We start from the raw sequence: 230,686 nt of genomic DNA, 5'->3' as shown, positions 1-230,686 counted from the left end.
TCGGTGAGCGCCGACTCGGCGCAGATCCCACGGCCCTGGGGGACGGTCACCAGCTCCGGCGGCGCCGCGGGCAGCCCGGCCGCGGCGGGCGTGGGCCGGGCTGCGGCGGTGTGGGCGGCGAGGTCGGCCGGGCTGAGGCGGGCCGGGGTGACGGCCGCGCCCCCGTAGGCGCCGCTCTGGGTGCGCAGGTCGTTGCGGAGCAGTTCGAAGGCCATCGTGCCGAGCGGGGTGAGCCCGGCCGGGGTCAGCAGGTACGGGTCGCCCCCGGGGCCGGTGAAGAGCTGGCCGAACCGGGTGGGGCCGGCGGTGAGCTGCGGGCCGGCGGCGCCGCGGGACTCCACCTCGGGTGCGGCCAGGTCCGGCCCGGCGGTCAGGGAGTCGAGGAAGGCGGCGGTCACCGGGTAGGCGGTGACCGCGGCCTGGCCGAGGGCCTGGCGGGCACCGTTGCGGGTGTCGACGCGAAGCCGGCGGCCGTGCCAGAGCAGGTACTCGGTGCCGTCGGGCGCCGCCACCAGGGCGCCCTGGCCCTCGGTGAGGCCGGTGCCCCGGCCGCCGGGGCCGACCGCGAGGGCCAGTTCGGGGCGGCGGCCACCGGACGGGGCCGGCCGGCTGACGGCGCAGGCGAGCCAGGGCGCGGCGGCGAGCCGGCCGGGGGCGGGCAGGCCGTCCGGGGCCCCGAGGATGCCGACCGCGGCGCCGCGCGGGGTGCCGGCCAGCGAGTTCACGCTGACCTGGTCGACCACCAGCTGGTCGCCGGCCAGCAGCCGGGCGCTGGCCTCGTTCAGCACCGGGCGCAGGCTGCCGTCCAGGTAGAGGTAGCGGGCGCCGCTCTCCTTGACCACCACCAGGGTGCCGGGCTTGCGCCAGCCCGTGGCGCCGCCGGGTACCAGCGCCCCGTACACGGCGACGCCCAGGCACACCAGGACGGCGACGACCAGCCCGGTCACGGTGCCCCGCGAGGTGCGCCCGGACGGGGTGTCGGGGGCGTCGGGCTCGCCGCGCAGCATGCCGGTGGCCAGCCTGCCCATCACGAACAGGTGGGCCTGCACCTGGTCGCGCTTCGACTGCATCTCGTGGTTCTCCTAGGAAGGTCGGTGGGTGGCGGACCGTCAGGGTGGCCGGGGCCCGGCCGGCGGATCTTGGCGGGCGGGCCCGAGGGCCTGCCCTAGCCCGCGACGGCCCGCAGCGCGTGGTAGACCCCAGCGACGGCCAGCGCCAGAGGCAGCACCGCCATCGCCGCGAGCGAGTGCAGCAGGTCGGCGGCCCGGCCCCAGTACGGCAGGAGCCGGCGGCCGGGGACCGTCCAGGCGGTTATCGCCAGCGCGGCGGCCACGCCGAGCAGTCCGGCGAGCAGCAGCAGGCGGCCGCCGGTCCGCTGGTCGAGGGCCACGCCGCCGAGCAGCAGCGCCAGGCCGTAGACGCCGGGGAGCAGGACCGCCAGCCGCTGCGGGATGCTGCCGACGGCCCGGCCGTGCAGCAGCAGGAGGATGGACAGGGCGGCCGTCAGGGCCGCCGCGGCCCAGCCGTCGACGCCGGCCAGCACGGTGGTGCAGAGCGTGAGGACCAGTCCGAGCGCCAGGTGGAAGGAGGTCAGGTAGTCGTCGGCGATGTCGCTGCGGCTCAGCACGGTGCCGCTGGGGAAGGGCGCGATCCCCTCCTGCAGCTCCTCGGCGTTGCGGGGCAGCGCGGGCAGGCGCAGTCCGGACAGCCTGAAGCAGATCCCGGGGACGAAGGCGCCGACGACGACGGCCAGGACGGCGATCACCGCCGCCGCCTCGGACGTGCCGAGGCCGTTCAGCAGGAGCGCGCCGGCCAGCACGGCGTGCAGGGCCACCAGGGCGGTGCCGAGGAAGAGCGGCGCCGAGCAGCCGACGGCGGCCACCGCGAGGACCGCCGCGCCGGCCGCGGCCGAGCCGCCGGCCAGCAGGCGGGCGCCGGCCGCGCCGTCTCCGCCGCCGGTGGGCAGCAGGGCCCCGGCCAGGGCCAGGTAGGGCACCGCCGCCGCGCCCAGCGCCGTCCCGGCACCCGCGTCGCCCACCGCCCGGGAGCCGCTCGCGGCACCGAGCAGCAGCAGCACCCCCGTGAGGGCGGCGGCCAGGTCGCGGCTCCCCCTCGTCCCGGGGAGCAGCAGCAGCGCCAGCCCGCCCACCAGGACGGACAGTGCCAGGCCCAGCGCCAGGTGGTGGGTCAGTGCGGGCCGCCAGGTGTCCGGGCGGGCCCGCATGGCCGTGGCGACGCCGTCCGCCATGTCGTCGAAGTGCACCTCGGGCAGCGGGTCGCGGCGCGGGCGCAGGTGGAGCTCGTCGCCGTCGTGCAGTCCCAGCGCGTCCGCGCCGAGCTCCTCGTCCAGCGGCGCACCGCCGAGGCGCTGGAGGATCCAGCCGTCGTGGTCGACGCCCAGTTCGTCCAGGCCCGGCCCGGCGAAGCCGAGGACGGCCGGCAGCAGGTCGGCCAGCGGCACGTCGGCGGGCACCGCGAGGTCGAACACCGCGTCGGGTGTCCGGAACCTCAGTCGGCACAGTCCAGCAACGGTGGTCCCGTTCAAGGCTCTCCAATCTCCAACGACCCGGCGGGGGCGGGCGGCGCGGTGCCCCGGCGGGATGTCCTGACGGGGTGGGCGCCCCGGCCGCCGCCCGGGGGGCGAGCGGGCCGGGGCGCCGCCCGCACCAGAGACACGTGGCACGGAGCCCCTGGGGTTCACCACCGGTCAGGGCCCGGTCGGCCGGCCGGTGAACCTCCGCAGGGCCGCCGTCCGTGCTCCTGGGCGGACGACACGCGTCCCGGGCCGCGGATCACCGGTCGGCCGTCCCCCATCGCGAGGAGCCCTTCGTTGAGCGTGGTGCTGGTCAACCGTCCGCCCAGGCGCCCCGGCCCGGAGATGCCCGACGGCGAGATCCAGTTGCAGGAGCCGCCCGCCCTCCCCGAGGCGCAGAGCGGCATGGCGAGCGTGATCAGCATGGCGCCGATGGCACTGAGCTCGCTCTCGATGGTGTTCATCTTCCTGCGCCCGGGTGAGGGCGGCGGCATCCTGATGTACGTGGCGATGGGCATGATGGGGCTCTCCGCCGTGGGCATGCTGGTGACCCAGCTCATCCGCGGCTCCAGCGACCGGAAGCGGGAGCTGCGCGCCGAGCGCCGGGACTACCTGCGCTACCTGTCCCAGATCCGCCGCCAGGTGCGCGCCCACGTCGTGCGCCAGCAGGAGGCGCTCGGCTGGCGCCACCCCGCGCCGTCCGTGCTGGCCGCGCTGGCCCGCACCTCCCGGCTGTGGGAGCGCCGCAGTACGCACCCCGACTTCGGGGACGTCCGGATCGGGACGGGCCCGCAGCGCCTCGCCGTGCGGCTGGCCCCGCTGTCCACCAAGCCGGTGGAGGACCTGGAGCCGCTCTGCGCCCACGCGCTGCGCCGCTTCATCAACGCCTACGGCACCGTGGCCGACCAGCCGGTCGCGGTCTACCTGCGGGGCTACGCGCAGATCCTGCTGCGCGCCGACGACCGCGCCGACGCCCGCGCGCTGGCCAGGGCGATGCTGGCGCAGCTGACCGTCTTCCACGCGCCCGACGAGCTGCGGATCGCGGTGGTCACCGACGCCGAGCACCGCGCCGAGTGGGAGTGGACGAAGTGGCTGCCGCACGCCCTGCACCCGGTGGACACCGACGGGGTGGGGCCGGTGCGCCTGGTGGCGGGCTCGATCGCGGAGATCGAGCAGCTGCTCGGCGGCGAGTTCGGGGCCCGTCCGCCGTACGAGCCGGACGCCCAGCCCGGGCGGGACGAGCCCTACACGGTGATCGTGCTGGACGGTCCGCAGGTCGGCCCGGCGACCAGGGCGGCGCTCGCCGGCTACCGCAACGCCACGCTGCTCGACCTCGGCGACACCCTGGAGTGGAAGCCCCTGCGGTTCCGCCTGCGGCTGCGGATCGAGGGCGGCGCCCTGGCGATGGTCGGCGCGGACCGCAACCACCGGGACGACGTCACCCCCCTCGGCCGCCCCGACGCCCTCTCGGCGGCCGCCGCCCGCCGGCTGGCGCTGGGGCTGGCACCCTTCCGGATCGGCGACAGCACGGAGGCCGGCGAGCCGCTGGAGACCGATTTCGACCTCGCGATGCTGCTCGGGATCCGCGACCTGCACCGGCACGACGTGGTGGAGACCTGGTCCCGGCGCGGGATCGCGGACCGGTTGCGGGTCCCGCTCGGCATCGCCGCCGACGGCTCGCCCGTCGAACTGGACATCAAGGAGTCGGCGCAGGGCGGCATGGGCCCGCACGGCATGCTGATCGGCGCCACCGGCTCCGGCAAGTCCGAGCTGCTGCGGACCCTGGTACTGGCGCTGGCCGTCACGCACTCCTCCGAGGTGCTGAACTTCGTCCTGGTCGACTTCAAGGGCGGCGCCACCTTCCTCGGCCTCGACCGGCTGCCGCACACCTCCGCGGTGATCACCAACCTGGCCGACGAGGCCTCCCTGGTGGACCGGATGCGGGACGCACTGCACGGTGAACTGGTGCGGCGCCAGGAGCTGCTCCGGGCCGCCGGCAACTACAGCTCGCTGCTCGACTACGAGACGGCCCGCGCCGCCGGGGCGGCCCTGGAGCCGCTGCCCACGCTGTTCGTGGTGGTCGACGAGTTCAGCGAACTGCTGGCCGCACACCGTGACTTCATGGACCTCTTCATCATGATCGGCCGGCTGGGCCGCTCGCTCGGCGTGCACCTGCTGCTCGCCTCGCAACGGCTGGACGAGGGCCGGATGCACGCGCTGGAGTCCCACCTGTCCTACCGGATCGGGCTGCGGACCTTCTCCGCCATGGAGAGCCGGGGCGTCCTCGGCGTTCCCGACGCCTACCAGCTGCCCTCCCAGCCCGGCAACGGGTTCCTGCGCAGCGACATCGCCACCCTGACCAGGTTCAAGGCCGCGTACGTCTCCGGGCCGTACCGGGCCAGGCGCCGGGCGGCCCGTCAGGAGGTGGTGGCCGGTCAGGTGGCCGCGTACGGCACCGAGTACGTGGCACCGCGCCGGACGCTCGCCCTCCCCGCGGAGGCCGAGCCGCCGTCGTCGCCGGAGCCGCCCGAGCAGAGCGGTACCCTGCTGGACCTCGCGGTGGCGCGGCTCACCGACGCGGGGCCGCCCGCGTACCAGGTGTGGCTGCCCCCGCTGGACGTCCCGCCCACCCTGGACGAGCTGCTGCCGCCGCTGGCGCCGCACCCCGAGTACGGCCTGACCACCGAGGGCGAGGCCGCCAGGGGAACCCTGACGGTGCCGGTGGGCGTCGTCGACCGGCCCTTCCAGCAGGCACGCGACCTGCTCACCGCCGACCTCTCCGGCGCCGGGGGCCACGTGGGTGTCGCGGGCGGCCCGCAGAGCGGCAAGAGCACCCTGATCCGCACCCTGCTGTGCGGGCTCGCACTCACCCACACCCCGCTCGAAGTGCAGTTCTACTGCCTGGACTTCGGCGGTGGCACGCTCTCCGCGCTGCGCGGGCTGCCGCACGTCGGAGGGGTCACCGGCCGGCACGACCCCGAGCGGGTGGTGCGTACCGTCGCCGAGGTGAACGGCATCCTGGTCCGGCGCGAGCAGCGCTTCGCCGAGCTGGGCATCGACTCCGTCTCGGCCTTCCGCCGGCGCCGGGCCGCCGGCGAGCTGCCCGAGGAGCGGCACGGCGACGTCTTCCTCGTGATCGACGGCTGGAACACCGTCCGCCAGGAGTTCCCCGACCTCGCCCCCGCCCTGACCCTGATCGCCCAGCGCGGCCTGAACTACGGCATCCACCTGGTCGTCGGGACGACCCGCTGGGGCGAGGTCACCGGCGCGCTGCGCGACCTGCTGGGCACCCGGTTCGAACTCCGGCTCGGCGACGCGGTGGACTCCGCCATCAACATGCGGGCGGCCGGCAAGGTGCCGAAGATCCCCGGACGGGGCCTGACCGGCGACGAGATGCACTTCCTCGCCGCCCTGCCCCGGCTGGACGGCGGCAGCGGCACGGACGACCTCGGGGCGGGCGTCGCCGACCTGGTCGACGTGCTCGCCGACCACTGGACCGGCCCGCGCGCCCCCGAGGTGCGGATGCTCCCGCTGTCCCTGGACGCGGCCGCGCTGCCCGGGCCCGAGGGCCGGCTCCGCATCCCGATCGGCCTCCAGGACACCACGATCGCGCCGCTGTGGCACAACTTCGAGGAGTCCCCGCACCTGCTGGTGGTCGGCGACAGCGAGGCGGGCAAGACCAACCTGCTCAAGCTGGTCACCGCGGCCGTCACCACCGCCTACACCCCCGCCGAGGCGCGGATCATGCTGGTCGACTACCGGCGCGAGCTGCACGAGGCCGTCCCCGACGACTACCGGCTGGGTCACGCGGTCGCCGTCGACGTCCTGCGGCAGATCGTCGACGGCGCGGCCCGGGCCATGGCCAACCGCCTGCCCGGCGCCGATCTCACGCCGGCCCGGCTCAAGTTGCGGGACTGGTGGGAAGGGCCCGAACTCTTCATCGTGGTCGACGACTACGAGCTGGTGTCGGGCTCCCCCGGCGGCATGTCCGCCCACCCGTTCGCGGCCCTGTTCGACTACCTCGCCCAGGGCGCCGAGCTGGGCCTGCACCTGATCGTCGCGCGGGGCGCCAACGGCATCGGCCGCGCCTCGTCCGACCCGCTGCTGCGCAAACTGGAGGAGGTCAACACCCCCGTGCTGCTGCTGTCCTGCCCGCCGAGCGAGGGGTACCTCTTCGGCAACGTCAAGCCCCGCGACTTCCCGCCCGGCCGCGGCCTCTACATCACCCGGCGCCGCACCGTCCAGGTGCAGACCGCGATCACGGCCGGTGCCGGGGACGGGACGGGGACCGGTGAGGGGGCCGGCAGAGGGGAATCGTCGTAGACGGGCGGGCCCGGGACGCCCTCGGCGAGCGCGGGGGCACGGGCGGGCGCGGGGACGGCGCGGGGACGGCGCGGGGACGGCCGGGCGCGGGGACGGCGCGGGGACGGCGCGGGGACGGCCGGGCGGGCGGGGTGAACCTCCGGCGGTGCCGGGCCCGTAGAGCCGGTTGGTGCCCCGCCAAGACGCGACCGGGCAGGGAGAGGGCAGAGCGATGAGCACACCAGCGCCGGCGGCCGGAGCCGACCCCGGTACGGACCCCGGGCCGGGGTCCGTACCGGGGTCCCTGAGCGGGCCGCGGTCCGGGGCAGGGCCCGGGCGGAGGGTCGAGCCGGCCGTCGGGGACGGGTCGCGGGACGGCGGCGGTGTGGCGGGCGGCGGTGCGCCGGTGTGGCGCCGCCTGACCCGACGCATCGGTGGTGCCGAGACCGGCGCGGCGGGCCCGCCGCCCGAGCCGACGGCCGGCGCCGGGCCGTCGGGCCTGCATCGCGTCGGTGAGCACTTCGTCATCGCCCCGGGCGCGGGCGTGGGGACGGCTCCCGCCGGGACGGCACCGAACGGCCTGCCGACCGGGCTGACGACGGCGCTGGCCCGGCTTCGGCCCTCCCCGAACTCCCTGGTGCTGCTGGCGGCCGCCCCCGACGCGGCGACCGTGCTGCTCGGCCGGCTGGCGGAGCTGACCCGGGCGGCCGCCGAACGGGGTGCCACCACCCTGGTCCTGGCCGCCTCCGGACTCGCGGCCCCGCCGGAGTCCGGACGGCGCCCGGCCGAACAGCTCGCGGAGCTGGCCGGGCTGTCGGTGGTGGCCCCGGACGGAATGGTCACGCTCCGCCCCGACGGCACCCTGCTGACCACCGGTACCGCGGAGGGCGCTGCCGCCTCCTGGTGGATCTGCCCGCCCGCCGGGGCGGTCCAGGGACTCGGCCCGGTCTGGCCGCCGGCCGAGCCGGCGGGCCCGGCCGCCGCCGCCACGGTCACCGCTGCCGCCGTTTCCCCTGCCGAGGTGCCCGCAGCGTCGGAACCGGTGCTCGCCGCACCGGTGACCCTCGCAGCCCCCGCGCCGTCCGCCACCGTTGCAGCCACCGGTCCTACCGGTCCCACCGTTACCGCCGCGGGCAACAGCTCCGCACCGATTCCGGAGGCCCCCGTGCGGGAGGCACCGGACGCCACCGGGCAACCCGATCCCGACGGCCTGCTCGCCACCGCGCTGCCCCGCGGGTTCTGGATCAGGAGCGGATCATCCGCCGAACTCGCCGGGCCCGCCCCGCTGCATAGGGCCACCACGACCGACAACACCGTGGTCCTGGTGGTCGGCCGCCCCGGCGGGCCGCTGCCGACCGCCCGGCAACTGGCCGCGGTCGTCCGCCGGCTGCTCCCGTCCACCCCCGGGGAGCTGCTGCTCAGCGCGCCCTGGTCGGCCGTCGTCGCACTGGTCGGGCTCGCCGCCGAGCTTGCCGCCGAGCTGGAGCGTGACGTACGGGCGGCCGTCGGCCTGCCGATGCGCACCGCCGGCGGCCTCTCGTCCCGGCTGCTGGACGCCGAGGGCCGGGCGACCTGGGAGCCCTGGCTGACCGAGCTGACCGCCTGCGCCGGGACCCGCCGCGTGGTCGCCTCCGCCTGGCGCAGCGCGCCGGCCGGCCTTGCACCCTGCGGTCCGGCGGTCTTCGGGACCGCCCTGCCGGGTTGGCGGCTGGAGGCCGTGCCCGCCGGCCTCTGGTTGCGCCCGGCCGACCCCGGGCCGCACCGGGAGCCCCGACTGCTGGATCCGGACCCGGCGCGCCCGCTCCTGCTGGTCGGTGCGGGAGGTCAGCCGGTTCCTCCGGAGATCCTGGCGGACGTGGGCAGCCTGCTGGCCGCGCTGGCGGGGCCGGGGGCAGCCGAGCCCGCCGTGGTGGTCGACGGCGTGCCGGTCCACCCTGAGGTGAGCTTCGGCCGGCCCGGCGGCCCGGCGGTCGTGGCCGCCGAGCAGGCTTCGGACCCGGTGACGGCCGGGCCGACGGGCGAGCACCCGGACACGGCCGAGCCGACCCGCGGGCAGCCGGACGAGCGACGCATCGCAACCTCCGCGCAGCCCCGTCCCCTGGTCTCCGAGACGGCCACCGCCCCCGACCGAACCGCCCCCGACCGGACGGCCCTCGCGGCCGAACGCACCGCCTTCAAGGCCCTGCTGGGAAGCCACTTCCAGCGCTGCGCGAGTCACGCCGATCAGGTGGCGACGCGGCTCCCGGCCCTGCGCTCCGTCGCGCGGGAGGATCTGAAGTGCGACTTGGCGGCGGTCTACCTGCACCACTGGGACTCCGGCGTCCCGGTCACCCGCGCGGAGCTGATCGAGACAGCCCGCCGATCCGATCCGGGGGCGCTCGCCCCCTACCTGGCCTGCCTGGGATCGGGGCTGCGCAGGCTGCCGAGCCACCACGGCGCCGTCCTGCTGGGCGCCCACGCGGGTGCGCCGGAGCTACGGCACTACGTTCCGGGGACGCTGCTGACCGAGCCCGCTCCGGTCGTCGGGGTCCCCTCCCACGACGTCGAGTTGGGGACGCCGGTCGAGTTCGCCCTGTGGTCCGTGACCGGCCGCAGGACGTCGGTTTTCGCCGAGGACGGCGAGCCCGAGGTGGTCTTCCCGCCCGGCTCGCGGTTCTCCGTCCTGGAGGTGATACCCGCCCAGGAGGATGTGCCGACCAGGGTCCTGCTCCGTGAGGACGGCCTGCCCGGGACCCAGCCGCGGGCCGGGAGCGGCCTTCCGGACCGCCGCGACGAACACGCCCGAATGCGGCTGCTCGCCTGGCTTGCCCGCCGGGACGTCCTCACCCCGCAGGAACGCCGCTCCCCGGACCGTCCCGACCGCCTCCGGCTGACCCCGGGCGTCGCACCGCACTGAACACCGTCCCCACCGGGCCGGGCGGCGGGCAGGGCCGGCGACCGCGGCCGCCCGGAATGCAATCCAGGACCGTCCGCCGGGGAACGGAACCGGACGCCCGCGTGGAATTCGGGTGAATGCACGCACGCCACACCTGGGACAGGAGGGCCGCTCCCCGGTCAGGAGTCCTGGGGAATTCCTCCGAGGGCGACACTCTGCCCGCGGAATTCCGCCACGACCTTCCCGGCGGAGTGCCGGACGGTCACGTCGTAGACGCCGTTGCGCCCGGAGCGCGCCCGCTCCACGGCCTCGGCGACCAGTTCGTCACCGACCGCGGCCGGGGCCAGGAAGGTGACCTGCGCGGCCTGCGCCACGGTGACCTGGCCGTAGCTGTTGCAGGCGTAGGAGAAAGCCGCGTCGGCCAGCAGGAACAGATAGCCGCCGTGCGCCATCCCGTAACCGTTGACCATCTCCTCGGTCACCCGCATCCGCATCAGGGCGCGCCCCGCGGACACCTCGTCCAGCGCGATTCCGAGCGTCTGGCAGGTCCGGTCGCGCTCGTACAGCGAGGCGATCCTGGAATGCCCGGCAAGGGCCGGTCCGATATTCGCGCCCATGAATTCCCGCTTTCCCCCGGGAGCAACCGGAAACGGTCGGTGCTCCGTGCAGCAGAATTACATCGAGCCGGGCCACCGGCTGTCAATGGCCGTGGTATTCCGCACAGGTGCGGCTCCGGCGGCCGCTCCGGCGGTGACTCCCCTGCGGGGCCGCGGGCATGACGGTGCGCCCGCCGGAGGCGGACGGCGACCAGCGACCAGCGACCAGCGAGCCGGGCAGCGACCAGCCGGCAGCGGGGCCGAGACGTCTGCGGCGGACATCCCGTCGACCCAATCTGCCTCTGTGGCAGACGAATTGAAAGATCATCACTATATGATCTGGCGCAGGCCGCGCACCGCCGTGGGCGCCCGGCCATCCGACGCGAAGGATCCCCACATGACCACATTCGCCGAGCGTCCCGCGGCCGTCGTGGATGTCGCCAACATCGCGCGGATCTACGACTACTACCTGGGCGGTCTCTACAACTTCGCGGTCGACCGGGAGAAGGCCGAGCGGATCAGGACCATGCTGCCCAGCGTCGACCTGCTGGCCCGGGCCAACCGGGACTGGCTGCGCCGCTCGGTACGGTTCCTGATCGCCCAGGGCGTGGACCAGTTCATCGATCTGGCCTCCGGGCTGCCCACCATGAACAACACCCACGAGGTGGCGCACGCCCGTAACCCGCAGGCCCGGGTGGTCTACGTCGACTGCGAGCCGTCGGCCGTCCGGCACGGCGAGGAGATCCTGGCCGGCGAACCGCTCGTCGCCATGATCGAGGCCGACGGCCGCGACCCGGAGCAGGTGTGGTCGCACCCCAGCACCCGCGAACTGATCGACCTCAGCCGGCCGGTCGGCATCCTGATGGGCGGCCTGCTGGTCTTCGTCGACGACGCGCAGGACCCGGCCGCCCTGGTCACCTCCTACCGGGAGGCGTGCGCCCCCGGGAGCTACCTGTCGATCTCGCACCTTTCGGACGACCTCGCCGACGAGGCCACCCGCGTCCAGGTGGGGCGGATGACCGACGCCTACCTGGCCGGGGTGGGCCAGCAGTTGTACGTCCGCGACCGCAAGGTGATCGCCTCGTGGTTCGAGGGCATGGAGCTGGTCGAGCCCGGCCTGACCCTGATGGCGGACTGGCGCCCGGACCCGGGTCTGGACGTCGACGCGCAGACCGCCTCCCGGGTCCTGGGGTACGGCGCGACCGCCCGGGTCCTCTGACCCGGCCCCGGCGAGCCGGGTCCGTCCGCTCCGGGAGGCGCTTCACCCGCGCCCCCGGACCGGACGGGCCGCACGGGCCCGGCCGCCGTCGCGGCTGCCGTCCGCCGCGAGGGCGCAACTCCACCCGCTCCAGGCCCGGTTGCCCGGCTGTCCCCCGCCCGGGGCGGGCTTCTCCCCCAGGGCGGGCGTCACTCCCGCGCCGCGCCGGCCCCGCGCAGCCAGCGGTCGAGCGCGGCGAAGTCGGCCTCGGTGAGCCCGGTACGAGGGTCCACCCGGTGCAGCAGGGCCGGGCCCGCGTGGTGCGCGGCCACCCAGGCCCGGTCGGCGGCGGTGATCTCGTCGTCGACCCAGGCGAACGGCCTGGCGCCGGCCAGGCCGACCAGGGCCCGGGTCTTCCAGTGCAGTCCGCGGCGCTCGTCCGCCCGCTGCTGCTCCTCGGACAGCTCCGGCGGGTCCAGCACCGGGAGGTCCGGCAGGCCGATCGCGGGCGCCACGTCGGTGTTGGCGTCGGCCATCCACGTGGTGGCCCAGACCAACTCGCACGGAAGCGCGAGGAGTCGTGGCCCGAGCGCCGGATCGAGCCGGGCCAGCAGCGGATTGGCGGCCGCCCCGGCCGCGGGCGTCGCGCGGTGCCCGTGCGCGGTGCTCGCGGGGTGTTCACGAGGTGTCCCGCCGAACGGGAGGAGAGGTCCGTCGACGTCGAGGAAGAGCAGTGGGAGCGGTGATCGGCCGGTCATGGCCGCATGCTACTGCGACGTCGGGCGACGTCCGTCTGCTCGTTCCGCCCGTCCGCTGCTGCCCTGCCCGGCGCCTACACGCTCACACCTTCGCCGCCCGTGCCGTCCATCCGGCGCCAGGAGGGGAAGGCCGGCGGGCAGAGCGTGATCAGCAGGTACGCCCCGCCGACAAGTGCGAGTGCCGTGGTCAGCCCGGCCCGGTCGACCAGGAAGCCGCAGGCGAGGCCGCCGAGCGGCGTCGCCAGCAGCACTCCCGCCGCCAGGACGCCCGTCACCCGGCTGCGCAGTGCGGGGGGCACGAGCTCGTACAGCACGGTCGAGACGATCGGGTTGAGGATTCCGGCGGCCACACCGGCGACGGCCAGCGTGACGGCCAGGGGCAGCAGACCGGGCGCGAACGCCGCGACCAGCATGCGCGGGCCTCCACTCACCAGGAGGCAGCAGGCGTACAGCGTGCGGCGGGGAAGCCGGGCGCCCAGCACCGCGTGCAGCAGCGACCCGCCGAGCGCGCCGGCCGCGAAGAGGCCGGCGAGCAGGCCGAGGTCGATCGATCCGCCCAGGTCGCGCTCGGCGTGCACGGGCAGCAGTACGGCACTCCATGCCTGGTCCAGGCCGTTGGTGACCATGAGCACCAAGGTGATGGCGAGCAGCAGGCGCTGACGGAGCAGGAAGACCAGGCCCTCGCGCAGTTCCTCGCGGTACGTACGCAGGTTGACCGGGGGCGCGTTCCGTTGCGGGGCGGCGGCGGGAACGCGCCGGACACCGAGGGCGACCAGCAGCGCCGAGACGCCGAAGGTCGCCGTGTCGAGGAGCAGGACCGGACCGGCCCCGACGAGCGTGATCAGTACGCCGGCCCCCGCGGCGCCCAGCAGCCGTGCCCCTCTGGACGCACTCGTGTACAGGCTCATGGCCCGGGTGAGCGGGATGCCGGCGTGGTCGGCGAGATCGGGGGCGAGCACCTGGCGCGCGGTCTCTCCCGGGGCCTGGAACAGGCCGTTGACCGCCATGAGGACGCACAGCTGCCAGAACCGCAGGAGGGCGGCCCACTGGAGGACCGGGATCAGCCCGACGGCCGTCCCGCACACCAGGTCCGACAGCACCGATGCACGCAGGCGGCCGATCCGGTCGATCACCGGTCCGGCCGTGAGCGCCGACACCGCCAGCGGCAGCATCCCGCAGAAGGCCACCAGGCCTGCCCGGGAGGCGCTTCCGGTGGTCTGCAGGACGAACCAGGGCACTCCGATGCCCGCGAGGGCGTTGCCGGTGATCGAGACGAGATTGGCGGCCAGCAGGGCGCCGAGCGGCCGCCGGTCCGGGGCGGCCCGGGCCTCGTCGGCGCGGTCGGTGGCGGCGACGGTCATGGGGATGTCTCCGTGCGGTCGTCGGGTCGTCAGCTCTTCGGGAGGGGAAAGGCGTGCAGGTGGATGCGGACGGGGACGGCCCGGGCCTCGTCGGCAGCGGCCCGGTCGCGGAAGCTCTGTACGAGTTCGTGCGTCCGGCCGACGAGTTCCCGTGCGAGTTCGGGCGTCAGGCGCAGGTTGAAGTCGCTCATGTCCCAGCTGCGACGCCACTCCTCGGGCCGGTCGCCGGTGCCCGCGAGCCAGTCGGCCAGCTCCCGGGCGTGGACCGCGGCCACCTCGTTGAGGAACACGCCCATGGCGCCGCGCACTTCGGGATCGGGATGCTCCAGGAAGTCCTCAAGGCTGTCGAACCGGTGGCCGCGGTGCTCGGCCCGCCACCAGCGTTCACGGGTGGTGCCCCGGTCCGTCTCCTCCGCGATGAAGCCGTGCGCGCCGAGCTGCCGCAGGTGGTAGCTGACCGAGGCGGACGACTCGCCGAGCCTGGTGGCGAGCTTCGTGGCCGTGGCCGGGCCGTTCTCCCGCAGCGCGGCGAGCAGGCGCATCCGCAGCGGGTGCGCGAGGCCGCGCAGGGAGCGGGCGTCGAGGCTGCGTACGGCGGGCTGAGGTTCCGTCATGGCCGGCAGACTAGCGATCGCCACCATTCCTTTGCAACGAAGTCTTTGCATGAAGCGGGATCGCCGTGAGGGCCGCCGCACGGGCCCGTCCGCGGGCCCCCTCGGCCACCGTGGGCGAATCGGCACCTGACGTGCCGACAGGTGGTCACCGCCGGCTCGGAGGCCGTTCCCGGCGGACGCCTCCGGGGCTGGACGCTCTCGCGTATGGGCGTGAGCCTCTGGACGATGGCCCGGCGGGCGCGGCGGACGTTGACCGGAGCCATGACCGAGAACAGCAAGAACTCCGACCACACCCAGGACACCCGGGACCGCAGCACATCGGACGCGCAGCGGGCGACCGCCGGGACGGCGGCCGCACCCGTCACGCTGGTGATCGGCGGCACCGGCAAGACCGGCCGCCGGGTCGCGGCGCGGCTCACCGCCCGGGGGCTGCCGGTGCGGATCGGCTCGCGCGGAGCCCGGCCGCGGTTCGACCGGGGGGACCCGTCCGGCCGGGAGGCGGTGCTGGAGGGGGTCGGCGCCGTCTACCTGACCTACTACCCCGATCTGGCCTTCCCGGGGGCCGCCGAGGCGGTCGAGGCCTTCCCGGCGGGCTGCCGCCGGAGTTCGCGGACCTCTTCGACCTGATCACGGACGGGCGCAACGCCCACCTGGCCTCCGGGGTCCAGGAGGCCCTGGGCCGGGCGCCCCGCGACTTCGCGGAGTACGCCCGGAGGACCGCCGCCGCGGGCGCCTGGGACCTCTGAGCCCGCCCCCCTCCTGCTGTCGTCAACCACTGGTTGACGACAGCAGGGCGTCAACCTATGGTTGACGCATGACGAATCCGACCCGCATCACGTCCCCCGTCCGGCTCGACGACCTGATCGACGCCATCAGGAAGGTGCACCCCGACGCGCTCGACCAGCTCTCCGGCGCGGTCATCGCCGCCGACCACCTCGGCGAGCTGGCCGACCACCTGATCGGCCACTTCGTGGACCAGGCGCGACGCTCCGGCGCCTCCTGGACGGAGATCGGCCGGAGCATGGGCGTCTCCAAGCAGGCCGCCCAGAAGCGGTTCGTCCCCAAATCCTCCGGTGCGCAGCCGGACCTCGACCCCAGCCAGGGCTTCGGGCGCTACACCGACGACGCCCGCAGCGTCGTGATGGCCTCGCAGAACGAAGCCTACGCGGCGGGCAACAGCGAGATCCGCCCCGAGCACCTGGTGCTGGGGCTGCTCGGCCGGCCGGAGGCGCTGGGCATGGAGGCGATCACCGCCCAGGGCGTCACCGGCGACGCCGTCCGGGAGGCGGCCGTCGCGGCGCTGCCGCCGGCCGTCGCGGAGGTGCCCGAGCTGGTCCCGTTCGACGCGCGGGCCAAGAAAGCGCTGGAGCTCACCTTCCGGGAGGCGCTGCGACTGGGCCACAACTACGTCGGCACCGAGCACATCCTGCTCGCCCTGCTGGAACTCGAGGACGGCGACGGCGTGCTGACCGGTCTCGGCGTCGACAAGGCCGCCGCCGAGGCCCATATCGCGGCCGCGGTGGCCGCCGAGCAGGCCGCGCACGAGGGTGAGGAGCAGCAGGCCTGACGGTGCGGCGGCGGCCGCGGGCCCACCGCGACGGCACGGCCGACCGCCCGGCGGCGCGGGAACGTACAGGGCCGGACCGGTCCGCCGGGCCGATCCGCCGGCACCGGGCGGATCGGCCCGGCGGACCGGAGGAGCGGTTCAACCCAGCGGTTCAACCCAGCGGGTCAGCCAGCGGTTCAACCCAGCGGGTCAGCCAGCGGCACGCCTTCGGCGAGCAGCGCGTCGACGGCCGCCAGCGCCCGCTCCAGCCGCTCCACCCGGTCACCCCGAAGCTCCAGCCAGGGGGTGCGGCCGGCCGCGAGCACCTCGCGGAAGCGGCCGGTCATCCAGGGGCGCAGATGCTCGCCGTCTCGCAGCCCGTCGTCCTCGAACGGGACGCCCTGGTCGGAGGTCAGCAGGTAGAGGGCGCGCGGTGACAGTCCGGCGGCCAGCTCCCGGACGGGCCCGGTGACCGCGCCCCGGTGGCGCTCCTGCCAGACGGTGGTGGCGAGGGCGTCGGTGTCGCAGACCAGGACGGGGCCGCCGGCCCGGGCGGCCCCGTCCTCGGCGGCGCTCTGCCGGCGGCAGACCAGTTCGAAGTCCTGGTCGTCCCACTCCAGGTCGAAGACGGTCGGCGGCGGGCCGGCCGGGTCCGCGACGGCCCGGGCGACGGCCAGCTTGGCGGCCGTCAGCTCCCTGCCGTACTCGGGCACCCAGCCGGTCAGGGCGTGCGGGCCGCCCCTGGCGCGGAGCGCTGCGGCGAGGTCCCGGGAGAGCGTCGTGGTGCCGGTGGACTCGGCGCCGAGCACGACCACCCGGCGGGCCAGCCAGGCCCGGACGGGAGGTTCGAGGTCGCTCCAGTACCCGGCCGGGTCGGCGCGGACCTTCGTCCCCGACACCGGGAAGGTGTCGCGGCCCTGGTCCAGCAGCACGGCGGCGGCGCCGAAGCGGCGAGCCAGTTCGGTGCCGTAGGGCTCGGAGCTGAACACCGCGTCCACCACGGGGCTGCGGCCGTCGGCGGCCGCCGCCAGGGCGACTCCGTCCCGCATCAGGGCGACGTGCCCGTCCCAGGCCGTCTCGCTGTCGTAGTCGACCGTCAGGTTGTCGACCACGCCGGCAACCCGGACGTGCGGCTCGCCCGCCCAGGCCTCGGTGACCCAGGCGACCCGGGCGGCCAGCGGTATGGACTCGACGTCGGCGGCCATCACCACGACGGTGACGAGGTCGCAGGCGTCGGCGGCGCTGCGGATCAGGAAGTGGTGGCCGGCGTGCGGCGGGTAGAACTTGCCGATCACCAGGCCGTGCCGGAACCGCGCGCTCATGCCGGCACCGCCGCCGGCTCCGGGGTCGAGGCGGCGGCCAGGTCGCGGTGCCAGGCCCGCAGGCCGAGCCCGCAGAGACCGAGGAACAGCAGGTAGACGAGGGCGGTGAGGTCCAGCGACCTGCTCAGGTAGAGCGGGATGTAGACCAGGTCGGCGGCGATCCAGAAGTACCAGGTCTCGATCCGCCTGGTGTTGAGCAGCCATTGGGCGGCCAGCGACAGGGCGGTGGTGAGGGCGTCCCAGAACGGGGCGCTGTCCCCGGCCCGGGCGAGCAGGACGGTGAGCCCCCAGGTCACCGGGACGAGCAGGGACGCGGTGGCGGCCAGCAGGCGCGGCCCGGCGGGGCGGACGCTGACGCCGGTGCGGTCGGCACCGCCGCGCAGCCACTGCCACCAGCCGTGCGCGCCGAGGGCGAGGAAGACCACCTGCAGCGCGGCGTCCGCGTAGAGCCGGGCTCCGGCGAAGAGCACCAGGAAGAAGATGTTGTTAGCGATGCCGACGGGGAAGTTCCAGGCCTTGCCCTTGACGGTCAGCCAGACGCAGGCCGCGCCGGTGGCGAAGCCGAGCAGTTCGGCCCAGGTCACCTCGTCGCCGCCGACATGACCGAGCACGGTGGTGAGCGGCGCGGTGAGGTCACTCAGGAAATCGGTGATGGGCACGGCCCCTCCTGCACATTATGGTCAGGGTGACGATAATGATCCGGGAGGGGCCGCGCAACCCTTCCACCTGGCGGAACCGCAACGGACCGGCCGGCCACGGGGTCGGGCCCGTCCGCCACGGGCCGCTCACCCCGGTGCGCAGCCCGCCCAGGGTCTCGGTGCCCCCGCCCCTTGGTCACCCCGGCCCGGCAGCCACCCCGACCAGGAAGTCACCCCGGCCCGGCAGTCACCCCGGCCCGGCGGCCGCCCGTTCCGGCTCCGCCAGGAAGTACGCCAGCCCGACTCCCAGCAGCGGCACCGCGCACAAGGCCGTCAGCACCCCGCGCGGGCCGTGGCTCTCGGCGATCAGCCCGAGCACCGGCGCGATCAGGCCGCCGACGCTCACCGCCAGCCCCAGGGTGACCCCGGCGGCCGTGCCCGGCCGGGTGGGGAGGTAGTCCTGACCGAGCTTGACCAGTACCGCGAAGGGCAGGTTGAGGGCGGCGCCCGCCAGCACCGCGAACAGCAGCGGCGGGTACTGTCCCGGCATCAGCCGCAGCCCGAGCAGGGCGGGCACGGTGAGCGCCGTGCCCAGCCGGACGGTCCGCACCAGCCCGATCCGGTCGGCGATCCGCCCGCCGCCGAGCGTGCCCGCCACCCCGCCGCCCAGGAAGCAGGCCAGGGCCACCCCGCCGAGCGCCCGGGAGGCGTACAGATCGCGCAGCCAGTACAGCGTGACGAAGGTGCTCACCCCGAAGAAGACCACCGAGCGGACCACCTCGACGGCGGTCAGCAGCAGGAAGGGCCCCCAGCGGTCGGTACCGGCCGGCGCCCCGGCGCGGGCCGCGGCCAGCGCGCGCTGCCGGTGCCGGTCCCGGAACAGCACGTACGCCATCAGCAGAGCCGGCGGCACGAACAGCACCGTGGAACCCACGCCCCAGGCCACCAGTGCGGGCGTGGCGAGAACCGGCGCCAGGAAGAACCCGACGCTGCCGCCGGCCGCGAAGACGCCCATCGCCGCCGTGCTCTCCCCCGCCGCCTCACGCGCGGCCTTGCCGGCGGCCGGGTGGAACATCGCCACCCCGAGGCCGGACAGCAGCACCAGCAGCCACACCGCCGGGTAGGACGGGACCAGTCCCGACAGGCCGAGCCCGAGGCCCGCCAGCGCCACCCCCGCGGCGGCCGGCCAGCCGAGCCGCATCCGGTCGACGGCCACGCCGATGAACGGCTGCGGAACCGAACTGCCCAGCGTCGCGGCGAGGGTGAGTCCGCCGGCCGCCACGTAGCCGTAGCCGCGCTCCAGCACGAAGTAGGGAACCACGGCCGGCACCAGGCCCTGGTACAGATCGTCCACCGCGTGCGCGACGCCCCACATCCGCATCCGGCGCCAGACGCCGGGCTCCGCGGGTGGTGCCGTGACCGGTGCCGCCTTGAGCACTCCGGCCGGGGCCGCCTTGAGCACTCCGGGCGGCGCGGCGGGCGCGACCGGCTCCGGCGGGTCGGCGCGCCGCACACCGTCGTGCTGCCTGCTGTCCTGCGTACGGCTGTTCATGCCGTGGATCGACCTCCCGGATCGGCCCGTCGTGGGTACGGGCACCAGCCTGCCGGGGGCACCGGGTGGTCGGCTTCCGTTACTCTGACAACAAATGTCGAAATTCCGCCAGCACCCGCACGAGCCGACCCGCCGGCCGCTCGCGCACGGCGAGCGCGTCGAGTGGCACTTCCACACCGCGAACCAGCTGATCTGCCCGGGCCGGGGCGTCCTCCAGGTGTCCACGCCGGACGGCCGCTGGGTCGTCCCGCCGCACCGCGCGGTCTGGCTCCCGGCCGGCGTCCCGCACTCCCACCAGGCGTACGGGCCTGCCGAGTTGCGCTGCCTGGCCTTCCCCGCCGAGGTGAACCCCCTACGACTGGAGCGGCCGGCGGTGCTCGCCGTGACCCCGCTGCTGCGCGAGGTCATCGCCCTCCTCAGCGGGCCCGACTCGCCGGCCGGGGAGCCGCTCCGCACCCTGGAGCAGGTCGCCCTGGACCAGCTGCGGCAGGCCCCGCCACTGGCCATGCTGCTGCCCGCGGCCACCGACCCGCGGCTGCGCGACGTCACCGACCTGCTCGCCGCCGACCCCGCCGACCAGCGCTCGCTGGCCCGGCTCGGCGCGGCGGTCGGCGCCTCCGAGCGGACCCTCAGCCGGCTGTTCCGCCGCGACACCGGCATGAGCTTCCCGCAGTGGCGGACCCAGCTGCGCCTGCAGCACGCCCTCACCCTGCTGGCCGCCGGCCACTCGGTCACCGCCGTCGCGGCCGCGACCGGCTACTCGTCCCCGAGCGCCTTCGTGGAGGCCTTCCGGCTCGCCTTCGGCACCACCCCGGGCCGGCACCGGCGCGAGGGCGGGCACTGAGCCGGGCGGCCCATCCGGAGTTCACCCGGCCCCCTGGTCGGAGGCGGCCCCCGGACCTGGGAGACTGGATCATGACCCTCAACCGCCGCCCGCTCGGGCAGCCCTTCTCCGAACCCGCCTCGGACGACTCCGCACCCGTCGTCCGCACCGGGCCGCTGCCCGTCGCGACGGTTCCGGAGTTCCGCCGGCCGCCCGGTACGGACGAGCCCGCCCCGGCCGCCACCTGGCGCCCGCTCGGCGCCCGCGACCTGCTGCCGTTCTCAGACACCGGCCGCCCGGCCGGGGCCTGACCGCAGGCTCCCCCGTACCGGACGGTCGCGCCGTCCGGTACGGGAAGCCGATCAACGGCCCGGGACGGGCCCGGACGGGATCAGCAGTCCGGGATCACCGTGCCGTTGTTGTCCTTGGCCACGTCGTTGCCCCAGCGGGACAGGTAGTAGGCCGACACCCACTGCCCGCCCGGGCCGACGTCCGGATCCGTCTTCAGCCACCAGTGGTTGAAGCTGCTCCCACCTGAGACTTCACGCCCCCAGGCCTTGCAGAACACATAGTTGGTGCCCTGGTACAGCGTCCCCGTACTGCTGGTGCTCGTGGGCGACGCGAACACCGGGGCGTTGGCGAAGGTGTCCACCCAGTACTTGGAGGCGGTCGGCGGCGGCGGTGTGGTCGAGCCGCCCGGACAGTCCGGGATCACGGTGCCGTTGTTGTCCTTGGCCACGTCGTTGCCCCAGCGGGACAGGTAGTAGGCCGACACCCACTGCCCGCCCGGGCCGACGTCCGGATCCGTCTTCAGCCACCAGTGGTTGAAGCTGCTCCCACCGGAGACTTCACGCCCCCAGGCCTTGCAGAACACATAGTTGGTGCCCTGGTACAGCGTCCCCGTACTGCTGGTGCTCGTGGGCGACGCGAACACCGGGGCGTTGGCGAAGGTGTCCACCCAGTACTGGCCGCCGCCGGGCGGCGGGGTGGGGCTGCCGCCGCCCGGGCCGTAGAGGCGGATCGCGCCGTAGTAGTCACCGTGCGAGGAGAGCGCCGCCACCTGGACGTGGCCGCCGGAGTACGGAGCCTCCGCGATCCAGCCCTGGCCCAGGTACATCGCCACATGATGGATGGTGGAGGCGGTGTTGCCGAAGAACACCAGGTCTCCCGGGAGCAACGGCCCTGTGCCGTCGGCGCGGTAGAACCGGGCGACCGCCCGGGAGGACGGCCACTGGGTGGTGGTCACCCCGTTGATCACGTCGGTGCCGACCGCCAGGTAGTAGGCGTAGCGCACCATGCCGGAGCAGTCGAGGCCCCGGACGTGGCAGTCGTTCGGGGCGCCGTTGGAGGCGTCGCAGATCCCGTACGACAGCCCGGGTTGCGCGCCGTGGCCGCCGCCCCAGGAGTACGGGGTGCCGATGAGCCCGCAGGCGGAGTTCACCGCGGCGGCGGCCTGCGGCGCGGCGCCGGAGGCGAGCACCCCGCAGGCAGGGGCGGCCTGGGCGGGCTGCGCCCCGGCGAAGAAGACCAGCAGGGAGGCGAACACGGCCAGCAGGGCCGCGTGCCGCAGCACCAGGAGTGCTCGGCGCGGTAACGGGTCGACGCGCGTAGTCATCAGGGAGTCCAGAGGGTCGACTGCCGGAAGTGGCAGGAGGGGGGCGGGAGTTGATGGCGGCCATTGAAGCAGCGGGAAACGCCCCCCGATAGGCCCTGGGCGGAAAATCGCGCCACCGACACGACTGCTTCACAGGCCTGTGGCGGTGGCCACCACAGGCCCGGCCCGGATGCCTTGCCGTCCACCACCGGCGGCGCCGCCCGGCTCGACGACACCTTGGGCGCCGCTCCCTGAGGACCGCAGGACGCGACGGCGGGCGGGCGTCCCGGCGGACACCGTCCCCGTGCTACCCCCGGGCGGCCGGGCGCGCCCGCGGCCCGGGCACGCGGACCCAGGCCATCCCCGCCGCCTGCGCGGCCCGGACCCCGTTGTCGGCGTCTTCGAAGACCAGGCAGCGCTCGGGGTCGACGCCCAACTGCCGGGCGGCCAGCAGGAACGGGTCCGGGGCGGGCTTGGGCCGCGGGTAGTCGCCGTCGCAGACCATCACCTCGAACCGGTCGAGCAGCCCCAGCGTGGTCAGCGAGGCCGTCACCGACGCACGGCCGCTGCCGGACACGATCGCGAACGGGATCCGCCCGTGGGCCTCCTCGATGTGCTCCAGCACGCCGGGCACCGCGGCCAGCTCCGGCAACATCTCCTGGTAGAGCTCCAGGTGGCGGTCGGCGACGACCGCCACCGGCATGGCCAGTCCGCGGTCGGCGTTGAGATCGGTGATGATGTCGGGCACCGTCCGGCCGCCCCAGGCGTAGAACAGCTCCTCGGACAACTCGCAGCCCCACTCGCCCAGGGCCTGCCGCCAGGCGAGGAAGTGCAGCGGCATGGAGTCGGCGACGGTCCCGTCGCAGTCGAAGAGGTAGGCGTCGAACTCACCGGGGGGCAGACTCAGCATCACGGCACCACCGTACGGCGTCGCCGCGCCCCGGTCCGCCCCGGGTGCGGGCCCGCACGCCGGCCTGCGGGCCCGTCGCCCTCAGGAGCTGGACCAGCCACGGGACGACAGCACCAGCAGGTAGCCGTCCGGGTCCTGGACCGTGACTCCCCATTCGTCCCAGTACGGATTGTGCGCGGGCACCCGGGTGCCGCCGTGCCGCACCAGGCGTTCGACCAGCTCGGCGGGGACGGGCTCGTCCAGGTAGACCACGAAGAGGTCCTCCGGGCCGGGCGGCGACGCGGCCGCGATCCCGGAGTCCCCGACGAGCTCCAGGTGCCAGGCTGCCGCGGGCCAGCCGACCATCAGCAGCGAGTGGTCGCCCGTGGCGCCCGTCCCCTCGTGCCGGTACAGCACGTCGAGCCCGAGTCCGCCGGCCCAGAAGCGCTCGGCCGCGGCCAGGTCCCGGGACGGGCGGGCGATTCGGACATGGGACTTGGCGTCGGCCGGCACGGGCGGTCCTCTCCTAGAAGAGCCCCAGCCTAGCGGGCGCCGGGCGGAACCCACCCGCTGCTCACCGCCTCGCGTCCCAGGCGCGCAGCGCCAGCGCCGCGGCCTCCCGTGCCTGGGCGGTGGCCCCGTCGGCCGGGAGCAGGTAGTCGGCGACCGGGGTGAGCAGCAACTCGCCGTGCTCGAAGGGGACGCAGCGCGAGCCGTCCCAGTCGTCACGGGTGACGGTGCGGCGCAGCAGCACGCCGTGCCGAGCCCGGCCGGAGCGGGCGGCCGGGACGCTCTCCCGGCGGCGCAGTTCGGCGGCCGACCCGGGCTCCAGGGCCGCACGGACCCCGGCCAGCGAACCGAGCGGGACGTGCGCGGCGGCGAGGTCGAGCAGCGCGGCGGCCTCCGGGGCGAGCCGGTAGGCGGCGACCAGGGCGGCCGTCTCCACCGGGTCGAAGGGCAGTTGGGCCAGCATCAGGACGTCCACCACGTCCCGCACCTGGAAGGCCCGCCGCAGGCCCTCCTCGGCCAGGGCGATCAGGCACTCGACGTGGTCCTCGGCCACCAGCACCGGGCGGACGGGGACGGCCGCCAGGTCACCGGCGAGGGCGGCGGTGCAGAGGCCGACCCGGTACCAGGGGTCGACCAGCGGGTCGGCGGCCGGCCAGTGCAGGGTGACGGCGGTGTGCCGGGGCCGGCCGCCGAAGACCGTCACGCCGATCTCCTCCACCGGGTGGTCGGCGACCAGCCGCACCACCGCCTGCCAGAGCGCGGCCTCGCCGGGGGCGACGAGCTCCAGGTCCCCCTGCGGGCGGAGCAGCCCGGGCGGGTAGTAGCCGGCCAGCCGCAGACCCCTGATCGGCCTGACCCCGGTCGACTGCTCCAGCCCGCGGGCGAGTTCGGCGTAGTGCTCGGTCCTGACCCGGGCCCGGCGCAGCTCCGCGCGGGCCGGTTCGCCCATCCTGACCTCCTCGTGGGCGAGCAAGGACAGGACGAGATAAGGCAGTTGATGGACGGCGCGGGAGGTCCTGAGCAACTCGGCCGGGCCGGCCTGGCGGTCCACCTCGAGCAGGTCGTACAACAGGTCGGTGTGCATGGCGTCCGCCTCCAGACAGCGTGGTCGATGACCCGTCCGGGTCGCGGCGACCGGGCCGGCGGCCCGGCTCCGGCGGCCGGTCCGAGGTGCCCGGCGCGAGGGCGGGCGGCGTCGCCGCGTCCCGGCCGGGGCGGTGCCGTTGGCGGCGGGCGGGCCCCGGTCGGCTCCACCGACGGTAGTGAGGATGCGTCAACGGTCGATCACAATCTGTTCAACGCCATCTCGACATGTGGCTGTTCGCCCGTGTTTAGTGTGGAGCGCACGGGCGGGGCAGCCGCGTGGGGTGCAGTGGGGTGGGGCAGGGATGGACGACTTCCGGTTTTCGTTACTCGGTCTGATGCGGGCCTATCGCGGCGAGGTCCCGTTGCGCACGGGCAGCCCGCAGCAGCAGGCGATGCTCGCGGTGCTGCTGCTGCGCCCGGGCCGGGCGGCACGCGCCGACGACCTGATCGACGCCCTCTGGGGGGAGGAGCCGCCGGGCGCCGCGATGACCACCGTCCGGACGTACGCCTGGCGCTGGCGCAAGATCCTGGAGGACGACCGGGCCGCGCCGCACGTGCTGGTCTCGGTCGGCGACGGCTACCGGCTGGTGCTGCCCAAGGACGCGGTGGACACCGCCAGGGCAGAGGAGTTGGCGGCCCGCGCCGAGCGGACGGCGAACGCCGGGCAGCCGGAGCAGGCCCGGGACCTGCTCAACCAGGCGCTGGACCTCTGGCAGGGCGAACCGCTCGCCGGCATCCCCGGCCCGTTCGCCGAACGGCAGCGCAAGCGGCTGGACGAGCTGCGGCTGGCGCTGCTGGAGGAGCGGATCTCGCTGGACCTCACGCTGGGCCGCTTCGCGCGCTGCATACCGGAGTTGACGGCGCTCACCGCCGAGTACCCGCTGCACGAGAAGTCCTACGGCCTGCTGATGCAGGCGCTGTACCAGGCGGGCCGGCAGGCCGACGCGCTGGCGGTGTTCCGCGGGGCGCGCCAGCTGTTCCTGGAGGAGCTCGGAGTACCCCCGGGCCTGGAGCTGGAGACGCTGCACCGCCGGATCCTGGAGGGCGACCCCGCGCTCGCGCCCGCCGCCGGCCCGGTCGGGCTCGCCCAGCCGCACGGCGGGCCCGCGGCCGCCGGGCCGCCGGGCCCGCCGGCGGGCAGACCACCGGGCGCAGGCCCCCACGACTCCTTGCCCGCCTCGGAGCGCGCGGCGCATCGGCACCCGGACGAAGGCGCCGCCGACGCCGCCCCCACCGGCCCGGACTCCGGCGGCCGGGCCGACCAGGCGCAGCCCCCGCAGCGCCTGCGGCAGCCGGCCGGCTCGGCCCCCCGGCCCGCGCAACTCCCGCCGGACGCGTCCGACTTCACCGGACGCTCGGCACTGGTCGAGACCCTCTGCGACACACTCGCCACGCCGGCCCCGCAGGCCCTGGTGATCGCCACCGTGGTCGGCATGGGCGGCGTCGGCAAGACCGCCCTCTCGCTGCACGTCGCCCACCGGATCCGCGAGGCCTTCCCGGACGGCCAGCTCTACGCCGACCTGCGGGGCAGCGACGCGGCGCCGGCCGAGCCGGAGGCGGTGCTGGCCGGCTTCCTGGTCGCGCTGGGGTCGCCGGCCGAGTCCCTCCCGGAGGGCGTCGAGGCGAGGTCCGCGCTGTTCCGGTCGATGGTGGACGGCCGGCGGCTGCTGCTCGTCCTCGACAACGCGAAGGACACCGCGCAGGTCAGGCCGCTGCTCCCCGGAGCGGTCGGCTGCGCCGTGCTGACCACCAGCCGCACCCGGCTGGGCGGCCTGCCCGCCACCGTCCAGGAACACCTCGGTGTCTTCCGGCCGGAGGAGGCGCTGGAACTGCTCGCCCGGACGATCGGCCCGCAGCGACTGGCCGAGGAACGGGAAGCCGCCCTGGACCTGGTGGTGGCCTGCGGCTACCTGCCGCTGGCGGTCCGGATCGTGGCGGCCCGGCTGGCCGCGCGGCCGTCCTGGACGGTGCAGACCCTGAGCAAGCGCCTGGCGGTCGAGCGGCGCCGGATCGACGAGCTGCGGATCGGCGACCTCGCCGTGGAGGCGGCCTTCGAACTGAGCTACCGCCAGCTGACCGCCGACCAGGCCCGGGCCTTCCGGCTGGCCGCCAGCGTCGACGGGCCCGACATCGGGCTCGCGGCGGCCGCCGCCCTGCTCGACCTGGACGAGTACGACGCCGAGGACCTGCTGGAGTCCCTGGTGGACGTCGCCATGGTGGACTCGCCGTTCCCCGGCCGGTACCGCTACCACGACCTGCTGCGCGCCTTCGCCCGCCGCCGCCCGGAGCGGGAGCTGACCGCTGGCGGCCGGTCCACCGCGACGGCCGGGCCGGCCGGCACCGGCGGTGAGTACGTGGCGGCCAGGGACCGGCTGCTGGACCACCAGCTCGCCACCGCCTGCACGGCGTTCCAGCACGTGGTGCCCGGTGATCCGGCGGCCGGCGCGCTGGGCCCGGCCCGCTCCCCCGGGCTCGGCCTGGACAGCCGGGACGACGCCAAGGCCTGGGCCGCGGCGGAGACCCCGGGCGCGGTCGCGCTCGCCGCCCAGGTGGCCGAATGGGCGAAGGCCGTCCCGGCGGTGGACGGGGGCGGCACCGGATCGGCGTCCGGCGAGGGATCCGACGGGGCCGGGCCGGGCGGTGAGGCGACGCTGCCCGTCCGGCTGCCGCTGCGACGCGCCATCGACCTGTTGATCGCGCTGACGCCGTTCGGTCTGACCCCGCTGAGCAGGCAGTTCGGCTCCGCCGCCGAAGCCCTGGTGGAGGCCGCCGTCCGGCACGGCGACCGGCGGGCCGAGGGCCGGGCCCGCTTCCTGCGGGGCAACATCGCGCTGTCCGCCACCCTGCTCGACCGGGCCGAGGCCGAGGCCCGGCTGGCGGCCGAGGCCTGCCGCGAGACCAGCGACACGGTGATCCTCCGCCAGGCGCTCAACGACCTGGGCCTGATCTGCCAGTACCTGAGCCGCCATGACGAGGCCGTCGGGCACTACGACGAGGCACTGTCGCTCGCCCGGGCTCTGGGCCACCGGTCCGGCGCGGTGGTGACGACGGTCAACTCGGCGCTGGCGCGGGTCCGCAGCGGGCGGGCGGCCGAGGCGGTCACCATCTGCCACGCCGTCCTGGCGGAGCTGCGGACCAGGCAGGACGACCCGGGCCGGGCCTACACCCTGTACGTGCTCGGGCTCGCGCTGCACTTCCTGGGGCGGCACGAGGAGGCGGTGACCTGGTTCGGCGAGTGCCTGACGGTGTCGACCGCCGCCGGTCTCCGGGAGCGGGCCGCGCACGCGCGCTACCGGCTGGCCGACAGCCTGCGCACCCTCGGCCGGACGGCGGAGGCGCTGGACCATGCCGAACGGGCGCTGCTGCTCTGCGAGGAGGTCGGCACCGAACGGGACCAGGCGCAGGCCCTGGTGGTGCTGGGCCGGGCCCTGGCCGATCTCGGCCGGGGCCCCGAGGCCCGGGCCCGCCTGGAACTGGCCCTGGCCCTGTTCACCCGCCTCGGCCTGCCCGACGCGGACGAGGTGGCCGGGTTGCTGCGCGAGCCCTCGCTGGTGCCGGCCGTCCCCTGACCGCGGGTCGCCTCCCGGCTCGGCCGGCAGGCCCCGGGGCCCACCGGGACCGCCCGAGACGCCCCGTGCCGTGCGAGCGCCGGCCGGTCCACGCCACACCCCCGGTAGCGGGTGCTGGTGGGCCGGCCGGCGTTCGCACGGCACGGGCCGGGGGTGTCCCGCCCTCCCGGGCGGCGTCGCCCTCGCGGGGGCGGCCGCCGGGCTCAGGACCCGGTGCTGTTCCAGTCCTCCAGGCCCGCCTCGGGAGCCGCGACGACCACCCGGTGGTGCGTCCCGCCGAAAGCCCCCGCCGTGCCGGCCGCGCTGCCGATCGCCATCGCGATGCCGAGGCCCGCCGCGACCAACCGGAGCTTGCTGAATCGGGTCTTCATGACTGGATACCCCCTGGGAGTGATTCTCCGGCGAGTGTGTTCTCCGCCTCTTCGGTGACTCCACTCTGACAAGAGCCGGTCAACGCCGGATCTACGCTTGAGCACCACGGCCGGGCCGCCGCGTCGATCGATCGGCGAGTCGGCCGTCGATCCCGTTGATCGGGCCCTGACCTGCACCGATCACCGTCGATCGGCGCGTTGACCGGGGCGTCGACGACGCGTCCACCGGTAGGTCGACCGCGGCGACGGCCGGCGTCACCCATCGCCCCGCTCCCCCGTCGACCGGCGGGCGGGCCGGGGCCCGCCCGCGCCGCCCCTCAGGCGCCCGACCGGATCTCCAGGGTGCAGCACTTCACGCTGCCACCGCCCTTGAGCAGCTCGGTGAGGTCCATCCCGATCGGCCGGAACCCCCGGGCGCGCAGCTGCGCGGACAGTCCGGTGGCGGCCTCGGGGAGCACCACGTTCAGTCCGTCGCTCACCGCGTTGAGCCCGAACACCTCCGCGTCGGCCTCGGCCACCAGCAGCGCGTCGGGGAACAGCCGCCGCAGCACCTCCCGGCTGCCGGGCGAGAAGGCGGCCGGGTGGTACATCACCTCGTCGCCGTCCAGCACGCTCAGCGCGGTGTCCAGGTGGTAGTAGCGCGGGTCGACGAGGTCCAGCCCGACCACCGGGCGGCCGAAGAACTCCTGGGCCTCGCGGTGCCCGGCCGGGGTGCTGCGGAACCCGCGGCCGGCCAGCACGCAGGTGTCGGTGACCAGGAAGTCGCCCTCGCCCTCGTTCACGTGGACGGGGTCCAGGGTGTCCCGGTAGCCGCGGGCGCGGAACCACGCCAGGTAGGCGGGCCCCTCCGCGGACCGCTCCGCGTTGCGGAACCGGGCACCCAGTACCCGGCCGTCCACCACCGTGGCCCCGTTCGCCGCGTACACCATGTCGGGCAGCCCGGGCAGCGGCGTGATCTCCTCCACGGTGTGGCCCAACTCGGTGTAGAGGTCGCGCAGTCGCTCCCACTGGGTGACCGCGAGCGGACCGTCCACCGGCTTCGCCGGGTCCATCCACGGGTTGATCGAGTAGGTCACCTCGAAGTAGCTCGGGCGGCACATCAGGTAGTGCCGGGGGCGGGCGGTCCGGAGGTGCTGCGGGCTGGTCATGACTCTCCCAGGATCGAGGTGGCGAAGGCGGGTTCGAGCTGGACGCCGTCGTCCCAGGGCGCCAGCCTCTGCAGGTAGATCTCGTCCTGCCAGCGGCCCCCGACGTGCAGGTGACCGCGCGAGATGCCCACCGTCCGGAAGCCGTTCTTCTCCAGCACCCGCAGTGACCGGGCGTTGTCCAGGCGGGCGAAGGCGTCCACCCGGTGCAGGCTCAGGTCGTGGAAGGCGATGTCCAGCGCGCTCTCCACCGCGAAGCTCGCGTACCCCCGGCCGCCGTACCGCTGGGCCACCCAGTAGCCGATCGAGCAGCTCCGCAGCGGGCCCATGGCCAGGTTGTTGAGGTTGACCCGCCCGACGATCTCGCCGCCGGCCACGATCACCCAGGCCAGCATCCGGCCGCTCGCGCACTCGCGCAGCGTCGACTCCACCGCCTCGCGCTGGCCGGGGCCGGTGAAGAACTCGTCCGCCTCCTCGGGCTCCCACATCCGCAGGAAGTGGCGGTCGTGCAGGTAGAGGTCGGCGATGGCGGTGCTGTCGGCCGCCCGCAGTGCTCTGATGTCGAGGCTGGTGACAACGGTGTCGGTCATGAGTGCTCCGGGAAGTTCCGCAGGGATCGGATCGGACTGGCCAGCAGGATCAGGCCGGCGGAGAGCAGGACGGCGGACATGATCCAGATCGTGGTCCTGCTGTCCAGGACCCCGCCGAGGTAGCCGCCCAGCAGGGCGCCCACCGGGATCGCGCTGTAGTTGACGGTGGAGGCGCTCGCCCGGATCCGGCCGATCATCTCCGGCGGGCAGTAGGTCTGGTAGAAGCTGCCGGCGATGACGTTGCCCGCCACCACCCCGCAGACCGCGACCGACCAGGCGAGCACGCTCACCGGGAGCGGCACCCCCCGGCCGGCGGTCGGCAGCAGCAGGATGAACGGCGCCACCACCAGTTCGCAGACGAGCAGGCCGCGGGCGGTGCCGAAGCGGCGGGCGATCCGGCCGGCCGTCGAGGCACCGACCAGCCCGCCCACGCTCACCACGGCGAACACCAGGCCGACCCCGCCCTGGTCCAGGCCCACACCACGGACCAGGAAGACCGTCTGGACGGCCTGGATCCCGTTCAGGGCCAGGTTGCCGACCGCGCCGAAGCAGGCCAGCGTGCGCAGGTACGGATCGCGGACCAGGAACCGCACCCCTTCGCCGATCTCCCGCACGATGCTCTGCCGGGCGGCCCGCGCCGGCGGCTTCTCCCTGGTCTCGATCGCCCCCAGGAACAGCGCGGAGACCAGGTAGGTCACGGCGTCCAGCAGCATCCCGGTCGCCGCCCCGAACAGCTGCGAGACGACGCCCGCGACGCCCGGCCCGGCGATCTCCACCGCCGACTCGCCGGCCCGCAGCTTGACGTTGGCCTCCAGCAGGTCGGGCCTGGCCACCAGCGAGGGCACCACCGCCCCGTACGCGGTGCTGAAGAAGACCTTCACCGCGCCGGTCAGCAGGGCCACCACCACCAGCTGGCCGATGGTCAGCACCCCGAGCCAGCCCGCCACCGGGACGCTGGCGAACAGCACCAGCAGCGCCAGGTCGCAGACCAGCATCACCGTCCGGCGCGGCCAACGGTCCACCCAGGCACCGGCGGTGAGCCCGAGGAAGAGCCACGGAAGCCAGGCCGAGGCGGTCAGCAGCCCGACCATGAACGGGCTCGCCCCCAGCGTCACCACCGCCACCAGGGCCAGCGCGACGTTGCCGACGGCCGTACCCAGGCCGCTGGTCGTCTCCCCGATCCACAGCCGGCGGAAGTCGGGTTCCGCCAGCAGCCCCCACCGCCCGCGGGGCGGCCGTTCCTCGACCTTCGGTTCCACATCGACACGGCTCATCGCTCTACTCCCCAAACTTCTCGGCCAGCACGGAACCGATCCGTGCGATCGGACCCGGCTGCGTCATCGCGCCGTGTTCACAGGCAAGTCGGTACGCTTCGATCCGGCCGCCCACGTAGGGGCGCCAGGCCTCCTCGTACGGCCAGTCGGCGGGCTTGTCGAGGGTGGCGCCGAAGAACACCGCGTCCCCCTCGAAGCGCCCGGGGACGTGCTCGCGCATCATCTTCTCGTTGCCGGCGAAGACGTCGGGCAGGACGCGGGCGGCCTCGCCGAGCATCGCCTCCAGGTCGCCGAGGCCGCGCGGGTCGGCCGGGTCGTACCCGAGCGAGACCAGCAGCTCGGCCAGGGTGTCGGCCGGCTCCCCGACCGGGCCCGCGGCGGGTTCCTCGGGCCGGCCCGGTGCCCCGTCCAGCAGGGCCAGCAGGGCCACCCGTTCGCCCTCCTCCTGCAGCCGGACCGCCACCGCGTGCGCCACCACGGCCCCGAAGGACCAGCCCAACAGGTGGTAGGGGCCCTCGGGTCGGACGGACCGGAGCCGGCCGAGGTAGTCCTCCGCGATCTCCGCCACGCTCGCCGGCGCGGCCCCGCGCAGGCCACGGGCCTGCAGCCCGTAGACCGGGTGGGCGGCGTCCAGGTGACGGAGCAGACCCGAGTACACCCAGCTGATCCCCGCCGCCGGATGGACGCAGAACAGCGGCGGCCGGTCGCCCCCGGAGCGCAGCGGCAGCAGCACGTCGAGCGCGTCCGGGGCCTCCCCGGTGGTCAGCCGGGCGGCCAGCCCGGCCACCGTCGGGGCCTCGAACACCGCCCGCATCCCGAGGTCGGCGCCGAGCGCCGTCCGGACCCGGCTGAGCAGCTTGGTCGCCAGCAGCGAATGCCCGCCGAGCTCGAAGAAGTTGTCGTCGATCCCGACCGGTCGCGCCCCCGCCGCGGACTCGTCGAGGCCGAGCACCTCCGTGAAGAGGTCGCGCAGGATGCGCTCCTGCGGGGTGCGCGGGCCGCGCCCCGGCCTCGGCGCCGCCAACTCCGGTGCCGGCAGAACCCGGTGGTCGACCTTGCCGTTGGCGTTCAGCGGCAGCGCGTCGAGCAGCAGGACGGCCGAGGGCACCATGTACCCGGGCAGCCGGCGCGCCGCCCAGCGGGTCAGCTCCTCCTCCAGCGGGCCGGCCTGCGCCGCGGCCGTGCAGTAGGCGACGAGTCGCCGGTCGCCGGGCCGGTCCTCCCGGGCGACGACCAGCGCCTGCCGGACGTCCGGGTGCCGGGCCAGCACCGCCTCGATCTCGCCGAGTTCGATCCGGAAGCCGCGGATCTTGACCTGGTCGTCGGCCCGGCCCAGGTAGTCCAGCACCCCGCCGGAGCGCCACCTGACCAGGTCGCCCGTCCGGTACATCCGCTCGCCCGGGGCGAACGGGCAGGCCACGAACCGCTCGGCGGTCAGTGCCGGCCGGTTCCAGTAGCCGCGGGCCAGGCCGGCGCCGGCGATGTAGAGCTCCCCCGGGACCCCGGGCGGCACCGGCTGCAGGTGCTCGTCCAGGACGTGCACCCGGGTGTTGTCCAGCGGGGTGCCGATCGGCACCGGGCCGCCGGCCGACGTGCTGCCGAGCAGGGTGTGGCAGGTGGCGGCGGTGGTGATCTCGGTGGGCCCGTAGAGGTTCAGCAGGGTGACGCCGGGCGCGGCGTCGGCGATCCGCCGCACCATCGCCGCCGAGGCGGTGTCCCCGCCGGTGCCCACCGTCCGCAGTCCGGCGAGCGCCGCCGGGTCCTCCTCGGCCACGACGTCGAAGAGTCCCTTGGTCAGGAACAGCGTGGTGACGGAGTGCCGTGCGAGCACCTCCCGCAGGACGGACGGTGAGAGGTCTCCCGGCGGGGCGACGACCACGGTGCCGCCGGCGAGCAGGGGCACCCACAACTCGTAGGTGGCCGCGTCGAAGGCGTGCGGCGAGTGCAGCAGCATCCGGTCCGGTGGCCCGGCGTGCCGGAAGCGGCGGTCGGCGGCCAGATCGACCACGTCGCGGTGCCGGACGGCCACGCCCTTGGGGACCCCGGTCGAGCCCGAGGTGAACATCACGTACGCCAGCTGGTCCGGGTGCACCGCCACCGACGGATCGGTGTCGTCGTCGGGCAGTTCGTCCCCGGGCCGGACCACCATCGCGTCGTGCTCGAAGCCCAGCTCGGCACGGTCGGTCAGCAGCACCCCGGCACCCGTGTCCGCCAGCACCCCCGCCATCCGCTCCGGCGGGAGACTCGCGTGCATCGGCACATAGAAACCGCCCGCCTTCACGATGGCCAGCGTGGCGACCACCACCTCGGCGGACCGCTCCAGCACCATCGCCACCGGCGACTCCGCGGTGATCCCCAGATCGATCAGACGATGCGCCAACCGGTTCGCCCGGACGTTCAACTCCCGGTACGACAGCTCAACCCCGTCCGCCACCAGCGCCACCGCATCCGGCTCCCGCGCGACACAGGCCTCGAACAACCCCGGCAACGAACCCACCACCACCGGCGCCGCCGTGTCGTTCCACCCCTCCAGCACCAACTCCCGCTCCCGCGAGCCCAACAACTCGACCCGACCCACCGGCACCGAAGGATCAGCAGCCACCGCCGCCAACAACCGCCCCAACCGCTCCGCGACCGAAGCCACCGTCGACCGGTCGAACAGATCCACCGCGTACTCGACGGCGCACTCCAGACCCGCCGGGTTCCCGTCCTGGTCGAAGGACTCCGTCATGCCGAAGTTCAGGTCGAACTTGGCCGCGCTCGCCCCGACCGGCTCGGCCGAGACCCGCAGGCCGGCCAGGTCGAACGGGGTGTCCCCGGCGCCCTCCAGCACCAGCATCACCTGGAAGAGCGGGTGCCGGGTCAGCGAGCGGACGGGGTTCAGCTCCTCCACCAGCCGCTCGAACGGCACGTCCTGGTGCGCGTAGGCCGCCAGGTCCACCTCCCGGACGCGGGCCAGCAGTTCGGCGAAGCTCGGGTCGCCGGAGGTGTCCGTCCGCAGCACCAGCGTGTTGACGAAGAACCCCACCAGCTCGTCCAGCGCCTCGTCGGAACGACCCGCCACCACCGACCCGATCGGGACATCCGTCCCCGCGCCGAGCCGCGACAGCAGAGCCGCGACCCCAGCCTGCAGCACCATGAAGAGCGTCACCCGGTGCGCCCGCGCCACCTCCAGCAGCTCCCGGTGCAGCTCCGCCCCCAGCGGCAGCACCACCCGGTCGCCCCCATGCTCGGTGGCGGCCGGCCGGGGCCGGTCCGTGGGGAGCGCCAGCTCCGCCGGGAGATCGGCCAGTGACTCCCGCCAGTGGGCCAGTTGACGCGAGAGGATGCTCGCGGGGTCGTCCTCGGTGCCCAGCAGCTCGCGCTGCCAGAGCGCGTAGTCCGCGTACTGCACCGGCAACGGCTGCCAGTCAGGGCGGTCCCCGGCCGTCCGCGCCGTGTACGCCTCGGCCAGGTCCCGCATCAACGGGCCCATCGACCAGCCGTCACTGGCGATGTGGTGCAGCACCAGCACCAGCAGGTGCTCCTGCGCGCCGATCCGCAGCGCCGCCGCACGGACCGGCAGATCACCGGCCAGGTCGAAGGGCCGGTCGGCGAACTCCTCCGCCGCGGCACCGGCCCCGGACGCGCGGCAGTCCACGACGTCCAGGACCGGCCTGGCCGCCTCGGCCGGCAGCACCAGCTGGCACGGCTCGCCGTCCGCCTCCACCACCACCGTCCGCAGGCTCTCGTGCCGCTCCACCACGTCGGCCAGCGCCGCCTCCAAGGCCGCCAGGTCCACATCGCCGTGCAGCCGCAGCGCCACCGGCACGTTGTACAGCGGCCCGGGGCCCTCCATCCGGTCGATCAGCCACAGGCGCTGCTGCGCGAAGGAGAGCGGCACCACCTCGGGCCGGGGCCGGGCGGCGGGCGCGGTACGCGTCCCCTCGGCCGACTCCAGCTGCCGGGAGAGGCCGGCCACCGTCGGGTGCTCGAACACCGCCCGGATGCCCAACTCGGCGCCCAGCACCGACCGCACCCGGCTGAGCAGCTTCGTCGCCAGCAGGGAGTGACCACCCAGGTCGAAGAACCCGTCGTCGATCCCCACCGACTCCAGCCCCAGCACCTCCGCGAACAGCCCGCAGAGGATCTCCTCCCGCGGCGTCCGCGCCGCCCGCCCGGTGGAGAAGACCGTGTAGTCCGGCTCCGGCAGGGCCCGGTGGTCCACCTTGCCGCTGGCGTTCAGCGGCAGCGCGTCCAGCGCCACCACCGCCGAGGGCACCATGTACGCGGGCAGCGCATCGGCCGCGAAGCGGCGCAACTCCGTTGCCAGGGAGGGGCCTGCGGCCGTCACCGCGCAGTACGCGACCAGCCGGCGGTCCCCGGCCCGGTCCTCCCTGGCGGTCACCGTGACCTGCCGGACCTCGGGGTGCCGGGCGAGCACCGCTTCGACCTCGCCGAGTTCGATCCGGAAGCCGCGGATCTTCACCTGGTCGTCGGTACGGCCCAGGTACTCCACCTGGCCGTCCGTACGCCACCGGGCCAGGTCACCCGTCCGGTACATCCGCTCACCCGGCGCGAACGGGCAGGCCACGAACCGCTCCGCCGTCAACGCCGTCCGGTTCAGGTAGCCCCGGCCCAGGCCGGCACCCGCCAGGTACAGCTCCCCCGCCACACCCGGCGGTACGGGGCTGAGCCGCTCGTCCAGCACGTACGCCCGGGAGTTCGCCACCGGGGAGCCGATCACCGGCCGCTCACCGTCCGCCAGCCGGGCGAACAGCGCGTCCACCGTGCACTCGGTGGGCCCGTACAGGTTGTGCCCGGCCGTGGCCTGCGCCGCCCGGAGCTCGCTCCAGAGGGAGGGCCGGACGGCCTCGCCGCCCAGCGCCAGCACGGCCGGCGGCCGGTCTGCCAGCAGACCCTCCTCGATCAGCTGCTCGGCATAGGTCGGGGTGACCTCCAAGGCGTCGACCCGGGCGTCGCGGACGTACCGGACCAGCGCCGACGCGTCACGGCGGACCTCGTCGTCGATCAGATGGAGTTCGTGGCCGGCCACCATCCAGAGCAGCCCGTCCCAGGAGGCGTCGAAGCAGAGCGAGGCGGTCAGCGCGGCCCGGAACCTGCCCGCCGGGTGGGCCAGTTCGGCGGCCCCGATGGTTTCCGTACGGTGGAAGGCGAGCAGATTCGCGATGCTCCGGTGGTCGACGACCACGCCCTTGGGCCGGCCGGTGGAGCCGGAGGTGTAGATCACGTACGCGGCGTTCCCCGCCCCCGCCCGCGGGCCCAGGTTCTCCCCCGTATGCCGCTGCCAGGCCGAATCGTCGATCAGCACGGCCCGCACACCCGCCAGGTCCGAGGACCAGGCCCGGTGCGTCAGCGCCAGCGCCGGCCTGGCGTCACCGAGCATGTGGGCGATCCGCTCCGCCGGGTACTCCGCGTCCAGCGGCAGGTACGCCGCCCCCGCCTTCAGCACCCCGAGCAGTCCGGTCACCGCGTCGGCGGAACGCGTCAGCGCCAGCGCCACCACGTCCTCCGGGCCGACGCCGGCCGCCACCAGCCCCCGCGCCACCCGGTTCGCCCGGGCGTTCAACTCCGCATAGGTCAAACGGTCTTCGCCGCAGACGAGCGCCACCTCGTCCGGAGTCCGGGCCGCCTGCGCCTCGAACACCTCCGACACCAGGGCAGGGGGGACGGCGCGTGAGGTGGCGTTCCACTCACCGAGGATCCGGCCGCGCTCCTCCTCGCCCAGCAGCTCGATCCGACCGACACGGATCTGCGGGTCGGCGGCGACGGCCGCCAGCAGCCGGCCCAGTCGCCCGGCGACGGACTCGACCGTCCCCCGGTCGAACAGGTCGACCGCGTAGTCGATCGCGCAGTCCAGCCCGGCCGGCCGGCCGTCGGGGGTGAACGACTCCTCCAGGATCACGTTCAGGTCGAACTTGGCGGCCCGCATCCCGATCGGCTCGGCCGCCACCTCCAGGGCGCCCAGGCCCAGCTCCGAGGATTCGTTGTTCTGCAGGATCAGCATCACCTGGAAGAGCGGGTGCCGGGCCAGCGAGCGGACGGGGTTCAGCTCCTCCACCAGCCGCTCGAACGGCACGTCCTGGTGCGCGTACGCCGCCAGGTCCACCTCCCGGACGCGGGCCAGCAGTTCGGCGAAGCTCGGGTCGCCGGAGGTGTCCGTCCGCAGCACCAGCGTGTTGACGAAGAACCCCACCAACTCGTCCAGCGCCTCGTCGGAACGACCCGCCACCACCGAACCGATCGGCACGTCCGTCCCCGCGCCGAGCCGCGACAACAGGGCGGCCAGGCCGGCCTGCAACACCATGAAGAGCGTCACCCGGTGCGCCCGCGCCACCTCCAGCAGCTCCCGGTGCAGCTCCGCCCCCAGCGGCAGCACCACCCGGTCGCCCAGGTGATCCGTCACCGCCTGCCGGGGACGGTCCGTCGGCAGCTCCAGCTCCTCCGGCAGCCCGGTGAGGGACTCGCGCCAGAACGCGATCTGCCGCTCCAGCAAGGTGGTGCCGGCCGCGTCCTCGGTGCCCAGCAGCTCGCGCTGCCAGAGCGCGTAGTCCGCGTACTGCACCGGCAACGGCTGCCAGTCAGGGCGGTCCCCGGCCGTCCGCGCCGTGTACGCCTCGGCCAGGTCCCGCATCAACGGGCCCATCGACCAGCCGTCACTGGCGATGTGGTGCAGCACCAGCACCAGCAGGTGCTCCTGCGCGCCGATCCGCAGCGCCGCCGCACGGACCGGCAGATCACCGGCCAGATCGAACGGACGCCACGCGAACTCGGCCAGCGCTTCGACCGGGTCACCCGTACGGCAGTCCACGACCTCCAGGACCGGCCTGGCCGCCTCGGCCGGCAGCACCAGCTGGCACGGCTCGCCGTCCGCCTCCACCACCACCGTCCGCAGGCTCTCGTGCCGCTCCACCACGTCCGCCAGCGCCGCCTCCAAGGCCGCCAGGTCCACATCGCCGTGCAGCCGCAGCGCCACCGGCACGTTGTACAGCGGCCCGGGCCCCTCCATCCGGTCGATCAGCCACAGGCGCTGCTGCGCGAAGGACAGCGGCACCACCTCGGGCCGGGCCGCCGGCACCAGACCCGGCCGGGCGCTCCCGCCGCTGTCCAGCTGCCGGGACAGGCCGGCCACCGTCGGGTGCTCGAACACCGCCCGGATGCCCAGCTCCACCCCCAGCACCGAACGCACCCGGCTGAGCAGCTTCGTCGCCAGCAGGGAGTGACCACCCAGGTCGAAGAACCCGTCGTCGATCCCCACCGACTCCAGCCCCAAGACCTCCGCGAACAGCCCGCAGAGGATCTCCTCCCGCGGCGTCCGCGCCGCCCGCCCCGCGGCGACAGCCAGGTACTCCGGCTCCGGCAGGGCGGTCCGGTCGAGCTTCCCGTTGACGGTGAGCGGCAGCGCGTCCAGCAGCACCACCGCCGCGGGCACCATGTACGCGGGCAGCGAGGCACCGGCGAAGGCCCGCAGCTCGGCCGCCTCCAGTCCGGGCTCGGCGACCACGTAGGCCACCAGCCGGCTCCCGCCCGGGGCGTCCGTCCGGGCGACGGCGGCGGCCTGCAGCACCCGCGGGTGCGCACCGAGGGCGGCTTCGACCTCGCCGAGTTCGATCCGGAAGCCGCGGATCTTCACCTGCTGGTCGGTACGGCCCAGGTACTCCACCTGACCGTCCGTACGCCACCGGGCCAGGTCACCCGTCCGGTACATCCGCTCGCCCGGGGCGAACGGGCAGGCCACGAACCGCTCGGCGGTCAGTGCCGTCCGGTTCAGGTAGCCCCGGCCCAGGCCGGCGCCCGCGAGGTACAGCTCCCCCGCCACGCCCGGCGGTACGGGGCTGAGCCGCTCGTCCAGCACGTGGACCGTGGTGTTCGCCACCGGGGCGCCGATCACCGGCCGCTCACCGTCCGCCAGCCGGGCGAACAGCGCGTCCACAGTGCACTCGGTGGGCCCGTAGATGTTGTAGGAGAGGGTGCCCTCCGTGGCGCGCAGGGTGTTCCACAGGGCCTGCCCCGCGGCCTCCCCGCCGAGCATCAGCAGCGCCGGCCGCCGGCCTGCCAGCAGGCCCTCCTCGATCAGCTGCTCGGCGTAGGTGGGGGTGAGGTCCAGGACGTCGATCTCCGCCTCGGCGACGTAGCGCGACACCGCCGTGGCGTCCCGCCGGACGTCCTCGCCGAGCAGGTGCAGCTCATGGCCGGAGGCCAGCCAGAGGAACCCCTCCAGCGAGGTGTCGAAGGAGAGCGAGGCGGTCAGCGCCACCCGGAACCGCTCGCCCTGGTGGGCGCGTTCGGTGGCCGCGACGGTCTCGGCGCGGTGGAAGGCGAGCAGGTTGGCCAGGTTGCCGTGGTCGACGACCACGCCCTTGGGCCGGCCGGTGGAGCCGGAGGTGTAGATCACGTACGCGGCGTTCCCCGCCCCCGCCCGCGGGCCCAGGTTCTCCCCCGCATGCCGCTGCCAGGCCGAATCGTCGATCAGCACGGCCCGCACACCCGCCAGGTCCGAGGACCAGGCCCGGTGCGTCAGCGCCAGCGCCGGCCTGGCGTCACCGAGCATGTGGGCGATCCGCTCCTCCGGGTACTCCGCGTCCAGCGGCAGGTACGCCGCCCCCGCCTTCAGCACCCCGAGCAGTCCGGTCACCGCGTCGGCGGAACGCGTCAGCGCCAGCGCCACCACGTCCTCCGGGCCGACGCCGGCCGCCACCAGCCCCCGCGCCACCCGGTTCGCCCGGGCGTTCAACTCCGCATAGGTCAAACGGTCTTCGCCGCAGACCAGCGCCACCTCGTCCGGAGTCCGGGCCACCTGCGCCTCGAACACCTCGGTGTACAGCGCGGGCGCCGGGGCTGCGGCGGTCGCGTTCCAGCCCGCCAGGGCGAGCCGGTCACGGGCCGAGAGGACGTCGATCGCCCCGACCGGTGCCGCCGGGGCGTCGGCCACCTGCTCCAGCAGCCGGACCAGCCCGGCCGCCAACCGCTCCGCGGTCTCCCGGTCGAACAGGTCGGTGGCGTACTCGAAGGCGCCGCCGAGCCCGGCCGGCGTCCCGTCCGCACCCCGGCGCTCGACCAGGTTGAGGGTCAGGTCGAAGGTGGCGCTGCCCGCGCCGACGGGCTCGAACTCGGCCTTGACGCCGGGGAACTCCAGGTTCGCCTCGGCCGTGTTGTTGAAGGCCAGCATCACCTGGAAGAGCGGGTGCCGGGCCAGCGAGCGGACGGGGTTCAGCTCCTCCACCAGCCGCTCGAACGGCACGTCCTGGTGCGCGTACGCCGCCAGGTTGGTGGCCCGGACCCGGTGCAGCACCTCCTCGAAGCTCGGACGGCCGGCGAGGTCCACCCGCAGGACCAGGGTGTTGGCGAAGAACCCGACCAGCTCGTCCAGGGCCTCGTCCATCCGGCCGGCCACCGGCGCCCCGATCGGGATGTCCTCCCCGGCGCCGAACCGGTGCAGCAGGGTGGCCAGTGCGCCCTGGAGCAGCATGAACACGGTGACGCCGTTGGCGGCCGCCAGCTCCACCAGCCGCCGGTGCAGGCCGGGTTCCAGCTCGACCGGCACCACGTCGCCGCGGTGGCCGGCGACCGGCGGACGCGGTCGGTCCAGCGGCAGGGCCAGCTCCTCCGGCAGTCCGGCCAGGGCGTCCTTCCAGAAGGCCAGTTGGCCGGCCAGCAGGCTGCCGCCGTCCTGCTCGGAGCCGAGCAGCTCCTGCTGCCACAGCGTGTAGTCGGCGTACTGGACGGCAAGCGGCCGCCAGCCGGGGGCGGCGCCGTCGCAGCGGGCCCGGTAGGCGCGGGCCAGGTCCTGGAACAGCGGGCCCATCGACCAGCCGTCGCTGGCGATGTGGTGCATGACCAGCAGCAGCACGTGCTCGTCCGGGCCTTCCGGCCGCAGGTACGCGTGCATCGGCAGGTCGGTGGCCAGGTCGAAGGTGTGGCCGGCCAGCTCGTCGAGGGGGGCGCCGGTGACGGTGAGCAGGGGGCCGGCCGGGCCGGGGAGGATCTCCTGCCCGGGCACGCCGTCGCTCGCGCGGAAGACCGTGCGCAGGGACTCGTGGCGGTCCACCACGTCCGCGAGCGCCGCGGCCAGCGCCGACCGGTCGAGCGGGCCGCGCAGCCGCAGGGCGAGCGTGACGTTGTAGGTGGGGCTGGGGCCCTCGACCTGTCCGATGAACCAGAGGCGTTGCTGCGCGTAGGACGGCGGCAGGTGGGCCGGCCGGGGCCGGGGGCGCAGGGCGGGCCGGGTCGCGCCGCCGGAGAGCCGCTCGCCCAGGCCGGCCACGGTCGGGGCCTGGAACAGGTCGGCGATGCCCAGCTCCACCCCGAGGGCGGTGCGTGCCCGGCTGACCAGGCGGGTGGCCAGCAGGGAGTGGCCGCCGAGGTCGAAGAAGTCCTCGTCGATGGTCACCTCGTCGAGGCCGAGCACCTCGGCGAACAGGCCGCAGAGGATCTCCTCACGGGGGTCGCGCGGCGCCCGGCCGGCGGCAGGCCGGCCCTGCTCGGGAACGGGCAGCGCCCGGCGGTCGACCTTGCCGTTGGCGTTCAGCGGCAGGGCGTCCAGCACCACGACGGCGGCGGGGACCATGTAGGCGGGCAGCGCGTCGGCCGCGCGCCCCCGCAACTCGGCCGCCAGAGCTCCGGGTTCGCCGCCGGCTGCGCAGTAGGCGACCAGCCTGGTGTCACCGGGCCGGTCCTCGCGGGCGATCACGATCACCTGGCGGACGTCCTCGTGGCGGCTGAGCACCGCCTCGATCTCGGTCAGTTCGATCCGGAAGCCCCGCAGCTTGACCTGGGCGTCCGCCCGGCCCTGGAACTCCAGGGCGCCACCGTCCCGTTGGCGGACCAGGTCGCCCGTCCGGTACATGCGCTCGCCCGGGACGAACGGGCAGGCCACGAACCGCTCGGCGGTCAGCGCCGGCCGGTTCCAGTAGCCGCGGGCCAGGCCGGCGCCGGCGATGTACAGCTCCCCCGCGACCCCGGGCGGCACCGGCCGCAGCCGCTCGTCCAGGACATAGCTGCGCATGTTGTCCAGCGGGGTGCCGATCGGCACCCGGACGGCGGCGAGTTCGGTCGCGGACAGGGCCTGGTGGGTGGCGAAGGTGGTCGCCTCGGTCGGGCCGTAGACGTGGGCGAGCAGCAGGTCCGGGCAGGCGTCGAGGACCCGGCGCATCAGGACGCCGGAGGCGGCCTCGCCGCCGGTGGAGACCGTCCGCAGGCCGGCGAAGGCCGCCGGGTCCTCCTCGGCCACCAGGTCGAACAGGGCCTTGGTGATGAACAGGGCGGTCACCCCGTGGCGGGCGACGACCGTCCGCAGCGCCGGCGCGTCCAGGCCGCCGGGCGGGGCGACGACCACGGTGCCGCCGGCGAGCAGGGGCACCCACAACTCGTAGGTGGCCGCGTCGAAGGCGTGCGGCGAGTGCAGCAGGATGCGGTGGTGCGCACCGTCCTGCCAGCGGCGGTCGGCGGCCAGGTCGACCACGTCGCGGTGCCGGACGGCCACGCCCTTGGGGACCCCGGTCGAGCCCGAGGTGAACATCACGTACGCCAGCTGGTCGGGATCGATTGCCACCGCCGGATCCGTCTCGACGTCCGGCAGTTCCTCACCCGGCAGTTCCTCACCCGGGCGGAGCACCGTCGCACCGTGCTCGAAACCCAGCTCGGCACGGTCGGTCAACAGCACCCGGGCACCCGTGTCCGCCAGCACCCCCGCCATCCGCTCCGCCGGCAGACTCGCGTGCATCGGCACGTAGAAACCACCCGCCTTCAACACCGCCAGCGTCGCGACCACCACCTCCGCCGACCGCTCCAACAACATCGCCACCGGCGACTCCGCCCCCACCCCCAGCGCGATCAGCCGATGCGCCAGGCGGTTCGCCCGCGCATTCAACTCCCCGTACGACAACTCCAGCCCGTCCGCCACCAACGCCACCGCATCCGGCTCCCGCGCGACACAGGCCTCGAACAACCCCGGCAACGAACCCACCACCACCGGCGCCGCCGTGTCGTTCCACCCCTCCAGCACCAACTCCCGCTCCCGCGAGCCCAACAACTCGACCCGACCCACCGGCACCGAAGGATCAGCAGCCACCGCCGCCAACAACCGCCCCAACCGCTCCGCGACCGAAGCCACCGTCGACCGGTCGAACAGATCCACCGCGTACTCGATCGAGCCGGTGATGCCGGCGGGGGCGCCGTCCGGGCCGAAGGTCTCCTCCATGCCGATGTTCAGGTCGAACTTCGCGACCCGCATGCCGATCGGTTCGGGGGTGGCCTCCAGGCCGGGCAGGCCGAGCCGGGCCGGTTCGTTGTTCTGGAGGACCAGCAGCACCTGGAAGAGCGGGTGCCGGGCCAGTGATCGGACGGGGTTCAGCTCCTCCACCAGGCGCTCGAACGGCACGTCCTGGTGGGCGTGCGCGTCCAGCTGGGTCTCCCGTACGCGGGCCAGCAGTTCGGTGAAATCCGGGTCACCGGAGGTGTCCGTGCGCAGCACCAGCGTGTTGACGAAGAACCCCACCAGGTCGTCCAGCGCCTCGTCCGGACGGCCGGCGACGCCGGAGCCGATCGGCACGTCGGTGCCGGCGCCGAGCCGGGACAGCAGGGCGGCCAAGCCGGCCTGCAGCACCATGAAGAGGGTCGCGCGGTGGGCCCGGGCCAGGTCCAGCAGGGCGGCGTGCAGGCCGGCGTCGAGCCGGAACTCCAGTCCGTCGGCGGCGCCGCTGGGGGTGGCCGGCCGCGGCCGGTCGGCGGGCAGGTCGAGCTCCTCCGGCAGCCCGGCCAGAGCGTCGCGCCAGTGCGCCAGTTGGCGGGCGAGCAGGCTTTCCGGATCCCCCTCCTCGCCGAGCAGCTCGCGCTGCCAGAGCGCGTAGTCCGCGTACTGCACCGGCAGCGGCTCCCAGCCGGGCCCGCCGCCCGCGTGCCGCGCCGTGTAGGCGGTGGCGAGGTCGCGCAGGAAGGGGCCGAGCGACCAGCCGTCCCCGGCGATGTGGTGCAGCACCACCAGCAGCACGTGCTCCCCCGGGGCGAGGGTGAACACCGTTACCCGGATGGGTAGTTCGGTCGACAGGTCGAAGGTGGTGGCCGCTGCCGCGTCCCGCCGCGCGGGGTAGTCGGCCGGGCCGCAGTCGACCAGCTCGAAGCCGAACTCCGCCTCGGCGACGGGCAGAACCTGCTGCACCGGGACGTCGCCGACGACCGGGAACACCGTCCGCAGCGTCTCGTGCCGTTCCACGACGTCGGCCACCGCCGCCCGGAGCGCGGGGACGTCCAGTTCGCCGCGCAGCCGTACGGCGAACGGCAGGTTGTACAGCGGGCTCCGGCCCTCGATCTGGTCGATCAGCCACAGCCGCTGCTGCGCAAACGAAACCGGTATCACGGATCTTCCTTCGTCTCAGATCGCGTCTGGGGGCATGGCGGCGCACGCCGATCCAGGTCGGTAGGCGGTGCGGGCCGATGAGGGGGCCGGGCGTTCAGGCGGCCAGGAGGGGGCCGACGGCGGAGGTCGGCGGCGGCCGGCCCCAGCCCGCCCGCGCGCACGCCCGGGGTGCGGGCGCGCCGCGCGGGCGGGCTTGTGGGGCGGGCAGGCACGGCGGGGGCCGGGCGGAGGGGCCCGCACCGGACGGGAAAAGCGGACCGGGCATCGGGCCCGCCGGGTCCGGGGGCCCCGGCCGCACACGGACGCCCGCATCAAGCCCGGTCGACAGCAGGCGACTACGGGCGGCTGCCGGGTCGTGGACCCGACGCGACCCGGAGGGTCGGGCTCAGGCTCCGGCGGCCGGCGGCACGCTCGGGCGGCAGTCCAGGACGTCGAGCGGCTCGCCCATCGCGACCGCGATCTTGCGGTCCCCGCGGAACGGGTCGCGGCCGTGCGCGGCCAGCACGTTGTCCACCAGCATCACGTCCCCGCGCTGCCAGGTCTCCCGGACGGTCGCGGCCGCGTAGGCCGCGTTCAGCGCGGCCGCGTCCTCCGCGGTGACCGGCTCGCCGTCGCCGAAGCCGGTGTTGAACGGCAGGCCGTCGGAGCCGAACTCCTCAGTCAGCGCCTCCCGGACGTCCTCGTCCAGCGACCACTCGTTCCAGAAGGCGAGGTGGTTGAACCAGACCTCGTCACCGGTCTCCGGGTGGCTGATGGTGCCGGACCGGAGCTGGCGGGTGCGGAGGTTGCCGTCCGGCAGCCACTCCCAGGAGATCAGGTTCTCCCGGCAGTAGGCCTCGACCTCCTCCCGGTCCTCCGTGCCGAAGGCCGTCCGCCAGCCCAGCGAGACGTAGTCGGAGTAGTTGCGGGTGAGCGTCCAGCCGGAGGACTTCATCCGGTCGACCAGGTGCGACGGCAGCTCCTTGAGCACCTGCCGGCAGTCGGCGACCGGGGTGGCGCCGCCCTCGGCGGGGGCGATCAGGCAGGCGAACAGCAGCAGCCCGGGGAAGGTGAGGGTGTAGCTGTTCTCGTTGTGCATCCGGATGGACTGCGCGGGGGGCAGGTCGGTGGAGGAGAAGACGCCGTCCCCGAAGTCGCTGCGCGGGGTGGCCTTCTCGCGGTAGGGGGTGCGGTTCGGCAGCAGGATGTCGCGGACGGTCGCGATGTCGGTGGTCTCGGCGACCGGCAGACCGCGCAGGAACACCACACCGTGCTCGTGCAGGGCGCTCCGCAGCTCGGGGGCGGCGGCGCGCAGCCACTCGGCCGCCTCGGCCATGCCCGCGAGGGCGGGTGCCCGGGTCAGGGCCGGCCGGCCGGGGTTGATCTCCCAGGTGAGCATGGCGTGATCACTTCCCGCCGAGGGAGGCGACCAGGCTGGCCGGGCGGATGTCGGTCCAGTTGGCCTCGATGTAGGCGAGGGCGCCCTGGCGGGTGTCCTCCTCGTGCACGACGGTCCAGCCGGCCGGTACGTCGATCCAGACCGGCCAGAGCGAGTGCTGGTTCTCGTCGTTGGCCAGGACCAGGTAGGTGGCGCTGTCGTCCTCGAACGGGTTCGTCATGGTGGTGACCTCCTTGTTGGTGTTGCGAACCTATCGACGGCCGGGCGGCCCGAGCGGCAGTAGGCCAGGCAGGAGAGCGGCAGTTCAACAGCCGCCCCCGAGAGGGTTGTTCGGATCGGGCCTGTTCAGCGGGCGATCAACCGGGCGGGGAAGTGGTCCAGTCCGAAGTTGATCAGGGACCGGTTGTACTGCGGCGGCCCGATCGGCTCGATCACCGCGACGCGCTCCAGCGCGGCCGAGAACAGCGCGCCGAGTTCGGCCTTGGCCAGCGGGGCTCCGATGCAGTAGTGGGCGCCGAGGCCGAGCGCCAGGTGCCGGTTGGGCTTGCGGTCGAGCAGGATCTCGTGCGGCCGCTCGAAGGCCGCCGGGTCGTGGTTGGCCGCCCAGGTCCAGACGACCACCCGGTCGCCCCGGCGGACCAGGTGTCCGCCGAGCTCGATGTCCCGGGTGGCGGTGCGCAGTGTGTGCAGACCGACCGAGGTCCAGCGCAGCAGTTCGTCGATGGCGAGGTCCATGGTCGCCTCACCGCTCTGCAACTGCCGCCACAGCTCCGGGTGCTGGGCGAGGGTGAGCAACCCGATCGCGGCCGTGTGGCGGACGGTCTGGACCCCGCCGACCACGATGTTGTCCAGGTTGAGCACCACGTCCTCGACCGGCATCAGCCGGCCGCCTGGCTTGTAGGTCGCCATGGTGCTGATCAGGTCGTCGCCGGGGTCGGCCCGGCGCCGCAAGACCTGGTGCAGCAGGTACGGGATGAGCTGCTGGTGGCCGGCCCGGCGCTCGTCGGCGGTGCGGCCGAGGAAGGCCGCGTCGCAGACCCGCACCACCATGTCACGGTCGCCCGCGGGCACGTCGAGCAGGTCGCACATCACGGCCAGCGGGAGCGCCGACACGGCGTCCACCAGGTCGGTCTCACCCTGGGCGACGGCCTTGTCCATGATCTCGCCGGCCAGTTCGGTGATGCTCCGGGCTGCGTTGCGGACCCCGCCGGGCGTGAAGAACGGGTTGGCGGGGGCGCGGAGTTGCCGGTGGCGGGGCGGGTCGGCCAGGGCCATCATCCGGCCGGCGCCGGCGGGCGTGCGGCCCTCGCCGGTGCCGAGCAGCGAGCCGCCCTCGGAGCTGTAGGCGCCGGCGTTCCTCAGCACCTCGGCCGCCAGGTCGTAGGAGAGCACGGACCAGACCGGGCCGTCCTCGGCGGTCTCGGTGCGCTGGACGGGGGCGGCGGCGCGCAGTTCGTCGATGACGGCGGGCAGTTCCGGGCGGGCCCAGAGTCCGGGGTCACTCAGATCGAGCGTGGTGCTGACCATTGCTGCTCCTTCTGGCGCCGGAGATCCGGCTGGTCGAGGTGGTCCTGCTGGTCGAGTCGGTCCGTACGGTCCAGGTCGTACAGGTGGTCCAGGTCGATCGGGCCGGCGGGCCCGCGCGGGTCCACCGGCTCCGGCCGGCGGGCCGGCCCGCGGGTGATCAGGGAGGTGAGCAGTTCGGCCGGCCCGCGCTGTTCGACGGTGGCCAGCAGGTGCCCGCCGGGCACCACCGTCAGGCCGAAGGTCCCGCTGGTGTGCCGGGCCCAGTCGTCCAGCAGGCCGGCGCCGAGCATCGGGTCGGCGTCGCCGACCACGGCGTGCAGATCGGACTCGATCGGTGGCCCCGGCCGGTACCGGTAGGTGTGCCTGACGTCCAGGTCGGTCTGGATGGCGTGCAGCGCGATCTCCCGCAACTCCGGCTCGGACGAGACGAGTTCACCCATTCCGGCGAGCCGGAGCAGGTCCTCGGCGTCGCGGTGCTGCGGGCGCCCGCCGATCCAGGCGCTGGGCGGCTGGGCCGAGGCGGTGACCAGGAGCCGTGGCCGGCGGCCGGGCGGCAGGGCGCGGGCCGTCTCGAAGGCGAGCAGCGCGCCGAGGCTCTGCCCGTAGAAGCCGAACGGGCCGTCCAGGTGGGGGCCGAGCTCCGCCGCCACCGTCCGGACCAGCTGGTCGAAGGTGGCGGGCATCGGGTGCCGCCCGCGGCCGCCCCGGGCGGGCATCCGCAACGCCCAGACCTCGGCGAGCGGGGCCAGCGCGTGCGCCAGCGGGATGTAGGCGGTGGCGTCGCCGCCGGCGTGCGGGAAGCAGAACAGCCGGAACGGGCGGTGCTGCTGGGGGGCGGGGACGAGCAGCCAGTCGCCCTCGACCCGGGGGCGGCCGGCGGTCATCGGGTGCCGTCGCGGCGGGCGACCAGGGCCGGGCGGGGCGCCGCCCCGGCGAGGGTGGCGCGGCGGACGGCCTCGGTGAAGGCGGCCAGGTCCTCGGCGTCCAGCAGGTGGCGCAGCTGCAGTTCGACGCCGAGCTTGCGGCGCAGCATGTGGACCACCCGCAGCGCGGCGAGCGAGTGGCCGCCGAGGTCGAGGAAGCTGTCCTCGGGGCGGACGCCGTCCAGGCCGAGGACGGTGCGCCAGACTCCGGCGACCTGCTCGCCGAGGCCGTCGGTGCCGGTGGACCCGTCGGTGCCGGTGCTGCTCCCGGTACCGGCGAGGGGCTCGGCGGGCGCGGCCGGTACCGGGAGAGCCGCGTGGTCCGTCTTGCCGTTGGGGGTGAGCGGGAAGGCCGGCAGCACGGTCACGGTGGCGGGGACGAGGTGCGCCGGCAGCTGCCCGCGCAGGTGCTCCAGCAGCTCGGCGGGGGCGACCAGGGACGCCGCGGTGACGTAGCCGGCCAGGCGCTGGTCGCCGGGGGCGGCCTCGTACACCTTGACGGCGGACTCGGCGACGGCCGGGTGGCGGGCCAGCGCGTGCTCGATCTCGCCGAGTTCGATCCGGTAGCCGCGCAGCTTGACCTGCCGGTCGACCCGTCCGGCGTACTCCAGCAGGCCACCGGGGCCCCGACGGGCCTGGTCGCCGGTGCGGTACATCCGCTCCCCGGGGGTGAAGGGGCTGGCGACGAAGCGTCCGGCGGTCAGGCCGGGGCGGCGGACGTAGCCGTGGGCGACGCCCGGACCGGTGAGGTAGAGCTCGCCGGTGGCGCCGGGGGCGACCGGCCGCAGCCGCTCGTCCAGCAGGTGGGCCCCGACGCCGGGCAGCGGGGAGCCGATGTGCGGTCCGGGGCCGCTGACGGGTGCGGTGGTGGCGTCGACCGTGCACTCGGTGGGGCCGTACAGGTTGAGGGCGTCCAGGCCGGCCGCGTCGATCTCCTTCCAGGTCCGCTCGGGCACCGGCTCGCCGCCCATGAACAGGCGGGGGGTGCGGGTGCCGGCCAACGGCTCGCGGAGCAGCTCCCAGTGCGAGGGGGTGAGGTCCAGGTCGGTGACGCCGTGCCGGGCGATGACGGCCGCGAGGCGCTCGGGGTCCAGGCGTTCGGCGTCGTCCAGGACGACCAGGGTGTCGCCGCGGCAGACCCGGGCCCACTGCTGGACGGAGGCGTCGAAGGAGACGCTGGCGTTCCAGCCGACCACGGCCGGCTCCGCGCGGTAGGCGCCGCTCTGCTCCAGGCCGGCCAGCAGGGCGGCGACGTTGCCGCGGCCGACCTCGACGCCCTTGGGGGTGCCGGTGGAGCCGGAGGTGTAGATCACGTACGCCGGGTCGAGCGGGGTGCCGTCTTCGGTCGGGTCGGCGGGCGCCCCGGCGGTGTCCGGGCGGATGGTGCGCACGCCGGGCGGCAGGGCGAGGGCGGCGGCGTCCGTGCTGATCAGCAGGGCGAGGCCGGCGTCCTCGGCCATCAGGGCGAGCCGCGGGGCCGGGTAGGCGGGGTCGAGCGGGACGTACGCGGCGCCGGCCCGCCAGACGGCGAGCAGGGCCACCACCAGATCGGCCGTCCGGGGCAGGTGGACGCCGACCCGGTCGCCGCGGCCGATGCCGTGGGCGCGCAGGGCGCCGGCCAGCACGGCGGTGCGGTGGTCGAGTTCGGCGAAGCTGAGGCTGGTGCCGGCGGCCCGCACGGCGGTGCGGGCGGGGGTGGTGGCTGCTGCCCGGAGGAAGCGGGCCACCGGGTCCCGCGGCGGGTCGAGCGGCTGCCGGTGGGTGGCGGCCGGAGTGGTGTCCAGGATGTCGGTCATGCCGGGTGCTCCTCGTCTGGGGTGGGGTGCGGCCGGGTGCGGCCGGCCGGGCGCCGCGCCCCGGGTGGGCGCGGCACCGGTGCGGTCCGGGTGCGTGCGGTGCCGGGCTCTCAGGCCCGGTCGGGCCCGCCGGCCACGGCGGCGGCCAGCTCGGCCAGGGCCGCCGTGTAGGCGTCGACGAACTCGGTGGCCGTCCGGTCGGGCACCACCGACCGCTGGTGGTCGACGGCCAGCAGGACGCGGTCGGACACCGGGTCCTGGATGAGCGAGGCGCCGAAGGCGAAGCTGTTGGGTTCGTGCCGCATGGTCGGCTCGCAGCCGATCCGGGCGTCCACGATCCGGGCGGAGCTGAGCGTGCCCAGGGCGTGGAAGCGCAGGTAGCCGAACTGGCTGTCGAGCCGGGTGTCGGCCATCAGCCGGGCCAGCCGGGCGAACGGCACCCGCCGGTGCGGCATCATCTCCAGCTCCTCCCGGTGCACGGCGCGCACCAGGGCCAGCGGGTCGTCGTCGACCGGCTCGCCGACCAGCGGCACGGTGTTGAGGAAGAGCCCCAGCACCTCGGTGCCGCCGCGCCGCTCCAGCCGTCCGTTCATCGCCAGGCCGGTGGTGACGCGGTCCCGCCCGGTGATCGCCCGGAGCGCCCGCAGATGGGCGGCGAGCGCGACCGACTTGACCGGGACGCCGGCCGCGTCGGCGACCAGCCGCAGCTGGCCGGGCGCCGCCGGGAGCACCCGCTCCAGGGTCCGGGGCACCTCGTGCACCTCGCTGCTGCCGGGCCACAGTTCACCGCTGACACCGGCCAGCTTGGCGCGCCAGTAGGCGAGCGAGTCGGCGTCGGCGGCGGCCTCCCGTTCGACCGTGACGAAGTCGCGGAAGGCGGAGCGGGGGGCGGGTGCGGGCGGACTCGCCGGGTCGGCGGCCAGTTCGGCGTGCCGCTCCAGGAGTTCGGTGAGCAGCGAGGTGAAGCTCCAGCCGTCCAGGATGGCGTGGTGCTCGGACAGGGTGAGCTGGAAGACCTGGTCGGCCAGGCGCTGCACGGTGATCCGCAGCAGCGGCGGTTCCATCAGGTCGAAGGGGGTGGAGCGGTGGTGCTCGAAGACGGCGCGGACGGCCTCGTCCTGGGTGTCGGTGCCGCGCAGGTCGGCGAACTCGACGGGTGCGGGCAGTTCGCCGTGCACCAGCTGGAGCGGCTCGCGGTAGCCGGACAGGTCGAGGCCCGTGCGCAACACCGGGTGCCGGTCCAGGACTTCGGCCACCGCCCGGCGGAAGGCGGTCTCGTCCAGGGCGGCCGAGATCCGGTAGCTGTTGACGTTGTGGTAGCTGTCGGTGCCGCCGGCGATCTCCATGTGGAAGACCATGCTGAGCTGCATGGAGACCATCGGGTAGGCGTCGGAGAGGCCCGGCGGGAGGGCGGCGCGGTCCTCGGGGTCGAGCAGGGCGAAGGGCTGGTCGGCCGCGGCCGCGGCGGTCACCGGCCGGGCCAGGGGCAGCAGTTCGGAGACGGTGGGGGCGCCGAAGACGTCCCGCAGGGAGACCGTCCAGCCCGCCTCGTGCAGGTGGCCGGCCAGTTGGACGGCGCGGATGGAGTCGCCGCCGAGGTGGAAGAAGTCGTCGTGGACTCCGACCTCGTCGATGCCGAGGACACGTGACCAGGCGTCGGCGAAGGCCCGCTCGGCGGCGGTGCGTGGCGGTACGTGGCGCCCACCGGCCGCCGCGGGGGCGCCGGGGGCCGGCAGGGCGGCCCGGTCGACCTTGCCGTTGACGGTCAGCGGCAGGGCGTCCAGGACGGTGACGCTCGCCGGGATCATGTAGTCCGGCAGGGTGCGGGCCAGGAACTCGCGGACCCGTTCGGGCGCCCGGCCGGTCAGGTAGGCGGCGAGGCGCTGGTCGTGGACGGTGACCACGCAGGCGTCGACGTCCGGGTGGGCGCTCAACGCGTTTTCGATCTCGCCGAGTTCGATCCGGAAGCCGCGCAGTTTCACCTGAAAGTCGGCACGGCCGACGTACTCCAGGCCGCCGCCCGGCAGCCGCTTGGCGACGTCCCCGGTGCGGTACATCCGGGCGCCGGGGACGCCGGCGTAGGGGTCGGCGACGAACCGGGCGGCGCTGAGGCCGGGGCGCTGCCAGTAGCCGTGGGCGAGGCTGCCGCCGCCGATGTACAGCTCGCCGGGGACGCCCTCGGGGCAGGGCCGCAGCCAGTCGTCGAGCACCAGCGCGTCGAGGTGCGGCATCGCCTCGCCGATCAGGCTGCGCTCGAACCCGCCGGTGGCGCCGGGCCCGGCGATGTCGAAAGTGGTGACGTGGACGGTGGTCTCGGTGATCCCGTAGAGGTTGCAGATCCGGGCCGGCGGCAGCGGATCGAGGTCGAGCCAGCGCTGGACGACGGCGGGGTCGAGGGCCTCGCCGCCCAGCATGATCTGCTTCAGCGCGGGCAGCGGCCTCGGGCGCCGGCGCAGGGCCGGTTCCAGCTGGCGCAGCGCGGACGGGGTGAGGCAGAGGTGGGACACGCCCTCCTCGTCCAGCAGTTGGGCGAACTCCTCGGGCGAGCGGCTGGTCAGGTAGGGCACCACGACCAGCCGGGCGCCGTGGTGCAGGGCGCCCCAGATCTCCCAGACCGTCCAGTCGAAGGCGTAGCTGTGGAAGAGCGTCCAGGCGTCCTGCGGGCCGAAGCCGAAGTGTTCGGCGCCGGCCGCCATCAGGCGGCTGACGTGCTCGTGGGCGATCGCGACGCCCTTGGGACGGCCGGTGGAGCCGGAGGTGAAGATCACGTAGGCGGTGTCGCCGGGGCGGGCGCCGGCCCGCGGGCGGGTGGCGGGCATCGTGGCGGTCTCCGCGGCCCGGGCGGCGAGGTCGTGGCGCAGCCAGGGGCCTTCCGGCACCCGGTCGGGCAGGTCGGTGAGGACGAGGGTGACGCCGGTGTCGCCGAACACGGTGGCCGCGCGGCCGGCCGGTGCGGCCGGGTCGACGGGGACGTAGGCGGCGCCGGCCTTGAGGACGGCGAGGACGCTCACCACGATGTCGGCGGTCCGGTCGAGCAGCAGGCCGACCCGGTCGCCGCGGCGGACGCCGGCGGCGGTCAGCGCGTGGGCGAGGCGGTTGGCGCGCTCGTCCAGATCGGTGTAGGTGAGCGCGCGGGCCCCGTCGGTGAGGGCGGTCCGCTCGCCGTGGCGGTCGGCTGCGTCCTCGAAGAGCTGGTGCAGGCAGCGGCCCTGCGGGATCCGGGCGGGCCGGCCGGCGCTCGCGGGGGTGCCGAGCTCGCGCAGCGGGCGGTCCAGGTGGTCGAGGGCGGCGGTCAGCAAGGTCTGCCAGTCGGCGGCCATCCGGCGGACCGTCGCCGGGTCGAACAGGTCGGTGCGGTACTCGGCCTCGCCGCGCAGCTCGCCGCTGTCGAAGACGGACCAGGTCAGGTCGAACTTGCTGGTGCCGTTGGAGCGGACGGCCCGCTCGGCGAGGGCCTCGCCGAAGCGCAGCGCGGCGGCGTCCTCGGCGTGCGCGCCGAACACCACCTGGACCAGCGGGGCGTGCTGGGCCGAGCGGTCCGGTGCCAGCCGGTCGACCAGCTGGTCGAAGGGGACGTCCAGGTAGGCGTAGCCCTCGAAGGCGACCTCCTGGACGTGCTCCAGCAGCTCGCGGAAGGTCATCGTCCGGGCGAGCCGGACCCGCAGCGGCAGCAGGTTGACGAAGTAGCCGACCAGGTTCTCCAGTTCGGGGCGGTTGCGGGTGGTGACGGGGGTGCCGATCACCATGTCCTCGGCGCCGGTCCAGCGGTGCAGCAGCAGCGCGAAGGCGGCCAGCATGACCATGAACGGGGTGACGCCCTCCTCCTCCGCCAGGTGCTTGACCCGGGCGGCGGTGCCCGGCTCCAGGGCGAACGGCTCGGTGGCGCCGTGGTGGCTCCGGTGGGCGGGGCGCGGGCGGTCGCCGGGGATCTCCAGCAGGCCCGGTGCCCCGTCGAGCTGGAGCTTCCAGTGGGCCAGGTGCTCCTCGAAGGACTGCGCCTGCTCCTCGGCCGCGTAGTCGGCGTACTGGGTGGTGAGCACCGGGAGTTCGGCCGCGCGGCCGGCCACGGCGGCACTGTAGAGCTCGGCCAGCTCTCGCTCGAAGACGTCGGCCGACCAGCCGTCCCAGACGATGTGGTGGACGACCACGGCCATGGTGGCCCGCTGCTCCCCGGTGCGGAGCACCGACGCCCGCAGCAGGGGGCCCTGTTCGAGGTCGAAGGGTGCGGCCGCCTCGGCGGCGATCAGCTCCTCGGCGCGCCGGGCGCTCTCCCGCTCGTCGAGGGCCCGCAGGTCGGTCACCGTGAAGGGGACGGCCGGGCTGTGCCGGACGTGCTGGCGCGGGCCGTCCTCGTGCAGGGCGAAGATGGTGCGCAGGGCTTCGTGCCGGGCCACCAGGGCGCCCAGGGCGCTCTCCAGTCGCACCAGGTCGAGGGCGCCGGTGAACTCGAACACCCAGGGGATGTTGTAGGTGGCCGCTCCGGGGTTCCAGCGGTCGAGGAACCACAGGCCCCTCTGCAGCCCCGACACGGGGGCGACCCGGGCCGGCTCTTCGGTGGAGGTCACTGTCCTGTTTCCTTCCTTGGGCGGACCCGGCGGACCCGGCGGGGGCGCGGGCGGGTGGTAGGGCTGGGGCCGGATCCGGGTCGCGCACCGAGGTGGCGGCCGCCGGCGGAGCGGGGGCGGGCGGTCACCGGGCCGTGAGCCGTTCGGCGATCGCGCCGACGGTCTTCGCCCGGAACACCACGTGCGGCGCCACCTTGGTACCGGTCTCCCGGGAGAGCCGCATCGCGACCCGGACGGCGGCCAGCGAGTTGCCCCCGATCCGGAAGAAGTTGTCGTCCCGGCCGACCTGCGGCAGGTCAAGGACGGCTCGGACGGCGTCGGCCACCAGCAGTTCCATCCCGTCCAGCGCGGCGGCCGCCGGGCCCGGTGCCGGCCGGGGCGCCGGGGCGGGCAGCGCCCGGCGGTCGGTCTTGCCGTTGGGGTTGAGCGGCAGGGCGTCGAGGATGTCGACGGTGGCGGGGATCATGTACTCGGGGAGCCGGCCGCCCAGTTCGGCGAGCAGGGCGTCGATGTCGGGCGGGGTGGGTCCGGCGGTGATGTAGGCGGCCAGCCGCTTGTCCCCGGGGGCCGGTTCGTGGACGGTGACGGCGGCCTCCCGGACCAGCGGGTGGCTGGTCAGGGCGTCCTCGATCTCACCCGGTTCGACCCGGAACCCGCGGATCTTGATCTGGTCGTCGATCCGTCCGGTGATCTCCAGCGTGCCGTCCTCGGTGCGGTGCCCGAGGTCCCCGGTGCGGTAGAGCCGCTCCCCCGGCCGGCCGTACGGGTGGGCGACGAAGCGGCCCGCGGTGAGGGCCGGCCGGCCCAGGTAGCCGTACGCCAACCCGCCCCCGGCGGCATAGAGTTCGCCGCTCTCACCGGGGCCGACCGGGCGCAGTGCGGCGTCCAGGACGTGGATCTCCTTGCCGTTCAGCGGGTGGCCGATGGGGATCGAGGTACCGCCGAGGTCCTGCGGGCCGACCTGGTGGCAGGTGGTCAGGCCGAGGCTCTCCACCGGCCCGTAGCCGTTCGCGACCACCAGCCGCGGGTGGTTCTCCAGGGCCTTGGCGACATGGGTCACCGAGGCCCGCTCGCCGGCGGTGAAGGCCACCTTGAGGTGGTCGAAGGTCTGCGGGAACTCCTCCAGCAGGAAGTTGAACAGGCTGGCGGAGAGCTGGAGCTGGGTGACCCGGTGGCGCCGGGTGAGGGTGGCGATGGTCTCCGGGTCGGGCCGCCGGCCGGGCTGCAGCACGCAGGTGCCGCCGAACAGCAGGGCGCCGTACAGTTCCAGCGCGAAGGCGTCCCAGGAGACCGGCGAGCACTGCAACCAGACCTCCTCGGGGCCGAAGCGGGCGTAGTCCTGGCCGAGGTAGGTGGTGGTGAGCGCCCGGTGCGGGGCCGCGACGCCCTTGGGGCGGCCGGTGGAGCCGGAGGTGAACATCACGCAGGCCAGGTCGTCGCCGGTGACCGGGAGCGCGAGGTCCTGCCCCGGGCAGCGGGCCACCTCCCCGGCCACCTCGTCGAGGTCGAGGTGGGCGGTGCCCTCGAACGGCGCGGGGGCGTGGCGGTGGGTGAGGACCAGCGCGGCGCCGCTGTCCGCGACGGCACCGGCCAGCCGCTCGGCGGGGAAGTCCGGGTCGAGCAGGGTGTAGCCGGCGCCGGTCTTCAGCACCGCGAGCAGCGCCACCACCAGATCGTGGCCGCGTTCGGTCAGGATCGCGACGACGTCACCCCGGCCGACCCCGCGGCCGGCCAGGAAGTGCCCGAGCCGGTTGGCCCGGGTGTTCAGCTCCCCGTAGGTCAGCGCCAGCCCGGTGTCGCCCTCGACCACGGCGGTGGCCTGCGGGGCGAGTTCGGCCCGGGCCTCGAAGAGGGTGTGCGCGGCGGGGTCGACGGCGGCGGCCAGGGTGTTTGCCCAGCTGTCGCAGAGGCCGGCGACGGTCTCGGGGTCGAACAGGTCGCTGTCGTACTCGAAGCGCCCGGTGAAGCCGGTACCGAGGTCGTCGACGGAGATCGACAGGTCGAACCGGGACACCTCGTTGGAGTGCAGGGCACGGGTGACCTCGCTCTCCCCGACGGTGAGCGGCCGGGTGTCCAGCGGGTGCAGTTCGAGCAGCACCTGGCAGAGCGGGTTGCGGTCCTCCGGCCGGTCGTCCAGGACGAGTGCGGTGATCTCGTCGAAGGGGGTGTCCTGGTGCCGGTAGGCACCGATCGCCACCTCGCGGACGTGCTGGACGAGTTCACGGAAGTCCGCGTCCTCGGCGAGCCGCAGGCGCAGCGGCAGCAGGTTGATGAAGTAGCCGATCAGGCCGTTCAGTTCGGTGCGTCCGCGCAGGCTCACCGGGGTGCCGAGGACCATGTCCCGCTGGCCGGAGCGGCGGTGCAGGGTCAGCGCCAGGCCGGCCAGCAGCACCATGAACGGGGTGGCGTCCTCGCTGCGGGCGAACTCGCGCACCGCGCGGGCGACCGGGGTCGGCAGCGCGAAGCGGTGGAAGGCGCCGCGGAAGGCCTGGATCTCGGGGCGGGGGTGGTCGGTGGGCAGCACCGGGGTCTGCGGGGCGTCGGCGAGCGCGGTGCGCCAGTGGGCGAGCCGCTCCTCGGCGTTCTCGTCCTCGTACTGCCAGGCGCTGTAGTCGGTGTACTGGACGGGGAGTTCGGGCAGGACGTGGTCGCGTCCCTCGCGCAGCGCCGCGTACAGCTCCTGGAGTTCCTGCTCCAGGACGGGCAGCGAGCCCTCGTCCCAGACGATGTGGTGGAACATCAGCAGCAGGGTGGTCGCGCCGTCGGGGGTGCGGACGGCGTGGGCGCGCACCAGCGGCCCGTGCTCCAGGTCGAAGGGTTCCCGGGCCAGTTCGGCGACCAGCGCGTCGGGCTGCTCCGCCGGGCTGTCCAGGACGGTGAAGGGCAACTCGATCCGCTCATGGACGAGTTGCTCGGGGCCGTCCTCGCCGAGGACGAAGGTGGTCCGCAGGCTCTGGTGCCGGGCGACCACCGTCTCCAGGGCGGCGCGCAGCAGTTCGGTCTCGACCGGGCCGTGGAAGCGGAAAACCCAGGGCACGTTGTAGGTGGCCGCGCCGGGGTTCCACTGCTCCAGGAACCAGAGCCCGCGCTGGTACTTGGACAGCGGTGCCCGGGTGAGGCCGCGGGCGGTCAGCGGCGGCTGCTCGGGGCCGGCGGAGGCGGTGACGGCGGCGGCGAACTCGGCGAGGGTCGGCGCGTCGAAGATGGTGTACGGCGACACCATGCCGAACACCTCGTAGACCCGGCCGACCACCCGGACGGCGGTCAGCGAGTCCCCGCCGAGGTGGAAGAAGTTGTCGTCGGCGCCGACCTCGGCGACGCCGAGCACGTCGGACCAGACGGCGGCGATCAGCTGCTCGGCCGCGGTGCGCGGCGGGCGGTGGCCGGGGCGGCGGGACTCGGCGGCCTCCGGCGCCGGCAGCGCGGCGCGGTCGACCTTGCCGCCGGCCGTCAGCGGGAACCCGGCCAGCACGGTGAGCGTCGCGGGGATCATGTGCTCGGGCAGCCGGCCGGCCAGGAAGGCCCGGGCCCGGGCGTAGTCGGGGACGGGCGCGGTGTCCGAGGCGGTGACGTAGGCGGCGAGCCGGCCCTCGTGGGCGGCCACGGCGCAGCCGGCGACGCCCGGGCAGCCGGCCAGGGCGACCTCGATCTCGCCGGGCTCGACCCGGAAGCCGCGGATCTTCACCTGCTGGTCGGCCCGGCCCAGGTACTCGGGCGGAGCTCCCTCGTGCGGCCGCCGGACGAGGTCCCCGGTGCGGTACATCCGGGCGCCGGGGGCGGCGGACCAGGGGTCGGCGACGAAGCGTTCGGCGCTCGGCCCGGGCCGGCCGCAGTAGCCCCAGGCGAGCAGCGGGCCGCCGATGTACAGCTCGCCGGCGGTGCCGGGCGGGCAGGGGCGCAGCCGTTCGTCGAGGATGTGCAGGGTGCGCCCGCCGAGGGCCTCGCCGATCGGCACGACGGCGGCGGTGTTGTCGCCGGCGGCGGTGTGGACGGTCGCGGTGTGGACGGTCGCGGTGATCACCGTCTCGGTGGGACCGTAGGCGTTCAGCAGGGGTACCCCGGTGAGCCGGTGCCAGCCGGCCGCGGTGGCCGGGTGCAGCCGGTCGCTGCCGGAGATCATCAGCCGCAGGGTGCCCGGCGCGGCGCGCCCGGGCAGTGCGGCGACCAGCTCCTGGAAGTAGCCGGCGGACAGGTTGGCGACGGTCACGCCTTCGGCGTCCAGCAGGTCGAGCAGCTCGGCCGGGGTGAGCAGTTGGCGCTCCGGCAGGACCAGGCAGGCCCCGGCCGCCAGTGCGCCGAGGATCTGTTCGATCGCCACGTCCACGGTGGGCCGGGCGAACTGCAGCACCACGTCGTCCTCGGTCAGCCCGAACCGGGCCACGATGGCGTGGAGGTGCCCGGTCAGGGCGTCCAGCGAAACGAGGACGCCCTTGGGGGTGCCGGTGGTGCCGGAGGTGTGGATCACGTACCCGGCCGGGCCGGCGGTGCCGGCCGCGGCGCCCGGGCGGACGGTGAGCCGGCCGCCCGTCAGGACGGCGGCCGCGCCGGCCCCGTCCAGGATCGCCCGGTTCCGCTCCTCGGGTGCCTGCGGGTCGAGCGGGAGGTGGACCCGGCCGGCCCGGAGCACGGCCAGCATCCCGACCAGGTGGTCGAACCGGTCGTCGGCGGTGACGGCGACGACCTGGCCCGGGGCGGTCTCCCGGGCGATCTCCCCGGCGAGCGCGCCGCTCAGCTCGTCCAGCTCGCGGTAGGTGACCGTTCGGCCGGCCCGGCGGACCGCCGGACGGGACGGGTGGCGGCGGGCCGCCGGGAGGAACGGGAATTCGCTGGAGGACATCATTCAACCCCGATGCTTGGTGACGGCGATGCCGGGCCGCCGTGGGCCGGGCGCGACTGTCCGCCGGACCGGCGGGACAGGAGAAGGGATCACGGCAGGACTCGGCGCTGCCGCTGCGGGACTTTCAGGTACCGCTCGCAGGTGCTCCGGGTACCGCGTTGCGGGTGTTCGGGTACCGCCTCGCAGGTGCTCCGGGTACCGCGTTGCGGGCGTTCGGGTCCCGCCTCGCAGGTGCTCCGGGTACCGCGTTGCGGGTGTTCGGGTACCGCGTTCCGTCGGTGCCTTGTAGCGCGCTCCGGTGCGGGAGTCAGTTCTCCTCGGCGGGGGACCACACGTCCTCCGGCCCGAGCGTGCCCGGCGCGTACTTGCCGAGCGAGCTGATCAGCAGCCGCATCTCGGTGCCGAGGCATTCCACCAGGCGGACCAGGCCGTCCTGCGGGTCCTCGGCGACCGCGAGCAGGGCCGCGCGGCCGAGGCCGACCGCCGTGGCGCCCAGCGCCAGGCTCTTCACCGCCCGGCTGCCCTCCCACATCCGGCCCGAGACCAGCAGCCGGCCGGGCGGCGGGCCGGACGGGAGGGCGCCGAGCCGGCGCAGGCACTCGGCGAGCGGCAGCCCGACGTGCCGGGGGAAGGCCGCGGGCGCCCAGCCGGTGCCGCCCTCGGCGCCGTCCACGGTCACCGCGTCCGCGCCGGCCTCGACGGCCGTCCGCACGGCCGCCGCGACGTCCCGGCCCGGATGGAGCTTCACCCAGATCCGCACCCGGGGGAAGTTGTTGCGCATCAGCCGGACCTGCTGGCGCAGGATCTCCTCGGTGAACGTGCCGGGGCTGCTGGAGCGCAGCACCCGCTGCCCCTCGAAGAGCGGGTCCAGACCGTAGCGGTCCGCCACCCGGGCGGCCGCGGCCGCGTCCAGCACGGTCATCCCGCCGAGGCCTGGCTTCGCGCCCTGGCCGACCTTCAGCTCGAAGGCGAGGCGGCCGGAGTCGAGCAGCGGCCGGGCGGCCGGGTCGCTGTGCACGAGGTTCCAGACCTCGGCGTCGGCGTCCTCGGTGCTCTGCTGCACCGCGACCCCGCCGACGCCGTCGGCGAGTCGCTCGGTGTAGGCGGTGAGGCGGCCGAGCAGCGAGCGCCCCGCCGCCTCGCCGAGGCGGCCGTAGCCGTTCACCGGGACGACGTTCTCCCCGATCACCATCGGGATGCCGAGCGCCCCGGCCTGCCGGCTGAGCGCCAGCCCGAGGTCACCGCCGGCGGCGCGGGTCGAGCCGAGCGCCGAGACGTAGACCGGCGCGGTGGAGCGCAGGCCGCCGATCGTGGTCGACAGGTCGACGTCCTGGTAGGTGGGTTCGCGGCCGAGGTCGATGAGCTTGGCCAGCCGCTGCTCCATGAACACCGGCGGGGTCAGGCGCAGTGCGTCCAGCCGGTCGGGCGGGCCGCCGAGGCCGTCCGGCCCGTCCGGCCCGGCGCCGAACAGCACCTGCCCGTAGTCCCCGGCGGGCGGGAAGGCGGCGGCGGCGCCGGTCCTGGCCCGCAGGCGGACGGCCTCCTCGGGGAACCCGGGTGCGGCGAGGTCGCTCACGGCGAGACCACCCCGGCGAGCTTGGGGTAGGCGCTGGCCTGCCAGACGGCGTCCAGGCCGGCGACGTACCGGGTCAGGCGCTCCACGCCGATGCCGAAGCCGGCGCTGGCGGGGATGCCCTCGCGGACCAGGTCGAGGTACCAGCGGTACTTCTGCGGGTTCTCGCCGGTCTCCCGCATCCGGGTGATGATGTCGGCGTACTCGTTGGTCCGTTCGCTGCCGCTGCACAGTTCGCCGTAGCCCTCGGGCGCGATGAGGTCGAAGTTCCGCAGCAGGCCGGGCTCGCCGGGGCACTCACGGTCGTAGAAGCCGCGCGAGCCCTTGGGGTAGTCGGTGACGAAGAACGGGCGGCCGGCCTTGGCGGAGAGCAGCGCCTCGCCCTCCCAGTCGAGTTCGGCGTCGGGGTTCTGGTCGTGCCCGGCCGCCCGGAGGTCGAGCACGGCGTCGCTGTGCCGGACCCGCTCGAAGGCGCCCTGGAGCAGGCCGTGGAAGGCGTCGGTGTCCCGGCCGAGCTCCTCGAACTCGGCGGGCAGCGCGGCGACGGTGCTGCGCACCATGTGCACGACCAACTGCTCGACCAGTGCGGTGATCTGCTCCCGGGAGGCGCCGGCGACCTCGACGTCCAGCTGGTGGAACTCGACCAGGTGGCGGTTGGTGCCGGCCGTCTCCAGGGGTTCCAGCCGGACGTTCGGGGCCACGCAGAAGATCTTGTCGAAGGCCAGCAGGGAGGCCTGCTTGTAGAGGATGGCGCTGGTCATCAGCTTGTAGCGGTGGCCGTAGAAGTCGATGTCCACCTGCTTGGAGCCCCGGGCGCCCGGGTCGGTGACCGGCCCGATGACCGGCGGCAGCAGTTCGGTGAAGCCCTCCCCGCGCAGGAACTCCCGCGCGGCGCCGAGCAGGTGGTGCTGGATGCGCAGCGCGCTGCGCGTGGTCGGGGACGCCAGGTGCCTGCCGGGGTCGGCCGGCGGCGTGGGCCCTTGCGCGGTCTGCACGGTCATGGTGCCGTTCCCATCCTTGTCGTGGCGCGGTGCCGGTGGATCGCACGAAGAGGTGCGCGAAGAAGTGCGCGAAGGCGTGCACGGGTGGAATGCGCGGGTGCAGCGCGGTGGAACGCTCCGGAGGAGCGCGGTGGAGTACCCGGGAAAGCGCGGCGGGCGACCGGCGGGCTCAGCGGGCGACGTGGATCCCGCCCGCGACCGGGGTACGGAACGCCCGCCGGTCGTAGGTGCGTTGTACGTACGACAGCGCACCGAGCAGTTCGGTGGAGCTGAGCGCGGGGGCGGAACGGGCGCGGCCGGCCCGGCCGATCGGCATCGACCCGGGGTCCGACCAGTGCAGCCGACCGTCGGGGTCGAGCCTGCTGCGGGCGCGGCCGGCGTTGTCGGGATGCAGGCAGTACGGGACGTCCAGGTAGCCCTTGGCGAAGGCCAGCACCAGCGCGCGGCCGATGTCCGGGTGCAGGTCGAGGACGGCGTCGATCAGGTGCCGGGCCTCGGCGCGGATCCCGGTGTCGGGGGCTGCACCCGGCGGGCTGCGCCGCTCACCCGCGGCGACGGCGGCCGCGCTCTCCAGCGCCCGGACGTTCTCCCCGACGGTGGGGATGCGGTACGCCTCGGCGGTGGTCTTCACGATCAGCCGGGCCGCGCCGGTCCGGACGGCGAGCCGGGCCGCCTCGTCCAGCAGCAGCTGCGCGCCGCCCGGCGACAGCGGGTAGACGCCCATGTACGTGTAGATCACCACGTGCCGGTCCACGTCCGGGAGCAGCTCGGCGGCGATCGCCTGCAGGGCCGTCACCGCCTCCTCGTCCTGGCGGGTGCTGGCCTGCTGGGCGTAGCTGAGCGAGATGCTGCGCAGCCCGTGCTGCCGGAAGAAGAGGCCCTCCAGCACGCTGAGCGCGATCAGCAGGCCGGGCGGGCAGAGCTGGCCCATCATGCAGCCGCCGAAGGTCTCCAGGTGCGGTTCGGCGCCGGCCGTCCGGGAGGCGGCCAGCAGCTCGCAGCAGCGTCTCCAGCTGTCGACGGCCTCGGGCAGCGGGGTGCGGCTGTACGGCAGGCAGTACGAGACGGGGCCGCCCTCGGTGGCGTGCAGGCCGGCGGCGAGCAGCGCCGCGAAGATCTTCTCGGGGCGGGCCGAGCCGTGCCGGACCTGGACCGGGAAGCTGTCGTCGGCGACGCCGTGCAGCACGGACCGGGTGACCCCGGGCGGGTAGCTGGTGATCGGGTAGCCGTTGAGCGGGACGCCCTCGGCGACGGCCCGGCGGGCCGCGGCCAGCTCGCCGGTGCGGGTGTAGCTGTCCAGGGTGACGGTGCCGACGGTGGTGGCGGCCGCGTTCCTGGTGGCGAGCAGGCCGGCCCGCATCCGGTCGGGCTCGCTCATCCCCATCCGTGGTTGCACCACCAGCGCGCCCGCCGCCCGGGCGCCGGCCACGAACGGCCCGAACGCCGTCACAACAGCACTCCGGCCGGCAGCGAGCGGACGTAGGAGCGGAAGGCGTCCACCGAGGCGGCCTCCTCGAAGACCGCGTCGAAGCCGGCCGCGAGCAGGGTCCGGGCGCGGGCGCCGTCCTCCGCCCCCGCGATGCCCAGCTTCCCGCCGATGACGATCGGCGTGCCGCGCAGCTCCGGGCAGGCGCGCAGCCCGGCGATGACCCGCAGGCCGTCGTTGTATCCGTGCCCGTTGACGCTGCTGAGGACGACCAGGTCGGGTCGGCGCCGCCGGCATTCGGCGGTGATGACGTCGTCCGGGACGCACGGGCCCAGATTCGTCACCCGGTGGCCGAGTTCTTCCAGCAGCAGCTGGAGAAACACCAGATTCCAGGTGTGCGAATCGGAGACCATGGTGGTCACCACGACATTCAGTCCGGCTTTTCCGGCCTTTCCACGCTCCACGGACTGCCCCTCGTCACATAGTGGGCCAACGTCGACCGACGATCCGCGTCGATTCCCGGGCGAATTCCTCCGCCTGCCCTGACGAAAAGCTTATTGACCGTGTTCCGTGCCGACCGGCAGATCACCCGGCAGCACATCGGCAGATCACCTGGGGAGGGGCCGGGCGGCCGGCGGGGCCGCGGTCGGGGGCCGCCGGCGCGCGGCGTCCGCCCGCGCCCCCGCTCCCCGTCCCCGCGGCCACCGTCGCCGGCGCCGGCCCGGCCTCACCCGGCGAGGGCCTCCAGCAGGGGGTACGGCCCCGAACGCTCCTCGCTGCGGGCGGCCGCCGCCGACAGCCAGTTCTCCCGCTCCTCCCGGCACAGCACCCGGAAGAGGTTCAGCACCGCGAACCGGACCCCGCCCTGGCCGCCGCCCACCGTCCGTACCAGCCCGCGGGAGAGCAGCTCGTGCACCACGGCCAGGCATTCCTGGACGGGCCGGCCGCTCAGCGCCACCGCCTCCTCCACCGTCCACCCCTGCTCACCGTCGGCCAGCAGGCCCAGCAGGGCGCGCTGACGGGGGCTCAGCAGGTGCAGGGCGCCGGTGAGCGCGTCGCGGACGTCCTCCCGCTCGTGGCAGAGCGGGGACGGCGAGCTGAGGGTGAAGGGGTTGCCGCACAACCGGGCCATCAGCTGGCCGGGCGACTGGACCAGGGTCCAGCCGGCCGCGAGTTCCAGGGCGCCGGGCAGGCCGTCCAGGTAGCGGCAGAGCGCGCCGACCGCCGCGCCCTCCTCCCGGCCGAGCCGGAACCCGGGCCGCACCCGGCGCACGTGCGACAGCAGCAGGCGCACCGCCCCGACCTCGGCCAGCCGCTGCGGGTCGTCGTCCAGTTCGGGGGCCGGGGTCTCCAGCGGCGCGAGCGGGATCACCTGCTCGCCGTCAAGTCCCTGGGGCACCCGGGAGGTGATCAGCACCCGCAGTCCGGCGCAGCGGTGGAAGAGGTCGTCGAGGGTGGGGGCGTTGACGCCGCCGTCGGCGCCGTCGAGCACCAGCAGGGTGGGCCGGTCGCCGATCTGCTCGGCGAGCCCCTCGGCCCGGCCGGGCCGGCCCACCAGGTCGGCGAAGGCCGCGCCCGGGCCGCCGGGCTCCCGCTCGCCGCAGGCCACCCAGCGCACCGCCCAGCGCACCGACTCGTGCAGCCGCCGGGCCACCTCCAGGGCCAGCCGGGTCTTGCCCACTCCGCCCAGACCGACCACCGACACCAGCCGGTCGCCGTGCACGGTGAGGACGTCGGCCAGCACCTCGGCCTCGGTGCTCCGGCCGACGATCGCGTTGCGGGCGGCCGGCGGTGCGACGGGTTCCTCCACCGGCGCCTGCTGCCGGGCGGCCGCCTCGAAGGCGGCCCTGCTCCGCCCCTCCAGCCGCAGCGCGTCGGCGAGCAGCCGGACGGTCTCGTGCCGGGGACGGTGGACGCGTCCCGTCTCCATGTCGCGGATCGCCCGCACGCTCAGCGTCGCGTGGTCCGCCAGACCCTGCTGGGTCAGCCCGACACGCTCCCGCCGTACCTTGAGCAACTCGCCAAAACTCGACACCGGCTGACCGCCGTCCATGCCAGCCCCCCTTTCCTCGCGTTCGGACAACACTCTCGGAAGCTCCGGTTCGGCCCGAGACTGACGACCTCAGTCCTGCGCCCAGGGCGCCGGGGACTGGGCCCGCCTCGGTTCGGCCGGCCCGGATCCCGGTTTCGGCTGTAGCCACTGGACCGGTTCCCCTTACGACCGCGATGCTCCACGCCCGGGTTCTACGCGGGATCAACGGCCGATCACCGTGCCCGGCGCCCGCCGTCCCGCACGCGCCCGGCCGGGCCGTCCGCCTCCGGGAACGACCGCGGTGCGGCGCCCCGGGACGCTCGGTCCGGGGCGCCGCACCGCGGCGGTTCGCTTCGCTGCCGGGCACCTGATGCCCGGCCGGGAGGCGCGGTCGGTCAGAACGGCAGGACCCTCACCGCCTTGCACCCGAAGAAGCGGTAGGTCTGCGCGGCGGCCCGGTCCGTGCAGGCAGCTCGGCCGTGGTCGGGTAGTCGTCGGACTCCACGTTGATGCCCGCGTCGGCGGAGTCGCCGACTGGCGGAAGGGCAACGACACCGTCGTCCAGTCGTCCGAAGGCGGTGGGGTCGTACACGCCCCCGGTGTCGACGTGCAGGGTGATGCGCTCCCAGCCGTCGAGCAGGCCGTCGCCGTCCGCGTCGCCGCTGGTGGAGAGCGGGCTGACCTCCCAGCACACCTTCACCCGGGGCTCGTCCTCGTCGCTGCCGGTGTCGCCGTCACCGGTGGAGCAGGACTGCGGCCAGTTCACGTTGTCGGTGGGGTTGGTGGCGGTGTCCCGCCACTTGCCGTCCTGGTAGTGGACGGTGAAGTGCAGGGCCGGCGGCGTGCGCCATCGCCGGCGCGAGCGCCGGCGTGAGCAGGACGACCGTCAAGGCCGCCAGGCTCCGCAGCCGCTTCGCGGTTCGGTGCACAGGAGTCCCTCTCGTCGCGGATCGCGCCCAGGGATTGTCGGAGGCGGCGATCCGCAGGGTCGTTCGAGAGCGAACAGACGCTTGAGGGGAATCCGCCGAAGGCTGCCCCGCACAGTGTGCCCACCGTTTTTCCACCGGCACGGGCGCACCGCTCGGACGTTCACCACAATTGCGTACGGCGACTTCTCCGCCTTGCCTTTTCCGAGAATCTCGTGTTCGTGGCGGAATGTCGGACGACATGGGCGATGCCACGGTGGCGAAGGATGCGGCGGCGGAGGATGCAGTGGCGGAGGATGCGGCGGCACCTGTCCGTGCGCAGTCTGATCCGGCCGTCCTCGACACCTCACCGCCGGGACGAACGCCGAAACCGCCGACCGCGCTCCCCGGCCCCCGCTCCGGTCACGTCGGCAGATCGGCGGACAGGAAGGGAGCAAGGAGCGTGAACAACGCGTCGGGGCGGTCGAGGGGGATGATGTGGCCGCAGTCCTGGAGATGATGTCCGACCAGGTCGTCGGCGATGGGCCGGAGTTGGCGTTCCAGCCCGGTGCCGACGGGGTGGGAGCCGACGGCCATGGTGGGCATGGTCAGCCGGGCCGTCGCGACGGCGTCCTGGATCTGCTGCGCGCTGGTGGGCAGGGCCCGGTAGTAGGAGAACGCGCAGCGCAGGGCCTCGCTCCCGGTGTAGGCGTGAACGAAGGCCGCCCGGATGTCGTCGGGCACTCCTCGCCCGAGCGTCCCCGAGTCGAGGAACCAGTCGATGTACCGGGCCTCGTTGCCCACCAGGACGGTCTCAGCGAGGCCGGGGACGGCGTGGAAACCGAACCACCACGGGGCGTCGCCCGCGACGACGGGTTCGACTCCGGGCAGGCGGCCGAGCAGTGCCTCCATCACGACCAGGCGCCGGACGAGGTCGGGCCGGCGCAGCGCGAGCAGGACGGCGGGGGCGGTGCCCGCGTCGATGCCGACCACCGCCGCCGAGGGCTCGCCGAGTGCGTCGAGCAGCCCTTCGGCATCGGCTGCCAGGGTACCTGCGTCATAACCCTCGACGGCGCGTGCACTGGCACCGAGGCCTCGCAGGTCCGGGGCGATGACCCGGTACCGTCCGGCCAGTCGGCCCATGATGCCGCTCCAGAGTCGCCAGGTGTGCGGGAAGCCGTGCAGCAGCAGAACCGCGGGCCCGTCCCCGGCGACGGCGACGTTGAGATGTATGCCGTTCGTCGCGATGCGGCGCAGTTGGTGTGCGGTGGTGACGGGCATGACGGCTCCTGTGAGTGGTTACCATTGGTTACCACGAAACGATAGGTAACTGTCCGGCTGCTTCCTAGACGGCACTTTCAGGGAAGGTGGTGAGCCACAGGTGACCACCCGAGGAGCACGGGCCGCCGGACGTGCGGTACGCGGCGATCTGTTCGATCCCCAGTGCCCGACGCGGCAGTTGCTGGACCGCATCGGCACGAAGTGGACGTCCATGGTGGTCAAGACGCTCGCCGATGCCGCACCGGACGAGGTGCGCTTCGCGGAGCTGGGACGTCGGATGCCCGGCGTCTCGCAGAAGATGCTGTCCGTGACGCTGCGAAGCCTGGCCCGCGACGGGCTGGTGTCGCGTCGGGTCGAACCGACCGTGCCGCCGCGGGTCTTCTACCGACTCACCGGACTCGGGCTGTCCCTGGAGGCCGCCCTTGCAGGGCTGCGGACCTGGGCCGAGGAGCACATGGCCGAGATCGACCGCGCCAACGATGCCGTCGACCAGGAGGTCGATGAGGGATAGGCAGGCCGGTTCCGCGCTCCGTACCGGTCGACTTCGGTACTCGACGGACCCGGCGGCGCCGCCCTGCCACCACGCAGGCGGTGGAGGGGAGGTCGTCGGCGCGTCGGCTGGTCCGGGAGGAGCTGGTGCCGGAGGAGCTGGTGAACGAGGAGCTGGTGAAGGACGACGGGGAGATGGCGTTCGAGGACGGCATCCGACGGCATCTCCCGGCCTGCTTCACCGTCCGCCCGCCCCCATGACGTCCCGCCGCCGGTCCCCGCCGGCCGGGGCCTGGGCCTGGGCCTGGGCCGGAGCGGCCGATTCGGCCGCGCCCCGGTAGGCGAAGCGGGGCAGCAGCAGTTGGGCGACCGGGCCGACCGCGAGGGCGTACAGCACGGTGCCGACGCCGACATGGCCGCCGAGCAGCCAGCCCGCGGCGAGGACGGTCAGTTCGATCACGGTCCGGACGAAGCGCAGGGAGCGCCCGGTGACCGCGGCGGCACCGGTCATCAGCCCGTCGCGCGGGCCTGGGCCGAGACGTGCCCCGACGTAGACGGCGATGGCGAGGGCGTTGACGGCGATGCCGGCCGCCAGCAGGGCACCTCGGGCGGCGAAGCCCTGGCAGGGCGGGACGAGCAGCAGCCCCAGGTCGGAGGAGAGGGCCAGGACCGCGATGTTGGCGAAGGTGCCGAAGGTCGGCCGCTGCCGGAGCGGGATCCAGCCCAGCAGGGCGAGGACCCCGACCAGGGCGCTCACGGTGCCGAAGCTGAGCGGGGTGTGCCGGGTCAGCCCGTCGTACAGGACGCTCCACGGGTTGACGCCCAGCGCGGCGCGGACCAGCAGCGCGAGACTGAAACCGTAGAGCGCGAGGCCGAGCAGGAGTTGCGGCAGGCGGCGGAGCGGGTGCTCGCCGATCGGGAGGTAGCCGAGTGGGGGCAGGGTGGTGCGGGGACTGGCCAACGGATTCTCCGGAGCGGGTGCGGGTGCAGGGCGGGTACAGGGCGGGTGCAGGTGCGGACTGCGGCTGCGGGTGCGGGCCGGCACGGTGACGGCCCGGTACGGCTCGAACCTAGGGCGGCGCACCGCACCGCGTCCTGGTCCACCTGGGGCAAACTGGACCAGTGCGCATCGGAGTGGAGCAACTGGTCAGGGCGCTCGGCGAGTGGCAGGCCACCGCCGTCCCATTGGTGGACGCGCTGGACGGCGCCCTTCGGGAGGCGGTGCTGGACGGGCGGCTGGCGGTCGGCAGCGCGCTGCCGGCCGAGCGCCGGCTGGCCGAGGGCCTCGGGGTCAGCCGCGGCACGGTGGTGGCCGTGCTGACCCGGCTGCGGGACGGCGGCTGGGTGCGGACCAGGCACGGCAGTGCCAGTACCGTGCAGCTGCCGCCCAGCTCGGCCGAGCGGTTCGCGCCACCGTCGGCGGACGGCAGTGCCGGCACGATCGACCTGCGCAGGGCCGTCCCGGCCGCGCCGCGCGCCGAGTACCTGGCCGCCACCGCGCGCGCCGCCCGGCGGGCCGGTCCCGCACTGGCGCAGGGTGGCCGGTCCGGCGCCGGGCTGCCCGAACTCCGGGAGGCGATCGCCGGGCGCTACACCCGCGAGGGCCTCCCCACCCGGGCCGAGCAGATCCTGGTGACCTCCGGCGCCCGCGCCGCACTCGCCCTGCTCGCCGCTCGGCTGCGCCCCCGGGTGGTCGCCGTCGAGAACCCGACCTACCCCCGCGCGGCCGCCGTCCTGCGCGGGGCCGGGGCCCGCCTGTCCGGTCTGCGGGTGACCACCGAGGGCTGGGACGAGGACCGGATGCGGGCCGCGTTCGCCGCCGCTCGGGGCGGACTGGCCTACCTGGTACCGGACTTCCAGAACCCGACGGGCGCGCTGATGGACGCCCCCACCCGGCAGGCGGTCGCCGCGGCGGCGGCCGAACACCGGGTGACGGTGGTCGCCGACGAGACCCTGCGCGACCTGCACCTGTCCGGGCCGGCGCCGCTGCCCGCACGGATCCCGCGGGCCGTCCTGGTCGGCTCGGCCAGCAAGGCCGTCTGGGCCGGTGTGCGGGTGGGCTGGATCCGGGCACCCGGCACGGACCTGATCGGCGAGTTGCTGCGTCACCCGCTCTGCGAACCGCTCTCGGCGCCGCCGATGGAACAGCTCGTCGCCGTCGAACTGCTCGACGTGCTCGAACCGCTGCTGGAACGGCGACGCGCCGAACTGCGCTCCCAGCGCGACCACCTGGCCGGACGGCTGGCGGCCGACGCCCGCTGGACGTTCACGGTGCCGCAGGGCGGCCTGGTGCTGTGGCTGCGGCTGAACGGCCTGCGCGCCGACACCGTGACCACCCGGGCGGCCGCCGCGGGGCTGCATCTCGCGCCCGGCAGCAGCTTCGCCGTGGACGGAACGCTCGCCCGCTACCTGCGGGTGCCCTGGACGCCGCCGGCGGCGACCCTGGACCGGATCGCGGACATCCTCGACGAGGCCTGCGCTCCGCCGCCCTCCCGCTGACGACCCGTGTGCCGACGACCCGAACGGTGACGGCCCGTGCACTGACGGCCCGTACGGTGTCGGCCCGGCACCGGGATGACCGGTACCGGGCCGTACGGGGAGTTCGCGCCGGCCGGGCCGGGCCGGCCGGGCTCAGCAGATCCTGGGCAGCTGCTCCCCGATCGGCAGGTCCACCACCCGGGTGCCGCCGAGCCCGGTCCGCGCGACCACCATCCCGGGGTGGTCGGCGACACACTCCCCGATCACGGCCGCCCGGGCGCCGAGCGGGTGGGCCCGCATCGCCGCCAGGACGGCCTCGGCGTGTTCACGCGGGACGAAGGCCACCAGCTTGCCCTCGTTGGCGACGTACATCGGGTCCAGGCCGAGGACGGCGCAGGCGTTGGCCACCTCGTCCGGCACCGGGACGGCGCGCTCCTGGACCAGCACGCCGACGCCGGCCGCGACGGCGATCTCGTTGAGCGCCGCGCCGAGCCCGCCCCGGGTCGGGTCGCGCAGCACGTGCAGGTCGGGGGTGACCGCGAGCATCGCCTCCACCAGCCCGCCCAGGGCCGCGCAGTCGCTCTCGATCCGGACGCCGAACTCCAGCCCCTCGCGCACGCTCATCACCGCGACGCCGTGCACGCCGATGTCGCCGCTGACGATCACCACGTCGCCCGGCGCGGCCCGCTGCGCGCGGATGTCCACGCCGGCGGGGATCAGCCCGATCCCGGCGGTGTTGAGGTAGATCCCGTCCCCGTGGCCGGCCTCGACCACCTTGGTGTCGCCGGTCACCACCTCGACGCCGGCCCGCCGGGCGGCCTCGCCGAGCGCCTGGGCGACCCGGGCGACCAACGACATCTCCACGCCCTCCTCCAGGATGAAGGCGCAGGACAGGTAGGCCGGCCGGGCTCCGCTCATGGCCAGGTCGTTGACAGTGCCGTTGACCGCGAGGTCGCCGATGCTGCCGCCGGGGAAGAACAGCGGCCGGACGACGAACGAGTCGGTCGAGAAAGCCAGTCGGGCGCCGCCGAGGGTGAGCGCCGCCGAGTCGCCGAGCGAGGCCAGCAGCGGTCCGCCGAAGGCGGGGGCGAAGACGTGCTCGACGAGTTCGGCGGACATCGCCCCGCCGCCGCCGTGGCCCATCACCACCCGCGGGTGGTCCCGCAGCGGCAGCGGACAGCTCCAGTTGGCGAAGTCGGGCGCCGCCGGGGCGGGAACGGTGGTCGTGGTGTCAGGCAACGGGGCTCGCCTCCAGCGGGACGACCGGCAGCGACCTGGCCGGCGGGGGTGCGGCCGGCAGGCCGAGCCGCCGGTAGAGGTAGTAGGCCGCGCAGGCGCCCTCGCTGGAGACCATGGTGGCGCCGAGCGGGTTGCGCGGGGTGCAGGTGGTGCCGAATGCCTCGCACTGGTTCGGCTTCAGCAGGCCTTGGAGGACTTCGCCGCTGCGGCACTCGGCCGGCTCGACGGTGGTGATGCCGGAGACCTGGAAGCGGTGCTCGGCGTCCTGGTCGCGGTAGCGCGGCGACAGCCGCCACCCGCTCTGCGGGATGACCCCGATGCCGCGCCAGGCACGGTCGGTGACCTCGAAGACGTCCGCCAGCATGGCCTTGGCGGCGGGGTTGCCCTCGGGCCGCACCGCCCGCTGGTAGGCGTTCTCGACGGTGTGCTCGCCGCGCTCCAACTGCCTTACGGTGCGGCGGATCCCCTCCAGGATGTCGAGCGGTTCGAAGCCGGTCACCACGATCGGCACCCGGTGCCGCTCGGCCAGTTCCGGGTACTCGTCCACGCCCATCACGCTGCAGACGTGGCCGGCCGCCAGGAAGCCCTGGACCCGGCAGTCCGGCGAGGTCATGATGGCCTCGATGGCGGGTGGCACCCGTACGTGCGAGACCAGCAGGCTGAAGTTGCGGATCCCCAGCTTGCGCGCCTGGTACACGGTCATCGCGTTGGGCGGCGCGGTGGTCTCGAAGCCGATGCCGAAGAAGACCACCTCGCGGTCCGGGTTCTGCTGGGCGATCCGCAGCGCGTCCAGCGGCGAGTACACCACCCGGACGTCCCCGCCCTCGCCGCGCACCCGGAAGAGGTCGCGGTCGGTGCCGGGCACCCGCAGCATGTCGCCGAAGGAGCAGAAGATCACGCCGGGCCGGGAGGCGATCTCCAGCGCCTTGTCGATCACCTCCAGCGGCGTCACGCACACCGGGCAGCCCGGTCCGTGGATCAACTCGACGCCTTCCGGCAGGAGTTGGTCGATTCCGTGCCGGATGATGGTGTGCGTCTGCCCGCCGCAGACCTCCATCAGCGCCCACGGCCTGGTCACCGTGGCGCGGATGTCGTCCAGCAGCCGGCGGGCCAGCTCCGGATCCCGGAACTCCTCCAGGTACTTCACTGCTGCACCTCCTTCGCGGCGGCACCCGCGCCCGCGGCCGCCTCCCACGGGTCACCGAACTCCTCCTGCAGCAGGCCGAGTTCGTTGAACAGCTCCAGCGTCTTGCGGGCCGATTCCTCGTCCAGCCGCTGCAGGGCGAAACCGACGTGGACGATGGCGTACTCACCCACCGCCAGGTCCGGCAGGTACTCCAGGCACACGTCCTTGACCACGCCGCCGAAGTCGACGACGGCCATCCGGGTACCGTCCCGCTCCTCGATCTCCACAACCCTTCCGGGTACTGCCAGGCACATCCGGCTCTCCTTCACTTGCTCCGCGGCCGGTCGAACTGCTCACCCGCCGTTCAGGACTGGACCTGCTCCGCCTCCCCCGCCGCCAGGCGCGCGGCGACCATCAGCTGTCCGAGCGCCAGCCCCCCGTCGTTCGGCGGGACCAGCCGGTGACGCAGCACGGTGAAGCCGTCCTCCCGCAACTCCCGGGCGCAGACCGTGGAGAGCAGCAGATTGGCGAACACGCCGCCGGTCAGCGCCACCGTCTCCAGCCCGTGCTGCTCGCGCGCCTGCGCGCAGACCCGGCGGACCAGGGCGGCCACCGCCCGGTGGAAGCGCGCCGCGAGCAGGCCGGGGGCCGCGCCCGCGCGCAGGTCGGCGGCCATCGCGGCGAGCACGGGCCCGGGGTCCGCGACCAGCCGCAGGTCGTCCGGGCCGGTCACTCCCCCGGCCGGGCCCAGGGCGAACGCGTAGTCCGGCCCGTCGTCCTCCTGGTGGGCGACGGCCGCCGCCTCCAGTTCGATCGCGGCCTGCGCCTCGTAGCCGGCCAGCTGGCAGACACCGGCCAGGGCGGCCGCCGCGTCGAAGAGACGGCCCATGCTGGAGGTCGGCACGCAGTTCAGGTTCCGCTCCAACTGGCGTGCCAGCACCCGGCGTTCCTCCGGCGGGCAGGCCGCCACGCAGGGCAGGTCCGGTGTCCAGGGGATCCCGGCGGCGTACAGCTGGGCGAGCGCCATCCGGTACGGGCGGGCCACCGTGGCGTCACCGCCGGGCAGCGGGGCGTACCGCAGGTGCGCGAACCGCCGGAACCCGTCGTAGTCGGCGAGCAGGATCTCGCCGCCCCAGACGGCCCCGTCGTCGCCGTAGCCGGTGCCGTCGAAGGCCACCCCGATCACCGGCCGGGTGCCGTCGAGCCCGTGCTCGGCCATCGCGGCCGCGATGTGCGCGTGGTGGTGCTGCACCTGGACGAGCGGACGGCCGGCGGCGTTGCGGCGCGCCCACCCGGCCGAGCGGTAGCCGGGGTGCCGGTCGGCGGCGAGGAGGCCGGGCGTGACCCCGGTGATGCCGCCCAACTGGTCGACCGCACGGCCGAAGGCTTGCTGGGTGGCGAGATCGTCCATGTCGCCGACGTGCGCGGAGAGCCAGGCCCGGCGGCCCTCGCCCAGGCAGAAGGTGTTCTTCAGGTCGCCGCCGACGGCGAGCGCGGCACGGACCGGCAGCGGGAGGGTGACCGGCAGCGGAGCGTACCCGCGCGAGCGGCGGACCGGGAGCTGCTCGCCGTCGCAGATCCGCACCACCGAGTCGTCGCACGGGACGTGGATCGGGCGGTCGTGGGCCAGCCAGGCGTCGGCGAGCGGGGCGAGCCGGACCAGCGCCTCGGCGTCGTCGGTGACGATCGGCTCGCCCGCGAGGTTGCCGCTGGTCAGCACCAGCAGCCCGGGGCCGGGCGGGTCGCCGGGCAGGCCGAGCAGCAGGTGGTGCAGCGGTGTGTAGGGCAGCATCACGCCCAGGTCCGGGCTGCCCGGGGCGATCTCCTCGGCGAGCCTCGGCCCGCCCGGACGGCGGCGCAGCAGGACGATCGGGCGGGCCGTCCCGGTGAGCAGGTCCCGCTCCGCCGGGCCGAGCCGGACGTACGGTTCGATCTCGGCGAGCGCGCGGGCCATCAGCGCGAACGGCTTGTCGCCCCTGGCCTTGCGCCGGCGCAGCAGGGCGACGGCCCGCGGGTCGCCGGCGTCGCAGGCGAGGTGGTAGCCGCCGATCCCCTTGACGGCCAGGATCGCTCCGGCGGCGAGCAGCCGGCGGGCGCGGGCGATCACGTCCGCCCCGGTCGCCCGGGGCTCGCCGGGGACGGTGAGGGTGAGGACGGGCCCGCAGGCGTGGCAGGCGACGGGCTGCGCGTGGAAGCGGCGGTCGGCCGGGTCGCCGTACTCGCGGGCGCACTCGGGGCACATCGGGAAGCCGGCCATGGTGGTGTTGGCCCGGTCGTAGGGCAACGCGGTGACGATGGTGAAGCGCGGGCCGCAGTTGGTGCAGGTGATGAAGGGGTGGCGGTACCGGCGGTCGGCCGGGTCGGCGAGTTCGGCGAGGCAGTCCGCGCAGGTCGCGACGTCCGGCGGGATCAGGGTCCGGCGCGGTCCGCCGGGGCCGGACGCGAGGATGCTGAAGCCGCGGTCGCCGGTGACGGGCAGCTCCTGGTGGCTGACGGACTCCACCGCGGCCAGGACGGGCGCGTCGCTGGCCAGCCGGCGGCAGAAGTCGGCGACGAGGTCGGGGCGGCCCTCGACCTCGGCCGTGACGCCTTCGCCGGTGTTGGTCACCTGGCCGTGCAGCCCCAGCTCGGTGGCGAGCTTGTGGACGAAGGGCCGGAAGCCCACGCCCTGGACCACCCCGCGGACGGCGACCCGGCGCCGCTCAGGGGCGGCCAGGCCCTGGTCGAGGGTCAAGACCGCTCTCCGGCGGGCAGGTGCGCGTGGCTGTGCCCGCGGCTGTGCCCGTGCGGGTGGTCGTGCGGGTGGTCGTGCCCGAGCTCATGCCCGTGCGAGTGGTCGTGCCCGTGCGCGTGGCCGTCACCGGTCCCGTGGGTGTGCCCGGCGGTCGCCGCCTGACGGGCCATCACCGGAAGGTGCACCGGCCCGCCCGCGCGGACGGCCAGCGCCCGGTCGAGCAGCTCGCCCCGGCCGGCGCCGGTGCGGGCCGAGGTGAGGAGGATCTCCACTCCCGGATTGACCCGCTGGACGTTGGCCCGGAAGGCCGCCTCGTCGAACTCCACCGCGGCGGCGATGTCGGTCTTCGTCACCACGACCAGGTTCGCCAGCCCGAAGGCGGTCGGGTACTTGAGCGGCTTGTCCTCGCCCTCGGTGACGGCGGCCAGTGCGACCCGGAGCGACTCCCCGAGGTCGTAGGAGGCCGGGCAGACCAGGTTGCCGACGTTCTCGACGAAGAGCAGCGCGGTGGCCTCCGGCAGCCAGCCGGCCAGCTGCCGGCCGAGCATCGACGCCTCCAGGTGGCACAGCCCGTCGGTGAGCACCTGCTTGACCGGCACCCCTGAACGGGCGAGCCGGGTGGCGTCGTTCTCGGTCGCGAGGTCGGCGGTGAGCGCCGCCACCGGGACGCCGCGCTCACGCGCGATCGTGAGTTCGCTCTCCAGCAGGGCGGTCTTCCCGCTCCCCGGACTGGACAGCAGGTTGACCGCGATCGCCCCGCGCGCCGCGAGTTCGGCCCGGAGGTCCTGCGCGCTGCGGTCGTTCTTGGCGAGCACGGCCTGCTGCAGATCGACGACTCGGCACATGGCTTCAGCCTTCCTGGTGGGCCGGGGCGTAGGCCGGGCCGTCGGCCCGGCGCACGGCGGTGATCCGGAGTTCGCGCCCGGCCAGCAGTTCCGCCCGGGCCCCGCCGCACTGCGGGCAGAGCAGGTCCGGCGGCATGCCCACCGCCCACTCGGCGGAGCACGGCCCGCAGCGGGCCCGGCCGGGCACCGTCTCGGTGACCAGCTCGGCGCCCTCCAGGACCGTTCCGGCGCAGACGAGTTCGAAGCAGAAGGCGAGGGCCTCCGGAACGACCCCGGCCAGTTCGCCGACCTCCAGGTGGACCGCCTCGACGGCGCCGGCCCCGGCCTGGCCGACGGCCTCCTCGACCTGTTCCACCACGGCCATCGCGATCGACATCTCGTGCATCGGCCTTCTTCCCGCGCGTGGTCGCCGCAGTGGGCGCCTGCCGTGGGGCCGGCGCCTTCGTCCGGGCCCATTACAAGGCGTGGTGACCGCGCGACCCAGCAGCCGCGCCGTCACCACGCCGTCGCCTACGCCATTCGCCGCAGCCCGCCGAAGGGGCCGACAGCAAAGGCCGCGGCTCACATGCAACGGATCCGCAGATAGCGCTTGATGTCGGGCAGGCTCACCACGACGAGCAGGGTGACGGCCCCGGCGAGGCCAGCGAGGCCGGCGATCAGGATTTTCCGCATGCTGGTGTCCTTCTCTCTTCTCGGTCCCCCGCCAGCACGGCCGCCGCTCGGTCCGCGGCGGCCGGGTCGTCGTTCCGGGTCCCCTCCCCGGCCGCGAGGCCCTGGGCCTCGTCCCTCAGCACCTGGAGCACCACCTCGACCGCCTGGTCGACCGCGGCGGACACCGGCCCGCTGAGCCCGATGCCCTCCTCCAGCGACTGCGGCTCGCAGCCGACCACCAGGACGCGCCGGGGAGGGGCGCCGCCCGTGCCCGCGCTGAGCGTGTCCAGCAGCGCGAGGACGGCGTCGGGGCCCATCCGGTGCCCGTCGAGCACCGGGGACTCCGGCTCCACCGAGCCGGGGGTGGCCGCCTCGATGAGGTAGACCGTGCCGGGCTCGCCGCCCCGCGCGGTGGCGTCCACCAGGACAAGCGTCCGGTATCCGTCCAGGAGTTGATAGGCCAGGTGGACGCCGCGGACGCCGAAGTCGACGGCCTCCACGTGCTCGGGCAGCGGCCGGGAGGCCAGCCGTCGGACGGTCTCCACACCGAACCCGTCGTCGCCGAGGAAGATGTTGCCGACCCCGGCGACCAGCACCCGGCCCGCGGCGCCCGCCCCGGCAGGCGGCGCGTTCACGCCTCCTCCAGCGGGACGACCTCGTCCGGCTGGAAGTACAGGAACCGGCCCTGCTCGCGCCAGAGGTCCGCGCCCGGGTCGCCCTCGACCGTCACGGCCAGGTGCACCGCGCCGTCGACGTCGTGCAGCACGGCCTCGACCAGGGCGGCGCGGCCGTCCAGGAAGAGGTCCTGCGCGTCGGTGCGCCGCAGCCCGGGCTTGAGCAGCACCCGGCTGCCGGCCCCGACCGAGCTGTCGCCGATGAGCACCCGGTCGCGGGTCGGGTCGACGCTGCGGTCGCCCGCCGGGTCCCACCAGGGGGTGTCCGGCCGCGTCGCGGTGAACGGGTCGTCCGGTCCGGTCACCCCGGCGGGCGGCCGCGGGTCGACGGGCTCGGTGATCTCGCGCAGCGCGCGGACGGCTCCGTGCAGCCGCTCCCACACCTCCGGCGGCAGCGAGTCGGCGAGGTCGATCACCTCGCCCGCCCGGATGTCGGTGCCCCGGGCCTCGCGCTTCTCCCGGTCGGTGAGCGCGGTGGTGCGCAGGGCCAGGATCTCGTCGATCTCGGTGGCGTCGTAGAGGGTGCCGGCGCTCTCGGGAGCGACCATCGGGTGGTCCTCCAGGATGATCGGCGAGGAGAGCAGCACGTCCGCGCGGCCCTGCTGGCCGGCGAGCACGGGCCAGGTGTGCTCGTTGCGGCAGTCCGCGACGGCGCCCTTGGCCCACTCCGGCGGGTCCGTCATCGAGACGAAGGACCCGTCGTCGAGGCCGAGCAGCAGGTGGGCGGAGATCAGCGAGTGCGGCAGCGCGGCGTCGCGGGCGTCGCCCTCCTGGGGGGCCCAGCCGCCGGCGTTCTCCAGCTCGGCGGTGAGCTTCAACGCCGCGTACGGGCCGGGGACTTCTGTGGTGCGCAGGCGCAGCAGGCCGTCGACCTGCTCGCGGCGGCGGAGCAGCCGCCCGGTCACCTGGCCCTCCTCGGTGTGGACCAGCTCGCTCTCCTCGCCGGCCGGCCGGCTGAACGGGACGCTGACCCCACTGCCGGTCAACTCGTCCACGGGGATGGAGAGTTCGATCCGCTCCTCGACGCCCTCGTCCCAGGGGACGAGGATCCGGTCGGGCAGCTCCAGCGCGTCGGTGACCTCGAACGCCCAGCCCGGCAAGGCCCGTTCGACGGTACGGCGCTGGGCCCGCAGGAAGCGCACCTCGATCGTCAGGGTGGCGCCCCGGCGTGGTTCCATCAGGCATTCGGTGCGCTGCGCGCAGTGCTCGGCGCTGTCCGTGGCCCAGGCGGGCGGGACCAGGACGCCGAACTGCCAGCGCAGCCGGTTCTTGGCGGCCGACGCCCGGTACGGGTAGAGCACGTAGCCCTCGAAGAGCACGGCGTCGGCGATCTGACGGGCGGCGGAGAAGCGGGACTCCACCTCGGGCACGGACGCGCTGGTGGTCACCGGACGGTCCCTTCGGTCGAGAGGTGTGCTGGTGCCGCGCCCGCTCCGAGCAGCCGGGCGGGTCGCGGCGCGGACGGGCCGCCGCCGGAGGCGGCCAGCAGAGCGCCGACGGTCGCCTCCCAGGACGGCAGGGCGTGCCGGGAGCGGTACCCGAGCAGGGCGTCCATGGTCTCGTGCGGCAGCCGGATCCAGCCGCAGCCGGGGAAGTGCTGCTCGATCATCTCGTGCCAGACGGCGACCGGCATGGCGCAGCGCGCCTCGCGGTCCCATGGCACCGGCTCGACCTGGAACCCGCCGGCGCCGGTGAAGGCGGTACCGGAGAAGAGCAGCAGCAGCGGGGCCTCGCCTTCGCCGAGGGCGCCGAGGTAGCGGGAGGCCGCGATGTCCATGTCGTAGGTGCAGGGCACCACCAGGTCGGCCTCGGTCTCCCCGGTGAAGCCGGGCACGGTGAGCGAGACCTGGGCGAACTGCACCGGGTTCAGCGTGCTGCCCCAGCGGGAGCGTTCGCCGAACAGGTCGGTCAGCCGTTCGCCCTCCTCGGTGTCGTAGCCGCGCCGGGCGGGCTCCAGGCGCAGCTGGCAGCGCAGCGCGAGGGCGTGCACCCGGGCCTGGTCGCCGGCGGTGATCCGGAGTCGGAAGACCAGGGTGGGGCCGGCCGCGTACGGGTCGGCCCGAACCCCGGTGCAGGTGAAGCTGAGTGGGGTCACGGGAGTTCGCCCTTCGGTAGGGTGCGGGCCCGGGCCCGGACGCGTTCGAAGAAGGCGGCGAGGTCGGCCCTGGCCTCGGCGCCGCCGTCGAAGCCCTGCCAGTGCAGGCGCATCCGGCCGACCAGCTCGTAGCAGATGTCGATCGGCACCAGGTAGCACTCGGTGCGGCCGGGTGCGCGGTGCAGCAGCAGGGCCTCGACGTCGTCCGACAGGTGCGCGGACAGGTCGCTGCGGCCTAGCACCGACTCCCAGGTCTGCGGGTCGAGTTCGCTCTCGGTGGCGCCGGCCGGGCTGGGGTACAGCGCGACCAGCCGCTCCAGGGCCGCGTTGCGGAAGAAGAACGCGGTGCTGACCGGGATCTGCAACTGCTCCCAGGCGCTGTCGTCCAGCCGGTGGTCCGGGTCGACGAACCAGCGGTCGGGCACCGCGCGGTAGCGGCCTCCGCCGGCGCCGGCCTGGGCGAAGAGCATCGTGCAGGCCTGGCAGGCGCAGGCGAGCGCGCGCAGTTCGGTCTCCACCAGGTGGCGGTGGTCCGCCGGCAGCGCCTGCCCGCAGAGTTCGCAGCGTTCCGGTTGCGGGGGCGCGGGCTCCCGCAACCGGCGGAGCAGGGCGGTGCCCGGGCCGCCCGGGGCGGTCGGCGGCGCGTTCACCGGGCGCCCGCCGGCCGGGCGCCGATCTGCAGCAGGACCGGTTCGGGTGCGCGCGGCTCGGGGGTCTCCAGCTCGACCGCGGTCACCTCCGGCGCGAGGCAGGCGAGTGCGCCCTCGATGCTCTGCTGCGGGCTCTGCGCGGTGCTCGCGCACCCGCAGCCGCCACCGCCGCTCGCGGTGAGCCGCAGCCGCAGGGTCCCCGTGTCGGGGTCGAAGCCGAGCACCTCGGCGGGGTGGTCGGGCACGGCGGCCAGGGCCTGCCGGATCCGGGTGGAGACGTCGTACGGGTGCAGGTCGTGCAGCACCAGCAGGCCGGCCACCAGTTCGTCGTCCAGCAGGCGGGCCAGCGCGGGCGAGGGTGCGCCTGCGCCGGGGTCGCCACCGGGGCCGTCGCCGAGCAGGGCGACGGCGCGGGCCAGCCCGGCGCCGTAGAAGTCCATCAGCGCCCGGACCAGTTCCTCGGCGGCGGCGCCGGCCGCCCGGTCGCCGCTGGCGGCCAGGCGGTCGAGGACCTCCTCGACCCGTCGGCCGGTCTGCTCGGCGCTCGGGGCGCCGCCCTGGGTCACGGTGTTCATCCGCCCATCCCGCTGAGCCCGGTGGGGACGTGCATCTTCTGCACGGTGCGCCCGTCGCCGACGTACATGTGGACGCCGCAGGGCAGGCAGGGGTCGAAGCTGCGGACTGCCCGCATGATGTCGATGCCCTTGAAGTTCTCCGGGGAGTTCTCCTCGAAGATCGGGGTGTTCTGCACCGCGTCCTCGTAGGGGCCTGGCGTGCCGTAGGTGTCGCGGACGCTGGCGTTCCACGGGGTGGGCGGGTACGGGTGGTAGTTGGCGATCTTGCCGTCGCGGATCACCATGTGGTGCGACAGCACGCCGCGCACCGCCTCGGTGAAGCCGCAGCCGAGGCCCTCGTCGGGGACTTCGAACTTCTCCCAGGTCTGGGTGCGGCCGGCGCGCACCTCGGCGAGCGCCTTCTCCGCGAAGTGCAGGGCGGCGCCGGCCGCGTAGGCCTGGAAGTACGTCCGGGCGCGGTTGCGCTCGATGGCGTTGCTCCACTGCGGGATCTTCCACTCGAAGCTGGTCTCCGGCTTCGTCATGGTGCGCGGCAGGTTGATCTGCACGCTGTGGCCGGTGGCCTTGACGTACCCGAAGTCCACCAGGCCGGACAGCGCGGTGGACCAGAGCCGGGCGAGCGGTCCGCCGCCGGTGTCCAGCGCCAGGTAGTCCTTGCCGTCGAACCAGCGCGGGGACATCACCCAGCTGTACTTGTCCTCGAAGTTGCGCTTCTGCGGGGCCGGGATGGTGTGCTGGTTCCACGGGTGGCGCGGGTCGACCGGGTTGCCGAGCGGGTCGTGGGTGACGAACTGCTCCTGGCCCTCCCAGTCCTGGTAGTAGGAGCTGCCGAGCAGGATCCGGATGCCGAGGTTGATCTCGGTGAGGTCGTTGGTGACCAGCTTGCCGTCGACCACGATGCCCGGGGTGACGAACATCCGCCGGCCCCAGTCCGTCATGTTCCGGTAGGTGAAGTCGCAGTGGTCCGGGTCGTTGAGGCTGCCCCAGCAGCCCAGCATGATGCGGCGCCGGCCGACCTCCTCGTACCCGGGCAGCGCCTGGTAGAAGAAGTCGAACAGGTCGTCGTGCAGCGGCACGACGCGCTTCATGAACTCGACGTAGCGCATCAGCCGGCTGAGGTAGTCGGTGAAGAGCTGGACGGTCGCGACCGTGCCGACGCCGCCGGGGTAGAGCGTGGAGGGGTGCACGTGGCGCCCCTCCATCAGGCAGAACATCTCCCGGGTGTAGCGGCTGACCTGGAGCGCCTCGCGGTAGAACTCGCCCTCGATCGGGTTGAGCGAGCGCATGATGTCGGCGATGGTCTTGTAGCCGTGGTCACCCGCGTGCGGCGCCTCGGTGCGCTCCGCCAGGTCCAGCACCCCGGGGTTGGTCTCGCGGACCATCTTCTCGCAGTAGTCCACCCCGACCAGGTTCTCCTGGAAGATGTTGTGGTCGAACATGTACTCGGCGGCCTCGCCGAGGTTGATGATCCATTCGGCCAGGTGCGGCGGCTTCACGCCGTACGCCATGTTCTGCGCGTACACCGAACAGGTCGCGTGGTTGTCGCCGCAGATGCCGCAGATCCGGCTGGTGATGAAGTGCGCGTCGCGGGGGTCCTTGCCGCGCATGAAGACGCTGTAGCCGCGGAAGACCGAGGAGGTGCTGTAGCACTCCGCGACCTTCTTCTGCTTGAAGTCGATCTTCGTGTGGATGCCGAGGCTGCCCACGATCCGGGTGATCGGATCCCAGGACATCTCGGTCAGGCCGCTGCCGTCGCCGGCCGCCTTCGTCGTCGGTGCCATCGTCTCTCTCGTGCCTTTCCTGGTCGGGGTGGTCACCGGGCGGAGAAGCCGGCCGGCTGGTTCGGCGTCAGGGAATCACCAGGGCGGCCGGTAGCCGGTCGCCAGCTTCTTCCCGGTGCGGCGCCACTTGGGTTCCTTGTCCACGGTGTCGGCGGTGATCGACCGCAGCTTGCGGATCACCAGGCCGTACGCGGTGCTGGCGGTGCTGGACACCTTGCCGCCGGGCGGCTCGTCCATGAACGGCATGAACTTGTCGGGGAAGCCCGGCATGGTGCAGGCGATGCAGATGCCGCCCACGTTCGGACAGCCGCCGACGCCGTTGATCCAGCCCCGCTTGGGGACGTTGCACTTCACCACCGGCCCCCAGCAGCCCAGCTTCACCAGGCACTGCGGCGAGCCGTACTCGGTGGCGAACTGCCCCTGCTCGTAGTAGCCGCCGCGGTCGCAGCCCTCGTGCACGGTCGCGCCGAACAGCCAGGTCGGGCGCAGCTTGTCGTCCAGCGGGATCATCGGCGCCGAGCCGGCCAGCTGGTAGAGCAGGTACAGCAGGGTCTCGGAGAAGTTGTCCGGCTGGATCGGGCAGCCGGGGACGCAGACGATCGGCAGGCCGGCCTTGGACTTCCAGTCCCACCCGAGGTAGTCGGGCACGCCCATCGCGCCGGTGGGGTTGCCGGCCATCGCGTGGATGCCGCCGTAGGTGGCGCAGGTGCCGATCGCGACGACCGCGGTGGCCTTGGGCGCCAGCCGGTCGAGCCACTCGCTGGTGGTGATGGGCTGGCCGGTGGCGGGGTCGTCGCCGAACCCGCACCAGTAGCCCTCCTCCTTGATCTTTTCGTTGGGGATGGAACCCTCGACCACGAGGACGAAGGGCTCCAGCTCGCCGCGCGCCGCCTTGAAGAACCACTCGACGAAGTTGTCGGCGCCCTGGACGGGCCCGCACTCGAAGTCGATCAGCGGCCAGTGGACGGCGATCGGGGGGATGCCGGGCAGCGCACCGGTGACGATCTCCTCGATGCTGGGCTGCATCGCGGCGGTCAGTGACACGGAGTCACCGTCGCAGCTCAGGCCGGCGTTGATCCAGAGGATGTGCACCAGCGGCAGTTCCTGGCCGCCCTGCGGGGCGGATCCTTCTACGGTGGTGGTTTCTGTCGCACCCATGAGGATGCCTCCTCGAACACTGGGACGAGTCCGACAAAACGGACTCGATTCTTCATAGCAGCGCCAACCGCGCAAGGCCCAGATGAAGGGAGCCGAAGCGGTGGCGGCGAAGATCGCAAGCCGGGCCGGCCGGGCCGGTCAGACCTGCGGGGACGGGCCGGGCGGAGCCTGCGGGCCGGGCTCCGCCCGGTCCGTCCACGCCCGGTCCCTCCCCGGCGGATCCGTCCGCGCCAGGTCCGTCCCCGCCAGGTCCGTAGGCGGCAGGTCCGGCGCGCGCGGGTCCAGCAGCCCCGGGTCCAGGTGGGCGGGCGTACCCGGCCGGGGGCGCTTGCGCACGAAGGCGGACCTCAGCGCGTGGTACGGCTCCGCCGGCGCGAAGAAGTTCCGGTGCATCAGGGCCAGCTCCCGTTCCCGGTACCCGGCCAGCGGACGGCGCGCCTCGTCCCGCTCGCGGGCCGCCTTCTTGGCGGCGATCAGGCCGTCCACCGCCGGACCGGCCGCGAGCAGGCCGGCCAGCCGGGCCGCCGCCCCGCCGAACTCCCCGGGCGGGGCCTCGATCACCCGGTCCACCAGGCCCAGCCGCTGCGCGCCGGCCGCGGTCAGCGGCAGGGCCGACCGGGTGAGCCGCTCGGCGGTGGTCGCACCCACCCGCCGGGGCAGCGTGTACGTCCAGTACTCCGAGCCGTACAGGCCCATCAGCCGGTAGTGCGGGTTGAGCACCACGCCGTCCCGGCACCACACCTGGTCGGCCGCCAGGGCCAGCGCCACCCCGCCGGCCGAGGCGTTGCCGCCCAGCGCCGCCAGCACCAGCCGGTCGGTGGTGGTGAGCACCGCCTCGACCAGGTCGTCCATCGCGTTGATGTTCGCCCAGGACTCCTCCGCCGGGTCCGCCGCGGCCTCGATGACGTTCAGGTGGATGCCGTTGGAGAAGAAGTCCCGGCCGCCGCCCAGCACCAGCACCGAGGTCGGGCGGGAGCAGGCGAAGCGGTACGCCGTGAGCAGCCGGCGGCACTGACCGGTGCTCATCGCGCCGCCGGGGAAGGAGAACCGGAGCAGGCCGACCGGGCCCTGCTCGCGGTAGCCGATCTCCGCCCAGGTGCGGCGGTGCTCGGGCAGCTCCAGCGGCGCGGGCAGCTCCGGCAGCTCGGGCAGCCGGGCGCCCAGCGCCAGGACGGCCGGCAGCTTGAAGGTCTCCGGGCCGCCCGGTCGCCGGCGCGGGCGCAGCTCCGGGATCCACACCGCGCCGTCCGCCGTCGCCCGGCAGACCGCGCCGGTCCGGGTGGCCAGCAGCTCGCCCGGGCGTCCGCGCAGCTCGTCCTCGAGGTGGCCGCCGTGCAGGTACCACTCGGCGCCGAGGAGTTCGTCGAGGACGCCGGGCTGCGAGTCGGCCGCCCGCAGCTTGCGCAGCACCAGCTCGGTCGGGTCGGCCGCCCAGTCGATCGCGCGCAGCCCCTGGTCGAAGTAGGGGCGGACGTGCTCGGGGGCGTCCCACTCCGGCCCGTGCTGCGGGCGGGGGCGGTACGTCCCGGAGGCGAACCGCCGGACGGCCAGCAGCACGGCCCGGACGGCGGCGTCGGAGGCCTCGTTGCGGTAGAGGTCGCTCTTGCCCACCGGCGGCACCGGGAATTCGGCGGTGGCCCAGACGTCGCCACCGTCCATCCGGCCGTCCGCCTGCAGCACCGTCACGCCCCAGCGCCCGGCGCCCTCGTGGATCGCCCAGTCCAGCGAGGACGGGCCGCGGTCGCCGGGCGGCCCGGGGTGGACCACCAGGCAGGGGTACCGGCTCCAGACGTCCGGCGGGATCACCGCCTTCAGCATCGGGGCGAGCACCAGGTCGGGCTCGTCCCGCCGGAGGGCCTCGCGCAGCAGCTCGTCGCCGCAGGCCAGGTGCACCGTCAGGCGGTGCCCGTGGTCGCGCAGTTCGGCGAAGACGCGCTGGGTCAGGCTGTTGAACGCGCTCGCCAGGAGCAGGACCCGCATCAAGACCTCCGGAGCCGTCCGGGCCGGGGCCCGAGCAGCCGGCCCCGCCGGCAGCGATCGTCCCTCCGGCGTGGTGCGCCGGCCGGCCGACGCGGCGCACGGGGGTCCGCGAGGTCACCCGGTCGGTCCCAGGGCCGGGCCCCGGTCTTCGGGCGGGGCGTCAGATCCTGGTGAAGCGGGCGATGTCCTCCTCGAACTCGGTGATCGCCTGCTCGGTGAGGGTGGGCCTGGTGTCGGTGATCGCGGCCAGGAAGTCCTCGGTGCCGGCCGGGCGGCCCTGCCGGTGCCGGACCTCCCGCTCGAAGGCGGCCTGGGCACCCTTGCGGGCGGCGAACTCGATGTCGGCGGGGGTGAACATCCCGCTGGCCGCCACCAGCCGGTCCACGTCCACGCCGTCGGCGGCGCCTCCCAGGTAGCGGGACCAGATCGCCGCCCTGGCCACCGGGTCGGGCGGCCCGATCGGGATGACGTGGTCGAAGCGGCCGGGGCGCAGGAACGCCGGGTCCAGCGAGCGGACCGAGTTGGTGGCGCAGACCAGCAGCCGGTCGTCGTGCTCGCGGAAGCGGGGGATCAGCTTCAGCAGTTCGTTGGTCACCCCGTGCCCGGGGTCGACCGCGAGGCCCGAGCGGATCCCGGCGATCTCCTCCACCTCGTCGATGAAGAGCACGACGTTCGCCAGCTCCGCCAGGTCGGCGAAGACGTCCCGCAGCGAGGCGGCCAGGCCGGTCTCCGCGTCCGCGGCCAGCCGGGACGGGAAGAGCTCCACGAAGGGCCAGCCGAGCCGGGAGGCCACCGCCTTGGCGAAGCTGGTCTTGCCGGTGCCCGGCGGGCCGAACAGGATGACCGCCTTGGGCGGCTCCACGCCGAAGCGGTCGGCCAGCTCCCGCTCGGCCAGCGGCAGCACGATCCGCCGCTCCACCACCTGCTTCTCCCGCTCCATCCCGGCCAGCGCCTCCCAGAGGCCCGCCGGCAGCCGGCGGCCGCCCAGTTCGGCGAGCAGGCCGGCCTCGGCCGCGCCGGCGTGCGAGAACTTCTCGAAGTACACCAGGCCGGCGCGGCCCTGGAACCCGCTGTTGCGCAGCGCCTCGGTGCCGGTGCCGCCCTCCGGGAGCAGGGCGCAGATCCGCCGCACGCCACGCTCACGCAGCCTGCGCTCCAGCTCGGCCAGCAGGGCGCTGCCGATCCCGCGCCGGCGCCACCGCGCGGAGAGCGCCATCAGCAGCAGCCAGGCCCGCTCGCCGTGGGCCTGCGCCACGGCCATCCCCACCAGCTCCTCCCCCACCACGGCAACCACCGCGGGCTGCCCGGAGTGGGCCGCGGCCATCACCTCCGAGACGGGGAACACCGGGAGCTGCTCGTCGGCCGGGCGGCTCCGGTCCCAGACCAGGACGGCCTGGTCCAGATCGTCCTCGTGGAAGTCACGCAGTCGCCAGGCCGGCACCGCCACCACCTCGCTCTCGGCCGGGCGTCCGGCCGCGGCGGCCGCCGCCGCGCACCCGCCCTTCGGTTCCACGGTAGGCCGAGCGGTCCGGGGCGTCCCGGCGGGGCGAGGGGCCGCACGTGCGGGCGGGGACGCCCGGGGCGGGCGGGCCGATCGTCCACGGATCGCTGGGCCGGGCAGGCGATCCGCTCTGCGAGGCGGGGCCGGGCAGGCCGGGTCCGCGCCTAGCGTGGGCCGGGGGCGTCTTCCCGGCCGCCCCGATCCGACCGATGTGGAGCCTGCCGTGACCGAGATCCCGCCCGCCGAGCTGACCGGGACCTACACCATCGACCCGGTGCACACCGAGATCGGTTTCGTCGCACGCCACGCGATGGTGACCAAGGTCCGGGGCGCGTTCAAGGAGTTCGAGGGCACCGCCTACCTCGACGGGGAGGACCCGACGAAGTCGACCGCCACCGTCACGATCAAGACCGCGAGCATCGACACCCGCAACGAGCAGCGCGACGGGCACCTGCGCACCAACGACTTCCTGGACGCCCCGACCTTCCCCGAGATCACCTTCGTCTCGACCCGGGTCGAGACGCTGGACGCCACCCACTTCCGGCTCGCCGGTGACCTGACCATCAAGGAGACCACCCGCGCGATCGGCATCGAGTTCGCGTACCAGGGCAGCGCGCGCGACCCGTACGGGAACCTCCGGGTGGGCTTCGAGGGCTCGGTGCCGATCAGCCGCAAGGACTACGGGGTCAACTGGAACGCCGCGCTGGAGGGCGGGGGCGTGCTGGTCGGGGACAAGGTGCTGCTGGAGTTCGAGATCTCGGCGATCAAGCAGGACTGACCGGACGACGGGCCGCGCGCCCGGGATCACGACGCGGGCCGCCGCCCTGGGGTTCACCCCGGGACGGCGGCCCGCTCGGCGCTCAGTGCAGCAGGTTGTCCAGCGCGGCGACGTCCGCACGCAGCGCGGGCAGCGCGGCGTACATGGTGGCGCCGGGGCAGTCGGTGGCCAGCCAGTCACGGTGGCCGCTGATCATGTCGACCGGCTTGGTCACGCCGTTGACCGGGTTGACGAAGGTGACGTGCGCCTCCGGGTCCAGGCCGTGCCAGAGGGTCAGCCCGGCGAGCAGGGCGGTCAGCGAGGCGCGGGCCGCGTCGGTGGGCTGCTGGTCGACCAGGGTGCCGAGCAGGGCGATGCCCAGGTTGCCGGAGTTGAAGCCGGCGGTGTGGAAGGCGGTCACCACCTTGCCGTTGCTGTCGTGGGCCGGGATGCCGTCGGTGCCCGAGTAGCGGCCCTCGTAGATCCGGCCGGCCTCGTCGATCAGGAAGTGGTAGCCGATGTCGCCCCAGTCCAGGGTGATCGCGTGGTACTCGTAGATCGCCCGGACGGTGGCCGCCGGGTCGGGGTCGGCGTTCACCCCGTCGGTGTGGTGCACGGTCAGCGTCTGCAGCGGGTAGTACGCGGTGGGCGTGTTCTCCACGCCGTTCTTGAACCGCTTGGTCTCGTCGGCCCCCCACGCGGCACGCGACAGGTACTCGATCCGGCCGAACATCATCGGGGTGGTGGCGGGGAGCGTCACCTGGCGGCTCGGGCCGCCGACGGTGTCGATCGCGGCCGAGCGCACGTCGGTGGCGCCGTCGGGCAGGCGCAGGTCGAAGCCGAGCGCGCCGCCGGCCGCGATCAGCGCCGTGGCGGCGGTGGCCGGGTCGGCCTCGTGCCCGTCCGGGCCGCCCGCGCAGCCGGCGGCCAGCGGTTGCCAGTCGGCCGGCGCCGCGCCCTCGGGCCGGTGGAGCCGGATCGAGGCACCGCGCTTGGGCCCGGTCCAGCTGACGCCGACGTACTCGATCGGGAAGCCGGTGCGGACCGCCGTGGCCGCCTCACCGGCCGCGGAGCTGGCGCGGGTCCGGGGGATGTCGGCGACCCGCTGACCGGCCGACGGGCGGCCGCTCTGCGACGCCTGGCCCGCGGGGGCCTCGGCCGCGGCGGCGCTCAGCGGGGCCACGGCGACGGCCGCGGTCGCCGCGCCGATGGTGCCGATCACGGCGCGGCGGCTGACGGCAGGAGTGTGGTGCGGCATCGAGATCCCATCTCAACGTGGAACGCGTACAGGGGAGCGCCGGTCGGCTCCCGGCCGGAGCTGCACGGACAGTCGTCGGCGCGACGGCGGCCGCCGGTACGCGCGGGCGGCCGCCCGGACCGACGGCGGCCGTCCTCCGCGCGCGAACCAGCCCGGGCGAAGCGGTGTCCAACGGCAGTGATCATGCCGAAGGCCGCCAACGCTGCACCAACGAACGGCCAACGGAGCGGCCCCGGTCACCGGAACGGCTCCACGGTCGACCGGCAGGGGCGGGCGGCGGCACGGCGGACCCTCCGTGTCGTATACGACCGTCGGGCGAAATCCTGGGCGAAACCGGTGCGCCGGGCCGGCGTCGGCCCGCCCGTCAGGCGCTTTCGCCCGCCGGCCCGGGTGCCCGCCGCCGGTAGGAGCTCCGAGCGGCGGCGATGTGCCGGGCCACCACCTCGCGGGCGGCCTCCGGGTCACCCCGCTCGACCGCCGCCACGATCTCCTCGTGCTCGCGCCAGGAGTCCTCGGCCCGGCGGGGCAGGTCGACCGAGTACACCCAGGCGATCTTCCGGCTCAGCTGGGTGACCAGCCGGCTCAGCGTACGACTGCCCGAGGCGGCGGCGATCGTCTCGTGGAAGCGGCTGTTCAGCCTCGCCACCTCGTCCGCCCGCCCGTCCTCGATCGCCGCCCGGCCCAGCGAGAGCAGCTCCTTCAGCCGTCCCAGCTGCTCGGGCGTGCGGCGCAGGGCGGCCCGGCCGGCGCCGAGCGGCTCCAGCAGCGCCCGGACCTCCAGCAGGTCCTCGGCCTCGGCCTCGTCCAGCTCGACCACGACGATCCCGGCGTACGGGCGGGACCGGACGAAGCCCTCGGCCTCCAGGGTGCGCAGCGCCTCCCGGACCGGCACCCGCGAGACTCCGTAGCGGGCCGCCATCGCCTCCTCGGTCAGCCGCGATCCCGGGCGGTGGACGCCCTGGATCACGTCCTCGCGGATCGCCCGGCACAGCGCCCGGAGCGAGAGCCTGCCCCGCGGGCCGGCCTGCTCGGCACCCGCCTGTTCCATCGCCCACCTCGATTGAATACAATCGTCGTCAGGACGACGAAGAGACCGACGCCGCGAAGGTACTACAGGCGCCCCGACGGGGGCCCGCACCCCTCCACGGCGGCGCCGGCGAGAACGGACGGAAAGGGCGGCGCCGGGTGAAGAGCCTCTCCGCACCCCTGAGCAGGGCAGCCGCCCGGTTCGGGGTCGACCCGTACATCCTGGCCCTGCTGGCCACCGTCGGAGTGGCCCTGCTGCTGCCCGCCCGCGGTGCGGTGGCCGGCGGCCTCGGGCACGTGATGACGGCCGCCATCGCCGTCCTCTTCTTCCTCTACGGCGCCCGGCTCTCGACCCGCGCGGCCCTGGACGGCGCCCGGCACTGGCGGCTGCACCTGACCATCCTGCTGGCCACCTTCGCGGTGTTCCCGCTGCTCGGCCTGGCCGCGGAGGCGCTGGCCGGCCCCGTACTCTCCCCCGAACTGGCCAGGGGACTGCTGTTCCTCTGCCTGCTGCCCTCCACCGTGCAGTCCTCGATCGCCTTCACCTCGATCGCGGGCGGCAGCGTGGCGGGCGCCGTGTGCGCCGCCTCCTTCTCCAGCCTGTTCGGCATCCTGCTGACCCCGCTGCTCGCCTCGCTGCTGCTCGGGGGCGGTGCCGTCCGGGTCGACGCCGGATCGGTACTCACCCTCGTCCTGCAACTGCTGGTGCCGTTCCTGCTCGGCCAGTTCTCCCGGCGCTGGACGGCCGGCTGGATCGCCGCCCACAAGCCCGTCCTGACCCTGGTCGACCGCGGATCGATCCTGCTGGTCGTCTACACCGCCTTCGGCGAGGGCGTGGTCGCGGGCGTCTGGCACACGGTCTCCGCCCGCCAGCTGCTGATCCTGGCCGGGTTCTGCGTCCTGATCCTGGCGGCGGCCCTGGCCTTCACCGACCAGGCCGGGCGGCGGTTGGGGTTCGTCCGCGCGGACCGGGTCGCCATCGTCTTCTGCGGCTCCAAGAAGAGCCTGGCGGCCGGCCTGCCGATGGCGGCGGTGCTGTTCGCCGCGAAGGACGTGGCCCTGATGGTGCTGCCGCTGATGCTCTTCCACCAGATCCAGCTGATGACCTGCACCGTCCTGGCCCGCCGCTGGGCCGCCGCGGCGGCGCCGGCCGCCCCGCCCGGTCGGGCCGCCGCACCGGCGCCCTCGACCGGGCGGCTGCCGCACCGGGTCGGGTAGCGGCGGCGGCCGCCGGAGGCATCGGGGGCCACGCCCCGGACGGAACGCCCGCCTGAGAGCACGGTCGAGGCCGGAGGGCCGGGCTCAGAGGACCAGCCGGATCGCCGCCAGGACGTGCGGCCAGGCCGAGGAGGCCGGGTCGATCAGCTCGAAGTGGCCGGCGTCCGGCAGTTCGACCAGCTTCGCGCCGAAGTCGTCCCGGTAGCGGCGCGCCATCCGCACGGGCACACGCTGGTCCTGCTCGCCGTGGACCAGCACGGTGGGCACCGGCAGGGCGCCGAGGCGGCTCGGGTCGGCGGCGGCGTAGCGGTCCGGCAGCTCGTCCGGTCCGCCTTCGAGGAACTCTGCCACCGCCCCCTCGCCGTTGCCCTGCTCCCAGGCCTCGGCCAGGTCGGTGACGGCGCCCAGGCCGACCACGCCGGCCACCCGGGGAGTCGCGTCGGTGCGGCCGGGGGCGGCCTCGGGCAGGCGGGTCCGGGCGGCCGCCCAGAGCACGAGATGACCGCCCGCCGAGTGCCCGCAGTGGACGACCCGGTCGTGGTCGACCCGGCCGGGGTAGGCCGCTTCGATCAGGCCCGGCAGGGTGTCGGCGGCCAGTGCCACATCGGTGAAGGTGGCCGGCCAGCCGCCGCCCGCCCCGACCCGCCGGTACTCGACGTTGGCCACCAGGTACCCCTGGCCGGCGAGCGCCTCGGCCAGGGCCCCCGCGTGCAGCCGGTCGTGCCGGGCCCGCCAGAACCCGCCGTGCAGGAAGAGCACCAGCGGAACCGGGCCGGCCACCGGTCCGAGCGGCAGGGTGATGTCGGCGACCTGGTCCGGGTGCTCGTGCCCGTACGCCAGCGTGGCGTCGGGGCCCGCCGAGGAATCCGATCCACTGTTGTTCCCGGACATCGTCCGCCTCCGCTCGCCCGTCCCTGGTCCCTGGTTCTGGTCCCAGGAGCCTGCGAGGACTCTATGCGAGGGCCGGCCGTTGCCGCGGGCGGGCGGCCCGTCCCCGGCGACCGGCGCCGGGCCCGCCTCAGCGAGCGGGGCCCCCGGCCCGGGCGGCCAGTGCGGCGGTGAGGCGGCGCTTGGAGTCCGGCCACTCGGCGGCGGTGATGCTGAAGAGCACCGAGTCCCGGACCCAGCCGTCCCGCATCACCATGTGGCTGCGCAGCACGCCCTCCTGGGTCGCGCCGAGCCGCGCGATGGCGGCCCGCGACGCGCTGTTGCGGAAGTCGGTGAGGAACTCGACGCGGTTCAGGCCGAGTTCCTCGAAGGCGTGGGTCAGCATCAGCAGCTTGGCCTCGGTGTTCACCGCCGTCCGCTGCCAGGACCTGCCGAGGAAGGTGAAGCCGATCTCCAGCCGCCGGAAGGGCAGGTTGACGGCCATCAGGCGGGTCGAGCCGGCGACCTTCCCCGTCGCGGAGTCGATGGTGGCGAAGGCCAGTTGGTCGCCGGCACGGTGCGCGGCGAGCGCCTGGTCGATGAACGCGCCGACGTCGTCCGGGTGCGGGACCAGGGTGACCTGGAGGTTCCACAGGTCGCCGTCGCGGACGGCCTCGCACAGGCCGTCGTGGTGCCCGTGACCGAGCGGTTCGAGTCGCACGTGCCGGCCGGTGAGGACGACCGGGCGCAGCCTGCCCTCGGGATCGACCGCCGGACAGCCGGCGGTCGGGCCGGCCGTGGTGGTGGCCGGGGCAGCGGTGGTCGGGGCGTCTGCGGTCGGGGACTCCCCGTCGATGGTGACCATGAGGATCACCCTAGTGACGGTGCCAAGCAGTTTTCCGCGCCGCGGGGTTCGGTGTGCCGGAGCCTCTGCCGCCCGCGGCCGGACGCCGCGGGTCGGATGCCGCGGGCCGGACGCTGCGGCCGGACGTCGCGGGACGGGCGCGGGACGGTGTCAGCGGTCGGCCGGGCGCTGCCGGCCCAGGGCCGTCCGCGCGCGCCGGACCGGACCGATCTGCTCGACCCGGCGGGCGTGCCTGCCCCCGTACTCCCAGCGGCGCGCGTCCGCGATGAGCGCCGCCAGCGCCTCGGCGTCCTCGGTCTCTCGGGGCTTGCGGCCGAACATGGGTAACCGTCCGTCTCTGGGCGCAGCTCTTCGCCCGGTCGTGCGAGTGGACTTATGAGTGTTCCCCCGTCACGCCGCTCCGCCACGTCCCACGGGCGCGTGTCATGTCACGAGGAGGTAACGGTACGCATGCGGTGAGTTGGCGGCCGGGCGGGGACCGGCCGCCGGGCCGTCGGGCCCCCGCTCAGCCGACGGGGACGCCCGGGTTCACCAGGCCGTCGCCACCCGTGACGGTGTTGTCCGCGGCGACCGTCACCGGGCAGCCGGCCGGGTCGTAGTTGGTGATGCCGAAGGCGTACCGCCCGGCGGTGCCGTTGGCGGGGCCCAGGTCGGAGGTGTTGTGCCGGAAGACGGTCCCACAGCCCCAGCCGGGCTGCTGGGTGTGCGTCTGGTAGCCGTCCTTCAGCGTGCCGACACCCTTGTTGTTCTCGATGACGTAGTTGTTGCCCTTCACGTCCACCCAGGAGTCGTCGAAGTTCTTGTCGGTGAGGCCGTCGCCGTAGAAGGTGTTGCCCGAGACCAGCCCGCCGGTGGTCCCCTCCTTCAGGTCGATGTTCTCGCCGCCGACCCGCGGGCCGATGACGTTGCCCAGGATCTGCACGTAGTCGCTGCGGTCGGCCAGGGTGTTCGCGGTACCGACGTAGACGCCCTCGCCCTTGCCGTCCCCGAGCGTGCCGGTGTCGCGGACGGTGGAGTTCTTCAGCACGCCGTAGCGGCTGGAGTTGCGGAAGTGCACGCCCTCCATGGTCAGGTTGCGCACCGTGACCGAGTCGATCACCACATGGTCGGCGGCGTCGACCACGATGCCCTTCTGGGCCCCCGTCACCGTGATGCCCCGGACGGTCCAGTACCCGGCGCCGTCCAGGTGCAGTCCGTAGCCGCCGCCGGTCGTGGTGGTGAGCACGGCGTTCGCGGAGCCGGTCAGGGTGATGCGCTGATCGGCCGTACCGGGCCGGGTGGTCGAGAAATTGCCGAGGTAGGTGCCGTCGGCCAGCTCGATGGTCTGGCCGGGCACGGCGGCGGCCAGGGCCGCCTTCAGCTCCTTGGCCGTGGTCACCCGCACAACTCCGGCGCCTGAGGTCGGGGTTGCCGACGCGGTCGGCGTGGCGGTGGCCGTCGGCGTTGCCGTGACCGTGGGTGTGGCGGTGGGGGTGGCGCTCGGCGTGACCGTGGGTGTGGCGGTGGGGGTGGTCGAGGGGGACGCGCTGGGGGTGGCCGAGGGCGTGCCCGCGCCCCCGGTGAGGGAGATGTCGTCCACCGTGATCGCGCCGGCGCCGTACCAGCCGCTCACCGAGACCGTGACCTGCGTGGTCTGCGGGCCCGCCGTGAACGTGGTGCCGAGCGGCGTCCACGTGGTTCCGGCCGTCCAGTTGGAGGCACTCACCCCGGTGCCGGTGACGGCCAGCTGGACGTAGGCGCCCTTCACCCAGGCGCCGAGCAGGTAGCCGGCGCCCGGCTGGACGGCGACGGTCTGGGTGCAGGGCGCGAGGTCCTGGGCGCCCGGCGTGGAGGCCAGCGCGTAGCCGCCCGAGTGCGGGGTGGTGCTCGTCGGCTGCGAATTCCCCGCGCAGGTCCAGCCGTTGAGGCTTCCCGATTCGAAGCCGCCGTTGACGAGCAGCTCCGGCGAGGCCGCGCCGGCGAAGGTGGCGGGCAGGGCGAACGCGGCACCCGCGAGACCGAGCGCGGTGGCGGCAGCAGCGGCGGCGGTGCGGCGCCGGCCGGCGTGCATCGGGGCGTGCGTCATGGCGGGACTCCACAGGTGGACGTGTTCGCGACGGGACGCGGAACGGATGACCACACAATGTGGACTAGACCAACTCTGGCGTCAAGAGGCCCGAGCCGCAGCGGGGTTCGCCCGAGGAGCCGCCCGGAGCGCCACGACCGCGGACCGGCGGGCGGGCCGGTCCGGGGTCGGAGCCGCCGCGCGGTCAGCGCTCGACGGTCAGCGAGTGGCACACCCAGGAGAGTCTGGTCCCCGCGGGGCCGGACGGGCGCGGGTGGTAAGTGCCGTCACTCACCGACATGTTGACGATGAGGTAGGCATGCCACCCGACCCCCACCCCGCGCCCGTCGGCGTACACCCGCCGCCCGTTGACGTACCAGTCCACGGACCGGGCGCCCAGGGTGACCCGGAGGTCGATCGTCCCGCCGGGGGCGACCGCGCCGGACTGGTCGCGCCAGTACAGATAGCTGCCGCTGCTCATGTGGTTGGAGAGCTCCAGCAGGTTGGGATTGTCCGGGTGGTACTCGAAGACGTCGACCTCGTTGCGACCGTCCCGCCAGGTCCAGATCGCCGGCCAGGCCCCGGCACCGGTGGGCAGGGTCACCCGGGCCCGCAGGACGTCCCCGGCCCGGACCTGGAAGCCGTCCGGGCTGCCCTCGGTGGTGAGCAGGTTGCAGTTCCACAGCCCGTCGCCGGCCCGGGCCACCGCGGAGAACACCCCGCCCGGGCAGTACTGGCGGACGAGGTAGTCGAGCTTGTGGTCACCCCGGTTGGTCGGCCCCATGTTCGGATAGGCGCTGCTGCGCCCGGCGACCCACTGCCGGGCCGAGGAGAAGTCGGCGGTGAACACCGTCCCGGTGACGGCCGCCAAGGGGGCCGCGCCGGCGGCTCCGGCCTCCGGCTGCCCGGGCTGCGGGGGCGTGGCCTGCGGGGGCGTGACCTGCGGGGGCATCGCGGGCGGTTGCGCCGGAGCCGGCGCGGTCTGCGGGGACGGCCCGGTCTGCGCGGCCTGCGCCGGGGCGCCGGCCGCCGTGGAACCGTCGCCCCACCCGAACCACGAACGGATGTCGGACCATATTCCCATGTCCGCTCCTTCCGAGAGCAGTTGTGCATGTGCTGTGGCGCGTGAACCGGCCCGTCCGGACCGACGTTCGGGAAGCCCTGCCTGATCCGGTGCGTGCGAGGCCGAGCCGGACCGGGAGGGGAGTGGTTTGCGGACGACGCCGTCCGCAAGAGGCGGCCGGGGGATCCCGAGGGTTCCGGCCCGGCACCGGAACGCGTCACTCCGGACTAGTTGCCCATCGTGTTCGTCCACAACCGAACGTGCCCCTGACAGCCGATAACAGGCCGGGGGGCGCACACCAGCGCACACGCCGGAGCCGCCGGGGGCGACCGTCCGCCCCGCGCCACCCGGACGTCGGGCCCGTAGCCTCCGGCACCGGTCCACGGAAGGGGCACCCACCTGCGGAGACTCCCGCTCGGCGCAAACGCTGCGGAATCGTTGCGACTTGGCCCCCTGTGCGGCCGGGGGCAGGCTGGAACTCCGGTCGGGAGCCGGCGGCCGGCGACTCCGGGAGACAGCGCCCCGGAGCCGTCGGCCCAAGCCCGGGACCGCACATGTCCGCACGCCGGACCGGCGGCCCCGACGGCCGGTCGGACATCACCGGAGCAAGCGCTCCCCAGAACAGACCGCCCCAGCGACGGGAAGGACGATGAGTCCGGCATGAACGAGACGGAGGGCCTGCGAGGCGCGCAGCCGGCGGAGCCGGCGCGAGCCCCGGTGCCCTGGGACTGGCGGATCCTGGTGGTCGGGGCGACCGGGGTGATCGGTGGCGCCGTGGCCACCGCGGTACGGGCCGCCGGGGCCGAGGTGGCGGTCGCCGGGCGCGACCCGGCACGTCTGGCGGCGGTCTCCGCCCGGCTCGACGGCTGCCCGGCCTTCGCCTTCGACGCCTACGACCTGACGGCCTGCGGCCTGCTCGGTTCCCGGGCCGCGACGGCCCTCGGCGGGCTCGACGCGGTGGTCACGGCCTTCGGGGCGGTGGCCTTCGGCCGGGCCGAGGAGTCCTCGGACGCCCTGGACGAACACCTCTTCACGGTGAACGCCCTGGCCCCGATCGCGGTGCTGCGCGGAGCTCTGGGTCAGATCGGCCCCGGGGGCGCGCTCGCGGCGGTGACGGGTGCGGTCGCATCGCGGCCCGCGGCCGGCATGGCCGCCTACAGCGCCTCCAAGGCGGCCCTCGGCGCCTGGCTGGACGCCGTCCGCCTTGAGCAGCGCAGAAACCGGGTCACCGTCCTCGATGCCCGGTTTCCCCATCTCGACACCGGCTTCGCCGACCGGGCGGTGGCCGGGCGGCCGCCGCGGCTGCCGCCCGGCGGGGACTTGGAGGCCTGCGTCGCGGCCCTGGTGGAGGGCCTGGTGGGGGCCGCCGCGCGACGGGACCGCGGCCCGGCGATCGGACTGCCCCGGCAGCCCTGAGGACGGCCCGCCGGCCGACGGCCGACATCCGGGCCGCTCCCCGGCCGGACAGCGCGCCGACCGGCTCCGCCGCGATGGTCGCACGGGCGGCGGGGCCGGTCGGCGCGCGGGTGCTCAGGAGGCGAGCAGCCGGTCCAGCAGGGTGCGGTACTCCCGCATCGCGAGCCGGAGCTCCTCGGTCGGGATGCCGCTGTCCTCGGTCCGGCCGCCTGCGTCGCGCAGCCTGCGGCGGTTCTCCCCCACCGATTCGGCGAGCAGGTCGGCGGCCTTGCCCACCAGGTCGTCCGCCTGCTCCACCGCCGCCCTGGGGTCGTCGACGAACCCTGTCTGGACGGCCCGCCACTGCGCCGAGAGCCGCTGGACCTGCTCCGTCTCCAGCCAGAGGCCGGGTGCCCGGGGTCCGTCCGGGCCCACCGGACCCGCTGCGGCCCCGGCGGCCACCACGGCGGTGTTCCCGGGCCTGCTGTCGAGGGCGTCGGATCCCGTCGGCTGCCGTGGGATCACCGGATCGGCGGCCGGCTTGCCCAGCGCGGAGGCAACCCCGGCGCCGGGTCGGTCGTCGCTCCGCTTCCCGTCGCCCCGGTGCTCGTCCCCACCCGGCCGGTCCGTACGACGCTCCTCTGCACGGCGCTCGTCCGTACGGCGCTCGTCGGTGTGCTGCTCGTCCGTGTGCTGCTCCGGCCCCCGGGGGTCGTGGGCCGGGCGCTCCGGTGCCCTGCGCTCCTCGGCGCCGCGAGCCTGCGGCGCCCGGACCTCCGAGCCGCGCGCGACCGTGCCACGCTCCTCCGAGCGGGTGTCCTCGGCGTCGGGCCGGATGGCCCTGACGCCCGGGTCGTCGTCGAAACGTGCGCTGTTCTTCTCCGGCATGATGCTCTCCTCCTCGGGTCTGGTCGTCAGGTCAGCCGGCGGACGGCGTCGGCCCGGCCGGGGCGGCGGTGATCCTCCCGGCCCGCACGGGCCGGCTGCGGCCCACCGGGTGCTCGGCGCGCAGCACGTCCAGGGTGAGGTCGCGGAGGGCGATCAGGGCCGTCCGGAGTTCCTCCGTCCCGACCTGGGCCGCCTGGGCGCGCTCCAGCGTGGACCGTGCGGCGCGGTACTCGGGGAGCAGCTCCCCGTGGTGGACGGAGACGGCGCCCAGGCGGCCCTTCTCGGGGTAGCCGACCTTGTCCAGCACCGCGGTCAGCAACCGGTCCGCGTCGGCCGCGGCGGTGCCGGGGTCGTCGACGAAGAGCTCCTGGATCCGGGCGAGTTCCCGCTCGGTCCGCTCCCGCTCGGCGGCGTCCAGCGGCTTGAGCTCCAGCCCGCGCAACAGCTTGAGCCGGTCGGCGAGTTCCCGTTCGGCCGCGTGGACGTCGCCGCCGTGGCCGAGCACCGTGCGGCTGTACTCAGGTCCGAAGCGCTCACGCAGCCGCCGGGTCTTCAGCCGTGGCGCGGCGAGGGCGCCGGCCGCCACCACCGCGAGCAGACAGACAATGAGGATGACCAGCACGCTCATCCCAGCTCCTCTCCCGATCCCACCGGAGTCGGCTCCGGCTGGGGAGCGCATAACCCCGCAGCAACGTCCCAAACACGGCCCGTGCCCGGACTGTCGGGGCGGCGTCCGCGCCTGGCCGCCGGACGCCGGGCGTCGCCCCGCCCGGCGAGGGAAAGGTCTGCGGACGGACGGTTCCCCCGTCCGCAGGCTCCGTCGGCCGTCCGGTGGAACGGACGTGTGTCCCCCGGCGGGCCGGGTAGGCGGTGCACCGACACGTTGGCGACGGTATGCGATCCAAGAGGTGGTTCCCATGGGTATAGGCGGCTGTGTCCTCATCTTCGCGGCGGGCGCGATCCTGACCTTCGGCGTGGACTGGCACCTGTCCGGGGTGAACCTGAACGTGGTCGGGCTGGTGCTGATGGCGGCGGGCCTGCTGGGCCTGTGCTGCTACGTGAGCGTCCTGCGCCGCCGGCGCTTCTCGGGCGGGCACGCCACGACCGTGATCGAGGACGGTCAGCGCTACGACGCGCCGTGACGTGCGCCGCGCCCACGACCGCTCCCGGCCCGCGGCGGCCGGTGACCGGTCGGGAGTTCCGTCCGGACCGGTCCGGCGGGGCGGCGGCGACGAATACCGGACGGAGGCTGCCATGAACGCACTCGTCGTCCCCGATCGCCGTCCCTGTCGGGCGGAGTCCGAACTGTGGCGGCTGCCCCCGGACGGCACGGCGGCGCGGCTGCTGCGCTCCCGGGTGTCCGGCCAGCTGTGCGACTGGTGCCTGTCGGAGCTGGGCCCGGACCTGGCGCTGATCGCCAGCGAACTGGCCGGCAACGCCGTCCGGTACGGGCACCCGCCGTACTGGGCGAATCTGCACATGCTGACCGATCCGGGCCGGCCGGAGTCCGTCCGGCTGATCGTCGCGGACGTCGGCCCGGGTTTCGACGTCGCGGACGTGGTCGACTCCTGGCGGCTGTCCGGGACCATGGACAGGGGACGCGGCCGCGGGCTGCTGCTGGTCGACGCGCTGGCCGACAGCTGGGGCACCGCGGCGCGGGCGCCGTTCTGCCTCACCTGGGCCGATCTGGCCACCCCCCGCTGACCTTCCCAAGCGCGGGACGGGCCGGTCGTACACTCCCGAGCCGGTGGCAAAAACCTTTTGCCACCGGCTAGTTGATGGAACGCCGAATCGGGGGCAGAAGGTCGTCGAGGGGACGGCGCATCCGGCTCCGTCCTCGGCCCACGGAGGACAACGCGATGGCACTCCCCCGCAACAGACGCCCGCTCCGCGGAGCCCAGGACGAGCCTGGCCCCTCGACGGCCGGCGAGCCCGAGGCAGCCGCGGACGGAGCCCGGCGGAGCCCGGAGACAGCCGGCGACCGGGCCGCGAAGGGCGGTTCCGTGCGCGTCCAGGAGCGCGAACCCGCCCCGGCGCCGGCCCGGTCCCGGCGCGGGCTGCCCTGGTACCTCAGCATCCCGATCACCCTGGCGGCCATCCTGGCGGTCTTCCTCGCCGCGGCCCGCTTCGACCTGCTGCCCGGCCTGCCCAACCCCTTCGCGGAGCGCCAGGTCGACCGCAGCCAGCCGGTCCTGCTCAAGTCCATCCAGGACATGAGTCGTTACACCGGTGCCACCGGCAACTTCCAGGTGATCATCGACCTGGACAACGACGCCAAGTTCCTGCCCTCGCAACTGCTCGGCAACCGGACGCTCTACGTGGCCGCCGGAACCGTCGGCGCCTACACCGACCTCGGCAAACTGGGCGCCGACGCGGTGACCGTTTCGGCGGACCGCACCTCGGTCCAGCTCCGGCTGCCGCACGCCCAACTGGCCGAGACCGCACTGGATGTGAAGCGCTCGTACGTCTACTCGCAGCAGCGCGGCCTGTTCGACCGGATCGGCGACTTCTTCTCCGGCAACCCCGGCAACCTCCAGCAGCTGGAGGTCCTGGCGACCGAGAAGATCCAGACCGCGGCCAAGGACACCGTGCTGACGTCGACGGCCGAGACCAACACCCGGACGATGTTCGTCGGCCTGCTGCGCTCGCTCGGCTTCACCACGGTGGACGTCACCGTCGTCTGAGCGATCCACCCGGGGGCCGGCGGTGCCGGTCGCAGCCGTCGGCCCCGGCTGCGACCGGCACCTCCGGCCCAGGCCCGAGCACCCGCGGCTCCGTACCCCGTTCGGCGCTCAGTCCTCGGCCAGCACCGCCCGGATCACGTGCCGGGCGTTCGCCGCCATGGCCGGGTTGGTCCGCCGGTGGTAGGGCAGCGCGATCAGCGCCTGGGAGAGCGTGCGCCCCCGGCCGCGGACCCAGGTGGCGTCGTCCACGCCGAGCGCCTCACGGAAGACCCCCCTGGCCGGCGCGGGCAGCAGGTTCCACGCCGGGAACAGGTCGCAGGCGGGATCGCCCTCCCCCGTGCAGCCGAAGTCGATCACCGCGCTGAGCCGGCCCTCGCGCACCAGCAGGTTGCCCGGCATCAGGTCGGCGTGCAGCCACACCGGCGGCCCGGTCCAGCCGGGGGCCCGCAGCGTCCGCGCCCAGACGGCGGCCGCGGCGTCGCAGTCGACGCCCTCCTCCGGGATCCCGCGCAGTGCCTCGATCGCCGCGCGGGTCCCCGCGTCGAGGGTGGCCACCGGGCCGCCCCGGTAGGCCCGCGGCGCCCCGGGCAGGCCGAGCCCCCGCATCGCGGTCACGAACCCGGCCAGGTCCTCGGCCAGCCGGACGGGGTCGCTCAGCGCCCCCGCCTCGGGGTTCTCCCCCGGCAACCACCGGTACACCGACCACGGCCAGGGATACCCCTCGCCGGGCTCCCCGGCCGCCAGCACCTCGGGGACGGCCGTGGGCAGCGCGGCCGCGAGCCGGGGCAGCCACTCCTGCTCCGTCGTCACATCGCCGACCCCGCCGGCCACCAGCGGCAGCCGGACCGCCATCGCGTCACCCAGCCGGAACATCGCGTTGACCGTGCCACCGGACGGGAACCGCTCGACGGGCAGCCCGGCCCACTGCGGGAACTGCCCGGCGATCAGCCGGCGCACCTGCTCGTCCGTGACGGGTGGCGGACCAGGGTCCCTCTGCCGAATGCTCATGGGGATCATCCGACCGCCTGGCCCGGCGGGGCGTCAATCGCATGTGGGCGCGGCCGCGCGTAACGCCGCCGGTGCCGCCGGTGCGGAGGGGGCACCGGCCGGGCCACCCGACCACGGCCGTTCAGTGCCGCCCGACCGCCCTCGCGAGGCCCGCTTCCTGCGCGTCGATCAGCTCGTCCCAGTGCTCGCGCGTCCAGGCGCAGGCCGTGTCGAGCGGGCCGAGCAGCCCCCGGCCGAGCGTGGTCAGCGCGTAGTCGACCCGCCGCACCGCCCCCTCGTGCTCCGTCCGGACGACGAATCCGTCCCGCTCCAGCGCGCGCAGCGAGTGGGTCAGAGATTTGGCCGTCACCCCGCGCAGCGGCACCTTCAGTTCGGAGAACCGGCGCGGGCCGTCCTGCAGGCAGCGCAGGATCAGGGTGGCCCACTTGTCGCCCAGCCGGAACGGCACCAGCGCGGACGGGCAGACGGGGTCGAACATCCCGGGATCCAGCGGAGCCGGCCCGACCGACGGATTCGTCATGCCCTACACCGTAGGTCGGTACCCGATCGGAAACCAGCCCCCGGCCTACGCTCCCGGCCATGGAAACCAGGCAGCAGCACATCATCGTGTTCGGGTCGAGCGGCAGGGTCGGCCGGGCGGCCGTGGCGGAGGCACGGCGCAGGGGTCACCGGGTGACGGCGGTACGCCGGGCGGACGGCGAGGTGACGGACCGGGCGGCCGTGGCGCGGCTCGCGGCGGGCCACGACGCGGCGGTGGTCGCCGTGTACGACCCCGCGGCGGGCCCCGCCGAGTTCTTCCCGGCCGTCGCCCGGGCGCTGGCCGAGGGGCTCCCGGCGGCCGGGGTCCGGCGGCTGGTGTCGGTCGGGCTGGCGTCCGTCCTGCCGACCGCGTCCGGCGGCCTGCTGATGGACACGGCCGGCTACCCGCAGGAGTGGCGGGAGTTCTACGGCGCCCACGGCGCCGGCACCGACGCCCTGCGCGCGGCCGCGCCCGAGGCGCTGGACTGGGTGGTGCTGAGCCCGGCCGGGGACTTCGACCGCGAGGGCTCCCCCACGGGTGGGTACGTGGTCGCGCCGGCCGACGCGGACAGCCGGATCACCCCGGCTGACTTCGCCCGCGCGCTGCTGGACGAGATCGAGCGGCCCACGCTGCACCGGACGCACACCGGGGTCGCGGCGGCCTGACCGGCCCGGCGGGCCGGCCGGGCACCGGAGGCCGCCGCCGGTGCCCGCACCCTCCCGGCCCCGGGTCACCACCCGGGGCGGGCGATCAGAGGGAGACGGTCGCTGCCGGTGGCGGGCAGCGCGGTGGCCGGCAGCGACCGCCGGCCACCGCACAGAACCTGGTCGACCCGGGCCAGCGGACGGGCCGCCGGCCAGGTGAAGCCGAATTCGGTACGCGCCGCGGTGAGCCGCGAGGTCACCGGGCGCAGTCGGGTGCTGTTGAGGTCGCCCAGCGCGATCACCCGCCGGAGGGGTTCGGCGTCGAGCCCGCCGCCGAGGCGGCGGGCGCTGTCGTCCCTGCGGTCCGCGCTCAGCCTCGGACACCGAATCGGATCGAGGGCAGGTGCGCCACGGTCGCACGCGGTGAGCGTCCGGCCGGGGCGCAGAGCAGCAGCACCGGCACGGCCGTCCCCCGCCACGGAAGGAAGGTCTCCACCAGGTTGCCGAGGTGCCCGACCCGATCCGGCACGGTCTCCGGTTCCACGAGGTCCACCGGGGAACCTACGCCGACAGGCGCCCCGCGGCGAACTCCAGCCAGACCGACTTCCCGCCCTGAACGGGCGTCACGCCCCAGCGGTCGGCGAGCTTCTGGACGATGTGCAGCCCGTGGCCGCCCGGGCGGCCGGGCTCGTAGGGCGAGCGCAGGACCGGCACGGTGGAGTCCCCGTCCAGCACCTCGACGCGCAGTCCGTCCGCGGAGGCGGTCAGGACGAGTTCGTGCGGGCCGCCGGCGTGCAGGCAGGCGTTGGCCAGCAGTTCGGAGACCACCAGCAGGACGTCGTCCGCGGTGCTCTGGCCGTGCGGGTCCTGGCCGGCCGGCCAGTTCCAGTCGGCGAGGGCCTGGCGGGTGAAGTCCCGGCCACGGGCGACCTGGCCCTTCAGTCCGGACAGCGCGAGGCGCCGGCGCTGCCCGGTGAGGGGCAGGCCGGGGCGCGCCGGCCCCGTGTCCCCGGGAGTCTGGAAACTCATCTGGTTCACCCCGCCATGATGCTCTGCACTGGTCGACTTCGGCTCGTCCCGGGCCGTTTCCCCGTCCCGGTCCGGTCCCTGTGGTGTGTCGTCTGCCCTGCTCCTGGCGGACGACACACCGCCGGGGGCCCGCTCGGCCGGGACGGCCGGCCTGGGGCGTCAGCCTGACGCGACGGCCTCGCCCACCGAGTCGTGGATCGAGAACACGGTGCCCGCCCCGGTGATCTCGAACACCCGGGCGACCTGCGGCGCGAGGGCCACCAGGCGCATCGGGAGCGCCGCGGACTCGGCGGCGAGCCGGGTCTGCAGCAGCAGGTTGAGCCCTGAGGAGTCGCAGAACTGCAGGTCGGCCAGGTCGACGACCAGCATCGGCGGGCCGGCGGCCGTGGCCGCCTCCAGCGCCTCGCGGGCCGGGCCGAGACTGTCGAGGTCGAGTTCGCCCGCGAGCGAGCAGACCACGGCGCCGGCGACCTGCCGGGTGTCCACCGTCAAGCGGCCGGCCGCGGCCGCCGGCCACGTCGAGCCCGTACCGGCCTCACCGATTCCCATCGTCCCGCACCTTCCACGGCAGTCTTCCGTACCCACGTGGGGCATCATGCTCCGTCACGGCCCCGGAGTGCCGGAGCCCCACCCGCGTGGCGTGTGCCGCCCGCGGACCGGTCCGCCCGCGCCCCGTCGACGGGTGCGGGCCGGTCGGGCGTGCGTACGCCGCGGCCGTCCGGAACCCTACCCCGACCGCCGCCCCCGGGCCCAGCCCGGCCGGCGGTCCGCGGGGCGCTGCGGGTTTGTCAGTCCTCTTCCGCCAGCAGACCGCTGCGCAGCGTGGCCAGGGTGCGCGAGAGCAGCCTGGAGACGTGCATCTGGGAGACGCCGAGCCGGCTGCCGATCTCGGACTGGGTGAGTTCCTCGACGAACCGCATCGACAGGATGCTGCGCTCGCGCTCGGGCAGCGCGGCGATCAGCGGCTTGACCGCGTGGAGGTTCTCCAGCCGTTCGAACCCCGGGTCCTCGAAGCCGAGGCGGGCGTTGAGGGCGTTCTCGGCCTCGTCGTCGGTGCCCGCGTCGAGGGAGCCGGCGGTGTGGCTGTTGCTGGCGACCATCCCCTCGACGACCTCCTCCTCGGTCAGTCCGAGGTGGGCGGCGAGTTCGGCGACGGTGGGGGCCCGGTCGAGCCCCTGCTCCAGTTCGTCGCCGGCCTTGGCGATGGTCAGCCGCAGCTCCTGGAGCCGGCGGGGGACGTGCACCGACCAGGTGGTGTCCCGGAAGAAGCGCTTGATCTCGCCGATGATGGTGGGCAGCGCGAAGGTGGTGAACTCCAGCCCGCGCTCGGGTTCGAACCTGTCGATGGCCTTGATCAGGCCGACGGTCCCGACCTGCAGGATGTCGTCCATCGGCTCCCGGCTGTTGCGGAACCGGCCGGCCGCGTAGCGGACCAGCGACTGGTTGAGCTCGATCAGGGTGGCTCGGGTGTAGGAGTACTCGCGGGTGCCCTCCTCCAGCGCGGCGAGGCGGACGAAGAGGGCCTTCGACAGCTGCCTGGCGTCGGCGGGGGCCACCTCGCGGGGGTTCTCGATCATCAGGACGCCCGGGTCCTCGTCCGCCGGGGCGGTCGCGTCGACGGCGGTCGCCCCGTACTCGGGGGCGGGGTGTGTGCGCTCCGTGCCAGGGTCAGCGGTCAGTGCAGCCTTCAGCGACGTCGTCATGGCAGTCCTTCCACCGGTTGGCCTCGTGTCCCACCCGGGTACCCGGGTTCCTCCGGAGCACGCCGGCCGACGACCGACGTTCACGACTTCCACACGGTACCGCCACAGAGTGCCGGGAATGTCACGGAATGCCAGGGCCCATTCCGACGTGCAGGCGCAGCGTGAGGCCGGCACCGGTGGCGCGGGTCTCGACCAGGTCGCAGAGCTGGTGGATCATCCAGAGCCCGCGGCCGCCGTCCGCCCCGGCCGGGCCGGGCCGGCTCCGGCCGGCGAGCGGGTCGGCCAGCCGGCCGCCGTCGGTGATCTCCGCCACGGCGTGCCCGTCGGCCGTCCACAACCTCAGCCGGCCGAGGCCCCCGCCGTGGGCGATCGAATTGGCGGTGGCCTCGCCGACCGCCAGCACCAGGTCGGCCGTCCGGGCCAGGCCGAGGCCGGCGGCCGCCGCCCAGCCGTGCACCTGCTCGCGGACCTGCGCCAGCCGGCCCGGCCCGTACGCCAGCTCCCGGGCCCCGGCGGGCTCGGGCAGCGGGGTGTCGCAGGCGGCGACCACCAGCGCCGGATCGGTGTAGGCCCGGCTGGGCCGGCTCGTCCCGCCGCGGACCAGCGTCGGGTGGGTGCGCCGGGCGTCGGTGAGCACCGCCGGCGACAGGCCGGCGGTGTCGTAGGGGCACAGGACGGTCCCGGTGGTCCCCCGGAAGGCCAGGTTGATCAGTGCCTCGTGGCGGGTCGCCTCGGTGATCTCGGCCGCGGAGCGGCCCGGCCAGATCGGCTCCCCGACGATCCGCACGGCCCGGCCGCGGTGTCCGGCCGCGAACTCCCGCAGCCTTGCGAGGATCCGCCCGGGGTTGCGGCCGAGCGCGGTCATGTCGGCGCTCTCCAGCTCGCCGCAGGCCGGCCCGAGCGCGTCCCGGAGCAGCTCCAGCCGCTCGCCGGGCACCGCCACCAGGACGGGTAAGGAGGCCGCCAGAGCCTCCCGGACGAAGCCGCCGACGGCCGCCGCGTACTCGGTGCGGCCGCGGTAGAACAGCGCCGGATGCGCGAACGGCCCGGCGGTTCGCTCCCCGGGGGTCACTTCGAGGGTCATGGCCGCACACACCTCCTGACGTCCGTGGCGTGCCCGCCGCGCACCGGGCCCGCACGGTCCGGTTGAAGCCGCGTCTACCCGCCGACCCTCCCGTCACACTTCCGGCACCGCTCCTCCGGCGGCACGCCCGGCGCCGGCCGGCCTCGGCCACGGCCCGCGCGCCGGGCGCAGCCGCGCCCCGCGTCCGTCCGCCGCCGCGCCCCGGACGACCCCTGACGTGGGCTCGCAGCGCAGTACCCCGGCTCTCCCCTGGGGTAACCTCCAAGCGGCTCGACCGGACGGTCCTCCGGCCCCCGACGAGCCTCCTGAGGTCCAGGATCGGCAGCCGAGCGCGTGGCGCGCAGACGCTCCGGGCGATGTCCGCGGCCCTTACGGCGGACGAGGGGAAGTGCGGGACGGCATGTCTGACACCAGCGCCGGCAAGGCGACGGCCGCAACGAAGGGCCGTGGCCCGGCCGACCCGGGCACCCCGGGACCGAAGACGGCGCCGGAGGCCTCCCGGGCCGGCGCGGCCGTCCCCCGGCCGCCGGCCACGCCGGCCGCGTCGGGGCCCGCGGGTGTCGGCGAGCCCGAACTGCGCCAGCTGCTGGCCGGGCTGACCGCCGTCCGCGACGGCGACTTCGGGACTCGGCTGCCGGACGACGAGGGCCTGATCGGCGAGATCGCCACGGTCTTCAACGGCATGGTCGACCAGCTGTCGCTGTTCACCTCCGAGGTGACCCGGGTGGCGCGCGAGGTCGGCACCGAGGGCCGGCTCGGCGGCCAGGCCGAGGTCCCCGGGGTCTCCGGCACCTGGGAGGACCTGACCGACTCGGTCAACGCGATGGCCGGCAACCTCACCACCCAGGTGCGGGACATCGCCCAGGTGGCCACCGCGGTCGCCAAGGGCGACCTGACGCAGAAGATCACCGTGGACGCCCGCGGCGAGATCCTCGAACTCAAGAACACCGTCAACACCATGGTCGACCAGTTGTCCTCGTTCGCCGGGGAGGTGACCCGCGTTGCCCGCGAGGTCGGCACCGAGGGCCGGCTGGGCGGGCAGGCCAACGTCCAGGACGTCTCCGGCACCTGGCGCGACCTCACCGACTCGGTGAACTCGATGGCCGGCAACCTCACCGCGCAGGTCCGCTCGATCGCCCAGGTGGCGACGGCGGTGGCGGGCGGCGACCTCTCGCAGAAGATCCGGGTGGACGCCCGCGGCGAGATCCTCGAACTCAAGGAGACCATCAACACGATGGTCGACCAGCTCTCCGCCTTCGCCGGTGAGGTGACCCGGGTCGCCCGCGAGGTCGGCACCGAGGGCCGGCTCGGCGGGCAGGCCAACGTCCAGGACGTGTCGGGTACCTGGCGCGACCTCACCGAGTCGGTGAACGTGATGGCGGACAACCTGACCGCGCAGGTCCGCTCGATCGCCCAGGTCACCACGGCGGTGGCCCGCGGCGACCTCTCGCAGAAGATCCGGGTGGACGCCCGCGGCGAGATCCTCGAACTCAAGGAGACCATCAACACGATGGTCGACCAGCTCTCCGCCTTCGCCGACGAGGTCACCCGGGTCGCCCGCGAGGTCGGCACCGAGGGCAACCTCGGCGGCCAGGCCACCGTCCGGGGCGTCTCCGGCACCTGGAAGGACCTCACCGACAACGTCAACGTGATGGCCTCCAACCTGACCGGTCAGGTCCGCTCGATCGCCCAGGTGGCGACGGCGGTGGCCCGCGGCGACCTCTCGCAGAAGATCACCGTGGAGGCCAAGGGCGAGGTGGCGGCACTGGCCGGGGTGATCAACACCATGGTCGACACCCTGTCGGCGTTCGCCGACGAGGTGACCCGGGTGGCCCGCGAGGTCGGCACCGAGGGAACGCTCGGCGGCCAGGCCCGGGTGCCGAACGTGGCCGGCACCTGGAAGGACCTCACCGACAACGTCAACTCGATGGCCAACAACCTCACCGGCCAGGTCCGCAACATCGCCCAGGTCACCACGGCGGTGGCCCGCGGCGACCTGACCCGCAAGATCGACGTCGACGCGCGCGGCGAGATCCTCGAACTCAAGACCACCATCAACACCATGGTCGACCAGCTCTCCTCGTTCGCCGCGGAGGTGACCCGGGTGGCCCGCGAGGTCGGCAGCGAGGGCCGGCTCGGCGGCCAGGCCGAGGTGGAAGGCGTCTCCGGCACCTGGAAGCGGCTGACCGAGAACGTCAACGAGCTGGCCGGCAACCTGACCCGCCAGGTCCGCGCCATCGCCGAGGTGACCAGCGCGGTCGCCGAGGGCGACCTGACCCGATCCATCACCGTCGAGGCCCCGGGCGAGGTCGGCGACCTCAAGGACAACATCAACTTCATGGTGGAGTCCCTGCGCGAGACCATCCGCGCCAACCAGGACCAGGACTGGCTGAAGTCCAACCTGGCCCGGATCTCCGCCCTGATGCAGGGCCGCCGCGACCTCTCGGTGGTCGCCGACCTGGTGATGGACGAACTCACCCCGCTGGTCGGCGCCCAGTACGGGGCCTTCTACCTGGCCGACGAGACGGCCGACGGCCCCGAACTGCGGCTGATCAGCTCGTACGGCATGCGCGACCTGCCCGGCAGCCCGGGGCGGCCGCTCTCCTTCCGGTTCGGCCAGTCGCTGGTCGGGCAGGCGGCCCGCAGCCGGCGCACCATCTCGATGGACGAGGTGCCGGCCGGCTACGTCACCATCGCCTCCGGCCTCGGCGCCACCGCCCCCAACTCCCTGATCCTGCTGCCGATCGTGGTCGAGGGGCAGGTCCTCGGGGTGATCGAGCTGGCCTCCGTGCACCGGTTCACCCAGACCCACCGCGACTTCCTCGACCAGCTGATGGAGACCGTCGGCGTCAACGTCAACACCATCGTGGCCAACGCCCGGACGGACGAGCTGCTCGGCGAGTCCCAGCGGCTCACCGCCGAGTTGCAGGTCCGCTCCCGGGAACTCCAGTCCCGTCAGGAGGACCTGCAGTCCTCCAACGCCGAACTGGAGGAGAAGGCCGCACTGCTGGCCGCGCAGAACCGCGACATCGAGACCAAGAACCTGGAGATCGAGCAGGCCCGCCAGGAGCTGGAGGACCGCGCCCACCAGCTGACCCTCGCCTCCACCTACAAGTCCGAGTTCCTGGCCAACATGAGCCACGAGCTGCGCACCCCGCTGAACAGCCTGCTCATCCTGGCCCAGCTGCTGGCCCAGAACCCGACCCGCAACCTGACCGCCAAGCAGGTCGAGTACGCCGGCATCATCCACTCGGCCGGCTCCGACCTGCTCCAGCTGATCAACGACATCCTCGACCTCTCCAAGGTCGAGGCGGGCAAGATGGACATCAACCCCGAGCGGGTGCCGCTGCGCCAGCTGCTCGACTACGTCGAGGCGACCTTCCAGCCGCTGATCACCCAGAAGAGCCTGAGCTTCCGGATCACCACCGCCCCCGGGGTGCCGACCGACATCCTCACCGACGACTACCGGCTCCGGCAGATCCTGCGCAACCTGCTGTCCAACGCGGTGAAGTTCACCGAGACCGGCAGCGTGCGGCTCAGCATCGAGAACGCGGACCTCGCCGAGATCCCCGACCTGGCCCGGCACAACGGCCCGGTGCTGGCCTTCCGGGTCGTCGACACCGGGATCGGGATCGCCGAGGAGCACCTGCAGAGCGTCTTCGGCGCCTTCCAGCAGGCCGACGGCACCACCAGCCGCAAGTACGGCGGCACCGGCCTCGGGCTCTCCATCAGCCGGGAGATCGCCTACCTGCTCGGCGGCGCCATCACCGCCGAGAGCGCGGTCGGCCAGGGCAGCACCTTCACCCTCTACCTGCCCGCCGCCCGCACCGACCTGGCCGGCCCGCAGCCCCGCGGCAGCGCCCTCGCCCGGCCGGCCGCCCCGCCGGCCGTGGCCGCGCCGCTGCCCCGGCAGCGCCGCCGGCTGCTGGTGGTGGAGGCCCGCGCGGGCGGACTGCTCTCGCTGGTGGCGGAGAGCGCCGTCGCGGACCTCGGCGACGCCGGGGACCTCGGCAGCTCCGCCCGCTCGGTGGAGCTCGTCACCGCCCTCGGGGTGCGCGAGGCCGCGGCCGCGCTGGCCACCGAGGCCTGCCACTGCGCGGTGCTCGACCTCGACCTGCCGGACGGCGCCGCGCTGCGGTTCCTGGAGGAGGTCAACAACGACCCGGCGCTGCGGGGCGTGCCGATCCTGGCGCACAACAACCGCCGGATGCGGGCCGACCAGGAGCTCACCCTCCAGTCGCGCAGCACCAGCCAGCCGCTCGAACTGCTCTCGAGCCTGGACGAGCTGCGCGAGCGGATCACCCTGCACCTGAGCGCGGACCAGCCGGGCGACGTGCTTCCACTGGTCCGCCCGGAGGAGTCGGCGAAGCCCGCCGCGCGCGAGATCGGCGACACCCTGGCCGGCCACACCGTGCTGGTGGTCGACGACGACGCCCGCAACCTGTACGCCATCACCGGCATCCTGGAACTCCACGGCATGCGGGTGCTGCACGCCGAGAACGGCCGGGCCGGCATCGAGGCCCTGGTCGCCAACCCGGCCGTGTCGGTGGTCCTGATGGACGTGATGATGCCGGAGATGGACGGCTACACGGCGACGGCGGCGATCCGCGCGATGCCCGAGCACGCCTCGCTGCCGATCATCGCGGTCACCGCCAAGGCGATGCCCGGCGACCGGGAGAAGAGCCTGGCCTCCGGGGCCAGCGACTACGTCACCAAGCCGGTCGACGCGGCGGACCTGGTCGCCTGCATCCAGCACTGGCTGGGCCGTTAGGCCGGGCCGGTCCGGACCGGCCCCCGGCCCGGACCGGCGCGGCACCCCCGCCCCGGCCACCGCCCGGCCCCGGCGGACCCGACCGAAGGAGCAGCCCGTGCAGGTCCCCCCGCAAACCGAACCGGTGCAGCTGCTCCACCCGCCGCCGGCCCGGCGCCCCGCCGGCCCGGATCGGGACGCGTCGTCACCGCCGGCGGACGCCCCGACGGGCCCGGCGGAGGCCGCGGAGGTGACCGTCGGACGGCTGGCGTCCACCGTGGAACGGCTGCACCGGCAGGTCCAGGAGGCCCAGGCCACCGCGGACGGACGGGCGCTGGTCGAGCTCGCCAAGGGCATCCTGGTCGAGCGGCTGGGCTGCGGCCCCTCGCAGGCCGCCCGGCAGCTCACCGAGCTGGCCGGGCAGGCCGGCCGGTCGCCGCTGGAACTGGCCGCGGAGATCGTCAACCAGGCGGCCCGCGACCACCTCACCGACACCACCCGGGACCTGCTCGCCCCGCCCGGGGCCGACGCCGCCGGCACACCCGTCGCCGTGCGGCTGCGCAGCGCCGAGAGCGGGGCGCTGGCCGCCGGCGACACCCAGGCGGTCGCCGAGTCGCTGCTGGAGCACGCCCTCGCCCCGCTGGGCGCCACCGCCGTCGCCATCTGGAGCGCCCACCCGGACGGCTCGCTCGCGCTCGCGGGGCACGCCGGGTTCCCGGCCCAGGAGGCCGGCCGCTGGCACTACGTCCCCCCGGGCGTGGCCACCCCGGCCCGGCAGGCGCTGACCCGACGCGCCGCGGTCTGGATCGAGTCGCTCGGCCGCTCGGGCCTGCCCTCGATCGGCCATCACCGCAATGCCGGCGGGCGCGCCGCCGTGCCGGCCGGGCTCGGCGGGCGGATCACCGGCGTGCTGGAGATCTGCTGGCCGGACGCGTCGGCCCCGCCGTCGCCGCAGATCCGGCGGCAGGCGGAGGCGCTGGCCGAGCTGTGCGCCCACACCCTTGAGCACCAGTCCGGTGCCTTCCCCGGCCGGGCGGGCGCGCCCGGCGCGGAGCCCTCGCAGCGGCTGGGCGAGCTGGTCGACCTCGCGGACGGCCTGCACGACCCGGCGCTGGTGCTGGTGCCGCACGTCGAGAACGGCCAGGTCACCGACTTCCGGGTGCACCACGCGGGCGCGCGGTTCGTGGACTTCGCCGGGCGCCCGCGCAGCGAGGTCGCGGGTTCGCTGCTGCTCGAGGCGTACCCGCTGGCGGCCGGGCCGGGCGGCCTGTTCGAGCAGGTGGCGTACGTGCACGCCGGCGGGGAGCCGTTCCGGGCCGAGCGGATGACGCTGACCGCGGTGGTCGGGCAGGTGCCGCTGAACGCGGTCGCCGACCTGAGCCTCACCCGGCACGGCGGGGCCGTCCTGCTGGTCTGGCGGATCGAGGACGAGGCGGCCAGGGTGGCCGAGCTGCTCCAGCACGCCCAGCGGCTGGGCCGGATCGGCGGCTTCGAGGAGAACACCGTCACCGGCGGGATCACCTGGAACAGCCCGCTGTTCGACCTGTACGGCCTCAACCCCTCGGCGGCGCCGATCCCGATCGACCAGTTGCGGGCGCACGCCCACCCGGACGACGCCGAGGCCATCGGACGCTTCCTGCGGACCCTGCTGCACCACCTGCTGCCCGCCTCCACCGCCTTCCGGCTGCGGCGGCCGGACGGCATCGCCCGGCACATCCGGGTGGTCGCCGAGCCGGTGCTGGACCTGGAGGGCCGGCTGACCGCCGTCCGCGGCGCCTACCAGGACATCTCAGCCCAGCACTGGACCGAGGTGGCGCTGGCCGCCACCCGCGACCAGCTGGCCCAGAGCGAGCAGCAGGCCGCCGAGCGCAACCGGCTGGCCCGCCAGCTCCAGCACGCGATCATGCCGCCCACCCGCGGGCCGATGGACACCTCGGGTCTGCGGATCGGGGTGCGCTACCGGCCGGCCGAGAAGGACCACCTGGTCGGCGGCGACTGGTACGACGCGGTGGTGCTGCCCTCGAAGCAGATCCTGCTCTGCGTGGGCGACGTCGCCGGCCACGGCATCGAGGCGGCCACCGGCATGGTCGCGCTGCGCAACGCGCTGCGCGGGCTGGCCGCCACCGGCGCCGGCCCGGGCCAGCTGCTGGCCTGGCTGAACGTGGTGGCGCACCATCTGACCGAGAACGTCACCGCCACGGCCGTCTGCGGCCTCTTCGACCCGGAAACCCGGACGCTGCGCTGGGCCCGGGCCGGGCACCTGCCGCCGGTGCTGCTGCGCGACGGCCGGGCGAGCACCCTGCCACTGGTCGGCGGGCTGCTGCTGGGCGCGGTCGCGGAGACCGAGTACGAGGAGTCGGAGCTCCAACTCCAGTCCGACGACACCCTGTTGATGTACACGGACGGCTTGATCGAACGCAAGGACCGGTCGGTGCAGGACTCACTGGACCGGCTGCTCACGCTCGCCCACGGGACGGCCGGGGCGGGCACCGGGCCGACCCTGGAGAAGCAGCTCGACCACCTGCTGACCCACAGCAACGCCGACACGGACGACGACACCTGCCTGATCGGGGTCCAGCTGATCTGACCGGACGGTGCCGTGGCCGGACCGCGCGGGGGCCCGACGGTGCCCGGGCCGGACCGTGCCCGGGGCCGGCACGGCGGCGGGGGCGCGCCGGCCACCGCCGGCGCGCCCCCGCCTGGTCCGCCCTGGTCCCGCCGCGGCTACGGCATCGTCCGGCCGTAGTAGTACTCGCCGAGGTGCATCCGGTAGTCCGAGTCCCCGTCGTGCCGCTCGCGCAGGAACTCGGGGGCGTCCTTGACGTCCTGCTTCGTCCGGTTGAGGTACACCGTCCCGGTGTCGGGGTCGACGCTGGAGATGCAGCCGGCGGGCAGCAGGACCTCCTTGCCGAAGATCCAGACACCGGTGTCGACCACGACGCCCGCCTCGCCGGCGTCCGCGGTGTGCTTGTCCACCTTGCCGATGTGGCCGTCGATCGCCTCGACCCGGTACCCGGCCAGGTCCGTCCCGGTGAGGTAGCCGGTCTCCGGACGGTGCTCCCAAAGGTTCTCGCTCACAACGCAGTTCCTCTCCAACGGGGTGCCCCCGCCGGCGCCCGGCAGGTCCGTACGGAGCCGTCCGGGCGACGGGGATCCGCCCTGCGGCTGCCCCGCTTCCGGCCGTCCATGCCGACCGGTTCCCGGCGCCGCGACGGCGCCGGACGTGCCGGTTCACGAACACGCCGGAAAATCCCGCAGCCCGCCAATCGCCCGCGGCGGCGCCGATGCTGCTACAGTCGAATCAGTTGCAGTTTTGGTTCCCATGAAATTTTGTGTGCGCCTGCTGGTTCCAACAGACAGGCGCATTTTTATTTCCTCGGGTTTCCCGGGCTCGGCGTCAGCTCTGCGACGCGAAGTTCGCAAGTGGCGGGCTTCGTACAGTTCTGAAGGAGATTTTTATATGGCTACTGGCACCGTGAAGTGGTTCAACGCGGAAAAGGGCTTTGGCTTCATCGAGCAGGACGGTGGCGGCGCTGACGTGTTCGCCCACTACTCGAACATCAACGCCCAGGGCTTCCGTGAGCTGCTCGAGGGCCAGAAGGTCGAGTTCGACGTCACGCAGGGCCAGAAGGGCCCGCAGGCGGAGAACATTCGCCCCCTCTGACTTCCACTGCACCGGCATCTGCCATCGCAGCAGAGGCCCGTACCGTGTGCAAGCACGGTACGGGCCTCTGGCCGTTTTTCACCGGGCCCGGCCGCGCCGAACACGGCCCGGCACTCCCTCCGGTGACACTCCGTACGCCAACTTCGGGCCAGCCGTACACGCCTCGTTCCGACCGTGTGCATACCCCGGACATGCCGCGTACACGTTCCCCGGTGTTTCGCACCCGCTTTTCCGCGTTCTCGCTCCGGCTACGCGTTTTCGCCCCGGTTCCGCCACTCGCCCAGGTCCCGCCTGCGGCCCGGTGAACCACGCGGACGGGACGCGCGTCCCGGTCCCGTCCGGCGCGGACCGCTGCTCCCCGCCCGGACCCCCGCCCCGCCGCCCCGTACCGAGCCGCTCGCTCCCGTTCGGGGTGACGCCGCCGGGGCCGCCGGCCGGCGACCCCGGGTGATGTGCGGCACGGTTCCACCGCCTACGCCAGGCTCCACAGCTCAGGCCCGTTCCTTGCGACCTCCCCGTGGCCCCGTGCCGGGAGTCCTCCTCGCGACGTGCCTCCCGAGGAAGGATCTCTCCCCATGACCGGTTCCACCCGCTCCTCGTACTCCCCCTCGGCCGCCCGCTCCGGCGGCCGTTCCGCGTCCGCCGCCGGCCGCTCCGGCGGGCGCCCGTCCGCCGGCGGCCGTCGCGGCGGCGGTGCCCCGGCCAACCGCCGGCACGGCTCCGGGCAGGGCGAGTTCGCGCTCCCGGTGGGCTCCCCCGCACTGCCGGCGGTCGAGACCTTCGAGGAGTTGGAGATGCCCTCCCAGCTCCTCTCCACCCTGCTCGGCCAGGGCGTCACCGCGCCGTTCCCGATCCAGGCCGCGACCCTGCCGAACTCGCTGGCCGGCCGGGACGTCCTCGGCCGGGGCCGCACCGGCTCCGGCAAGACGATCGCCTTCGGCCTCGCCCTGCTGGCCCGCACCGCCGGCCGCCGGGCGCAGCCCGGCCGGCCGCTCGCCCTGGTGCTGGTGCCGACCCGTGAACTGGCCCAGCAGGTGACCGAGGCGCTCACGCCCTACGCGCACGCCGTACGCCTGCGCATGGCGACCGTGGTCGGCGGCATGCCGATCCGTCGCCAGGCCCACCTGCTGCACCGCGGCGCGGAGATCGTCGTGGCCACCCCCGGCCGGCTGAAGGACCTGGTCGAGCGCGGCGACTGCCGGCTGGACGAGGTGTCGGTGACCGTGCTGGACGAGGCCGACCAGATGGCCGACATGGGCTTCCTGCCGCAGGTCACCGAGCTGCTGGAGCAGGTCGAGCAGGACGGGCAGACGATGCTCTTCTCGGCCACCCTGGACCGCAACGTGGACCGGCTGGTGCGCCGCTTCCTCAAGGACCCGGTGACCCACTCGGTGGACCCGTCCACCGCCACCGTCAGCACCATGGAGCACCACCTGCTGCACGTGCAGAACCACGACAAGGACACCGCGATCGCGCACATCGCCTCCCGCGAGGGCGGCGTGATCATGTTCACCGACACCAAGGACTCCGCCGACCGGCTGGTGGAGTCCCTGCTGGCCAACGGCGTCCTGGCCGCCGCCCTGCACGGCGGCAAGTCCCAGCCGCAGCGCACCCGGACCCTGGAGCAGTTCCGGGCCGGCGAGGTCACCGCGCTGATCGCCACCAACGTCGCGGCCCGGGGCATCCACATCGACGGCCTCGACCTGGTGGTCAACATCGACCCGCCGACCGACCACAAGGACTACCTGCACCGGGGCGGCCGCACCGCCCGCGCGGGCGAGTCCGGCACCGTGGTCACCCTCGTACTGCCCAGGCAGCGCCGGGGCACCGCCCGGATGATGGCCTCCGCCGGGATCACCCCCAACTCGGTGGCGGTGCGCTCCGGCGACGCCGAACTCACCCGGATCACCGGTGCCTGCGTGCCCACCGGTGTGCCGGTCGCCGCGCCCGAGCCGGTGGTGGAGCGCCCCCGCCGCCGCCCGTACGGCACCTCCGGCGCGCGCGGCCACGCCGGGTACCCGGCCCGTGGCACCCGCTCCGCCCAGCCCGCGGGCCGCTCCGGGCGGCCGGCCCGGGCGGCGGCGCCGAGGCGCGGCGGCCCCGCCGCGTAACCGCACCGCCCCTGGGGCGGCCCGCCGGACGTCACTGAAGGCGGCGGGTGCGCACCGCACCCGCCGCCTTCACGTGCCCCCGCCGCCCCGGGACCGTTCACCCCGGGTGGCCCGGGGCAGTCGGTGCGAAGATGGCAGGGCGGGTATTCGACCTCCGGGCGGTTTCCTGGCCATGCAGACGGACGGGCACAACGCGGCTGCGGGCGCCCGCCGGGACACACCCGGCGGGCGGCCCGCTCAGGACGGCCTCCTGTCGGTCCCGATCGCCACGGCGCTGATCGAGGACGACGGGCGGATCCTGCACTGGAGCGCCGACGCCGAGGCGCTGCTCGGCTACTCCGCCGAGGAGGCGGTCGGCACGATGGCCGCGAAGATCCTGGTCACCGACGAGCAGCGGCCCGGCGTGATGAGCCTGTTCGAAGGCATCCTGCACGGCCGCGGCTGGTCGGGCGTCTTCCCGGTGCGCCACCGCGACGGCCACCACGTGAACCTGGAGTTCCGCACCCACCCGATCTCCGGCCCCGGCGGGCGTCCGCTCGTCCTGGCGGTGGCCTCGGACGTCACGGCGCTGCGCCGGGTGGAGGCCGATCTGGCGGTGCTCGACGGCTTCTTCACCCAGTCCCCGATCGGTATGGCGGTGTACGACACCGAGCTGCGCTACGTCCGGCTGAACGCGGCCCTGGCGCGCTCCAACGGCCTGCTCGTGCCGGACCACCTGGGCCGCCGGGTCACCGAGGTGCTGCCGGGGATCAACGGCGCGGAGATCGAGTCGGTGATGCGGCAGGTGCTGGAGACCGGGGAACCGGTGATCGACACCCGCTCGCACGGCCGCACCCCGGGGGACCCGGAGCGCGAGCACGCCTGGTCGGCCTCGTACTTTCGGCTGGAGGAGCCGGGCGGCAAGATCCTCGGGGTGAGTTCCACCATCGTCGACGTCACCGAGCACTACCGGGCCGAGTCGCTGGCGGCCACCGCCCAGGAGCGGCTGACCCTGCTGGTGGACGCCGCCGCGTCGGTCGGCACCACGCTGGACCTGCGGCAGACCGCGAAGGAACTGGCCGACGCGATCGTGCCGAGGATCGCCGACTCCTGCGGGGTGTTCGCGTTGGAGAACATGATGGCCGAGGCCGGCGCGGGGCGGCCGCCCGCACCACCCGGCACCGAGCGACTGCGGGTCCGCCGGCTGGCGTTGGCCGCCTCCGAGGCGGACTACCCGTTGCAGGACCTGCCGGTCGACACCGTGCACGACATCCCGCCGGATTCGGCGTACGCCAAGGCCCTGGCCGGCGGCCGGCCGGTGGTGGCGCCGTCCTGGGAGCTGCCGCTGCTGGCGGCGGGGATGCCGGCCGAACGGCTGCGGGCCTACCGGGGGCGCCGCTCGCGCGCGGTGCGGATCGCGCCGCTGGTGGCCCGGGGCACGGTGCTCGGCATGGTGGTCTACTCCCGGCGGGGCGACCGGGCCGCGTTCGCCAAGGCGGACTTCACCCTCGGTGACGAACTGGCCCTGCGGGCCGCGGTCTCGATCGACAACGCCCTGCTGTACCTGCGCCGCGAGCAGGTCCTGAAGGCACGGGCGCAGGCCCTGCGGGACGCCAAGGCGGCCCAGGAGCGCCTCGCCGTGGTCAACTCGGCCACCACCCGGATCGGCACCACGCTGGACCTCGGGCAGACCGCCCGGGAGCTGGCCGAGGTCGCCACGCCGCGGCTGGCCGACGCGGTGGCCGTCGAGGTGCTGGACTCGCTGCTGCGCGGGGAGCGCGAGGTGCTCGGCCCGGCGGACCGCTCGGCGCAGCTGCGCCGGCTGGCCTTCAACGCCGTCGAGGGCTCGGGCGTGGTGCCGGTCCAGCCGGTCGGCGCGGTGATGCGCTTCCACCCGAGCACGCCGCGCTCCTGGAGCCTGACCCACCGGCGGGCGGTGCTGGTGCCGCGGATGGACGACGAGGGCATCGCCTGGCTCGCCGACGACCCGGTGCGGGCCGAGGCCGCCCGGGACCAGGGGGTGCACACCTTCATGGTGGTACCGCTGATCGCCCGCGGCACGGCGGTCGGCATCGCGGCCTTCTACCGGACGGTCACCGCCCGCCCCTACGACGAGGACGACCTCGCGCTGGCCCGGGAGCTGGCCTCCAGGGCGGCCGTGGCGATCGACAACGCCCTGCTGTACACCCGCGAGCGGGACGCCGCGCGGGACCGCCAGCTGGCCCTGGAGGAGGGCGACGCGGCCCGCCAGCGCCTGGCCCTGCTGAACGAGGCGAGCACCCGGATCGGCACCACGCTGGACGTCCACCGCACCGCCCAGGAGCTGGTCGAGGTGGTGATCCCCCGGTTCGCCGACTTCGTCACGGTCGACCTGCTGGACAACGTCCTGGACGGCGACGACCTCACGCCCCCGCTGGCGCACGACGGCTCGGTGCGGCTGCGCGCGGTCGCGGTCGGCGAGGTGGGCCGTTCGATGGCCGGCGCCGCCGACCCCGTCGGCCAGTCCTCCAACTCCGCCGAGGTCTACGCGGAGAGCCTGCGCACCGGCCGCTCGATCCTCGTCCCCGAGGTGGACGAGGCCGCCCTGCGCCGGATCGTGGCCGCCCCGGACCGCGTGCAGCCCAGCCTGGACGCGGGCGTGCACTCGTACCTGATGGTGCCGCTGCTGGCACGTGGTGTGGTGCTGGGCGGCGCCGAGTTCATCCGGACCGGCAACCCCGACCCGTTCTCCGCGGCGGACGTGTCGCTGGCGGAGGAGCTGGCGGCGCGCGCGGCGGTCTGCATCGACAACGCCCGGCTGTACCGGCGGGAGCGGGACACCGCGCTGACCCTGCAGCGCAGCCTGCTGCCGCAGGAGGTGCACCGCACGGTGGGGCTGGAGATCGCGTACCGCTACCTGCCGAGCAGCGTCAGCAGCGAGGTGGGCGGCGACTGGTTCGACGTGGTGCCGCTCTCCTGCGGGCGGGTCGCGCTGGTGGTCGGCGACGTGATGGGCCACGGTATCCGGGCCGCCGCCACGATGGGCCAACTGCGTACGGTGGCGAGGACGCTGATCACGCTGGACATGGATCCGGCCCGGGTGCTGCGCCGGCTGGACGACGCGACGGCGGCGATCGGCGAGGGCCAGTTCGCCACCGGGGTCTGCCTGGTCTACGACCCGCTGGAGCGCTCCTGCACGGCCGCCAGCGCCGGGCACCTGCCGCCGGTGGTGGCCGCCCCCGACGGGTCGGCCCGGCTGGTGTCGCTGCCGCCCGGCGCGCCGCTGGGGGTGGGCGGGGTGCCGTTCGAGACGGTCGAGTTCACCCTGCCGGAGGATGCCATCCTGGCGCTCTACACCGACGGCCTGGTCGAGCGGCGGGGCCACGACATCGACGAGGGCCTGGAGCTGCTGCGCCGGACGATGGCCGAGCGGAAGTTCTCGCTGGAGCGCACCTGCGACGCGGTGCTGACCGCCCTGGACGCGCCGGCCAGCGAGGACGACATCGCGGTCATCATGGCGCGCTGCCGGCCGGTCGGCGCGGACCGGATCGCCACCCTCCCGCTCGGCGGGGACCACGCGATGGTCCGGCACGCCCGCCGGTTCACCCGGCGCACCCTGGCCGGCTGGGACCTCGCGCCGATCGGCGACCTGACCGAGCTGCTGACCAGCGAACTGATCACCAACGCCATGCTGCACGCCGGCGCGCCCACCCAGCTGCGGATCTTCCGCAACCGCTACCTGACGGTCGAGGTCGCCGACCAGGACACCCGTGCGCCCCGCCCGCGCCGGGCGGCCGAGGGTGACGAGGGCGGCCGCGGGATGCACCTGGTGGAAGAGCTGGCCCATCGCTGGGGCAGCCGCAGCACCGGCCACGGCAAGGTGGTCTGGTTCGAGGTGGAACTCCCCGGCGCCGCGGGCCTCCAGGACTGACCGGGCCCCGCCCGTGCCGCCGCCGGGGCCCGCCGGCGTCGGCCGCAGACCGCCGTCGGCCGCCCGCCCCACCAGCCCCACCCGCCCCAGCCGCCGCCCGGCCGGTGCGGCATAGTGGCGGCGGGGCACGACCGGACGACCTACCACGACGAGCGGGAACGATGGAGACAGACGTGGCGATGGTGGAGAGTCCGAAGCGCCCGGCCGATGCGGCCGGTGCGGACCCGAACGGGAAGGGCACCGACTTCGAGGAGTTCGAACGCGCCGGCTGGGCACGGCGCAGCGGTACGTACGACGCGGGCTTCGGCCGGATGACGGCGGGCGTGCACGAGCGGTTGCTGGACTCGGCGGGCGTGCGGCCGGGCACCCGGTTGCTGGAGGTGGGCTGCGGCACCGGCCGGCTGGCGCTGGCCGCGCTCGGCCGGGGGGCCGCGGTGGTGGCCACGGACGCGGTGGAGCAGATGGTGGCGCAGGCCGCCGCCGCGCTCCCGCAGGCCCGGGTGCTGCACGGCGCCCTGCCCCGGCTGCCGTTCGCCGACGGGGAGTTCGACGCGGTGGCCGGCGCCTTCGTGATCAACCATGTCCCCGAACCGGTCCCGGCGGTGGCCGAGTTGGCCCGGGTGACGGCTCCCGGCGGCCGGGTGGCCCTGTCCTGGTGGGACGCGCCCGACCGGAATCCGGCGCAGGGCCTGGTCGCCGCCGCGGTGGCCGAGGCGGGCGCGACCCCGGTCGGCGACCTGCCCACCCACTCCCCGTTCGCGCCGTACGCCTCGCCGGAGGCCTTCGCGGGCCTGCTGGCCGGTGCCGGACTGGCGGCGATCCGGGTGGAGCCCGTCCGCTGGACGCACCAGGTGGACCCGGACCGCTGGTGGCGGGACATCCTGACCGGGACGGTGCTGACCTCCTCGCTGATCGAGGGTCAGGACGCCCGGACGGTGGCACGGATCCGCGCCGCGTACGACCGGCTGGTAGCGCCGTTCGCGCAGCCCGACGGCTCGGTGCGGCTGCCGGTGGCGGCGCTGGTCGCGGTCGGGACCCGGCGGGGCTAGGGCCGGTCCGGCGCAGGTCGCGCGAGCGCTGCGAGGTGGTGCGCGCAGCGCGGGGAAAGGGGACGGCCGCCGGACCTGGCCAGGTTTCCGGCGGCCGTGGCCCCGTCCGTCAGGGGGCGGGGCATTTGTCAGACTATGGACACGGGCCGTCACCCGCCAGACGAGTGGGCCATCCGGCTGACGGTCCGTGCGAGGCCAGCCGGGCACCGGCGGTCCCGGCCTCGGTGCGACGCTCCCCCGTACGACGGACGGAGGCGTCTTTTCGGGTACGAAGCGCGGCGGCCAGGGCTCGCGCGGCCGGGCGGACGGGTAGCGATCGAGCGCCGGGGTCCACCGGCCACGGCCGTCTGGGGACTTGATGATCGCACTGCTCGTCGCACGGACCGGCCTCGCCGCCGCCCTCGCCGTCACGGGTGCCACCACCGTCCACCGGGACGGAGCCGGCCCGGCCCCGGGCCGGGCCCCGGACCTCTTCCGGGCCGCCGCGCCCGCCACCCCCGGCGACCCGGTCTTCCCGGGTCTCGGCAACGCGGGGTACGACGCGCTCGCCTACCACCTCGCCTTCGACTACCGGGAGGACAGCCGGACCGTCGACGCCGTCGCGGAGATGACCGCGCGCAGCACCGCGGACCTGCCGTGGTTCGAACTCGACGCGCTGGGCCTGTCGGTGCACGGGGTGCGGGTCGACGGGCGGCCCGCGGCCTTCGCCCTGCACGACGAGAAGCTGCGGGTCACCCCGGCGGCCACCGTCCGGCGCGGGTCGGGCCTGACGGTCAGCGTCGCGTACTCCGCCGACCCGCGGGCGCCGCTCCCGCACAGCGGCTGGGTCCCGACCACCGACGGGTTCGCCCTGGCGGGGCAGCCGAACAGCGCGCACACGGTCTTCCCGTGCAACGACCACCCGAGCGACAAGGCCGCGTACACCGTCCGGGTGACGGCGCCGAGCCGCCTGCTGGGGGTGGCCGGCGGCACCCTCACCGACACCGAGGAGCACGGCGGCCGCACCACCCGCAGCTACGTGATGCGCGACCCGACCGCCGCCGAGCTGGTCCAGGTCGCGGTCGGCGACTACCTGGTGCGGGAGCGCCCGCTGCCCGGCGGCCCGCGGCTGCGCGACGTCGTGCCGGTGGGCCGGGCGGCCGCGCTCGGGCCCGCGCTGGACCTCACGGCGGCTCAGCTGGCCTGGGCCGAACGGCACCTCGGGGCGTATCCCTTCGAGGCCTACGGGCTGCTGCCGGTGGACACCGACGACCCGGCGGCGTTCGGGTTCACCGGTCTGGAGACCCAGACCCTGACGCTCTACAAGCCCGGATTCCTGACCCACCCGGAGCCCCGGATCGGGGCGCACATGATGCACGAGCTGGTGCACTCCTGGTTCGGCGACAGCGTCTCGCCCCGGACCTGGGCCGACCTCTGGCTGAACGAGGGTCACGCCGACTACTACGGCATGCTGTACCGCTACGAGCGGGGCTGGCCGGACGGCCTCGGCCTCACCTCGCTGGAGGCCGCCCTGCGCCAGGTCTACGCGCAGGGCGACCAGTGGCGGCTCGACTCCGGACCGGTCGCGGCCCCCACCCGGACCGGCCTCTTCGACAGCCAGCGCTACGCCGGCGGGGTGCTGGTCCTGTTCGCCCTGCGGGAGAAGGTCGGTGCGGCGGTCTTCGACCGGATCGAGCGGACGTTCCTGGCCCGGTACCGGCACGGGGTAGCCTCCACCGGCGACTTCGTCGCGACCGCCGGCGAGGTGGCCGGCCAGGACCTGAGCGGGTTCCTGACGGAATGGCTCTACGGCACCCGCACCCCGCCGATGCCGGGCCACCCGGACTGGACGGTTGCGGCGCCCGTCCCCGGCGGCCTCGCGTCCCGCAGCAGGCCGCAGGGCTCCGCGACGCTCTGACCCCTGCACCGTCCCGGCCGGCCGGCCGGCCGGGGGTGCGGTACGGGGGGTGCGGCATCGGGGTGCGGTCGGGGCCGGCCAGGGGGTGCAGTCGTACGCCCGCGCGTACGCCCGGTCCGTGCTGCGCCGCGCCGCCCGCGCGCCGCTGCCCGCGCCGGTGGCCGCGGGCCACCGTAGTGCCCACGGCCCGCCCGTCGACCGGCTCTGCTCCGGACGGCGGGCGGGACGTCCAGCCGCCGGGGTCAGGCCTTCCGGCCGACCCGCAGGGCCCACCAGACCAGCGGGATCTGCAGCGGCACCCGGGCCCAGGCCCCCTGCCGGTACGGGGTGGGGCGGCGGCGCCAGTCGACCGCCATCTTCACGTTGCCGGGCAGGACGGCCACGAAGAGACCGGCCGCGGCGAGCCCGCCGATCCTCCGGGTGCGCGGCACGGCGACGGCCGTCCCGATCGCCAGCTCCGCGACGCCGCTCGCGTAGGTCCAGGCCCGGGGCCCGCCGGGCAGCGAGCGGGGGACGAGGGCGTCGAAGGTCTTCGGCCGGGCGAAGTGGGCCGCACCGGCCAGCAGGAGCAGCGCTGCCAGCGGGCGCGCGGCCCGGCCGGCGGACGAACGGGGCGATGACACGGGGTACCTCCGGGGGCCGTTCCGAAGCGGAAGGCGCCAGGTTACCGGAGAGTAGCAAGGTCGTGCCGAGTCCTCCCGTACACATCCGGTGAAGATCGTCGGGCCGGTAGGTCCGCCCGGCACCCCGTGCGGGCCGCACGGGCGCCCGCCACGGCCGCCCGTACGCCTGGGCAGCACGGTGCACCACCAGGGCGGGCGGTTTTCGCCGCCTCCGTCCCCGTCCGTGACGACACGTCGGCCGCCCGGCACGCCGGAGCGGCGCACCCGCCGGCGGGGCACGAGCCCCGCTCCGCGGCCGCGCCGCTCGCGCGCGGTGGCTCAGTAGCGCAGGACGGCCGCGATCCGGCCCTGACCGGCCAGCTCCCCGGTGGGCACGAACTCCACCTGGGCGCCGGTGTCCAGGGCCCGCTCGACGATCTCGTCGACCATGTCGTCGCGCACGTCCGGCTCGCCCGCGGGCGCCGGGACGAGGTGGTTGTCGGTGACCCGCACCGGCTCCCAGTAGTCCTCCTCCAGCACCACCAGCGCGGCCCGGCCCTCGGCCACGCTCTGCCACACCTCGTCGATGCCCGCCGCCAGCGCCTTGACGCCCAGCGCCTGGTCGAGCCGCTCCTTGGCCTGGACGACCGCGCGGGCCGCCTGGTCCTTGATCGCCCCGGCCACCGCCTCGCGCACCGCCGCCACCGAGGCCCGGCCGAGCCCGCCTCTGGGCACCTGGGCCACGGCGGTCTTGGCCGCCGTCCCGATCTCCTCCAGCACGGCGAGGGCGGCCGCCTCGCCCAGCACGTAGAGCGGGCGCGGGTCGGCCTCCAGAACGGCCGCGAGCGTGGTGTCCGCCTCGCGCAGGTAGTGCCGGGTCTGCTCGTCCCGGAAGGTGCTCGGCACGTCGCCGATCCGCTCCTTGCGCTCGACGTCCGGCAGGTCCGGCTGCAGCTCCACCGGGAATCCGCGGTCGACGGCCTCGGCCAGCCGCGGGCCGGCGCCGCCGAACAGCGCCGCGCGCTCGGCGGAGACGGTGAGCACCCAGAAGGGCGCGGCGGCGGCCTGGGCGGCGACCAGGTTGCGGGTCAGGAAGGTCTCGGAGAACACCACCCGCTCGGGCACCGCCCGCGGGAGCGACCAGACCTGGTGCTCGCCGGGAGCGGCGAAGATCAGCAGGCCGTCCTCGGCGTGCACCAGGTCGACCTCGGCGACCGCCTGGTCGAGCTGCTGGACCAGGTCCAGCCGGTCGGCCCGGGAGACCGCCTCGTCGGCCTGCAGACGGCTCTTCGCCTCCGCGACCAGGTTGCGCAGGCGCACCGGGTCCTGGGCGTTGTCGGGCTCGCTGCGGTGCGTGGGCATGACCACCGAGACCGCCGGGTAGCGGCGCGGCCGGCGGAGCTCGGCGAGGACGGACGGCGTGAGCTCGGCAGAGTGCATGAGGCGCCCTTCGTGTCAGGAATGTCCTTGGCACTCCTCCCCTGAACCGGCTGTCGCTATTCGGGTAAAACGGAAAAACCCGGAAACTGCCGAAAACTACGGGAAATGAGTACATCTCCTGCCAGGGGTCACCACCACCCGGACGGCCGAGACGACCGCGCGGCGCCCCGCGATCGGTTGCAGCCTGGGGCGAGCGGGGGCGAGCAGTCGGCCCGCCGCGATCGACCCGACGCGACTCAGGAGCGCCCACGTGACGAACACCGGCGGCCGCACGACCCTCCGAACCCACCGGCTGCACCCGCTGCGGATCGCCGCGGCGACGGCCCTGCTGGCGGTCACCGCCACCACCGTGGCGGCCTGCGGCAGCAGCTCCGACGGCACCACCGCGAGCAGCTCGCCGGGCCGCCCCACCGTGCAGGGCACACCGCCGTCCTCGTTGCTGCCCTCGGCGCTGCTCTCCTCGGCCTCCGCGCTCGCCTCGGCGGCCTCCGTCCAGGCCTCCGCCTTCCAGTCCTCGGTCTCCGCCGAGGTCTCCCGCGCCAACGCCTCCGCCTCGGCCGCGCTGGCCGGCGTGACCGGCACCGGGAACGCGGTGTCCGACGTCACCCTGACGGGCGTTCCGGTCGCCCAGTCCGGCGGCCACCGCGCCGCCGTGGTGACGATCACCAACAGCACCTCCTCGGCGGCCTCGTACGCCGTCCAGGTCGACTTCGTGGACGCCTCCGGGACCGTCGTCGACACCACCGTGGTCGGCGCGACGGACCTCCAGCCCGGGGCCAAGGCCTCACCGGTGGCCTTCGGCGGCAGCGACAGCGGGACGGCCACCACCCCCCGGGTCGCCAAGGCCCAGCGCTACTGAGCCGCCCCGGCGCGCGCGGGATCCGGGGCGCCCCCGGCGGGCCGTGACCTCCGCCGGTGCCCGTCGTTGGACACGGCATGAAGAAGCGCAGCATGCTCGCCGTCGCGTCCCTGGCCGCCGGAGTCCTCGGCTCCCTCCTCGCCCCCAGCGCGCACGCCGGGACGCCCGAGCAGGGCGTCGGCACCGGCACGCAGCCCGCCACCAGCGTCCTGGACACCGTCACCGAGGACACCCGGGCCGTCGTCGCCGACGGCAGCACGGTCGCCGGCCAGGGCACCCTCCAGGGCTGACCCGGCGCCGGGCCGGCCGGGGTTCCTCCAGGGCCCGCACCGGCCGCCCCGGCGCGTTCGCCGGGCCGGAGCCCCCGCGGCGGGGCCATGCTGGACGGAGATCTCCGCCCGGACCGAGGAGCCCGCATGCTGCTCCGGCATCTCGCCCGCACCTCGCGGGACATGGCCGCCGAGCCGGCCCGTACCGCCAAGATCACCCTGCTGGCCGAGTGCCTGCGCGCGCTGGCGCCCGAGGAGGTGCCGGCCGCCGTCGCGCTGCTCTCCGGCGAGTCGCAGCGGATGCGGATCGGGGTCGGCCCGGCGGCGCTGCGCGAACTCCCGGCCGCCGCGGCCGAGGCCACCCTCGGCGTCCTGGAGACCGAACGGACACTGCTCCGGCTGGCCGCCGTGCAGGGGCCGGGTTCCCGGGCCGAACGCCGCCGGCTGCTGGACGAATTGTTCGGCCGCGCCACCGAGGAGGAGCAGGACTTCCTGCGGGCGGTGCTGGCGGGTGAGCTGCGGCAGGGCGCCCTGGACGCGGTGATGGCGGACGCCGTCGCCCGGGCCGCCGGCGTACCCGGCGCGGCCGTCCGGCGGGCGCTGATGTTCCGCGGTTCCGCCCGCGCCGTCGCGGAGGCCGCGCTGAGCGGCGGGGTCCCCGCGCTGGCGGCCTTCCGGCTCGAAGTGGGCCGCCCGGTCCGGCCGATGCTGGCCGCCTCCGCCCCCGACGTCGCCGCCGCGCTGGAGCGGACCGGCCCGGCCGGGCTGGAGTGGAAGCTCGACGGCATCCGGATCCAGGTGCACCGGGACGGCGACGAGGTCGCGGTGTTCACCCGGGGGCTCGACGAGATCACCGGCCGACTCCCCGAGGTGGTCGAGGCGGCCAGGTCGCTACCGGTGCGCAGCGCCGTCCTGGACGGCGAGGCGATCGCGCTGGCGCCCGACGGGCGGCCGCGCCCCTTCCAGGTGACCGCCGCCCGGACGGCCTCCCGGCAGGATCCGACGCGGCTGCGGGCCGAGGTGCCGCTGCACGCCTTCTTCTTCGATCTGCTGCACCTGGACGGCGAGGACCTGGTCGACCGGCCGGCCCACCAGCGCTGGTCGGCGCTGGCCGGCGCCGTCCCGGAGGCGCTGCGGGTGCCGGCCGTCGAGACGGACGACCCGGCGACGGCCGGGGCGTTCTTCCGCCGGGTGCTGGCGCGGGGTCATGAGGGCGTCCTGGTCAAGGACCGGGAGGCGCCGTACGCGGCCGGCCGGCGCGGGGCCGGGTGGATCAAGGTCAAACCGCACCACACCCTGGACCTGGTGGTCCTGGCGGCGGAGTGGGGCAGCGGACGCCGCCGGGGCTTCCTCAGCAATCTGCACCTGGGCGCCCGGGCCGGCGACGGGCCCGGGCCCGGGCCGTGGGTGATGCTCGGCAAGACCTTCAAGGGCCTCACGGACGAGTTGCTGGCCTGGCAGACCGCCCAACTGCTGGCGCGGGAGGTCGAGCGGGACTCCTACACCGTCCGGGTGCGCCCCGAGCTGGTGGTGGAGATCGCCTTCGACGGGCTGCAGCGCAGCTCCCGCTACCCCGCCGGGCTGGCCCTGCGCTTCGCCCGGGTGGTGCGCTACCGCGAGGACAAGCCGGCCGCCGAGGCGGACACCGTCGCCACCGTCCGGGCCATCGCCGAGGCCGGCGGCCTGGGCGGCTGATCCCGCGGCCGGCCCACCGGTCCGCACCGGCGCGGTCCGTGGGCCGGCGGGCGTGGGCACGGTGGGCCGGCCCGGGGCCCGTGACGCCCGATCCCGGGCCGCGGTGCCCGGCCGGCGTGGGGCGGCCGGCGTGTGCGCCGAGGCCGCCCGGAGTGGCTCCGGGCGGCCTCGGCTTGCGCTCCCCGGCCGTTGCCGGCCCGGGTGTCAGCTGGTGGTGATGGAGGTGTCGTCGATCACGAAGCTCGTCTGCAGCGAGGAGTCCTCGGTGCCGTTGAACTTCAGGGTGACGCTCTGGCCGGCGTAGGCCGAGAGGTCGAAGGTGCGCAGCTGGTAGCCGGCCGCGGCGTTGGCGTTGGAGTAGGTGGTGAGGGCCGTGCCGTTGACGGTCACCGCGAGCTTGTCGTAGGCGGTGCTGCCGGTCTCGGCGGTGTCGATGTGCAGGTAGAAGCTCAGGGTCGCCTTGCAGCCGGCCGGGATGGTGACGGTCTGCGCGGCGCTGTCGGTGTGGGTGGAGCCGTAGCCGTTCAGCCACGCCTTCCAGCTGCCGCCGTGGGCGGCCTGGCCGGAGCTGTTGTCGACGACGCCGCTGGTGGTGGTCCAGGGGGCGGCGGTGCCGGTCTCGAAGCCGGCGTTGCCGAGCAGCTGGGCCGGGGTGCAGCTGCCGCCGCCCGTGCTCACCGTCCAGGTGAAGGAGGTCGAACCGGTCTTGTTGGCCGCGTCCTTGGCGGTCACCGTGACGTTGTAGGTGCCGGCCGTGGTGGCGGTACCGGTGATCTTGCCGGTGGAGCTGATCGACAGCCCGGTCGGCAGCCCGGTCGCGGTGAAGGTCAGCGGCGCGGTGCCGCCGGAGGCCGCGATCTGCAGGTTGGCGGTGCCGTTCACCGCGGTGCTCTGGTTGCCCGGGTTGGTCACCGAGACCGCGGCGCCGGCCGGCTTGGTGAGCAGGCAGCCGCTGACGTTGAGGTCGATGACGCGGCCCGCCCCGAGGCAGGTGGTGAACCAGTAGACCTCCTGGCCGTAGCTCTGGCCCTTGGTCACCGTGGTGGTGCCGTCGGCGGCCACCTCGCACGGGTTGTTCAGCGTGCACATGGCGCCGTCGTCGTTGCCGGTGTTGTTGATGCCGACGACCCGCTTGCTGGTGGCGTCGACGATCGGCGAACCGGAGGTGCCGTGGGTGGTGTTGCACCCGGTGCTGTAGCGGATCGAGTCGTGCCAGGTCCACTCGTCCTCGCGCAGCGTGCCGACGAACCCGTTGACGGAGCAGTTCCAGGTCTGCTTCCAGTAGGACGACGGTATGAACATCGAGGAGCCGTCGACCGGGTGGGTGTCACTGATCGTCAGCGCCGTGGTGGCGTACTTGGTGGTGATCGACCCGTAGGTGTCGGTCAGTTGGTACAGGGCGACGTCGGTGCCCGTCATGGTCGCGTAGAGGACCTTGTCCGCCTGGACGGTGCCGAGCGAGGCGCCGGAGGGGCTGAGCAGCGTGCCGCTGCGGCTGGCGCTGGTGTTCTGGATGACCTGGCCGGCGGAGGGCATCGTCGGCAGGCAGTGCCCGTTGGTGAGCATCAGCGCCCGGTCGGTGTCCACCGATGCGGGGTAACGCACCAGCGAGGCCGAGCAGTTGCTCAGCGCGATGGTGGACGTCAGGTCGCCTGCCTGGGCCGCCGCCTGCGCCGGGGTGGCGGCAGAGGTCAGGATGCCCGCGACGATCGCCGCCGCGCCGAATGCGGCGGCAAGTCTCTTGAACATGGCTCTCCTTGTGGGGGATGACGGGGCGTCCGACCGGTTGCGCACGCCCACGCCCGCATGAAACTGCCATGACCACTTCAAAGAGGTCAACCATGCGGACCGAACTCGCGGCCGAATTCCCCTGCCCCCGGGCTTCGGAGAGCACCGGGAGCCCCTGGCATCGCCCCTCACCACACCCGTGCGCCCACCGGCCCGGCCTCGGGTCCGGGCCGCCGCCCGGGCCGGCTTTTTGACGGGAAAGGGACTCCCCCGGACGAAAGCCCGCGCCCGGGCCGGGGCCGCCGATCGCCGCCGGTTCCCCCGTACGGCCGTCCCCGGTGCTCGCTCCCGGTGCTCGCTCCCGCCCCCCGGCCGGGCGCCCCCGCAGGAGCGGCCGGTCACCGCGGACGACCGCCGGACGGGTGCCCGACGGCCGGGCGCGGCCCCGTCGCCCGGCCGGCCGCGAACCCTGTTCGCCGCCTCCGGCGCCGGGCGGGACGAGTCTCCGCGAGCGCCCGCCCGGACCGACCGGCCTAACCTTGAACGTGGGCGCCGTGGCGCCCGCCCCGCACGGTGCGGCGGACATCCCGGTGACCACCGGGCCCGCGACCGCGGGGGACGGGACCCGGCGGTCGGTCCACCCCGATCCGGCACGCGGGAGCGCACAGGGGGTTTCGCACGAAGGGACGCACGCCATGGCAGCGACGGACAGCGCGAGGGGCGACGACGTCTACCAGCCCGACGGCGGCGAGATCGTCGACGACAGCGGCATCCTGGACGCCCAGGACACGCTCACCGGGCGGGAGGCCGACCCGTACGACGAGGGCTGGTCGCCACCGGAACGCGCGCTCGCGGTCGACCGCGTCGGTACGACGGCGGAGGAGCAACGGGCCGGGGAGAGCCTGGCCCAGCGCCTGTCCGAGGAGCTCCCGGACCCGGCCCTGGACCTTACGGCCGACGTCGGGGACGGGATCGGCGACGTCTCCGACACCGACGGGGAACCGCGGGACGGCGAGGTCGGAGCCACCCGCTCGGGCCGGCTGACCGCCCCCTCGGGGCGCAATCCCACCACCTTCGCCGAGGATGTGGGCATCGACGGCGCGGCCGCCTCCGCGGAGGAGGCCGCCGTCCACATCATCCCGGCCGACGGCGAATTCCTCTGACCCCGGTGCCTCGCCCCCGCTCCGACGCCGGCCGTCGCGGGTCTCCCCCGCTCCGGCGTCATGGATCCCCGGGACCGGGGAACACGCGTACGGCGACACGCACGCGCCCGGGCCGCCGGGGACGGGCGGAGGATGGACGATGGAGAGGATCCCGCGCGGCGGAGCCGGAGGAACTCCGCCCGATCACCGCGAGGACCGGTACGAGAGCCGCCGTCCGGCGCGGGCGGACCGGTACCCACGAGGAGCAGCACCGGCGTCCAGGACCGGCAGCCCGGGCCTGCGCCGACCCGCAGAAGCACCAAGGAGGCAGTATGAACACTCAGTCCGACCCGAACCGGCCGTCCGAGGGCATCACGCCCGACGCACTGCTCCACGTGGGTACCGAGGGCCCGGTCACGGCCGAGGACATCGTCCTGGCGTCCGGCCGCGACCTCAACCCGAAGAACCTCGCCTGGGCCGAGCAGAAGCTCGCCACGGAGGGCAAGGCGGCCCTCGACAGGCTGCTCCCCTGACCTCGGGCCCTTCGACCCACCAGGCCCCCGCCCCGCAGGGCCGCGCCCCACGGCCCGGGCGGCGGTGAGCCCCCGCCCTGCGCCTTTCCCGGACGCCGGTGCGGACGCCCGGCCCCGGTCCCGGCCGGGGGGGCGTCCGTACCGGCGTCCGGACGTGGCCGGCGGGGCGTCCGACACCGCCCCGCCGGTCCGAAGTACCCCGGACGGGCGTACCCGGCCCTCCCGCGCCCGGCGGGGCCCTGTCGCCCGGGTCAGCGCACCAGGGGGAGGAAGACCGTGTCGACGATCTCCTCGAGGACGTGGTCGGGAACGGGGGCGAAGGTCGTCAGGATCTCGTGGCGCAGCAGGTCGAACGGCAGGGACTTGACGCGTTCGGCGAGCGGTTCCGGTGCGATCTCGCCGCGCTCGACGGCGCGGTCGAAGAGCACGTCGAGGGCCTTCGCCCGCCCGGTGACGAACGGGTCCCGAAGGTCGGCGGGGCTGGTTCCGGTCTCCTGGTAGTAGCCGGCCAGGTGCGCGCCCATGACGGTGATGAACCGGACCCGGGTGGCGTTGATCTCCCGCATCAGGGCGAGGACGTCCCCGCGCAGGCTCCCGGTGTCGGGGGTGTCGAGGCGGTACTCCTCGAGGACGTGGACGGTGGCCGCCCGGACCAGGTCGTCGCGGTCGGACCAGCGGCGGTAGAGGACGGACGGGCTGGTGCCCGCGCGCTGGGCGACGGCGTCCATGGTGAACCGGGCGTAGCCGTTCTCCGCCAGTTCCTCCCAGGCCGCGTCCAGGAGTGCTTTCTCCAGTGCCGCTCCGCGGCGCCGCTCGGGCATCCGTGCCTCCTCCATAAGATAGGTTTGCGTATCTTATTCTAGCGCCCTACTCTGACAGCCGTAAGATACGAATCCATATCTTAGGTGGCTGTTCATGAGCACTCCCCCCGGGATCGCCCCCGCACCCGCGGCGGCCGGCCCCGCACCCGCCCCCGCCCCGCCCCGCACCCTCCGCGCGGCCTGGCCGGCCCTCGCCGGACTGTCGGCGGTGTTCCTGTTCGAAATGCTGGACAACTCGATCCTGAACGTCGCCCTGCCCACGATCGGACGCGAGCTGCACGCCTCGACGGTCGCGCTGCAGTGGGTGACCAACGCGTACGCCGTGACCTACGGCGGGCTGATGCTCCTCCTCGGCGCGACGGCCGACCGGTTCGGCCGGCGACGGATCATGCTCGTCGGCCTGGTGCTGCTCGGCACGGCGAGCCTGGCGACCGCGTTCGTCACCACCGCCGAGCAACTGATCGCCGTCCGCGCGCTGACCGGCGTGGCGGCGGCGATGACCACACCGGGCTCGATGGCGCTGGCCTTCCGGCTGTTCGAGGAGGACGGCCTGCGGGTCCGGGCGGCGACCCTGATCTCGACCGTCGGCCTGGTCGGCCTCGCGATCGGCCCGACGGTCGGCGGCTTCGTGCTGGCGGTCGCCCCCTGGCAGGTCCTGCTGCTGGTCAACGTGCCGATCGCGGCGCTGGCGGTCGTCGGCGTCCGGGCCGGCATCGCCGCCGACGAGGCGGCCGACCTGCACCGCGGCCCGTTGGACGTCCTCGGTGCGGCGCTGGGCACGGCGGCGATCGTGCTCGCACTCGTCGCGCCCACCCTGTTCGTGACCGAGGGCGCCGGATCCTGGCGGCCCTGGACGGCCGCCGCCGCGGCCGCCACGGGGGCCGTACTCTTCCTGCTGCGCCAGCGCTCGGCGCGCCACCCGCTGCTCGACCTGGAGCTCGTCGCCCGCCCCCTGGTTTCGAGCGGCCTGGCCCACAAGGCCGCGGCCGGGCTCGCGACCGCCGGCCTCGGCTACCTGGTGACGCTGCAACTGCAGCTCGACTGGGGGTGGACCCCCGCCGCGGCCGCCCTCGGCATGCTGCCGCAGGTCGTCGTGCTGGTCGCCGGCGGTGCCTTCGTCGATCCCTTCGTGCAACGGGTCGGCCTCGACCGGGCCGCCCGGCTCAGTGCCACGGCGGTCGTGTCCGGGCTCGCCCTCTACAGCCTGCTGGGCCGATTCGGGTACCCCTGGGTGGCGGCCGCCCTGGTGCTGGTGGCGGCCGGGATGCGGGTGGTAGGAGTCGTCGCCGGGGTCAACGTGCTCCGCGGCCTGCCGAAGAACCGGACCACGATCGGCGCGGCGCTCACGGACACCGCCGCCGAGGTCACCTCCGGCGTCGGCATCGCCGTCTGCGGCACCGTCCTCGCGGCGCTGTTCACCGGCGGCATCGCCGCGTCCGGCTGGAGCCCACGGCAGACCGCGCAGTTCCAGGAGGCGGTCACGGTCGCCGGCCTGCTGCTCACCGTCGCGGCCGCCGCACTGGTCGGCTGGGCGGCCCTGCGCACCCGGCACGCCGCGGACGGCCGGGCGGACGAGCCCGGCGGCGCCACGACCGGCGCGTGACCCGCGTCCGCGGACCGGCCTCGCCGAGCGGATCGCCGAACGGGGCTCCCGAACCCTGATCCGCCCCGCGACCGCACCCGGCGGATCAGGGTTCGGGAGCCCCGTTCGGGACAGACCCTCCCCATGGCATCCCCGTCCAGACCCGAGCACCCCGCCGGCGCCCCGCAGGCCGCCGTCGGCGCCGGCCCCTCGCCGCTGGTGCGGCGCAAGGCCCCGGCCACCCCCTACGAGCTGTCCGCCCGGTCCTGGCGGAGCGTCCTGCTGCGCACGGGCCGCGAGTGCCTGGCGGACGAGCTGCCGGACCGGGCCGCCGCCCTCACCTACTACGGCGTGCTGGCGATCTTCCCCGCACTGCTGGTGCTGGTCTCGCTGCTGGGGGCGATCGGCCGGTCGGCGACCGAGCGGATCCTCGACAGCCTCCAGGACCTCGCACCGGGCCCGGCCCGGGAGATCCTGCGCGAGGCCGTCGACCAGCCCCAGAACGCCGGCGCCCCCGGTTCGGTCGTGGCACTGCTGGGGCTGGCGACCGCCGTCTGGGCCGCCTCCGGCTACGTGGGAGCCTTCATCCGCTCCGCCAACGCCGTCTACGACATCGCCGAGGGACGTCCGGTCTGGAAGCTCACCCCGCTGCGGCTCGGGCTGACCGTGCTGCTGATGGTGCTGCTCGCCGCGAGCGCCGTGATCGTCGTCTTCACCGGACCGCTGGCGGACCGCGTAGGCCGGGCCCTGGGCATCGGGGCCACCGCACTGACCGTGTGGACCGTCGCCAAGTGGCCCGTCCTGGTGCTGCTCGTCGTGCTGATGATCGCGCTGCTGTACTGGGCCGCGCCCAACGTGCGCGGGCGGGGCTTCCGCTGGGTCACCCCCGGCAGCGTGCTCTCCGTGCTGCTCTGGCTGGCCGCGTCCGCCGGGTTCGGCCTCTACGTGGCCACCTTCGGCTCCTACAACCGCACGTACGGGACGCTCGCCGGCGTCGTGGTCTTCCTGGTCTGGCTCTGGCTCTCCAACTTCGCGATCCTGCTCGGGCTCCAGTTCGACGCCGAACTCTCCCGCGCCCGCGCGATCGCCGGCGGCCTCCCCGAGGATGAGGAGCCGTACGTGGCTCCGCGCGACACCAGCACCTGGCCGCCCGGGCCGAAGGGCTGAGCCGCCGCCGGCCTCGGCCCCGCGCGGCGAAGGCCCGCCCCCCGGGAGTGCGGTTCCCGGGGGGCGGGCCGTGGCCGGCGGCGCGGGGCCGCCCCGCCGGGGTCAGCCCTTGCGGCCGGCCGTCTCGGCGGTGAGCTGCGGGAGGACGGTGAAGAGGTCACCGACCACGCCGTAGTCGACCAGCTCGAAGATCGGGGCCTCCGGGTCCTTGTTCACCGCGACGATGGTCTTCGAGGTCTGCATGCCCGCCCGGTGCTGGATCGCACCCGAGATGCCCGCCGCCACGTACAACTGCGGGGACACCTGCTTGCCGGTCTGACCGACCTGGTTGGTGTGCGGGTACCAGCCCGCGTCCACCGCCGCCCGCGAGGCACCCACGGCCGCGCCCAGCGCGTCCGCCAGCTCCTCCACCACACCGAAGCCCTCCGCCGCACCCACACCGCGACCGCCCGACACCACGATCGCGGCCTCGGTCAGCTCCGGACGACCCGAGGACACCCGCGGCGTACGCGAGGTCACCGTCGCCGCGTTACCGGTGAACGCCACCACCACGCTCTCCACCGCACCCGCCGCGGCGGCGGCCTCCGGCGACGTCGAGTTCGGCTTCACCGTGATCACCGGCGTACCGTGCGACACCCGCGACCTCACCTGGAACGACGCCGCGAACACCGACTGCGTCGCCACCGGACCACCCTCACCGGCCTCCAGGTCCACCGCGTCCGTGATGATCCCCGAACCCAGGCGCAGCGCCACCCGGGCGGCGACCTCCTTGCCCTCGCCGGAGGAGGTGACCAGCACGGCGGCGGCGTCGGCGGCCCCGGCGATCTGGGCCAGCGCGTCGACCTTGGGGACGACCAGCTGGTCGGTGAACTCCGGGCCGTCGGCGACGTACACCTTGGCGGCACCGAACTCGGCGGCCTTCGCGGCGATCGCGCCGGCGCCGTCACCGGCGCCCAGCACCACCGCCGACGGCTCGCCGATCCGGCGGGCCAGGGTCAGCAGTTCGAGGGCCGGCTTGCGGACCACACCGTCGGCGTGGTCGACGAGGACGAGAATCTCACCCATGGTTCGTCTACTCCTGAAAAGTCGTGAATGCGCGGGACCGCGGGTCAGATGAACTTCTGCTCGGCGAGGTAGGCGGCGAGCGCCTTGCCGCCCTCGCCCTCGTCCTTGACGACGGTGCCGGCGGTGCGCGCGGGGCGGGCCGTGACGGCCTCCACCGCGGTCCAGGCGCCGGCCAGGCCGACCTCCTCGGCATCGATGCCCAGGTCGTCCAGGTCGAAGGACTGCACCGGCTTCTTCTTCGCGGCCATGATGCCCTTGAAGGAGGGGTAGCGGGCCTCGCCGGACTGGTCGGTCACCGAGACGACGGCGGGCAGCTGCGCCTCGACCTGCTCGGTGGCGGCGTCCCCGTCGCGCCGGCCCCTGACCGTGGTGCCCTCGACGGCGACCTCGGACAGCAGGGTCAGCTGCGGCACGCCCAGGCGCTCGGCGAGCAGCGCGGGCAGCACGCCCATGGTGCCGTCGGTGGAGGCCATGCCGCCGACCACCAGGTCGAAACCGGTCTGCTCCAGCGCCTTCGCGATGATCGCCGAGGTGCCGATCACGTCGGTGCCGTGGATGTCGTCGTCGTTCACGTGGACGGCCTTGTCGGCGCCCATCGACAGGGCCTTGCGCAGCGCGTCCTTCGCGTCGTCCGGGCCCACCGTCAGCACCGTCACCTCGGCGTCGCCGTGCGCCTCCGCGATCCGCAGCGCCTGCTCCACGCCGTACTCGTCCAACTCCGACAGGAGGCCGTCGACGCCCTCCCGGTCGGTGGTGCGGTCGTCCGCGAAGCGCCGGTCACCGGTCGCGTCGGGCACGTACTTCACACAGACAACGATCCTCAAGCTCACGGCCTGTCTCCTGTGGCAGATGTCGGTCGGACTGTTCGATCCCGCGGAGCGCGGGCCGCGACGGGCGGCGGCCCGGCCTGACGGCCCAGGACCAGGTGTCCCGGCGCCGCGTGGCCCGGCGGACGAACGCACCCCCGCAGAATATGGCACTCAGTACCCTCTGTAAAGGCACTGAGTGCCATCGACTGGCGGATTTGTCGCCCACTCGGAGCCCCGTACGGCACTGAGTACCCGCCGATCGAGGTACTCGGATTCAACCGTACGGACGCCGCCCGAATGGCGTCCGAGTGCCTTCCGGACACCGGCCGGGCCCGCCGACGGCTCAGGGCAGATTCTGCTCGGCCCAGATGATCTTCCCTGTATCGGTGTAGCGGGTGCCCCAGCGCCGGCAGAGCTGGGCCACCAGGAAGAGGCCCCGGCCCCCCTCGTCGGTGGTCCTGGCGTGGCGCAGCCGGGGCGAGGTGCTGGTCCCGTCCGAGACCTCGCAGATCAGCACCGACTCGTTGATCAGGCGCAGGGTGACGGGCGCCGAGCCGTAGCGGATGGCGTTGGTGACCAGCTCGCTGACGACCAGCTCGGTGGTGAAGACCAGGTCGTCCAGCCCCCAGGCGGCGAGCGCGCCGGCGGCCAGCAGCCGGGCCTCGGCCACCACCACCGGGTCGCTCGGCAGCTCCCAGGTGACGATCCGGTCCTCGGTCAGCCGGTGGGTCCGGGCCAGCAGCAGGACGGCGTCGTCGTCCGGCCCGTCCGGCAGCATGGTCGCGAGGATGTCCTCGCAGGCGTGCTCCAGGCCCGGGCGCGCGCTCTCCAGCACCCCGCGCAGCCGCTCGCCCGCCGCCGCGGGGCCGAGGCCCGCCCCGGACACCAGGCCGTCGGTGAACAGCGCCAGGACGGTGCCCTCGGGCAGGTCGAACTCAGCCGACTCGAAGGGCAGGGTGCCCACCCCGAGCGGCGGTCCGGGCGGCAGTTCGGCGAAGGTGACCCGGCCGTCCGGGGTGAGGATCGCGGGCGCAGGGTGGCCGGCCCGGGCCATCGTGCAGTGCCCGGTCGCCGGGTCGTGCACGATGTACAGGCAGGTGGCGCCCTGCGCGGTGGCGGAGGTCTCCGCCCCCGCGGGCTGTTCGGAGCGCTCGTCCACCAGGCGCAGCACCAGGTCGTCGAGGTGGGCGAGCAGTTCGTCGGGCGGCAGGTCCATGTCGGCGAGGGTGTGCACGGCGGTGCGCAGCCGGCCCATCGCGGCGGCCGCGTTGATGCCGTGCCCGACCATGTCGCCGACCACCAGGGCCACCCGGGCGCCGGAGATCGGCAGCACGTCGAACCAGTCGCCGCCGGCGCTGCCGTCCGCCGCCGCGGGGAGGTAGCGGTAGGCGGCCTCGATGGCGGGCAGCACCGGGATGGACTGCGGCAGCAGGCTGCGCTGCAGGGTGAGGGCGGTGCGGTGCTCCCGGGTGTAGCGCCGGGCGTTGTCCAGGCAGACGGCGGCGCGCGAGACCAGCTCCTCGGCGAGCGCGAGATCCTCGGCCTCGAAGGGGTCGGAGCCGCCCGAGCGGATGAACACCGCCACGCCCAGCACCGTCCCCCGGGCCCGGACCGGGACGGCCATCAGGGAGTGCAGGTCCCAGGCGTGGCGGCTGGCACCGCGGGCGTGGTCCTCCGCCGTCCACGGCTGGCCCTGGAGCGAGGGCTGCAGCACGGCCCCTTCCTCGGCCAGGCAGCGGATCATCGGGGAGGAGGCCGGGTAGTCCGGGTCCTCGCCGATGCCGACGACCGCCTCGGGGGTCCCGGTCCGCACCGACAGGTGGGCCATCCGGCGCAGCGGCGGCGGGGCGGTCCTGTCCGGCGGGCCCGGTTCGTCGCCCTGGAGCACCGGGTCCAGCAGGTCCACCAGCGCGAGGTCGGCGAGGCCGGGCACGGCGACCTCGGTCAGCTCCCGGGCGGTCGCCTCAAGGTCGAGCGTGGTCCCGATCCGGGTGCCCGATTCGGTGAGCAGCGTCAGCCGCTCCCTGGTGCGCCAGCGGTCGGTGATGTCGACGCTGATGTAGCAGACGCCCAGCACCCGGCCGTCGTCGTCGTCCAGGCGCAGGATCGAGGTCGAGAAGGCGTGCTCCCGCCCGGGGTCGATCGGGACGTAACCGCGGTACTCGAAGTTGAGCACCGGCCGGCCGGTGTCCAGGACGGACCGGAGCTGGCGCTCCACCTGGAAGGGCGAGAGCTTCGGCAGCACGTCGCGCATCCGCCGGCCGAGCCGCTGTTCCAGGCTGACGCCGGCCATCCGCTCCAGGGTGCCGTTGATCCAGACGTAGCGCAGCTGGGTGTCGAGGACGGCGATGCCGTAGGGCGAGCGGGTGAGGAAGCGTTCCAGGACCGAGTGGCTGGCCCGCCACCAGGGGGCCCGGCCGAGGTCGATGGCGCTCAGGTGCCAGCGCCGGCCGCCCGAGATGTCGGTCAGCGCGGTGGCCTGCACGCCGAGGGTGAGCACCCGCCCGTCCCGGTGGACGACCCGGATCACCGCGCCGCTGCTGAGGCCGGCCGCGGTGCGCTCGGCGCCGCCGCGCGGGGGCAGGACGTCCGCCTGCTCGGGTGCGAGAAGTGCGCTGACGGGCCGGCCGAGCACCTGCTCCGGTCCCACGCCCAGCAGGCGGGTCGCCTCGTCGGACCATCCCACCAACGCCCCCTGCTCGTCCACGACGGCGGTGGCGGTCGGCATCAGGTCGAACGGAACGGCTCGGCCGGTGCCGGCACGGCTGTCCGAGACGGGCATGTGCGGGACCCTCCTGCAGGGGTACGCGCTCCATACTCCTCCGCACCCCTGGGGCCTGCCACCGCTTGTCCGTCGCGCCGCGGCACGGCGGACAAGCCGTGGGCAATCGGCGTGCCGCGGGTCGGTCGCCCGGCCGGCCGGGCGGGCGGGCGAGCCGCAGGGGGATCAGCCGGAAGGGGCGCAACCACAGCCGCGGGCCCTCGCTCCCCCGGATCGGGGGGATGGCCCGGCCGGGCTCCTCCAGGACGACGAAGCGGTGGTCGCAGGCCCCGGCGGTGGCCGGCTCCCAGCCGGAGTCGGCGCGGGTGCGCCGGTACCGGTGCCCGAACCGGGTCGCCGAGGCGTACCGGTTGGTGTGCGCGTCCAGCGGGAAGGCCGCCTTGGGGAACGTCTCCTACCGGCCGGCCTCGCTGTCGAGGTCCACCCGTTCGGCCCCGGCCGTCGGGGTGAGGGCACGGGCGACCGCGGGGGACCCGAAGGAGCGGTGCCTGCGAACGGCGTCGACCTGTGGGGAGTCGGCCGCGATCGGTTCGGGCTGCGGTCGGTACCGAACCGATCCGCCCCGGGCCCCCCGCACGCCCGTACGCCCGTGCCCCCCTACGCCCGCCCGCACCCCCGTACGCCGAGAGGACCACGCCCGTGCCGGTCAGCATCACCGACGTCGTCAGCACCGACCTGTTCGTCGGAACCGAGGAGGCGCCGCGCCAGGTGCTCCGGGTCACGGTGGCGGGCCCGCCCGCCCGGGTCGCCGTCACCGGCCCGGGTGTCCACGGCGAGGCCGTGGGCACGGGCGTCGTCGAGGTGCCGCTCGCCGTCACCGGGGCGGCGCCGGGCCGCGAGCTGCCGGTGGTGGTCACGGCGGGCGGGGCCCGGCGGGAGGCGAGCATCACCGTCGCCGAGCCCGGCTGGACCATGTACCTCGTCTCGCACTTCCACTACGACCCGGTCTGGTGGAACACCCAGGCCGCCTACACCTCGCCCTGGGAGCTGCTGGCGGGCGACGCCACCACCCGGCCGCTCTGGGAGCGCAACGGCTTCGCGCTGGTCGAGGCGCACCTGGACCTCGCCCTGCGCGACCCGGTCTACCGCTTCGTGCTGGCCGAGATCGACTACCTGAAGCCGTTCTTCGACCAGCACCCGGAGCGGCGGGCCGATCTGCGCCGTCTGCTGGACAGCGGCCAGCTGGAACTGGTCGGCGGCACCTACAACGAGCCCAACACCAACCTGACGGGCGCCGAGACCACCATCCGCAACATCGTCCACGGCGTCGCCCACCAGCGCGACATCCTCGGCGGCGACCCGCGGACCGCCTGGCAGCTCGACGTCTTCGGCCACGACCCGCAGTTCCCCGGCTACCTGGCGGCCGCCGGGCTGACCGGCAGTGCCTGGGCCCGCGGGCCGTTCCACCAGTGGGGACCGATCCAGAAGAACTTCGGCGCGGCCAAGGACGACGCCCGGGTGATGCAGTTCCCGAGCGAGTTCGAGTGGATCTCGCCGTCCGGCCTCGGGGTGCTCACCCACTACATGCCGCACCACTACTCGGCCGGCTGGTGGATGGACTCCGCGCCCGACCTGGCCGCCGCCGAGCAGGCCGTGTACGAGCTGTACCGCAAGCTGAAGCCGGTGAGCGCCGGCCGGAACCTGCTGCTCCCGGTCGGCACCGACTACACTCCGCCGAACAAGTGGGTCACCGAGGTCCACCGCTCCTGGGCCGCCAAGTACCGCTGGCCGAGGTTCGTCTGCGGCACCCCGCGGGACTTCCTGACCGCCGTCCGCGCCGAGTTGGCCGCCACCGGGCGGCGGCCGAGCCCGCAGACCCGGGACATGAACCCGGTCTACACCGGCAAGGACGTCTCGTACATCGACACCAAGCAGGCGCAGCGGGCCGGCGAGGTCGCGGCGGTCGACGCCGAGAAGCTCGCCACCCTCGCGGTGCTGGAGGGGCTCGGCGGCTACCCCGACGCGGCGCTGGACAAGGTCTGGCGCCAACTCGCCTACGGCGCCCACCACGACGCGATCACCGGGTCGGAGTCCGACCAGGTGTACATCGATCTGCTGGCCGGCTGGCGCGAGGCGCACGACCTGGCCGCCGGCGTCCGGGACACCGCGCTCGACGCGCTGCTGTCCCGGGTCGACAGCACCGGCGAGGGCACGGCCGTGGTGGTCGCCAACACGCTGTCCTTCGACCGGTCCGGGCCGGTGGCGCTACGGCTGCCGGCCGGCTTCGACGGCGGCCGGGTGCTGGACGACACCGGCACCGAGCTGCCCTGCGCGGTGGAGCTGGGCACCCTGCGCTTCCTGGCCTCGGACGTGCCCGCGCTGGGCTGGCGCAGCTGGCGGTTGCTGCCGGGCCGGCCGGGGGCCGCCGCACCCCTCTGGAGCGCCCGGCCGGGCCTCGTCGTCGAGAACGAGCACTACCGGGTGACCGCCGACCCGGCCCGGGGCGGCGGCCTGGTCAGCATCCTGGAGAGGGCGCACGGGCGGGAGTTGCTGCGCGCGGGCGCGGTCGGCAACGAGCTGCGGGTGTACGAGGAGTACCCGTCCCATCCGGACTTCGGCGAAGGCCCCTGGCACCTGCTCCCGCGGGGCCCGGTGGTGGGTGCCTCGCGGGCGCCGGCCACCGTGCGGGCCCAGTCCGGGCCGCTCGGCGAGCGGCTGGTCGTGACCGGCGACGTGGACGGCATCCGGTACGAGCAGACCGTCACCCTGTGGCGCGGCGTGCCACGGCTGGACTGCCGGACCCGGGTGGTCGACCAGCGCGGCGCGGACCGGCTGCTCAGGCTGCGGTTCCCGCTGGACCTGCCCGGCGCGCTGCCGGTCAGCGAGGTGGCCGGGGCCGTGGTCGGCCGCGGCTTCGCCCTGCCGGACGTCGACGCGGCCGAGGCACCGTGGACCTTGGACAACCCCGCCAACACCTGGTTCGGGCTGGGCTCGACCGCCCGGGTCTCGCTCACCGACGCCACCGGCGCACCGGTCGGCGAGCGCGCGCTGGGCGTGGCCGAGGTCGTGGTCCGCGACCTCGACGCCGCCGCCGGGGCCCGCGAGCTGGTGGTGGCCCTGGCCCGGGTGGGGGTCACGGCGACCACCGCGGCGGCCGACTGGGCCCGCTACGGCTGGCTGGACGTCGACTCCAACCTGCCGGACTTCCGGATCGTCCTGGGCGGCCCGGAACAGAACGCCGTGACACGGGAGTTGCTGGAGCGTGCCGGCGCCGGCCACGCCGCCGAACTCGCCCTGCGCGGACGGGTCTGGGTGCCCGCCGAGAAGCCGCTCGCCGAGGTCTGGCGGCCCAACGCGGATCTGCGCGACCTCCGGGCGCTCCCGGCGCTGATCGTCCTGGACGGTGAACTCGAAGCGCTGGTGGCGGACTTCGCGGATGCCCGGGTCTCGGCCGGCTGCCCGGGCCCGGTCCAGGCCGGCGAGCTGCTCACCGACCGGACGGCGGCCCTGCTCACCTACGGCCTGCCCGGCTTCGCGGTGGACCCGTCCGGGGCGCTGCACCTGTCCCTGCTGCGCTCGTGCACCGGCTGGCCCTCGGGCATCTGGATCGATCCGCCGCGGCGCACCGCCCCGGACGGCTCCTCCTTCCAACTCCAGCACTGGACGCACGACTTCCACTACGCCCTGGTGTCCGGCGAGGGCGACTGGCGCGAGCTCCGGCTGCCCTCGCAGGGCCAGGAGTTCAACCACCCGCTGTATGCCCGGCTCCTCGACCCGCACCCGGGCCCGCTCCCGGCGACCCGGTCCTACCTGCGGGTCCACCCGGCCCGCGAGGTGCTGCTCGGCGCGCTGAAGCCGGCCGGCAACCCCGTCGCGCACGGCAGCGCCGACCACCCGGACCCGGCGGCCGGCGTCACCGTCCGCCTGCTGGAGTCGACCGGCCTCGGCCGGACCGCGCGGCTCGACGGCGCCCTGCGGCTGCGCCGGCTGCACCCCGCCGACCTGCTGGAACGCCCGACCGGCGGGCCGATGGAGGAGGCCGCCGCAGCCCGGGGCGTACCGCTGGCCGGCTCCGCGGTGGCGACCCTGGTGGGTGTGCCTGTTCCCGCCGGCCCGTCCGGCACGCGCGAGGCCGGCGGGCCGTCGGGTCGCGCCCCGCTCGGCCCCTCGGCCGAGGTGGCGCAGCCGGTGCACGCCCGGTACTGGCTGCACAACCGCGGTCCGGCCCCGATGGGCTACCTGCCCGTGTCGGTCGGTGTCTCACCGGGCCTGCTGCGGACGGACGGTGAGCCGGTCGAGATCTCGGTGGTGCTCGCCTCGCAGCTGCGGGACACGGAGACCGAGGGGACGGCGACCGTACTGGCCCCGGAGGGCTGGCGGGTGAGCACCGGACGGCGCCCGTACCGGCTCGTGCCCGGTGGGCACCTTCGCTTCCCGGTGACGCTCACACCGCCGGCCGGGGTCGAGCCCGGACTGTACTTCGCAGCCGCCCGGATCGAGTACGGGGGACAGAGCGTCGAGGACGTCGCCACCCTCGCCGTGGGCGACCAACCGGCCCTGCGCCGGCAGCCTGACGAGGGCTTCTGGCAGCGGGACGTCACCCATGGCACGACGGCGACCGGCGGGCGGGACACCGGCCTCGCGGTGAAGTCCCTGACGACCGCCGTCCGGGTCGCCGCCGGCGGCCGTGCCGAGCTGGGCGTCGTGCTCACCAACCGCACCCGGGGCGAGATCCGCGGCGAGCTGCAGGTGGTGTCGCCCTGGGGCACCTGGGACGCGATCCACGCACCGGTCCGGGGCTTCGCCCTGCCCCCGGGCGCCACTCGGACGATCCGCTTCGAAGTCGCCCCGCCGCCCGACGCGGATCCCGCCCGGGCCTGGGCGCTCACCAAGGTGATGTGGTTCGGGCGCTGCCAGTACGCGCCCACCGTGGAACTGGTGGTGACCTGATGACGCATCGCCACGGCAAGCCCGATCCCGCGGTGCTGGGATTTCTGGACGGCCGCCCCCTGCCCCGGGCGGAACTCGACCGCAGGCTCGCCGGGATGCGCGCCGGCCCGCGGTCCTCCGCCCTGCCGCTCGCCGGCTCCGCCGAGGACCGGCAGCTGACCCGGTGGGTCGCCCAGGTCCTGCTCACCGAGCGGCTCTGCGAGGCCGAGGCCGCCGAACGCGGGCTGGCCCCGTCGGCCGACCCGCCCGTCCGGCTCGACCAGCGTGCCGCCGTCGAACTCGGCTCCATCACCGCGGCCGCCTTCGAGGGCAGCGCGGCCGTCCGCGCGGTGTACCGGGCGGTGACCGCCGGGGTGACGGCCGCCCCCGAGGCGGTCGCCGCGTACGCGGCGCACCGGGCGGCCGGACCGGACGCGCCGGACGGGCCCGACGCGGCCGCGCCCGACGCGCCGGCCGCCCCGGCCGCTCCGCCCTGGCGGCTCAGCACGCCGGACGGCGACTTCGACGCCCATCCCGACAGCCTGCCACGGGACTTGGCGGCGGCCCTGCGGGCGGCTCCCCCGGGCCGGCAGGTCACCGTCCGCGGGTGGACGGCGAGGCTCGTCGCGGCGGCCGCCCCGGAGCCGGCCGCCGACCCCGAGCCGGCCGCCGACCCGGCCATCGAGCGGCGGGCCGATGCGGCTCGGCGGGCCGTCTTCGTCCGCTGGCTGGACGCGGCCCGGGCCCGGCGGCTGGGGCTCGTCCCCGGCCTGGAGCACCCCGGCGACCCGGCCCAGCCGGACAACCACCACCGGCACTGAGGCCGGGCCTGCCGGCCGCCTCCCGGCCACCACCGCCCGGCAGTGGCCAATCTCACGCACCGCGACCGGGCACCTACGGTGGCGTAGGTTACTTGAGACAGTGAAGTATCTCCTTCCATGGCCGACCACCAGGAGATTCTTGACCTTCGTTCGTACGCCGCCCTCGGCGACAGCTTCACCGAGGGCCTGGACGACCCGGGACCGGACGGCGTCTTCGCCGGCTGGGCCGACCGGCTCGCCGGGCTGCTCGCGGAGCGCCGCCCGGACGGCGACTTCCGCTACGCCAACCTCGCCGTCCGCGGCAGACTGCTCGACCAGATCGTCACCGAACAGGTGCCCCAGGTCCGGCGGATCGCGCCCGACCTGGTCACCTTCTGCGCCGGCGGCAACGACATCCTGCGGCCCGGCAGCGATCCGGACGAGGTGGCCGAGCGCTTCGAGGCCGCCGTCCTCGAACTGCGCGAGGCGGCGGGCACGGTGCTGATCTGCACCGGGTTCGACACCCGCGGGGTGCCGGTCCTCAAGCACCTGCGCGGGCGGATCGCCACCTACAACGGCCACCTGCGGGCGATCGCCGACCGCAACGGCTGCGCGGTGGCCGACCTCTGGTCGCTGCGGGCCGTGCACGACCGCCGGGCCTGGAGCGAGGACCGGCTGCACCTGTCCCCCGAGGGGCACCAGCGGGTCGCCCTGCTCGCCGCCCGTGCCCTCGGCATCCCGGTCGCACAGGACCCGGACGCGCCCTGGCCCGCCCGCCACGTCCCCTCACCGGCGGAGCTGCGCCGGGAGAACATCCAGTGGGCCCGCAGCTACCTGCTGCCCTGGGTCGGCCGCCGGCTGCGCGGGGAGTCCTCCGGCGACCACGTCGAGGCCAAGCGCCCGGAGCTGCTTCCGCTCTGAGCCGGTCGGGCCGGCGTGGGCCGCCGGGCGCCCCTCACCCGGGAGGCGTGCGGCGGCCCGGCGAGGGCCCTGGCGGGGATCGTGAGCCCCGGCCGGTGGAGCCTCCCGTCCGGTGCGCGGACCGGCCCGTGACGGACCGTCGGTAGACGGGACGACCCGTGACGGACTGTCGGTGGGTGGTCGTAGGGTCGTGCCGACCGACCCACCCGAAGGCCCGCACCAGAAGGACGCCCGGACCGATGACCTCGCCCAGCACCGCCGACCACGGCGTCGCACTGACCGAACGCGCCATCAGCTCCGTCGAGGCCGACCCGCTCCGGCCCGTCCTCGACCACAACCGGTTCGCCGGCCCCTGGCTCACGCAGGGGCGGGCGCAGCCCGTCCCTGCCGCGGCGCTGGCCGCGCTCACCCTCCCCGGCGGGCGGGCCCTCTCGCCGAGCCTGCTCCGCTGGCTGGCGTTCGACAGCGGATTCCTGCGCCGTTCCGGCTGGTTCGGCCCGGCGGACGGCGCCGACGGCGGCCTGACGCTCACCCCGCGCCCCCTCAACGAGATCGCCCGCGCCGAGTTCGGCGACGGCTGGGGCCGGACCTTCGACCCGCTGTCGGAGCGCTTCGCGGAGTGCTTCCTGCTGCCCGGCGGCTCCGACTCCCGGCGCGTGCTGGCCGTCGGGGAGCCGGACGAGTACGGCGAGCACCCCGTCCTCGCCCTGGACATCGACGACCTGCCGTGCGTCGAGCTGATGTACCCCGGCCTGGACGTCTACCTCGCGGACACCGCCGGGGTGATCACCGTGACGGGCCAGGGCTACTCCGCGGCCGCGAGGGACGCGCGCTACGCCGCGCGGATGCGCACCCATGCCCGCAACCACCTCGCCGGGGAGCTGTCCGAGGACTTCACCCGGTGGTAGCCGGCTCCGGCGCGGTCCCGCGGCCGGGACCCGGGGCCTCCCCCGGGCCGGCCCCGGGTGGGCGAGAATGTGGCTCGCCCGTACGCACACGGACGGGCGGCGGCGCGCCGACCGGGCGCGGAACGGGGGGAGTACCGATGAGGCGTCCAGGATTCGTGGCGACGGCCGGGGTGGCCGCGGGGGCGGCCGTCCTGCTGCTGGCGGGGTGCGGCCAGCGGAGCGCGAGCGACACGGGCTCCGGGCCGGCGACCGCCGCCGGGGCGAAGGCTCCGACCGCGGCCACCGCACCGCCCGGCATCGCCGAGCTGCAGGCGCAGCAGGACGCGCTGTTCCCGGAGGTCGCGGCCCGCTGCGCGGGCGTCAGCACGGCCTCGGCGCCGTCCCCGTCGGCCTCCGCCGACGTCGCGGGCGGGGAGCCGGACGACCCGTGGGCGCGGAAGTACGCCGAGAACCACGCCTACCGGCAGACCGTGGACCTGAGCCCGCAGTCCCGGTGCCGGGGCGACGCCCACGCGGCGCGGATCACGACGGCGCTCAGGGCCACCGGCCGGGCCGCCGTCCTCGGCGAGGCCGAGCTGCGGGCGGAGCTGGACCGGCTGGGCTATCCGACGCGGGGCGGCGAGGTGCACAGTTCGGGCGGCACGGTCGGCTTCTCGCTGTGGATCCCGGGGTCGGGCCCCTGCCTGACCGGGACGCTGGGGGCCATCCCGCGGGTCCAGGCGCACGGTTCTTACCTGGAGGGTGGCTGCAACGAACCCCAGGGCGGCCACTGAAGGCCTACGGGCCACCGGGGGCGCGGTGACCGGCCGACGAGTCCGAGCGCCGGGGCGACGCGCCGCCCTCTCCGGCGCAGCACACGCACCCGGCCCGGGTCAACACGCCCCGTCGCCGTTTTGGATCTCACCGGATTCCGGCGCATCGTGGAGGGGACGTCGCATCGATCCCGCAGCGGTCCGGGCCGCACGGGGGCCGGGAGCGGCCGGACGGTGCCCGAGCGGCCCTGGAGGTCCGGATGGCGAGGCGGTTGTCCCAGCACGGCGGGGCGGGCGCGCCCGCGCGGCCGTCCCCCGCGCCATCCGCAGGCCCGGCAGGCCCGGACGCCGCTGTCCAGGACGACATGGTGGCCGCCGAGGGGGCGGGGATCAGCACGGGCGCGCTGGCCCGTCGGCTGGGCGTCTCGCCGACGACCATCCGCAGCTGGGAGCGCCGCTACGGGATCGGCCCCGAGCGGCACAGTCCGGGCCACCACCGGCGGTACCTCCCGCCGGACGTCGAGCGGCTCGAACTCATGTGCCACCTGACCGCCCAGGGACTGCCGCCGGCCGAGGCCGCCCGGGTCTGCAAGCGCCCACCCGGCGCCGCCCCGGCAGCGGCCGAGGACCAGCCGGCCCAGCGGACCGGCGGCGGCCACACCCTGCCCGTCGGCCCGGCCGGCGCGCTCTGCCGGGGGCTGGCCCGGGCCGCCGTCCGGCTCGACGACCCCGCGATGCACGAACTCCTGGCGACCGGTCTCGCCACGCACGGCGTGGTGGCCACCTGGGAGGAGCTCGCCGCCCCCGTGCTCCGCGCCGTCGGCGCCAAGTGGGCGGTCTCCGGCGGGCGGTACGTGGAGGTGGAGCACCTGCTGTCCTGCGCCATCGGCCGCGCCCTGCAACGGGTCGGCCCGGACACCCCGCCGGAAGACCCGGGCCGGCGGGCCGTCCTGCTGGCCGCCGCGCCCGAGGAGATGCACGTGCTGCCGCTGCAGGCGCTGGCCGCGGCCCTGACCGAACGCGGCATCCCGGTACGCCTGTTCGGAGCGGGCGTCCCGACGGTGGGGCTGACCGCGGCGGTCGTGCGCACCGGCCCCGCCGCGGTCGTGCTGTGGAGCCAGAGCCGGACGAGCGCCGACCCCCGCGGCCTGGCCGCGCTGAGCACCGCCGAATGGGGCCAGCCCGGCGCCCGCCAGCGGGCCGCCCTGTACGCCGCCGGGCCGGGCTGGAGCGGCCGTGACCTGCCGCCCGGGGTCACCCGGCTGCACTCGCTCAGCCAGGCCGTCGGCGAACTGGAGCGGCCCGGCCCGGCGCGCTGATCCCGGCCCGGCGGCCGGTCAGGATCTAGGGTCGGTGCCGGATCCCTGACAGCAGGTCACCCGAGAGGCGGCGCGAGATGCCGGCAGAGCCCACCCGAGAACACGACGTCCTGGTGGTCGGCGCGGGGGTGTCCGGCCTCGCCTGCGCCCTCGACCTGCGCGCGGCCGGCCTGGACGTGCTGCTGGTGGAGCAGGCCGAGGCGGTCGGGGGCCGGGTGCGCACCGACCGGCGCGGCGGCTTCCTGCTGGACCGCGGCTTCCAGGTGTTCAACACCTCGTACCCGCAGGTGAAGCGGCGGCTCCGGCTGGCCGAGCTGCGCCTGCGCCCGTTCACCCCGGGTGTGCTGGTGCAGACCCCGCGCGGCCGGCTGCGGTTCACCGATCCCACCCGGCGCCCCCGGGCCGCCGCGGACCTGCTGCCCGGGCGGCTCGGGTCCGGCCGGGACATCGCCGCGCTCGGCCTGCTCGGCGCCCGGGACGGGCTGCTGCCGCCGGCCCTGCTGCGCCGGGGCCGGGACACCTCCACCCGGTCGGCCCTCGCCGCGGCGGGGATCTCGCCCGCCTTGGTGGAGGACTTCCTCCGGCCGTTCCTGTCCGGCGTCTTCCTGGAGGACGAGCTGGAGACCTCCGCGCGCTACTTCCACCTGGTCTGGCGCAGCATGCTGCGCGGCACCCTCTGCCTGCCGGACGCCGGCATCGGCGCGGTGCCCGCCCAGCTCGCGGCGGGCCTGCCGGCCGGGGTGCTGCGGCTCGGCACGCCGGTGCGGGAGCTGACGGCGGCCGGGGCGGCGCTCGCCGACGGGACCGAACTCCCGGCCCGGGCCGTGGTGGTGGCCACCGGTCCGGGCGCGGCCGCGGCGCTGCTGCCGGGGCTGGCGGTGCCGGCCACCCGTACGGTGACCACGCTGTACCACGCGGCGCCGGTGCCCCCGCTGGCCGAACCGACCCTGCTGGTGGACTCCGCGCGACGGGTGCTGAACACGGTGGTGCTCAGCGAGGTCGCGCCGGGGTACGCGACGGACGGCCGCGCGCTGGTGTCCACCTCGGTGCTGGGGGCCGCCGCGGACGGCCGGGAGGCCGAGGTGCGGTCCACGCTGGCCGGGCTGTACGGGACGGACACCTCCGGCTGGGAGCACCTCGCCTCGTACACCGTGCGGGAGGCGCTGCCGGCGATGCCGGCGCCGTGGCCGCTGATCCGCTCCAGCCGGTTCGGCGCCGGGCGCTACGTCTGCGGGGACCACCGGGCGACCGGCTCGCTGCAGGGGGCGATGGCCTCCGGGACGAGGGCGGCGCGTGAGGTCCTCCAGGACCTGGGCCGCTGAGCCCGCCGACCCGTGAGGAGCGGTGCGGGCCCGCCGGACGGCCGGGCGGCCCGGCCCGCAGCGGTCCGGCGCGGTCAGCCGGCGGCGTCCGGGCCGGCCTCGGGAGCGGTCCTCCGCTCCTGGCGCAGGGCGGCGAGTTCCTCGGTCATCCGGCCCAGGAACCGTGCCACCACCTGCAGTTCCGCGGGCGTGAAGTCCGCCCGGACGATGTCGGTCCGCTCGGCCACCGGCGTGAACCAGGCGGTGGCGATCCGGCTGGCGCCCGGGTTGTAGTGCACCCGGACCTGCCTGCGGTCGGCGCTGTCGCGGCTGCGGTGCACGTGGCCGGCCCGCTCCAGGCGGTCCAGGACGGCCGTCACCGCGCCGGAGGTGATCCCCAGCTCCTCGCGGAGCAGCCCCGGCGTCACGGCCGCGGCCTCCGCGGGCGGCCCGGTGCCGATCCGGGCGGCCGGCTCGGTGCCCGCGGTCCCGGTCCCGGCCCCGCCGGGGCCGGCGCCGCGCATCACGGCCAGCAGCGCCTGGACGTCGGTGGCGTGCAGGCCCTGCGAGGCGGCGAAGTCGTGTCCGAGCAGGTTCATCTCGGAGGCCAGCCCCTGGAGCAGCCGGCCGAGCTCCCGGCGTTCGATCTGCCGGTCGGCCTTGGCCTCGCCCGTGGTCTCGGGCCCGGGTACCGGCGCGTGCTGCTGGGGCAAGGTCACCTTCCGTCCGTACGGTCGCAGGAGCCGGACGCGCCCGCCGTGGGCCCCAGCCTAGACCGCCCGGGGAGCGGGCCCGTGGCGTCGTACCGGCCGACGCCGGTCGGTCACGGACACCGAGCGCGACCGGGCCCGGGCGGGGCGGGGGCGGGGGCAGAAAGAAGTTCAACGATTAAGTCTCTCAATCATTGAGATACTATTCCCGCGTCGGGCCCGCCGCCGGCTGCACGCCGGACACGCACGAAGGACTTCCGCCATGACGAGATCAACCCGCCGTACCCGCTTCCTGATCCCCTTGCTCCTGCTGGTCGCCTGGCTGGGCCTCGGCGGCGCCTTCGGCTCCTACGCCGGCAAGCTGGGCGAGGTCTCCACCAACGACAGCGCGGCCTTCCTGCCGCAGAGCGCGGAGTCCACCGAGGTGGTCCGGCTGCGCAAGGCCTTCGAACGGGACGCCACGCTCCCGGTCGTGGTGGTCTGGCAGGCCGACGGCGACGGCCGGGTCACCGCCGAACAGCGGACCGCCGCAGACTCGGCGCTGCGCGCCGCCGCCCGGGTCCCCGGCGCGACCGGCACCGTCTCGCCCGCCCTGCCCTCCGAGGACGGACGGGCGCTGTCCGGTGTGGTCGCGCTCCGCGCCGACCTCGGCCGGACGGTCGGTGACAGCGTGTCGGCCGTCCGCGCGCAGGTCGAGGGGGTGCCGGGCACCACCGTCGGGCTGGCCGGGCCGGCCGCCCTGCAGAGCGACCTGGGCAGCGCCTTCGCCGGGATCGACGGGATCCTGCTCGGGGTGGCCCTCGGCGTCGTCCTGGTGATCCTGCTCGCGGTGTACCGCAGCGTGGTGCTGCCGCTGCTGGTGATCATCGGCGCGGTGTTCGCGCTCGGGGTCTCCTGCGCCGTCGTCTACGTACTGGCCAAGCACGGGATCGTCCGGGTGGACGGCCAGATCCAGGGCCTGCTGTCGATCCTGGTGATCGGCGCCGCCACCGACTACGCCCTGCTGCTGTCGGCCCGGTTCCGCGAGGAGCTGCAACTGCGCCAGGACCGCTGGACGGCGATGCGGATCGCCTGGCGCCAGTCCGTGGAGCCGATCGCCGCCTCCGGGCTGACGGTGGCGCTCGGCCTGCTGGTGCTGCTGCTCTCCGACCTCACCAACAACCGCTCCCTGGGCCCGGTCGGAGCGATCGGGATCGGCTGCGCCGTGCTCTCCGCGCTGACCTTCCTGCCCGCCGCGCTGGTGCTGCTGGGCCGGGCCGCCTACTGGCCGGCCAGGCCGCCGGCCGACGGCCGCGTCCCGGTGCACGGCATCTGGACCCGGGTCGCCGCCCTGGTCGGACGCCGGCCGCGGGCCACCTGGGTGGCCGCGCTCGCGGTGCTGGCCGCCTGCGCCGCGTTCGCCCCCACGCTCAACGCGCAGGGCGTGCCGCAGAGCGAACTCTTCATCAAGAAGCAGCCTTCGGTGACCGCCCAGCAGCTGCTCTCGGCGCACTTCCCCGGCGGGTCCGGCAACCCGGCCGTGGTGATCGCCGAGGTCGGTGCGGCGGAGCGGACCACCGCCGCCGCGGCGGCCGTGCCGGGGGTGAGCGCGGTCCGGCCCTACACCGGCGGCGCGCCGGACGGGCCGGCCCGGGTGGCCGACGGGCGGATCAGACTGGACGTCACCCTGGCCGACGCCGCCGACAGCGACGAGGCGATGGCCACCGTCCAGCGCCTGCGGGCGGCCGTGCACTCGGTGCCGGGGGCGGACGCCAAGGTCGGGGGGTACACCGCCCAGCAGTTCGACACCCGGACGACCGCCCGGCACGACCGTACGAAGATCATCCCGGTGGTGCTGCTCTGCATCCTGGCGGTCCTGGTCCTGCTGCTGCGCTCGCTGGTCGCCCCGCTGCTGCTGGCGGCCACCGTCGCGCTCTCCTACCTGGCCACGCTCGGCGTCTGCGCGATCGTCTTCCCGCACGTGTTCGGCTTCTCCGGCACGGACCCCTCGGTACCGCTCTACGGGTACGTGTTCCTGGTGGCCCTCGGCGTGGACTACAACATCTTCCTGATGACCCGGGTCCGCGAGGAGTCGCAGCGGCACGGCACCCGGGAGGGCGTGCTGCGCGGGCTGACCGCCACCGGCGGGGTGATCACCTCGGCCGGGGTGGTGCTGGCGGCGACCTTCGCGGCGCTGGGCGTGATCCCGCTGGCCTTCCTCGCCCAGATCGCCTTCATCGTCGCCTTCGGCGTCCTGCTCGACACCCTCCTGGTGCGCTCGCTGCTGGTGCCGGCGCTGGTGTACGACCTCGGCCGGCGCACCTGGTGGCCGGCCCGGCTCGCCGCCGACGGCCCCGCCGGACGCCCCCGCGACGGCGGGCCCGCCGACCGGGCCGGCGCGGCACCGCTGGCCGACGGCGTCGGCGGCTGACGTCCGGAAGGAATCGGCGCAGGCGGCGGGGCCCGTCGGGGGCCGGCCCCTTCACCAGGATCCGAAGCCGGTCAGGGTCCGAAGCCGGTCAGGGTCCGGAGCCTGTCAGGGTCCGGAGCCTGTCAGGGTCCGGAGCCTGTCAGGGTCCGCCGGTCGCACCCAGCGGCCGTCGGACCCCACCCGCGAGCCTCCGCACCGCCGAGTGCGCCGACCAGGCGAACGAGGCTCCCACCAGGTACCAGAACAGGTCGGGCGGGTTGAAGGTGGAGCCGAGCACCAGCCGCGCGAGGGTACTGCGCCCCGACAGCTCGGCCGGCACACCGGTGAGTTGGGCGAACTCCACCGCCCAACTGGCCGCCAGCGCGAGCGCGGCGGCGGCGCCCGGGCGGATCCGCGGCGCGAGCAGCACCACGAGCGCGTGGAGGAGCACGGTGTAGAGCGCGTCACCGGCGTACTTGGCCGGCTCCGCGCCCGCCACCGCCCGCACTCCCAGCCCTGCCGCCACCGTCAGCAGGGCCGCCAGGCCCGCGCCCACCCGGACCGTGACGAGGCCGGTGTCCCCCCGGAGATCGCTCATGGCCGCCACCCTACGACGACCCGGCGGGGCGGCCGCCGCCGCTACCCCGGACTCCGGCTGTCGGCGGCCCACCGCAGGTGGGTAGCCTTCATCGCGACAGGGGCGGCCCGCCGTGGGCGGCGGCGCGTGGATCGGACGGGGCGGTAGCGGTGGGGCTGACGGAAACGACGTATGTGGCGGACGCCGACGGGGCGGCGGGCGCGCCGACGCCCCCGCACGGGTTCGCGGTGGCGGGGTTCGCCCCCAGACCCGGCGGGTCCTCGGCCAAGCGGCGGGGCAAGGTGCTGCGGCAGAACGCGACCCGGGAGCAGCACGCCGAGTTCGCCCCGGCCGCCGACCGGCCCGGCGCGGTGGAGGCCATCGAGGCCTCCAACGCCGGCCGGCTGGAGCACCTGGTGCCGATCCGGCTCGGCCGGATGTCGGCCACACCGTTCGCCTTCCTGCGCGGCTCGGCCGGCCTGATGGCGGCGGACCTCGCGCACACCCCCACCAGCGGGATCACCGCCCAGCTGTGCGGTGACGCGCACGCGGCCAACTTCGGGCTGTACGGCGACGCCCGGGGCCGGCTGGTGATGGACATCAACGACTTCGACGAGACCGTGCCCGGCCCCTGGGAGTGGGACCTCAAGCGGCTCGCCACCAGCCTGGTGCTGGCCGCGCGCGAGGTGGGCGCCGACGAACAGGTCGCCCGCCAGGCCGCGTTCGAGTCGGCCGGCTCCTACCGCCGGACGATGCGGGCGCTCGCCAAGCTGCCCGCGCTGGACGCCTGGAACGCGGTCGCCGACGAGCACCTGGTGGCGGTCACCGACGCCCACGAGCTGACCGAGGTGCTCAACAAGGTCTCGGCCAAAGCGCTGGGCAACACCAGTGCCCGCTTCGCGGCCAAGTCCACGGTGCGCGAGGCGGAGGGCCGCTGGCGCTTCACGGCCGCTCCCCCGGTGCTCAGCCAGGTGCCGTACGAGCTCGCCGCCTCGGTCGCCGCCTCGCTGGCACCGTACGCCGACACCGTGCCGGCGGAGCTGCGTCCGCTGCTCTCCCGCCACCACGTGCAGGACGTGGCCTTCCGGGTGGTCGGCACCGGCAGCGTCGGCACCCGTTCGTACGTGGTGCTGCTGACCGACCACCGGGACAAGCCGCTGGTCCTGCAGGTGAAGGAGGCCCGGCCGTCGGTGCTGCTGCCGCACCTGGCCAGGGCCGGCTACCCCGTCCGCGAGGTGCCGGCGCACGAGGGGCAGCGGGTGGTGCTCGGCCAGAAGCGGATGCAGGTGGTCAGCGACACCCTGCTCGGCTGGACCACCGTGGACGGACTGCCCTACCAGGTAAGGCAGTTCCGCAACCGCAAGGGCAGCGTCGACCCGGCCGCGCTGCTCCCCGCCCAGCTGGACGACTACGCCCGGATCACCGGCGCGCTGCTGGCCCGGGCGCACGCGCACACCGCCGAGCCGGAGCTGATCAGCGGGTACTGCGGCAAGAGCGAGGCGCTGGACGAGGCGGTCGCCGCCTTCGCGGTGGCCTACGCCGACCGGACCGAGGCGGACCACGCCGACCTGGTCGCCGCCATCCGCAGCGGCCGGCTGGCCGCCGAGTCGGGGGTCTGAGCACCCGGCCCCAACCGGACCGAGCCGCACCGCAGGACCAGGACGGCCGTCGCCCACGCGACGGCCGTCCGGCCGTTGTTGACCAGGGCCGGGGCATCCCGATAGCGTCCCGATGTCCCGGAGAACGCTCTCCCTCCGGCCGCGCCGCCCCCGCCGGCCGGACGCCTCGGGCCGGCACCTCGCGGGCACGGGCGGCACCGGCCCCCGGGCACGGCCGGCCCGGGAGCACCAGCCGCGAGAGGGCCCCATGCACAGCCCCACGAAGCAACAGCTCGGCCTGGAGGAGATCCGCGCCGTCGTCGCCGCATCCTGCGCCCCGGGCACCGAGGTGACCGAGGTCGAGGAGCTCACCGGTGGCACCTTCAACGCCGCCTACCGGCTCACCCTCGGCCCGTCGGGGCGGACGGCCGTCCTCAAGATCTCGCCACCGCCCGCGACCCCGCTGCTCACCTACGAGCACGGGCTGATGCGGACCGAGACCGAGTTCTACCGACTGACGGCCGACCACACCGAGGTGACGGTCCCCGAGGTGATCGCGGCCGACTTCGACCGGCGACTGGTCGACGGCGACTACCTGTTGATGTCCCACCTCCCGGGGACCGGCTGGGACCGCGCCCGCCCTGGACTGAGCGACGCCGACCAGGCCCGACTGCGCCGTGACCTGGGCGAGTTGACCGCCCGGCTGCGCGCCGTCCGGGGCACCGGCTTCGGCTACCCGCAGCACGGGCTGCTGCCCGGCTGGCGGGCCGCCTTCGGCCGGATGCTGGACGACGTGCTCGCCGACGCCGCCCGGTACGCCGTGGCCCTGCCCGTCGAACCGGGGCAGCTGCTGGGCCTGGTCCGCGAGCGCGCCTGGCTGCTCGACGCGGTGAGCGTCCCCTCGCTGGTCCACTTCGACCTCTGGGAGGGCAACGTCCTGCTCGCCGAAGTGGCCGGACGGCCGTCGATCAGCGGTGTCATCGACGGTGAACGGGCGTTCTGGGGCGACCCGCTGGCCGATCTGGTGTCCCCCTCGCTGTTCGGCGACATCGCGGCGGACGCCGACTTCCTGGCGGGGTACCGCGCGGTGGTCGGACCGGACTTCGAGATCACCCCCGAGGCCGCCGGGCGGATCGACCTGTACCGGATCTACCTGGACCTGATCATGCTGGTCGAGGCCACCCCGCGCGGTTACGACCCGGCCGAGCACGAGCCGTTCGCCGAACTCGTCCGGGCCGACCTGCGCGCCGCGCTGGGACGGCTCCGCGCGGTACCGGCGGCACCGCCCGCCGACTGACCGCCGACGGTGGCCCGGTGGGCGGGCCGACCGAAGGGCCGGCCCGCCCACCGGCGCTCAGGCCGCGTACCCGCCGTCCACCAGGATCGCCGAACCGGTGACGTACCGGCCGCCCTCCCCCGCCAGGTGGGCCACCATGGCGGCCACCTCCGGCGGCGTCCCGAACCGTCCGAGGGCGGTCAGGCCCGCCTGCAGCTCGCCGGCCGGGCCGTCGGCGGGGTTCATCCCGGTGTCGATCGGGCCGGGCTGCACCAGGTTGGCCGTGATTCCCCGGGGGCCCAGTTCACGGGCGAGCGACCTGATCAGCCCGTTCAGCGCGCTCTTGCTCATCCCGTACAACGAGCCGCCGGCGAAGGCGCTGCGTTCCGACATGCAACTGCCGACGGTGATGATCCGGCCGCCCTCGGCCATGTGCCGCAGCACCGCCTGGACGGCCAGGAACGGCGCCCGGACGTTGACCTCCAGTACGCGGTCGACGTCGGCGACCGACATGTCCTCGACCGGCCCGAGGACGCCGATCCCGGCGTTGTTGACCAGGATGTCGAGGCGCCCGAACTCGGCAGCGGCCAGGTCAACCGCCGCGCGCACGGCAGCCGGGTCGGCGCTGTCGGCCTGCACCGCCAGGCCCCGGCGGCCGAGCGCCTTGATCCGGTCCACCACGCCGGCCGCGCGCTCGGCGTTGCCCAGGTAGGTCAGCGCGACGTCGGCACCGTCCTCGGCCAGCCGCAGGGCCACCGCCGCACCGATCCCCCGGCTGCCGCCGGTCACCAGAGCCACCTTGCCGTCCAGTACCGCAGTCATGTTCGCTCTTCTTTCCTCGTCGGCCGTGCGGACATGACGATGCTGTCGGTTCGTCCACGAGGAGTCCGGCGGCAATCGGACGTGACGTTCGGGGGCATTCGGGGGTGTTCGGGGGCGTCCGGAGCCCGGGTCGCCGACGCGGGACCGGGTGTGACGGCTGCACAGGGACCGGGCCGGGGCAGGGACCGGGCCGGGGCAGGGCCGGGGGCCGCGCGGGGCGGCGCTCCACGCGGACCACCGACAGCTCAGCCCGGCGCGGGCCCGTCCGGCCGCCCCGGGCCGGCCGCGGGCACCCGGGTGGCCGGCTCGCGCGGCCCCCGGTGGTCGACCGGCGGCGGAGGGGACGGCTTTGGTGCGAACGGCAGCGGAGCCGGCGGCAGGGGTGCGACCGGCCCGGGTGCGACCGGCAGCGGGGACGCTTCGGCCGCGCGGGCCGCGAACACCGACACCACCACCGCCGCCGCCGCGATCGCCGCGCAGGTGGCGCTCGCGTAGAAGTACGCCGTGCGATGCCCGGAGCCGTCACCGGCGGAGGTGCCGCGCAGGTACACCCCGGACAGCGCCGACACCCCGACCGCCGCCGCGATCCGCTGGGCCATCTGCAGGATCGCGCCGCCGACCCCGGCCGCCTCGGGCGGCGCGTGCCGCAGCACCGCGGCCTGGTTGGGCGCGTTGACCAGGCCCACGGCGATCCCGGCGCAGAACTGGACCAGGGCGAGGACCACCGGCAGCACGGCGGCCGGCACCCGGAGCGCGACCAGGCCACCGGCCAGCAGGGCGACGGCGGAGAGCGCCATCCCGGCCGTGACGGTGTGCCGGCCGAACCGCCGGACCACCCGCCAGGCCAGCGCGGAGGACAGCCCCATGGCCAGCGCGGCCGGCAGGCTGACCAGGGCCGCGCCCATCGGCGACATCCCGAGGCCGTCCTGCAGGAACATGATCAGCACCAGCCCGGCCGCGATCGAGGAACCGAACTGCGCCATCGCGACCACCGTGCCGAGCGCGAACGGCCGGGAGCGGGCCAGCGCCGGATGGACCAGCGGGTGCCGGCCAGCCCGGGCGTAGCGGCGCTGCCAGTGGACGAACAGGACGGTGAGCGCACCCGCCGCGAGCAGGTAGCCGACCGCGCCCGGAACGCCCGGCGGTCGGACGAAGGGCACCATGACGACCAGGGTCAGGGCGGCCACCAGCACGAGCCCGACCGGGTCGAGGTCGGGATGCCCGGTGCTGGAGCGCGGCGGCGGCAGGAAGCGGGCGGCCAGGAAGAGGGTCAGCAGGCCGAACGGGACGTTCAGCAGGAAGGTCAGCCGCCAGCCGTCCTGCGCGCCCGCCACCGCGAGGACCAGACCGCCGACCGGCGGCCCGAGCGCGGTGGCCAGCCCGCCGGTGACGGCGTAGAGGCCCAGCGCGCGGGCCCGCTGCTGACCGGTGAACACGTCCTGGATGGTGCCGATCATCTGGGAGTTGACCAGGCCGGCGCCGGCACCCTGGAGCAGCCGGGCGGCGACCAGCGTCCAGGGGTGGGTGGCGGTGGCGGAGAGCAGGCTGAATCCGGTGAAGACGGCGAGGCCGGTGATGAACAGCGTCCGGCGCCCGCGGACGTCGCCGAACCGCCCGCCGGGCACCAGGGCGAGGCCGAAGGCCAGCGAGAACCCGGCCACCACCCACTGGATCTGGGCGGACTGGGCGTGCAGCGAGTCCCGCAGGGCGGGCACCGAGGTGTTCAGGACGGACTGGTCGAGCAGGGTGGTGAATCCGGCCGCGATGCAGACGGCGAGCACCCGCCGGCCGGCCGGGTCGAAGCGCTCAGCCACGGCGCGTCCCGGCGGTCGAGGCACCGTCGGTGTCCGTGCTGGTGTCGGTGTGGCTGTTGGTGTCGCCGTTGGTGCTGGTGTCGGCATGGACGGCGGCCGTCGCGGTCCCGGTGGTCCCGGTGGTGCCAGTGGTGCCGGTGGTGCCGGTGGTGCCGGTGGTCGCGCCGGCGGCGGTGGTGGAGCCGGTCCCGGTCGCGCCGGCGGCGGCATACCCGGCCTGTGGGCCGGGACTTGGCGTACTGTCGAGCATTCCCATTTCTGTGATGTTATCCCGCTCCCGGGATGCCGCCAGAGGGCCCGCCCGCGCCCGGGCCGCCGCCTCGCGGTGCCGGCGCCCGCCCGTCATCCGCCGGCACGGCCGGAGGACCGCCGTCCGAACGGCCGTCCGGGGCCCCGCCGTCCGAACACCGCCGTCCGAACACCGGGCCAGGAGTCCGCGGCCGGTGGCCGGCCGGACCGCACAGCGGGCGGTGATCGTACAATTGGCCCTCGATCAGCCGGGCCGGGTGGCCCGTGGGTACGAGGGGGAGCATGTTCGGCATCATCAGACCCTGTCGGCACGGGTTGTCCGAGCGGCTCCGGAGCTCCTGGACGGCGCACCTGTGCGGGCTCTGCCTGGCCCTGCGGGACAACCACGGACAGCTGGCACGGACGGCCACCAACTACGACGGGCTGATCATCTCCGTCCTGGTGGAGGCCCAGGCCGCCAGGAACGACGGCTCCTGGCGGCGCACCGCCGGGCCCTGCCCGCTGCGCGGGATGCGGACCGCCGAGGTCGCCAGGGGAGAGGGCGCCAAGCTGGCAGCCGCCGTCTCGCTCGCCCTCGCCGCCGTGAAGATGCGCGACCACGTCGAGGACCGGGACGGCCTGTTCGCCCGCCGTCCGATAGCCGTCGGCGCCCGGGCGGTGACCCGGCGGTGGGACCGGCAGAGCGCCGGCAGCGGCTCCGCCGTCGGCTTCGACACCGGCGTGCTGCTCACCGCCGGCGCCCGCCAGGGCGAGCTGGAACGGGCGGCCAGGCCCGGCAGTTCGGTCCTGCTGGTGACCGAGCCGACGGAGAGCGCGACCGCCGCCGCCTTCGCCCACACCGCCGTCCTCGCCGGGCGTCCCGGCAACGCGGCCCCGCTCGCCGAGGCCGGCCGGCTGTTCGGACGGCTGGCCCACCTGCTGGACGCCGCCGAGGACCAGGCCGAGGACGCCGCCACCGGCGCCTGGAACCCGCTGACCGCGACCGGAACCGACCGGGCCGAGGCCGAACGGCTCTGCCGCGACGCCGTCCACGGGATCCGGCTGGCCCTGCGCGAGGTGGAACTGACCGACCGTGCGCTGACCCACGCCCTGCTCGGGCACGAGACCGAACGCGCCGTAGAGCGGGTCTTCGGCCACCGGCACGCCCACGGCGGGGCCTGCACCACCGGGTCCGCCGACGGACGCGTGCCCGGGCACCCCGCCGAGGCCTCGCACCAGCAGGCCCCGCCCGGACAGAACCCCTACCAGCGGCCGCCGGACCACGACTTCGGCCCGCCCCCGGGCGGCGACGGCCGCCCGCCGCGCAATCTGCTCGCCGGCTGCGCGCTCTGGACCCTGATGGCCTGCAGCTGCCAGTTGATGTGCTGCGAGCACGACGACCCGTTCGACGGGCAGCGCCGGGAGGGCTGGTGCGCCCGGCAGGACTGCTGCGAGAAGGCCGAGTGCTGCGGGGACGGCTGCCAGTGCTGCGGTGACGGGTGCAGTTGCTGCGGTGACGGGTGCGACTGCTGCGGATGCGACTGCGGTTGCGACTGCTGACCGTCCGACGGCCGGCGGCCCGGGCAGGGACCACCCGGCGGCCGGGCGGGTCGGGCCGCCCCCGCAGCGGGCGCCGACGGCCGGCGGGCCCGTCCTCCCCCGCCCGCGCCGACCTGCCGAGGCGGACCGCATGCCCTTCACCCTGAGCCATCCCGCCGCCGTCCTGCCGCTGCTCGGGCGCACCGGCGGCCGGGGCCCGCTGGTCGCCTCCGCCCTGGTGGCGGGCTCCACCGTGCCGGACCTGCCCTACTTCGCGGACTCGGTGCTGCACGGTGCCTTCGGGTTCGGGTCGGTCACCCATGCCTGGTGGGGCGTGCCCACCGTGGACGTCGTGCTGACCGCCCTGGTGGTCCTGGTGTGGCACACGCTGCTACGGGCCCCGCTGGTCGCCCTGCTGCCGCCCCGGGCGGCGGCCGCCGCCGAGGCGCACACGGCGCCCGTCCGGCCCCGGCGCGCCTGGGCCCGGCCGGCGGCGGTCGCCTGGTTCGCCGTCTCGGCCGCGGTCGGTGCGGGCACCCATGCCGGCTGGGACTCCTTCACCCACCACGACCGGGCCGGCATCCGGCTGCTACCGGTGCTGGCCCGGCCGGTGGCCGGCGTGCCGCTGTACCAAGTCCTGCAGTACGGCAGTTCGGCGCTCGCGCTGGGCATCCTGGCGTACTGCCTCGGCCGGCTGCTGCGGACCGCCGGGGACAACGCCGCTGCCGGCCCCGTCCGGCCGGCGCCCTGGCCGCGCCCGCTGGTGCTCGGCCTGACCGCCGGCGCGGCGCTGCTCGGTGCCGCGCACCGGGTGGTCCGGCGCTGGACCCTGCTGCCGGACAGTCCCCTCGTCCAGCTGGTGCCGACCACGGCCTTCGGCGCCGCGGCGGGCGCCGCCCTCGCCCTCACCGGCTACGCGGCCCTCGCGCAGGCCACCCGGCGCCGGCGCCGGGATTGAGTGGACGGCCGGGGCCCCGGCGTCCCGGCGCGGCACCTTCGCCGGCCCCTGGGCACTCCGCCGACGGGCCGTCCCGGGCAACGCGGCCGACCGCGCGCACAAGGCCTGGCCGCGGGAGGGCGCTCCCGGCATGATTCCCACCGTGCACGAGGACGAGACCCGGTGCGGACGCACCGCGCGCACCCCGGTCCGGTACACCCTGACCGGGACGGAGCGCGGCCGTGCCCTGGGCAGCTGCGCCGAGGTGGAGGGACTCTTCGGGGAACCCCACCGTGGAACGTACGAGCTGTTCGGCTGGGCCCCTACGGCAGCGGTGCCGCGCTGGGTCGGCATGCGGGTGTGGCTGGTGCCGGAGGACGAGGCACTGGACCCCTGGCTGCTGGAGGACGTGGAGGCCCCGCGAAGGTCCCCCGGGTCGGACGGTCTGGTGCTCACCGGGCTGGACGACTACGAGGGCCCGCCCGAGGGGCACCGAGGTGCCGTCCGCCTGCACGACGGGCACCGGTGGCTGGGCTCCTGCCGGGAATTCACCCGCGTCCTGCCGTCCGAGCGGGCCGAGCGGCCGTTCGTCCTGCGGGGCCTGGCCCCGGGCGAGCAGCTGCGGGCGGCACTGGCGAAGGGCACCCGCCGGGCCCTGGACCTGGAACAGGCCGACCTCGAGATACGGGACGACCGGGGTGAGCCGCTCACCGACCATCCGCTGCCGGCCAGGGTCAGTGCCTGGTACCCCTCCTCCCACGGAGCGGGCCTGATCGACCTGGAGCTCGACGACGGCGCCTTCACGCCCCTGCCGTCCTGGACCCGGCCGGTCCTGGAGCGGTGGCTCGCGGGGCCGCCAGACGCCCCGGGCTCCTGGGTCGCCCTCGACACCCGGCTGCGCGGCGCCTGGCTCCACCTCGTCCAAGACCGGGCCTGCCGGCGCTCCCACCGCCCGCGGCCGGCCGGCCACGCCTACCGGCTGGACGGCAGGCACATCACCGACGAGCCGGGCCTCTACCTGGCGCTCGGCGAGGCGGTGAACGGGCCCGGCGGCTACTTCGGGGGCTGCCTGGCAGCCCTCGACGACTGTCTGCGCGGCCGTTTCGGCTGCACCACCCCCGCGACCCTGCTCTGGCGGGACGCCGCCGTCGCGCGGGCGCACCTGTCCCGGCGACTGTCGTGCGACGGCCGGTCCCACGACCTGTTCGCCGCCGTCCTGGGCGTCCTGGCCGAGGGGGGCATGCACGTCACCCTGGCGTGAGCCGTCTCCGGCGGCCCGGCGGCCGGCAGGGGGGACGGCAGGGGCGGCGGAGACCCTTCGCCCCGTCGTGGGACGGGCTCGCCCACGGCGGCGGGCCGTACCATCGGGGCCGGGCCATCGGGGCCGGGCCGGCCCGTGCGGGGCGGCCCGGCCGTGGGACCTGGATGCGGCCGGGCCGAAGTCGCCCGATCATGGACAGTGTCCGGTAGCAGCACGGCGAGCGAGGAGGGCCCGGTGCACCCGCAGGCTTCCGGCCGGGAGGCCGCCGACGCCTCGGTCGAAGCCGTGGCCGCCGCCTTCGCCACCGGCGGCGCCGAGCTGCTCGGCCAGGTGCTCGGCCAGCTCCCGGTCGGCGTCGGACTGCTCGACCCGGACCTCCGCTGGCAGTACGTCAACCCCGCGTTCGTCCTGGCCACCGGCCTGCCGCAGGCCGCAGTGGTCGGGCGGCCGCTCGCGGACACACCGCAGGCCGCGGCCGCGCACACGCTGCGCCTGGTGCTGGCCGACGGGCGCCCGCGCGAGGCGGCGGCCGGCGGGCCCCGGGCCCGGTACCAGCGGCTGGAGCTGGACGGCCGGGCGGCCGGCCTGATCGCCGTCCTGCTGGAGGACGCCCGCCCTGAGGACCGCAGCCGGCACGACCTGGAACAGGCCCGCGCCCGGCTGGCGATGCTGCACGCGGCGGCCGGCCGGATCGGCACCACCCTGGACACCGACACCACCTGCGTGGAACTCGCCGAGTTCACCGTGCCCGGGCTGGCCGACCTCACCACCGTCGACGTGCTGCCGCCCGGGAGCGCGGAACAGGGCGGCGGCACCGCCCTCGCCCTGCCGCGCCTGCGGCGCACCGCCGTCGCCTGCGCCCCCGAACTCCGCCCGCACCTCGACGCGCTGGCCCGGCCCGGCGAGCCGGTGCGCCACCGGGACGGCTCGGCCGCCGCCCGCAGCCTGGCCACCGGCTGGCCCGTGGCGGCGAACCTGCTGACCGACGACGGGCTGGCGGCCCCCGCCGCCGACGCGGGCGAGCTCGCGGCGTACCGGGCCGCCGGGATCGACTCCCTGCTGGTGGTCCCGCTCACCGCCCGCGGCCGGCTGAACGGCGTGCTGTCGCTGGCCCGGCTGCGCGGGTCCTCCCTGGGCTTCACCGAGGACGACATCACCCTGGTCGAGGACCTGGCCGGCCGGGCGGCCGTCAGCATCGACAACGCCCGCCGCTACGCGCACTCGCAGGACATCGCACTGGAGCTCCAGCGGGCGCTGCTCGCCGAGCCGGGCAACCCGCACCCCAACCTGGAGCTGGCCTCCCGTTACCTGGCCTCCGGCACCACCTCGGTGGTCGGCGGTGACTGGTACGAGTCCGTCCGGCTGCCGTTCGGCCGGACCCTCCTGGTGATCGGCGACGTGATGGGCCACGGGGTCGAGGCCGCCGTGGACATGAGCAAGTACCGCTCGATGCTGCGCTACGTGGCCGCGATGGACCTGCCGCCGCACCGGATCCTGCGCCAGCTGGACACCCTCGTCTCGGACGACGAGGCGGCCCGGCCCGCGACCTGCCTGCTGGCCCTCGCCGACCCGGGCCGCGGGCGCTGGACCTTCTCCAGCGCCGGCCACCTGCCGCCCGCACTGATCGTCGCCGGGCAGCCGACCGAGCTGGTCACCGTGCCGACCGGGCCACCGCTCGGCACCGGGTTCGGCGGCTACGAGCAGGCCACCCGCGACCTGCTGCCGGAGCAGGTCCTGCTGCTCTACACCGACGGCCTGGTGGAGCGGCGCGGCGAGGACATCGACACCTCGCTGGCCAGGCTGGCCGGCCTGCGGCTGCCGGCCACGGGCGCGCTGCCCGGGCTGCTCGACGCCGTCCTGGACGAACTGGCCCCGCAGGCCGCCGAGGACGACATCGCCCTGCTGGCAGCGCGGGTCCGGCGGCGCTGACCGGCCGGACCGGGCGGCCCCGGCCCGGTCGCGGGACCGGCCCGCGCGGTCTGTCACGAGTCTGTCACCGCCCGTGCCTACCGGTACTCGGGGCCGGTGCGCTCGGCCGATGGCCTTGTGGGCGACCGCGGAGGCCCGCGCGGACCTCGGGTAGGACCTGCCCTGGGCGCTCCGCCCGGCCGTGGAGGCGATGGAGATCTACGAGCGGCTGGCTGCGGCAAACCCGGCCCGCACCGGGCAGTTGGAGGCCGTGGTGGACCTGGTGACGGCCCTGCTCGACCGGTCCGGCCTGCCGGAGCAGACGAGGGGTTTCCGCGGCCTGCTCGCCGAAGGCGGGGCGTCCGACCGGCCTGCGCGAACCGGACCGACCGCGGCCGCGGAATGCGGCCCGGCCCCGCACCGGGAAGTGGTGCGGGGGCCGGGCCGGTGCGGGGGCCGGACCGTGCGGGGCCGGACCTCTACGGGGTCCGACAGGTCAGCCGGTGACCGGCTTGCTGTCCAGGCGGACGTGGTCGACCGCCCAGAACCAGTTGTTGCCCGCGTCGTACATCCGGAACTTCAGGGTCACCGAGCCGGCGCCGGCTGGGACGGCGATCTGCCGGGAGACGAACGCGTTCTGCACGTCCTGGCCCGCGTTGTCGTTGCCCGTGGCGTCACTGCTGTAGGAGAGCAGCCGGATCTCGGTGCCGTTGTCGAACACGGCGGTGACGGAGGCCTTCTGCGGCGCCTCCTGCCGGTAGTGCGAGTCGAAGCCGAGGTACAGCGTGCCGACACCGGCCGGGATCGGCACGGCGGGCGACACCAGGGTCGAGTCGAACCTGCCCTTGCCGGACGGCGCGCCGGTGTCGTCCCAGTCGTCCGGGTCGGCGACGGCGAGGACGCCCAGGCCGCGGCTGAAGTTGCCGCGGTCCTGCCCGGCCGGGGTGGACCAGGCGCGCTTGGTGTGGAAGGTCCAGCCCTGGAGGCGCGCGGTGCCCTGCGGCATGCCGGGCGCGTTGACCACCGACCAGCCCTGCGGGGCCTGCGCCGTCCAGCCCAGCACGGACCCGAGCGGCTTCAGCACGCCCGCCAGCGACTCGAAGTCCTCGTCGAGCAGGTGGCCCGTCATCGCGGGGGCGGTCCGGGCGCCCACCTCCCCGTCCGCGATCGCGAACCGGTCGCCGGCCAGGGCCCGGGCGGTCACCAGGATCCGGTGAGTGGCACCGGCCGGCAGCACGGCCGGCGGCGTCACCTCCCACTCCCCGGTGGCGGTGGCGCCGGCGGTCAGGGTGGCCGGCGGCGGGGTGAGCGCCTTGACCGTCCAGCCGGCCGGTACCACCAGCTGCGCCTCGACGGCGGTCAGGGCCGTGGCGGGGGCGGCGAGGCGGGCGGTGATCCGCGCGGGGCGGCCCGGCAGCAGGATCGCCTCGTCGATGGTGGTGGACGCGGCCTGCAGCGTGACGTCCACGGTCAGCGGGTCGGCCAGGCCCATCGCCGGGTCGGTGACGCCCTGCTCGTCGCCGGGGAAGCGGCCGGCCAGCCGGCGGCGGAAGGTGAGGTCGCCGCGCAGCGCCACCGTGACGTCGTACCAGCCCTCGCGGCCGACCTTGACGTTGACGGTCTTGTCGTCGCCGGCCGCGACCCGCACCTCGCGCAGTCCGTCGCCGTAGCCGAGGTCGCCGACCAGGAAGGTCTGCGCGGTGCGGGTGCGGTTGATCACGTCGACCTCCAGCACCCGCCCGTTCTGCTCCTCCGAGATCGAGGCCTCGTACAGGGCGGCCGCGTCGCCGCGCAGGTGCCAGAGCGCGCCGTTCGGGCCGTGCACCCGCAGGTCGTAGCCCTCGGGGCCGACCGTCCAGGTGTCGGAGAGCCGGTCCTTGGCGCCGACGGTGTAGTGCCGGGGCGCGCCGCCGGGCGCGGGGTAGACCGCGAACACGGCGCCCTGACGGCCCTGGTTGACGAAGTCGACGGTCAGCACGCCGTCCTTCAGCCGCGACTTGACGGTGAGGTCGTACGGGGTGGGCCGGGCGGTGCGGGTGCCGCGCTGCTGCTGCGGCAGGGCCTGCGGGCTGGGTACGGTCGGCGCGGGCAGCTTGCCCGTGTCGGTGACCTTCTGCCGGTTGCCGCTGGTGTCGGGCAGCTGCGGCCACTGCGGGTCGCGGCCGGAGAAGTCGAAGACGGCGGTGAGGTCGCCGGTGACGGCGCGGCGCCACGGGCTGATGTTGGGCTCCTGGACGCCGAAGCGCTTCTCCAGCAGCCGGATCACCGAGGTGTGGTCGTAGACGGTGGAGTCGACCACGCCACCGCGGGTCCAGGGCGAGACGACGATCATCGGCACCCGGACGCCGAGGCCCATCGGGTACGGGCCGGAGACCAGGGTCTCACCGGCCGGCAGCGTGTCGGACCAGGTGAGCGAGCCGTCGGCGGCCTTCACCCGGTACCTGCCGTCCTGGCCGACGACCCGGTGGTAGGTGCTGCCGCCCTTGGCGACCCGGACCACCACCTCACCGTCGACCGGCACGGTGGACCTGCCGCGGCCGGCGGCGAGCGGCGGCACCGGCGGCAGCAGGTGGTCGAAGAACCCGCCGTGCTCGTCGTAGTTGAGGATGAAGACCGTCTTCGCCCACACCTCGGGCTTGGCGGCGAGCGCCGACAGCAGCCGGGCCGTCAGGTGCTCCCCGTTCGGCGGCGCGTAGTTGGCGTGCTCGGACAGGGCGGCGGGGGCGATCAGCCAGGAGACCTGCGGCAGGGTGTCGGCCTGGACGTCGGCGGTGAACGCCTCCACCAGGGCGTCGCCCATCGCGAAGGGGTCGTTGCTCTTCGCCGGGTCACCGACCGCCCGCATGCCGCGCTCGTACAGCGGCTCGCCGGGCTTGGCCTGCACGAAGGGGGCGAACCAGGCGAGCGCGTTGTCGTCGAAGTTGTCCAGGGCCTGGTAGGTCTTCCAGCTGACGCCGGCCCGCTCCAGCCGCTCCGCGTAGGTGGTCCACTCGTAGCCGCCGGGGATCTCGGTGTTGTCGGTCACCGGCGTGTCGCGGACGGTGCCGCCACTGGTGCCGGTCATCAGGTGCTCGCGGTTGGTGTTGGTGTTGCACTGCACCGACGCGTGGTAGGCGTCGCAGGTGGTGAAGACCGAGGCGAGCGCGTTGTAGAAGGGCATGTCGGCGGGCTCGTAGTAGCCCTGGCCGAGCCATCCGCCGGACCGCCGGGTCACCGAGCCGTCGGCCAGGCCGTCGTTCCAGGCCTTCATCGAGTCGACGAACCCGAAGGCGGGGGCACCCTGCTGGTAGGCGTTGGTGTGCGCGGCGTTCATCGGGAACGGCAGCAGGTGGCCCTCCTTGCGGGACGGGTCCGGCTGGTGGAACAGCGAACGCCCGTTGACCCCGCGCACGGCGGCCCGGTCGCCGAAGCCGCGGACGCCCGGCAAGGAGCCGAAGTAGTGGTCGAACGACCGGTTCTCCTGCATGAAGACCACGACGTGCTCGATGTCCGCGAGCCGGCCGGGCCTGGCCGGCGCGGCGAGCGCCTCGCGCACGCTGAGCGGCAGCGCCGACAGCACGGCGGCGGCCGCCGCGCCGCCGAGCAGGGTGCGGCGCGAGACTTCGGGGATCGGACTCATGGGATGGCTCCTCGATCACGGTGCTGGGCGTCTGCTGGGTCCAGACCCGTTATGTCTAAGGCGCCAAGATGACCGTGGACGGGGTGTTGGGTGACGACTCGATGACCGATGGCGGTCCCCAACCTGTATAGACATCTGAGCGGGATCCGGTGGGATCCGGTCGGTCCACGCACCAGTCGGACCTGCGGGGCGCACCGCCGGGCCGGTCAGGCCTCGGCCACGGCCGGACACGAACGACCGGGCGGCAGGCGGCCGGCCACCCGGGCGGGCGGGCCCTCCACCCGTCCCCGCGCCCGAGCCCGCACCCGCCGCGGCCTCACGGCTCCCGGCCCGGCGCCGGCACACTCAGGCGGGCACCGGCCTCCGTCCAGGGCCGGGGCTCGCGCGAGGGGCCCTGCGCGCCCGCGATCGCCTCGTACCAGCCGCTGCCGGCGAACCAGGTCTCCAGCCAGTCCGCCAGGCTCTCCGCGTCGACGAACCAGGCGTCCGCCCAGTTGTCCGCGATGCCGTTCGGCTCGAAGAGCAGCACCGGCGCCGCCTCGCCGAGACAGTCCACCGCCGCGGACATCCCGCAGCCCCAGTCCATCAGCGGCAGCACCCCGACCGGCCAGTGCCGGCCGGTCCCGTCCTCGGCGGTGGTCCGCTCGGCGCGGTAGATCTCGACCACCGTGCGCCCGGGGCCGACCAGGGGAAACAGGTGGTGGCCGGGCCCGAAGCCGCCGTTGGCGACCTCCCGGTACAGCCGCGCGAGCAGCGGCGGGAGCGTCACCCCGAGGGTCGCCTCCGCGGCCGCCAGCTCCTGCGCGCCCACCGGCGGGGGCAGGTCCCGCGCACGCGCCCGGGCGCGCTCCGCCACCCGCCGAACAAGATCACCCTGTTCCGTCACGCCTTGATCCTGCCAGTCACCACCGACAACTGACAGTGCCACGAACGTACTTGTCGGAGTCTCCGGCCCGCGGCGACCTGCGTCGCCGGGGACCCGCGTCAGCGACCCGGCACCGGGTCGGACCCGCCCTTCGTGCCCGGCCGGCAGCGCAGCAGCCGGCCCGCCGTCAGCCGGGCGCCGCGAACGGCCCCGTACCGGTGCAGCGCCTGCACCGCGTAGGTCGAGCAGGACGGCGTGTAGGGGCAGCGCGGGGCGCGGGCCGGGCTGATCCGGGTGCGGTAGTAGCGCACCGCGCCGTACATCCCGGCCGCCAGCACCCCGTCCGGCACGGGCGCCGCCGGGTCCGCCGCCGGGGTGCCGCGCCGGCCGGTGGCCGCGCCCGCGGCCGCCCTCAGCGCGGACAGCGTCATCACCGGGATCAGCGCGATCATGCACGGATCGGCCAGTTCGCCGAGGCAGTCGCAACCGTCGCAGCAGTCCAGGTCGCTCTTCCTGTTCCGCCTCCGGTGCTCCTGCCACCGGCGGCGCTGCTCCTTCCGGCGCCGGCGCTCCTGCTCGGGCAGCCACCACCAGGCCGGGGCGGGCCGGCGCGGCGGCCCCGACTGCTGCTGCACACCGTACGAGTCGTAAGGGGACACGGCTGACGGCCTTTCCGTTCGGTTCACTGCGGCAGCCGACCAAGCTACGCCATGCCGCTGCCGCCCTCGGCACTGCGACGACCGGGACGCTGCCCCTGGTACCCGCGCGGGTCCGGCCCGGACTGTCGGAGGTTCCCGCGCGGGCCCGGGCCGGGCCGTCGGGACGGGCGGTGGCGGTGCGGCCGGCTCCGCCGGGCCGGTCGGCCGCGATGCCCTTCGGCAGCGGCCGGTCGGCGGCCGGCGGCCTCGGGCTGACGGGCCGGTGGGCGCCGGGAGGTCAGAACGCCGCCACCGTGGCCGGGGCCCGCTCGGCCCGGGCGAGGGTGCGGAGCAGGGCCGTGGGCCCGTGCCGGCGGACGGAGAGCCGGGTCAGGAGGCGGATCACGGTGTCCAGCCCCGCGGCGGGGATCGGCGGGGTGGGCAGGCCCACGCTGAAGGCGAGGTCGTCCGCGTGGACGGCGAGTTCCATCATGCGGCTGACCAGGAAGTCGTCGAGCCGCAGGGTCCACGGGCCGTGCGGCAGGTGGACCAGGCGATCGGCCGGTTCGGCGGGCAGCGCGCGGCCCAGCGCGGCCACCGTGGACGTGGTCCGGGCGATCAGGGCCTGCGGGCCTGCGGCGCCGGCCTCGGCACCGGCGCGGCGGATCCCGACGTTGACGGGGTGGTCGGGCGCGGAGCCGATCCAGCGGACGGCGGCGTAGTAGTCGAGCAGCGGCACCGGGGTCCGGTGGGCGGCGGGGACGGGTTCGGCGAGGGCCCGGGGGACGAGGAAGGCCTGCCCGGCGAGGTGGCCGGCCAGGTCGCCGACGGTCATCAGGTCGAGCGCGCCGGGTGCGTGCCAGGCGGCGGCGACGGCGGGTTCGGCGAGCAGGTCCCGGGCGGTCCGCGCCGTCTCCAGGTAGGCCCGCCGCACCGCCGACATGCCGTCCGTCGGGTCCGTCGCGTCCATCCCGTGCTCCTTGCTCCGTGCCATGATCGCTGCCGATTCTGACCGCGCGACAGCTCCGCCGGACAGGGCCAATCCGGTACGAGTGGACTGAATTGTTCCGGTTCCCCTCGTCCGGCGCCCTCCCGGCTTCACCCCCGTGACCCGTCGGACCAACCGCGGGACCCCGCCGGGTCGACCCTGGCGTGGCTTCGCCCGGCCGGGTCGTCCGTATGCGATCGTCATGACTCATCGTCAGAGCCCGGTGCGGTCCGCCAGTGATCGGCCGACCCCGGACGGGCGCCGTGCTCTGGGTAGTGACCTCGTGTCCCCGCCTGGAGGCCCGCTGTGAACCTGGAAGACGTCGCCTACTGCGAGATCCATCCCACCATCGGCGTCGCCCGCGTCGGCAACAGTCCGAGCGGCTTCTTCGTCGGCCCGGAGGCACCCGGCGGCGGGGCGCATCCGGAGGGCGGCTACAAGGACCCGGAGGGCCGGGTCAAGCGCCAGGCCGCGCGCTTCCGGCTGTACGGCTACGACAAGGACGGCACCGTCCTCGGCGAAGTGACCGCCGCCGACGCCGACATCACCTGGACGGCCGAACTCACCAACGCGAAGGCCGCCTGGTACCGGTTCAACGGGCGCTTCAACCGCTCCGAGTCGCCCGACAACCTGCGCAACCGGTCCGTCGACCCCGCCGACCCGGCCGCGCGCGCCAGCCTGGTGATCGCCCCCGGGCCACGCAGCGTGCGCGGCCCGGACGCGGACGGCAGCGAGGCCCGCTTCGACACCGGCACCTTCCTCGGCGTCCCCGTCCCGCTCGGCGAACTGCGCACCGACGAGGACGGCCGGCTGCTGGTGCTGGGCGGCTACGGTCACTCGGCCTCCGCGAAGCCCGACAATCCGCTCACCACCTACGCCAACAACGACTTCTGGTACGACGACACCTCCGACGGCCCGGTGACCGCCACGGTGACCGCACCCGGCGGGCGGGCCGTCCCCGTGACCCCCGCCCGGGTGCTGGTCGCGCCGCCCGACTTCGCCCCCGACACCGAGAACCTGGTCACCCTCTACGACGTGGCCCGCGAGGTCGCCGAGGGCGAGGGCTGGCTGACGGCCCCGCCGGAGGTGTCGTTCACCCGCGACGTCCTGCCGCTGCTCACCCGGATCAGCGGCTACCAGTGGGTCAACCTGAACGCCCTGCGCGGCCACGGCCCAGGCGAGCAGGGCGACTTCCTCGATCCCGGACTGCTCGCCCGGTTGTCCTCCGACGCCCCCGGGGACGCCGTGGTGCGGGGCACCGTCTTCGACCGGCTGCGCACCCCCGGCGTGGAGGACGTCACGCAGGCGAACTTCGCCTTCATGCCGCAGCTCGCGGGCGACGACGGCAGCCCGACCGAGGGAAAGCCCCGGACCTGGTTCACCCTGCTGCCCGGCCAGTACGAACGGCTCCGCCGCTGGGCCGCCGGCGACTTCGTCGCGGACTTCGACCCCGGCGCCGCGACCCCGGCCGGGCCCACCCCCTTGCCCGACCTGCCGCTGCCCGAGCAGCCGCACGCGCTGGTCCGGGCCGCCCTGGAGCCGTGCGTCGGGGGGCCGTTCTTCCCCGGCATCGAGATGACGTACATCGCCGACGACCCCGCGACCTGGGCCGGGGCGTTCCGCCTCCGCGAGGATCTGGCGGCCGGGGACGTCACCAAGCACATGGCCGTGCCCTGGCAGGCCGACTTCTACGAGTGCAACACGTACTGGTGGCCGGCCCAACGCCCGGACGACGTACTGCCGGAGGAGCAGTACCGCAACCTGGTCCGGGCGGCGGGCAACGCCGGACAGCCCGGCGAACCGGACGCCTACCGCAAGCCCTGGGCCCGCGGCGTCGGGACCCAGGCGGTCTACCGTCCGGAGCTCGAACGGCGCCCGGGCGAGACCTCCCGCGCCTACCTGGAGCGGATGAACCGGCGCTGGCGCGTCCTGCGGGAGCACGCGGGCGACAACGAGATGGTCGAGAAGTGGAGCCGTCTCGGGTTCGTGGTCGCCCGCACCGGCACGGCCGGCGAGACCGTGCTGGTGGAGACCGAGCGTGCCGAGCGGGTCGGCCTCACCGACCGCGAGTGGTTCTACATGCTCCAGCACCCCGACCGGTTCCCGAAGCAGGTCGAGGCCGCCGCCCAGTACGTGGAGGGCGTGCTCGCCGACGCCGTCGCCAAGCAGGCCGATCCGCTGCTGCCGGTGACCCTGCGCCCGTTCCGGTACACCCAGGAGGCGTTCGAGGCCCGCCTGCAACTGATCTACACCAGGCTGGTCCAGCAGGCCGAGAACGCCCCACCGGCGCAGGACCCGACCTTCCGCGACCGGCCCGCCCTGATCGAGCGGATCCGCCAGTTCGCGCCGTTCAACCTGCTCGACGGCGCCTGGCTGCGCAACGCCACCCCGGTCGGCCCGATCAGCGACATCCACGCGCTGCTGTTCTCGATCTGGGTGGACGAGGTCGGCGGCGGCGACCCGGCCCTCAACCACTCGAACCTCTACAACGACCTGCTGCGCGGCGTGGGCCTGTACCTGCCGCCGGTCGACTCCTACGACTTCGCGATGCTGCCCGACATGCTCGACTCCGCCTACACGGTCAGCGCCTTCCAGCTGGCGATCTCCCTGTACTCCGAGCGGTTCTTCCCGGAGATCCTGGGCATGACGCTGCAGCTGGAGTGGGAGGTGGTCGGGATCAAACCCACGGTCGAGCTGTTCGACCACTACGGCATCAACTCGCAGTTCTACAAGATGCACGTCGGCATCGACAACGCGGCCTCCGGGCACGGCGCCAAGGCCCGCGACGCGGTGGCGCGGTACCTGGAGGCGATCTACGACGCCGGTGGCGACGAGGCCGTGCAGCAGCAGTGGCAGCGGATCTGGAACGGCTACGTGGCGTTCCAGGTCACCGGCACCCTGGGCGAGGACCTGACCCGGCTGGCGCTGAACCCGCCCACGCCGCAGGACCGGCTGGTCGAGCTGATCCTCCGCAAGGCGCCGTACGCCTCGGTGAACCACAACGGCAAGCGGTTGGGCGACAACCGGCTCAACGACTGGTTCATGGACCCGTACGGGCTGCTCGGGCAGTTGCAGGAGTCCGGACTCATCCTGCCGGGCGACCCGGAGGGCAGCCCGTTCTTCGAACTGACCGCCTTCACCGGGCCCATGTACAAGGTCTTCACCGACGGGGAGCTGGATCTGTGGCGCGAGTGGACCCGCTCCCTCACCGCCGGACCGCCGGTCCCTCCCCCGGCGCTCTCGCCGCTGGAGGCGATGATCCGGCTCGTCGACACCCTGCGGCCCCGGCAGAGCGGCACCGCTGGGCACATCGGGTCGGTGCTGACCGGGCCGGACCCGATGGACCCGTCGGCGACCAGGAAGGACACCGTCGCCTGGTGGTTCACCCAGCCGACCGGCTCCCTGCTGGCGGCCGTCGCGCACCCGGACAACCGGCTGGTCACGCCCGGCCGCCCGGAGCAGAGCAGGTTCGTCACGGACCTGCTCGCACCGAGCGGCTCGATGGGGCGGGCGTTCCGGACGGAGGTGCCCGGCACCGGCAAGGACGGGCGCGAGATCGCCATGGAGTGGATCACCGCGGGCTGTCCGCTCCCGTCCCTGCGGGCACCGGAGTCCCGGGTGCTCCTCTCCACCCCGTTCCCGGTACCGGCGGCGGACGGTGCCGAGGCGGACTTTTCCGGCGCGGTCGGGGCGGCCGCGGTCGGGGCGGGCATGGGAGCAGTCGGGGCGGCCGGGACCGGACCGGAGGCGGTCGCCCTCGGTGAGGCCGCGACCGAGGCCGTCCGGCCGCGGATCACGGGCATGGGGGCGGTGCACTGACGGCGGCACGGCGGCGCCCGGGCCGCCGGACAGGACTTGGTGGTCCTGTCCGGCGGCCCGGGGAGGTCGGACACCCCGTCAGCTGGTGTGATAGTTGGGGCCCTGGATCAGCAGGTGCTCGCGCCCGGTGATCTCCGGGCCGTACACGGCCTCGTCCCAGTCGGCCGCCGGCAGCGACTCCAGGGCCACCGAGACGGCGCCCTCGTAGGTGTTGAAGTGCTTCTCGATCACCGAGCTGATCGCCTCGGCCAGTTGCCGCTTCTGCTCGTCCGTGAAGTCCCGCGAGTGGTACTTGATGTTGACGTGCGGCATCTCTCTCCTTCGGGTGCTCCCCACCCCGCTGAGCGCGAGGCGCCGGTACGGGCACCGGCAGGGGCATCCTCTCAGGAGGCTCAGGTCAGGAGCGGCCCGGGCGGTCCCGTCGGCGCCGCGCCTCCGCCTGGAAGAGGCGGGCCAACTCCTGGGTCGCCTCGTCGAGTTCGAGCGGAGTGTCCTCGTCCGGATCGTCGCCCTGCGCACGGAGCTGACGGTCCTGCTCCAGGACGGGCAACTCCGGGTCGAAGTCGCTGGGGCGCGGGCCCTCGGGGCCGTCCGGACCGATCCGCACCAGCCGCTCGGTCCGCACCACCCGGAGCAGCCTGCCCGCGAACCCCAGCTCGGAGCCGCGCTCCCGGTCGAGCCGGTCGGCCGCACGGGTGTACTCGGCCCGCTCGGCCGGGGAGAGCCCCCGCCGGACCGGGTCCATCACCCGCAGGGCCAGCGCGAGGGAGTCCCGGGCGCCCTGCGGGGTGCTGGAATCCGTGTGCGACTCGGGCGCCCAGCGGCCGCCGATCCGCTCGGCGACCATGAAGGCGGCGGGCAGCAGCACTCCGCCGGGGTGGGAGTGGGCCGCCAGCCGGGAATCCCGCCGGACCGGTCCGGGCACCGTGCCCGCCGCCCGGACCAGCGCCAGCAGTTCGGCCTTCAGGATCGCCTCGGACATGCCGGTCGGCACGGTCGGGTCGATGACGAACCCGGCCGCCGGGTCGTAGGACCGGGCCGAACGGCTCGGCCGGACGGGATCGGGGTCGGTGGACCGCGGGGGCTCGGGGCCGTCCGGCCCGGTCCGGACGAACCGCTCGGCCCGCACCACCCGGTAGCGGGTGCCGCGGACGGTCATCTCGTCGCTCTTCTCCCAGTCCAGGTGCTCCGCCGCCCCCAGGCACTCCCGCTGCGCCGCCCGGTCGCCGGCCTGCCCGGCCCGCGCGGCCAGCCGCCGGAAGGTCATCGACATGCCTTCGCGGGAGCCCTGCGGCGTCATGCAGCCGAAGCCGGCGTGCAGCTCCCACCCGCCCCGCTCGCGCTCACGGGCCACTCCGAAGACCGGATGCCCGGCCGACAGGACCTCGGGGTAGGGCTCCCTCGCCTGCCAGGCCGCCAGGTCCGCCAGGTCCGCGACCGGGGCCTGGGAGGCACCCACCCTGATCGTCCGGTAGCCGGGGACGCCCTCGCCGTACTCAGTCATGCCTGCACAATGCTCCCGAGCGGTTACCCTCCGCAGCCGAATCCGGGAATTCCCGGCGCGCGACGGCAGCGACGCGCCGACCGGCCGGGCCCGCGCGCGGGCGGCCCGCCGAGGGACCACGGACGCGGGACGCACCCCGTGGCCCGCAGCGGCGGACCAGGGCCTGCCCCCGCGGAGCGGCCCTAGGGCCGGGCCGGCCCCGCGCCCGCGGGCAGCGGGCCGTCGAGTCCGGCGGCGAGGAGCCTCGCGGCGCGCAGCACGTCGCCGGTGACCGCCTCGCGGACCTGCGGGGGCGTCCGGACGCCGTCCAGGTGGGTGCGCAGCGACCTGAACTGGATCGGCCAGAGGCCGAGCAGCGCGGTGGCCGCGATCTGCGGTTCCGGGTCCTCGGGGTCGGCGCCGGACCGTGCGGCGAGGGTTTCCGCCGCCGCGGCGACCAGCCGGTCGGTCATGTCGCGCTGATGGGCGCGCAGGGAGGGCGTGGCCTGGACCATCGCGCCGAACCGGCGCAGCCGGACGACGGCCAGGGCCGGGTCCTCCTGCTCCTCCAGCCAGGAGATCAGCGCGCCGAGCTCGTCCGCGAGGACCCGCAGCGCCGCCTCGACCGGCGTGAGCTCCGGCCGGGCCAGCTCCTCGCGGAGGGCGGTCATGGTGACCTCCGGCATGTCCAGGACCAGGGACTCCTTGGTGGGGAAGTAGTTGAAGACGGTCTTCTCGGACACGCCGCAGGCGGCGGCGACCTCGGCGACGCGGACCGCCTCGAAGCCCCGTTCCACGAACATCTCGGTGGCCGTGTCGGACAGCTGTTGGCGCATCAGGCGCTTCTTGCGCTCGCGCAGGCCCTCGGCCCGACCGGTGCCGTCGCGGGCGACGCGCCCTGCGGACCAGTCGACTGTTCGTGCGTTCATGCCGCAAGGATAATCCAGCCTCTGGAAAAGTTCTGCTACGGTAGTTTTTCAGTGGCAGTAATAATGTGGCGCGGCCTTGCGCCCCCTGCCGCCGACCCCGAACCCGAACCACCCCGCACCCGCACCCACACCCGCACCCGCACCCGCACCGAACCGGAGCCCCCTCATGAAGACCCCCACCCCGCGGATCACCGTCATAGGCGCCGGCCCGGGCGGCCTGCTCTGCGCCCGCGTCCTGCAGCGCCACGGCATCGAGGTCACCGTCCACGACGCCGACGCCTCCCCCACCGCCCGCGACGCCGGCGGCACCCTCGACCTGCACGCGGACACCGGACAGATCGCCCTGGAGGCGGCCGGCCTCCTCGACGCGTTCCTCGCCGTCGCCCGCTTCGAGGGCCAGGCGAAGCGGACCGTCGACCAGCACGGCACCGTGCTCGCCGAGTACCTCCCGGCCCCGGGCGAGGACGCCGCCCCCGAGATCGACCGCGGGCAGCTCCGCGCGCTGCTCGCCGGGCAGGTGCGCCCCGGCACGGTGCACTGGGGGCACAAGCTGGTGGACGCGGCCCCGCTCGGCGGCGGCGCCCACCGCCTCCGCTTCGCCGACGGCACCACTCTGGAGACGGACCTCGTCATCGGGGCGGACGGCGCGTGGTCCCGGGTGCGGCCCCTGCTGACCGACGCCGTGCCGGCGTACAGCGGCGTCACCCTGCTGGACGTCCGCTTCGACGAGGTCGAGACCCGCCACCCCCGGATCGCCGCACTCGTCGGCGACGGCCACCTGTTCGCCAACGGCCGGGACGGCCGCGCGATCATCGGCCAGCGCAACGACAACGGTGTCGTCCGCGTCCTGATCGGCCTGCGCACCGGCCTCGACTGGGCCGCCGAGGCCCGCCTGGACCTCGGCGACAGCGCCGCCGTACGGCGCCATCTGCTCCAGGAGTTCGACGGCTGGGCCGCCGAGCTGCTGCCCTTCATCACCGAGGCCGAGGCCTTCGGCAACCGGGCGCTGCACGCCCTGCCCGCCCCCCTGACCTGGGCGCACACCCCGGGCGTGACCCTGCTCGGCGACGCCGCCCACCTGATGTCGCCCTTCGGCGGATTCGGCATGAACCTCGCCCTGCTCGACGGCGCCGAACTGGCCCGGGTGCTCGCCGAGGAGGCCGACCTCGACACCGCCGTGGCCCGCTACGAGGCGGTGATGCTGGCCCGCTCCGGCCCGCTGGCCGTGGGCGCGAACCGAGCCCTGGACCGCTTCTTCGCCGACGCCGCACCCGACCCCCGCGACATCCCGGACCAGGCGGCCACCGGCAAGCGATACAAGCTGGCCGCCGCGGAGTACCGGCGCCGGCACACCGTGCCGGCCCGGGCGGAGGCGCCGGCCGTGGGCAGCTGAACCGTCGCGCCCGACGCCGGGCGGCGCGAGGCGGGCCGGACCGGCACGGGCGACGCCCTGAGCGACAGCGCATTCGTTGCCGGCCACCGCGCCCCCGGCGGCGGGCCTGATCGCCCGCGGCGCCCGCCCTGCCCCGCACGCCCCGAGCACGCCCCCGCCCCCGAGCACGCCCCGCCCCGCCGCACCCCTCGCGCAACCGGCGCACGGTGAGCGCCCCCGGGCGGGCACCGACCACGCAACCAAGGACGCACCCGTGCACAGCCTCGACATCGTCAACCTGTTCTTCGCCGGCCTGCTCGCCGGCACCGAGTTCGTGGTCCGCCTCGGCGTGCGCGGCGCACTGAACGTCCCCGACGCGTACGACCAGATACGGCTGCGGCAGGCGCTGGTCCGGCGGCTGCGCGTGCTGGTCCCCGCCGTGTACGGGCCGGCGTTGCTGAGCACGGTGGCGGTCACGGTCGGGAGCCGGGCGGAGCCAGGTTCCGCCCTCCGGTGCATCGCCCTGGGCGCCCTGCTCGTCTTCACGGCGGTCACCTTCGCCGGGACGGTACCGATCAACAAGGCCCTGCTGGAGTGGTCGCCCGGCGCCCCGCCGCTCGACTGGCGTGGCCGGATCCGGCGCTGGGAGCGGCTCGACACCGTCCGCGCCCTGGCGGCGGTCACGGCCTTCGCCCTGCTGCTCGCGGCCGTGGCCGGGCAGCTCGCGGACGGCTGACGAGGGCCCCGGGCGCCCGGCGGCCGGCGGCGGCTTCCGGCCCTGCGGGCATCGCGCTCTGTACGTCCACGGTGACGGTGTGCTGACATGGACACGCCAAGTCCCGCCGCGCAGAACCATCCCGCGGCCGGGGACTCCTGGACGATCGGAAGGAAAACCCATGATCGTACGCATGCTGGCCGCCGGTGGCGCCGCCGCCGCCCTGCTCGGCGGGTCGTTCACCGGGCTCGACGCCGGAGCCGGCTCCGGCTGGACCACCCCGCCCCCGCCGGACAAGATCGTCATCGACGTGGCCACCGTCAACGGCTCCGGCTGTCCGGCGGGGACGGCCGCCATCGCGGTCTCCCCCGACAGCACCGCCTTCACCGTCACGTACAGCGACTACACCGCCCAGGTGGGCCTCGGCTCCAAGCCGACCGACTTCCGGAAGAACTGCCAGCTCAACCTGCGGGTGCACGTCCCACAGGGCTTCACCTACGCGATCGCCTCCGCCGACTACCGCGGCTTCGCGCACCTGGAGAAGGGCGCCGTCGGCGTCCAGAAGGCGAACTACTACTTCCAGGGATCGCCCCAGACCTCCTCGCTGAGCCACCAGCTCACCGGCCGGCTCGACGACAGCTGGCAGGTGACCGACACCGTGCCGGTCGCCGCGCTGGTCTGGGCGCCCTGCGGCGAGAGCCGGAACTTCAACATCAACACCGAACTGCGGGTCAACGCCGGCACCTCGGACCCGGCCAGGACCACCAGCTTCATGACGATGGACTCGACCGACGGCAGCATCCGGACCACGTACCACCTCGCCTGGGAGTACTGCCCCTGACCCGGCGGGCCGCAGGAACGGGTGCCCGGCCGCACGCACCGCGGCCGGGCACCCCCGCGTCACCGGACCGGCGCGGCGGCCCCGGCCCGCTCAGGAGGCCCAGCCCGCCAGCGCGCCCAGCCCGGCCAGCAGCACGCAGACCGCCGCGTTGAGCCGCCCGTACAGCGCGAGCACCGCCACGAACTCGCGGATCGTCGCACTCGGCCGGTAGTACGGCGCGGTGTGCGCGCCCAGGACGTGCCCCGGCACCCCGGCCCGGCGGGCGGTCACCGCGGACCGGAAGACGTGGAAGGTGTTGGTGACCACCACGCAGCGGTACGGCGTCCCGTGCCGCTCCATCAGCACCTTGCTGAACTCCAGGTTCTCCTCGGTGCTGCGCGAGCGGTCCTCCTGCTCGATCCGCTCCGCCGGGCACCCCAGCGTCTCCAGGTGGCCCGCCATCGCCTGCGCCTCCGGGACCCGCTCGTCGCTGCCCTTGCCGCCGGAGACGAGCACCGTCGGCGGCCGCCCCCGGTCCGCCTGCGCCCGGTAGATGCCGTACGCCCGCTCCAGCCGGCTCGCCAGCAGCGGCGGCACCTGGTCGCCGTCGACCAGGCCCGCGCCCAGCACCACCACGTAGTCGACGTCCCGGCGCACCGTCAGCCGGCCGTAGAGGAAGGCGTACCCCAGGAAGCAGAGGAAGAGGAACCCCAGGTACCCGGCGACCAGCAGGCTGCCCCCGGCGACCGCCCGCAGCGCCCGCGAGTCGAAGTGCACCGCGGCCAGCAGCAGGGCGATCAGGAGCAGGATCGCCAGCCCCGCCGTGAGCGAGAGCAGGTTCGCCGGCCGCCCGCCCTCCTGCCGGACCATGGTGACACCGTTCGCCACCAGGAAGACCGCCGACGCCACCAGGCCGAGCCCGGCCGCGGCCGGGATCACCACCAGCACCGCGTCCACCAGGCCGTCCGGGAGCCGGGCGAGCTCGCCGAACAGCCCGGCCGCCAGGAAGAGCAGGGACAGTCCCAGCAGGACCCCGTTGCCGAACCGGCGCCGGTCCCGCCGCACACCGACGACGAAGAGCAGCAGGAAGGCGACGGACAGCAGATAGGCGGGCATGCGCAGGATCCTACGGACAGGCCCCGGCCCGGAATGCCGCGGCGGGCGGCGCGTCGCCCCGGTGTGGCCGGCGGGCCGGCCCGCCGCGGCGCGGCCGGGCCCGACAACACCACCGTGGCGCACGGACGTCACTCCCGTCTCCTACGATGACCGTCATGAACTCTGGGGGGCCGGACACGCGGCTCATCGACGGCCGCTTCGAACTGCTGCAACGCCTCGGCGGCGGTGGCATGGGGCTGGTCTGGCGCGCCCGTGACAACGCCCTGCACCGCGAGGTCGCGCTCAAGGAGGTCCGCGCGCTCGACCCGGCGATGGAGGCCGCCGACCCGACGGCGGCGCGCGAGACCCGGGAGCGGGTGCTGCGCGAGGCGCGCGCCCTCGCCCGGCTGCAGCACCCGAACGTGGCGGTGATCCACCACATCGTGGACAGCGCGGAGCACACCCACCCCTGGCTGGTGATGGAGCTGGTGACCGGCGGCAGCCTGGCCGACCGGCTGGCCCAGGGTCCGCTCGGCGTGCAGGAGGCGGCCAGGACCGGCCGCGGCGTACTGGCCGCGCTGCGCGCCGCGCACGCCGCGGGCATCCAGCACCGGGACGTGAAGCCCGCCAACGTGCTGCTGCGCACCGACGGCACCCCCGTGCTGACCGACTTCGGCATCGCGGCGATGCACGACGCGACCTCGCTGACCGCGACGGGCGCGCTGATCGGCTCGCCGGAGTACATCGCCCCCGAACGGATCCGCGGCGAGGAGGGCAACCCGGCCTCCGACCTCTGGTCGCTGGGGATGATGCTCTACGTGGCCGTCGAAGGCCACCACCCGCTGCGCCGGGCCACCTCGCTGGCCACGCTCGCGGCGGTGCTCGACGAGCCGCTGCCGCCGCCGGTCCACTCCGGGCAGCTGGGCGGGCTGCTCTCCGCCATGCTCGCCAGGAATCCCGCGCAGCGGCCGGACGCCGCGACGATCGACCGGATCCTCGCCGCGGCCGAGACCGCCACCCCCGTCCCCGGTACCCCGGTCGCGGGCTTCGGCGCCGCGCCGGCCCCGATCGAGGCCCCGCAGTACTTCACCGGACCGCTCACCCCGGCGCAGCCCCAGCCGGGCGGGCAGCCCGGCGGCGGGGCGTACCCCGCCCAGCCGTCCCAGCCCTACCCCGGCGCGCCCGGCGGCCCGCCGTACCACGGCGCGCCCTTCGACAGCGGAGCCCAGGACGTCCGGCCGTTCGACGCCGGCCCGTACGGCGCCCGACCGTACGACAGCGGGCCCACCGCCGGCCACCCGTACGGCAACAACCCCTACGCGGGTACGCCGCACGACCTCGTGCCGGAAGGGCCGACCGGGCCCGGCCGGCCCCCGGCGCCCGCCCGCCGACACCGGCGCGGCGCGGTCGTGACCCTCTCGGTCGTCGCGGTCTGCCTGACCGGGGTCCTGGCGTGGACGATGCGGCCGGGCACGATCAACCACGCCTCGCCCCGCACCACGGCCCCCGCCGGCACCGCGTCCGGCACGCCCGGCGCCGGTACCTCGCCCACCGCCGCCACCGACGGAACCCCCGCCCCCACCGGCAAGCCGGCGGCGCCACCGGCCGGCAAGCAGAACCTGCTCACCCCGGACGGCGTCCGCGCCACCATCGACGCGATCCGCCCGCTGATGTCCGGCACCAAGATCAAGCGGCTGGTCGTCTACCCCGAGTACGCCATCGCGGAGGCCCCCACCGCCGCGGACCCTTCCGTCTACGACCGGATCACCTACCGTGACGGCAAGACGAGCCGCACCCCGGGCGCCACGCTGACCTCCCGGGACAAGCTGGCCGACCTGCAGCTCTACAACTGGGACATCCTGCCGGACCTGATCAAGAAGGCCGAGCAGACCCTGAACGTGGCCAACCCGACCAGCCGCTACCTGATCATCGGACCGGAGATCATCGAGGAGAAGCCGTCGATCGCCGTCTACCTGTCCGACGACTACGGCGGCGGCTACCTCTCGGCCGACGTCAAGGGCACCGTCATCCGCACCGTCCCGCGCGGCGCCTGACCCGCCGTTCGGTCCCCCGGCTCCCGCTACCGCCCGCGCCGGCTCGCGGCGCGCCGCCGTTCCGAGGACGCTTCGCCACCGGGGCCCGTCGGCGACGGCGACCGGCCGCACCGCCGGGCGGCTTCGCCGCCGGTCGCGACTGGCGGGTGCTCGGTTCGCCGTCCGCCACGACTTCGACCGGGGTCCGCCCGGGGCGACCGCAGGAGCGGGACGATCTGCTGCTGCTGGTCGGCGCACTCGTCACCGACACGCTCCGCCACGCGGGCGGGCCCGGCGTGGTGGATCTCGACCTGCCGCCGGACGCCGTCGACACCGCGGTCTCCGGCCCCAGCCGCACGCTCCCGCTGCCCCGGCTCCCCGACCCGGGCGCGGGCACCGGCCGGGTCGGGACTGCACCTGGTGGCCGCCCTCGGCGGGCCGGTCCGGGTCACCCTCGACCGGGGCAGCGCCAAGACCGTCCACGCCCCGCTCCCGTGCCGCCGGCCTGCGGCACCCGAGGTCGCGGCGGCACCCGCGGCCCGCCGTCGGAGCTGGTTGGACCCGCTGCGGGGCGACCCGGGGCCCGACCGGCCGACGGCCGAGGGCTACAGCCAGTCGCGGCGCTTGAAGACGACGTACAGCCCCGCGCAGACCAGCCCCATCAGCCCGATCGCGAAGGGGTAGCCGAAAGCCCATTGCAGCTCCGGCATGGTCGCGAAGTTCATCCCGTAGACGGTGCCGATCAGGGTCGGCGCGAACAGGATGGCCGCCCAGGCGGAGATCTTCTTGATCTCGTCGTTCTGGGCGTGCCCGGCCTCCGCGAGTTGCTTCATCTCCTCGTTCTGGGCCTGGGAGACCAGGGTGGCGTTGACGGTGAGGATGTTCTGCAGCATCTGGCGGAAGCCGTCCACCCGCTCGGCGGCGTAGGTGGCGTGGTCGGCGACGTCGCGCAGGTAGCGCTGGAGTTCCCCGTCGGTGCCGTACTTGCCGAAGCCGGCCTCCAGGTTCTTCATGATGTCCAGCAGCGGCCGGGTGGCCCGCTGGAACTCGATGACCTCGCGCGAGAGTTCGTAGATGCGCCGGGACACCTTGGGGTCACCGCCGAAGACCTCGGTCTCGATCTCGTCGATGTCGTGCTGGAGCCCGGCGATCACCGGCGCGTAGCCGTCGACGACCGCGTCCAGGACGGCGTACAGGACGGCCTCGGGCCCGAGGGCGAGCAGTTCGGGGTCGTCCTCCAGGCGCCGGCGCACCGCGGAGAGGTCCGGGGACTGGGAGTGGCGGACGGTCAGCACGAAGTCGGGGCCGACGAAGAGGTGGATCTCCCCGAAGTCCACCTCCTCGACGTCGTCGAGGTAGCGGGCGGCGCGCAGGACGACGAACAGGGTGTCGCCGTAGCGCTCCAGCTTGGGACGCTGGTGGGCGACGATGGCGTCCTCGACGGCCAGCTCGTGCAGGCCGAACCGCTCGGCCGCCTCCAGCAGTTGGGCGTCAGCCGGGCGGAACAGGCCGATCCAGGCCATGGTGCCGGGCTTGCCGGGCAGCTCGCGGTAGATGTCGGACAGGGTGGCCGGGGTCCCGGTCCGGCGGCCGGCGTGGTAGACGGCGGCGTCCACGACGGAGCGTTCCAGCGAGACGGTGTCCGCCTTGGGCTCCGGCCTCGGGTCCATCGAGTGCTCGGGCGCGGGCACGGCCGGTGCGCCGGCCTCCCCCGCGGCGGGACGGGAGAACGGTCGCTTGCTCGCGCGCAAGGCGCGCACACGCCAGTCGGACATGGCAGGAACCTCCACAGGTGGGTGTCCGCCGCGAACCGGGCGCGGCCCGCACTGCTGCGGGCGGCGCCGGACACCGGCGGGGCAGCGCCGCCACCGTCGGGGCCCGCCCGGGCACCCCGCGCCGGCCGGGCGCGGTCAGCGCCGGGCGGTGCGGGAGGGCCGGAGAGCGGGCGGGGACGGGCGCGCGATGCGGGACGAAGTCGTGCACGTACCGGGGCGGGGCCGACTTCGGCCCGGACTACTGGACTCCACCGCTCTCACCTCCCTGCCGTCGGGCACCCGGGCGGGGTGCCGGAGCGCGGCCGTCAGGGGAGGCTCCGCCCGGCCCGCGCGCACGGGTGCGCCGGGAGGCGGACGGGCACCCCCGAACTCGTCAGAGCTTTGGCACGCCACGGCGTAGCACCCGGGGGTGCAGCCACTTGGGGTCACCCCTTAGGCCGGGGAGACCTGTCCTGAACCTGGGCGTCTCTCGACGTCGTGGGGTCAGTGGCCTGTGTCCGTGGCGACGCCTCACCGAACGAGGTGCCTTCACAACTTCGCCCAGCTTAGCCCCGCCGGGCGCCGGCGGGGCGCAGGAGGGCGCGCGACCGTCGTCCCGGCGCCCCTCGCATCGCCTGCCTGCCCCGGGCCGGGCACTCGCACCGCGCGCGAAGACAGCGGGCACGAAGACAGCGGGCACGAAGACAGCGGGCACGAAAACAGCGGGCACGAAAACAGCGGGCACGAAGACAGCGGAACCGCCCGTCGTGCACCTTTCGTCTTCCCAGGTGCAGCGTGCCGGAGCAGCGGCAGCCACGCCCCTGAACCGGCGCCGCTGCCCGGAGGTGACCCGCAGATGAAGATCCTCGAACGCGCCCTGGGCGGCTGGCGGTCCCTCCCCCTCGCCCACCGGATCGGCGCCGTCCTGCTCGCCGGGGCGGCCGTGGCCCTCGCGGTACTGCTCATCCTGGCGGGCGGCCCGTCACCGCCGACCGCGAGCACACCACCGTCCGCCGCCCCCGCACCCCTGCCCGGCGGCTCCTCGGCGCCCGCCGGGCCCGGGGCGTCCGGAACGCCGGTCTCACCGCTCACCGGGCTCCCCGGCGGGACGGGACGGCTCATCGCCGTGAAGATCGACAACATCGTGAACGCCCGCCCGCAGACCGGCCTGACCGCGGCGGACGTGGTCTACGCGATCGAGGTCGAGGGCGGCGTCTCACGGTTCCTGGCGGTCTACGACTCCGGGCACCTGCCGCCGGGCGACACCGTCGGCCCGGTCCGCAGCGCCCGGGAGAGCGATCTCGAACTGCTCCGGCAGTACGGGCGGGCTGCCTTCGTGTACTCCGGGGCGCAGAGCAGGCTCCTGCCGGTGCTCGACCGCGCCGACGTCCTCAACCGCTCCCCGCTGCAGACCGGCTCGTTCTTCCGCGGGACGTCCAGGCCCGCGCCCTACAACGAGTACGTGGTGCCCTCCGGCATCCTGCGTGCCTCACCGGACGCGGCGACGGCCCGGGACATCGGGTTCCGGTTCGGCGCACCGCCGGCCGGCGGTGCGCCGGCCGACAGCTTCACCGCGCGGATGCCGGCCGCCTCCTTCACCTTCACCTGGTCCCCGGCCACGGGCAGGTACCTGGTGGCGCTGGACGGGAGGCCGGCCCGGACGACGGACGGCGGGCTGCTCGGCTCACCGACCGTCGTGGTGCAGCGGGTGGACGAACGCCCCTCGCCGCTCGGGCTCCGGGACTCCGCCGGCCACCTGGTGCCCTTCTCCCCCACCGTGGGCAGCGGCGAGGCGGTGGTCCTCCGGGACGGCAGGGCGTACCAGGGCAGTTGGTCCCGGCCCGGCCCGGCGGACGGCACCACGTTCTCGTACGCCGGGCAGCCGATGACCTTCCACCCGGGCCAGGTCTGGATCGTGCTGGAGCCGCGCTGACGCGGACCGGCCCCGCGGACCGGGACCGCGGACCGGGACCGGCCGCCCCCGGCGGGCGGGACTGCCGCCGGGCCCGACCGGGCCTCAGCCGATGAACCCGAGCGCGCCGAGCGCGGCGACGCCGCCCAGCCCCATGAAGACCGGCATCAGGACCTTCATCTCGACCCAGCTGCCGGCCCGGAACCGCATCCCCTTCGGCGGGCCGATCGGGTACCAGCGCTTGCGTCCGATCGGGATCGGCCACAGGACGGGGCAGCCGGAGACGGTCAGCGCGTCGCCGAGGCAGTGCACCAGCGCGCCCAGCACGATCGGCAGGCCGATCCACAGGTACTGCTGACCGGGGTCGGTGAACAGCCAACCCGAGCCGTTGCCGGGCTTGTCGAGGGTCTCGGCGAGCATCCAGGCGCTGACCGCGCCGAGCAGCCAGACCAGCACGTCGCTGGAGGCCCGGGCGTGCCGCCACAGCAGGCCCTCGATGGCCAGCACCATGTGGACGAAGAGCACCGCGAGCACGCCCCAGCGGCCCCCGTACACGGCGATCGCCGCGGCGCCGGCCCCGCAGAGGACGGCCCAGAGCCAGGTGTGGGTCAGCGTGCGGTGCCCGCCGTTGCGCCGCGGGTCGCCCTTCCCCCGGGTCGACTTGTAGGCCGCGTAGGACAGCTTGTCGACGACCTCGCAGAGCGTGCGCGACACGGGCCCGAAGGCCCGGGATATGGTCGCGGCCTTGTGGTCGAGGTCGGGGGCCAGTGCCGCTCCGGCGCAGATCAGCGCGCCCGCGAGGAGCACGGGCCAAGGCATCGGCCGGTCCAGCGCGGCCGATGCCGCACCTGCCGTCAACCAGGCCGCTGCACCGGACAGCGCGTGCGCCGGTCCCATCATGGCGTTCTCCACCCCTCAGTAGGTCGCAGGGGCCGATCGGCACCTGACGGTGCGGCAGCCTATCCCTCCGTGATCATCCCCGGCACACGCCCCCGGCCTGCCGCCTTTCCCCTCCCCCGCCGACCGGGCCGGCGCCGGCCCGGCTACCGCGCCGGCGCCGGCAGGTCGGCCGCGCCGAAGCCCACCGAGAAGCGGGCGCACCAGATCACCGCGCTGCGCAGGCGGGTGAGATCGGCGCCCGCAGGGACGGCGTAGTTCTGGTTGCCGAGGTTCCCCTTGAGCCGGCCGAGTTCGACCGGTGCCTCGCCCAGGGTGTCCAGCTTCGACTCGGCCGCCGGCGCGGCCGAGAGGTAGACCCGGACGTCGGGGCCCTCGGAGGTCCGCAGGTTCTCCAGCCGCAGCACCGTACTGCCGTCGGCGAGGTGGACCAGGCGGGCGGTACCCGTGGTGGGGTGCTCCCCGGACCGGAAGGACCCGGCGGCCCCCTCGACCGGCCCGGGCTCGGCAGAGGACGGCGAGGACGACGGTGACGACCCGGCAGGGGGCGGCGAGGGCCATAGCGAGGCGCTGCCCGCCGGGGCGGCGGCCGCCGGCGTGGCGAGGGGCGCGGCGGCGGCCGGCGGCGCCTCGTCGACCCTGGTGCTGGTGAACGCCTTCCAGGGCTGGAAGAGGTACAGCCCGAAGCCGCCGGCCAGCAGTACGAGGACGGCGACCGGTAGCGGCCACCGGCGGCGACGACGACGGACGGACGGCGACGGGCCAGCGGACATCTCAGCCTCCAGGAACACGCAGCACTCTGCTGCCTCCGCCCATGGATACACCGCGCACGGCGGCCGCCGGGGCCGCCCTGCGTCGCCGTAATGATTCGACAATGCCTGCCCGTCGGGCCGTCCGGGCCGCCGCCGCAGCGGGCGCCCCCGCCGCGATACCCGAGCCCCGCGGTACGCCGGTCAGCCGCCCACGGACAGCGCCGGCAGCACGTGGTCGCCGACCTTGTCGGTACTCAGGCAGAGCGAGCAGACCACCGCGTCGTGGGTGAGGCAGGCCGCGAGGTCCGGCCGCTCGAACTCCTGCCGGCAGACGTGGCACTCGTACGTCGCGGCGCTGGGGTTGCCGTCGGCGTCCAGGTGCGGGGCGTCGATCCCGTCGGTGGTGCGCCGCAGGTAGTAGCGGCCGCCGGTCAGAGCGGCCGTCAACGGGGTGAGCACGAAGGCGATCAGCGCCGCCGCGACGGGCGAGTACGGCTGGAGGGTGTCGCCCAGGGCGTGGAAGTACATGGCGATCGAGATCCCGGACGCGGCGACGAAGGAGACCAGCCCCACCGGGTTGACCGGGTGGAGCATGCCCCGGCGGAACTCGGGTGCCTGCGGGGAGAGTTTGAGCAGGTACTTGTTGACCATGATGTCGGTGGCCACCGTGACGATCCAGGCGATGGCGCAGTTGGAGTAGAAGCCCAGGATGCTGTTGAGGAAGCTGAACATGTCGGCCTCCATCAGGATCAGCGCGAAGGCCAGGTTGACCAGGACGAACACCATCCGCCCCGGGTAGTGCCTGGTCACCCGGGTGAAGGAGTTGGTCCACGCCAGCGATCCCGAGTAGGCGTTGGTCACGTTGATCTTGATCTGGCTGATCACCACCAGGGCCACCGCCAGGGGCACGACCAGCCAGGACGGCATCATCGCGTCGAAGGCGCCGGTGAACTGCCGGATCGGCTCGGTTGCCGCCGTCGGGCCGGCCTGCGCCAGGATGTACACCGCCAGGAAGACCCCGATCGCCTGCTTCAGGGCGCCCAGCACCACCCAGCCGGGGCCGGCCATCACCACGGCCGTCCACCAGGCCCGCCGGTTGGCCGCGGTCTTCGGCGGCATGAAGCGCAGGTAGTCGATCTGCTCCCCGATCTGCGCGATCAGCGAAAGGCAGACGCCCGCGCCCAGCAGCACCTGACCGGTGCTCATCCCGCCGCCGCCGTCGGAGCCCCCGTAGGAGAGGAAACGGTCGACCGTGCCCGGGTCCGAGGCGACGAGGTACACCAGCGGACCGACCATCAGCAGCAGCCAGATCGGCGTCGTCCAGACCTGGAGCTTGCTCAGCGCCTTCATCCCGTAGACCACCAGCGGGATCACCATCAGGGTGGAGACCAGGTACCCCAGCCACAGCGGCAGGCCGAGCCCCAGCTTCAGCCCCTGGGCCATGATCGAGCCTTCGAGCGCGAAGAAGATGAAGGTGAAGCTGGCGAAGATCCCACTGGTCAGGACCGAGCCGTAGTAGCCGAATCCGGAGCCCCTGGTGATCAGGTCGAGGTCGATGTTGTACCGGGCGCCGTAGTAGGCGAGCGGGAAGCCGGTGACGAAGATGACCACCGCCGCCACCAGGATCGCCGCCAGCGCGTTCCCGGTGCCGTGGGTGAGCCCGATGCCCGCCCCGATGGAGAAGTCGGCCATGTACGCGATGCCGCCGAGGGCGGTGGTGGCCACCACCATGGGCGTCCAGCGGCGGTAGCTGCGGGGCGCGAAGCGCAGGGTGTAGTCCTCCAGCGTTTCGTCGGCGGCCGCCCCGGCCCGCGGGGTCGGCCGGCCGCTGTCCGTGGTGGTCGGTGGTGGCTCGGTGCGCATGCCAGGCCTCCTGAAGTGCCGTGGGTCGTCCGCTGCGGATGTGCGGGCCCCGCCCGGGCCGGGCGGCCGTGGTGGGCCGGTTCCATGATCAGCTGCGGCCGGGCCGTGGACGCGGACGGAGCGCCGGGCCCGCACTGTTGGCGGGAACGCTAGGCAGCGGGTGTTTCCGGCCGGTCCCCCCGGCATGAAGCGGAGGTTTCCGGTGATTCGGGCCGCCCCCGCAGGACTTGAGGCCGCGCCAGGGAGGGGACCGGATGGGGCCCGCTCCCCCGTGCGCGGATGAGCACCGCCGCCGTCCAGGCCCGAAGGTCGCCCTGCGCGCCGGCATGGTGATGCGCCCGGACCGTGGCGGTGCCTTCGACAGCGGAAGCTGTTGACGGAAATTCTCACAATGGGGGTGACCCGCGGGTAACTCAGCCTTACCCTCATCGCCATGGACCTTGTACACGAGCGCCGGGGCGACGGCCCTCCACTGCTGCTCCTGCACGGCATCGGGCACCGCCACCAGGGCTGGAAGCCGGTGCTCGACCTGCTCGCCCGGGAGCGTGAGGTGATCGCCGTCGACCTGCCCGGCTTCGGCACCTCACCGCCGCTGCCGGCCGGCATGCCCTACACCGTCGACAGCGCCATGGCGGTGCTGCGCGACTTCCTCGCGTCCATCGGGGTCGAGCGGCCGCACGTGGCCGGCAACTCGCTCGGCGGGCTCTTCACCCTGCACGCCGTCCGGCACGGGCTGGCGTCCTCGGCCACCGCGCTCTCACCGGCCGGATTCTTCCACCGCGCGGGCTTCCTGTACGCCTCCGGCGTGCTCAACCTGCACCGGCTCGCGGCCCGGACGCCCGAACCGCTGCGGGCCGGGCTCGCGCAGCACCCGCTCGGCCGCAAGGCGATGTTCGGCATGATCTACGGACGGCCGGAGCTGCTCGACCCGGACGAGCTGATGCTGGACACCCGGGCGCTGCTGGAGGCCCCGGGGTTCCGGCAGACCCTGCACGCCGGGGGCGGCGAGCTGGCCTCCCGCTTCCCGACCGATCTCCCGCCGGAGGTCCCGGTGACCATCGCCTGGGGCACCCGCGACCGTCTGCTGCTCAACGGCCAGGGCCGCCGGGCCCGGCAACTGCTGCCGGCGGCGCGGTTCGTGCCGCTGGTGAACTGCGGTCACGTCCCGATGGGCGACGACCCGGAGCTGGTGGCCCGGGTCGTGCTGGCCGGCAGCGCCTCACCGCTGCTGGCGCCGGCCGCCGGACCGGCGACGGGCCGCTGATCCGGGCGGCCGGGCCGGACGCCCCCGGCGGGGGCCGAGGACGTCCGGTACCCGGTCAGGCCCCGGCGCCCACCAGGGCCTCGCGGCCGTGCGCGGCGTTCCAGTCGGGCAGCACCGCACCGGGGCGGGCGAAGGTGGCGAAGTCGGTGGTGCCGGCGAAGGCCGGCCGCTGGTAGAGGTCCCGGGCGTAGGCCCAGAGGTGCGGGTAGGCGTCCAGAGCCGGACCGATCGCCCCACCGGCGTTGGCCGCCACGTCGTAGCGGGCGAGCGTCACCCAGAGCCGCACGTCCGCCTCGGTGAGCCGCTCTCCGAGCAGATGGCGCTGCTGGCCGAGCAGCTTGTCCAGTTCCGCGAAGGCCGCCGTCAGCTCGGCCCGGGCCGCCTCGGCGGCGGAGCCCTCGCCCGCGGCGGCGCCCACCCCGCGGTTGACGGCCGGGCCGAGCCAGGAGTCCAACTCCTCGATCCGCGGGCGCAGCTCCGACGGGTAGTGGTCCGCGCCGTTGCTCCACGCCCCGAACTCGGTGGCGAGGTCGATCCCGATTCCGGCGAAGTCGTTGCTGACGACCCGTCCGGTCCGCCGGTCCCAGAGGGTCGGCACCGATATGTGCCCGTCGAACCCGGGCTCGGTCGCCTCGTAGGCCTCCCGGAGCAGCGTGAAGCCGTTCACCGGGTCCGGTCCGTGGGTCTCGCGGAAGGCCCAGCCGCGGCCGTCCCGCGCGCCGTCGACGTACGAGACCGAGACCACGTCCTCCAGCCCGTTCAGCGCCAGCTGGATGGTGACCCGCTGGGCCCAGGGGCAGAACCAGCCCGCGTACAGGTGGTAGCGGCCGGGCTCGGCGGGGAACCCGCTGCTCCCGTCCGCGGTGATCCGCCCGGTGAAGCGGTAGAGCGGGCGTTCGTCCCCCGGGGCCCGGTTGATCCGGTACTCGCCGTGGGTGGTGGTGTCGACGGCGTCGGCGTAGCGCGGCGTCGGGCTCATGGGTGTGCTCCTCCTGGTGACGGACTGCTTCGGCGGTGATCGGTGCCGGGCTCGGGGCCGCCCGGATCAGTGGGTGGGCGTGCCGGGGACTCTGACGGCGAGGAAGCCGGTGGCGCGGCGCAGCCGGAACCCGAGGGACTCGTACAGCCGGATCGCGTTGGTGTTGCTCGCGGCGGCGTGCAGGAAGGGCGTCTCGCCACGGCCCCGGATGCCGGCCGCGACGGCGTGCACGAGCCGGGTGGCGAGGCCCTCGCCCCGGTGCTCGGGGTCGGTGCAGACGGCGCTGATCTCGGTCCAGCCCGGCGGGTGCAGGCGTTCGCCGGCCATCGCGACCAGCCGGCCGCCGCGCCGGATGCCGAGGTAGCTGCCGAGTTCGACGGTGCGGGGCAGGAACGGGCCGGGCTGGGTGCGCGCCACCAGGTCCAGCATCTCGGGCACGTCGGCGTACCCGAGGGGCACGGCCTCGGCGTCGGGGGTGGCGGCGACGCCCTCGTCCACCAGCTGGACGCCGTCGCCGTCCATCAGGACCTCCCAGTCCGGCGGCGGCGTGGCGCGGACTCCCGTGACCACCGCGACGGCCCCCGGTCCGAGCAGGGTCGCGACGTCCCGCCAGACCGACGCGTCGGACCGGTCGGGCAGGGCGATGAACGGCGAGACGTCGGCCGGGTAGCGCAGCACCTGGCCCTGCCGTTCCGCGAGGTGCGCGTGCGGGCCGAGCAGGGCGGCGCGGACGGCGTTGTCCAGCGGGTGCGGGCCGGCCGGGCCACGGGACGCCTCGGCCCGGGGCGGGCCGGGGACGAGCGCGTCAGGGATGAGAGCGTCGGGAACGGGCATGCGGGACTTCTTCCTCGATCTGTTGCGCGCGCCGCAGCCGGGCGCCGCGGCCCGACGACGCGGTCCGGCGGCGGCGGACCGGACGGTCGGGGCGGGCGGACGCGGCGCGCCGGGGCGTGGACGCCCGGCGGAGGCGGTGGTGACGGCCGGCTGGATGTCCCGGCCGAGGGGTGACGGGGCGTCAGGGGCGACAGAGGCCGGTCGGCGAGCCGACGCCGTCGATCCAGCGCCGGCGCACGAGCGCCGTCCCCCCGGTGGAGCGGCGGGGGCGGGCAGCCGTCCGACCGGTCGCGGCGTGCGCCGGCGGCGGGTGCCCGAAGGGGGCCCGCTCGGAGCGCTGTGCGCGAGTTCGCATGGTCGACCTGTCTCAACTGCCGCTACGACGAAGGTCCAGAGTACATCCAGGCCCCGGCCCGGGGCAGTTCCCGATGATGAACACGGCATGGCGGATCCGCGGGGCCGGACCGCCGAGGGGGCCGGCGCGGGGGCCGGCGCGGGGGCCGGTCAATCCGCCCGGCCGCGCTCACCTGATCGTGTGGCAGGTCCGCGAAGGCGCCCCGGCGGAGCGGCGGTGCTCCCTACCGTGACGGTGTCCGAGCACACTCCCGTACGAGGGCGGAACAGATGTCCATCTCATCCGACCAATCACCCGCGGCGGCCGCCGACCGCCCGGAGCCCCGGCCCGAGCCGGTGCTGCCCGCGGCCCGGACGGCCTCGGCGGGGCCGCACCGTACCGGGATCGGCCTGCACCTCGTGATCGTCGACGACGGGCTGGTGCTGCTCGGGCGGCGCCGCAACTCCTCCTTCGCCGACGGGTGCTGGCACCTGCCGGCCGGCCATCTCGAACCGGGCGAGAGCATCACGGCCGGGACGGCCCGCGAGGCCCGGGAGGAGCTGGGCATCGGGATCGACCCGGCCGGCCTGGAGCTCCTGCACGTGCTGCACCACCTGGACGCCGACGACACCGAGGGCCGGCTCCAGTTGTTCTTCCGCCCGGTGGTGTACACCGGGCAGGTGAGCAACCGTGAGCCGGAGAAATGCCACGAACTGCGCTGGTGGCCGCTGGACGGCCTGCCGGAGCAGGTCGTCCCGTACACCGCCCGGGCCCTCGCCGAGATCGCCCTCGGCCGTGGACTCTCGACGCCCGGGTGGCCGGGATGAGCGACCGGCCCGCCGGACGGACGCAGGCGGGGCCCCGGACCGCCTTCGACCCGCTCGCCTACCGGGAACGGGCCCGCTCGGGGCCGTGCTTCATCTGCGCGATGCTCGCCGGCGATCCGGGCTACGAGCACCCGATCGTCTACGACGACGGCAGCCACGTCGCCTTCCTCGACCGGTACCCCACGCTCCCCGGCAAGCTGCTGGTCGCGCCCCGGGCGCACGTCGAGGACACCGTCCGGGGCTTCACCGAGGAGGCCTACCTGGCCCTCCAGTCGGCCGTCCACCGGGTCGCGTCGGCGCTGGCACGGGTGGTCCCCGCCGAGCGCCTCTACCTGCTGAGCCTGGGCAGCAACCAGGGGTACGCGCACGTGCACTGGCACGTCGCCGCGCTGCCGCCCGGCGTCCCGTACGAGCGGCAGGAGTACTACGCCTTGATGACCGGGACGCAGGGCGTGCTGGACGTCGGCGAGGAGGAGGCCGAACGGCTCGCGCGGGCGCTGCGCCGCGAGCTGGCCCGGCCGGCGGACGAAGGGGCCCGGCCGGCCGACGGAGGTGCCTGACCCGCGGGGAGCGGCCGGTACCGGCCCCGGACGGCTCGGGAAGGAGAACGGCCGCCCGGTCAGGTCGGCGGGCCGACGGGCCGGCCGACTGCCGGGGTCAGCAGGACGAGCGAGTCGCCCGGGCCGGGCAGCGGCCGGTGCGCCTCCGTCACCGGGTCCAGCCGGCCGTTCCGCCGCACCACGAACAGCACGTCCCAGCCGTCCGGCACCTCGGGACCGACCGGCCTGGTCACCACCACCGCCCCGGCCTCGTGCCGCCGCATCAGCGCCGAGGCCGTCAGGTCGGCGCCGAACAGCACCTCGCCGCCGATGAACGGCGCCACGACACCGAGGCTGTCGCGCGGGGCGCCGACACGGTGCACGGAGGCCTCGACGCCGGCCCGCAGGACGGCGGTCGCCAGCGCGTTGAAGTCGTCCTCGGTGGTCAGCAGGTACACCGCGGTGATGCCCTCCAGTTCGGCGCCCTCCCCGGTGGCCGCGGCCAGCAGCTCCCCCGGCGCCAGCTCCAGGCCGGCCCGCTCGATGCGCTCGCGCTGCTGCTCGAGGCCCGCCCACATCAGCACCTCCAGCCCGGCCGAGCGCAGCGCCAGCCCGAGGTCCACCACCCAAGGGTCGCCGCCGACCAGCAGCGGGCGCGACCGGGCCGGCCGGACGACCCGCAGCCGCCGGGCGACGTGCGAGGCGGTCAGCCCGTACAGCGTGACGGTCGCGACGATCACCACGAAGGTCGCCGGGAGGATCCGCTGGGCGCCGCCGATGCCCTTGGCCACCAGCCCGGCGGAGAACGTCGAGGCCGTCGCCGCCGCGACGATGCCGCGCGGAGCCATCCAGCCGACGAAGGCCCGCTCGGCGCCCGGCAGATCGGTGCCGAGGGTCGACAGGAACGCCACCATCGGCCGGGCCACCACCACCAGCACCCCGGCCAGCAGCAGTGCCGGGAACGCCACGTCCCGCAGCGAGTCCGGGGTGACGGTGGCCGAGATCGAGACGAAGAGCAGCCCGAGGATCAGGCTGACCAGCGTCTCGAAGAACGGCCGCCGGGCCGGGCCGTCGAAGGCTCGGACGTTGGCCACGGCCAGGCCCATCACCACCGCGGTGATCAGCCCGGTGTCGTCGCGCAGGACGTCGCTGACGGCCGCCACCCCGATCACGGCGGCGAGCTGCGCCGTGGTGCCGAGCACCTCGCCGAGCCGGAGCACCCTCAGCAGCACCCAGAGCAGGCCCGCCCCGGCGATGCCGCAGGCCAGCCCGATCCCCACGCTGGCCAGGAACTGGAACAGGCCGGTGCGCAGCCGGACCCCCGTCCCGGTGGCGACCACGTGGAAGACCAGGGCCCCGAGGATGCCGCCGACCGGGTCGATCAGCGAGCCCTCCCAGACCAGGATGTGCTGCAGCCGGTCCTTGGGGCGGACGAAGGCCAGCAGCGGCCCGACCACGGTCGGCCCGGACACCACCAGGATCGCTCCGAGCATCACGGCGGACCGCCGGTCCATCCCGAGCAGCGGCATCGCGACCGCCGCCCCGACCAGCCAGGTGACCAGCACGCCGACCCAGATCAGCCGGACCACGACCCGCGGGATGTGCCCCTTCAGCTTCCTGAGGTCCAGGCCGAGGCCGGCGTCGTAGAGGATCACCGCGACCGCCAGCGAGACCAGCGGCGAGAAGGCGGTGCCCAGCAACCGCTGCGGGTCCAGGTCGTCGAAGAGGGCCCCGGCGGCGAACCCCACCGGCAGCAGGACCACCAGCGCGGGGACCCGCAGCCGGCCGGCCAGGATCTGCGAGCCGACGGCCAGCGCCAGGGTCAGGCCCACGCCGATGAGGACCTCGTCGGTCGTCACGTAGGGCCTCCGCGCGCCCGCGTGGTCGGACGAACCGGCCGGGGCGGACGCGGGCCCGGCCCGGCGGTGGCCCGGTCCGGCCCGGCCGCCTCCTCCGGAGCGTGCGGGCCCGGGTCGGCCGAGTCAAGGAGGACACGTCGGTGCGGCCCGATTCCCTGCCAGGCCGGCCCGCCCGGGCCCGATCGGCGCGGCGGACGGGTGACGGGTGACGGGGCGGGCGCCTCGGCCCGGCCGGCGCTGTCCGGTGCCGGGCCGCCGTCCGGTGCGGGGCGGAGGGAGGTCAGGCGTCAGGCGTACTCGGTGAGGTCGATCGCGTGCACCTGCAGGGGGTGGCCGGACTCCGGGTCCCTGGTCTCGGACACCAGCTCCATGCCGAGCTTCGAGACGACGTTGCGGGAGGCCTCGTCACCGGAGCGGACCACGGCGAAGACCCGGTCGAGACCCCGGTCCTCCAACGCGAACTCCAGGGCGGCGTGCGCCGCCTCCGAGGCGTAGCCCTGCCCCCAGAACTGCCGGCCGAACCGCCAGCTGATCTCCACCACGGACCCGAGCTCGGGCAGCCGGTCGGGCACCGAGAGGCCGGTGAAGCCGGCGAGTTCGCCCGAGGCCAGCAGCTCGACGGCGAACAGGCCGAAACCCTCTTCGTCCCAGTCCTCCTCCCAGCCCTCGATGGCCTCCGCCGTCCGCTCCAGGTCGTACCCGGAGCCGTCGCCGATCCAGCGCATGACCTCCGGGTCCGCGTTGATCTCCGCCATGGGTACGAGGTCGTCGTCGGTCCAGCGGCGGAGGACGAGCCTGGGGGTGTGGATCTCGGTCATGACCCCATCCTGTCGACTGCCGGGCCGATCCGGTAATCCGTGCCCGCCGCCGCGGCCGCGGACCGGGTGACGGCCCGATGGGCCCGGCCCGGGAGGCTGCCCGGGAGGGCTGCCCTGGAGCGGCGGAGCGGGAGCGGCGCGGGCGCGGGGACAAGGCGAAGGCCCGGCTCTCCGGCCGGGCCTCCCAACCTCTCCGCCCCCGGCGGAGATGGTTTCACGGGGCCGTGACAGCGGTCCCTCGCCGGTGCTGCGGGCTCCCGCCCTGGATGTCCGGCGCGGCTCCGCCTCGGCGGAGCGATGACTCCTCGACCAGGCCTCCTCAAGACACCGAGGTCCTGACAGCGAGGCCTTCGAAACACTTCACAACACGTCGAATTCTCGTGCCTTCACCATTGTTCTCATGGACCTCGACGACCGGGTCTCCGCCGGCCGCCGGGTCGGCTCCGTCCCGCGGAGCGCGCTGATCAGCTCCTTCCACCATCCCTCCGACCGCCGGATCACGCAAGCACGCGGCCCGGGAATCCCGGCCCGGCGCAAGGGCCGCCGCCAGACCCACCGCTTGGCCGGCGGCGCTCGCCCGGTCGGAGCCGACCCGATCGGCGGCGCCCCGGGTGCGGCGCGCCGCGCCGGGATCCCGAGGTCCGGTGATCACACTGTTCACGACGTTGGGAGCAACTGTCTCCCCGGCCCCGCTCGCCCCTGGAGTGTGTGTGCAGATCGATCTGTCCGGCCGGACCGCGGTCGTCTCCGGCTCCTCGCAGGGCATCGGCCTGGCCATCGCGACCGGCCTGGCCGGCGCGGGGGCGCGGGTGGTGCTCACCGGGCGCTCCGAGGCGCGGCTGCGCCGGGCGGAGGAGCGGCTGCGCGACACCGTCCCGGCGGCCGAGGTGTCCGCCGTGGCGGGCGACCTGACCCTCGCCGAGGGCGCCGAGCAGTTGTGCGAGGCCGTCCCGCAGACCGACATCCTGGTCAACAGCCTGGGCATCTTCGGCCCCACGCCCGCCCTGGACATCGACGACGGCCTGTGGCGCGAGTACTTCGAGACCAATGTGCTGAGCGCCGTGCGGCTGATCCGGGCCTACCTGCCCGGGATGACGGAGCGCGGCTGGGGCCGGATCCAGAACATCGCCAGCGACTCCGCCGTGGTGATCCCCACCGAGATGATCCACTACGGCATGTCGAAGACCGCCCTGCTCGCGGTGTCGCGCGGCTTCGCGAAGGCGGCGGCCGGCAGCGGGGTGACGGTGAACTCCGTGATCGCCGGCCCCGCCCGCACCGAGGGCATCGAGGACTTCGTGTACTCGCTGGTCGACCGGGACCTCCCCTGGGAGCGGGCGCAGCGCGAGTTCATGCGGGAGTACCGTCCGCAGTCGCTGCTGGGCCGGCTGATCGAACCGGCGGAGATCGCGAACCTGGTGGTCTACCTCAGCTCGCCCCAGGCGTCGGCGACCACCGGCGCGGCGGTCCGGGTGGACGGCGGGTACGTGGACGCCATCCTGCCGTGACCGGCGTCGGACCGGCGGCGACCGGACCGGGCCGCCGGGGTGGGCGTACCCGGACGCCCTCGTGCCGGGGTGGACGTACCGGGCGTCCTCGTGCCGGGGTGGCTAGCCTGGCCGGATGGCTCTGCAGGGTTTCGGGACGACGCAGTTCCAGCTGGTGCTGCTGCGGCGGATGGCCGACTTCAACCCCGGACTGGTCGAGGAGGCGGTGCGGTGGCTCGGCTCGTCCCGGGCCGAGCTGCGGGAGGCGAACAGGCGCTGGCAGGCGATGATCCGCGCACCCCGCTTCCCGCGCGGGGCGGGCCGGTTCACGCTGGTGCTCGGGCCGCCGGAGTCGAGCCGCCCGCTGCGGATCGGCGACCTCGGGTGCACGGCCCAGCAGTGGGCGCTCCCGCTCTGGCCCGAGCTGCGCTTCGAGGTGCTGCTCGGCCCGGGGAGCCCCGGCGGCGGGAGCGGCCCGGTGCTGAACGAGTGGCTGGTGCGGGCCGACGGCTCGTCCCCGCCCGACCTGCGGACCCTCGCCGACCTGACGCCGTGGAGCTGCGTGGTGTCGGACGTGGCCGAGGCCTTCCCGCCGGCCGTGCCGCGGGAGGGCAGCGCGCCGACGCGCTGGCAGCTGGACTTCGCCGCGCCCGATCCGGCGGGTGTTCCGTGCGGCCTGACCGCGGACTTCACCTGGGGTCTGCTCCAGGAGGTACGGGCCGCCGACCGGCCCTGACGCGCACTGCGGCGGACGGTGGTGGTCCCAGCCGCTTCCCGGTCCGGGCCGCCGGACCGGGGACAACCGGGGCGCGGTTATGTACGATGCCGTGCAGCATGGTTACCCATCGGTAACCACCGCCGGTCACCACACCCACCGCCCCGGACCGAGGAGCAGTCATGCCCACGCTCGACCGTCAGGACGGCGTCTTCGTCCTGGACATCGGAGACACCGAGAACCGCTTCCACCCCGACTGGCTCGTCTCCGTCAACGCGCTGCTGGACGAGGTCGAGCAGGCGCAGGGGCCGCGCGCCCTGGTGACCGCCGCGAGCGGCAAGTTCTTCTCCAACGGCCTCGACCTGGAGTGGCTGTTCGCCAACTCCGACCGGGCCGACGAGTACGTCGGCGGCGTCCAGGCCCTGCTGGCACGGGTGCTGACCCTCCCGATGGTCACCGTCGCTGCCCTCCAGGGACACACCTTCGCCGCCGGCGCGATGCTCTCGCTGGCCCACGACTTCCGGGTGATGCGCGCCGACCGGGGCTTCTGGTGCCTGCCCGAGGCCGAGATCAACATCCCGTTCACCGCCGGCATGTCCGCGCTGATCCAGGCCCGGTTGTCCCCGCTGACCGCCCACGAGGCCATGGTCACCGCCCGCCGGTACGGCGGCCACGACGCCCTCGCCGCCGGGGTGGTCGACCGCACCGCCGAGGAGGACGCCGTCCGCCGGACGGCCGTCGCGATCGCGGCCGCGCACACCACCAAGGCCGGCCCGACCGTGGGGACGATCAAGACCCGGATGTACGCCCGGGCCCTGGAGGCGCTGCAGGAGAAGGAGTTCACGCTCGACTGAGCCCGCAGCACGGCCGCCCCCGCCGCCCCACCCCCAGGCCGCCCCCGGCTGGCCGCCCGGGCCCCCGGCACCCCCGCACCGGTCGCCGCGCCACCCAGCGCCCCGATCGGCGCAAGGCTCTGGCCAACACCCGCACGGCCCTGATAGGACGGCGGCATGCACACGGCATCCGAGCTCCCGTCCCGCTCCTCCTACGACGTGGTGATCGTCGGCGGCGGGCACAACGGCCTGGTCGCCGCCGCCTACCTGGCCGGCGCCGGGCGCAGCGTGCTCCTGCTGGAGCGGCTCGGCCGGACCGGCGGGGCGGCTGTCTCCACCCAGGCCTTCCCGGGCGTGCCGGCCCGGCTGTCCCAGTACTCGTACCTGGTGAGCCTGCTGCCGCGCAAGATCGTCACCGAGCTGGGGCTGAAGGTCGAGCTGCGCCGGCGGCGGATCTCCTCGTACACCCCGACCACCCGGGACGGGCACCCGACCGGACTGCTGGTCGACGTCGGGGACGACACCAGGACGGCCGCCGCCTTCCGCGAACTCACTGGATCGGAGCGTGAGTTCGAAGCCTGGCAGGCGTTCTACGGGATGACCGGCCAGGTCGCCCGGCAGGTGTTCCCGACCCTCACCGAGCCGCTGCCCTCACGCGAGGAGCTGCGTGCGCGGGTGGGGGATCCGGCGGCCTGGGAGGCACTGTTCGAGCGTCCGATCGGGGAGGCCGTCGAGCAGTGGTTCACCGACGACCTGGTCCGCGGAGTGGTCCTGACCGATGCCCTGATCGGCACCTTCAGCCAGGCCCACGACCCTTCGCTGCGCCAGAACCGCTGCTTCCTCTACCACGTGATCGGCGGCGGCACCGGCGACTGGGACGTGCCGGTGGGCGGGATGGGGGCGCTGACCCGGGGCCTGGACGAGGCGGCGCGGTCCGCCGGCGCCGAACTCCGCACCGGCTGCGAGGTGACGGCGGTCGCCACCGACGGGAAGGGCGCCGAGGTCAGCTTCCGTTCGGGCGACGCCGAACACACCGTCGGCGCGGGCCAGGTGCTCTGCGGCGCCGCTCCGCAGGTGCTCGCCCGGCTGCTCGGCGAGGCCCCCGCGGACCCGGCCCCGGAGGGGGCGCAGCTGAAGGTCAACATGCTGCTGCGCCGCCTCCCAAGGCTGCGCGACCGCGCCGTGGACCCGCGCGAGGCCTTCGCCGGGACCTTCCACATCGCGGAGTCCTACAGCCAGTTGGAGACGGCCTACCGGGAGGCAGCGGCCGGGCGCGTCCCGGCGGCCGCGCCGTCCGAGATCTACTGCCACTCGCTCACCGATCCGTCGATCCTCGGCCCGGAGCTGGTGGCCCGGGGCTACCACACCCTGACCCTGTTCGGTCTGCACCTGCCCGCACGGCTGTTCCCGGACGACGGGGACCGCGGGCAGGAGTCGGCGCGGCGGGAGGCCGCCCTGCGGGCCGTCCTCGCGCCGCTGGACGCCCACCTCGACGAACCGCTCGCCGACTGCCTGGCCACCGACGAGCACGGGCGGCCCTGCATCGAGGCGAAGACGCCGCTGGACCTGGAGCGTGAACTGGGCCTGCCGGGCGGCAACATCTTCCACCGCGACCTGCGGTTCCCGTACGGCGAGGACCCGTCCGACCGGTGGGGCGTCGCCACCGGCCACCCCAACGTGCTGCTGTGCGGGGCCGGCGCGACCCGGGGCGGCGGCGTCAGCGGGATCCCCGGCCACAACGCGGCGATGGCGGCGCTCGGCCGCTGAGGGACGGCGGAAGGACGGGCGGCCGACCCCGCGCCGAACGGCGGAATTCCGGGCGGTCTCCCCCGCGCCGGACGGCCCGGCCGGACGGGGTGTCAGCCGGATTCAATTGGGGTGCGCGGCCGGTGCCCGGCTGCCTACACTCGCCGACGAAGCGCGCACCGCCGTGAACCACGCGGTGCGCATCCGTGACGAGTGAGGGGAGCCGGCCGTGCGCTACCGCACCGCTGTCGTCGTCCCCGCGTCCCGGTTCGAGGTGATCCTGGTGTCTTCGTGCGCCCGGTGCCGGCTGCGCGGCCGCCACCGGAAGTCCGCGACGAACACCTGACCCCTGCCCGGCCGTTGCCGGGCCCGCCCGAACCACCGCGACCGGCCCCGGCCGCGCGGTGGCAGGCCGGGCCGCACCGCAGCAGGGGTCCGACCGGCCTGGGCTCCAGGCCGTTTCGTCCGGGAATCGCGCCGCCCCCTTCCCGGATCATCCCGAAAGGCCATCGGCCATGCGTACCGAACCCCGGCCCCGCCCCGTCGCCCGGACGACCACCGGCGCCCTGAGCACCGTCCGCAACCTGGGCATCCTCGCCCACGTCGACGCCGGCAAGACCACCGTCACCGAACGGATCCTCTACCTCACCGGCGCCACCCACAAGCGCGGCGAGGTCCACCACGGCACCACCGTCACCGACTTCGACCCGCAGGAGCGCGACCGGGGCATCACCATCTTCGCCGCGGCCGTCAGCTGCGACTGGGACGGCCACCGGATCAACCTGATCGACACCCCGGGCCACGTCGACTTCTCGGACGAGGTGGAGCGCTCCCTGCGGGTGCTCGACGGGGCCGTCGCGGTGTTCGACGCCGTCGCCGGGGTGGAACCGCAGAGCGAGTCGGTGTGGCGCAAGGCCGACCGGCACGGCGTGCCGCGGATCGCCTTCGTCAACAAGCTGGACCGGGCGGGCGCCGACCTCGACGCGGCGGTCGACTCGATCCGCCGCCGGCTGCATCCGGCCCCGCTCGTGGTGCAGTTGCCGATCGGTCGGGAGGACGACTTCACCGGTGTCGTCGACCTGCTCCGGATGCGGGCGCTGACCTGGGCGGACGGCCACGCCGGCGCGCTGGAGGGCCCGGTGCCGGCCGAGCAGCGGGAGGAGGCCCGGCAGCGCCGACGCCAACTGGAGGAGGCGGTGGCCGAACGGCACCCGGGCGCCCTTGAGGAGTTCTGCGAGCACTCCGCGCTCTCCGCGCCGACCCTGGCCGCGGCCCTGCGCGAGCTGACCCGTACCGGCGAGGGCCTGGTGGTGCTCTGCGGCTCCGCCTACCGCAACCGCGGGATCGAGCCGCTGCTGGCGGCCGTGGTCGCCTACCTGCCCTCCCCGCTGGACGTGCCACCGGTACGCGGCACCCACGGCGGCGGCGAGCAGCGGCGGGCCGCCGACCCGGCGGAGCCGTTCGCGGCGCTGGTCTTCAAGGTGAACTCCACCGCCACCGGGCGGCTGACCTACCTGCGGGTCTACTCGGGCACGATCGACAAGGGAGCGGCGGTGCTGGACGTGGGCGCCCGGCGGACCGAGCGGATCGGCCGGATCCTGCGGGTCCAGGCCGACCGGCACGCGGAGGTGGACCGGGCGGTGGCCGGGGACATCGTCGCGGTGATCGGGCCGAAGGCAGCCCGCGCCGGGGCCACCCTCTGCCTGCCCGCCGCCCCGCTGCTCCTCGAACCGCCCTCGGTGGCCGACCCGGTCGTCTCGGTGGCGGTCGAGGCCCGGCGGAGCACCGACACCGACCGGCTGGCCGCCGCGCTGGCCCGGCTGGTGGAGGAGGATCCCTCGCTGGTCCTGCGCACCGACCCGGAGACCGGCCAGACCGTGCTGTCGGGGATGGGCGAACTGCACCTGGAGGTCGCGGTGGAGAAGGTCCGCCGCGCCCAGGGGCTGGAGGTCGGCGTCGGCCGGCCGAAGGTCTCCTACCGGGAGACGGTCACCCGTGCGGTGTCCGGGCTGCTCTACCGGCACGTCAAACAGGAGGGCGGCGCCGGGCAGTTCGCCCATGTGGTGCTGGACGTGGATCCACTGGCGGCGACCACCGCCGGCGGCGGCGAGGGTGCGGGCGCGGACGGCGGGGCGCTCTTCGAGTTCCGGTCGGCCGTGGTCGGCGGACGGGTGCCGCAGGAGTACGTCCGGGCGGTCGAGGCCGGCTGCCGCGACGCCCTGACGGAGGGCCCCCTCGGGGGTCATCCGGTCACCGGACTGCGGGTCACCCTGACCGACGGGGCCACCCATCCCAAGGACTCCTCGGAGATGGCGTTCCGCACGGCCGGCCGGCTCGCCCTGCGGGAGGCGCTGCGGGCCGCCGCCACGGCGCTCCTGGAGCCGGTGGTCGAACTCACCGCGACGGTGCCCGAGGACGCCGTGGGCGGGGTGCTCGGGGACTTGGCGGCCCGGCGCGGCCGGGTCTCCGGCTCGACCACCCGGGGCGGCACCGCGGTGATCACCGCGACCGTGCCGCTGGCCGAGCTGTTCGGCTACGCGACCCGGTTGCGCGGCCGCACCCAGGGCCGGGGGACCTTCACCACCCGGCCCACCGGCTACGCCCCGGCGCCGGCCCCGCGGCCGGGCGCGGCCCCGGCGACGCCGCTCCGGTAGGGGTGGGGCGCAACCGTCGGGGCCCGCGGAGCCGGGCCGGCCGCCGCCCGTACGTCCGGGCGGCGGCCGGCCCTCGGGCTGGGCGCCACGGCCGCTCCCCTGCTGGACGGGCGTCGCCGTGGTGGCGGCGCCCGTCCACCGTCATCGGGCGCGACACCGCGGCACGAGCCGCACCGGCACGGGCCTCTCCGGTACGAGCCGCGGCGGCACGGGCCTCAGCGGCACTGGCCCGACCGCGGCCCGTCCACCGTGTTGTCCGTCTGCCGAAGCTCCGGTTCGTTGCCCTCGCACGTCACCGGACCGGTCACCCGGTTGGCCTCGAGGACGGGCCCGGCCGGCTGCGGCGGCAGCCCGCCGCCACTGTTGCCCGTGATCCGGACCGGCCCGGTCACGGTGTCGGCGGAGACCTGGACGCCCCCGGTGTTGGCGTCGACGGTCAGCGGCCCCTTGAGCGTGTTGCCGTCGCAGCGCGCCGGGCCGTCCTGCCCCGAGCCGATCAGCACGAAGCCGCTGCTGTGCCGGACGGTCACCGGGCCGGTGAGCCGCGCGGCGCAGATCGCCACCGCGAGGGCGCCGTCGGCGGAGACCGGACCGGTGACCGGGGCCCCCGACACCGCCAGGGCACCGCCGGGGCGCACCGTGAGCGGGCCGGTCTGGCTGCCGCCGGGGCCGATGCAGAGCGACTCGCCGGCGGCCACGGTCAGCGGCCCGAGGTGCGCGGTCGTCACGCACGGCCGGCTGAACCCGACCGTGACCGGGGCCGGCTCCGCCGTCGCGCTCGGCGCGAACGCCGGGTCGCCGCCGTAGCCGGCGGCGATCGCGTGCGCGCCGGGACGCAGTCCGCCGGTGCTGAGGACGGCCCGGCCGGCCGTCAGGGGGACGGTCGCCAGCACGGTCGGTCCGTCCCGGAAGGTGACCGCCCCGCCCGGGGTGCCGGCGGCCCGGTCCGCCGCGCCGACGGTGGCGGTGAGGCTGACGGAGTGCCCGAACAGCGGGCTCTCGCTGCTCGCGGCGAGCGAGACCGACGTCCCGTAGCGGAACGAGACCACCGCCTTTCCGTCGCCGTGGTTCACCCCGGGGAGGAGGGCGACGCCGGAGGCCGCCGGGGTCGCGAAGCTGCTCCCGCCGCCACCGCCCGCGCCGTAGAGGTTGCCGGGGTTCCCGCCGCCGGAGCCGCCCGCACCGCCGAACCAGCCACCGCCGCCACCGCCGCCGCCGTTCCCGCCCCGGCCGCCGTTGCCGCCGGGCCCGCCGCTGCCGGGGTTGACCAGGCCGGTGTTGGGGTCGATGTCGCCGCCAGCCACACCCGGGCCGCCGAGCGCCGAGTTGGGGCTGCCAAGACCGTACGCCGACCGGGTCCCGCCGCCGCCGGCGACGCCGGAGCCCTCGGGGCCGCCGCCCTGGCCGCCGGGCTCCGCGACCGGGCCGCCGCCGTTGCCGCCGCGCAGCAGGGGCCCGCCGTTGCCCGCCCCTCCGCCGCCACCCGCGACCAGGATCCGGTCGGCGGGGCCGAAGTCGCCGGCGCGGACGTCCGAGCCGCCACCACCGGATCCGCCGCCCCCGTGCGCCCCGCCGCCGCCGGCCCCGTGGCCGGTGCCGCCCGGTCGGGCGAACTCGCCGTGCCGGGAGCTCCCGGGGCTGCCGGCCGCGCCCACGGTGATCTGCAGGCGCTGCCCCGCGCCGACCGCCAGGGTGGCCCGGGTCTCGCCGCCGAGCCCGCCGGGCGCCCCCGGGTTCGGCGGGTTCGGGGCGACGAAGCCGGCGGCGCTGCCGCCCTCGCCGCCGAACAGGTCGACGCTCACCTCGGTCACCCCGGCCGGGACGGTGAGGACGTCCGTGCCCGCCGCCGTCCAGGTGCAGGTCGGCGGCGTGGCCGTGAAGACGCCGCCGGCGCCGCACGGGGCGGCCCCGCCCGCCGTGGCCGCCGGGGGGACCGCGGTGCCGGCGGTCGCCGGGTCCGCCGAGGCGGTGACGGGCACCATCATGGCGGCCAGCAGGCCGGCGGCGCCGGCCACCGCCAGTGTCCTGGATCCGGGCCGGGCGGTCCGGTCGTTCTCGTTGTGCTGCATGGGAGTTGACACTGCCTCTCCGGGCCGGTCAGGGACCGGCCCGCGGTGGTACGGGGCGGGGAATGGGGGTGGGGGTGGGGGTCGTGGGTCGACCGCGGTGTCCGCGAGCGGGCGGTTCGGTCGTACTCGGCGCCCGTCCCACCCGCTCGGGTGGCGCGCCCCGCCGGTGCCGGGTCAGACCCCGTCGTCGGCGCAGAGCGCCCAGGCGTCGGAGTAGGTGGCGGGCGAACTCGCGCCGCCGGTGTGGGTCCAAGCCGTCCAGTAGGCGGCCGTGGTCGTCCCGTCGGCGACCGGGTTGCCGCCCGAATCGCTGGGGAAGCTGCCGTTGAGGTGGTCGCCGCCAGAACCCGGGCCGGTGAAGTCGGTGGTCGTGACGCTGCCGCCGCTGATGGCGGCGCCGCCGCCGATCAGCTTGCCGTCCCCGCCGCCGCAGCCGACCGTCACGGTCGCGCCCGAGGTCGCCGAGGTCGGACCGCTGACCTCACTGTGGCGGACCTTGACGGTGGCACCGCCGATGCTGATCCCGCTGCCGCTGCAGATCGCGTAGGCGTAGGTGGTGTTGGTCGCCCCGCCACCACCGCCGTTCCACCCGACCGCGGCCCAGGAGTCGGGGTTGCTCTCCCCGTCGGCCGCGGCCTTCCGGCCGTAGTCGTGGCCGGCGTTGTTGAAGGTGGGGTAGCACGCGATCGGCTTGAAACTGCCTACGCTGGCCGGCGTGGTGCGCGATCCGCCGCCCAGCAGACGGGTGTTGGCCGGGCAGGTGGCCACCACCAGGCCGACCGTCGAGGCCGTGGTCGGTCCGGCGGTCCTGTTCATCACCACCTGGGTGTGGTTGATCAGGTTGCTGCTGAAGCAGACCGCGTACGGGGTGGTGGAGAAGGCGCTGTCCACGGCGCCGCCACTGCCGCCGATCGCCAGCCAGTGCGTCACGTCGGTGCCGACCACCCCGGTCGAGCCGGTGTACTCGGTGCTGCCGTCGGGGCTGGGCGACGTCCCGTTCACATGGTTGCCGTTCGAGACCGTGCCGGTGCCGATGGCCTGGTCGACGCCCCCACCCGAGACGAGGCCGGAGGAGCAGTCGGCGTGGGTCGACATCTCGGCGAAAGTCGAGGCGGGCCCGGACGTGGCCCCGGGCGTCTTCACGGTCGCAGTGACCGTGTCGGCGTACGCGGTACCCGGCAGGGCCAGGACCAGCAGGGCGCCGACGGCCAGTGCCTTCCCGGTGCCCAGGCGGCTCAGAAGTCCCGTTCTCATGGTGTGCTCCCATTTCCGGTTCCAGGGCGCGGAGTACGACCTGGCGGTGCGGTACGTAGTGGTGTCGCGCGGCGTGGCCCGCCACCGGGACGGCGGCCCCGGGGTGGCGGGGGCGACGCGTCGTCCGGCGTGGCGGTGGGGCGCCGCGGGGTGGGTCAGGCAGGCCGGCGGCGGCGGCCGCTCGTCGGCGGCCGGCCACGGCTGATGGGCGCACGGGCATGACGGTGCCCGGGGCGGGTGGCCCACGGCAGATGCCCGACGCCCGAGAGCAGATCCTCAGGTTCGGATCCGCCTTTCGCCGCGCCACCGCGAATTGCGCATGCGGACTCTAACAGCCACCACGGCTCGCATCCACCGGTGAATTCCGGAGAATTCACTCGCAACAGCCGGGCCGTCCCCGCATTCGACCCGGCCCGGTGAGGCGGCGGGTCGCGAACCATCCGCCCGCCGGCGGCGGAGTCCGGCCTGGGCGGACACGAACCACCCTTCCGGCGCCAGGGGAAGCAGCGCTGACATGTTGCCCGGTCAGCCGCCAGGCCGCTGCGACGGCCGGCCCCGGCGGCAGCAGCAGTCCCCGTCCGGGGCGGTGCGAATTCTCACGGCTCCCGGCAAAATTCTGCAACCGCCGCCATTTCAGCGGAAACAGCAGCTGTAGAAATCACCGACGGGCGTTCGGAATTCCTGGCCGAATGCACAGTCGCATTCCTCGACCACCGGGACCACGCCGGCATCGCGCGGGCCGACGCCCGGGCGACGCAGGGCCGGCCGAGCCCCGGCCCGGCTCAGCTGACGAGTTGGTCGATGCTGTTGCCGGTCAGCCACAGGCCCACCAGCAGGCAGATCAGCACGATCGCCTGTTCCTGGTGACCGTCGACCCACTGGCGCATCCTGCCCAGCGCGGCTCCGGCGGCCTCCGGCGAGAACGCCGTGTACAGCTCCATCACCAGCAGGCTCGCCGAGGCCAGCACGCAGTAGCCGAACAGCAGGGCCACGGTGGCGGCGTCGGAGAGATTCGCCTGCACCACCGTGGCGGCGCCCGCGCCCACCAGGCCCCACGGTTGCAGCAGGAAGGCGAGCCCGGCGGCCGTCCAGACGGAGATGGAGTCCACCCTGGACATCCACTTGGGCTGCCGACGGGTGCCCCTCGGCCGGCGGCGCCGGAGCTCGCCGTAGACGACGAGTGCGACACCGATCGACAGCTTCACTGCCTCGGCCGCCGCCGAGGGGGCCGAGTTCCGGCCCGGGGGTGTGCCGCCGGTCAGCAGCAGCACGCCGGCGATCACCAGTACCAGGCTCGCGAGCCAGGCCAGGATGAACGCCAGCCCCTTGCGGACACCGCGCTCGGAGGAGAGCAGCAGGATGAAGGCGCTGTTGTGCAACGGCCCCAGCGTGATGCCGGTACCGATCAGAACAAGATCAAGGACCATCGCCACCGGCCGCCTTCACGGTCGCGACGGAACCCGCATGCGCCGGCCCGCCCGCGGGCGACCCGCCCCCGGCGTACGGCTTCCGCCTCCCGCCACCCCGACGCTCGGCCATCTCTGCCCTCCGGTAGTGGCCGGGCCGGACGGACATCAGGCCCGGCAGGCTCAGGCGCAGGTCGTGCCGGCGCAGGTACGGGTGCGCCGCTCGTCGACTCTGTTCTCAGCGGCGGCCCGAGTCAAGCAGGACACGGCCGGGGTAGCCCGATTGCCGGTCGCCAGGTCAGGGCGGAGATGGAACCTCCGCGCAGCGGCGCGTGCGAGGCTCGCGGCCAACGGGTCCTGACCGCTCCGGAGTTCGGAGCGCTCACGTCGGCCGGGTGCATCCACGCCGCGTGAGCGGAACACGAGTACGCCACCGCTTCGGCCGGACCGGGCTGAGGCCCCGGCGGAAGGCGCCGCCGGGCGCCCCGGTCCGCCCTCGGTCAGGGCCGCTCGGGTCCGCGGTAGGGCAGGGTCTGGCTGTAGACGACGCTGGTGGTGGTGCTGCCGAAGCCGGCCAGTTCGTCCATGAGCTTCTCCAGGTGCTCCATGGAGGTCGCGGCCACCTTGAGGGTGTAGCAGTCGTCGCCGGTGGTGCGCAGGCATTCCAGGATCTCCCGCCGCTCGGCGAGCAGGCGGCGCAGCGGCTGGTGGTGGTTGCCGGGGTACTTCAGCCGGACGACGGCGAGCACGGGGTAGCCGACCTTCGCCAGGTCGACCACGGCGTGGTAGCCGGCGATGACGCCGGTGGCCTCAAGGTGGCGGACCCGTTCCGTGGTGGCCGAGGGACTGAGGCTCACGCGCCGCCCCAGCTCGCTGAGGGAGATGCGTGCCTCGCGCTGCAGCTCGCCGATGATCGCCCAGTCCACGTCGTCAAGATTCACTGCCATATCGCGATTCTACCGGCAGATCCGTGGCGGAACCCGGGGATGACCGGGAGAACAATCTTCCATCCTCCTTGATCGCCGAGATAGCCTCGGATCATGCAACTAGGCGTGAACGTACCGAACTTCGGGCCGGGGACCGACCCCGGTGTGCTGCGCGAGTGGGCGCAGGTCGTGGAGGGGCTGGGCTTCGGCCTCCTCATGATGTCGGATCATGTGGTCGTCACCCCGGAGGTGGCCGAGCGGTACCCGGAGCCGTTCTACGAGCCGTTCACCACGCTGGCCTGGCTGGCCGGGGTGACCAGCACGGTGCGGCTGGGTACCACCGTGCTGATCCTGCCCTACCGGGAGCCACTGCTGGTGGCACGAACGGCGGGCACCCTCAACCGGCTCAGCGGCGGCCGGCTGGTGCTGGGGGTCGGCGTCGGCTGGTCACGGCAGGAGTTCGAGGCGCTCGGCGTGCCGTACTCCGCGCGCGGCAGGCTGACCGACGAGCACCTGGCCGTCCTGCGAAAGGCCTGGGACGAGGAGACCGACGACGGCACCGGCCCGATCCCGGTCTGGGTCGGCGGCCACAGCGAGGCCGCCGTCCGGCGCACCATCAGGTTCGGCGACGCCTGGCATCCGCTGCGGGCCGGCCTCCCGGCCATGCGCTCCGTCCTCGCGCAGCACGCGCTGCCGGGGTTCGCGCCCCGCATCGCCCTGCGGCTCACCGACGCGCCGATCGACGACCCCGAGCGGCTCGCCGGCACCGGTACCGTCGAGCAGGTCCTCGACGATCTGGACCAGTTGCGCAAGCTCGGCGCCGAAACCGTCCTGCTCGACCCCTACCACGGGGACCCGGAGGACACCCGCCGGCCGCACGCCGCCTGGCAGGCCCTCGCCACCGTGGCCAACCACTGGAGGACCGCATCGTGATCACCCCCGCCGACGAGCAGTTCCTGCGCCGCGCGATCGCCCTCGCGGCGAACGCCGTCAAGCTGGGCGACGCGCCCTACGGCTCCCTGCTGGCCGCCCCGGACGGCACGATCCTGATCGAGGCCCACAACACCGTCCGCAGCGACAACGACATCAGCGCCCATCCGGAGCTGAAGCTCGCGCGCTGGGCGGCTCGCGAACTCGATGCCGAGACCGCCGCCCGCACCACCATGTACACCAGCTGCCAGCCCTGCGGCATGTGCGGCGGCGGCATCGCCCGCTCCGGGCTCGGCCGGGTCGTCTTCGCGCTGGCCACCGAGCAACTCGTCGAGCTCAACCCGGTCTCCGGGGCCTGGCCGACGGTGGCCCAGGACGGGCCGGCGCTGTTCGACGAGGCGCGCGTTCCGATCGAGCAGTACTACCGGTCATGACCGTTCCCACGGCCGGCGGACAGCGGCGGGGGCCCGCGGGGGGAGGGCCCCCGCCGATCCGTCCGCACGGGTGAGGGGCGGGAGGTGAGCGGGGCCCGCCCGTACGGCGGCGTCCGGCTGCCCGAGGGGAGCTGGTGGGACTGGGAGGTGATCGGATGGGACGCCGGGCAGTTCCGGCTGGCCTCCGGGCATGACCTCGCCTACCACCACGGCCTGGAGCTGGTCTTCGACCAGCCGGCCTTCGTCAGCTGTCCGGCGGAGTTCCAGGATCCGGTCTTCCGTGCGCCGACCCGCGAGGAGTGGACGGGGCTCACTCGTCGGCTCGGTGGAGTGCCGCCCGTCCTGGTCGCCTTCGAAGCGGACGCCGGCGGCCGGGAGCCCGTCTCCTGCCTGGTCGCCGCAGAGGGGGTTCGAGGTCGTGCACGGGACGGTGCTGAGGTACTGGCGGGAGGATCTCGCCCCCGGTCAGCGCTTCGCCCCGTGGGTACGGCCGCCGGTGTAGCGGCCGGCCCGCCCGAACTCGCCGCCGCACTCCGCCGTGCCGCGGCCGCCCTTCACCGGGCCAGTTCGTCCAGCCGCCGGGCGGCGGCGGCGAGTTCGGGCGGGCCGCCCCGACGGGCGGCGAGCCGGTCGCGGAGGCCACGCAGTTCGTGACCGACCAGGGCGGGCAGGCCGCCGAGGCCGACGCCGACGGCCGGGTCCTCCAGGGCCGGGCGCAGCAGCGCGAGGGCGGCCTGCGGGTCGTCCGCGCAGAGGTGGCAGTCGGCGATCCGGAGCCTGAACAGCAGCCGGGCCGAAGGAAGTTGCTCGGGTGCCAGCAGCTCCAGGGCGGTGCCGGCGGCGTCGAGCGCGCGGCGCGCGAGACCGAGGTCGCCGACCACGGCGGCGGCGTCCCGCAGGGCGGCCGCCGCGCCGGACTCCACCCGTAGGTGCATGGACGCGATGGTCAGCCAGGGGGCGTCGGACTCGTCGCGGGACCCGATGTGGTCGAGGTGCAGGCGGGCCCGGCCGACGTGCCGGACGGTCTCCCGGACGTCCCCGGCCAGGGCGTGCGCGCGGGCCTGGTAGACCTGCGCCATCGCGCCGGCCCAGTGCCGGCCGGGGGCCGCGCGGGTGATCTCACGGGCGTAGCCGAGGGCGGAGGCGGCGTCGCCCTCCAGCCGGGCCAGGGTGCTCATGTCGCTCAGGGCGGCCACCTGGGTGGCCGGGTCGTCGGCCAGTTCGGACCAGCTGAGCGCGCGGTCGAAGCAGGCCATCGCGGTGGCGTTGCGGCCGCGCTGCATCCGCAGGACGCCGGCGGCATGCGCGTACTCCGCGGCGAGCCGGGCCAGCGGGCGGCGCGGGTCGGCCGGCGCCAGCGGCAACTGCCGGACGATCACCCGCAGGGTGTGTTCGACGGCGGCGGCGATGCCCGGGTGGATGTGTTCCTCGCCGGCCCGGATGTGGACGGCGAGAAGGCCGGTCAGGGCGTGCACGGTGTCGGCGTCCGTCCGCGGCGGGCTGTCGGGGGCGGCCGCGCAGAACTCGGCGTGCAGGGCGGCGATGTCGGCGGCCGGGGGGACGGCGCAGCCGGAGGCGCCGTGCAGGGGGCAGAGCAGTCCGTAGTCGGGGAGGCGGGCCGGGAGCAGGCCGCCCAGCGGCGGCAGCGCGGTGCGGGCGGGCTCCGCCGCGGGCCAGCCGGGCAGCGGTGGCCGGACGGGCCGGGCGGGGCCGGGCGGGCTGTGCTGCCCCCGCTCCACGTGTTCCGGGTGGTCCGCGCTCTCGGGGTGGTCGGCGCGCTCGGGGTGGTGCGCGCTCTCGGGGTGGTCGGCGCGCTCCTCACGTTCCTCGGCGGCACGGAAGGCGGTCAGCAGGTCGCCCTCGGCCCCGAGCAGGTCGTCGAGCCGGGCGGCCAGGCGCGGGGTGGCCCGACGGATGCCGTGTTCGAGTTTGCTGATGGCCGTGTGGTCGTAGCCGACCAGGGCGGCCAGCCGGGCCTGGGTGAGGCCGGCGCTCCGGCGCCAGTGGCGCAGCCGGGCACCGAACACCGGCCAGGGGGTCGGGCGTACGGGGGCCCGGGGCGCGGGGGCGGGGCGCGCGCGGTCCAGGGGCACCGGGACGACGGCAGGCCGCGGGGCGGCGGCCGGCAAAGGGGCGACGGCCGGCCCGTCGGTACGCGTGACGGCGTGGCTCCGTTGCACTGCAGCTCCCCCCTGGTCGCCGGGTCGACGGGCGCGACGGGGCGCCCTCCGTGCCAGGACGGTACTGGAGGAACGTCGCCCCGTACATGAGGTGGTCTCAACCACTTTGCGGGGTGGGCACCTTGACAGAACTTGCCGAAGCGCCGTCGGAGATGACTAGACCATTGCTCCGGACATGACGACATGTGAGGGTTCCGGCACCCGAGCGCGGACACCCCGGTACGACCGCCCTCCCCGGCGGCGTACCGGGGGCACCACCGCTGCACCGTCCGCGCTCGAGGACCCCCACGTTCGAGGAGCCTCGATGCAGCACGGAACCACCAAACGCAGATTGCTGACGGCCGGGACAACCCTGGCCGTCCTGGCAGGCATGATGGCCACCACCGCCGGATCGGCGTCGGCCAGGCCGGACGGGCCCACCACTCCCCCGCCCAGCGCCCTTGCCGCCGCCGTTTCCGCCGCCGACCAGGCGGCCGCCGCCGGCCTGGACTCGCTCGCCAAGGGCCCCGGCGAGAGCTACGAACGGCACACCGTCACACCGTGGATCGACGGCATGTATTCGGTGGCGTACGAGCGCAGCTACCGCGGCCTGCCGGTGGTCGGCGGCGACGCCGTCGTGATCGCCGACGGGCAGGGCCGGGTCCGGGCCACCCAGTCCGCCTCCACCGGCCCGGTCGGGGTGCCGACCACCCCCGTGGTCGGCGCGGCGGAGGCCGAGCGGACCTCCCGCGGCGCCCTCGCCGCCGTGGACGCGGTCGACTCGCACCGGCTGGTCGTCCGGGTCAAGGACGGCAAGGGCCGGCTCGCCTGGGAGACCGTGCTCACCGGCCGGACCGCGACCGCCCCCAGCCACCAGCACGTCTTCGTCGACGCCCGGACGGGCGCGCTGATCGACAGCTACGACGACGTCAAGGCCGGCACCGTCAACAGCAGGTGGAACGGCCCCTCGCCGCTGACCATCAGCACCACGGGCTCCGGCAGCTCCTACTCGCTGCGCGACCCCGGCCGCTCCGGGCTGAGCTGCGCCGACTACAGCAGCGGCCAGGTCTTCTCCAAGTCCAGCGACTCCTGGGGCACCGGCAACCCGACCAGCAAGGAGACCGGCTGCGCCGACGTGATGTTCGCGGCGCAGAAGGAATGGGACATGCTCCGCGACTGGCTGGGCCGCAACGGGCACAACGGCAACGGCGGCAGCTGGCCGGTCAAGGTCGGCCTGAACGACGTCAACGCCTACTGGGACGGCTCGTCGATATCGATCGGCCACAACAACGCCAACGAGTGGATCGCCTCGATCGACGTGGTCGGCCACGAGTTCGGCCACGGCATCGACCAGTACACGCCCGGCGGCGCGAACAACGAGTCCGGCCTGGGCGAGGCGACCGGCGACATCATGGGCGCCCTCACCGAGGCGTACGCGGCCGAGCCGTCCCCGTACGACAACCCCGACTACACCGTCGGCGAGATGATCAACCTGGTCGGCAGCGGGCCGATCCGGAACATGTACAACCCCTCGCTGGTCGGCAACAACCCCAACTGCTACTCGGCCTCGATCCCCAACACCGAGGAGCACGCGGCGGCCGGCCCGCTGAACCACTGGTTCTACCTGCTGGCCGAGGGCTCGGCCCCCGGCGGCGGCAAGCCGTCCAGCCCGACCTGCAACAGCTCCTCCGTGACCGGGATCGGCATCCGCGACGCCGGCCGGGTCTTCTACGGCGGCATGCTGCTCAAGACCAGCGGGATGACCTACAAGCGCTACCGGACGGCCACCCTCACGGCGGCCAAGAACCTGGACCCGGGCTGCACCATGTTCAACCGGGCGAAGGCGGCCTGGGACGCGGTCAGCGTGCCGGCCCAGACCGGTGACCCGACCTGCACCCCGTCCGGCACCAACGACTTCTCGCTGACGCTCGGCCCGGCCGCCGGTTCGGTCCAGCCCGGCGCCTCGACCAGTTCCACGGTCAGCACCGCGGTCACCTCCGGCAGCGCGCAGACCGTCAACCTCACCGCCTCCGGCCAGCCGAGCGGCGTCACGGTGAGCTTCAACCCGTCGTCCGTGCAGGCCGGTTCGTCCGCCACGATGACCGTGTCGGCGTCCGCCGCGGCGGTCGCCGGCAGCTACACCGTCACGGTGACCGGCAGCGGCACCGCGACCCACACCGCGCAGTACTCGCTCACCGTGGGCGGCGGCAACCCGGGCGGCAACGCGCCGGACATCAGCGTCGCCAACGTGCAGGCCCACCTCGCCCAGCTGAACACCATCGGCTCGCAGAACGGCGGCAACCGCCGGGCCGGCACCGCCGGGCACTCGCAGTCGCTGGCCTACGTCAAGGGCAAGCTCCAGGCGGCCGGTTACACCGTCACCGAGCAGTCCTGCACCTCCTGCACGTACGTCTCCAACAACCTGATCGCGGACTGGCCGGGCGGCCCCGCCGACCAGGTCACCATGCTCGGCGCCCACCTGGACAGCGTCTCCGCCGGGCCCGGCATCAACGACAACGGCTCCGGCTCCGCCGTCCTGCTGGAGAACGCGCTCGTTCTCGCCCAGCAGAACCCGACCCTGACCCGGCACGTCCGCTTCGCCTGGTGGACGGGCGAGGAGCAGGGCCTGCAGGGCTCCAACCACTATGTGAGCCAGCTCGGTTCGACCCAGCGCAGCGCCATCAAGGGCTACTACAACTTCGACATGGTGGGCTCGCCCAACGCCGGCTACTTCATCAACAACATCACCTCCGCGGCCTCCGCGCCGATGAAGGCGTACTGGGACTCGCTGAACGTCCAGCCCGAGGAGAACGTCGAGGGCCAGGGCCGCTCCGACGACTACTCGTTCCAGCAGGCGGGCATCCCCACCTCCGGCTACGCGGCCGGCGCCAGCGCCGTCAAGACCTCCGCCCAGGCGGCCAAGTGGGGCGGCACCGCGAACCGGGCCTACGACTCCTGCTACCACTCGGCCTGCGACACCAGCAGCAACATCAACGCCACCGTGCTGGACCGCAGCGCCGACGGCGTCGCGTACACCCTGTGGAAGACCTCGGTCGGAGGAACCACTCCCGCCAACGACTTCTCCCTCTCGGTGAACCCGACGACCGGCAACACCACCGCCGGCGGCTCCACCACCGCCACCGTGGCCACCGCCACCACCTCCGGCAGCGCCCAGACGGTGAACCTCACCGCCTCCGGCCAGCCGAGCGGCACCACGGTCTCCTTCAGCCCGGCCTCGGTGCAGTCCGGCTCCTCGGCCACGATGACCGTCTCGGTCGGCGCGAGCACCGCCGCCGGCACGTACACCATCACCGTGACCGGCACCGGCTCCGCCACCCACAGCACCACCTACTCGCTGGTCGTCGGCGGCGGCCAGGGCGGCGGGACCTGGGCGGCCGGCACCGTCTACCAGGCCGGCGACATCGTCACCTACGGCGGGATCAGCTACCGCTGCCTGCAGGGCCACCAGGCCCAGACCGGCTGGGAGCCGCCCATCGTGCCGGCCCTCTGGCAGCGCATCTGACCCGGCGACAAGCCACCGCGGCCCGTTGGGGGACGGGCCGCGGCCGGAAACGCCGCCCGCCCGAGAGGGGTTCAGTGGGCGGACGGCAGGGATCGGCGCGGACCGGGGTGAGGGAGGGCCCCGGGCGGGCGGGCGGCCGGCGGGTGAGACCGTCCGCCGCCCGCCCGGGGGGAACCGTAGCGCCGGCCGGACCCGCCGTCACGGAGGCGACGTGCGGGGCGGGTTGACCCTCCGCCGATCCGGGGAAGGGGGCGGGCGGGGGTGCCGTGTGGCGACACGCGGCACCCCCGCCCGTCGGCGTTCCCGGTGCCCGCGCGAAGGTCCGACCCGCCGGTCGGGTGACCGCGCGGCTCGGCACCCCGGCCGTCCGGCCGCCGGTCCGGGGATCGCCCGCCGGACGGTGCGAGACTGGGCCCGACCAGCGCTCCCCGCGCGGCAGCCCCGTACCGAAGGACAGCCACCCACGTGTCACCGGCGCCCACCATCCGCAGCGACGTCCCCGGCTCCTTCCCCTGGAGCGTCTTCCACGAGCGCCACCCGAAGCTCGTCCAGCAGGTGCTCGACGCGCTGCCCTACGGACCCGCCGAACGGGCTGCGGTCGAGGACCTGCTCGCGGAAAGCACCACCGGCCTGCTGCGGCCGCTGACCGACGACGGCGACGACCACGGACTCTGGCTGGAGTGGGGCCGGGACGTCTGGGGCACCCCCTGGGGCGAGGCGCCGTTCCTCTGGGCCGAGAGCTACTTCTACCGCCGGCTGCTGGCGGCCACCGGCTACTTCGGGTCGGGCGCCTGGCGCGGGGTCGATCCGTTCGCCCCCTTCAAGGACGCCGAACTGGCCGGGCCGGCGGTCGACGAGGAGCTCGCGGCCCTGGGCGAGCTGCGGGGGCTCGCACCCGCGCAGCGGACGGAGGCCCTGCTGGCCTCGGCCCTCTGGGGCAACCGCGCGGACCTCGGCTTCGGTCTCACGGCCGCCCCGGTGGCGGGCCGCCCGGCGGGGCTGGTCGCGGACGACAGCCGGCTGCTGTTCGCGGCGCCGGCCGCCGCGGGGCGGGGGCGGGTCTGCCTGGTCGCGGACAACGCCGGCCGCGAACTGCTGCCGGACCTCGTCCTGGTCGACCACCTGCTCACCGAGGCCCTGGCCGCCGAGGTGGTGCTCTACGTGAAGCCGTACCCGTACTACGTGTCCGACGCGACCATGGCCGACGTCCTGGCCGCGCTCCGGCGGCTGCGCTCCTCGCCCGAGCCCGAGGCCGGGCGGGCCGGCCAGCGGCTCTGGCAGGCCATGCACACCCGCCGGCTGGTCGTCCGCACCCATCCGTTCTTCTGCGCGCCGCTGCCCTACCGGGACATGCCGCCGGATCTGCGGGCCGAGTTCGCGGGCGCGGCGGTGACGGTCCTCAAGGGCGACCTCAACTACCGCCGGCTGGTCGGCGACCAGCTCTGGCCCGCCATCACCCCGTTCGCCGGCGCGGCCGGTCACTTCCCCTCCCCCGTCGCGGCCTTGCGTACGCTGAAGTCGGACGTGGTGGTCGGCCTGGACGAACGGGTGGTGACCGACCTGGACGCCTACGGCGCCCCGTGGCGGACCAGCGGCACGCACGCCCTGATCCAGGTGCACGGCATGCCGTGACCACCGCCGGACGGCTCCGGACCACCGCGGTGCGGCAGGCGCCAGGTCCTTGCCCGTCCTGTCCGCCGGCCCGGCTGCTCAGCCCGTCGGGCGCGGCAGCACCCCCGCGAGGACGGTGGCGACGGTCCTGCTGAGCACCTCGCTCCCGGGCGGCGCACCGGTGGCGCCGGCGAAGAGCAGGTGGCCGGCCCCGATCAGGGTGGGGGCGACGGTGTCGACGTCCGCGTCCGCGGCGATCCGGCCCACCTCCCGCTCGGCGGCGAGGTACGTGGCGATCATCGTGGTGGCCTCGGCGAGCAGCGGGACGCCGGCCGGCACCTGCGGGCGGAGCCTGGCCCGGAGCTCGTCCCGGGAGATGACCAGGCCGACGACGGCCACCGCGACCGATTCGAACAGGGTGGCCAGCGCCTCGGTGAGGTTGCCGGTGACGGTGCCCTCGCCCGCCCGGGCGCGCAGCGCGGCGGACTGCCCGTCGATCCGGGCGGTGCGGTCGAGCACGAGTTCGGCGAGGAAGGCGTCGAAGTCGGCGAAGTGCCGGTGCAGGACGCCCTTGGCGCAGCCCGCCTCGGTGGTGACCGCCCGGCTGGTCAGTGCGTTGGGCCCGCTGCGCAGCAGGACGCGCTCGGCGGCGTCGAACAGCTGCTCGCGCGCGTCGCGGATGGCTACCCCCGTCGGCATGGTGCGGCTCTCCCTCTCCGGCCCGTGGCCGAACCCGTTGACGAGTGGGCGCATGCCCACTATGAATGGGCACATGCCCACTTTACCGCCTCCGGAGGCCTCTCCCCCGCAGGACCAGCCGCACCACCACCGGCCGCTCGCCGAGTCCTTCGGTACGGACGCCGAACGCTACGACCGCACCCGGCCGCGCTATCCCGACGCCCTGGTGCGCCGGATCATCGCCGCCTGCCCGGGCCGGGACGCTCCCGACCTGCTCGACGTCGGGGTCGGCACCGGCATCGAGGCCCGGCAGTTCCGGGCGCACGGCTGCACGGTGCTCGGGGTCGAGCCCGACCCGCGGATGGCCGCCTTCGCCCGCCGCGGGGGCGACCAGGTCGAGGTGGCGACCTTCGAGGCCTGGGACAGCGCCGGCCGGCGCTTCGACGGAGTCGTCTCCGGGCAAGCCTGGCACTGGGTGGACCCGGCCGTGGGGGCGGCGAAGGCAGCCGGGGTCCTGCGGCCGGGCGGCCGGCTGGCGGCGTTCTGGAACGTCGCCCGGCCCCCGGCAGAGGCCGCCGGGGCCTTCGCGGCGGTCTACGACCGGTTCGCGCCCGAGTCGCTGGCGGCGCGCGCCCACCGGCGGCCGGCGCACGCGCCGGACGGGTACTCGACCCTGTTCGACCGGGCCGCCGACGGCATCCGGCGGGCGGGCGCCTTCGGCGAGCCGGAGCAGTGGCGGTTCGACTGGACCCGGCCGTACACCCGCGACGAATGGCTGGACCAGTTGCCCACCCAGGGCGACCACGGCCGGCTCCCGCCGGCCGACCTGGCAGCGGTGCTGGCCGGTGTGGGCGCCGCCGTGGACGCCCTGGGCGGCGCGTTCACGATGGAGTACACCGCCGTCGTGGTGACCGCGGCGCTGCGCGGCCACGTCTGACGGCGGGGCGGAGGCGCCCGAGCGGATGCGGACCACGGCCGTGCCCGGCCCGAGCGGGGACCGGGCCGGGCGCGGCCGGGCGGGCGTCGGCCTCGTCAGCGGTGGTTCAGCCAACCCATCGCGGCGGTCGGCCGGTTGGCGTAGTCGAACAGGGCCTGGTTCTCCCAGGCGTTGCCGGAGGCGGGATCGGCCGGGTCCCAGCCGTTGCCGGGCACGGCCGTCCAGGCCGGCTCCCAGTAGAAGGCCCCGAGCCCCTTGCCCCCCGGCACGGCCTCGACCACGTTGAGCACGTCGCGCAGCGCGGCGGCCTGGCCGGCCTGGGTGGCCGGGTAGCCGGTCGTCAACTGGGCGGTGGTGGCGAGGTTGTTCTCCAGGGAGTCCTTGTTGTCGAGGGTGAAGGCGTAGGCCGTCTCGGCCACGGCGACCTTCTTGCCGTACCGGGCGGCCATGTCGTCGAGCGTGGTCTGCAGGTCGTTCAGCGGGCCGTGCCAGTAGCTGTAGTAGGAGAGCCCGATGACGTCGAACGGCACGCCGTGCGACACCGCGTTGTCGAAGAAGGTGCGGGCGCCGGCGTCGTCCCCGCCCTTGGCCAGGTGCAGCATGACCTGGGTGGAGGCGCTGACGGCCTTCGCGGCCGCGGCGCCCTGGGTGAGGAAGGAGCCAAGGTTGGTCCAGTTGGCGGTGGAGCCCTCCGGCCAGAGCATGCCGCCGTTGATCTCGTTGCCGATCTGCACCATGTCGGCGGTGGTGCCCTGCGCCTTGAGGGCGTTCAGCACGTCGTAGGTGTGGCCGTACACGGCGGTGCCCAGCTGGGTCGCGGTGTACGAGGCCCAGGGCGAGGGCTTGGTCTGCGCGCCCGGGTCGGCCCAGACGTCGGAGTAGTGGAAGTCGATGAGGATCTTCATGCCGAGTGCCTTGGCGCGGGCGGCCATGGTCAGCACCCTGGCCTTGGAGTTGTAGCCGTCGGCGGGGTCGACCCAGACCTTCAGCCGGGCGTAGTTGGCGCCGGCCGCGTGCAGGACGGTCAGGGCGTCGGCTGCGGTGCCGTCGGCGTAGGCGTAGGTGCCGCCCTTGTCCTCGCTCTTCTTCAGGGTGGAGACGTCGACGCCGCGGGCGGCGACGCCGGTGCTGCCCGAGGTCAGCGTGATGTCGTCGACGTTGAGCCAGTTCCCGGCGTTGGCGTCGGAGTTGATGCTGATCGTGCACTGGCCGTTGGTCACCGAGACGGGCGTGACCAGTCGGATCCAGCCGCCGTTCGGGGTGACCGGGAGGTCGGTGCGCTGATCGGCGCCGCCGCAGCCCTTGAGGGCGAGGTAGGCGGCGTTCTGCCCGCCGCTGGAGCGGACCCAGGCGGTCAGCGTGTAGCTGCCGTTGGTGAGGCCGGACAGGTACTGGTAGGTCTCGACCTTGTAGGCGGAGGCCGACCAGTGGGTGAGCCGGTAGGAGCCGCCGTGGCCGCCGGCCTCGGTGTAGGAGGCGGCGTTCTGGCCGCCGGCGGAGTAGGTGGACCATCCGGTGGGGGTCGCGGTGCCGGCGCCGCCGGTCTCGAAGCCGGGGTTGGCGACGGTGACGGCCGCCTGTGCGGAGGTGGTGGGGAGCGCGACCGTGGTGGCGGCGGCGATCACGAGCGAGGCGGCGCTGCTGGCGAGCAGGCGCCTGGTTCCCTGGGGCATCGTCGTCCTTGGCGATGAGGTGGGGTGGGGGAGGTGGAGCCGTGGGGGTGCGGCCCGGCGGCCGTGCGCTGGGAGGACGGCCGCCGGGCCGGGGCGGGGCACCTGCCCGGACCGACCCTCGGCGGGCCGGGCAGGAGTCAGAGCCGGACGACGCGGGTGGTGCCCGCGGGGACGTCCAGGGTGCCGGACACGGGTGCGCCGGTGAGCAGTTCGACGCCGTCGCCGGACAGCGGGACGCGGGCGTCGGCGCCGCTGTGGTTGATGGCGAAGAGGTACCGGCCGTGTGCACCGGCCCGTTCCACCACCTCGACGTCGCGGGGCAGTTCGCGCTCCGGCAGGCCTGCCTCGGCGGCCGCCCGGGCGAGCACGCTGTCGAGGCCGGCGGCGTCCAGGCGACTGGAGACGTACCAGGCCGAGCCGGCGCCGAGCACGTGGCGGGTCACGGCGGCGTGCCCGGCGGCCGGTCCGTCGGCGTACCGCCAGAGGGTCTCGGCGCCGCGCGGCACGACGAACTCCGACCACACGTCACCGGTCAGTTCGGCCCCCTCACCGGTCCGTTCAGCCCCGTCCCCGTCGCCGGTGAGCCTGACCCGCTGCCCGGCCCGCAGGGGTGCGAACTCCTCGACCGTGAGGCCGAGGATCTCGCGCAGCGCGCCGGGGTGCGGGCCCGGGTGCACGGCGTCGTGCTCGTCGACGATGCCGGAGAAGCAGGAGACCACCAGGGTGCCGCCGTTCTCCACGTAGCTGCGCAGGTTGCGGGCGGCGGCCTCGGTCATCAGGTACAGGGCGGGGACGAGTACCAGCGGGTAGCCGGCGAGATCGGCCTCGGGGTGGGCGAAGTCGACGGTGAGGTGGCGGTCGTAGGCGGCCGCGTACCAGCTGTCGGCCCGCTCGCGGGCGTCCAGGTCGACGCTGGGCCGCCACTCCAGCTTCTGCGCCCACCAGGACTGCCAGTCCCACAGGACGGCGGCCTCCGCGACCACCCTGCTGTCCCGGACCTCGCCCAGCGAGCCGAGCGCGGAGCCGAGTTCGACCACCTCGCGCCAGATCCGGCTGTCGGTGCCCGCGTGCGGCAGCATCGCGGAGTGGAACTTCTCGGCGCCGTGCCGGGAGGCCCGCCACTGGAAGAACATCGCGCCGTCGGAGCCGCGCGCGACGTGGGCGAGGCTGTTGCGGGCCATCTCGCCGGGCTGCTTGGCGAGGTTGCGGGGCTGCCAGTTGACCGCGCCGGTGGAGTGCTCCAGCAGCAGCCAGGGCCGGCCGCCGGCGACCGAGCGGGTGAGGTCGGCGGACATCGCGAGGTTGATGTGGTTCCGCTCGCCCTCGGCGACCAGGTAGTGGTCGTTGGCGACCAGGTCGACCTCGCGGCCCCAGGCCCAGTAGTCGAGGGACTCGCACTGGGAGAGCGCGGTCATGAAGTTGGTGGTGACCGGGATGCCGGGGGCCAGGCGGTGCAGGATGTCCCGCTCGCGCCGGAAGTTGTCCAGCAGCGCGTCACTGGTGAACCGGGCCCAGTCGAGCTGCTGCGCGGGGTTGCCGGCGGTGGGGGTGAGCCGGGGCGGGCGGATGTCGTCCCAGCTGGTGTAGTGCTGGCCCCAGAAGGTGGTGCCCCAGGCCTCGTTGAGCTGCTTGAGGGTGGTGTACCGCTCGGTGAGCCAGCGGCGGAAGTGCTCGGCGGAGGTCTCGCACCAGCAGGCGCTGACCGGCACGCCGTACTCGTTGTGGACGTGCCACAGGGCGACGGCCGGGTGGCCGCCGTAGCGCCGGGCGAGCTGTCCGGTGATCGAGGCGGCGGCCTCCTGGTAGGCGGGCGAGCTGTGGCAGATGGCGCCGCGTGAGCCGAACTCGTACCGGACGCCCTCGCGGTTGACCGGCAGCACCTCGGGATGGTCCCGGTAGAACCAGGCCGGGGGCACCACGGTGGGGGTGCCGAGGTCGACCCTGATCCCGTTCTCGTGCAGCAGGTCGAGCAGCCGGTCGAGCCAGCCGAAGTCGTAGGCGCCGCGCTCGGTCTCCAGCAGGGCCCAGGAGAAGATCCCGACGCTGACCATGGTGACGCCGGCCTCGCGCATCAGCCGGACGTCCTGCGCCCAGACCTCCTCCGGCCACTGCTCCGGGTTGTAGTCCCCGCCGTAGGCGAGCGTCTCCAGCCCGACGGGCCGGCGGGGCCGGTCCAAGGGCCCGGCGGCCGCCTCCGGGGTGTTGTCGCGGGTCAGCGGGTGTTCCATGGATGCTCCATCGGGAAGAACTGTGAACGTACACAGCCTTGGGCGCTCTGTGTTTCGGCAACATAACCGTATGAGGCTGGGGATTGACAAGTATCCGCTGCGTTTCCGTACTGTGAACGTGCACAGCGACGGTCGTGGTCCCGGGAGCACCGGAGGCCACCTCCCGTACGTCGTGAACCCCCACCCTTCCCCCGCTCCCCCAGCCGTGATCCCGGGAGGATCCATGCCCCGTCGCCTTGCCCTCGCCACGGCCGCCACGCTCTGCGCCGCGCTCGCGCTGACCGCCTGCGGCAGCAGCGGCAGCGGCTCCGACGCCGCCGGGCCCGCCGCCGGGCCGGTCAAGCTGACCTTCTGGTCCTGGACGCCGAACATGGACAAGGTGGCCGCGATCTGGAACGCCGCCCACCCGGACATCCAGGTCAGCGTCCAGAAGCAGGCCTCCGGCGACGACCTGGTCACCAAGACCATCACCGCCGCCAAGGCCGGAAACGCCCCCGACCTCCTCCAGGCCGAGTACCAGGCCCTGCCCACCCTGGTCAGCAACGACGTGCTCGCCGACATCGCCAAGGAGACGGCGGGCGTCAAGGACAAGTTCGCCGCCGGGGTCTGGCAGCAGGTCACGCTCGGCTCGGACGCCGTGTACGCCGTCCCCGAGGACACCGCGCCGCTCGCCCTCTACTACCGGCAGGACCTCTTCCAGCAGTACGGGCTGAAGGTGCCCACCACCTGGGCCGAGTTCGCCGACGCCGCCCGGCAGCTCAAGCAGAAGGACCCGGCCAAGGCCCTCACCACCTTCTCGGCCAACGACTCCGGCCTGTTCGCGGGCCTGGCCCAGCAGGCCGGCGCCAAGTGGTGGACCGCCTCCGGCGAGACCTGGAAGGTCGGCATCGACGACGCCGCGAGCAAGAAGGTCGCCGACTTCTGGGGCGGCCTGGTGAAGGAGGGGGCGATCGACAACCAGCCGATGTACACCCCGGCCTGGAGCAAGGCGCTGAACGACGGCAGCCAGATCGCCTGGGTCTCCGCCGTCTGGGCACCCGGCGTCTTCACCTCCTCCGCCCCGGACACCAAGGGCAAGTGGGCGATCGCCCCGCTTCCGCAGTGGAACGCCGGCGAGTCCGTGACCGGCAGCTGGGGCGGCTCCACCACGGGCGTCACCACCGGCGCCGCGAAGGCCGGCCACGGCGCCGCCGCCGCGCAGTTCGCCGGCTGGCTGAACACCGACCCGGAGGCCGTCGCCGCGCTGGTCAAGGAGGCCGGCATCTACCCGGCCGCGACCGCCGCCCAGAGCGGCGGCGCGCTCGCCACCGCGCCGGAGTTCTTCGCCAACCAGGCGGACTTCTACACCCAGGCCGCCGCGATCGCGAAGAACACCGCCCCCGCCGCCTGGGGTCCCAACGTCAACGTCGCCTACTCCACCTTCAAGGACGCCTTCGGCAAGGCCGCTCAGGACAAGGGCGACTTCTCCGCCGCGCTGACCGCCATGCAGCAGGCCACCGTCGCCGACCTGAAGAAGAACGGCTTCAAGACCGAGGGCTGACCGCCCCGCCAGCCCCGGCCCGGGGGCCCCGCCGCACGGCGCGGCCCCCGGGCGCCGATCCCCCCCGACTCCCTAGGACCGCCATGGCGTCCCACCAGCCCCGCCCGTCCCGGCGCCTCGCCCCGTACGCCTTCCTCACGCCGGCCGTCATCCTGTTCACGCTCTTCTTCGCGGTGCCGATCGGCTACGCGCTCCACCTGAGCTTCCGCGCCGTCCAGGTCAAGGGCCTGGGCCTCGGGTCGCACGCCCGCACCGAGGTCTGGGCGGGCCTGTCCAACTACACCTCCGCCCTCGGCGACCCGGAGCTGCTGGCCGGCGCCGGCCGCACCCTGCTGTACGGGGGGCTGCTCGTCCCGGCCATGCTCGGCGGGGCGCTGCTGCTCGCCCTGCTGCTGGACACCCCCCGGGTCCGGCTCGGCACCTTCTCCCGGCTCGCGATCTTCCTGCCGTACGCCGTGCCCGGCATCGTCGCCTCACTGCTCTGGGGCTTCCTCTACCTGCCGACCGTCAGCCCCGGCTACTTCCTGCTGGACAAGGCCGGCATCGGCGGGCCCGACCTGCTGCACGGCAACGGACTGTTCGTGGCGCTCGCCAACATCGCGGTCTGGGGCGGCACCGGCTTCAACATGATCGTGATCTACACCTCGCTGCGGGCCATCCCGGTCGAGCTGTACGAGGCGGCCCGCCTCGACGGCGCGTCCGAGCTGCAGATCGCCCTGCGGATCAAGATCCCGATGGTGCTGCCCTCGCTGGTGCTCACCTTCTTCTTCTCGATGATCGCCACCCTGCAGGTGTTCAGCGAGCCGATGACCCTCAAGCCCCTGACCAACAGCATGAGTTCGACCTGGAGCCCGCTGATGAAGGTCTACCGCGACGCCTTCGTCCAGGGGGACATCCACTCCGCCGCCGCCACCTCGGTGGTCGTCGCGGGCGCGACGCTGGTCCTGTCCTTCGGCTTCCTCAAGCTGGTCAACAAGCGCTCCGACGGAGGCAGCTGAGCCATGAGCACCACCCTGACCCCCCGCCGCCGCACCGCCCCCGCACCGGGCACCTCCCCCGGCAGCGCCGTCGCCCCGCCCCGCCGCACGGCCTGGATCCCCACCCTGCTCCTGCTGCTCGGCGCGGTCTACTGCCTGATCCCGATCCTCTGGGTGGTGACGGCCGCCACCAAGAGCAGCGGCGAGCTGTTCACCACCTTCACCTTCTCCCCCGGCAGCGGCTTCCTCGACAACCTGGCCGAACTCTCCGCCTACCGCGGCGGCGTCTACTGGCGATGGATGGCCAACTCGGCCCTGTACGCGGGCGTCGGCGCCCTGCTGTCG

At 74.8% G+C, this 230,686-nt stretch carries 169 protein-coding genes, 4 pseudogenes and 1 riboswitch (2 of these 174 only partly in view); of the genes and pseudogenes, 68 read left to right on the top strand and 105 right to left on the bottom strand.

What is annotated here, in order from left to right:
- Together eccB and eccD are read right to left on the bottom strand one after the other, a co-directional pair.
- Nucleotides 1-1,070: the 5' portion of a type VII secretion protein EccB gene (gene eccB / locus J2S46_RS38820; RefSeq protein ID WP_191291031.1), read on the bottom strand. The gene continues 379 nt to the left of window position 1, outside the view; only the first 1,070 of its 1,449 coding nucleotides appear in the window; the start codon lies at nucleotides 1,068-1,070; its stop codon lies beyond the left edge, outside the window.
- A 95-nt stretch (nucleotides 1,071-1,165) separates the two neighbouring features.
- Entirely contained in the window at nucleotides 1,166-2,545 is a 1,380-nt protein-coding gene (gene eccD, locus J2S46_RS38815; RefSeq protein ID WP_191291032.1) for a type VII secretion integral membrane protein EccD, read from the bottom strand.
- 333 nt (nucleotides 2,546-2,878) lie between these two features.
- Here eccD and eccCa point away from each other — a divergent pair, with 333 nt between their 5' ends.
- Together eccCa and J2S46_RS38805 are read left to right on the top strand one after the other, a co-directional pair.
- Entirely contained in the window at nucleotides 2,879-6,856 is a 3,978-nt protein-coding gene (gene eccCa / locus J2S46_RS38810) for a type VII secretion protein EccCa (protein ID WP_191291069.1), read from the top strand.
- A 385-nt stretch (nucleotides 6,857-7,241) separates the two neighbouring features.
- Complete coding sequence (locus tag J2S46_RS38805) at nucleotides 7,242-9,731, top strand: hypothetical protein (protein WP_191291033.1); 2,490 nt, start codon at nucleotides 7,242-7,244, stop codon at nucleotides 9,729-9,731.
- 158 nt (nucleotides 9,732-9,889) lie between these two features.
- Here the strand turns inward: J2S46_RS38805 and paaI are convergent, their stop codons facing one another.
- Nucleotides 9,890-10,327, bottom strand: coding sequence for a hydroxyphenylacetyl-CoA thioesterase PaaI (paaI, locus tag J2S46_RS38800; RefSeq protein ID WP_191291034.1), 438 nt, complete (start codon nucleotides 10,325-10,327; stop codon nucleotides 9,890-9,892).
- A 376-nt stretch (nucleotides 10,328-10,703) separates the two neighbouring features.
- Here paaI and J2S46_RS38795 point away from each other — a divergent pair, with 376 nt between their 5' ends.
- Nucleotides 10,704-11,525, top strand: coding sequence for an SAM-dependent methyltransferase (locus tag J2S46_RS38795; RefSeq protein ID WP_191291035.1), 822 nt, complete (start codon nucleotides 10,704-10,706; stop codon nucleotides 11,523-11,525).
- Nucleotides 11,526-11,713: 188 nt separating this feature from the next.
- Here the strand turns inward: J2S46_RS38795 and J2S46_RS38790 are convergent, their stop codons facing one another.
- The 3 genes from J2S46_RS38790 to J2S46_RS38780 all read right to left on the bottom strand — a co-directional run bounded on the left by J2S46_RS38790 (nucleotide 11,714) and on the right by J2S46_RS38780 (nucleotide 14,237).
- Nucleotides 11,714-12,262, bottom strand: a complete 549-nt coding sequence (locus tag J2S46_RS38790; RefSeq protein WP_191291036.1) for an HAD domain-containing protein — start codon at nucleotides 12,260-12,262, stop codon at nucleotides 11,714-11,716.
- A gap of 74 nt (nucleotides 12,263-12,336) precedes the next feature.
- On the bottom strand, nucleotides 12,337-13,623 hold the full coding sequence (locus J2S46_RS38785; protein ID WP_191291037.1) for an MFS transporter: 1,287 nt from the start codon (nucleotides 13,621-13,623) through the stop codon (nucleotides 12,337-12,339).
- Nucleotides 13,624-13,652: 29 nt separating this feature from the next.
- Nucleotides 13,653-14,237 (bottom strand): helix-turn-helix domain-containing protein, encoded by a 585-nt coding sequence (locus tag J2S46_RS38780; RefSeq protein WP_191291038.1) that lies wholly within the window; start codon nucleotides 14,235-14,237, stop codon nucleotides 13,653-13,655.
- 204 nt (nucleotides 14,238-14,441) lie between these two features.
- On the opposite strand from J2S46_RS38780, the gene J2S46_RS38775 reads away from it, so the two are divergent.
- Together J2S46_RS38775 and J2S46_RS38770 are read left to right on the top strand one after the other, a co-directional pair.
- On the top strand, nucleotides 14,442-14,864 hold the full coding sequence (locus J2S46_RS38775) for an SDR family oxidoreductase (RefSeq protein WP_307352634.1): 423 nt from the start codon (nucleotides 14,442-14,444) through the stop codon (nucleotides 14,862-14,864).
- Between the two features lie 187 nt (nucleotides 14,865-15,051).
- The gene (locus tag J2S46_RS38770) at nucleotides 15,052-15,804 is read left to right on the top strand and encodes a Clp protease N-terminal domain-containing protein (RefSeq protein ID WP_191291039.1); all 753 of its coding nucleotides are present in this window, start codon (nucleotides 15,052-15,054) and stop codon (nucleotides 15,802-15,804) included.
- A gap of 176 nt (nucleotides 15,805-15,980) precedes the next feature.
- Here J2S46_RS38770 and J2S46_RS38765 read toward each other — a convergent pair whose 3' ends face one another.
- The 3 genes from J2S46_RS38765 to J2S46_RS38755 form a co-directional block, all read right to left on the bottom strand.
- Complete coding sequence (locus J2S46_RS38765; protein WP_191291040.1) at nucleotides 15,981-17,105, bottom strand: AAA family ATPase; 1,125 nt, start codon at nucleotides 17,103-17,105, stop codon at nucleotides 15,981-15,983.
- Complete coding sequence (gene pnuC, locus J2S46_RS38760) at nucleotides 17,102-17,764, bottom strand: nicotinamide riboside transporter PnuC (protein ID WP_191291041.1); 663 nt, start codon at nucleotides 17,762-17,764, stop codon at nucleotides 17,102-17,104. The genes J2S46_RS38765 and pnuC overlap by 4 nt, the downstream gene beginning before the upstream one ends.
- A 226-nt stretch (nucleotides 17,765-17,990) precedes the next feature.
- Nucleotides 17,991-19,118, bottom strand: a complete 1,128-nt coding sequence (locus J2S46_RS38755) for an MFS transporter (protein WP_191291070.1) — start codon at nucleotides 19,116-19,118, stop codon at nucleotides 17,991-17,993.
- Nucleotides 19,119-19,389: 271 nt separating this feature from the next.
- Between J2S46_RS38755 and J2S46_RS38750 the strand changes: the two genes are divergently transcribed.
- Both J2S46_RS38750 and J2S46_RS38745 read left to right on the top strand, forming a co-directional pair.
- Nucleotides 19,390-20,139, top strand: coding sequence for an AraC family transcriptional regulator (locus tag J2S46_RS38750; protein WP_191291042.1), 750 nt, complete (start codon nucleotides 19,390-19,392; stop codon nucleotides 20,137-20,139).
- 71 nt (nucleotides 20,140-20,210) lie between these two features.
- Nucleotides 20,211-20,429 carry a hypothetical protein gene (locus J2S46_RS38745; RefSeq protein ID WP_191291043.1) on the top strand — a complete coding sequence of 73 codons (219 nt, stop codon included), beginning with the start codon at nucleotides 20,211-20,213 and terminating at the stop codon, nucleotides 20,427-20,429.
- 80 nt (nucleotides 20,430-20,509) lie between these two features.
- Here the strand turns inward: J2S46_RS38745 and J2S46_RS38740 are convergent, their stop codons facing one another.
- The 4 genes from J2S46_RS38740 to J2S46_RS38725 form a co-directional block, all read right to left on the bottom strand.
- On the bottom strand, nucleotides 20,510-21,733 hold the full coding sequence (locus J2S46_RS38740; RefSeq protein ID WP_191291045.1) for a C40 family peptidase: 1,224 nt from the start codon (nucleotides 21,731-21,733) through the stop codon (nucleotides 20,510-20,512).
- A gap of 286 nt (nucleotides 21,734-22,019) precedes the next feature.
- Nucleotides 22,020-22,622: an HAD family hydrolase gene (locus tag J2S46_RS38735; protein ID WP_229912870.1), complete on the bottom strand. Its 603-nt coding sequence runs from the start codon at nucleotides 22,620-22,622 to the stop codon at nucleotides 22,020-22,022.
- A gap of 81 nt (nucleotides 22,623-22,703) precedes the next feature.
- A complete protein-coding gene (locus tag J2S46_RS38730; protein WP_191291047.1) occupies nucleotides 22,704-23,114 on the bottom strand; it encodes a VOC family protein in 411 nt (136 codons plus the stop codon).
- A gap of 61 nt (nucleotides 23,115-23,175) precedes the next feature.
- Nucleotides 23,176-24,195 (bottom strand): hypothetical protein, encoded by a 1,020-nt coding sequence (locus tag J2S46_RS38725; RefSeq protein WP_191291048.1) that lies wholly within the window; start codon nucleotides 24,193-24,195, stop codon nucleotides 23,176-23,178.
- Nucleotides 24,196-24,532: 337 nt separating this feature from the next.
- Between J2S46_RS38725 and J2S46_RS38720 the strand changes: the two genes are divergently transcribed.
- Complete coding sequence (locus J2S46_RS38720; RefSeq protein WP_191291049.1) at nucleotides 24,533-27,766, top strand: AfsR/SARP family transcriptional regulator; 3,234 nt, start codon at nucleotides 24,533-24,535, stop codon at nucleotides 27,764-27,766.
- A 203-nt stretch (nucleotides 27,767-27,969) separates the two neighbouring features.
- Here J2S46_RS38720 and J2S46_RS38715 read toward each other — a convergent pair whose 3' ends face one another.
- The 19 genes from J2S46_RS38715 to J2S46_RS38625 form a co-directional block, all read right to left on the bottom strand.
- Nucleotides 27,970-28,137, bottom strand: a complete 168-nt coding sequence (locus J2S46_RS38715) for a hypothetical protein (protein WP_191291050.1) — start codon at nucleotides 28,135-28,137, stop codon at nucleotides 27,970-27,972.
- 317 nt (nucleotides 28,138-28,454) lie between these two features.
- Nucleotides 28,455-29,285 carry a dimethylargininase gene (gene ddaH / locus J2S46_RS38710; protein WP_191291051.1) on the bottom strand — a complete coding sequence of 277 codons (831 nt, stop codon included), beginning with the start codon at nucleotides 29,283-29,285 and terminating at the stop codon, nucleotides 28,455-28,457.
- Nucleotides 29,282-29,872 (bottom strand): GNAT family N-acetyltransferase, encoded by a 591-nt coding sequence (locus J2S46_RS38705; protein ID WP_191291052.1) that lies wholly within the window; start codon nucleotides 29,870-29,872, stop codon nucleotides 29,282-29,284. The genes ddaH and J2S46_RS38705 overlap by 4 nt, the downstream gene beginning before the upstream one ends.
- Nucleotides 29,869-31,146, bottom strand: coding sequence for an MFS transporter (locus tag J2S46_RS38700; RefSeq protein ID WP_191291053.1), 1,278 nt, complete (start codon nucleotides 31,144-31,146; stop codon nucleotides 29,869-29,871). Before J2S46_RS38700 ends, J2S46_RS38705 begins: the two co-directional genes overlap by 4 nt.
- 4 nt (nucleotides 31,147-31,150) lie before the next feature.
- On the bottom strand, nucleotides 31,151-44,500 hold the full coding sequence (locus tag J2S46_RS38695) for a non-ribosomal peptide synthetase (RefSeq protein ID WP_307352627.1): 13,350 nt from the start codon (nucleotides 44,498-44,500) through the stop codon (nucleotides 31,151-31,153).
- A gap of 385 nt (nucleotides 44,501-44,885) precedes the next feature.
- The gene (locus J2S46_RS38690; protein WP_191293520.1) at nucleotides 44,886-45,878 is read right to left on the bottom strand and encodes a TauD/TfdA family dioxygenase; all 993 of its coding nucleotides are present in this window, start codon (nucleotides 45,876-45,878) and stop codon (nucleotides 44,886-44,888) included.
- A 7-nt stretch (nucleotides 45,879-45,885) separates the two neighbouring features.
- Nucleotides 45,886-46,098, bottom strand: coding sequence for an MbtH family protein (locus J2S46_RS38685; protein ID WP_191293519.1), 213 nt, complete (start codon nucleotides 46,096-46,098; stop codon nucleotides 45,886-45,888).
- Between the two features lie 125 nt (nucleotides 46,099-46,223).
- A complete protein-coding gene (locus J2S46_RS38680; protein WP_191293518.1) occupies nucleotides 46,224-47,405 on the bottom strand; it encodes a cytochrome P450 in 1,182 nt (393 codons plus the stop codon).
- The gene (locus J2S46_RS38675) at nucleotides 47,381-48,289 is read right to left on the bottom strand and encodes a thioesterase II family protein (RefSeq protein ID WP_229913251.1); all 909 of its coding nucleotides are present in this window, start codon (nucleotides 48,287-48,289) and stop codon (nucleotides 47,381-47,383) included. The genes J2S46_RS38680 and J2S46_RS38675 overlap by 25 nt, the downstream gene beginning before the upstream one ends.
- Entirely contained in the window at nucleotides 48,286-50,124 is a 1,839-nt protein-coding gene (locus J2S46_RS38670) for a non-ribosomal peptide synthetase (protein WP_191293516.1), read from the bottom strand. Before J2S46_RS38670 ends, J2S46_RS38675 begins: the two co-directional genes overlap by 4 nt.
- Before the next feature lie 110 nt (nucleotides 50,125-50,234).
- Nucleotides 50,235-54,689, bottom strand: a complete 4,455-nt coding sequence (locus J2S46_RS38665) for a non-ribosomal peptide synthetase (protein WP_229913250.1) — start codon at nucleotides 54,687-54,689, stop codon at nucleotides 50,235-50,237.
- Nucleotides 54,690-54,813: 124 nt separating this feature from the next.
- Nucleotides 54,814-59,529 (bottom strand): non-ribosomal peptide synthetase, encoded by a 4,716-nt coding sequence (locus tag J2S46_RS38660; RefSeq protein ID WP_307352621.1) that lies wholly within the window; start codon nucleotides 59,527-59,529, stop codon nucleotides 54,814-54,816.
- 304 nt (nucleotides 59,530-59,833) lie between these two features.
- Entirely contained in the window at nucleotides 59,834-61,102 is a 1,269-nt protein-coding gene (locus J2S46_RS38655) for a glutamate synthase-related protein (protein WP_191293512.1), read from the bottom strand.
- Nucleotides 61,099-62,100, bottom strand: a complete 1,002-nt coding sequence (locus J2S46_RS38650) for an asparagine synthetase A (protein WP_191293510.1) — start codon at nucleotides 62,098-62,100, stop codon at nucleotides 61,099-61,101. Before J2S46_RS38650 ends, J2S46_RS38655 begins: the two co-directional genes overlap by 4 nt.
- A 169-nt stretch (nucleotides 62,101-62,269) precedes the next feature.
- A complete protein-coding gene (locus J2S46_RS38645; RefSeq protein WP_191293508.1) occupies nucleotides 62,270-63,550 on the bottom strand; it encodes a methylaspartate mutase in 1,281 nt (426 codons plus the stop codon).
- A complete protein-coding gene (locus tag J2S46_RS38640) occupies nucleotides 63,547-63,960 on the bottom strand; it encodes a cobalamin B12-binding domain-containing protein (RefSeq protein ID WP_307352922.1) in 414 nt (137 codons plus the stop codon). The genes J2S46_RS38645 and J2S46_RS38640 overlap by 4 nt, the downstream gene beginning before the upstream one ends.
- 293 nt (nucleotides 63,961-64,253) lie before the next feature.
- Nucleotides 64,254-65,579 (bottom strand): helix-turn-helix domain-containing protein, encoded by a 1,326-nt coding sequence (locus J2S46_RS38635; protein WP_191293507.1) that lies wholly within the window; start codon nucleotides 65,577-65,579, stop codon nucleotides 64,254-64,256.
- A 391-nt stretch (nucleotides 65,580-65,970) separates the two neighbouring features.
- Nucleotides 65,971-66,324, bottom strand: coding sequence for a hypothetical protein (locus J2S46_RS38630; RefSeq protein WP_191293505.1), 354 nt, complete (start codon nucleotides 66,322-66,324; stop codon nucleotides 65,971-65,973).
- A 562-nt stretch (nucleotides 66,325-66,886) separates the two neighbouring features.
- Nucleotides 66,887-67,744 carry an alpha/beta hydrolase gene (locus J2S46_RS38625; protein ID WP_191293503.1) on the bottom strand — a complete coding sequence of 286 codons (858 nt, stop codon included), beginning with the start codon at nucleotides 67,742-67,744 and terminating at the stop codon, nucleotides 66,887-66,889.
- Nucleotides 67,745-67,844: 100 nt separating this feature from the next.
- Here J2S46_RS38625 and J2S46_RS38620 point away from each other — a divergent pair, with 100 nt between their 5' ends.
- Nucleotides 67,845-68,255, top strand: a complete 411-nt coding sequence (locus J2S46_RS38620; RefSeq protein WP_191293502.1) for a winged helix-turn-helix transcriptional regulator — start codon at nucleotides 67,845-67,847, stop codon at nucleotides 68,253-68,255.
- An 80-nt stretch (nucleotides 68,256-68,335) separates the two neighbouring features.
- Nucleotides 68,336-68,494, top strand: a complete 159-nt coding sequence (locus J2S46_RS38615; RefSeq protein ID WP_191293500.1) for a hypothetical protein — start codon at nucleotides 68,336-68,338, stop codon at nucleotides 68,492-68,494.
- Here J2S46_RS38615 and yczE read toward each other — a convergent pair.
- Complete coding sequence (gene yczE, locus J2S46_RS38610) at nucleotides 68,472-69,194, bottom strand: membrane protein YczE (RefSeq protein ID WP_229913249.1); 723 nt, start codon at nucleotides 69,192-69,194, stop codon at nucleotides 68,472-68,474. The genes J2S46_RS38615 and yczE overlap by 23 nt on opposite strands.
- Nucleotides 69,195-69,355: 161 nt before the next feature.
- On the opposite strand from yczE, the gene J2S46_RS38605 reads away from it, so the two are divergent.
- Nucleotides 69,356-70,732 (top strand): aminotransferase-like domain-containing protein, encoded by a 1,377-nt coding sequence (locus tag J2S46_RS38605; RefSeq protein WP_191293498.1) that lies wholly within the window; start codon nucleotides 69,356-69,358, stop codon nucleotides 70,730-70,732.
- 132 nt (nucleotides 70,733-70,864) lie between these two features.
- On the opposite strand, the gene hypE is transcribed toward J2S46_RS38605, so the two are convergent.
- From hypE to J2S46_RS38530, 16 genes are all read right to left on the bottom strand, one after another.
- Entirely contained in the window at nucleotides 70,865-71,950 is a 1,086-nt protein-coding gene (gene hypE / locus J2S46_RS38600; RefSeq protein WP_370882294.1) for a hydrogenase expression/formation protein HypE, read from the bottom strand.
- Nucleotides 71,943-73,097 carry a hydrogenase formation protein HypD gene (gene hypD, locus J2S46_RS38595; RefSeq protein WP_191293497.1) on the bottom strand — a complete coding sequence of 385 codons (1,155 nt, stop codon included), beginning with the start codon at nucleotides 73,095-73,097 and terminating at the stop codon, nucleotides 71,943-71,945. Before hypD ends, hypE begins: the two co-directional genes overlap by 8 nt.
- Nucleotides 73,094-73,390: a HypC/HybG/HupF family hydrogenase formation chaperone gene (locus J2S46_RS38590; RefSeq protein WP_191293495.1), complete on the bottom strand. Its 297-nt coding sequence runs from the start codon at nucleotides 73,388-73,390 to the stop codon at nucleotides 73,094-73,096. Before J2S46_RS38590 ends, hypD begins: the two co-directional genes overlap by 4 nt.
- A 50-nt stretch (nucleotides 73,391-73,440) precedes the next feature.
- The gene (gene hypF, locus J2S46_RS38585; protein ID WP_191293493.1) at nucleotides 73,441-75,810 is read right to left on the bottom strand and encodes a carbamoyltransferase HypF; all 2,370 of its coding nucleotides are present in this window, start codon (nucleotides 75,808-75,810) and stop codon (nucleotides 73,441-73,443) included.
- On the bottom strand, nucleotides 75,807-76,655 hold the full coding sequence (hypB, locus tag J2S46_RS38580; protein WP_191293492.1) for a hydrogenase nickel incorporation protein HypB: 849 nt from the start codon (nucleotides 76,653-76,655) through the stop codon (nucleotides 75,807-75,809). Before hypB ends, hypF begins: the two co-directional genes overlap by 4 nt.
- Nucleotides 76,656-76,659: 4 nt before the next feature.
- Nucleotides 76,660-77,040, bottom strand: coding sequence for a hydrogenase maturation nickel metallochaperone HypA (gene hypA, locus J2S46_RS38575; RefSeq protein WP_191293490.1), 381 nt, complete (start codon nucleotides 77,038-77,040; stop codon nucleotides 76,660-76,662).
- Between the two features lie 176 nt (nucleotides 77,041-77,216).
- A complete protein-coding gene (locus tag J2S46_RS40965) occupies nucleotides 77,217-77,327 on the bottom strand; it encodes a DUF6893 family small protein (RefSeq protein WP_370882293.1) in 111 nt (36 codons plus the stop codon).
- Complete coding sequence (locus J2S46_RS38570) at nucleotides 77,312-77,941, bottom strand: hydrogenase maturation protease (protein WP_307352614.1); 630 nt, start codon at nucleotides 77,939-77,941, stop codon at nucleotides 77,312-77,314. The genes J2S46_RS40965 and J2S46_RS38570 overlap by 16 nt, the downstream gene beginning before the upstream one ends.
- Nucleotides 77,938-79,368, bottom strand: coding sequence for a hypothetical protein (locus J2S46_RS38565; protein WP_191293488.1), 1,431 nt, complete (start codon nucleotides 79,366-79,368; stop codon nucleotides 77,938-77,940). Before J2S46_RS38565 ends, J2S46_RS38570 begins: the two co-directional genes overlap by 4 nt.
- Nucleotides 79,365-80,075 carry a DUF6084 family protein gene (locus J2S46_RS38560; RefSeq protein WP_191293486.1) on the bottom strand — a complete coding sequence of 237 codons (711 nt, stop codon included), beginning with the start codon at nucleotides 80,073-80,075 and terminating at the stop codon, nucleotides 79,365-79,367. Before J2S46_RS38560 ends, J2S46_RS38565 begins: the two co-directional genes overlap by 4 nt.
- Complete coding sequence (locus J2S46_RS38555; protein ID WP_370882292.1) at nucleotides 80,072-80,725, bottom strand: DUF5947 family protein; 654 nt, start codon at nucleotides 80,723-80,725, stop codon at nucleotides 80,072-80,074. Before J2S46_RS38555 ends, J2S46_RS38560 begins: the two co-directional genes overlap by 4 nt.
- Nucleotides 80,722-81,300: a NifU-related iron-sulfur-binding protein gene (locus J2S46_RS38550; RefSeq protein ID WP_191293485.1), complete on the bottom strand. Its 579-nt coding sequence runs from the start codon at nucleotides 81,298-81,300 to the stop codon at nucleotides 80,722-80,724. Before J2S46_RS38550 ends, J2S46_RS38555 begins: the two co-directional genes overlap by 4 nt.
- A complete protein-coding gene (locus J2S46_RS38545; protein WP_191293484.1) occupies nucleotides 81,297-83,081 on the bottom strand; it encodes a nickel-dependent hydrogenase large subunit in 1,785 nt (594 codons plus the stop codon). Before J2S46_RS38545 ends, J2S46_RS38550 begins: the two co-directional genes overlap by 4 nt.
- A 75-nt stretch (nucleotides 83,082-83,156) precedes the next feature.
- Entirely contained in the window at nucleotides 83,157-84,239 is a 1,083-nt protein-coding gene (locus J2S46_RS38540) for an NADH-quinone oxidoreductase subunit B family protein (protein WP_191293483.1), read from the bottom strand.
- A gap of 138 nt (nucleotides 84,240-84,377) precedes the next feature.
- The gene (locus J2S46_RS38535; RefSeq protein WP_191293481.1) at nucleotides 84,378-86,219 is read right to left on the bottom strand and encodes a hydrogenase maturation protein; all 1,842 of its coding nucleotides are present in this window, start codon (nucleotides 86,217-86,219) and stop codon (nucleotides 84,378-84,380) included.
- A 160-nt stretch (nucleotides 86,220-86,379) separates the two neighbouring features.
- On the bottom strand, nucleotides 86,380-87,669 hold the full coding sequence (locus J2S46_RS38530; protein ID WP_229913254.1) for an ATP-binding protein: 1,290 nt from the start codon (nucleotides 87,667-87,669) through the stop codon (nucleotides 86,380-86,382).
- A gap of 274 nt (nucleotides 87,670-87,943) precedes the next feature.
- On the opposite strand from J2S46_RS38530, the gene J2S46_RS38525 reads away from it, so the two are divergent.
- Complete coding sequence (locus J2S46_RS38525; RefSeq protein ID WP_073926422.1) at nucleotides 87,944-88,498, top strand: YceI family protein; 555 nt, start codon at nucleotides 87,944-87,946, stop codon at nucleotides 88,496-88,498.
- 82 nt (nucleotides 88,499-88,580) lie between these two features.
- Here J2S46_RS38525 and J2S46_RS38520 read toward each other — a convergent pair whose 3' ends face one another.
- Nucleotides 88,581-89,735 carry an N-acetylmuramoyl-L-alanine amidase gene (locus J2S46_RS38520; protein ID WP_191293480.1) on the bottom strand — a complete coding sequence of 385 codons (1,155 nt, stop codon included), beginning with the start codon at nucleotides 89,733-89,735 and terminating at the stop codon, nucleotides 88,581-88,583.
- A 364-nt stretch (nucleotides 89,736-90,099) separates the two neighbouring features.
- Complete coding sequence (locus tag J2S46_RS38515; RefSeq protein WP_191293478.1) at nucleotides 90,100-90,783, bottom strand: GntR family transcriptional regulator; 684 nt, start codon at nucleotides 90,781-90,783, stop codon at nucleotides 90,100-90,102.
- 137 nt (nucleotides 90,784-90,920) lie between these two features.
- On the opposite strand from J2S46_RS38515, the gene J2S46_RS38510 reads away from it, so the two are divergent.
- Complete coding sequence (locus J2S46_RS38510) at nucleotides 90,921-91,979, top strand: bile acid:sodium symporter family protein (RefSeq protein WP_229913248.1); 1,059 nt, start codon at nucleotides 90,921-90,923, stop codon at nucleotides 91,977-91,979.
- A gap of 84 nt (nucleotides 91,980-92,063) precedes the next feature.
- Here the strand turns inward: J2S46_RS38510 and J2S46_RS38505 are convergent, their stop codons facing one another.
- The 6 genes and pseudogenes from J2S46_RS38505 to J2S46_RS38480 form a co-directional block, all read right to left on the bottom strand.
- Complete coding sequence (locus J2S46_RS38505; protein ID WP_191293476.1) at nucleotides 92,064-92,870, bottom strand: alpha/beta hydrolase family protein; 807 nt, start codon at nucleotides 92,868-92,870, stop codon at nucleotides 92,064-92,066.
- Between the two features lie 127 nt (nucleotides 92,871-92,997).
- A complete protein-coding gene (locus J2S46_RS38500; protein WP_191293474.1) occupies nucleotides 92,998-93,711 on the bottom strand; it encodes a GNAT family N-acetyltransferase in 714 nt (237 codons plus the stop codon).
- A gap of 150 nt (nucleotides 93,712-93,861) precedes the next feature.
- Nucleotides 93,862-94,032: a hypothetical protein gene (locus J2S46_RS38495; protein ID WP_191293472.1), complete on the bottom strand. Its 171-nt coding sequence runs from the start codon at nucleotides 94,030-94,032 to the stop codon at nucleotides 93,862-93,864.
- Nucleotides 94,033-94,216: 184 nt separating this feature from the next.
- Nucleotides 94,217-95,098: pseudogene (locus J2S46_RS38490) on the bottom strand (right-handed parallel beta-helix repeat-containing protein); the annotation flags it as partial.
- Between the two features lie 228 nt (nucleotides 95,099-95,326).
- Nucleotides 95,327-95,761, bottom strand: a pseudogene (locus J2S46_RS38485) (carbohydrate binding domain-containing protein); the annotation flags it as partial.
- Between the two features lie 199 nt (nucleotides 95,762-95,960).
- Nucleotides 95,961-96,839 (bottom strand): LamG domain-containing protein, encoded by an 879-nt coding sequence (locus tag J2S46_RS38480; protein ID WP_370882291.1) that lies wholly within the window; start codon nucleotides 96,837-96,839, stop codon nucleotides 95,961-95,963.
- 639 nt (nucleotides 96,840-97,478) lie between these two features.
- Here J2S46_RS38480 and J2S46_RS38475 point away from each other — a divergent pair.
- Nucleotides 97,479-98,234 (top strand): SDR family NAD(P)-dependent oxidoreductase, encoded by a 756-nt coding sequence (locus J2S46_RS38475; protein ID WP_191293468.1) that lies wholly within the window; start codon nucleotides 97,479-97,481, stop codon nucleotides 98,232-98,234.
- A 114-nt stretch (nucleotides 98,235-98,348) separates the two neighbouring features.
- Here the strand turns inward: J2S46_RS38475 and J2S46_RS38470 are convergent, their stop codons facing one another.
- Both J2S46_RS38470 and J2S46_RS38465 read right to left on the bottom strand, forming a co-directional pair.
- A complete protein-coding gene (locus J2S46_RS38470) occupies nucleotides 98,349-99,101 on the bottom strand; it encodes a hypothetical protein (protein WP_191293466.1) in 753 nt (250 codons plus the stop codon).
- 31 nt (nucleotides 99,102-99,132) lie between these two features.
- Nucleotides 99,133-99,729, bottom strand: coding sequence for a hypothetical protein (locus J2S46_RS38465; RefSeq protein WP_191293464.1), 597 nt, complete (start codon nucleotides 99,727-99,729; stop codon nucleotides 99,133-99,135).
- A gap of 289 nt (nucleotides 99,730-100,018) precedes the next feature.
- Here J2S46_RS38465 and J2S46_RS38460 point away from each other — a divergent pair, with 289 nt between their 5' ends.
- The 3 genes from J2S46_RS38460 (at nucleotide 100,019) to J2S46_RS38450 (ending at nucleotide 101,785) form a co-directional block, all read left to right on the top strand.
- A complete protein-coding gene (locus tag J2S46_RS38460; RefSeq protein ID WP_191293462.1) occupies nucleotides 100,019-100,243 on the top strand; it encodes a DUF6458 family protein in 225 nt (74 codons plus the stop codon).
- Between the two features lie 112 nt (nucleotides 100,244-100,355).
- The gene (locus J2S46_RS38455) at nucleotides 100,356-100,805 is read left to right on the top strand and encodes an ATP-binding protein (RefSeq protein ID WP_191293460.1); all 450 of its coding nucleotides are present in this window, start codon (nucleotides 100,356-100,358) and stop codon (nucleotides 100,803-100,805) included.
- Nucleotides 100,806-101,104: 299 nt separating this feature from the next.
- Nucleotides 101,105-101,785, top strand: coding sequence for a DUF4230 domain-containing protein (locus tag J2S46_RS38450; protein WP_229913247.1), 681 nt, complete (start codon nucleotides 101,105-101,107; stop codon nucleotides 101,783-101,785).
- 108 nt (nucleotides 101,786-101,893) lie between these two features.
- On the opposite strand, the gene J2S46_RS38445 is transcribed toward J2S46_RS38450, so the two are convergent.
- Nucleotides 101,894-102,793 (bottom strand): aminoglycoside phosphotransferase family protein, encoded by a 900-nt coding sequence (locus tag J2S46_RS38445; RefSeq protein WP_191293457.1) that lies wholly within the window; start codon nucleotides 102,791-102,793, stop codon nucleotides 101,894-101,896.
- A 121-nt stretch (nucleotides 102,794-102,914) separates the two neighbouring features.
- Entirely contained in the window at nucleotides 102,915-103,313 is a 399-nt protein-coding gene (locus J2S46_RS38440; protein WP_191293455.1) for a winged helix-turn-helix transcriptional regulator, read from the bottom strand.
- 59 nt (nucleotides 103,314-103,372) lie between these two features.
- Here J2S46_RS38440 and J2S46_RS38435 point away from each other — a divergent pair, with 59 nt between their 5' ends.
- Complete coding sequence (locus tag J2S46_RS38435) at nucleotides 103,373-103,978, top strand: NAD(P)-dependent oxidoreductase (RefSeq protein ID WP_191293453.1); 606 nt, start codon at nucleotides 103,373-103,375, stop codon at nucleotides 103,976-103,978.
- A 65-nt stretch (nucleotides 103,979-104,043) separates the two neighbouring features.
- Here the strand turns inward: J2S46_RS38435 and J2S46_RS38430 are convergent, their stop codons facing one another.
- The 6 genes from J2S46_RS38430 to J2S46_RS38405 all read right to left on the bottom strand — a co-directional run bounded on the left by J2S46_RS38430 (nucleotide 104,044) and on the right by J2S46_RS38405 (nucleotide 107,773).
- Nucleotides 104,044-104,259 carry an endonuclease/exonuclease/phosphatase family protein gene (locus tag J2S46_RS38430; protein ID WP_191293451.1) on the bottom strand — a complete coding sequence of 72 codons (216 nt, stop codon included), beginning with the start codon at nucleotides 104,257-104,259 and terminating at the stop codon, nucleotides 104,044-104,046.
- Between the two features lie 68 nt (nucleotides 104,260-104,327).
- Nucleotides 104,328-104,510, bottom strand: a complete 183-nt coding sequence (locus tag J2S46_RS38425; protein ID WP_191293449.1) for a hypothetical protein — start codon at nucleotides 104,508-104,510, stop codon at nucleotides 104,328-104,330.
- 8 nt (nucleotides 104,511-104,518) lie between these two features.
- Nucleotides 104,519-104,986, bottom strand: coding sequence for an ATP-binding protein (locus J2S46_RS38420; RefSeq protein ID WP_191293522.1), 468 nt, complete (start codon nucleotides 104,984-104,986; stop codon nucleotides 104,519-104,521).
- 159 nt (nucleotides 104,987-105,145) lie between these two features.
- A complete protein-coding gene (locus J2S46_RS38415; protein WP_191293448.1) occupies nucleotides 105,146-105,535 on the bottom strand; it encodes an STAS domain-containing protein in 390 nt (129 codons plus the stop codon).
- A 239-nt stretch (nucleotides 105,536-105,774) separates the two neighbouring features.
- Complete coding sequence (locus J2S46_RS38410; protein WP_191293446.1) at nucleotides 105,775-106,689, bottom strand: RNA polymerase sigma factor SigF; 915 nt, start codon at nucleotides 106,687-106,689, stop codon at nucleotides 105,775-105,777.
- Between the two features lie 121 nt (nucleotides 106,690-106,810).
- Nucleotides 106,811-107,773, bottom strand: coding sequence for an anti-sigma factor RsbA family regulatory protein (locus J2S46_RS38405; protein WP_191293445.1), 963 nt, complete (start codon nucleotides 107,771-107,773; stop codon nucleotides 106,811-106,813).
- A 400-nt stretch (nucleotides 107,774-108,173) separates the two neighbouring features.
- On the opposite strand from J2S46_RS38405, the gene J2S46_RS38400 reads away from it, so the two are divergent.
- On the top strand, nucleotides 108,174-112,544 hold the full coding sequence (locus tag J2S46_RS38400; protein WP_307352604.1) for a HAMP domain-containing protein: 4,371 nt from the start codon (nucleotides 108,174-108,176) through the stop codon (nucleotides 112,542-112,544).
- Nucleotides 112,545-112,641: 97 nt separating this feature from the next.
- Complete coding sequence (locus J2S46_RS38395; protein WP_191294665.1) at nucleotides 112,642-115,110, top strand: SpoIIE family protein phosphatase; 2,469 nt, start codon at nucleotides 112,642-112,644, stop codon at nucleotides 115,108-115,110.
- A gap of 137 nt (nucleotides 115,111-115,247) precedes the next feature.
- Here J2S46_RS38395 and J2S46_RS38390 read toward each other — a convergent pair whose 3' ends face one another.
- Nucleotides 115,248-115,601 carry a PRC-barrel domain containing protein gene (locus tag J2S46_RS38390; protein WP_191294664.1) on the bottom strand — a complete coding sequence of 118 codons (354 nt, stop codon included), beginning with the start codon at nucleotides 115,599-115,601 and terminating at the stop codon, nucleotides 115,248-115,250.
- Nucleotides 115,602-115,983: 382 nt separating this feature from the next.
- On the opposite strand from J2S46_RS38390, the gene J2S46_RS38385 reads away from it, so the two are divergent.
- The 5 genes from J2S46_RS38385 (at nucleotide 115,984) to J2S46_RS38365 (ending at nucleotide 125,133) form a co-directional block, all read left to right on the top strand.
- Nucleotides 115,984-116,187, top strand: a complete 204-nt coding sequence (locus J2S46_RS38385; RefSeq protein WP_034090357.1) for a cold-shock protein — start codon at nucleotides 115,984-115,986, stop codon at nucleotides 116,185-116,187.
- A gap of 575 nt (nucleotides 116,188-116,762) precedes the next feature.
- Nucleotides 116,763-118,298 (top strand): DEAD/DEAH box helicase, encoded by a 1,536-nt coding sequence (locus tag J2S46_RS38380; RefSeq protein WP_191294663.1) that lies wholly within the window; start codon nucleotides 116,763-116,765, stop codon nucleotides 118,296-118,298.
- Nucleotides 118,299-118,470: 172 nt separating this feature from the next.
- Nucleotides 118,471-122,187 (top strand): SpoIIE family protein phosphatase, encoded by a 3,717-nt coding sequence (locus J2S46_RS38375; protein WP_191294662.1) that lies wholly within the window; start codon nucleotides 118,471-118,473, stop codon nucleotides 122,185-122,187.
- Between the two features lie 161 nt (nucleotides 122,188-122,348).
- Nucleotides 122,349-123,236: a class I SAM-dependent methyltransferase gene (locus tag J2S46_RS38370; protein WP_191294661.1), complete on the top strand. Its 888-nt coding sequence runs from the start codon at nucleotides 122,349-122,351 to the stop codon at nucleotides 123,234-123,236.
- A gap of 358 nt (nucleotides 123,237-123,594) precedes the next feature.
- A complete protein-coding gene (locus J2S46_RS38365) occupies nucleotides 123,595-125,133 on the top strand; it encodes a M1 family metallopeptidase (RefSeq protein ID WP_191294660.1) in 1,539 nt (512 codons plus the stop codon).
- A gap of 242 nt (nucleotides 125,134-125,375) precedes the next feature.
- Here the strand turns inward: J2S46_RS38365 and J2S46_RS38360 are convergent, their stop codons facing one another.
- Both J2S46_RS38360 and J2S46_RS38355 read right to left on the bottom strand, forming a co-directional pair.
- Nucleotides 125,376-125,756: a DoxX family protein gene (locus J2S46_RS38360; protein WP_191294659.1), complete on the bottom strand. Its 381-nt coding sequence runs from the start codon at nucleotides 125,754-125,756 to the stop codon at nucleotides 125,376-125,378.
- Between the two features lie 318 nt (nucleotides 125,757-126,074).
- Complete coding sequence (locus J2S46_RS38355) at nucleotides 126,075-127,175, bottom strand: baeRF3 domain-containing protein (protein ID WP_191294658.1); 1,101 nt, start codon at nucleotides 127,173-127,175, stop codon at nucleotides 126,075-126,077.
- A 250-nt stretch (nucleotides 127,176-127,425) separates the two neighbouring features.
- On the opposite strand from J2S46_RS38355, the gene J2S46_RS38350 reads away from it, so the two are divergent.
- From J2S46_RS38350 to J2S46_RS38340, 3 genes are all read left to right on the top strand, one after another.
- Nucleotides 127,426-128,034 carry a hypothetical protein gene (locus J2S46_RS38350; protein ID WP_229913430.1) on the top strand — a complete coding sequence of 203 codons (609 nt, stop codon included), beginning with the start codon at nucleotides 127,426-127,428 and terminating at the stop codon, nucleotides 128,032-128,034.
- A gap of 77 nt (nucleotides 128,035-128,111) precedes the next feature.
- Nucleotides 128,112-128,324 (top strand): hypothetical protein, encoded by a 213-nt coding sequence (locus J2S46_RS38345; protein WP_191294657.1) that lies wholly within the window; start codon nucleotides 128,112-128,114, stop codon nucleotides 128,322-128,324.
- 126 nt (nucleotides 128,325-128,450) lie between these two features.
- Complete coding sequence (locus tag J2S46_RS38340; RefSeq protein ID WP_191294656.1) at nucleotides 128,451-129,998, top strand: ATP-dependent DNA ligase; 1,548 nt, start codon at nucleotides 128,451-128,453, stop codon at nucleotides 129,996-129,998.
- Nucleotides 129,999-130,202: 204 nt separating this feature from the next.
- On the opposite strand, the pseudogene J2S46_RS38335 reads toward J2S46_RS38340, so the two are convergent.
- Nucleotides 130,203-130,925: pseudogene (locus J2S46_RS38335) on the bottom strand (putative Ig domain-containing protein); the annotation flags it as partial.
- Nucleotides 130,926-131,126: 201 nt separating this feature from the next.
- Nucleotides 131,127-131,747, bottom strand: a pseudogene (locus J2S46_RS38330) (S1 family peptidase); the annotation flags it as partial.
- A gap of 674 nt (nucleotides 131,748-132,421) precedes the next feature.
- On the opposite strand from J2S46_RS38330, the gene J2S46_RS38325 reads away from it, so the two are divergent.
- Nucleotides 132,422-132,889 (top strand): DUF5709 domain-containing protein, encoded by a 468-nt coding sequence (locus tag J2S46_RS38325; protein WP_191294819.1) that lies wholly within the window; start codon nucleotides 132,422-132,424, stop codon nucleotides 132,887-132,889.
- Between the two features lie 311 nt (nucleotides 132,890-133,200).
- Complete coding sequence (locus J2S46_RS38320) at nucleotides 133,201-133,401, top strand: hypothetical protein (protein ID WP_073926448.1); 201 nt, start codon at nucleotides 133,201-133,203, stop codon at nucleotides 133,399-133,401.
- 251 nt (nucleotides 133,402-133,652) lie between these two features.
- Here J2S46_RS38320 and J2S46_RS38315 read toward each other — a convergent pair whose 3' ends face one another.
- Entirely contained in the window at nucleotides 133,653-134,222 is a 570-nt protein-coding gene (locus tag J2S46_RS38315; protein WP_191294818.1) for a TetR/AcrR family transcriptional regulator, read from the bottom strand.
- A 94-nt stretch (nucleotides 134,223-134,316) separates the two neighbouring features.
- Between J2S46_RS38315 and J2S46_RS38310 the strand changes: the two genes are divergently transcribed.
- Both J2S46_RS38310 and J2S46_RS38305 read left to right on the top strand, forming a co-directional pair.
- On the top strand, nucleotides 134,317-135,825 hold the full coding sequence (locus J2S46_RS38310) for an MFS transporter (RefSeq protein WP_191294817.1): 1,509 nt from the start codon (nucleotides 134,317-134,319) through the stop codon (nucleotides 135,823-135,825).
- Nucleotides 135,826-135,948: 123 nt separating this feature from the next.
- On the top strand, nucleotides 135,949-136,971 hold the full coding sequence (locus tag J2S46_RS38305; RefSeq protein WP_191294816.1) for a YihY/virulence factor BrkB family protein: 1,023 nt from the start codon (nucleotides 135,949-135,951) through the stop codon (nucleotides 136,969-136,971).
- Between the two features lie 102 nt (nucleotides 136,972-137,073).
- Here the strand turns inward: J2S46_RS38305 and J2S46_RS38300 are convergent, their stop codons facing one another.
- The 3 genes from J2S46_RS38300 to J2S46_RS38290 form a co-directional block, all read right to left on the bottom strand.
- Nucleotides 137,074-138,036, bottom strand: a complete 963-nt coding sequence (locus tag J2S46_RS38300) for an electron transfer flavoprotein subunit alpha/FixB family protein (protein WP_307352593.1) — start codon at nucleotides 138,034-138,036, stop codon at nucleotides 137,074-137,076.
- Nucleotides 138,037-138,080: 44 nt separating this feature from the next.
- Nucleotides 138,081-138,866, bottom strand: coding sequence for an electron transfer flavoprotein subunit beta/FixA family protein (locus J2S46_RS38295; RefSeq protein ID WP_307352591.1), 786 nt, complete (start codon nucleotides 138,864-138,866; stop codon nucleotides 138,081-138,083).
- Nucleotides 138,867-139,188: 322 nt separating this feature from the next.
- Nucleotides 139,189-141,627, bottom strand: coding sequence for a SpoIIE family protein phosphatase (locus tag J2S46_RS38290; RefSeq protein ID WP_191291498.1), 2,439 nt, complete (start codon nucleotides 141,625-141,627; stop codon nucleotides 139,189-139,191).
- 639 nt (nucleotides 141,628-142,266) lie between these two features.
- Here J2S46_RS38290 and J2S46_RS38285 point away from each other — a divergent pair.
- The 7 genes from J2S46_RS38285 (at nucleotide 142,267) to J2S46_RS38255 (ending at nucleotide 152,518) form a co-directional block, all read left to right on the top strand.
- Complete coding sequence (locus J2S46_RS38285; RefSeq protein WP_191291499.1) at nucleotides 142,267-146,517, top strand: glycoside hydrolase family 38 N-terminal domain-containing protein; 4,251 nt, start codon at nucleotides 142,267-142,269, stop codon at nucleotides 146,515-146,517.
- On the top strand, nucleotides 146,517-147,317 hold the full coding sequence (locus J2S46_RS38280; RefSeq protein WP_191291500.1) for a DUF7158 domain-containing protein: 801 nt from the start codon (nucleotides 146,517-146,519) through the stop codon (nucleotides 147,315-147,317). Before J2S46_RS38285 ends, J2S46_RS38280 begins: the two co-directional genes overlap by 1 nt.
- A 117-nt stretch (nucleotides 147,318-147,434) precedes the next feature.
- Complete coding sequence (locus J2S46_RS38275; RefSeq protein ID WP_191291501.1) at nucleotides 147,435-148,217, top strand: SGNH/GDSL hydrolase family protein; 783 nt, start codon at nucleotides 147,435-147,437, stop codon at nucleotides 148,215-148,217.
- Nucleotides 148,218-148,456: 239 nt separating this feature from the next.
- Complete coding sequence (locus tag J2S46_RS38270) at nucleotides 148,457-149,125, top strand: hypothetical protein (protein WP_191291502.1); 669 nt, start codon at nucleotides 148,457-148,459, stop codon at nucleotides 149,123-149,125.
- Nucleotides 149,126-149,262: 137 nt separating this feature from the next.
- A complete protein-coding gene (locus J2S46_RS38265) occupies nucleotides 149,263-149,898 on the top strand; it encodes a hypothetical protein (RefSeq protein ID WP_191291503.1) in 636 nt (211 codons plus the stop codon).
- Between the two features lie 239 nt (nucleotides 149,899-150,137).
- Nucleotides 150,138-151,196 carry a MerR family transcriptional regulator gene (locus tag J2S46_RS38260; RefSeq protein ID WP_229912940.1) on the top strand — a complete coding sequence of 353 codons (1,059 nt, stop codon included), beginning with the start codon at nucleotides 150,138-150,140 and terminating at the stop codon, nucleotides 151,194-151,196.
- A 77-nt stretch (nucleotides 151,197-151,273) separates the two neighbouring features.
- Nucleotides 151,274-152,518: an NAD(P)/FAD-dependent oxidoreductase gene (locus J2S46_RS38255; RefSeq protein ID WP_191291504.1), complete on the top strand. Its 1,245-nt coding sequence runs from the start codon at nucleotides 151,274-151,276 to the stop codon at nucleotides 152,516-152,518.
- A gap of 74 nt (nucleotides 152,519-152,592) precedes the next feature.
- On the opposite strand, the gene J2S46_RS38250 is transcribed toward J2S46_RS38255, so the two are convergent.
- A complete protein-coding gene (locus J2S46_RS38250; protein ID WP_229912941.1) occupies nucleotides 152,593-153,216 on the bottom strand; it encodes a MarR family winged helix-turn-helix transcriptional regulator in 624 nt (207 codons plus the stop codon).
- A 253-nt stretch (nucleotides 153,217-153,469) separates the two neighbouring features.
- On the opposite strand from J2S46_RS38250, the gene J2S46_RS38245 reads away from it, so the two are divergent.
- A complete protein-coding gene (locus J2S46_RS38245) occupies nucleotides 153,470-155,617 on the top strand; it encodes an MMPL family transporter (RefSeq protein WP_191291505.1) in 2,148 nt (715 codons plus the stop codon).
- Between the two features lie 139 nt (nucleotides 155,618-155,756).
- Here J2S46_RS38245 and J2S46_RS38240 read toward each other — a convergent pair whose 3' ends face one another.
- Entirely contained in the window at nucleotides 155,757-156,194 is a 438-nt protein-coding gene (locus J2S46_RS38240) for a ribosomal maturation YjgA family protein (protein WP_191291506.1), read from the bottom strand.
- A 173-nt stretch (nucleotides 156,195-156,367) separates the two neighbouring features.
- Between J2S46_RS38240 and J2S46_RS38235 the strand changes: the two genes are divergently transcribed.
- Together J2S46_RS38235 and J2S46_RS38230 are read left to right on the top strand one after the other, a co-directional pair.
- A complete protein-coding gene (locus J2S46_RS38235; protein WP_370882290.1) occupies nucleotides 156,368-157,792 on the top strand; it encodes a DUF2252 domain-containing protein in 1,425 nt (474 codons plus the stop codon).
- A 247-nt stretch (nucleotides 157,793-158,039) separates the two neighbouring features.
- The gene (locus J2S46_RS38230) at nucleotides 158,040-159,068 is read left to right on the top strand and encodes a phosphotransferase family protein (RefSeq protein ID WP_191291507.1); all 1,029 of its coding nucleotides are present in this window, start codon (nucleotides 158,040-158,042) and stop codon (nucleotides 159,066-159,068) included.
- A gap of 57 nt (nucleotides 159,069-159,125) precedes the next feature.
- Here J2S46_RS38230 and J2S46_RS38225 read toward each other — a convergent pair whose 3' ends face one another.
- From J2S46_RS38225 to J2S46_RS38215, 3 genes are all read right to left on the bottom strand, one after another.
- A complete protein-coding gene (locus J2S46_RS38225) occupies nucleotides 159,126-159,869 on the bottom strand; it encodes an SDR family NAD(P)-dependent oxidoreductase (protein ID WP_191291508.1) in 744 nt (247 codons plus the stop codon).
- A gap of 245 nt (nucleotides 159,870-160,114) precedes the next feature.
- Nucleotides 160,115-161,683, bottom strand: a complete 1,569-nt coding sequence (locus J2S46_RS38220) for an MFS transporter (RefSeq protein WP_229912942.1) — start codon at nucleotides 161,681-161,683, stop codon at nucleotides 160,115-160,117.
- Nucleotides 161,676-161,939: a hypothetical protein gene (locus tag J2S46_RS38215; protein ID WP_191291510.1), complete on the bottom strand. Its 264-nt coding sequence runs from the start codon at nucleotides 161,937-161,939 to the stop codon at nucleotides 161,676-161,678. Before J2S46_RS38215 ends, J2S46_RS38220 begins: the two co-directional genes overlap by 8 nt.
- Before the next feature lie 275 nt (nucleotides 161,940-162,214).
- Between J2S46_RS38215 and J2S46_RS38210 the strand changes: the two genes are divergently transcribed.
- From J2S46_RS38210 to J2S46_RS38195, 4 genes are all read left to right on the top strand, one after another.
- Nucleotides 162,215-163,471, top strand: a complete 1,257-nt coding sequence (locus tag J2S46_RS38210) for a DUF5685 family protein (protein WP_191291511.1) — start codon at nucleotides 162,215-162,217, stop codon at nucleotides 163,469-163,471.
- A 130-nt stretch (nucleotides 163,472-163,601) separates the two neighbouring features.
- Nucleotides 163,602-164,408: a DUF4184 family protein gene (locus J2S46_RS38205; RefSeq protein ID WP_191291512.1), complete on the top strand. Its 807-nt coding sequence runs from the start codon at nucleotides 163,602-163,604 to the stop codon at nucleotides 164,406-164,408.
- A 130-nt stretch (nucleotides 164,409-164,538) separates the two neighbouring features.
- Complete coding sequence (locus tag J2S46_RS38200) at nucleotides 164,539-165,648, top strand: barstar family protein (protein WP_191291513.1); 1,110 nt, start codon at nucleotides 164,539-164,541, stop codon at nucleotides 165,646-165,648.
- A 234-nt stretch (nucleotides 165,649-165,882) separates the two neighbouring features.
- Entirely contained in the window at nucleotides 165,883-167,577 is a 1,695-nt protein-coding gene (locus J2S46_RS38195) for a SpoIIE family protein phosphatase (RefSeq protein ID WP_191291514.1), read from the top strand.
- Between the two features lie 475 nt (nucleotides 167,578-168,052).
- Here the strand turns inward: J2S46_RS38195 and J2S46_RS38190 are convergent, their stop codons facing one another.
- The 4 genes from J2S46_RS38190 to J2S46_RS38175 all read right to left on the bottom strand — a co-directional run bounded on the left by J2S46_RS38190 (nucleotide 168,053) and on the right by J2S46_RS38175 (nucleotide 173,672).
- Nucleotides 168,053-171,175: a phosphocholine-specific phospholipase C gene (locus J2S46_RS38190; RefSeq protein ID WP_191291515.1), complete on the bottom strand. Its 3,123-nt coding sequence runs from the start codon at nucleotides 171,173-171,175 to the stop codon at nucleotides 168,053-168,055.
- A 316-nt stretch (nucleotides 171,176-171,491) separates the two neighbouring features.
- The gene (locus J2S46_RS38185) at nucleotides 171,492-172,061 is read right to left on the bottom strand and encodes an SMI1/KNR4 family protein (protein ID WP_191291516.1); all 570 of its coding nucleotides are present in this window, start codon (nucleotides 172,059-172,061) and stop codon (nucleotides 171,492-171,494) included.
- Between the two features lie 98 nt (nucleotides 172,062-172,159).
- On the bottom strand, nucleotides 172,160-172,699 hold the full coding sequence (gene yidD, locus J2S46_RS38180; protein WP_229912943.1) for a membrane protein insertion efficiency factor YidD: 540 nt from the start codon (nucleotides 172,697-172,699) through the stop codon (nucleotides 172,160-172,162).
- 277 nt (nucleotides 172,700-172,976) lie between these two features.
- The gene (locus tag J2S46_RS38175) at nucleotides 172,977-173,672 is read right to left on the bottom strand and encodes a maleylpyruvate isomerase N-terminal domain-containing protein (protein ID WP_229912944.1); all 696 of its coding nucleotides are present in this window, start codon (nucleotides 173,670-173,672) and stop codon (nucleotides 172,977-172,979) included.
- Between the two features lie 300 nt (nucleotides 173,673-173,972).
- On the opposite strand from J2S46_RS38175, the gene J2S46_RS38170 reads away from it, so the two are divergent.
- The gene (locus tag J2S46_RS38170; RefSeq protein WP_191291517.1) at nucleotides 173,973-177,485 is read left to right on the top strand and encodes a LodA/GoxA family CTQ-dependent oxidase; all 3,513 of its coding nucleotides are present in this window, start codon (nucleotides 173,973-173,975) and stop codon (nucleotides 177,483-177,485) included.
- Between the two features lie 78 nt (nucleotides 177,486-177,563).
- On the opposite strand, the gene J2S46_RS38165 is transcribed toward J2S46_RS38170, so the two are convergent.
- From J2S46_RS38165 to J2S46_RS38155, 3 genes are all read right to left on the bottom strand, one after another.
- The gene (locus tag J2S46_RS38165; protein WP_191291518.1) at nucleotides 177,564-177,797 is read right to left on the bottom strand and encodes a tautomerase family protein; all 234 of its coding nucleotides are present in this window, start codon (nucleotides 177,795-177,797) and stop codon (nucleotides 177,564-177,566) included.
- Between the two features lie 85 nt (nucleotides 177,798-177,882).
- On the bottom strand, nucleotides 177,883-178,989 hold the full coding sequence (locus J2S46_RS38160; protein WP_191291519.1) for a DUF5954 family protein: 1,107 nt from the start codon (nucleotides 178,987-178,989) through the stop codon (nucleotides 177,883-177,885).
- A gap of 182 nt (nucleotides 178,990-179,171) precedes the next feature.
- A complete protein-coding gene (locus tag J2S46_RS38155) occupies nucleotides 179,172-179,897 on the bottom strand; it encodes a TetR/AcrR family transcriptional regulator (RefSeq protein WP_191291520.1) in 726 nt (241 codons plus the stop codon).
- Between the two features lie 166 nt (nucleotides 179,898-180,063).
- On the opposite strand from J2S46_RS38155, the gene J2S46_RS38150 reads away from it, so the two are divergent.
- The 3 genes from J2S46_RS38150 (at nucleotide 180,064) to J2S46_RS38140 (ending at nucleotide 182,825) form a co-directional block, all read left to right on the top strand.
- Complete coding sequence (locus J2S46_RS38150) at nucleotides 180,064-181,290, top strand: FAD-dependent oxidoreductase (RefSeq protein ID WP_191291521.1); 1,227 nt, start codon at nucleotides 180,064-180,066, stop codon at nucleotides 181,288-181,290.
- Between the two features lie 253 nt (nucleotides 181,291-181,543).
- Nucleotides 181,544-182,005: an anthrone oxygenase family protein gene (locus J2S46_RS38145; protein WP_229912945.1), complete on the top strand. Its 462-nt coding sequence runs from the start codon at nucleotides 181,544-181,546 to the stop codon at nucleotides 182,003-182,005.
- A 163-nt stretch (nucleotides 182,006-182,168) separates the two neighbouring features.
- On the top strand, nucleotides 182,169-182,825 hold the full coding sequence (locus J2S46_RS38140) for a DUF4360 domain-containing protein (RefSeq protein ID WP_229912956.1): 657 nt from the start codon (nucleotides 182,169-182,171) through the stop codon (nucleotides 182,823-182,825).
- A 90-nt stretch (nucleotides 182,826-182,915) separates the two neighbouring features.
- Here J2S46_RS38140 and J2S46_RS38135 read toward each other — a convergent pair whose 3' ends face one another.
- Complete coding sequence (locus tag J2S46_RS38135) at nucleotides 182,916-183,920, bottom strand: YdcF family protein (protein ID WP_191291522.1); 1,005 nt, start codon at nucleotides 183,918-183,920, stop codon at nucleotides 182,916-182,918.
- 155 nt (nucleotides 183,921-184,075) lie between these two features.
- On the opposite strand from J2S46_RS38135, the gene J2S46_RS38130 reads away from it, so the two are divergent.
- The gene (locus tag J2S46_RS38130) at nucleotides 184,076-185,953 is read left to right on the top strand and encodes a serine/threonine-protein kinase (RefSeq protein WP_191291523.1); all 1,878 of its coding nucleotides are present in this window, start codon (nucleotides 184,076-184,078) and stop codon (nucleotides 185,951-185,953) included.
- 584 nt (nucleotides 185,954-186,537) lie between these two features.
- On the opposite strand, the gene J2S46_RS38125 is transcribed toward J2S46_RS38130, so the two are convergent.
- A complete protein-coding gene (locus J2S46_RS38125; protein WP_191291524.1) occupies nucleotides 186,538-187,707 on the bottom strand; it encodes a magnesium and cobalt transport protein CorA in 1,170 nt (389 codons plus the stop codon).
- Between the two features lie 355 nt (nucleotides 187,708-188,062).
- Nucleotides 188,063-188,236: riboswitch (M-box (ykoK) riboswitch) on the bottom strand.
- A gap of 306 nt (nucleotides 188,237-188,542) precedes the next feature.
- On the opposite strand from J2S46_RS38125, the gene J2S46_RS38120 reads away from it, so the two are divergent.
- The gene (locus J2S46_RS38120; RefSeq protein WP_191291525.1) at nucleotides 188,543-189,619 is read left to right on the top strand and encodes a DUF3048 domain-containing protein; all 1,077 of its coding nucleotides are present in this window, start codon (nucleotides 188,543-188,545) and stop codon (nucleotides 189,617-189,619) included.
- 84 nt (nucleotides 189,620-189,703) lie between these two features.
- On the opposite strand, the gene J2S46_RS38115 is transcribed toward J2S46_RS38120, so the two are convergent.
- The 3 genes from J2S46_RS38115 to J2S46_RS38105 all read right to left on the bottom strand — a co-directional run bounded on the left by J2S46_RS38115 (nucleotide 189,704) and on the right by J2S46_RS38105 (nucleotide 193,110).
- Nucleotides 189,704-190,498 carry a metal-dependent hydrolase gene (locus J2S46_RS38115; protein ID WP_191291526.1) on the bottom strand — a complete coding sequence of 265 codons (795 nt, stop codon included), beginning with the start codon at nucleotides 190,496-190,498 and terminating at the stop codon, nucleotides 189,704-189,706.
- 143 nt (nucleotides 190,499-190,641) lie between these two features.
- Nucleotides 190,642-191,268: a DM13 domain-containing protein gene (locus tag J2S46_RS38110; RefSeq protein WP_191291527.1), complete on the bottom strand. Its 627-nt coding sequence runs from the start codon at nucleotides 191,266-191,268 to the stop codon at nucleotides 190,642-190,644.
- 180 nt (nucleotides 191,269-191,448) lie between these two features.
- Nucleotides 191,449-193,110, bottom strand: coding sequence for a purine-cytosine permease family protein (locus J2S46_RS38105; protein WP_191291528.1), 1,662 nt, complete (start codon nucleotides 193,108-193,110; stop codon nucleotides 191,449-191,451).
- A 433-nt stretch (nucleotides 193,111-193,543) separates the two neighbouring features.
- On the opposite strand from J2S46_RS38105, the gene J2S46_RS38100 reads away from it, so the two are divergent.
- On the top strand, nucleotides 193,544-194,374 hold the full coding sequence (locus tag J2S46_RS38100) for an alpha/beta fold hydrolase (protein WP_191291529.1): 831 nt from the start codon (nucleotides 193,544-193,546) through the stop codon (nucleotides 194,372-194,374).
- 55 nt (nucleotides 194,375-194,429) lie between these two features.
- Here the strand turns inward: J2S46_RS38100 and J2S46_RS38095 are convergent, their stop codons facing one another.
- Entirely contained in the window at nucleotides 194,430-195,353 is a 924-nt protein-coding gene (locus J2S46_RS38095; protein WP_191291530.1) for a glutathione S-transferase C-terminal domain-containing protein, read from the bottom strand.
- A 66-nt stretch (nucleotides 195,354-195,419) separates the two neighbouring features.
- The gene (locus J2S46_RS38090; RefSeq protein ID WP_191291531.1) at nucleotides 195,420-196,187 is read right to left on the bottom strand and encodes a GNAT family N-acetyltransferase; all 768 of its coding nucleotides are present in this window, start codon (nucleotides 196,185-196,187) and stop codon (nucleotides 195,420-195,422) included.
- 624 nt (nucleotides 196,188-196,811) lie between these two features.
- Here J2S46_RS38090 and J2S46_RS38085 point away from each other — a divergent pair.
- Both J2S46_RS38085 and J2S46_RS38080 read left to right on the top strand, forming a co-directional pair.
- On the top strand, nucleotides 196,812-197,348 hold the full coding sequence (locus tag J2S46_RS38085) for an NUDIX hydrolase (protein ID WP_191291532.1): 537 nt from the start codon (nucleotides 196,812-196,814) through the stop codon (nucleotides 197,346-197,348).
- The gene (locus J2S46_RS38080) at nucleotides 197,345-197,908 is read left to right on the top strand and encodes an HIT family protein (protein WP_191291533.1); all 564 of its coding nucleotides are present in this window, start codon (nucleotides 197,345-197,347) and stop codon (nucleotides 197,906-197,908) included. The genes J2S46_RS38085 and J2S46_RS38080 overlap by 4 nt, the downstream gene beginning before the upstream one ends.
- Before the next feature lie 59 nt (nucleotides 197,909-197,967).
- Here J2S46_RS38080 and J2S46_RS38075 read toward each other — a convergent pair whose 3' ends face one another.
- Together J2S46_RS38075 and J2S46_RS38070 are read right to left on the bottom strand one after the other, a co-directional pair.
- Nucleotides 197,968-199,746 carry a cation:proton antiporter gene (locus tag J2S46_RS38075; protein ID WP_191291534.1) on the bottom strand — a complete coding sequence of 593 codons (1,779 nt, stop codon included), beginning with the start codon at nucleotides 199,744-199,746 and terminating at the stop codon, nucleotides 197,968-197,970.
- 287 nt (nucleotides 199,747-200,033) lie between these two features.
- A complete protein-coding gene (locus J2S46_RS38070) occupies nucleotides 200,034-200,564 on the bottom strand; it encodes a GNAT family N-acetyltransferase (RefSeq protein ID WP_191291535.1) in 531 nt (176 codons plus the stop codon).
- Between the two features lie 710 nt (nucleotides 200,565-201,274).
- Here J2S46_RS38070 and J2S46_RS38065 point away from each other — a divergent pair.
- The 5 genes from J2S46_RS38065 to fusA all read left to right on the top strand — a co-directional run bounded on the left by J2S46_RS38065 (nucleotide 201,275) and on the right by fusA (nucleotide 207,996).
- Nucleotides 201,275-202,069 (top strand): SDR family NAD(P)-dependent oxidoreductase, encoded by a 795-nt coding sequence (locus tag J2S46_RS38065; protein WP_191291536.1) that lies wholly within the window; start codon nucleotides 201,275-201,277, stop codon nucleotides 202,067-202,069.
- A 115-nt stretch (nucleotides 202,070-202,184) separates the two neighbouring features.
- Nucleotides 202,185-202,784, top strand: coding sequence for a hypothetical protein (locus tag J2S46_RS38060; protein ID WP_191291537.1), 600 nt, complete (start codon nucleotides 202,185-202,187; stop codon nucleotides 202,782-202,784).
- Nucleotides 202,785-202,945: 161 nt separating this feature from the next.
- A complete protein-coding gene (locus J2S46_RS38055; protein WP_191291538.1) occupies nucleotides 202,946-203,617 on the top strand; it encodes an enoyl-CoA hydratase-related protein in 672 nt (223 codons plus the stop codon).
- Between the two features lie 156 nt (nucleotides 203,618-203,773).
- Nucleotides 203,774-205,363: a phytoene desaturase family protein gene (locus J2S46_RS38050; RefSeq protein WP_191291539.1), complete on the top strand. Its 1,590-nt coding sequence runs from the start codon at nucleotides 203,774-203,776 to the stop codon at nucleotides 205,361-205,363.
- Nucleotides 205,364-205,857: 494 nt separating this feature from the next.
- The gene (fusA, locus tag J2S46_RS38045; protein WP_191291540.1) at nucleotides 205,858-207,996 is read left to right on the top strand and encodes an elongation factor G; all 2,139 of its coding nucleotides are present in this window, start codon (nucleotides 205,858-205,860) and stop codon (nucleotides 207,994-207,996) included.
- 215 nt (nucleotides 207,997-208,211) lie between these two features.
- Here fusA and J2S46_RS38040 read toward each other — a convergent pair whose 3' ends face one another.
- The 4 genes from J2S46_RS38040 to J2S46_RS38025 form a co-directional block, all read right to left on the bottom strand.
- Complete coding sequence (locus tag J2S46_RS38040; protein ID WP_191291541.1) at nucleotides 208,212-210,065, bottom strand: Ig-like domain-containing protein; 1,854 nt, start codon at nucleotides 210,063-210,065, stop codon at nucleotides 208,212-208,214.
- A 174-nt stretch (nucleotides 210,066-210,239) separates the two neighbouring features.
- Nucleotides 210,240-211,319 carry a hypothetical protein gene (locus J2S46_RS38035; protein ID WP_191291542.1) on the bottom strand — a complete coding sequence of 360 codons (1,080 nt, stop codon included), beginning with the start codon at nucleotides 211,317-211,319 and terminating at the stop codon, nucleotides 210,240-210,242.
- 782 nt (nucleotides 211,320-212,101) lie between these two features.
- Nucleotides 212,102-212,746, bottom strand: coding sequence for a GAP family protein (locus J2S46_RS38030; RefSeq protein ID WP_191291543.1), 645 nt, complete (start codon nucleotides 212,744-212,746; stop codon nucleotides 212,102-212,104).
- A gap of 479 nt (nucleotides 212,747-213,225) precedes the next feature.
- A complete protein-coding gene (locus tag J2S46_RS38025; protein ID WP_073928302.1) occupies nucleotides 213,226-213,672 on the bottom strand; it encodes an Lrp/AsnC family transcriptional regulator in 447 nt (148 codons plus the stop codon).
- 93 nt (nucleotides 213,673-213,765) lie between these two features.
- On the opposite strand from J2S46_RS38025, the gene J2S46_RS38020 reads away from it, so the two are divergent.
- On the top strand, nucleotides 213,766-214,584 hold the full coding sequence (locus J2S46_RS38020; RefSeq protein WP_191291544.1) for an LLM class flavin-dependent oxidoreductase: 819 nt from the start codon (nucleotides 213,766-213,768) through the stop codon (nucleotides 214,582-214,584).
- Nucleotides 214,581-215,015, top strand: a complete 435-nt coding sequence (locus J2S46_RS38015; protein ID WP_191291545.1) for a nucleoside deaminase — start codon at nucleotides 214,581-214,583, stop codon at nucleotides 215,013-215,015. Before J2S46_RS38020 ends, J2S46_RS38015 begins: the two co-directional genes overlap by 4 nt.
- 554 nt (nucleotides 215,016-215,569) lie before the next feature.
- Here the strand turns inward: J2S46_RS38015 and J2S46_RS38010 are convergent.
- A complete protein-coding gene (locus J2S46_RS38010) occupies nucleotides 215,570-217,108 on the bottom strand; it encodes an NsdA family TPR-like regulatory protein (RefSeq protein WP_229912946.1) in 1,539 nt (512 codons plus the stop codon).
- 391 nt (nucleotides 217,109-217,499) lie between these two features.
- Here J2S46_RS38010 and J2S46_RS38005 point away from each other — a divergent pair, with 391 nt between their 5' ends.
- Nucleotides 217,500-220,697, top strand: coding sequence for a M28 family peptidase (locus J2S46_RS38005; RefSeq protein WP_191291546.1), 3,198 nt, complete (start codon nucleotides 217,500-217,502; stop codon nucleotides 220,695-220,697).
- 465 nt (nucleotides 220,698-221,162) lie between these two features.
- A complete protein-coding gene (locus J2S46_RS38000) occupies nucleotides 221,163-222,329 on the top strand; it encodes a damage-control phosphatase ARMT1 family protein (RefSeq protein ID WP_191291547.1) in 1,167 nt (388 codons plus the stop codon).
- Between the two features lie 78 nt (nucleotides 222,330-222,407).
- On the opposite strand, the gene J2S46_RS37995 is transcribed toward J2S46_RS38000, so the two are convergent.
- Nucleotides 222,408-223,007, bottom strand: coding sequence for a TetR/AcrR family transcriptional regulator (locus J2S46_RS37995; protein ID WP_191291548.1), 600 nt, complete (start codon nucleotides 223,005-223,007; stop codon nucleotides 222,408-222,410).
- 73 nt (nucleotides 223,008-223,080) lie between these two features.
- On the opposite strand from J2S46_RS37995, the gene J2S46_RS37990 reads away from it, so the two are divergent.
- A complete protein-coding gene (locus J2S46_RS37990) occupies nucleotides 223,081-223,923 on the top strand; it encodes a class I SAM-dependent methyltransferase (protein ID WP_191291549.1) in 843 nt (280 codons plus the stop codon).
- 95 nt (nucleotides 223,924-224,018) lie between these two features.
- Here J2S46_RS37990 and J2S46_RS37985 read toward each other — a convergent pair whose 3' ends face one another.
- Together J2S46_RS37985 and J2S46_RS37980 are read right to left on the bottom strand one after the other, a co-directional pair.
- Complete coding sequence (locus J2S46_RS37985; RefSeq protein WP_191291550.1) at nucleotides 224,019-225,596, bottom strand: glycoside hydrolase family 53 protein; 1,578 nt, start codon at nucleotides 225,594-225,596, stop codon at nucleotides 224,019-224,021.
- Between the two features lie 137 nt (nucleotides 225,597-225,733).
- Nucleotides 225,734-227,824, bottom strand: a complete 2,091-nt coding sequence (locus tag J2S46_RS37980; protein ID WP_191291551.1) for a beta-galactosidase — start codon at nucleotides 227,822-227,824, stop codon at nucleotides 225,734-225,736.
- 223 nt (nucleotides 227,825-228,047) lie between these two features.
- On the opposite strand from J2S46_RS37980, the gene J2S46_RS37975 reads away from it, so the two are divergent.
- The 3 genes from J2S46_RS37975 to J2S46_RS37965 all read left to right on the top strand — a co-directional run.
- A complete protein-coding gene (locus J2S46_RS37975) occupies nucleotides 228,048-229,364 on the top strand; it encodes an ABC transporter substrate-binding protein (RefSeq protein WP_191291552.1) in 1,317 nt (438 codons plus the stop codon).
- A gap of 83 nt (nucleotides 229,365-229,447) precedes the next feature.
- Complete coding sequence (locus J2S46_RS37970; protein WP_191291553.1) at nucleotides 229,448-230,362, top strand: carbohydrate ABC transporter permease; 915 nt, start codon at nucleotides 229,448-229,450, stop codon at nucleotides 230,360-230,362.
- 3 nt (nucleotides 230,363-230,365) lie between these two features.
- Nucleotides 230,366-230,686, top strand: partial view of a carbohydrate ABC transporter permease gene (locus J2S46_RS37965; RefSeq protein ID WP_191291554.1) — the 5' end (the start) only. 585 nt of this gene lie beyond the right edge of the window; only the first 321 of its 906 coding nucleotides appear in the window; the start codon lies at nucleotides 230,366-230,368; its stop codon lies off the right edge, out of view.

This window comes from Kitasatospora herbaricolor, assembly GCF_030813695.1.
GTDB classification, from domain to species: Bacteria; Actinomycetota; Actinomycetes; order Streptomycetales; family Streptomycetaceae; genus Kitasatospora; species Kitasatospora herbaricolor.
Note: the sequence above shows the minus strand (reverse complement) of the source record. Positions and strands in the feature narration are given on the sequence as shown.

Bases quoted from the DNA above. Each gene is read 5' to 3' on its own strand.
- J2S46_RS38120 (WP_191291525.1), top strand. From the start codon at position 188,543: ATGAAGATCCTCGAACGCGCCCTGGGCGGCTGGCGGTCCCTCCCCCTC.
- J2S46_RS38340 (WP_191294656.1), top strand. From the start codon at position 128,451: ATGCTGCTCCGGCATCTCGCCCGCACCTCGCGGGACATGGCCGCCGAG.
- J2S46_RS38110 (WP_191291527.1), bottom strand. From the start codon at position 191,268: ATGTCCGCTGGCCCGTCGCCGTCCGTCCGTCGTCGTCGCCGCCGGTGG.
- J2S46_RS38715 (WP_191291050.1), bottom strand. From the start codon at position 28,137: ATGAAGACCCGATTCAGCAAGCTCCGGTTGGTCGCGGCGGGCCTCGGC.
- J2S46_RS38635 (WP_191293507.1), bottom strand. From the start codon at position 65,579: ATGGACGGCGGTCAGCCGGTGTCGAGTTTTGGCGAGTTGCTCAAGGTA.
- J2S46_RS38515 (WP_191293478.1), bottom strand. From the start codon at position 90,783: ATGGAACAGGCGGGTGCCGAGCAGGCCGGCCCGCGGGGCAGGCTCTCG.
- J2S46_RS38100 (WP_191291529.1), top strand. From the start codon at position 193,544: ATGGACCTTGTACACGAGCGCCGGGGCGACGGCCCTCCACTGCTGCTC.
- J2S46_RS38040 (WP_191291541.1), bottom strand. From the start codon at position 210,065: ATGCAGCACAACGAGAACGACCGGACCGCCCGGCCCGGATCCAGGACA.
- J2S46_RS38420 (WP_191293522.1), bottom strand. From the start codon at position 104,986: ATGAGTTTCCAGACTCCCGGGGACACGGGGCCGGCGCGCCCCGGCCTG.
- J2S46_RS37975 (WP_191291552.1), top strand. From the start codon at position 228,048: ATGCCCCGTCGCCTTGCCCTCGCCACGGCCGCCACGCTCTGCGCCGCG.
- J2S46_RS38625 (WP_191293503.1), bottom strand. From the start codon at position 67,744: ATGCCCGTCACCACCGCACACCAACTGCGCCGCATCGCGACGAACGGC.
- J2S46_RS38680 (WP_191293518.1), bottom strand. From the start codon at position 47,405: ATGGTCAGCACCACGCTCGATCTGAGTGACCCCGGACTCTGGGCCCGC.
- J2S46_RS38370 (WP_191294661.1), top strand. From the start codon at position 122,349: ATGGAGACAGACGTGGCGATGGTGGAGAGTCCGAAGCGCCCGGCCGAT.
- J2S46_RS38720 (WP_191291049.1), top strand. From the start codon at position 24,533: ATGCGGGCCTATCGCGGCGAGGTCCCGTTGCGCACGGGCAGCCCGCAG.
- J2S46_RS38115 (WP_191291526.1), bottom strand. From the start codon at position 190,498: ATGATGGGACCGGCGCACGCGCTGTCCGGTGCAGCGGCCTGGTTGACG.
- J2S46_RS37985 (WP_191291550.1), bottom strand. From the start codon at position 225,596: ATGCCCCAGGGAACCAGGCGCCTGCTCGCCAGCAGCGCCGCCTCGCTC.
- J2S46_RS38200 (WP_191291513.1), top strand. From the start codon at position 164,539: ATGATTCCCACCGTGCACGAGGACGAGACCCGGTGCGGACGCACCGCG.
- J2S46_RS38020 (WP_191291544.1), top strand. From the start codon at position 213,766: ATGCAACTAGGCGTGAACGTACCGAACTTCGGGCCGGGGACCGACCCC.
- J2S46_RS38230 (WP_191291507.1), top strand. From the start codon at position 158,040: ATGCACAGCCCCACGAAGCAACAGCTCGGCCTGGAGGAGATCCGCGCC.
- J2S46_RS38205 (WP_191291512.1), top strand. From the start codon at position 163,602: ATGCCCTTCACCCTGAGCCATCCCGCCGCCGTCCTGCCGCTGCTCGGG.
- J2S46_RS38700 (WP_191291053.1), bottom strand. From the start codon at position 31,146: ATGAGCCGTGTCGATGTGGAACCGAAGGTCGAGGAACGGCCGCCCCGC.
- J2S46_RS38765 (WP_191291040.1), bottom strand. From the start codon at position 17,105: ATGAGCGCGCGGTTCCGGCACGGCCTGGTGATCGGCAAGTTCTACCCG.
- J2S46_RS38175 (WP_229912944.1), bottom strand. From the start codon at position 173,672: ATGGCACGGAGCAAGGAGCACGGGATGGACGCGACGGACCCGACGGAC.
- J2S46_RS38550 (WP_191293485.1), bottom strand. From the start codon at position 81,300: ATGAACACCGTGACCCAGGGCGGCGCCCCGAGCGCCGAGCAGACCGGC.
- J2S46_RS38255 (WP_191291504.1), top strand. From the start codon at position 151,274: ATGCCGGCAGAGCCCACCCGAGAACACGACGTCCTGGTGGTCGGCGCG.
- J2S46_RS38215 (WP_191291510.1), bottom strand. From the start codon at position 161,939: ATGGGAATGCTCGACAGTACGCCAAGTCCCGGCCCACAGGCCGGGTAT.
- J2S46_RS38675 (WP_229913251.1), bottom strand. From the start codon at position 48,289: ATGACCGCCGGCCGCCCCCGGGTCGAGGGCGACTGGCTGCTCGTCCCC.
- J2S46_RS38795 (WP_191291035.1), top strand. From the start codon at position 10,704: ATGACCACATTCGCCGAGCGTCCCGCGGCCGTCGTGGATGTCGCCAAC.
- J2S46_RS38305 (WP_191294816.1), top strand. From the start codon at position 135,949: ATGGCATCCCCGTCCAGACCCGAGCACCCCGCCGGCGCCCCGCAGGCC.
- J2S46_RS38325 (WP_191294819.1), top strand. From the start codon at position 132,422: ATGGCAGCGACGGACAGCGCGAGGGGCGACGACGTCTACCAGCCCGAC.
- J2S46_RS38265 (WP_191291503.1), top strand. From the start codon at position 149,263: ATGAGGCGTCCAGGATTCGTGGCGACGGCCGGGGTGGCCGCGGGGGCG.
- J2S46_RS38540 (WP_191293483.1), bottom strand. From the start codon at position 84,239: ATGGGTGCGACAGAAACCACCACCGTAGAAGGATCCGCCCCGCAGGGC.
- J2S46_RS38130 (WP_191291523.1), top strand. From the start codon at position 184,076: ATGAACTCTGGGGGGCCGGACACGCGGCTCATCGACGGCCGCTTCGAA.
- J2S46_RS37970 (WP_191291553.1), top strand. From the start codon at position 229,448: ATGGCGTCCCACCAGCCCCGCCCGTCCCGGCGCCTCGCCCCGTACGCC.
- J2S46_RS38270 (WP_191291502.1), top strand. From the start codon at position 148,457: ATGACCTCGCCCAGCACCGCCGACCACGGCGTCGCACTGACCGAACGC.
- J2S46_RS38380 (WP_191294663.1), top strand. From the start codon at position 116,763: ATGACCGGTTCCACCCGCTCCTCGTACTCCCCCTCGGCCGCCCGCTCC.
- J2S46_RS38365 (WP_191294660.1), top strand. From the start codon at position 123,595: ATGATCGCACTGCTCGTCGCACGGACCGGCCTCGCCGCCGCCCTCGCC.
- J2S46_RS38290 (WP_191291498.1), bottom strand. From the start codon at position 141,627: ATGCCCGTCTCGGACAGCCGTGCCGGCACCGGCCGAGCCGTTCCGTTC.
- J2S46_RS38105 (WP_191291528.1), bottom strand. From the start codon at position 193,110: ATGCGCACCGAGCCACCACCGACCACCACGGACAGCGGCCGGCCGACC.
- J2S46_RS38150 (WP_191291521.1), top strand. From the start codon at position 180,064: ATGAAGACCCCCACCCCGCGGATCACCGTCATAGGCGCCGGCCCGGGC.
- ddaH (WP_191291051.1), bottom strand. From the start codon at position 29,285: ATGACCAGCCCGCAGCACCTCCGGACCGCCCGCCCCCGGCACTACCTG.
- J2S46_RS38750 (WP_191291042.1), top strand. From the start codon at position 19,390: ATGTCGAAATTCCGCCAGCACCCGCACGAGCCGACCCGCCGGCCGCTC.
- J2S46_RS38060 (WP_191291537.1), top strand. From the start codon at position 202,185: ATGGCTCTGCAGGGTTTCGGGACGACGCAGTTCCAGCTGGTGCTGCTG.
- J2S46_RS38475 (WP_191293468.1), top strand. From the start codon at position 97,479: ATGAACGAGACGGAGGGCCTGCGAGGCGCGCAGCCGGCGGAGCCGGCG.
- J2S46_RS38035 (WP_191291542.1), bottom strand. From the start codon at position 211,319: ATGAGAACGGGACTTCTGAGCCGCCTGGGCACCGGGAAGGCACTGGCC.
- J2S46_RS38135 (WP_191291522.1), bottom strand. From the start codon at position 183,920: ATGCCCGCCTATCTGCTGTCCGTCGCCTTCCTGCTGCTCTTCGTCGTC.
- J2S46_RS38315 (WP_191294818.1), bottom strand. From the start codon at position 134,222: ATGCCCGAGCGGCGCCGCGGAGCGGCACTGGAGAAAGCACTCCTGGAC.
- J2S46_RS38685 (WP_191293519.1), bottom strand. From the start codon at position 46,098: ATGACGAACCCGTTCGAGGACGACAGCGCCACCTACCTGGTCCTGGCC.
- J2S46_RS38520 (WP_191293480.1), bottom strand. From the start codon at position 89,735: ATGCCGCACCACACTCCTGCCGTCAGCCGCCGCGCCGTGATCGGCACC.
- J2S46_RS38415 (WP_191293448.1), bottom strand. From the start codon at position 105,535: ATGGGAATCGGTGAGGCCGGTACGGGCTCGACGTGGCCGGCGGCCGCG.
- J2S46_RS38320 (WP_073926448.1), top strand. From the start codon at position 133,201: ATGAACACTCAGTCCGACCCGAACCGGCCGTCCGAGGGCATCACGCCC.
- J2S46_RS38095 (WP_191291530.1), bottom strand. From the start codon at position 195,353: ATGAGCCCGACGCCGCGCTACGCCGACGCCGTCGACACCACCACCCAC.
- J2S46_RS38190 (WP_191291515.1), bottom strand. From the start codon at position 171,175: ATGAGTCCGATCCCCGAAGTCTCGCGCCGCACCCTGCTCGGCGGCGCG.
- J2S46_RS40965 (WP_370882293.1), bottom strand. From the start codon at position 77,327: ATGCGGAAAATCCTGATCGCCGGCCTCGCTGGCCTCGCCGGGGCCGTC.
- J2S46_RS38245 (WP_191291505.1), top strand. From the start codon at position 153,470: ATGACGAGATCAACCCGCCGTACCCGCTTCCTGATCCCCTTGCTCCTG.
- J2S46_RS38745 (WP_191291043.1), top strand. From the start codon at position 20,211: ATGACCCTCAACCGCCGCCCGCTCGGGCAGCCCTTCTCCGAACCCGCC.
- J2S46_RS37995 (WP_191291548.1), bottom strand. From the start codon at position 223,007: ATGCCGACGGGGGTAGCCATCCGCGACGCGCGCGAGCAGCTGTTCGAC.
- J2S46_RS38660 (WP_307352621.1), bottom strand. From the start codon at position 59,529: ATGATGTCCTCCAGCGAATTCCCGTTCCTCCCGGCGGCCCGCCGCCAC.
- J2S46_RS38050 (WP_191291539.1), top strand. From the start codon at position 203,774: ATGCACACGGCATCCGAGCTCCCGTCCCGCTCCTCCTACGACGTGGTG.
- J2S46_RS38225 (WP_191291508.1), bottom strand. From the start codon at position 159,869: ATGACTGCGGTACTGGACGGCAAGGTGGCTCTGGTGACCGGCGGCAGC.
- J2S46_RS38445 (WP_191293457.1), bottom strand. From the start codon at position 102,793: ATGAGCATTCGGCAGAGGGACCCTGGTCCGCCACCCGTCACGGACGAG.
- J2S46_RS38500 (WP_191293474.1), bottom strand. From the start codon at position 93,711: ATGGTCACCATCGACGGGGAGTCCCCGACCGCAGACGCCCCGACCACC.
- J2S46_RS38545 (WP_191293484.1), bottom strand. From the start codon at position 83,081: ATGGCACCGACGACGAAGGCGGCCGGCGACGGCAGCGGCCTGACCGAG.
- hypA (WP_191293490.1), bottom strand. From the start codon at position 77,040: ATGCACGAGATGTCGATCGCGATGGCCGTGGTGGAACAGGTCGAGGAG.
- J2S46_RS38435 (WP_191293453.1), top strand. From the start codon at position 103,373: ATGGAAACCAGGCAGCAGCACATCATCGTGTTCGGGTCGAGCGGCAGG.
- J2S46_RS38375 (WP_191294662.1), top strand. From the start codon at position 118,471: ATGCAGACGGACGGGCACAACGCGGCTGCGGGCGCCCGCCGGGACACA.
- J2S46_RS38460 (WP_191293462.1), top strand. From the start codon at position 100,019: ATGGGTATAGGCGGCTGTGTCCTCATCTTCGCGGCGGGCGCGATCCTG.
- J2S46_RS38080 (WP_191291533.1), top strand. From the start codon at position 197,345: ATGAGCGACCGGCCCGCCGGACGGACGCAGGCGGGGCCCCGGACCGCC.
- J2S46_RS38725 (WP_191291048.1), bottom strand. From the start codon at position 24,195: ATGCACACCGACCTGTTGTACGACCTGCTCGAGGTGGACCGCCAGGCC.
- J2S46_RS38690 (WP_191293520.1), bottom strand. From the start codon at position 45,878: ATGCTCACCTGGGAGATCAACCCCGGCCGGCCGGCCCTGACCCGGGCA.
- J2S46_RS38465 (WP_191293464.1), bottom strand. From the start codon at position 99,729: ATGAGCGTGCTGGTCATCCTCATTGTCTGTCTGCTCGCGGTGGTGGCG.
- J2S46_RS38775 (WP_307352634.1), top strand. From the start codon at position 14,442: ATGGGCGTGAGCCTCTGGACGATGGCCCGGCGGGCGCGGCGGACGTTG.
- fusA (WP_191291540.1), top strand. From the start codon at position 205,858: ATGCGTACCGAACCCCGGCCCCGCCCCGTCGCCCGGACGACCACCGGC.
- J2S46_RS38275 (WP_191291501.1), top strand. From the start codon at position 147,435: ATGGCCGACCACCAGGAGATTCTTGACCTTCGTTCGTACGCCGCCCTC.
- J2S46_RS38310 (WP_191294817.1), top strand. From the start codon at position 134,317: ATGAGCACTCCCCCCGGGATCGCCCCCGCACCCGCGGCGGCCGGCCCC.
- J2S46_RS38440 (WP_191293455.1), bottom strand. From the start codon at position 103,313: ATGACGAATCCGTCGGTCGGGCCGGCTCCGCTGGATCCCGGGATGTTC.
- J2S46_RS38300 (WP_307352593.1), bottom strand. From the start codon at position 138,036: ATGGGTGAGATTCTCGTCCTCGTCGACCACGCCGACGGTGTGGTCCGC.
- J2S46_RS37980 (WP_191291551.1), bottom strand. From the start codon at position 227,824: ATGGAACACCCGCTGACCCGCGACAACACCCCGGAGGCGGCCGCCGGG.
- J2S46_RS38735 (WP_229912870.1), bottom strand. From the start codon at position 22,622: ATGCTGAGTCTGCCCCCCGGTGAGTTCGACGCCTACCTCTTCGACTGC.
- J2S46_RS38355 (WP_191294658.1), bottom strand. From the start codon at position 127,175: ATGCACTCTGCCGAGCTCACGCCGTCCGTCCTCGCCGAGCTCCGCCGG.
- J2S46_RS38085 (WP_191291532.1), top strand. From the start codon at position 196,812: ATGTCCATCTCATCCGACCAATCACCCGCGGCGGCCGCCGACCGCCCG.
- J2S46_RS38650 (WP_191293510.1), bottom strand. From the start codon at position 62,100: ATGACCGTGCAGACCGCGCAAGGGCCCACGCCGCCGGCCGACCCCGGC.
- J2S46_RS38740 (WP_191291045.1), bottom strand. From the start codon at position 21,733: ATGACTACGCGCGTCGACCCGTTACCGCGCCGAGCACTCCTGGTGCTG.
- J2S46_RS38385 (WP_034090357.1), top strand. From the start codon at position 115,984: ATGGCTACTGGCACCGTGAAGTGGTTCAACGCGGAAAAGGGCTTTGGC.
- J2S46_RS38480 (WP_370882291.1), bottom strand. From the start codon at position 96,839: ATGGGAATATGGTCCGACATCCGTTCGTGGTTCGGGTGGGGCGACGGT.
- J2S46_RS38495 (WP_191293472.1), bottom strand. From the start codon at position 94,032: ATGTTCGGCCGCAAGCCCCGAGAGACCGAGGACGCCGAGGCGCTGGCG.
- J2S46_RS38005 (WP_191291546.1), top strand. From the start codon at position 217,500: ATGCAGCACGGAACCACCAAACGCAGATTGCTGACGGCCGGGACAACC.
- J2S46_RS38755 (WP_191291070.1), bottom strand. From the start codon at position 19,118: ATGTGGGGCGTCGCGCACGCGGTGGACGATCTGTACCAGGGCCTGGTG.
- J2S46_RS38070 (WP_191291535.1), bottom strand. From the start codon at position 200,564: ATGACCGAGATCCACACCCCCAGGCTCGTCCTCCGCCGCTGGACCGAC.
- J2S46_RS38160 (WP_191291519.1), bottom strand. From the start codon at position 178,989: ATGACTGAGTACGGCGAGGGCGTCCCCGGCTACCGGACGATCAGGGTG.
- hypB (WP_191293492.1), bottom strand. From the start codon at position 76,655: ATGTGCCGAGTCGTCGATCTGCAGCAGGCCGTGCTCGCCAAGAACGAC.
- J2S46_RS38155 (WP_191291520.1), bottom strand. From the start codon at position 179,897: ATGAACGCACGAACAGTCGACTGGTCCGCAGGGCGCGTCGCCCGCGAC.
- J2S46_RS38770 (WP_191291039.1), top strand. From the start codon at position 15,052: ATGACGAATCCGACCCGCATCACGTCCCCCGTCCGGCTCGACGACCTG.
- J2S46_RS38785 (WP_191291037.1), bottom strand. From the start codon at position 13,623: ATGACCGTCGCCGCCACCGACCGCGCCGACGAGGCCCGGGCCGCCCCG.
- J2S46_RS38400 (WP_307352604.1), top strand. From the start codon at position 108,174: ATGTCTGACACCAGCGCCGGCAAGGCGACGGCCGCAACGAAGGGCCGT.
- J2S46_RS38505 (WP_191293476.1), bottom strand. From the start codon at position 92,870: ATGTCCGGGAACAACAGTGGATCGGATTCCTCGGCGGGCCCCGACGCC.
- J2S46_RS38025 (WP_073928302.1), bottom strand. From the start codon at position 213,672: ATGGCAGTGAATCTTGACGACGTGGACTGGGCGATCATCGGCGAGCTG.
- paaI (WP_191291034.1), bottom strand. From the start codon at position 10,327: ATGGGCGCGAATATCGGACCGGCCCTTGCCGGGCATTCCAGGATCGCC.
- J2S46_RS38405 (WP_191293445.1), bottom strand. From the start codon at position 107,773: ATGACCCTCGAAGTGACCCCCGGGGAGCGAACCGCCGGGCCGTTCGCG.
- J2S46_RS38410 (WP_191293446.1), bottom strand. From the start codon at position 106,689: ATGACGACGTCGCTGAAGGCTGCACTGACCGCTGACCCTGGCACGGAG.
- J2S46_RS38280 (WP_191291500.1), top strand. From the start codon at position 146,517: ATGACGCATCGCCACGGCAAGCCCGATCCCGCGGTGCTGGGATTTCTG.
- J2S46_RS38165 (WP_191291518.1), bottom strand. From the start codon at position 177,797: ATGCCGCACGTCAACATCAAGTACCACTCGCGGGACTTCACGGACGAG.
- eccCa (WP_191291069.1), top strand. From the start codon at position 2,879: ATGCCCGACGGCGAGATCCAGTTGCAGGAGCCGCCCGCCCTCCCCGAG.
- J2S46_RS38090 (WP_191291531.1), bottom strand. From the start codon at position 196,187: ATGCCCGTTCCCGACGCTCTCATCCCTGACGCGCTCGTCCCCGGCCCG.
- J2S46_RS38535 (WP_191293481.1), bottom strand. From the start codon at position 86,219: ATGCGGGTCCTGCTCCTGGCGAGCGCGTTCAACAGCCTGACCCAGCGC.
- J2S46_RS38125 (WP_191291524.1), bottom strand. From the start codon at position 187,707: ATGTCCGACTGGCGTGTGCGCGCCTTGCGCGCGAGCAAGCGACCGTTC.
- J2S46_RS38345 (WP_191294657.1), top strand. From the start codon at position 128,112: ATGAAGAAGCGCAGCATGCTCGCCGTCGCGTCCCTGGCCGCCGGAGTC.
- J2S46_RS38670 (WP_191293516.1), bottom strand. From the start codon at position 50,124: ATGACCGACATCCTGGACACCACTCCGGCCGCCACCCACCGGCAGCCG.
- J2S46_RS38455 (WP_191293460.1), top strand. From the start codon at position 100,356: ATGAACGCACTCGTCGTCCCCGATCGCCGTCCCTGTCGGGCGGAGTCC.
- J2S46_RS38260 (WP_229912940.1), top strand. From the start codon at position 150,138: ATGGCGAGGCGGTTGTCCCAGCACGGCGGGGCGGGCGCGCCCGCGCGG.
- J2S46_RS38210 (WP_191291511.1), top strand. From the start codon at position 162,215: ATGTTCGGCATCATCAGACCCTGTCGGCACGGGTTGTCCGAGCGGCTC.
- J2S46_RS38780 (WP_191291038.1), bottom strand. From the start codon at position 14,237: ATGACGGAACCTCAGCCCGCCGTACGCAGCCTCGACGCCCGCTCCCTG.
- J2S46_RS38030 (WP_191291543.1), bottom strand. From the start codon at position 212,746: ATGGTCCTTGATCTTGTTCTGATCGGTACCGGCATCACGCTGGGGCCG.
- J2S46_RS38240 (WP_191291506.1), bottom strand. From the start codon at position 156,194: ATGAGCGATCTCCGGGGGGACACCGGCCTCGTCACGGTCCGGGTGGGC.
- J2S46_RS38590 (WP_191293495.1), bottom strand. From the start codon at position 73,390: ATGTGCCTGGCAGTACCCGGAAGGGTTGTGGAGATCGAGGAGCGGGAC.
- J2S46_RS37990 (WP_191291549.1), top strand. From the start codon at position 223,081: ATGCCCACTTTACCGCCTCCGGAGGCCTCTCCCCCGCAGGACCAGCCG.
- J2S46_RS38055 (WP_191291538.1), top strand. From the start codon at position 202,946: ATGCCCACGCTCGACCGTCAGGACGGCGTCTTCGTCCTGGACATCGGA.
- J2S46_RS38470 (WP_191293466.1), bottom strand. From the start codon at position 99,101: ATGCCGGAGAAGAACAGCGCACGTTTCGACGACGACCCGGGCGTCAGG.
- J2S46_RS38705 (WP_191291052.1), bottom strand. From the start codon at position 29,872: ATGACCGACACCGTTGTCACCAGCCTCGACATCAGAGCACTGCGGGCG.
- J2S46_RS38790 (WP_191291036.1), bottom strand. From the start codon at position 12,262: ATGACCGGCCGATCACCGCTCCCACTGCTCTTCCTCGACGTCGACGGA.